The organism is Paenibacillus nasutitermitis (assembly GCF_014641075.1).
GTDB classification, from domain to species: Bacteria; Bacillota; Bacilli; order Paenibacillales; family Paenibacillaceae; genus Paenibacillus_Z; species Paenibacillus_Z nasutitermitis.
Window position 1 is genome coordinate 1,672,474 of the sequence record NZ_BMHP01000001.1, and the last position, 230,686, is coordinate 1,903,159.

Sequence of the window (230,686 nt, forward strand, 5' to 3'; positions counted from 1 at the left end):
CGAAATGCCACTGTAGATTTTGCGGGCGGTGTCCAGGCTCGCCAAATTGACAAAGGTCTCGCGGAACAGGGGGAAGGGCAGCATAATGGTATCATCCATGGAGCTTTCCCTCAGCTTCTGTAATGCCTCCCTTGCTGCAGGAGGGAACTCATCAGCGACCATCTGCCCGTCTTTGAGGACAAAAGCATCATAGAAGACCAGCCGTCTGATTGTTTCCGGAATAAGCTGGGCTACTGTCTGAATGACGGAGCCACCGAAGCTGTGTCCGACCAGAACAAGGTCATGCAGATTCTGCGAAACGATGAAATCGGCTACCGATTTAGTAATCATGGCATGGGTGACGGCATTATTGGGGTCCGCACCGTGGCCCGGATATTCAGGGGTATACACGAGATGCCCCATTCTGCGCAAATGGGCTGCGATTCCGTTCCAGAAGCTGGAGTCGGCCCAGGAACCATGTACAAGAACAAAGGTAAGCGGTCGCTGCTTGGCACGTTTCTCCAGCTCGCTGGCCGTGAGCCAGGGATCAGGGATAGGCATGGACCAAGTGGAAGGCTCAGCGGTCGGATATCGAATATCCCAGCCGGGGTATTGAGGAAGGAAAGGTACATCAGGATAGGGCAAGGAGATGGCGCGATAAGGAATCGGCGCATGCTTCAAGGGATAATATCTTCCTGGTTGTCGATAGGGGCACATCAGACATGATTCCCTTCTGTGAATAGATCCCACATCTTATGCGGCATCCGCCCAGAACGTTATTCCTCTGGCCAATCCTGCCTCGCGCAAAAATGCTGCAGAACCAGGCTTGTTTGTCCATTGTCCTGCAAACTTTCCTCTGCATGATGGCTATTCTCCGGATGTCATTTTCAGCATCCATTTAATTACGTCATTATTTGACGTAGTTAAAATGTAACATGTAATTCAGAAGGGAGCGTATGAAAATGAAAAATATTACTTTGCAGGACAGAATAGCCGTGGTTGCCGGATCGACCCGCGGGGCAGGAAGGGCGATTGCCGTTACGCTGGGCGCTGCAGGCGCTACGGTTTATTGTACAGGTAGGAGCATGAGAGGGAATCCATCCGACATCAACCGGCAGGAAACGATCGAAGAAACGGCGGAGATGGTCACGGCAGCCGGCGGCAAAGGAATTCCGGTAAGGGTGGACCATACCGTCGAGGAAGAAGTGAAGAACTTGTTTGCGCAAATTCGGGAGGAACAGCAGGGACGGCTGGATATCCTGGTCAATGATATCTGGGGCGGTGAAAAACTGTTTGAATGGAATACGCCATTCTGGGAGCATTCCTTGCCTAACGGATTATTAATGCAGGATCGCGCCGTACGCGCCCATATGATCACCAGTTATTATGCGGCGCCTTTAATGGCTGCAAGAAAATCCGGATTAATTATCGAGGTGACAGACGGCATTGGTTATGGATACCGGGTTAATTTATATTACAGTCTGGCCAAAATCTCTGCTATCCATCTTGCCGCTGCAATGGCTGAGGAGTTGCGGCCCTTTAATGTCACAGCCCTGGCGGTCACGCCGGGATTTCTCCGGTCCGAACAGATGTTGGATCATTTCGGGGTACAGGAAGAAAACTGGCGGGATGCCGTGAAACAGGAACCCCATTATGCCGAATCGGAAACCCCCTATTTACTTGGCCGGGGAATTGCCGCACTGGCAGCCGACCCCCATGTTATGGACAAGTCAGGGAAGACACTCGGCAGTTGGCATCTATCCGATGAATACGGATTTACCGATGTGGATGGAAGAAAGCCGCATTGGGGAAATTATGCCCGCATACACGGGTTTCCCAACGCCGAATAAGATGCAAGGCAGTCATGCCTTGCAGGATTTAACCCCCGTATCTTTTTGAGTCAGCCGCGGGTTCATGTTTTTAACCGGACATGGATCGGCGGCAGTTTTGTTAAGAGGAATTTGTCATTGTTTTATCGAATAGGACAATAATAGCGTGATCCTCGAAGACCGGGAGGACTGGAGTGGCACGGTAGTGGCCAAGGCCGGAATTACGGGAAGTAGTAAATGTTAAAGGAGGTCCATGAGATGTTTTATGTGAATGCCAGAGCTTACATAGAACGGTCGGTTGGGAAGGGCACGGAGATTGTCCTGCAAACCCGTACGAAACCAGGTGAACAATCCATCGAGCTGCCGGGAGGCAGGCTGGAGCTGTTTGAACCTGTTCTGGATGGGTTATGCCGCGAAGTCAGGGAAGAAACGGGATTAACCGTAACCGATGTGGAGGGTAGCGGCAAGCGGGTCGATACACGCGGCATCAATCCCGAGTTTGAGGTGGAATGTCTGGAGCCTTACTGTGTTTATCAGACAATCAAGGGACCCATTGATTCAGTCGGGATGTATTTCATTTGCCGGGCGGAAGGGCAGCTGCTGTCATCAGGGGATGATACCGCGGATATCCAATGGGTGTCCGTTGACGAGGTATACCGCAAGATGTGCGAAGATCCGCTGCAGTTTTCCAATGTGGACCGGGCAGGCCTCCGATATTATTTAAAGCATAGATTTGGGCTGCTGTAACGATTGAGTGCTGGAGGTTTCCCTATGAAAGAGGAACGGCATCCCGTCATTCGATATGGCGGAATGAAGATTGAGCTTGGGCCGCTGCAGGCGGAATATACGCATCTGTATTACAAATGGAACCGTGATTTCGTTCTTGCGAAGTATTCAGATAAGCCAGACCGTCTGACTTCTGAAGAGCAGGATGATGCCTTCCTGGCATTTTCGTCTGACCCGCAATTTGTTTTCTTTACGATCTACGATAAAGAAACAAAGTCGCCGATTGGAATCACGTATCTTGAGAGAGGTGGTGCTGAAGCGGAGTTTGCCATTATTATAGGCGAATCCCGATTTCACGGCAGAGGATATGGGAGAGAAGCCGCGGAGCTTGTATTGGATTATGCGTTTACCGTGCTGGGACTTGCGCGGGTCACATTAGCAGTAGATGAAAGAAACACCGCAGCTATTCGGGCCTACAGGAAAGCAGGATTCAAAGACTCTGGCCGAATCGCAAACGGGCACGACTCCGATAACATAGAATCCCGGCAATTAACGATGATATGCCATTCAAAGGGTTTTCAAAGCCCGATATTGAAGAACCTGTTGTTCCCTAACATATAACTGCCGGCATAGCCGGCGGCTGGAGGAATGCGATGCTTTATCATTTCAGCGAAAATCCGGATATAACGACCTTTGTCCCACAGCCGGTTAAGAACCGGCCTGATCTTCCGTCCGTTGTCTGGGCGATCGACGAAGAACACGCTGTAAATTACTATTTCCCGCGTGATTGTCCGCGTGTAATATACAGCAGATCCGAGGCCGTCAGCAGCGCCGATCTTGAGCTTTTCTTCCACGGCTCAAAGGCTTCCACAATTATCGTTGTGGAGAGCGGTTGGCTGGAGAAAATCAATACAGTTGCCCTATACCGGTATACATTTGAAGATAATGGGTTTGAATTGACCGATGGTACAGCTGGCTATTACCTTTCGCGTCAGACGGTAAACCCGATAGCGGTGGAACCTGTGCAACAGCTTCTCGCCAAAATCGTCAATGCGGGAGCTGAGCTTCGCTTTACGCCGAATCTTTACCCAATCCGTAACGCCGTACTATCCTCCACGATAGACGATTATTCCATTATCCGGTTTCAGCATGCGGTTCCGGGCGGCTAAGCATGCAGAAGAATTTGTGCCTAATAAGCAGCATCGAGTAGATTCAATATTTTGCGACCCAAAGTCCAAACTTCCAAACGCCGAGGAAAATCATCCGAAACTTCCGGACCATCTGGATCCGGTTTTTTTGCTTTTTACCCGGAAATTTTTCGATTCAAGAATAATTGCTGCAAAGCTTTAGAAAATAACCTTTTTAAGGAATACTAATTAGGTGTAAAGAGTTATGATGCACATTAACCAACAAAATTTTTGGCTAAGGGGACCTATTGTGAAACAATCGACCTTGCTGCGTGACAAGAAACAACGAAAACTGATGTTCAGTGCGGGTCTCAGCTGGCTGTTTGATGCGATGGATGTGGGACTGTTATCTTTTATCGTTGCCGCTTTGAGTGTGGATTGGGACCTGGGAGCACGGCAGATCGGGCTGTTAACGGCGATCAATTCGATTGGAATGGCCGCAGGTGCCGCTGTTGCGGGAGCTATGGCGGACCGGTTCGGCCGCAGGTCGATCCTGCTCTGGACACTGCTCATCTTCTCAGCAGCCAGCGGCTTATCCGCTTTTGCCACGAGCTTCGTCATCCTGTGTATCTTTCGCTTTATTACCGGCTTCGGACTGGGGGGAGAACTTCCGGTTGCGTCGACTCTTGTCTCGGAATCCGTACCGGCCAAGGAAAGAGGCCGTGCTATCGTGCTGTTGGAAAGCTTCTGGGCAGGAGGCTGGATTCTGGCTGCGCTTGTGGCCTACTTTGTCATTCCGGTTTACGGATGGCGAATCGCGCTGCTCATCGGTGCATTGCCGGCTCTATATGCGTTATATCTTAGAAGGGCGATTCAGGACTCGCCTCGCTTCATCAATCAGCAGCATCTCAGGCTTCCTTTCAAAGATCGGCTGCGATCGCTTTGGTCCATAAAATACCGAAAGTCCACAATCGTGCTTTGGATCCTGTGGTTCACTGTCGTGTTTTCCTACTATGGCATGTTTCTATGGCTGCCGACGGTTATGGTGATGAAGGGCTTCGGTCTGGTAAAAAGCTTCCAATATGTGCTGATCATAACGCTTGCCCAGCTGCCCGGTTATTTTACTGCCGCCTATCTCATCGAAAAGTTCGGGCGTAAATTCGTGCTTGTTACCTATCTGCTGCTGACTGCTGTCAGTGCAATATGGTTCAGCAGCGCCGTGACGGCAGGGATGCTTGTCGCAGCCGGAATCAGCTTGTCTTTCTTCAATCTCGGAGCTTGGGGCGCAATGTATGCCTATACGCCGGAGCTGTATCCGACCTCTATCCGCGCTACCGGAGTGGGTTTTGCCGCATCTTTCGGACGCATCGGGGGCGTGATCGGACCTTATCTGGTCGGTATGCTCGTGGCGTCGGGAACGGCGATTGCGAATGTGTTTATGATTTTCTTCATTGCGATCGTAATTGGCGCTCTGGCAGTTCTTTTCATGGGGAAGGAAACGAAAGGGACGGACCCTGACCGCATATAACCGATTAAGGAGGGGGCTCATTGAAAATTGGCGGATTGAATCATTTGCTTTTTTCCGTGTCCGATTTGGAAAGATCGATTTTATTTTATCAACAGGTTTTTGGCGCAAAGCTGCTTGTGAAAGGAAGGAGCCTGGCTTATTTTGACCTCGGCGGCATTTGGCTGGCTTTAAATGTGGAACAGGATATACCGCGCAATGAGATATGGCTTTCCTATACCCATATGGCCTTTTCAGTGGAGGAAGAAGATTTTGACGAAGCAGTTAAAAAACTTGCCGAGTTGGAAGTGAATATTCTCCCAAGCCGGGACAGGGACGAAAAGGATAGGAGATCTGTTTATTTCACGGATCCCGACGGTCATAAATTTGAATTCCATACCGGAACCTTGCAGGACCGATTAACCTATTACAAGGATGATAAATCGCATATCGTCTTTTATGATTAGAAGAACAGCTTCATTCCGGTAATGAATGATGAAACTGTCTTAGAAAAGGGATAGATGGGTATTACATAAAAAGAGGACGGGAAATAATCTGAAAACACGGGAGGCCGCTCTATGAATCAAGGAAATTTCGAGGAAGCCCGGGAGGCAGAAGCAAGCTATCATCATGAGTTGTATACGGATCATGAAATCCTGAAGCCGGGTTCTTGGATGGCCAAGCCGATTCCGCTTGTCATGGAACTGCTGGAACGGCTGTTAACCCATAAAGAGAACGTGAAAGTGCTTGACCTTGGGTCCGGTCCGGGGCGAAATACCATACCTATAGCTCTTAGGCTTAAAGAAACGAACAGCAAAGTGGTGGGTATTGACCTGCTGGATGAAGCCGTTGGCCAGCTCCTGGAGAATGCGGAGAAATATAAAATAGCCGATAAAATTCAAGCGAAAGTGGGCGATGCCGAACATGCTGACATCCTGGAAAATGATTATGACTATATCGTAGCTTGCGGTTGTCTGGAGCATGTTTCCTCCAAGGAAGCCTTTATTGCGGTGCTGGAGAAGATGAAGCGGGGGACACGGATCGGGGGTATTCATTGTATTGAAATGAACACCGGTATTCAGGAGCTTGATAAAGCAAGCGGCCGGGAGCTGGAGACTTTAATTGAGCTTAATTTGCCGCAGCAAGAGGCATTACGGATATTCGAAGAGGTTTATCAAGGATGGAATGTGCTGGAGAAACGCACCAAGCTGCAAACAATTGAGGAGGAGAAGTACGAGGAACCATCGGAGTTTCGGGCGAATTCCATTACATTCGCCGTCCAGAAAATGTAATGATCGGGTAACCGATAAAAAAAAGATTTACATTTCTTGCTGTGATGTGATATCTTTATTTCCATACTTGTAGAAATATCGTTTTTGCCAAGGAGGGACGACATGGTTGAGGAGAATGAGGAAGTCAAGCAGGCTGTCCGGGTATACAAAGCGCTCGGTGAACCAACCCGGCTTAAAATCGCGCTGCTGCTGACCGAGGAGAAAAATCTTTGCTGCTCTGATATCAACAGCAAGCTTGCGAGTGTCGCAGGCTCGACGCTTTCGCATCATCTGAAGCAATTGACGGATTGCGGCCTGTTGAAACTCCGCAAGGACGGAACCTATATCTATTACAGTATAAACCGCGAAATGGCCCAAAAGTTCGCGCCTTATTTGTTGGCTTGATTTTTTCTTTTTGTTTTAATTTCTATATTTGTAGAAATATAAAATCATTAAATGGGAGAGGAAGTTATCAATATGTCTAATTCTTTAAAGATTTACATGCTGGCGATCGTAAGTTTTCTGGTTGGAACATCCGAATTTATTATTGCAGGCATATTGGATAAAGTAGCGGATGACATCGGCGTGTCGGTGTCTGCAGCCGGCCAGCTCATCACCGTTTTCTCACTCGCTTATGCATTTGGAACTCCCTTCCTTATGGCGGTTACGGCACGTGTGGAGCGGCGCAAGTTGCTGCTATACTCGCTGTTCTTTTTTGTAATCGGAAATGGATTGGTCCTGGCATTCTCCGGTTTTGAATTTCTAATCGGATCTCGGATCCTGCTGGCTCTAAGTACCGGCGTATTTGTTGTTACCGCACTGACAGTAGCCTCCAAGTTAGCACCGGCAGGCAAACAAGGCAGTGCCATCGCTACACTTGTGATGGGCTTTAGCACCTCCTTGATTATTGGTGTTCCGCTTGGGAGAGTGATCGCTTCCGCTTACGACTGGAAGTTGCTATTCGGAGGGATTGGCATTCTGGGACTCTTCGCCATGCTTATTATTTATCGCACCATCCCGCATACAGAAAGTGAGCAGCCAGTGCCGATCCGGCACCAGCTTGCGCTGCTGAAGCAGCCGAAAATAGCCATTGCACTGTCTGTAACCTTCTTCTGGATCGGCGGATATTCCATCGTTTATACTTACATTTCACCGTTTCTGCTTGGAATCACCGGAATGAGCGAGAAGGGAGTCAGCATCGGCCTGTTTGCTTTTGGCATCTTCAGCTTGTTCGGCTCCAAGCTCGGGGGGTTCAGTACGGACAGATGGGGAGCACCGCGCACATTAATCAGCGGAATGCTGCTTCATGCAGGGACTCTTGTGCTTCTGTCACTTGCCGCTCATTCTCCAGCTATCGTATTCCCACTGCTCATGCTATGGTCGTTCTCCGCTTGGTCGTCAGGACCGACGCAGCAGTACCATTTAATAAGTCTTGCTCCGGAAGCCTCCGGCATTATGCTGAGTCTGAACAGCTCCGTACTGCAGCTTGCGATGGCCGCCGGCGCAGGAATTGGAGGTGTCATCGTGGAGCAGGTATCGCTCGCCTCCATCAGTTGGATCGGAGCGGCAGGCGTAACTGTCTCCGCAGCAATAGCTGCAGCGTCTTTCGGTATGTCCCGTACCAGGTCCCGATCCTTGCAGGAGAAATTGAAAGATAAAAGCTTGAGTAAGGTTGGGGTGTAAGTTCTCATTGCGTTCTGTTAAGATAGGGTATAACCTTTCAACAACAGATGAAGGAGAACGCAATGAGATTTGGTTTTGATATCGACGATACCCTGATCAATTTAAGGGAACATGCTTTTCATGTCTATAACAGGAAGCTTAATAAACAAATTGGACTGGAACAATTCCAGGACTTGAATAAGATTCCCATCCACGATTTGTTCGGCATGACGATGGAAGAGGGCAAGCTGATGTGGAACACCCACAGGGAAGAAATCTATTATTCCGCCTGCCCGCCATTTCCGAATGCCATTGAAGTACTCCACGAACTGGTCCGCAGGGGCCACGAGGTCTATTACATCACCGCACGTACATCGGAACATTGCGAAAGAACAAGTAGCTGGCTGGTCCAGGCAGGGTTTCCGGTTAAAGAAGGCCATTTCTTCTGCGGGATGAGCGATACGCAGAAGGTCCATATTATCCAGGAGCTGGAATTGGATTATTACTTTGACGACAAGCCTGCCGTGTTGGAAACCCTCACAGAATTATCGATTAACATTTATGCCAAAGATAGCTCCTACAACAGGCACATCGACATCCCGCGTATTGGCTGCTGGAATGAACTGATCCGCCTGCTGCCCGAATAAGAGAAAGCCTGCCGCATTTGTGAGAACATCGGCAGGCTTTTTTTTGCTGCTATCGTAACCCTCGTTATGATCCTGAAGAATCCTTCAAGCGATATTCCGAAGGGGTCATTCCCGTGTATTTCTGGAATACCTTCGTGAAATAACGACGCTCATGATAACCAACGTTGGAACCGATTTGAGTAATCGATTTATCGCTGCTGTATAATAAGGATTTTGCCATTTCCATACGTTGTTTAGTCAGGTATTCCACAAATGTTTTACCGAAATGATTTTTGAAAAGAAGACAGAAATAGCTGCAGCTAATGCCAAGATATTCGGAAATTTCATCGATTCCAAAGTCGCTTTCCAAATGCTGTTGAATGTAATTATGCGCGGACATCATGAGCAGTTCAGAGGACTTTTTCGTTGAAAGAGCGTCTTTCGACTGGTCGATCAATGAAACAATGAGGGACAATAGCTCTTTAAGGTTTAACGATTCTTGAAGTCTTTTCCAAATATTCTCCTCTTGTTCCCCGGATAACAATTGCATTTCACGCATTTCACGAAGCAGATGGATGAGAAGATAATGAAGCATTTTTTCAGACTGGCCCATGCTATTTTCATTCGAATGACACACAAATGATTTAAGATCGTGAGTCATTTGAGCAAGCACCTCTAAATTCCCATTTCGAAGTCCACAGGTTATCTCCTCAATCCAATGCCACTTCGACTCTGTTACACTCAGCTCCGGTTTGGATGCTGCTGTTAAATCAGTCTCGTTCGCATCTACAAACCATTCGCCCGGTGAGTTAAGGATTAGCTTTTGCTGCATTTTATCGTATACCAGAGACAACCCATCTAAGGAAAATGCGTTTTGCTCCAGGCATATTTGAAAGAACATGCTATCCTTTTCATCAACAAGAGACTGCAACAGGATATACCCCGGAAATAAATGCTCTTTCGTAATCGAGCTGTCCTGCTCAGGAGAAGGGAAGACGATACACCATTCCCCCTCACGGATCTGCAGAACCGTTTGTCCTTGCAGGATTGGATTGAAAATGTCTTTTAGCATGTTTTTAATCCGAAGATTCCATGCTTTCCGTTCGGGAACGGTCCAGGAAATAGAGCGGTGGGAGTAACCCTCCAGGTCTATTAACAAGAGGGAATAAGCTTTCTTGTCAGCAAGCCCGTCTTCTTCATCCCACAAAACGCACTCTTTTTCCGTCTCCTGTCCCAACAACGAATGAAGCATATAGTTTTCATTAGCCAGGTCAGCGACACGGTTTAACCGTTGTTCCTTCTTCAGTTTCTTGCTTTTCTCTCTAATATCGGCGGCAAGCATACGAACCTTTTCTTCCAGTTCAAAATAATTAATCGGCTTGGTAATATAATCCCTTACACCATGACGAAGCGCCGTTTGGGCATACGCAAATTCCTGATAACCCGTTAAAAGTAGAATTTCGCATGTTAATCCCTGAGTTCGGATTTCCTGCAACAGCGTCATTCCATCCATGACCGGCATGCGGATGTCGCTTAGGATTAAATCGGGATGATGCTGGATAGCTGCTTCTAACGCATCTACTCCGTTCTTAGCCAAACAAACTATTTCTATATCCATATCTTCCCATGGAAGTACCCTGGATAGATTATTTAAAATGTGGATTTCATCGTCAACAAGCAACGCTTTCAGTCTCACTCTTTATCACTCCATCCATATTTGGGAATCACACATTGGATAATGGTACCTTGCCCCGGCTGCGAGCAGATAAAAAGTCCGAATCTGTTGCCATATTGAAATCTTAACCGATCGAGCACGCTACGCAATCCCAAGCCCCGGCGTTCATGACTTGGATATGGCTGCAGCTTATGATAGTCCGGGTTATCTGCATCAGCGTAATGAATGGATGCCAATTGCTCATTCGTCATCCCAATGCCATTATCTTCAATCGTCAGTAATATTCGATCGTTTTCCATTTTTCCAGTAACCTTGATTCTGCCTGTATAGTCGATACCTTCAAAACCATGTTGTATGCTATTTTCCACAAGAGGCTGAAGCGTAAGCTTCAGAAGCAAGCAGTTCCTCATTTCATCCGGGATCTCTATATCATATTCAAACAAGTCGTCAAATCTGAATTTCTGAATTTCTAAATAATTTCGAAGATGTTCGACCTCAAGGCTTAGCCTGATCTCTTCCTTGTCCTGAATACTGATGCGTAAAATACTTGCAAGTCGAAGTACCATCTCGCTGACCTTGCGCCCTTCATTCTGGACAGCCAACACGTTAATGGACTCCAAAGTATTGAATAAGAAATGCGGCTTTATCTGGGCTTGCAGCACCCTGAGTTCGGCGTTCGTCTTCTGAAGCTGCTCCCGCTTAACCTGATGAAATAATTGATTGATTTTGTCCATCTGATTGTTAAAACCTTTTTGCAGTAACAGCAGTTCGTCATCGCCTTTTTCATCAACTCTGGCGTTCAGATCGCCGTCCTCGACCTTGCGCATAAAACGAACAATCACGCCGATCGTGCCGGTAATCCTGTTCATGAACAGGACGTTAAAAAGGATGGCGGCCAACACGCAAACAGACATAATCCATACAAACCATTTCGCAAAGTTGGTTAGCTCCTGAGACAAATAGCTCCAGGATGTCACCGATACCAAACTCCACGAGTATTCCTTTAAATTATAAATGGATATAACACTTTCTTCCCCGTTGAATTTCCCTCGATAACTTTGATAATTGCTATTTAATTGAAACCTGTTTTTCATATATGGCTGAATCGATTCCCCATCAAGTTCAGATTGATAATCATATACGATGAGTCCTTTATCATTTACGAGCATAAATTTGGTTTTCCGGTTACTATTACTCAAATCCAGATTCTGGAATATTTTCTCAAATTCCCAATCTTTGATTTGAACAACCAAAACGCCAGCTTTTTGCAAGTTGTCCAGTTTCTTAATTAAACGAATTTGCGTAAACACTTTGTCTGACCCCGTCAATTCGGGATATTCATGGGGTGCGATCCATTTGGGCAAACCCCTCAAGGACATGACTTCATTATATAAAGGATGCTCCTTGAATTTTTCGTAAGGAAGTGTCTCGAAATTTTCTTTATTGAAAATGGAGATTACATTGGAACCCGTACCACCATGAATATCATATAAAAATGCGTAGTCTATGGCAGGATGGTTGTATAGCAAGGAGCGAAAGTTTTTCTGGTTGGCATTCAGATCAAGTTGAGTAGACGCCGTCAAATTTTGCGAATCAGGATCCTTTGCAACAATCGCAGCTTGAAAAACTCCCTTGGCGATCCCATTGTCGGTCACAGTATCCATTTCTTTAAATATGCTCTTGATGCTGTAGCCAATCGCTTTAAGCGAATATTCTTCCTGCTGGCTGTGCTTCGTCTCGATCGAACGAAACGTCACAAAGAAGGTAATAATTCCAAGAATAAATAATGGAATAATAATAAGCGCAATAAAGGCCGTGAATAATTTGATTCGCAGATTCATAGGCGGCAGCTCCCAAACTGACTACTGATGCGTCATTGTAATGACAAAAGACGATTTTAAACGCGATTATCCTTTTACACTGCCCGCCGTTACCCCTTCGATAATCTTCTCTTGCAGAATCGCATAGATGATCATGACTGGTACAACGCTAAAGACAATGCCGGCTGCCATTTGGGCATAGTTCGTGTTATAAGCATCTCTGAAGCCGACCATGCCTACAGGAAGTGTCTTCAACTCATTGCTTGATATGAAGTAGTTCGCGAGCAAGAACTCATTCCAGTTCCCAAGGAAGTTAATGATGAATACGGTTACTATGGCAGGAACGGTAAGCGGTAATATAATTTTAGCGAATAATCCAGCTGAGCTCAATCCATCAATGACTGCCGCTTCCTCAATTTCTCCTGGGAGGGACCGCATAAATGCCGCAAGAATGATAACCGAAAAGGGAATCGCATTCGCCACATAAGGCAAAATGAGGGCCAAATGGGTGTCCAAAAGATTCAGGTTTCTCATAATGCCGTAGATCGGAAGCAGGAGAGAGTTGTTCGGAATCAACATACCAATCAAAATGAGTTGGAATACAATGGCACTTACCTTATTGTAACGCATCCGTGTTACGGCAAATGCCAGCATCGCAGCAAACAGGATGGATATGCATGCAGACAGTACACCGATATACAAACTGTTAAAGAAATAAGTGTTGATGCTTGCATTCACCCAGGCATTCACGTAGTTATCAAATATGATGGAAGTGGGAAGCCCGAATGGATTGGAAGCGATGGATTGGTTATCCGTCTTGACAGAGGAGAAAAGAACGAACAAAAAAGGATAAAGAATAATGAGCAGGTATCCCATCAGAAAGATATGCGGAATAGATTTTTTGAGCGCTCTCATTAGTAATCAATCCTTTCTGATCGTCTTGCAATAAAGAATTGATACAATACCGTAATAATCATGGTGAATACAAATATCAGGATAGCAATGGAATTTCCAAATCCATGTTTAAAGCTTGTTATTGCATAACGGATCATATACGTTGCCATAACACCCGTTGATCCCGCAGGTCCGCCTTTCGTCATAACGAGAATAATATCCGCCGCTTTCATTGCACCGGCCACGGACAGCATGATGACAACAGAAATGATTGGCATAATAAGCGGAAGCGTTATCTTGGTTGATCTCTGGAATCCGGTTGCTCCGTCAATCGCAGCCGCTTCGTCTAACTCCTTAGGGATGGAGAGGATCGCGGCCAATACCATGATGATATAAAATCCGGTCCATTGCCAAGCATTGGTGATAAGGATGGAAAGCATCGCCCATTTCTTATCGGACAACCAATAAATCGGCTCTACTCCAAAAATGCCCAAAAATTTGTTCAAAAGACCGAAATCCGGGTTGTAAATGAAGCCCCACAAAATCCCAATGACTGCTGTAGACATAATAGAAGGCATAAATACTGCCGTTTTGTACAGTCCTTTAAGTCTTTTCACATTCGCAATAAGCAAGGAGAAGGTCACGATTATTGGAACCTGAATGGTGCAAGAAAATAAAATGAAATACAAATTATTACGTACAGATTTCCAAAATGCTATATCTTTAAAAGCTGTTACATAGTTGTCTAATCCAATATAGGTCATATGCTTGGAAATTCCGTTCCAGCTTGTCAAGCTGTTGTTAACCGCAGTGAATATCGGATAAATGAAGAATGCGAGAAACAACACAAAAGCCGGCAATATAAACAACATGTAGATCAGAGGGTTTCTTAGCGCTTTATTCATGGCAACCTCCGTAGTTTATGTCGTACTTAATAGAAAAGGGTGCACCCACATGGATCGAGGCGGGTGGCACCCTTTCAATAATTCTAAATCATTCCGCTGTTGCATTTGCTGCATCTTGAGCAGCTTGCACATTTTCAAGCATTTTCGCAGCGTCTAGTTCGCCGCTGATGACTTGCTGGATCCCCATGCTCAGCGCTGTATTCACTTCCGCTTGCACGAGGGCATCAAACGCCGGATATGATGTTCCGATTTCACTGACTGCTTTGAAAATATCTTGCATTAATGGATCGTCAGAAGTCGACTTCATTTGCTCAAGATCGATTTTCATTGCTGGCAGAAGGCCGTCTTCTTTCAATCCGCGAAGCTGCATTTCATCTGTCCACAGGTTTTTGATGAACTCTTTAACGGCTGCTAATTTACGGGGGTCATCCGCAACTGCGCTGGAGAAACCATATCCATTGTTAGCGTCTTGCATCACAATTGCCTTGTCTCCAGCGTTCACAGGAGGCATATTGAAGAATCCAATTTTGCCAACCATGTCACCCGCTTGTGCTGGATCTCTGAATACGGAGTTTGCCCAAGATCCATCCATCATGAGAATAGCTTCTCCAGTGATGATTTGGTTTCTCATGTCAGCGTATTCAAATCCGAGTTCGCCTTTTTTGTAGAATCCTTTTTTAACCCAATCCTGGTGTTTCGCGACCGCTTTCACGACATTGGGATCCGTCCATTTCGTAGCGGCTGTTTTGAATCCGTAAGTAATGTCAGCTCCCGCATAGTACGACCACAGGTTATTTGTAGTCATCAACGGAATCCATGAATCTTTGGAGGATTGCGCAAAAGGAACTTTACCGTCCGCTTTAATGGCTTCAGCCAGTTTCTCTAATTCATCCAGTGTTGCAGGAACTTTAAGTCCCTTTTGTTCAAAGTATTCTTTGTTATAGAAATACCCTTCAATACTTCCACCAATTGGAACTCCATAAACTTTATCTTGGTAAGTAAATGGAGCCAGTGTGTTGAATTTATCTTTCATGCCCAGTTCAGTCAAAATGGAAGTCACATCAAGCATCAAACCTTCTTTAGCATAAAGCTGAGCATCTGGACTGCCGAACACATCGAATACTTCTGGTGGTTTTCCCGCAGCCATTTCGCCTCTCAGTTTTTCTTTGCGGTTCACTTCAGAATCTACAGCGTCCAGTTTAATCTTCAAACCAGGAATGGCTGCTTCTGTTTGCTTCACTACATCGTTAAGTATAGCCAAACGGAATTTCTTAGCTTCCCCGACTTGCGTATGACGAATGGTAATTTCAAACGGTTCGTCATTCACCTTTGGTTCATTTGCTGCGGTATTCGTTGGAGCCGGCTCTTTTGTCGGTGTGTTGTTTGTGTTGTTCTCTGATTTGCCACAACCTGCAAGCAATCCGGATGCTAAAAATACGAAGGACACGATAAGGACCACATTTTTCTTCATCTTGCTTAGACCCTCCTCAAGTTCGATTAGTCTTACATCTTTATTATAGAAAGCGCCTTCACTTTCGTTAAGGAGGTCATTTTTCTACTATGGGGATAATATCGTCTACGATCAACTCGTCATCCGATTCGCAATGAACGAAGTTTCCGGCGGCGGATCTAATTTTCGAAACAGTAACCATATAACTACAGAGAGGGGATACGAAGGAGCAATAAATGAGTGATGTTTCCCTGAATAATCCGTATACTGTACGTAACAAATCATATTAGAACAGGTGAATGAATTTGAGGAAAATAGTGTTTACAGGCGGAGGCTCATCCGGCCATGTGGCGGTCAATTTGGCGCTTATCCCACATTTTCTTCAAGCCGGCTGGTCTGTTGAATATATCGGTTCCGAGACTGGAATCGAGAAACAGCTGATTTCTGCCCTTGGCAAAGTCAATTATTACGCAATCAAGACCGGCAAGCTCAGGCGTTATTTTGACTGGCAAAATCTGAAGGATCCCTTTAAAGTAGTGAAAGGCGCCTATCAGGCGTATCGATATATACGTGCGAACAAGCCGGATGTTGTGTTCTCCAAAGGCGGTTTCGTGTCCGTACCCGTTGTGCTTGGGGCATGGCTGAATAAAGTTCCAGTTATTATTCATGAATCGGATATTACGCCTGGACTTGCGAACAAGCTGTGCATCCCGTTTGCCTCACGGATCTGCACGACCTTCCCTGAAACAGGCGCCCACCTGAAAACCGATAAAACCGTATATGTCGGCGCCTTAATCCGTCCGGAGCTCAAAGACGGCCGTGCCAGGAAGGGGAAAGATTTCTGCAGCTTCAAAGAGGCGGATAAACCGGTTCTGCTTGTTATGGGAGGCAGTCTCGGCTCCAAGACGATCAACCGGAACTTGCGGGAATCGTTGGCAGAGCTTGGACAAACGTATAATATTGTGCACCTTTGCGGTAAAGGGCAGCTCGACGCTTCTATAAATAATCCTGCTTACCGTCAATATGAATATATCAATGAGCAGCTGCCTGATGTGCTGGCCATGACGGATATGGTCATTTCGCGGGCCGGAGCCAATTCCATCTTTGAGTTTCTATCCCTCCGCAAACCGATGCTGCTTATTCCGCTTACACAGAATCAGAGCCGCGGCGACCAGCTGCTTAATGCCGAATCCTTCCGCAAATCCGGTTTCTGCGAAGTGCTGTTAGAGGAACAGCTGACCGCCCTGACACTAACGGCTGCTATTCATCAGTTGTTCCATGGGCGCATGAGGTATATCGACAACATGAACGACCATCAACAGGAAGATGCTGCTGGTGCTGTCGTTGGGCTTATTTTCCAAATTGCCCGATAATCTTCATCACTGACCGGGGGGACGGAGTATGATCCGGATTTCGTTAGTGAGATTTTTTTTGTTGTTCACAACCCAAATAAGGAATAGGAGCTTTACGGAATGACAAAAGAAACAAGTTTTTTTAGAAAAATACTGATCATTACTTTATTCTTGCTTTTTATATGTTCATCAGGGTTCAATATCTATCAGCACAGCAGGCTTGATTCTGAAAGAAAAAACAATAGTGGTATGGCTGAATATTATATGCGAGAGCATGAATTAACCTTTACAAATGTCTTCGCTATGGCTGGCAATACAGAAATTATGGAATACATCAAAACCCCGAATCATTTAAGTGCGATTATCGAGGGTATTCAAATTGCCGAATTCAATTATTTAGCGGCGTCAAAGTATAAAGAGAATCTTGTCGGTGGCAGTATATTGTCAAGGAATCTAATATTAAATGGATATTTATCTGAGCTTCGGGCCTATCGAAATTTTCTTGAAAGTATTAATAGCAAATCTTATGAAGATATTAACCAGCTTCAAACAGATCTTGCTGATTTACAGACGATTTCAAGCTGGCTATTGGGGAAATATAATAATAATGATTTTCAAGTTTATACAGACAAAGATTTCTACGGGGATGTTTATTTGAAACTTAAAAGCAATATAAAAAGTTATTATTTCTAAATAATTCGAAGCGAATATATAAATGAGACAGGTGGTTTTAAAAAAATGGATAATTCAATGTATGGATCGGGTCAAACGCAACCATACTGCCTGGCGTGACGATTGGGGACAACTCTGTTGTTGTGGCTGGAGCAGTCATCATTAAGGATGTTCCAGAGAATACTATTGTTGCAGGAGTACCCGCAAAAGTGTTGAAAAAAATTAGTCATCATGCGGAATACCGAATTTGTGAAATGTTGGAAGGGTGAATTCAGCGCCGGATTTTCCAGTTATAGATCCTCGTCAAAAAAGAGGTATAATCAAGATAACTATTATGCCAAACGTTTAGAGAAGGCTATTGAAGGTGAGGGCGGACAAAATCGGAAAACGCTTATATATTGCAGGATATGGACTTGCGGCTATCCTGTCGGTGGCAGGTGAATTGATCTGGTTGGGAGATCCCGTCCGCTCAGGTGACATCTACTGGATTGACCGCATTCAATCGTTGATTTATCTACTGGCGTTTGTTCCCTTGTTGTGGTTATGCGGTGCAGCAGTAGGGATTGCCGCTGAACGCCGCGGGAGCCGGAGGCTGATTCTGCTCAGGCTCCTTGTCGCAGCTGGAAGCGTGACTTCGGGGGTTGCCATATTTCAAATTCCGGATCATCTTGTCCTATCGCTGCTGCTTCTCGTTATTACCTTGCTGCTGACGTTAGTGGATGGTATCGTTTCCGAAAGGCGCATCGGCTCACGGTGGATATTGCGAAGCTCGTTCATGCTGTTGGTGCTTCTGGTTATCGCTGCCGGATTGTTCTGGCCGACACCATATGGAGTAACATCACCAGGGTTTACGCTGAATATGAACCGTTATGCTCAGGTTGAGGAAGGAATCCCCAAAGGTTCCATTGAAGGGGTCCTGGTTATCGAGCGGCCGGCTTTCCCGATAGACTGGCTGTATGCGGCCCTGCTTCCATCGGTACATATTGAAAAAAGGGATACAAGCATATCAATTGGCGATATGCAGATCGCCGCCAACAATCAACGGGCAGATGCAAATCAGGTCAGCAGCGCGGTTGCGTTCCAAAAGCTCGGAATCGGCCGCGGTGTCATTCCTACAGGTGTTCAAATTATGCTCATTATGGAAGACAGTCCGGCAGAAGGGAAATTACAGCCGGGGGATCAGATTCTGGCGGCGAATGGCCATGCTGTTATGTCGGCTGCAGAGTTGGCGGAAGAGATGAAGAATGTCCGTCCTGGAGAAGAGGTCGAGGTAAAGGTCATGCGCAGCGGCGAAGAACCGGTAATAAAGGTGAAGACCATGAGCAGCGGCGAAGAACCAGACCGCGCCGTATTCGGCTTGCAGGTGGAGAATCGGGTCAAAGCCGATCTTCCGAAGAAGGTGGGTTTCCGGTCCTATCTGGTCTATCAGGGCGGCCCGTCGCATGGCGCTATTCTGGCGCTTACGCTGATAAATCAGCTAACTCCCGGAGATATAACCTATGGGAATTCGGTGGCAGGAACGGGAACACTCGAGGCCGACGGGTCAGTAGGACCGATCGGGGGCATTGAACAAAAGGCTTATGCGGTGAATAAGACCGACGCCGATGTTTTTTTTGTACCTGCCGGCCAGGAGGAAGATGCTCGCAAGGGAGCGCCGAATTTGAATATCGTGCCAGTACGCACGCTGGATGAGATGCTGGAGTGGCTGAAAGCACATCCCCGGACGTAGGGGATTGGTATCCTGTCTGAGAATGAAAGGAGATGGTCGCAACCATCCCCTTGATTGGCGCGTCTAAATGGTTGGAGCCAAACTTCGATTGTCACAAAGTAGAGCGCAAATGGTGTACCATAGTAATCTAAAAGCAATCTGGATCTTAAAATGCTTCGGGATCCGGGTTGTTTTTTTTATGGGTATACGGAAGGTTCCAGCAGCTTCTTTGTTGAATATTGGAAGTACGTTATGAGGATCGGGAAGGGGGGATAAATTTGTCACGCTCTGCGGAAGTTCGTGTGTTCGATGATCCGATCGTACGTGAGGAGATTTTCTCTCATCTGGAAAAAGCACTGGGAATCACCGTTTTTCACTACACGCCTAATTTCTTTGGACTATATAATAGGAAATGGATGGTTGCAACCAATGTGGGTGAGCTCTTTATCAAATGTTATCATCCGCGAAGATACGATTTGACTGACGTTGAGTGCCGTACAAGAATCGAACATTCGCAGTCTGTGCAGCAGCTTATTCATGAGCAGGCCCATATCGCTACGAAAATATGGCTCCGCGATGGAAATCACATCATGCGGTCGGATAAGGGACATTATTATGTGGTAATGCAGCATTTTCAAGGAAACATGATAACCCCCGGAATGGCGGACAGTCAGGTTATGAATAGAATCGGACAAGCCATGGGACAGATGCATCGGGTGATGTCCGGGATAGCTGTGCCAAGCGAGGCCTGGAGACCTTCTCTGCAAGAGCTTAGTGATCAGTGGCGAACGAATTATGAGGAAGCTGGCGAAGCTGAACACCGCAACAATAGAGCTTTTCTGGCGATCACAAAGCAGGGCTTGCTCCTGTCAGACTTGGATTTATCTATGTTTGATTGCCTTCAGCCGGGTTGGGCGCACTGGGATTGCTGGGCGGATAACCTGTTGGTGGGTACGGATGGTTCCATATGCTTTGTCGACTTCGATAAGGTACGCTACAGTTACCCGGCCATTGATATCGCCAGAATTCTGCTCTCGGGGTCTCTTCACCATGGCCAGCTGCGTCAGGAGCCGGTTCAGGCCTTTCTTGCCGGGTACCGGGAAATCGATTCTTTTCCCGTGGGCATGCTGCCACTGGCTTTAAAGCTGTTGTGGTGCAGGGAAGCGCATTGGTGGCTGAAAAACGGGATGGACGAATCTAGTGTTCCCCCCAAGCGTTTTGCAGAGGAAATGATATGGCTCACCGAGCACTGGCATTCGTTGGAAAGCTGTTTGAAACATTGGTAACATGCTATTATAAGCACCGCTCTTGTGTACACAAATAGGATAAACAAATCCCCGCGGGCTCTGGTTCCACGGGGATTGTTATGTAAATCGTAACGATTCATTCTTGTATCGTTCAACAGGTCCTTATTATCCCTTTATTCTACACCGCTATGATTAAAGATGCCGATTCTCTGGATCCCGCACTCCGTGTAAACGACACATTGAGGACTTGGGTAAAGGCGGGTTCAAGCAGCGTAGGGATGACCCAGACTGTTTTATCCGAAAGCAAGGTCCGGGGGAAATGATAAGGTTCTTGAAGGACAGACTCTGCAGAATCACCGCTGGCATGAATGCGCACAACCAGTTGAATATGTCCGATTACCTTGAACTGATTGGAGAAATCGGAGGATTCGGCAGCCGCCCAAAGGATTGATTCCACGCGTTCCACCTTCATCCATTTTTCCATGCCCATTCTGTTTACGAGCTTTAAGCGGTCCAGACTTATTGTTTCATCATTCATATGAAATCGTGCCCTATTCAGGGCATGGGATTTGCTTCTGGCCTGAACCAGATAAGACACAGTCACCTTCAACAAGACAAGTTCAATCAAATCGTTATCCATCATCGTGTTTGCAACAAACTCCTTTGGGCTTTATATTTTGATCCGGATTTTATTTTACAGATGGATGGTCGAGAAGTTTGTTGAAACCTGAGCGATCTTTTTATGTTTTTTTGTCATGAAAAATCAAAATGGCGGGAACGTCAGGCTGCTTGTTTATGGTATGGTACAGTAGTCAGGCTGCCTTTCTTGTTCAAATATTGAGCCGATGTTAAAAGGCCTATAAAATGGGACTGGATTTGGCGTTTTGCTTCAGGATTAATGCTGGGGCTGCATGCATTTTCTGCTGTGGATGGGATCATTGCGTTACACGACCGTAGCCAGCGCGACAGCTATCTTATGTCTTGAGCCCGTTCTCGTCATGATCGGCTCCTTCTGGCCGGATATCCGCTTTTATTTACAGCTTTTTTGTTTTTGCGGAAGCGGGTGCCGTGCTGCTGTATATAATTTATGCCTTGATTTTTCGTTCACTGGCTATCCGGAAAAAGAATGGGGGTTATTTCTGCTGCTCGCGATTGTACCGACTTTATTCGGCCATTTCTTATTCAATTGGCTGTTGAAGTACATGAAAGCCGCATCGGTATCGATGACCGTACTGGGTGAGCCCATCGGAGCGGGAGTTCTAGCCTACTTTATTGGGCGAAGAGATCGGGGTTCATCAGGTTCTGGCAGGCTGTCTGCTGTTATTCGGGGTCTGGCTGTTCATCCGGGCCAAAGAAGTGCCGGAACAAACGCAAACAATAACTACTCAGCCAAGCCTCTGAAGCCGCCGATTTAACGGCGGCTTCTTCTGAACAGGAAGACACCGAACCCTGCAATCAGGAAGATACCTGCTGCGAGGGCAGCATACGCCGCAGCCGAGATGCCCATCAGGGAAGCCAAACTTCTGTCCGAGTCCGGTGCGTATTTCTGAGAACTTGCAGGCGAAGGCGAATACCCGGTGCCAAGCAGCTTCAATTCCTCACCGGCGGAAGCCAGAGGTTTGGTCAGGTCGCATATATTGGTTTCCAATTTCCCCGACCTCTCGTAAGCGGAGACGATGTACTCCGTACCCTCCCGGAAATTCTCAAAACCGCAGCTTGCCGAGCTCATTGCCGTATATACGGCTGCTTGGTTGCCCAGCTTGTCTTTCCAAGACGTTGATACCTCAAATATAATTTCCACCTGGTCCGTACTGGACATGAATTTCCGTTGCTTCGGCTGCGTGACCTTTATGGCTTTACCTGTGAAAATCACCGTTTTGTGATTGAGCTCCTCTTCCACTTGCTTCGCTGGCGAAGGGGCCATAGCGCAGCTGCATGCAGACACCGCTTCCGGCTTGACCACCAGAGCCGTTCCCCCTAAAATGCCACAGCTTAATGCAATGACCATCCATTTCTTGAACACTTCAATCACCTCGTTGTCATAGACGGGAGAGAAGGCTTATTTGTTTCCAGTATAGTTGGGATATGTTAGAACGGCATTATCGTGTTGGACGTGAAGAGGAATCGCAACGATTCTCGCTTTTTTTAACTGATACCGCTCCCAAGGCATTCATCTTGAATGTATATGGGACAGGAGGAGCAGGGTAAAGCGATCTGCTTCGGGAGTTCAGAAGAATTACCAGTGGCTCGGGCTGTCTGGTAAGCCATATTGATCCGCAAAATCTCCGGCAAACGCCGGAACACTTCCTTGCAGCGTATATTCCATCCGTAAGGACGTTTGCATGGGAAAGCAGGCATAGTAGAATAAGAAGATACGGAAAGGGGATTTCGTAATGATCCATTATTTTCATTCCATCATGAAACAACAGGAATTTTGGACCGACTATTATTGGATGACAGAGGAAGATCGGAGCTATCCGGCGCTTGCCGATAATCCTGTCGAACTGCGGTTGTCTGAAGGATCGGCCTTGCTGGTGGATATCGAAGAAGAGCTGATGGATGTTACATTGCTGCTGTCCGGCCGTCTTGATGGGGAGCCGGTTCAACTGGGGTGGGATGATCAGGTCCATTTTCATCCGTATGTATTCCGCTGGGCAGAACTGGAGGCTATAAGCAAACATCTACGCGCCGAAGATCCGGATGCCGGATTTATCCCGTTCCTGCTGCTTTACCGGTTCGCCGCTATCACGCAGCAGGATGATCTGAATCACATCAGGAGCACCGTAGAAGCCGCTTGGCGTTCGCTTGATTTATATTCAGAAGGGGAAATTCAGGCGTTTATTAAACAAACGATACGGCCTTTGGACAACGCGGTATGGACACTGCATCCTCGATTCGGGTGGGTGCTTGAAGGGGAGGCCTATACGCTCCGCCATGCGGGGAATGAGGAATTCCCCTATGATGATCTGCAGAAGCTGCTGAATCAGGCCGATGCATGAAGGCTGGATGAAAGCTGCATCATGATCAATATCGGTCTTGTTGAACTACTTCATTCCATCGAAGTTCAAGAAGATGAAATCGCATCGTGATCAATATCGGTCTTGTTGAACTACCTCTATTAGTGTGGTAGGGTTTAGTTTGGAAATCATGGCTTTGGAATGGAGTGCTTCAATGAGTAAAGGACGTGTATGGAACAAAGGCAAACATAATGGCGGAGGCCTAAGCAAAAAAGCTCCAGCCAGTCAGGCTGCAGACAGCGGCGCAGACAATTCGCCTGCAAAAGAGGCGGATATCGTCAGACCGGTACCGGAAACGCGCGGCAGCCAGGTCATGCGGATGAACCGGGAGAACTGGGTGGAACGACCGGCGCGGGTAGTTCCGAAGAAGGAAGCGGCGGACGTGAAAAAGCCTGGCAGCGAGGAATAAGCTGCCATCCATCCAAACAAAGCAAAAGCACCTCCGCCGGCCAGGCAAGGAGGTGCTTTTGGTGCGCGTCCCGTCCAGGATTCGGAAGATGACTCATGTTCTTTTCCAATTCTTCCGGAACACGGAAGGCGTACAATTCTCCGTAAGCTGGAAAGCATGTAAAAAAGCATTGTAGCTGTCAAAGCCCGCTTGATCCGCAATCTCGCCTACGGCCGCATCAGTCAGCAGCAGCAGCCGTTTGGCATGATTGATTTGCTTAAGCAGGAGATATTCTTTTGGCGTGGAGCCGTAATATTTTTTGAACTGCCGGATGAAATGATACAGGCTCAGATTGGCTTCCCGGGCAGCTTCCTTGATGCTGGCAATAGTCAGATAATGGGAGTCCATGTAATGCCTCGCACGTTCGAAGTTAGCCGGTTTTTGAAAGATAGATCGCTCGTAATCGGATAGTCTGGCGCAATGCATCAGCAAATGATAAATCAAGGCGGATTGTTCCCATTCATTCTGCGAATCGGTATCCTTCATCGTATCCAGAATGGACCGCAGTGTCTGATCGATCGGCGAGCCGGATAGTTCAGATGAAAATAAGGCAACCGGCCCATGGAACAGGCGGCTCCACAAAGAATCCAGTTCCAACCCGTCAAACACCAGATATCTCATGTGAAAGGGATCTTCCGGATCGGAGCGGTATCCATGCGGATACCGCATGTCATGAAGCAGACAATCGCCTTTGCCAAGCGGGACCCATTCTTGGGCATGCCGGAATTGACCCCTGCCTTGAGTGATCAGCAGGATCTCATAAGCCGGATAATAATCACGCTCAAAAAAAAAGTCCGGCCCGTTCGGATCGTATCCGCCAATGATTGGATAATAAAGACCGGATTTGGCAAAAGGGCTCGGGGAAGAAAACCATTCCTCTTTCATCAATCGACATCCTTTTCGCCAGCTGCGGGATTATTAATCTTTATCAGCAGGCACGTTTGCGGCTTCCTTGAAAGCTTCCGGGTCTGCTGTCCAAGGGAGCATTCCGAAGAGCATTTTCCGCAAATTCGTGTCGGCTTTGGACATTAATGCCTCGGATGGCTCATAGCCAGGCCATGTACGCAGAAACGAATGCGCATAATTATAAATAATAGACCGTCTGGTTTCGTTTGTGAAGTTGTTTAGAGCAGAATGGTACGTGTACCCATTGAAAATGACGGCTGTGCCCGCTTTGACGCTCATCCTCACATGTCCGGGCATTTCCTCCTGTTTGCTGACCTTGGGCAGTTCCTCGTTGGTCATATGAATGCTCCCTGGAAGAAAAGCAAGACAACCGCCTTCAGGCTTAACATCCGAAAGGAAATAGAATACTTTGGCCATAAAAGGCGTTTTCTTTTCATTGATATAAAGAAGATTGCCGGTATCACGATGCCAGCCGGTATGGCTCTCCTTCTGCGGAGGTTTGATCAAACCGTCGTTATCGATCATGACGAAGGAATCGCCGATCAGGTCCCTCATTATCGACATCATACGCTCATGCTCCATCAGTTCCACAAAGGCATCTTCATATTCAATAATGCCGCATACCTGCTGCACATGGTTTAATTGGCCGGTAGCGGGATTAACTCCACCGCGGATCTGCCAGTTCTCAAAAGCAAGATCAAGCCGTTCATTATAGTAAGACGTTTCCTCCGGATTCAGAAAGTCCTCAAGTACCAAAAAACCATCGCGCTCCCAAGTGGCATGCTGTTCTGACGTTAAGCCATGCAATTTCATGATTTGAATCCTCCCCTAATTTATTGCTGTTATGATTGTATTATAATCCTTGTATTTAAAACATAAAAGATTGATCATTGCTGAAAAACTCTCAAAAGTTGCTCTATTCGATAACCGGAGAAAAACAGCAAAAGGTAACAGAGTATAAAAATTAGACTATTTCCAGCATATCTTTGTCCGCGTGGCCGCTGTAAAGTATGAGGGAGAGGGCGGACATGTTCCGCCACTTCACAAAACCATTGGGAGGCAGCATCATGAAATTAGGTATTATCGCCTCAGCGGAGGCCGCCAGTTTTCAACTTGCAAAGGATAAAGGCCTTGAGTTTTTGGAATTCTGCATCAATATCGGCTCTGATCTGGATGCATTTACAAACCAAATTCCGGAGTTGAAAGCAGCAAGCGAACAGACTGGCGTAAAGGTCGGATCAGTCGGACGTTGGGGCTCTGACCGCATCAGCAAAGAGGGGATAGTGGAGGAAGAGCTTCAAATCTCCTATCGTCTGATCGACGCGGCGGCGGAGCTTGGATGCGCCAATTTTGTTTGTGGCGTGAACAAGGTGGAAGAATTGTCTTATTATGAAAACGTTTCTTTTGCAATCGATTATTTCCGCAAGCTGATCAATTACGGAGCAGCCAAAGGAGTGGTCATTTCCTCTTACAACTGCGATTGGAATAATTTTGTCAAAGATGACATGGCTTGGACGCTTATTCACGGTTATCTTCCTGAGCTAGGCATTAAATTCGACCCGTCCCATTCCCGTTATGCAGGACGCGATTATTTACTGGAGGCCCGCAAATGGGGCGGCCGGTTTCAGCATGTTCATATCAAAGGCTCTGTCATTATCGACGGCCAACGTTTTGACGATCCGCCAGCCGGCCTCGATCAGACGGACTGGGGCACGTTCATGGCGATTCTTTACGGAAACGGCTATAATGCCGGACTGAGTATCGAACCGCATTCCCATGTCTGGAACGGAGAGCTTGGCGATAAAGGCGTTCAATTTACAATCGGGTATATCAGATCGATGATGTTCTGATGCTCAGGCAACAAGCTCCAGGAAAAAGGTTCTAATCAACCGGTCGAACGGGGGATTGGGGCTTTTTTTGTTTACAGCGGACTGTGTGCAATAATCGGAACCCGAGGTTACCAGAGCAGTCGATGGTAGAATGGTCAGTACAGCTTATTGACAAATATAGTTGTTGTGTATATAGTTGGTATAACAACTAAATAGAAGGAAGATGTTTATGGCTGCAAATGAAAATGTGCTGGAACGATCGGTTGGCGCTCTAATGGGGGTCACATACCGCAAAATGACGAATGTCCTTCAGGCACGTCTGAAGGATTATGAGATTACAACGGAGCAGTGGTCAGTCTTGTTTCAAGTGGATCAGACAGACGGTTTGATTCAGAAGGAAATTGCCGAGTTGGCGGGTAAGGACAAAGCGACGACAACCCGTATTCTCGACCATCTGGAAGAGAAAGGCCTGATTAGCAGGAAGATGTCAGAAAGTGACAGGCGTTCCTTCCAAGTAAGCAGCACGGACAAAGGGGCATTGCTGCTCAAGGAGACCCTGCCGATTGAAAAGCAGGTAAACCAGGAAATCAAACAATGTATGACAGATGATGAACATGAATTGCTCATGGAGCTTCTTCTCCGGATTAATCATCATGTGAACAAATTAACATAAACCCGTAAGGAGAATATATATGCAGTCTCATGAAATCAATTCCAAGCTTTGGACCAAGCCATTTATTATATTGACGATCTGTTCCTTGTTGTTGTTTTTGAATTTGCAGATGCTTCTCGCAGCATTTCCTGCTTATGTGAAGTCCGCCTTTCAGGCAGATGATATGACAGTCAGTCTGATTATAAGCGTTTTTGCAGGAGCAACGATTATTACCCGATTGTTAACCACCCCGCTTATGCGCAAAGTGCCCCGGAACGTTATCTTGTATACGGGACTTGCAGCCGCAACACTCTTTACCGCATTATCCGTTGCGGCAGGCTCTGTTGGAATGCTGCTTGTCATGCGTATTGGCTTTGGCATCGGTTTTGGGATGGCGAGTACGATTATTCCTACACTGGTATCTCAAATCATACCTGGTAAACGGATGGGGGAAGGTATCGGATATTTCGGGCTGTCCACCAGTCTGGCTATGTCTGTTGGACCGATCATCGGATTAAGTGTGATGAAGCATGCAGGGTTCACAACTCTTGGCATGCTTGGAACAGCTACCATCGTGCTGATCTTTCCAATTTTGTTCTTTTCGCGGACAATTCCGGCCGAAATGAGCAAGAAGACAGCGGCTGGTACAGCTGCCGATTCCAAACAGATTTTCCATGTTAAATTATTAATTCCCGGTCTGCTGAATGTTATTCTTGCTGTGACCTACGGCGGACTGCTCAGCTTTATCGCTTTGTTCGGCGAGTCCGTTCATTTGGAACAGGTGGGCCTATTCTTTATGTTTAATGCGCTGGCGGTTATTATTATCAGGCCTGTTTCGGGCAAAATATTCGATCGTTTCGGACATGCTGCCGTTCTCATTCCTGCTTCGATCAGCGTTGTGTCAGCTCTTATGGTACTATCTTACACGACAACGATGCCGATGCTGATTTTGTCCGCCCTTTTGTATGGACTCGGCTTTGGCTCCATTCAGCCGACGCTGCAGGCATGGATGCTTCGTTCCGGCACATCGCAGCAGTACGGTATGGCCAATAGCATGTTCTATAATACGACTGACCTCGGTATCGCGGTCGGTGCCTTGATTTTGGGAGCCGTCTCCTCCATGTCTGATTATGCGTTCATGTACCGCGTCTCAGCCGGATTTATGGTCTTGTTTCTGATTATTTATACAGTCGTCCGATTGTTAACTGCGATCAGATATAGGCTTAAGCCAAGTGCCCGGCAAACCACGTAGCTTCCGGTGGAATGACAGCCTGGATGACACAGGCTGTCGTTTTTTACATACTCTGAAGTTTCTTTTCCAACCCCGCTATCAACAACTCAAAGCCGAAGGCAAACTCCTTTTCCCAATCAGAATTCGTTGTATAAACCGCGAGGCGGATCATATGAGGGAACCGCTCTTGCGGGAGTTGGCTATAAAACTGGTTGTACATCTCGCTTTTCTCCTTGTTGGAAGCGTTCCCCTGATCGGAACGGTTTCTCAAACGGACCTCTTCTCCCACAAATCCCAGCACGTAATTCTTCAGTATCGAAGCCACCCAAGGAACCTGCTCGTCCGGGAATCCCGCCAAGGTCAATAGCCGAAAGAGCTTTTCGATCAGATCCAGACGAGAGTAACCCACCGCAATGGTGGTGTTAAACAACTCTACGGTATCGCGGCGCGAGTGGAGAATCTTCCTGAATTCCTCTCCCCACAGGTCGATTTGCTCCATCCATGGAAGCGAAGAGTCAGGCCATTCCATCTCTTCGCTTATTCGATCGGAGAGCAGTTGCATCAACTGATCTTTATCTTTGATGTGATAATATAAGGACGCAGTCTTCACCTGCAGCTTATCCGCAATTTTGCGCATGCTAAGTTCCTTAAGTCCGATCTCGTCCAACAGTTGTAACGCCGTCTGAACAATCCGTGCCTGGTCGAGCGGTGTCGCTGACGCATAAGTTTTCCTGGCCACTTGGTTCACCCTTTCACTTGACAAGTATAGCATATTAGAATAATCTAACATCATTAGAATTAATCTAATGGTGTTAAATTAATCAGAAGGAGAAATAAACATGAAACTGAATCACCTTAATTTATGCGTGAAGGATTTAAACGATGCGACAGGTTTATTCCAGGACTTATTCGGCTTTGAGCTGCAGGATCGGAAGGGCGACGCGATTGCCGTTATGAAGGACGAGGAAGGTTTTACTCTTGTCTTAAGCTGCTCTGCGGCATTTGGAGGCGAGAATCCTATTTACCCTGAAGGGTTCCATGTCGGATTCTACGTGGATACAAAGGAAGAAGTGGATCGATTCTACGATCGGCTTGTAGGAGCGAATTTGATCCAGCCAGATCAAGGGGCTAAGAACATTCGGGGCGGTTATTCGTTGTATTTCAAAGCACTAGACGGCATTCTGTTCGAGATCACCTCGTTCGCTTAAGCTTTTTTCGCAATGAATAACTGTAAAGTTAAGATCCCCATTGGTCGTTGAACTAACAAGCACGATACTTCAATAAAGCAGAGGCAGTCCAAGGTTTTATTTTATCTGCCAAGACTGCCTCTGTTTCTATTATTGGAGAGTAGTTGGAACTAAAGGTACTTTTTTTATCCCCGTCCTCTCGCTTACAACTAGATAAACTGAATTCTTTTCCTGCTGGCGAGGAGCAGCTCCCGAATGCCTTCGGCAATGAGCATGATTCCCTTGTCAATCTGATCTTCCGCTACTTGTGAGATGCTCAGCCGGATAACGTTGTCCTTGCGGAATTCCGGTAGAAACATGCTGGACGCTTCATATAAGAGGACTTCTTTCATCTCCAGATGTCTTTTCAACTGCAGGCCAGTCAGCGGACGAGGCAGCTCCAGCAGCGAGTAGAACCCCGACCGGGGTTCGGTATAGACGGTGCCTGCCGGCAGATACCGTTTGCACGCTTCCTTCAGTTTCTCTGCTTTATTGCGGTAGATCGTCCGCATTTTGTACAAGTGGGCTTCAAACATCCCATTTTCCAGATAAATTTCCAGCGCTCCCTGCATGAGCACCGGCGTATGTACATCGGCGGCGTATTTGGCACGAAGAAAGGATTCATGCAGCTCGTCAGGGAGCACGGCGAGCCCCAGCCTCAGTCCCGGGAGCATGACTTTAGAGAAGCTTTTCGTATAAATAACTCTCCCCGAAGGATCATAAGCGAACATTGGATCCTGCTTGCTATCGATATCGAGATCCCCCAGATAATCATCCTCAATGATATAAACATCATATTTCCGGGCCAATTCCACGATTCGTTTCTTCTCTTCATTGGTATAGCTATAGCCGGTAGGATTATGAAATCTCGATACGATATAGAAAAGCTTGATCTCCCCGGTCTGAAATAAACGCTCCAGATGCTCCACATTTATCCCATCCCGCGTGACTTCAACGCCGCACGCCTGCACGCCTTGCTGCCGGATAGATTCCAGCATCGATGAATGGGTAGGCTGCTCGACAGCAAGCTTGCTTTTTCCATTGGGAAAGGGGAGGGAAATCAGCAGATGCAGCGCTTGTTGTGAACCAGTCACTACAAATATCTTCTCCGGCACCGTAAATACTTGAACATCCCTTAATTGTCGTGCCAGCTGGACCCGTAAGGACCACAGTCCTTGAATCTCCGAATAGGAGAACAGATCTTCCCGGTATCGTTCGATCGCCTGATTCATGGCATGCTGGAAATCCCGATAAGGCATAACCTCCCGATCGGGTCCGGCCGCGACAAAATCAATCCCATTATTCCCATCCGTCCCTTCTTTGCCGGAATGCTGCGGATCAACAACAAAGTAACCGCTCCGCGGCACCGGATAGATCAGATGCTCCTGCTCCAACTGCTGATAGGCCTTAATAATCGTATTGGGGCTGCAGCGGAGCTTCAAGGACAAAGCACGTATGGAAGGCAGTTGATCTCCTCTTCGCAAAGCACCTATTTCCATATCCCGTTTGATGTTTGCAGCAACTTCCGCATATTTTTTCATCTGCAAGCTCCTTTCCCTGTATGGGTACAGGACGTAAAAAAGCTCCGGCAGGTTGCAGATAAGCTGTCGTATACTGGGGATGTTCCAACAAAACCACAAGGAAGGAGGGACGGATCGGAAGATCAGCTGCCCTTGGAGAGAGCTGATTGCGGTTCTGGATTTTCTCCAAGCTATCAGGGTCTTTACCCGGAAGGAGATGCGCAACATGAAGCCATTATCGAATACATTTCTCAGAAAAATAGGGCGGATCGCATTACTGTTGTTCGCTGCCGCGATACTATTCAACGGGATGACTCCGCTGCAGGTCCAGGCTGAACCAGCCTTGACGCATGAGCTGAAGAAAGATGCCTTATTCCAGGGAACACCGGGTACAATGATTATCAAAAATCTGAAGACCGGTAAGCAATTCGTCTATAATCAAAAAAGAAGCATCCAACCGTATACGCCGGAGTCATCTTTCAAAGTGGCGAATGCCCTGTTCGGTCTGGAGGAAGAAGCGGTTGCTGATGAATATGAGGTCAAACGCTGGGACGGCGTCATCCGGCAATTCGAGGTGTGGAACCGCGACCACAGCCTGGCATCGGCGATGCGGCAATCTGCCATCTGGTTTTATCAGGCATTGGCCCGAGATATCGGCAGTGACGCCATGCAGCGTAATTTGGACCGGATTGGATACGGCAACCGCGATATCTCAGGCGGCATTGACACCTTCTGGCTGGACAGCAGTCTCAAAATATCGGCCCAGGAGCAAATTGATTTTTTAGAAGAGCTTGTAAACGAGAGCTTGCCCTTTCAAAAACAGAACATGAAAACAGTCAAACGTATGATGATTGACGATGACCAGGACGACTATACGATACATGGAAAAACGGGAACACGACTATCCGATATGGGATTAGGCTGGTACGTAGGATATGTAGAGACCAAACGGAATATATGGATTTTCGCCACTAATGTGGACAGCAGCGGAACAACAGCCCGGAACATCACGCTGGAAAGCTTGGAGAAACTGCACATCATCAATCGACCGGATACCGGGACGAGTCAGTAATCGGATGCATGAAGAAACCGCTTCGATCAGCTAACGCTGCGGAGCGGTTTCTTTCAGGTTGTGTATCTTGCTTGACGGACACCAATGACCTTATTTAGGCCGGAAATAGTTCATTTTAGGGGTAGACGGACCTCAGAGCCGCTATCTATGCAATTACTCCATGAATGAGGTCAATTCCAGTTGAATAACGTCTTCTGTGTCCGTTAACTATTCGAAATCGCTCATTCAGGCCATTTAACGCCTTTTGTGTCCGCATAACCGCTTACGACGCCTATCCAGGCATTTTAAGACATTTGCCGCCCCACCTATCTTGCCAGTGAAGTGAAGCCAGCAGCAAGGGCGACATTTGCTGTATTGCTCGGGTATACTAAGATTTAAGAGGAGATCTTCTTATGAAAATAGTGACAGAAGAACTGCCGAAGAAGATTAGGGGTTAGAGGAGAAACAGAATTGTTAAAAAGTCCAATAGTCCAAATAATCGGAGGGGACAAGGATGCACAAAAGTTATTGTATGCTATTCATAATTGTCTTGATGTTAGCCCTGACCGCGTGCCAAACCTCACCTGGCGGAAAAATAAAATCCGATTATCCTGACCTTTCCTCTCGTGAAGCTGAAAAAGCAGGTTATGTGGTAGCTGGCCCTGCCGGATATTTCAATATCGACAAAATGGAAGCCTTCTATACCGATTACAAGGCTGGGACTGCCAGTACACTGGTCATCGCCCATTATACGGATGAAGGCGATCCTGTTTATGCGGGTCTGGATTATAATGGAGAATTCGTCACTTATTCGTATGATAATTCATGGGATGCATTTGGCGGGCAGGATAAAGGGGTCAAACAAACAGAATGCGGTACGGTTACGAAGCAGGTTGGACCCTATGGGGAACAAGAAGGCACATTGTTCACATTAAGCGGATGCAAAGAGGATATTGGCTACAGCGACCCGGATAATAAATCGTACTTCCTGCTGTTTGTGCCCGGAAAATAAGACGCTTGGTTGAATGAAAAGCAAATCCGGTTATAAGGATTCAAGATGGATTTCTAAGGTATAATGCAATTAGAGGCAATGAGCGTTTACGGGAAACAAATTTAATTGAAATAGCAGGTGAGTCCTATCAAAAATTCAAGTTACGGCGAACAACTCGCGACGTTTGCAGGTGGCTGTTTCTGGTGCATGGTGAAACCCTTTGATGAGCTGCCTGGAATTGTTTCGATCCTATCAGGATATACAGGAGGACATACCGTGAATCCCATCTATGAGGAGGTATGTACCGAAACGACGGGACATGCGGAAGCCGTTCAAATCACTTTTCAACCGGATGTATTTCCATATGAGCGTCTGCTGGAGCTGTTCTGGCAGCAGATCGATCCCACCGATGCAGGCGGGCAGTTTCATGACCGCGGATATTCGTACCGGACAGCCATTTTTGTACACAATGAGGAGCAGCGAGAGAAAGCGGAAGCCTCCAAGCGGGCACTCAAAGCAAGCGGCCGGTTCAAAGGTGCCATTGTAACGGAAATTGTGCCCGCAGGCCCTTTCTATCCGGCAGAAGAATATCATCAGGAATATTACAAATACCATCATGTGGACTATAACATGTACCGCAAATACTCCGGCCGTGAGGCGTTTGTCCACAGCAGCTGGAATACGGAGAAGGACCGTAAACGTCTGCGCAATCTGCTGACAGAGCTTCAGTATGAGGTGACGAAGAACGGTGCAGCAGAACCGGCATATGCGAATGACTATTGGAATTTTACCGAAGAAGGTCTTTATGTGGATATCATAAATGGGGATCCGCTCTTCAGTTCGAGGGATAAATTCGATTCCGGCACAGGCTATCCAAGCTTCACCAGGCCGGTTGAAGAGGGACTGGTTCTTCGGGAAGCGGATCTGAGCGGCGGGCAGGTACGGATCGCGGTGCGAAGCCGATTGTCCGGGTCGCATTTGGGTTATTTGTTGAATGATGGGCCTGCTCCGACTAAGAAGCATTACCGGCTGAACTCGGCCGCTCTGCGTTTTGTGCCTCTTGAAGAGCTGGAACTGGAAGGTTATGGCCGGTATAAAAAAGGTTTTGCACCGTAACCGGATGCCGGTACTAAGGTCGGCATCCTTGGCAGCAAGGATGTTGAGCAGAAGACTGGAAAAGCACAACTAATATATTCCCATTGGGGTATATAACTTTACGGAAATATACCTATATGGTAATATTAATTCTATGAAACCCGCTAATCTGTTTGAAATTCTGTCTGAACCCAACCGCAGAACGATCCTGGATGCTTTGCGCAGCAAAGAACGATCGGTCGGGGAGCTTGTCGCATTGTCGTCGCTAAGTCAGCCCGGGATATCCAAGCATTTGAAAATACTTCGGGAAGCTGGACTTGTATCGGTCCGCAAGGATGCGCAGCGGCATTTGTATGTCTTGCGTGCTCAGCCCCTGATGGAAATTGATCATTGGCTGGAGCCGTATCGTCAGTTCTGGTCCAATAAGCTGGATGAATTGGAGCGTCAGCTGGATGAAGAGGAGGAGATGTAAATGTTAGCGGTTATACAGCAAACGGAGAATGGCTATACTGCCCGATTCGAACGCCGTCTCAAGCATTCAGTGGAGAAGGTTTGGGCGATGCTGACGGAGAATGGGAAGCTGGCCAAATGGTTTTCCGAGCTTCATGTCGAGGACCTTCGCGAAGGAGGGACAATCAGCTTCAATATGGGGGACGGCACATTCGAAACCATGACGATTCTGGAGCTGAAGCTGTATGAGGTATTGGAATATACCTGGGACAAGGACATTGTCCGCTTCGAGCTCTATCCGGATCAGGAAGGGTGCAAGCTTGTTCTGATTGAGAAAATGACCCAAATCACCGGACATAGTTCAAAGGATCTTGCCGGCTGGCATGTCTGTCTCGACGTTATTGAAGCGCTGCTGGATGGCAATAAAATCGATAACAGACGGGAATACTGGGAAACATGGCATGAGAAATATGTCTCCCTGGTTGGGGATTTAAGCCGCAGCTGACCTTATAGGGATGCAGGTGGATGAATAGAAAAAATAAGGGAAACTCTCGGAAATAGCGGGGGTTTCCCTGTTTGTTTTGCCTTTTTTTTAGCATATGCCGCCTACAATCGGCAAGAAAATATGGGAATTATTATACGATCGTATAATATCGGGAATCCGTTTTCGATGTTAATTTTATAGCAAGCGGTAATCATCACATCCATGATCGACACATGAAAGGAGGTGAAAGGAATGGAACAATTGACGAATGTAATCGATCTTCTGTCTGATGAGGAATTAGCCGAAATCGCTGGCGGAATGAGATGTCAGGACTGCAGCATGACTAAAAACTGCGGAAGTGATTTCACCGGAAATGCTGTTTGTCAAGGTTAGCAGAATGACTGAAGACAGGGGGAAACCCCTGTCTAACTCTTCAATTTGAACCATTAAAGGGAGAATTGACATGATGGTTAAAAATCGCAATATTATGAATGCCGCTTATCTTCATGAACGGGAGATCCCGGATAGGAATGATGGGAAATCAGCTGTCTCTGGGAATGCGGAGCGATGGCGCAAGCGAACAGGACTTGAATCTGACGATCTGTTTTCGGTCCGATTGAAAGTGGAGAATCTGAGTGAAGCGGATTTTGCCGCCATTCTTGATCATACAACTCATTTCAAAGTCAAACAAAAGCCTAAATGGGAAGAGACCCTTCAAGCCATCATGGAACAGAAAGATGTTCAGGGCGATGAGCCGGCAAGTTGGTCCCTCCTTCCTTTCGCATCGTTTATACAGCCATTTCTCTTATGGATGAGAAGGACGCTGCTCGACCGGTTTCAGCAATGGGAAACGCAGAAGCAACCCATGCCCGCCGATAGCAGTCTGCTGCTTGCAGATGTGGTCTCATCGCTTAGTCAAAGCCTTACAAAGGAAGCTGACAGGACACTCATTGCAGAGCTTCATCTCGCCAAACAAGCCAATGAGTTGAAGGGGAAATCGTCAGAGGAGCGTTTTCAATATTTTGTGGCGCACCGCTTGACCGCTTATCCCGATATTCTTGCGATTCTTCATAAATACCCGGTATTGGGCCGGCTGCTTGCCGAACTGACCGAAAAACATACATCGCATATTATCGAAATGTTAGAACGATTCCAGGAGGATAAAGAGGAGCTTGAACGGATCTGGCAGGAGGATTTCTCATTGATTGTCGGCTGCAAACGGACCGGAGATGCGCATCAAGGCGGAAAAAGCGTCACCGTCCTGCATTTCGCCTCCGGTTCTAATCTGCTGTATAAGCCAAGATCGATGGACATTGATGAGAAATTCCAGGAGCTTCTGCAATGGGCTAATCGGCATGGAGCGGACCCTCAGCTGCCTGTGATGAAAGTCGTTAATAAACATGCTTATGGATGGTCGGAATATATACATCACAAGCCATGCAGCCATGGCGGTCAAATCAACCGGTTCTACCAGCGTCACGGTCAATATTTGGCATTGCTGTACCTGCTGCAGGGAGCGGATTTTCATCATGAGAATGTCATCGCCTCGGGAGAATTTCCTTATCTCGTAGACCTGGAAATTTTATTTCACCGATACAGCGCTTCGCTTGAAAGCAGTGCCAATTCCGCAAATGCGGTGCAAAAGGCTTCTGATTGGATGGTGGATTCCGTACTTAGAACCGGTCTTCTTCCTTCCTACCGTTTGCGTTCCGGCTCTTTTGAGGGACTGGAGACAAGCGGGATCGGGGCTTATTCCGGCCAGTTATTCAAGACAGCGACCACGCAGTATGAGAACCCGGGAACCGATGAGATGCGGCTGGTGAAGACGGAGCATGCGAATTTTCAAACCGGGAATAACCGCCCCATTCTGGAAGGAATTGAAGCCAGGGCAGAAGCGTATACCGAGGATATTATCACTGGTTTTAACCATATGTACCGCATATTAAACGGCCAACAGGAAAGTCTATGTTCTCCCGATGGGCCTGTAGGCAATTTTGCCTGCTGCCCGGTGAGAGTCTTGATACGCAACACGGATGTCTATGGTCAGATGCTTCAGGCTTCGCTACATCCGAGTCATTTGGCCGACGGCCTGGCGAGAGTCCAATTATTTGATTTTATGTGGAGGATCGTGGAAACGGTACCGGTCTTAGCCGGGGTGGTCCATTCCGAATGTGCCGATTTGTTGGAGCATGATATTCCCTATTTTTGTTCCACCGTGAATTCGCGGGATGTGTGGGACAGCAGAGGCAATCGAATCGGCGGTTTTTTTTCCAATGACAGCCTGTCAGTATCGATGGATATCATCAAGCAGCTAGGCGAAGAGGACAGGAAGAGGCAGGTCAGTATCATTCGATCCTCCATGCTGACATTGTTAAGAAGCTGGGAGAGCCCTTCTTTCATTCGACCTGCGAATGCAGAAGAAAATGTGGTTTATAAACCCGATACATTTAAAGCTGCAGCCGTAGAAATCGCCAACCAGCTGGCAGCTTTAGCAATCTGGGGAGACGACCGTCATTCCGTGACCTGGATTGGGACGGGAAGAGATCCATCCGGTATGCTGCGTTACGCGCCGATGGATTCGGGCATCTACAACGGGACACTTGGGATGGCTCTATTTTATGCCTATATGGCAAAAGAAACCGGTATTCCCCATTACAGCAAATTGGCAAGAGGGGCGGTTGAAACGAGCCTGGCATTTCTCCAATTCCCGGGTGCGGTAGCGGGCGGCTCTGTATTCTATGGCCTGACTGCCTACGTGTATGCTTTCTCACACTTGGCATCTCTCATGGCGGATTCATCCCTGCTGGAAACGGTCATCCAACGTCTACACCGTTACGACCGCCTTATCGAGGAGGATAAGAAGCTTGATTTGATGTCGGGGAGTGCCGGCATTCTGCTTGGGTGCCTGCGATTGTATGAAATGACCGGTGAAGCGGAAGCTTTGGCTGTGGCGAGGAAATGCGCCGACCATCTATTGAAGCATCGTGTTACAACATCATCCGGAATCGGTTGGAGCACCGGCCTGACGCGCAATCGAATGCTGGCCGGATTCTCGCACGGCGCATCCGGTTATGCTGCTGCATTGGCCCAGTTGGCGGCCGCAACCGGTAATGAACGTTATAGGGATGCCGCTGCGGGAGCCATCCAGTATGAACGAAGCCTATTTGCCGCGGAAGAAGGGAATTGGAGGGATCTGCGCGCTGACATGCCTTTGGAGAAAATTCCCGTCTATTGGTGCCACGGGGCACCGGGGGTTCTCTTGGGCCGGGTTCTGGTGAATCCGTATTACCATGATGAACAGTTCAACGATGAGATCCAGATTGCCCTCCAGACCACATTGAATCGTTGGCGCGGAACAGGCAACTGCCTCTGTCACGGGGATATGGGCAATCTTGATGTTCTGCTCGTATGCGTGAAAGCCTTGAATGACCCGCGCCTCTATGATCAAGTATATCACCGGGCATCGCAGTCACTAGACCATGCGCGCAAGCATGGATGGTTATGTGATGTTCCACCTCAGGCAGTCGCGCCTGGATTCATGGTTGGACTCGCCGGAATCGGCTACGGCCTGCTGCGTCTCTCCAATCCTGAGCTGCCTTCCATTCTCGCCTTGCAGCCGCCGGCCGGAGCGCCAGTTGCGGCAGGGAGAGGCGGACGATGAGAAGCCGCAGACGTGTCCCGTTTATTGAACAGATGGAGCATTCGGAATGCGGGATTTGCTGCCTGGCCATGATTCTGGATTATTACTATAGCTATGTTCCGCTGCTGGAGCTGCGTGAAAAGGGCGGCGCGGGAAGGGATGGGGTAAATCTTCTGTCCCTGCGCAATATTGCCCGTGGTTATGGACTGGAAGCATACGGTCAACGGACAGGGATGGATGATGGATCACGGCTTGCGGAACCGTGCATTCTTCATTGGGAAAACAATCATTTCGTCGTACTGGAACGGCTGACAGGCAGCAGGGCGATCATTGTGGATCCGGCAATCGGCAGGAGAAGCGTTCCGCTGAAGGAATTCAAAGAAAAATATAGCGGGGTGCTCCTTGTACTCCGTCCGACAGAGAAGCTGGTTTACCGCAAACAAAGACCGCTATGGACCGACTACATGAAGCTTCTTAGCAAACATACTCCGATTGTGACCAAAATTATCGTCTGGTCGCTTTGGATCCAAATGCTTGCTCTTGTCGCGCCCATTTCCATCCGGTTCCTGATCGATGAGGTGATCGTCCCCCGGGAAAGCGGAATCCTGCCTGCGATCGGAATCGGCTTTGCCTGCCTGTCTGTCATTCATGTTGTTTTTCTGCTGCTGCGCAGCAGAACGCTTGTCGTTTTGCAGAATCATCTGGACTGGAATTTAATGAGCACCTTTTTTCACCGTATGCTGAGCCTGCCTTACAAGTTTTTTCAGCTTCGTTCGTCAGGAGATCTGATCGTGAGGGCAAACAGCAATATGATGATCCGGGATATCCTTTCGACCCGAACCGTGACCGCGCTGCTTGACGGCGGAATGGTCGTGCTTTTTCTGCTTTTTATGCTGGATCGATCCCCAACCTTAACGGGATGGGTTGTTCTGGCAGGTATGATCCAGATTGCCATACTGCTTCTGACGAGGGGGAAAATCAAGCAGCTTGCACAGGAACAGATCTTAAAGCAGACGCTCGCTTCCAATACATTTGTGGAAACGATACAGGGCATTACGGATGTCAAAGCGGGCGGCATGGAAAAGCTTGCTTATGCGAGGTGGGAACGTCTTTATCAGGAGCAGCTGGCGAGCGTCCGGAAGAGGGGGATTCTGGAAGCCAATGTGGAGAGTCTTGTCGGTGGACTTCGGTTCGCGGCGCCTCTCGTTCTCCTGTGGATCGGGACGAAGCAGGTTATTTCCTATCACATGACGCTCGGTGAGCTGTTTGCATTCTTCACGCTGGCCGCTGCGTTCCTTACCCCGCTGACCACGCTTGTGACGACACTGAATCAAATGATTGTCATGGGCGCCTATCTGAATCGGATTCTGGATATTCATGATTCCAAAGCGGAGCAGGAGGACAGTGAAGTTCAGCAACCGCCGGTTTTGAAAGGCAAGGTGGAACTGCGCAATGTCAGTTTCGGTTATCATGCCGGGAGCCCCGAGGTTATCCGAAAGGTGTCGATTACGATTAAACCCGGTCAAAAGATCGCCATCGTAGGGGCATCCGGCAGCGGCAAAAGCACATTGGCAGGGCTGCTGCTGGGGCTCTATCTGCCTACGGAAGGCGAGGTTTATTTCGATGACCGGAACCTTTCCCTGCTGGATAAACCGTCGCTGCGCAGCCAGATTGGCGTCGTCATGCAGAATACGTTTATTTTCAACCGCTCCATTGCCGAAAATATTGCCATTCATAATCCGCAGCTGCCGATGGAGCAGATCGTAGAGGTTGCCAAATTGGCGGGCATTCATGATGAAATTTTGCAAATGCCTTTAAACTATCAGACCCTCATTTCCGAAGGGGGAACGAATCTTTCAGGCGGGCAGAGACAGCGGATTGCACTGGCCAGAGCGCTCACCAGAAATCCCGCCATTATCCTGCTGGACGAAGCGACAAGCGCGCTGGATACGTTGACCGAAAGAATCGTTGAGCAGAATCTTTCCCGGCTGCAGTGTACACGAATTGTTATTGCGCACCGCCACAGCACCATAGTTAATGCCGATCTGATCCTGGTGCTTCAGGGCGGAAGCATCAAGGAGTCGGGCAGTCATCAGGATCTTCTGGCTGGCGAAGGGTATTACGCTTCATTGTACAAACAATTGCAGCCTACCTAGGAGGAGGTTAAACAAATGCGGAAAGTTGCGATCAGGCTGCTTTTTGTCCTTGCCGCCCTGATTCCATTAGCCGGCGTGTATGTGCTGAACAACGCTTCGCTTGTCACGGAATGGTTTACGGATACCGGCGGGATCAAACAGGGGGAGATGATTCCTTTTGTCTCCGGAGATGAAGTCGATGGCGGTCAAGTGGATATGAAGCAATACAAAGGGAAGAAATTCATTGCAATGATTGCCAAAATTGATTGTGAGTCCTGTAAAAGCTCTTATCCCACCATCAAGAAGTGGAATGAATTATATCCGGATATTCCGCTCGTAATGGTGGGGGTAGGGGGCAAAGAAGAATACAGCCGGATCAAGCAAGAACTGCAGTTTCCGTTCCCGATCCTATCGGCCGATCAATGGATGCAGGATCAATTTCTGATGAAAATCACGCCTGTCTTCTATGCCGTGGATGAAGAGGGCAGGGTGATGGAGCGGATGAACGGGTACCGGGTGAGGGATTTCAAAAAATTCATGGAAAAGGCTGAGAGGATATGACCCGGCAGCGGAATACCCTCGTCATCTGCATGGCAGCGGCGGGGATGCTGGTCTCTTTGTATTTATTCTGGTCGAAAATCACCAGCCAGTTTTATTGTCCGATTGGCGATTGCAGTGTCGTGAATAACAGCAGGTATGCCTATATCGGGCCATTCCCGGTTTCCTTGATGGGGATCTCCTATTATTGTATCCTCATCCTGCTGACGGCCGCATCCCGAAGAGGAGAGTATGCTGTAAAACCCGTTATTCTGAGACTGCATATTTGGGCAGGCTTCGGCTATTCGACCTATTTGACCGGAGTTGAATGGTTTGTGCTCCAGGCGGTCTGCATGTGGTGTGTTATTTCCTATGTTCTGATGATTGGCATTACCGTTGTTTCATGTCTGAAACGTCCTTTATTCTTTTCATTTACGGAGCATGAAGCCAACCGCTGATTGAACGAATGGTTTCACTTCTACCGAAACGAAGACCGCATGAACAGCTGTCACCTTCCATTGGAGGGTGACAGCTGTTTTTTTTAATTGACGCTTGGCCCTAAGCCGCCCCAAGCATCTGGGCCAAACAGCGGAGGACTTTAGCCACGTCAGCTAATCGTCATTGTTAACCACGAGAGAAATTCCTTGGGTGTTACATCAGAACATGCAGTTCTGGACGAGGGCTAAAATTTCGTGTATCATGTGCAAGATCAATCGTATGGAGGGCGGTAAACGATGATGACAATGGTAATGGCAACGGCGACAGCGCCGGGGTGTTTATGAGAATGAAAGCATGGTATTACGGCTTGACGTTCCGCAGCCGGGTGTGGCTTACGTTTGTCCTGCTTATCACGCTGGCCGTGAGCGCGAACGGGACGATCTCGTATATGATCGCCGCCAAGGTGGTACAGGAAAACGCCTTCCGGCTCAGCGAAGATACGATTAACAAGACGGCTCAAGTCGTCAATCAGCGCCTGAGCAATATTACTGTCTCGATGATGTCACTGATGATTAGCGATCCGTTCAAGGCGATGATGAGCGATGTGGCATCGGCGAATACGAGCCGGTACTATCAGCATTTGACCGCATTGCAGCAAGTTTTCTCACAAAGCCGTTTCTCCGACGGCTTCATTCAATCGATTCTGATCGCTACCCCGATCGGCGACTTTTACCCGACGAATTCGATTCGCCTGAAGGATCATTCATTCTATGACAGCAACTTGTACAAGCAGGCCAAAATCGAAAAACGTCCTTTTTGGGTGCCGCGCCACGAAGACGCTTTCTTTTCGGATAGAGATCCCGTCATCTCTCTCGTGCTGAACACGATCGGGGATATACCTAATCAAGATGATGACGTTTACATCGTTGTCAATGTCAAGGAAAACGATATGTATCGCTTGCTTGCGGACAGCTCGTACACGAGTGAAACCGGACTGAGCTATATTTTCATCAACGAGCAAGGGCAGGAAATTGTGCATTCTCCCCTTTATGCGGCTACCGACGCCAACTGGCGAGCTTCCTTCCTCGAACGGCTGCACAAGGAGCAAAGCGGCTACTTTTTTTATACGCTGAATGACAAAGAATCGCTTATCAACTACGCTCCCGTGGAAGTGGGACGGAACTGGATTTTATTGGGTGTCCAATCCAAAGAGCGTCTGCTCGCTCAAGTCAATGGCATTAAACGGTCGACGCTGTACGCGCTGCTTGGCTGCCTGCTGCTTTCCTTGTTCGTGTCGAACGGGCTGACGAAGCTGCTGCTCAAGCCGCTGCGCAAGCTGCATGAGCTGATGAAGCAGGTGGAGCATAACGATCTGAACGTGCGTTTCGCCAGCCCGTACCGCGATGAGGTTGCCCAGGTCGGATTTCGCTTCAATCGCATGCTGGACGAAATCAACCGATTGATCCAGGACGTCACGGACGGCGAAACGCAGAAGCGGAAGGCGGAAATCAAAGCGTTGACCGCCCAGATGGATCCGCATTTCCTGTATAACACGCTGAACACGATTTATTGCAAATCGGAGCTCGGGGCGACCGACGACGTGAACGACATGATTCTTTCACTCGCGCACATGTTCCAGCTCGGCCTTAGCAACGGCCGCGATTGGGTGACGCTGGAAGATGAACTGACCCATATGAAGATGTATTTGGCAATCCAGCAAAAATGTTACGATACGCTGTTCGATTACCGCATCGAAATCGGCAGCGGGGTTTATTTGTCGTCGATCGTTCTAAAAATAATGCTGCAGCCGCTTGTCGAGAACGCGATAGTCCATGGTTTTCGCAACATCGAAAACGGCGGGCGCATTGTCATCGCCATCCATACCGAGGCGGCGCAGCTCGTTCTTTCGGTCAAGGACAACGGCTGCGGCATGGATGTCGCGGACGTTTATCGCAACATGCGTTATGCCGCCACGAGCAAGAAAGGCTATGCCTTGAACAACATTGCGCATCGGTTGCAATTATATTATGGCGAACAAGCGCGGATGGAGCTCAGCAGCACGCCGGGCGGCGGCGCGGAAGTAGTGCTGCGGCTGCCGGTAACAGAAGGAGGAAACGGGGATGATTGAGCGGCCCATTCGACTTTGCGTGATCGACGATATTAGCAGCGTTGTGGAAATGATTACGAGCCGGATCGATTGGACGTCGCACGGGATCGAAGTAGCAGGTACGGCCGGAAGCGGTGTAGACGGCTTGCGGCTCGTCGAGGAGATGCGCCCGGATATCGTACTCACGGACATCCGAATGCCGAAAATGGACGGTTTGGAAATGACCGCTCGCATTTTGCAGCTGGATCCGTATTGCAAAGTCGTTATTTTGAGCGGCTTTACCGATTTTGCCTATACACAACAGGCGATTCGGCTCGGTGCGTTCGATTTTATGCAAAAACCGTTCTCGCGTGCGGAGATCGTCAAAGTGGTACTGAAAGCGAAGGAGGCACGGGAGGGGGAGCGGCGTAACCTGATCGAGGTTCATGAAATGGAGAAACGGCTGAAAGAGAGCATGCCGCTACTGCGCCAGGAATATTTGAACACGCTCGTTCATCATCGAACGGACGCCAGGCAGGGGGAGAGTCGTTGGCGGTATTTTCAAATTCCGCTGGAGCCGAGGCAGCTCGTGGCGATGATTGTGGAAATTGATCGTTTCGATAGCGACTACGCGATGCTGCCGATCCACGAAGTGGAGCTGATGCGGTTTGCCATGCAGAACATTCTCGAGGAAACGATTGGCATGTTTACACAAGGCGTCGTATTCCGGGAGGCGAACAATCGCCATGTCTGTATCATCCATTGCGACGATCCAGAACTGGCCAGTCGAATCGCCGATCGCTGCTGCGCGCATATCGCACAGTATACCCGCTTCACCATTTCAATCGGCATCGGCATGATGGCCGACGATATCAGCCAGCTTCCGGATTCGTATGAGCAAGCGCTGCACGCCTTTTCCTACCATTTCTACACCGGGGGCAACGGGGCGTTCAGCTTCGCGCATATCGCCGGTACTGATAAGGAGCCGCCGCGTTTTGCGCCAGCAGCTGCCCAGGAGCTGCTGTTTGCTTTGCGTTCGGGGAACCACGACAAAAGCTCGGGGCTGCTTGCGCAGCTGCTAAACGATTTGTTCGCCGGAACGCCCAAGCCCGATTATGTGATCAGTGTTTGTTACGAACTGGCGTTTATGATGCTGCGGGTGCTGCTGGAGAAGCTTCCCTATGAGCAGGTTGGGGATCTAGAGCAGCGCATTCGCGAGAACAAGGCGGCAGAGCTGACCATGCAAGAACTGCGGCATCTGCTCGACGACTTATGCCTCAAGGGCTGCGAGCGGATCGAGATGCAGCGGACAAGCGAGTCGGAATTCATCGTCCGAAAGTCGATGCAGTACATCCGCGACAACCTCAAGATGCCGCTTACCGTAGAACAGTGCGCCCGGCAAGCCAACCTTAGCGCCGGTTACTTTGCCAACGTGTTTAAAAAAATGGTCGGCATGACTGTGCAACAGTTCATCACGCAAGAGCGGATCGAACGGGCCAAGCAGATGCTGATCGATAACTATCAGGTGCAGGAAATCGCCGAAGCACTCAGCTACGAACACCGGCGCTACTTTAGTGAAGTGTTCAAGAAGGTGACCGGCATGACGCCGTCGGAGTTCAGGCAGGCGTACCTGGGCAAAATCGAGCCGTAAAGAAAACTTCGCCGTTTTGTTACCCTGGATATTGGTCATGCCGCATGTGCAGCCGGTGCCCCAGGCTTCATACTGGAGAAGTAAACGTTAAACGCTTCAGGCAGCCCGCACGATGCTGCCACAGCGCTTATAACGACCAAAAGGGGAGGATTTTCAGCATGGGGAAAAAGATCGGGTATACGGGATTCATCGTCCTGCTGATGCTGGCGCTGGCCGCTTGCAGCAGTACGGACAAGGGCGGCGGCGCAAGCCCGGACGTGCCCGCAAGTAAAAATGAGGCGAAAGATAAGGGTGATAAGGTGAAGTTGACGTTCTGGTCGGTTGATCGAACGGACGCTGATTACACGCGGGAACAAATCGCCAAGTTTGAAGCCGATAATCCGGGGATCGAAATCGATTATGTGGTGAAGACCGAGGAATACAATCAGGCGATCGATCTTGCATTTGCATCGGCGCAGTCACCGGACTTGTTTCGCGTTAAGGAAAACACGATCCAGACGTTTTATAAAAAAGGCTATCTGGAGCCGCTAGACGATTATGTTAGCAGCGAATTTAAAAGCAGGTTCACGCCGCTGAAGGATTTGAACCTGTTCGACGGCAAAATGTACAGTTTTCCCAACTACGGCTACACGATGCGGCTCGTTTATAATGTTGATTTGTTCGAGAAAGCCGGCATCAACAAGCCGCCGAGCACGCTGCAGGAAATGGTCGAGACGGCGAAGAAGCTGACGGCCGTCGGCAAAGCGGATGGCACCTACGGTTTCGCCCTCAACTTCAAGAATCCGGCCAGCGCCTTCGACCGTTCGGCGCGCGCGATCGCCGAGTTGAACGGCTATGGCGGTTACGGCTTCGATTTCAAAACAGGCCGGTTTGACGTTAGCGGATTTAAGCCCATTGTCGAAGCGTTCCACCAGATGTATAACGACGGCAGCACGTTGCCGGGCATGGAGTCGCTCGACATTGACCCGCTTCGCGCCCAGTTTGCCGAAGGCAAAATCGGCATGTACATTTCGTTCTCTTCCGAGCCGAGCGTCTACAAGAACCAGTTCCCTGCCAAAATAAACTGGGCGGCGGCGCAAGTGCCTACATTTGACGGAACCGTGCGCGGTGCTTCCGGCTTCCTTGGCGGCCAATGGCTGAGCATCAGCAAAGAATCCAAGCATAAGGAAGAAGCGGCCAAGTTTCTGAATTTCATGTACGGCGATCAAATTTTGCTCGATTATCATGAGAAAGGATTCGCTTTCTCGATGGTGTCATCGGTGCTGAGCAAGGCAAAACAAGCGGATATCCCGGGGATCGAAGGGTTTGCTCCGACTAAATACGACGGTGCATGGCCGGTTCAGCCTACGGTGGCTGTACAAGGCGAGAAATATCAGGACGCGTTCTTTAAGTACATGATACAAGGCGGCGATCTGGACAAAATCATCGCAGATTTGAACAAGCGCTACAACGAAGCGCTTGACAAAGCGATTGCCTCCGGGGAATTGGATGTAAAGCCCGATCCGAGCTTCGATCCGAAAAACTTGCAGGAAATGTATGTGAAGTAAGGGATAGATCGCGGAAGACGAAGGATCAGTAGCGACTTATCCTTCGTCGTTCCGGGGGAAAGGTTCGTGGGATTGATGAAACAGTGGAGAATAAATGCGGCAGGCGCTTTTTTCACGATGCCTAGTCTGCTCTTGACACTCGTGTTTACGGTTTATCCGATCTTTTGGGTGTTCCGGTACATGTTTTACGATTACAAAGGGTATGGAACACCCCGCTTCATCGGCTTGGACAACTTCCGCACGTTATTGTCGGATCATCTGCTATGGGATTCTGTCGTCAATACGTTTGTCTATGCCGGAGGAAAGCTGGTGGTGACACTGCCGTTGGCGCTCATTTTGGCAGTCATCCTCAACCGTGCGCTCAAAGGGAGGCAGCTGCTGCGGGCGATTTTCTTCTTGCCGACGATTATCAGCTCCGCGGTCATAGCCGTTGTGTTTTTCATCGTGTTCAACTCGTACAACGGCATCTTGAACCAGTTTTTGATTAAGCTCGGCATTGCATCCGAAGGCGTCGAATGGCTGGGGCCGAAATACGCGATGTTGACTGTCATTCTCATTGCGATATGGGGGGCGGTCGGCAACTATATGATTTTATTCATCGCTGGTCTGCAGAACATTCCGAATGACATCAACGAAAGCGCGGAATTGGATGGAGCGGGCGTGGTGCAAAAATTTTGGTACATTACGGTGCCGATGCTCGGTCCGGTGTTGCAGATGGTCATCATGCTGGCGATCATCAATTCGCTCAAAAGCTATGAAAGCATCATGGTGCTGACGGATGGCGGGCCAATCGGCAAAACCGAAGTGATGTTTCTGTATTTGTATCGGCTCCTGTTTCCGACGCCTTCGGCCAGCAGCGTTCTGGAGCAACAAATCGGCTACGGCAGCGCAGTCGGCTTCGTGACAGCGTTAATCGTCGGCGTCGTAACAGCGCTGTACTTTTATTTGTCCCGAAAGCTGAATCGAGTCATGTAACCCCGCCCTACTTACCGTTTTTTCTATGGAGGAATTCATCATGCAACAAACTAGTGCAGGAAAACCGCAGCCGAGCGCTGCGAGCTTCGTCGTTCCCGTCTTTCTGCGACCCGGAAGGGTCTTGCTATGGATCTTTTTGCTGATCATGGCGTTTCTCACGTTGTTTCCGGTGCTCGTCGCCATCCTCGGTTCGTTCAAAACAAATGCTGAATTGACCACCGGAGCCACCGTGCTGCCGGAAACCTGGCACTTCTCCAACTACGTGGAAGCATGGAAAACCGCCAATTTCTCCCGTTATACGTGGAACAGCTTGTTCATCAGTGTGACCACGACCGCGGGAACGCTGCTCGTCGCCTCGATGGCGGCCTACGGTGTGGAACGGCTGCGATTTACAGGCAGATCGTTGTTCATCTTTATCCAAGCGGCCACGATGTTCATTTCCGTCGGCCCGCTGGTGCTGCATCCTCAATTCCGCCTCATGATCGCGCTGCACCTGCAAGCTTCGCTGTGGGGTGTCGTGATATTGCTGGTCAGCGCCCACGCTGCCACATATTTCATCCTGTTCAGCTTCGTCAGAGCCATTCCGCGGGAGCTGGATGAAGCAGCCAAAATCGATGGCAGCACGATGCCAGGCACATATTGGCGGATCATCCTGCCCTTGCTTGGGCCAGGGCTTGGAGTATCGGCGCTGTTTACGTTCCGCGCGGCCTGGAATGAATACATTATGCCGCTTGTATTCACGATGAGCCAGCCGAATTTGCAGCCGCTCACGGTCGGCTTGTCCAATTTGCGCTACGGCGCTTCCGCAGCTGCACAAACGCACTACATGCTGGCCGGCGCCTGTCTGTCGATCTTGCCTATGCTCGTAGCCTACGTGTTCGCCAACAAATCGTTTATGCAGATGACGGCAGGTTCGCTCAAAGGATAATCGTTATAGAGGCCGAGCATGCGCTCACCTCATAATGGAAAGTTGCTCTATTAAAGTTGAAGCACGGTATACGTCCAAGCCACCAATCCCGATCCAGTGCCAAGAGCGGTCGGCAAAAGGTGTTTCATCGCAAGCTATTCCATTGCATGCTCGTGGAGCCGATGGCTGAACTGGAACAAGGTTTCGCCTCTAGAGACGACCATCCGTTTCAGGGATAGCGGGTCCTGCTCAGAGGATGTCAAGCCGTTATCGAAGGTGAATGCATAGGTAAAACCGGCATTACCCAGCTGTTCCAGTGTTGTTTCGCTGCGAAGACCGTAGGGATAGGCGAAAATATCCGCACGGCTATGCAATTTAAGTTCAATCGCGGCCCTGGACCCGGAGATTTCATCATATTGCTGCTCTTCGGACAGGCGCGGCAGTTCCGGATGCGAGCGGGAATGCGGCATAATATCCCAGCCCGCCTGCTGCAGCTTTTCCGCCTGCTGCCAGCTCATGAAATTCCTCCCGCCGAGCCAGTCGGTGATGACAAACGCAGTAGCCGTATAACCGTACTTCCGCAATATCGGAAAAGCAGCCGAATATGTGTTGGCATAACCATCGTCAAAGGTGATCAGCACAAGCTTCTTCGCAACTGCTTTTTTCTCTTTCATGAGTTTGGTGAACTGCTCCAGGTTGATGCTTTCATAGTGCTGCTCGTGCAGATATGCCATTTGTTCCTCAAAATCCGCCTGTGTGATGACATAAGCATTGCGGGGATGATTCGCAATGGAATGGTAAGCCAGTACGGGAATGGAAAATTCATCCGCCTGAGGCTCCGATGCGGAGACATGTCCGCCCTTAAACCAGAATCGATCCTTATCTGAAGAAAGCGTAAAGGCTAATAAAAAGCCGATAACCGCCAAAACCAATATTCCGTTTTTTTTTCTCACCGGTGTATGCCTCCGCATGATCTGATCTTTCTTAACTTTAATATAAACCGCAAACGGTTAATTATTTCGTAAATTGTATTTGAAATTTCGCTTTCGCATATGCTATTATATAAAACATCAAAGTTATGGCGTTGATGAGAAATAAAGCACAAAGGCGCTTATGTCCAGAGAGCAGAGGGATAGCTGGAACCTTTGCCATAATCCATTGTGCGATGTCCTCTCGGAGCTGTTGACCGAAAACCTTATGAATCCACCTGGATTTATGGCGAGTAGACTCGACCGGAAGTGGCACACGTTATCGTGCCGAAGGCAAGCAGAACCTTGCCTCATGAGGCTGGAGATCGCAAGATCTTTGGCAAATCAGGGTGGTACCGCGAAATGAACCCCTTTCGTCCCTTTAATCCGGCATAATGCTGCCGGGTGGGATGAAAGGGGTTTTTAGGTTTTTACCTTTCCATATAAGCAGGCGTAGATGAGAAAAAAGCACAAGGGCGCTTATGTCCAGAGAGCAGAGGGAAAGCTGGAACCTTTGCCGTAATCCTTTGTGTGATGTCCTCTCGGAGCCGTTGACCGAAAACCCGGAATCACGAGGATTCAGGCGAGTAGGCTCAACCGGAAGTGGCACACGTTATCGTGCCGCAGGCAAGGTGAACCCTTGCCTCATGAGGCCGGAGACCGCAAGATCTTTGGCAAATCAGGGTGGTACCGCGAAAATGAACCCCTTTCGTCCCTTAATCCAGGCAGAATACTGCCGGAAGGGATGAAAGGGGTATTTTTTATATCTGGAGGAGGATTTCAAATGGATAATCTGTCAACCACACCGTCTACCAGCCAGACGGGCGCAGCAATCGGGGAACGTATTACAGGATCGGAGGCTTTGCTGCGCGGCCTGCTGAATGAAGGCGTGGAATGTGTATTCGGCTACCCGGGGGGCAATGTGCTTTATATTTATGATGCCATGGTCGGCAATCCGGATTTCAAGCATCTGTTGACCCGGCATGAGCAGGGGGCGATTCACGCAGCGGACGGCTATGCTAGATCAACCGGGAAGGTTGGGGTTTGCATCGCAACGTCCGGTCCGGGTGCAACCAATCTGGTCACGGGAATCGCAACCGCCTATATGGACTCCGTGCCGCTCGTCATCATCACCGGCAATGTTCCGACAACGGTTATGGGCTCGGATGCCTTCCAGGAGGCGGATATTATCAGCATTACGATGCCGATCACCAAACATAGTTACCTGGTACGCGATGCAAAGGAGCTGCCGCGGATTATCCATGAGGCGTTCCATCTTGCAGGTACCGGGAGGCGGGGACCGGTATTGATCGATATCCCCAAGGACGTATCCAATCAACAAATCAGCTATACACCGTCCGACTTGCAGATAAATTTGCGCGGTTATCAAGGCGTTCCTGCCCCCAACCGGGATGACATCATTGAACTGCTTCAGGCTGTTGAGGGTTCCGAGCGGCCGGTCCTTATTGCCGGTGGCGGGGTTATTTACTCGGACGCTTCCGCAGAGCTGTTGGAATTCGCTGAGAAAACGCAGATTCCGGTCGCAACGACACTGCTCGGTCTGGGCGGTTTCCCCAGCTCCCATGAGCTGTGGATGGGCATGCCGGGCATGCACGGAACCTATACGGCGAATATGGCGATTCAGCAGGCCGATCTGATTATATCCATTGGCTCGCGTTTCGATGACCGGATCACGATGAAGCTGGAAGGATTTGCCCCGCAGGCCAAGAAAATAGCCCATATCGATATCGATCCTGCCGAAATCGGCAAGAACATTCCAACCGACATTTCCTGTGTTGGCGATATCAAGGCCGTGCTTGCCCTGGCCAATAAAACAGCGAGGCCAGCCCAATCTGCCGGCTGGATCTCAGATATGCACAGCAGTAAACGCACATATCCGCTTCGATATGACAATGATGACAGCGGGCTGAAACCGCAGTTTGTCATCGAGATGATCAGCGAAACGACAAACGGTGAAGCCATCATTACCACAGATGTCGGTCAGCACCAGATGTGGACCGCGCAATTCTATCAATTCAAGCATCCCCGGTCCTTGCTCACCTCGGGAGGGCTTGGCACGATGGGATTCGGTTTTCCTTCCGCCATGGGCGCGCAGATCGGCAATCCTGACAGGCTCGTCGTATCCATCAACGGCGACGGCGGGATGCAAATGTGCGCACAGGAGATGGCTGTATGCGCCATTCATCAGCTTCCGGTCAAAATCGTTGTGATCAACAACCAGGTGCTTGGCATGGTCAAGCAATGGCAGGAATTGATTCATGAGCAGCGTTTCAGCCACATTGAACTGGCCGGGAGCCCGGACTTTGTCAAGCTTGCTGAAGCCTACGGCATCAAGGGGCTTCGCGCAGCAACCAATGAAGAGGCTGTCCGCGTCTGGCAGGAGGCGCTCGACACACCTGGGCCCGTGCTTGTCGAGTTTGTAGTTCCTAAGGAAGAGAAGGTATATCCCATGGTATTCAGCGGCATGACATTAGATCAAATGGTATTGGGGGAATTTCAATGATTAAGCAGCATTCCATCTCTGTTCTGGTTCAGGATCAGCCCGGCGTTCTGCTGCGTGTATGCGGCTTGTTCAGCCGCCGCGGCTTCAACATCGACAGCATTACGGTAGGGAGCAGCGAAGAGAACGGATTATCGCGGATGATTATCCGGACCACTGGCGATCTGCGGACAATGGAGCAGGTGGAAAAACAGCTGAACAAGCTTATAGATGTCATTCGCGTCGTTCACTTGAGTGCAAGCCCGATGGTCGCCCGGGAGCTCGCCTTGATTCAGGTGAAGGCGGAACCGGACATCCGTCCTGAAATTATGGGCATCGTCTCCACATTCCGGGCATCGGTTGTGGATATCGGACATAACATTATGATGATCCAGGCAGACGGCAGTACGGAGAAAATGAATGCCATCGTTCAAATTCTAGAGCCCTATGGAATTCTTCAGGTGTCTCGAACCGGCACGATTGCGATGACACGCGGTTAACCGATTGGAATGATTGATGGAGAGGTCAGCCATCGAGAGCATGGCTGACCTCCATACTAAACTTTTCCTAGCGCGGCAAAAAGGAACTTTAGTGGTCATGTCGAATGGATTAGGTACGACTTTTCAAGTGCAGAAGGGGGAATTTTCAGGCTCGACCGGAAGCAGATCTTCCACTATTCTTTTAGGAGGCTGTGAACATGGAAACGACATCCTTTACTTTGACCAGTCAGCAAAAAAGGTTCTTTGATACGTTTGGTTATTTGGTATTCAGAGGCTTGATGGCCGACCGCATCGATGAAATCACGACTGAATTTGAATCCGTTTTCAGGAAAAACGGAGGCAATTATAACGGCAAGGAGCATGATTTCAAGAAAACCTCGACGATTGTTGCGTTTATCGGGCAGAGCGAGAAGCTGTCTTCCCTGCTGGATGATGAACGCGTAAGAACGATATGTTCTACTCTGCTAGGGGATGATTATAATTATCTGACGAGCGCCGGCAATAAATATGTTAGCACCACCGGTTGGCATTCGGATACGACCATGGATACCAAATGGCCCGGAAATCTGAAAAGCATTAATCTTTCGTTTTATCTGGATCCGGTAACCAAAGAGACCGGCGCACTGCGCGTCATCCCCGGCAGCCATTATATCGGCGATGAGTTTACCGAGCTGCTGAAGGAGGATTTCAAGAGAAGCGATCTGAGGGAGCTATGGGGTATCGACCGCGAAGAGGTGCCTTCCGTTCCGATCGATATCCGCCCCGGCGATCTGCTCGTATTCAACAATTATATGAAGCATGCCTCATTTGGCGGTGGCAACAACCGCAGAGTAATGCTTATTAACTTCTCCAGACGTTATCCGGCGGACAGACTGGATGAACTTCGTGAGTATGTGAGCACATTTGCGCCCTACTGGGTGGAGGAGCTTCACGGCGAGGAAATGCTGCGAACGGCAGGACCGGAGCGGATGAAGCATTTGCAGCAAATCCAGGAGAATCAGGATCATCTGCCAGAGCTTGCCCGCAAGGCCAAGGCGGAAGCTTTGGGCAAGAACGGCGGTTAGAGAGGGAGCAAGCCTGAACCACGACTAATGGTTCGACGAGATGAAATATTTAATTAATCCTGCCTGAGTAACCGGGGAGGATTTTTTTGGTTTTTTTGAGAGTATGAGAAATTGATTCCTGTGTCCATGCCTCTGATAGGTGATATAATATTTTAGATAGCAGCCTGAACATCAATTGGAGTTCGTTTAATCCGTATTGCGCCTACGAAAAATCTAATCAGACCCGTTAGCCTCTCTTTTACCGGCCCTGTTTTGCCGATAATTTAAGAGCAGTGTTCTTTCGCGGCGAAATAAATCTTCAACTAAGATGGTGACCGGGAATGAGTTTATTATTGGATAAGAACACAATCTTCATCTCGCTTATTGCAGGGCATCTTTTTACCCTCGTTCTGATTAGCGCGTATCGGTTCAAGCAGCCATCCGACTCCACGATCAATATGTTTTTCGCAGCAAAATGGGTGCAAGCAATCGCTTGGCTTATTCTTATTCTGTCCGGCGGTCTAACCGGGGTACTAACGATTTCTCTGTCCAATGCGCTCTTATTTGCAGGAGCTTCTATGGAAACCGCCGCTCTGCTGATGCTGCAGAAAGGCTTTAACCGGAAAGTAAAGAATCTTTATATTGCCATTACCGCCTTTAATATCATTAGCTTTCATATGGTAATACTTTTCAATAATGTTGAAAGCGTGAGGATCTCGGTTGCCTCATTCAGCTTATCCATCGTTTTTATTCTGCCGGCAGTCCGAATGGTCAGAGAGCGAAGCTTTTCTCCGCTGATTAGAATGATGGGTTGTCTCTATTTTATTGTTATTTTGTCTCTGATCGGCAGATCTGTCCTTGCCCTTTACTCCGATCAAAATATGGGCTTGTTTACGCCAAGCATCTACCAGACCCTGACCTTTCTGTCCCTGTATCTGATCATGATCCTGGACAACACCGGTTTTGTGCTGCTTTCAAAGGAACGGGCGGAGAAAGAGCTACTGCATGCGGCCAGCTATGACGACCTCACGGGCATCTTTAACCGCAGAACCTTTGTGCTGCGCGCGAAACAATGCCTGAAGAAATACGTTTCCAGGAAACAGCCCGTTTCCCTGATATTATTTGATGTCGATCAATTCAAAAGCATTAATGACACCTACGGCCATGATGCGGGCGATCAGGTGTTAAAGGATCTGACTGTACGGATTGGCAGCTTGCTAAGTCCGGACGATCTGTTTGGCCGATACGGGGGGGACGAATTCTGTATTCTGCTTCCCGGGAGAAATGATTTTGAATCGGGTGAATTTGCCGAACGGATCAGAGAGAGTGTCGAATACGCCGGATCCGATGGATCAGACAGGTCCTATACCATCAGTCTGGGCGTGATTACCGTTATTCCCGGAGTGGATACCCAATTGGAGAATTTATATACGTCATGCGACATAGCGCTCTATAATGCCAAGAAAAGCGGCAGAAATCTTGTATCCCGCAGCACTGGCTGACTCAGGCAGTGCTTATAACCAATAGCCACCGGCTGATCCGGCCTGTCCTCAAGTATGGCTGGCAGATCCCCCGAATCCTGCAGGAATGATTAAGATTAAAACAGGCAGTATCCAGAGAAGTATTTTTGTGTTACGATAAACGGGAACAAATGTTCCTGAATGTGGATTCTAATTGTTTATCGGGGAGGATGCATCAATGGCTTTTGAACGATACGCAGAAATAGACGAGGTGATTAAATACATTCATCAGAACATCTATGATCCGCTCCCATTATCCGCTTTAGCCGGACATGCGGCTTACAGCCCTTACCATTTTGCCCGGCTATTCAAAGAAAGAATGGGCTTATCGCCTTTGTATTATGTGTCAGCGCTGCGGCTTCAGAAAGCCAAAGACCTGCTGCTTCGCACGAATATGAGCATACGTGATGTTGGCTTGGAGATCGGTCAGCAGAGTCTGGGTACGTTCACCACCCGGTTTACAGAAAAGGTAGGTATGACGCCATCCGAGTTCCGTAACTCCGAGCCTCTGGCGGATCATCATTTTCATTCTTTGCAAAGGCTTGGGCAATGGAATGCCGACTTTCCCGCCAACGGGAGGCAGGACCAAATATCAGGTACGGTGCATGCGGAGGTGCCGTTTGAAGGCATCATCCTGATCGGTCTGTTTGCCAAACCCATTCCGGAGGGACTGCCTCTGTATGGGACATTGCTTTCGTCGCTAGGCGATTTCTGTTTCACAGATGTGAAGCCAGGCATCTACTATTTGATGGCGACCTCGGTCTCGTGGGGAATGAAAGCAGCGGATTTTATGCTCACGGAAACCACATTGCGCACACGTTCAAGAAATCCGCTATTTGTTGGACCCCATTCCATCGTCCCTCATCAGCAAGTCATGCTGCACGAGCCCCGTCTGGACGATCCTCCGATTCTTATCTCGCTTCCGGTGCTGATGAATAATTTTCTCAGCAAAGTGCTGCCGGGTATCAAACGACAACAAACACCCTGACTACAGCAGCTTCGCATTTGAGTTGAATCGATATTTAATTTATTTTGATGGATATTTAATAATAGGTTATAATTAGCAGGATTAATTATAACGAGTAAGAGAAGAAATCAGCTTTGCTTGCACAGGATCAAACCTTCTGAAAACAAGTCTCATTGCAGCTTCTCTCCAGAATGGCTTATTCAACCAAGGCGGACTTCTTGAATGATCTCTTACAGCATGGAGAACAGCATGAAAAACCTACATACCTTATTGGAATTGGCAGACGCCGTTATCATTACCGATGCGGATCATAGAATTATTGCGGTGAACCATGCCTATGAAACGATTACGGGTCATTCATCGAAATCCATAATCGGCAAGAAAGCCGGGATTTTGCGCACTCCATACACCCCCAAGGAAACTTACGCGGAGATGAAAGAAGCCCTGAGCCAAGGTGCCTCCTGGTCGGGCGTGTTTACGAATTATAAACGGAATCATGAATTATGGAATTCCTCTATAACGATCACTCCGTTTGTTTGTGATAACACAACCTACTATGTTGGTGTATTCCGGGAACTGGAGCAGCTTCAAAGGGGACATTATCTGGATGAAGGTCGTGTTGGCAATATTCAGTCATCCTTGCTGAAGGTACTTGCCATTTCCTGCGAAATCCGCGACCCCGGGATTGAATCTCATCTATCCAGCGTTCAGCAGATGACCGAATGGCTTGTAGTCAGGCATAACCAACGGGTGGCAACCGATCTGTCGGAAGAAGCTTTGGCACATATCGCCCATTCCAGCATCCTGCATGATATCGGTAAATCCGGCATCCCGGAAGGGATACTCTATAAACCCGGACCTCTGGCCAGCTATGAACGAACGATTATTGAGATGCATACGCAGATTGGCCTGGATATCGTGGACAAAATTTTCCGCGAGCTGGACGACGAGCTTTTCAAGAAAGAGCTGAACATCGCCAAAAATATTATTTTGCATCACCATGAAAAATGGGACGGGTCGGGGTATCCGCATCGGCTGCAAGGGGAGAACATTCCATTGGAAGCACGGATCGTCAGCGTCGTGGATGTGTTCGATGCTCTCATATCCAAACGTCCCTATAAAGAAAAATGGAGCATCGAGAAGGCCATCCATTATTTGGTCGAACAAAAAAGCATCCATTTTGACCCTGAAGTGGTCGATTCTTTCGTTACTCTATATGAAGAAGGGACCCTATCGCCTCCTGAAAGTTAAGAGCCCGCGCTCATGCCTGTTTTCCCGCGGATGCCCTGCAGCCAGAAAACGACGGAAAACACGATTACGCAAGCCAAAGCCACGATAAAATTATAGAAGAACACGCTTCGCATGCCAATCGCTTCACTGGCTATCCCTCCCGAAATACTGCCGATGATGCGGGCAATGCCCAGGCTGAGCAGGCCGTTGAACGTTTGACCGCTTGCCTTCAGCTCTATCGGTACTTCCTTGTTTATTATTGTTACCATTGTGACAGACAACACTATAAAGATTAGTCCATGCAGCGCTTGAACCGGGAGTGTCCAATAAGGATTTTCGATTACAGAGAACAAATACCAGCGAAGAGCAGCAGCTGCGCCTGCACCGAGCAGAATATATGGAATCTTGATATGCTTGAAAATTCTCTGCGACAAAAGAAGGAAAGGTACCTCGCTCAGCGAAGAAATTACCATTGACCAGCCAAGCCACGCATTATCCCCGCCCAATTCCTTGAAATACAAAGGGAAAAAAGCATAATAATACCCCAATGTTATCTGCAGAACAAAATTGGCCCCCATATAGATCATAAGTGTCTTGTTTTTTAGAAGCACCCATATTCGCATCTTCCGACCTTTGGATTGATGTCCTTCAATGATTGGAAAACGCAGAACAAGCAGGAAACAAACGGCAAGAATAGCCGCATAGATGAAAAACATCAAGTCAATGCGTTTCTGGGCTACGAGTCCGAATAAAATAGACATGATCGCAAAGCCGACCGTTCCGCCCAGCCGGATATGACTGTAGTTTCCCCGTTTTCGTTTATCCAGTTCTTCCAGCGTAATGGCATCGCTCACGGCAAAGATCGAGGCCTGGAAGAAGGTGAATACACAAATCATGATCAGAAGATAGACGAATTGATTGGACAAGGGGTAGAGCAGCATCGAAATTCCGCTTCCGGCGATGAGCAGCAGCAGGATGCTGTTCTTGGTTCTTGCGCGGTCGCTCAAGGTACCCCAAAGCGGCTGTGCCAGGATCGCGATCAGCGGTCCCAGGCTCAGGAGGGTGCCAATTTGTGATTGGGAGAACCCGACATGCTGGAAGTAAAGGGGGATAAAGGTGCCGTAGACGGCATTGCTCATATAAATAAATACGTAGAAAAAGAGAAAATAGGCAAGATTGACTGGCATGTGATCCATCCTCTGGTCTTTAGTGTGGGTATCGGTGTACAAGAGAGCTACTAACAGTAGTTCTATGCCAGGTATAAGATTCCTCTCCAATATTGCGCCAAATAGGAATGAAGGATTTTTCAATTTGCCGATCCTACTATGGAGCATGTCAGAAAGGTGATATCGGTATGGATGGCAATGGTGTTCGCAAGCAATGGGGCCAGCCTTTTATATTATCATAGAAAAATGTAAATAGGAGCTTACTAATGAAAAACAACCCGTTTCTCGCCAGGATGGCAGCGAAACGGGTTGTTTGTATGGGGAGCTACAGCACTCGGCGTGCGGTAACATATTTGCTTTTCCAATAAGAGGAGTTCATATTTGCGATGGATACGCCTTTGCTGCTGGAGCTTTGCAGGATCTTGCCGTCGCCGGCATAGATCGCCACATGGCTGATTCCCGCGCCGCCTGTACGGAAAAAAACGAGATCTCCAACACTTAGATATCCTTTGGCTACTTTTACTCCTTTAGATGCCTGTGCTGTAGAGGTGCGAGGAAGATTAACGCCGCTGCTCTTGAAGACATACTGGGTAAAGGATGAGCAATCGAAAGCGTATGTAATGCCGGCTGCTGCGCCGAAACGATAAGGAACGCCGAGATATTCGGTGCCGCTCTTTATGATGCTTTTTGCTTCAGGTGTGGCTGCATGTGCAGTTGGGGCCTGGTAGCCTGCTAGTATAGTCAGTCCGGCTGCAGCGCATAATGTCGTGACAATTTTCAGGAACGGTTTCTTCTTGAGATTCTTCATCATCATAATGTTCTGCTTTCCCTCCAACGTTTCGCTTTTGTTAACTGTTACTACTATAGCACAGCTTTTTTTTGGGCTGAGTTTCCAAAAAGAAAGCAATGCCAATAGCTCCGCTGGGGGACAGACATTTCTGAGAAATTGATTATAAAACTCTCATGATGGTTTATTAGCAATCTCCAGAGGGCATCCGGAACATTGCCTGATGCAAAACAAGGCAGCAGCCAGGATTGTGTGCTTAACGGGCGGGAAGCTGTTATTCGAACCTGCATTCAAAAAAGGGCCAACGGCGACGACTCAACCGGAGGCCATACATTACGTTCATTGTGGAGCCGTTTATTCGTTAAGTCCGGTCCAGAATCGTTTGGAATGTTGTTCTGTCGCAGCTTTGCACCAGCTTAATGAGCAGTTCCTTCGCAGCGGCATAATCATCGATATGGAGGATCGAAGCGGATGTATGAATATACCGTGCACAAACGCCAATGACGGCAGAAGGAATACCGATCCCTTCCAGATGAATCTGCCCGGCATCCGTACCGCCAGCGGAGAAGAAAGGCTGAACGGGAATACGGTGCGTGGAGGCCGTATCACGGACGAACTCCAGCATGCCGCGATGGGTAATCATCGTCGGATCGTAAATGCGCAGCAGCGCTCCCGAACCTAAGTGTCCGAATGCCTGACGGTCGCCGGTCATATCGTTTGCAGCACTGGCATCAAGTGCGAATAGCAAATCCGGCTTGATCATCCGTGCCGCAGTCCGTCCGCCCCGAATACCGACCTCTTCTTGAACGGTCGAGCCAGCGTATAGCACATTAGGCAGCTGGGTTCCCTGCAGTTCCTTCAGCAATTCAATGGCTAATCCGACGCCATAGCGGTTATCCCAGGCTTTAGCCATAATCTTCTTCGGGTTGGCAAGAGGCGTGAAGGGACATACAGGCAGAGCAGGCTGGCCCAGCCTGATTCCAAGCTTTTCTGCTTCAATTCGATTGTCCGCCCCAATGTCGATGTACATTTGTTTGATATCCAGGGGTTTGCCGCGTGCGGCTTCATCAAGCAGATGAACGGGAGTCGTGCCGATAACACCGGGTACCGGACCATTTTCTGTGATGACCTGAACTCGCTGTGCGGGCAATACCTGGCTGAACCAGCCGCCGAGCGTCTGGAATTTGAGCATCCCGGTTTCGGTAATACCATTGATAATGAAGCCAACCTCATCCATATGCCCCGCAACCATTACAACCGGTCCATTCGGGTCTCCTCTGACCACGCCGAATATGCTTCCCAGCCGGTCCTGCACAATTTCATCCGTATATTTACCCAGTTCCTTCCGCACAAACTCCCGCAGCTCACGTTCAAAGCCGGAAGCGGCTGGCATTTCAGTAAGCGTACGGAATAAAGCCAATGTTTCCTCATTCATGAATGGATTCACCTCATTTATATAGTAACGTTTTACTCTCTTGATTGTATGAAATTGGGTGCCCGCTGTCCAATTCAGCAAGTTGTAAGAAGCCATGGTAGAACTGGTGTGGCAAATGATACATAGCAGAAGGATGCAGCAGCCTTCGGATTCTTCAGCACGACAGAGATAAACAAATCCTTGAGAGCTTTTTTATTCATTTTATAAATGCCTTGGCCAAAAAAATCTGATATACTTTATAGGAAAAGGTGAGTATCGGGGATCAGATGCATTCTAGCGGGTAAAATGGCTCCTTTCGCAGTCTAATCTTAGCTTTATCAGTATAACTGATAGAACTTATAAGATCATACTAGTTGACCCGCTGTGCCTTGCTCTGCTAAGTTCAAGAGAGCGAAATTTGATTCATCATCTAAATGAATATCACTGCATGCTAACGAGGTGGAAACTTGGTGGAATTTCAAGTAAACAACAGTCCTTTTAATCAGGAACAATCAGAGCTTCTCAACCGTTTGCTGCCTTCGCTGACGGAATCTCAGCGTATCTGGCTAAGCGGATTTCTTGCGGCTTCCCAGGCAGGCGCTGCAATGGCAGCTGTTGCCGCAACTGCGGTGCAGGAAGCGCCGGCGGCAAGTCCCGCGCCGGTTATCTCCAAAGAAGTGACCGTTCTCTTCGGCTCACAGACAGGCAACTGCAACGGACTGGCAAAAAAACTGTCCAAAAAGCTGGAAGAGCAAGGTCTTCAGGTGACGCTTGCTTCAATGGCCGACTTCAAACCAAACAATCTGAAGAAGCTGCAAAACCTGCTGCTGCTCGTCAGCACGCATGGTGAAGGGGAACCGCCTGACAATGCGATATCCTTCCATGAATTCCTTCACAGCAAACGGGCACCTCAGTTGGAAGAACTGAGTTATTCCGTACTTGCGCTCGGTGACACGTCTTACGAGTTCTATTGTCAAACAGGCAAAGATTTCGACAAGCGGCTGGAAGAGCTTGGCGGCAAACGCCTCGCCCCGCGCGTCGACTGCGATGTGGATTTCGATGAGCCGGCAGCGGAGTGGATGAATCTGGTCCTCGGCTCGCTAAGCTCTGCTTCTGCAGTCCCGGCGGCCGGAATCGCTCCGGGCGAGTCCGTTACTACTGCCACCGAATCCGATTATTCGCGGACGAATCCTTTCCAAGCCGAGGTTCTTGAGAATTTGAATCTTAATGGCCGCGGATCGGACCGTGAAACCCGCCATATTGAAATATCTCTTGAAGGGTCAAATCTGCAGTACGAGCCAGGAGACAGCCTGGGCATCTATCCGGAAAATCATCCCCGTCTTGTAGACGAGCTGATCGCCGCGATGGGCTGGAATGCGGATGAGTCTATAGCCGTCAACAAGAATGGCGAGCTTCGCTCACTGCGGGAAGCGCTGCTACGTCATTATGAAATTACCGTGCTGACAAAGCCATTATTCGAGCAGGTTGCCAAACATCCTTCCGGCGCTGCTCTGAATGAGCTGCTGGCCTCAGGACGCGAGCAGGAGCTTCGGACCTATCTGTCTGAAAGCGATTTGCTGGATCTGGTAACGGATTATTCATTAGCGGTTATTCCGGCGGGAGAGTTTGTTTCGTTCCTGCGGAAGATCCCATCGCGCTTATATTCCATCGCCAGCAGTCCCAAAGCCTTTCCAGACGAGGTTCACGTTACGGTCCGTTCGGTGCGTTACGAAGCCAAAGGCCGGGACCGTTACGGGGTATGTTCCGTTCAGCTTGCCGAGCGTGTTGAATCGGGCGACAGGCTGCCGGTTTATATTCAGCACAATTCAAACTTCAAGCTTCCCGAAAGTCCGGACACGCCGATCATCATGATCGGACCGGGAACGGGAGTTGCCCCGTTCCGTGCTTTCCTTGGTGAAAAAGAGGAGACAGGGGCCGCGGGTGAAACATGGCTGTTCTATGGCGACCAACATTTCTCCACCGATTTTCTGTATCAGATCGAATGGCAGCGTTGGCTGAAAGAAGGCGTACTGACACGACTTGATGTCGCGTTTTCGCGCGATACCGACAAGAAAGTGTATGTGCAGCACCGCATGCTTGAGAAGAGCCGGGAGCTGTACAATTGGCTTCAAAAAGGAGCATGCGTATACGTGTGCGGCGACGAGAAGAAGATGGCGCACGACGTTCATTCGACACTTGAAACGATCCTTCAGCAAGAGGGCGGCATGAGCCCGGAAGAAGCTTCCGAATATTTGCTCGGTTTACAGCAGCAGAAACGTTATCAGCGGGATGTATATTAGAAACGCGCCCAAAGATCGCGAGAGGAGATAGCAAGTATGGCACAAAATCAACTTCTTCACCCGCAAAATGCGCCTCACAGCGATGTGGAGGATATTAAGCGCAGAAGCAATTACCTGCGGGGAAGTCTTGAAGAAACATTGGAAAATGTAATTACGGGATCCATTCCCGAGGACGATAACCGCCTGATGAAATTTCATGGCAGTTACATGCAGGACGACCGTGATTTGCGCAACGAGCGGCACAAGCAGAAGCTTGAGCCCGCTTATCAGTTCATGCTGCGCGTCCGTGCCGCCGGCGGTGTCGTAACCCCGGAGCAATGGCTGATGATGGACCGTATCGCCCGCGAGAATGCGAATGGGACGATTCGCCTCACCACACGTCAATCGTTCCAGCTGCATGGCGTCATCAAGTGGAATATGAAGAAAACGATCCGGGAAGTCAATGATGCGCTGCTTAGCACGCTTGCCGCTTGCGGCGACGTGAACCGCAATGTCATGTGCAATCCGAATCCATATCAATCCGAAGTCCATTCTGAGGTGTATGACTGGGCCCGTAAGGTCAGCGATCATCTCGATCCCAAGACGAGGGCGTACCACGAGATCTGGCTGGATGGCGAAAAGATTTTGGACAGCCAGGATACCGGGGAAGAGGTGGAGCCGATCTATGGCCCAGTCTACTTGCCGCGCAAGTTCAAAATCGGTATGGCTGTGCCTCCATCCAATGATGTCGATGTATTCTCCCAGGATCTGGGTTATATTGCGATTATTGAAGACGGCAAGCTGAAAGGCTTCAATGTATCGGTTGGCGGGGGAATGGGAATGACTCACGGCGATCCCAAAACCTATCCGCAGATTTCACAGGTTATCGGATTTTGTACACCGGAGCAAATGATCGAGGTGGCCGAGAAGACCGTTATGATTCAACGGGATTATGGCGACCGTGCCGTGCGCAAGCATGCACGTTTTAAATATACGATCGACGACCGCGGTATTGAGTGGTTCGTTAATGAACTGCACCAGCGGCTGGGCTGGAAGCTCCAGGATGCGCGTGCCTACCATTTCGATCATAATGGCGACCGTTACGGTTGGGTGAAGGGCAGCAATGGCAAATGGCATTTTACGCTCTTTATCCAGAATGGCCGAATTAAGGACGAAGACGGTTATCAGCTGATGACAGGCTTAAGGGAAATCGCCAAGGTGCATAACGGAGATTTCCGTCTTACGGCTAACCAAAACCTGATCATTGGCAATATAAGCACCTCCAAGAAGAAAAGAATCGAAGGACTTATCGCACAGTTCGGACTTACGGATGGGGATCATCATTCAGCCCTACGCAGAAGCTCCATGGCCTGCGTAGCGCTGCCGACCTGCGGCCTTGCGATGGCCGAATCGGAACGTTATCTCCCTTCGCTGATCGACAAGATGGAGCCGATGCTGGAAGAAGCGGGACTGCGGGACAAAGAAATTGTTATCCGCATGACCGGCTGTCCGAATGGCTGCGCGCGCCCGATGCTGGCGGAAATTGCTTTTATCGGCAAAGCGCCGGGCAAATACAACATGTATTTGGGCGGCGGACATACCGGCAACCGGCTGAACAAGCTGTATAAGGAAAATATCGGCGAAACCGAGATTCTGGATACACTGAAGCCGATGGTGAATCAGTATGCGAAAGAACGCCAGTCAGGCGAGCATTTTGGCGATTTCGTCATTCGTGCCGGATTTGTCAAGGAAGTTCACCGTGGGCAAGACTTTCATTCCTGATAGATAAGTATCCAATCCAGGCCAGACAAGACGATCCCTGAAATGTGGGCGGTCGTCTTGTTTTTTTGTATAAGCTGCCATTGAAGGAGCCACATGTCGTTCATAAACAATCTATTGATAGAGGATGTTAATCCATGTAGCTACAATATGGAGGTGCTCATTATGAAAATGGAAGACAGCATCTGGTCATTGCTGGAAGAAGTGATCGATCCCGAATTGGGTGTCAATATTGTGGATTTGGGACTTGTTTATGATGTGCTGGTGGATGCCAACAGGCAGGTCAGGATCACGATGACCTTAACCATCCCGGAGTGCCCATTAGCCGATGAGATTGTGGACCAGGTTAAGAATGCCGCTTCACAGGTTCCAGGTGTGGAAGGCGTCGATGTGAATCTTGTATGGGAACCGAAATGGACACCGGCAAAAATGAATGATGCGGCCAGAGAAGAATTTCGAGCCCGCCAAACGATGACGCCATAAATGAATCCGCATCTGTCGCAGGAATAAATCGTCCATTTCCGTTTGTGTTTGTCATATCTTATATTGCTGTTGCAGGGAAGTTCCCCTTATAATAAATCATATCTCAATGATGTAAGGGGTGGTTCATATTCCAATTGATTTTTTTATCAAGGTTACGTTTTCACTTTTTTTGGGTTTGCTGATTGGAATCGACCGTCAGTTGAAACATAAACCCCTTGGTTTGAAAACCTGTATGGTTATTTCAGTGGCGAGCTGTCTCGTTACGGTGATCTCAATTGAGTCCATTGAGAAATTCCACAATTTGGCATTGACCAATCGGGACCCGATGCGACTGGCTGCTCAAATTGTCAGCGGTGTCGGTTTCCTGGGTGCGGGTGTTATTCTGAGAAGAAATAACGATGTCATATCGGGACTGACATCAGCGGCCATGATCTGGGCGGCATCCGGAATCGGTATCGCAGTAGGAGCGGGCTTTTACTGGGAAGCTTCGTATTCCGTATTCATTATCATCCTTGCCGTAAATGTACTTCCTTTTCTGATCCGGCTCATCGGTCCAAAAAAACTAAGCCACAAAGATATTTCAGTTAAGCTGATTGTGGATCCGAGCTGCGACGTGACGCAGATCATTATGAATATTGAAAGCGATCAAGAGCTCGCCAGAAAAAAGGGACTGGATATCCGTCATATTAAGTTGAAGGATCTGGAATCCGGAAACCGGCAAATCAGTCTGATTTTATCAGCGACACACAAACATTATGTTACAGAAGTGTACAAAGTAGTCAAACAAACAGAAAACGTGCTGACTGTCGAGATCGAGGAACTCTAGACCTTCGCATAATACAGCGATGTTCTACGGATATTAATCGAAGGACCAAAGACAAGGGAGGGACTCCAATTGGCGAAACAACAAGGGCATGCTTCACAGAATACGACAACGCGTACCTCTGATAAAAAAGGAAAAAAAGGCGGAGATAAATAATAGCCTGAATTTCCAAGAATTATAAAAACCCCCTGGTTTATTTTCCTAATAAACCAGGGGGTTTTTCAGCGAACAGTATAATCTGGCAGTCAAGCAGTTCAGCGGCGGTACGGGGCTGTTCAGCTTTGAGCTCCATGGCGGCGCCGCAGCGGTGGAGCGGTTTATGGACAGCCTGCAAATTTTCAAGATCGGTGTTAACTGGGGCGGCTATGAAAGTCTGGTTTATTCGCCGGGCTTGGGGATTCATCCCGCGCAGACAACGAGGACCGAGTATGAGACGAGGCTGGAGCATACGATCAGGTTGTCCGTCGGGCTTGAGGAAACAGCAGATTTGATGGAAGATGTGTTTCAAGCGTTGGACTGTATTTAAGGTTGTACAGTCACAGACAAGAACAGTCCGCTGATTTTCAGACGGGAGAAGAGGCAGGGGCAATAGGCTCCTGTCTTTTGGCGTTTGTTATGGCTCTTTGCGGCCCTTGCATGAGCCGGATCGTAACCGTTAGTAAACAAATGTACCTGAATGTAAAAACAAGTGTATAGATGAGGTGTACGCTTACCCGTATAATTTACAAGACAGAATGATAGAGAGTCCGGGGGAGGAATTAAACTTGTCGATAAAGCCGTTCGGCGTTGAGATTATAAACGGGCCGCAGCATTGGGCGATAATACAGCAGCAGCAAGGCAAAGGGACGATTCAGCTGACGGGAATCTCCTCCGTCATGGAGGGTGATGTTCCGGTATCAGCCCAAGTATATGCCCGCTTAGTTATGGAGGACGGCACTGGAGACGTTGTATCCTGGACGCGCTGCCTAATGGGCGACCGCGGCGCATGGAAGCTACTATTAACGGATATTCCCGCCGGAGGCCTGTACCGGCTGGAGACCTGCCTTCGGCTTGAGGAACGGCAGCCAATGGAGCTGGCGACGCGCGGCGATATGATTCATCATATCGGGGTAGGCGACATCTGGGTGATCGCCGGTCAAAGCAATGCCGCAGGTTACGGCCGTGGAGCCGTTAGCGATCCGCCGATGCTGGGCGTTCATCTGCTGCGCCATAACGGAAAATGGGATCTGGCTACCCATCCTTTCAACGAATCGACGCAAACCCGGCAAAGCTTGAATGGAGAACCGGTCAATCCGGGCCATTCTCCTTATCTTGCTTTTGCCAAGCAGGTCAGGGAGGAAACCGGCATTCCGATCGGTCTTCTGCAGACGGCACTTGGCGGTTCTCCGCTGTCCAGATGGAATCCGGATGAGGAGGGAGATTTGTACCGGAATATGATGAATGTCATTGAATCGGCCGGAGGTAGCGTGAGAGGGATGTTATGGTACCAGGGATGCAGCGATTGCGATGAAGGGAATGCCGCGTCCTACCTGGATCGATTTTGTCGTATGGCGGAATACTGGCGATCGGAACTTTGCAATAAGAAGCTGCCCATACTTACCGTGCAGTTAAATCGCAACGCAGGATATGCGGAGGGGGAGGAAGGCAACCACGGATGGGGAAAGGTGCGTGATGCTCAGAGAATGGCAGCGATGAAGCTGGATCAGGTCTATGTTGTGCCTTCACTCGACAGTCCGCTGTCGGATATCATTCATAACAGCCCGGCGGGCAATTTACTTCTCGGAGGCAGACTGGCAAAGATGGCTGTGGCAGGGGTATACGGAAAAGCCGTACCGCCTCGCGCGCCAAATATTATCAAAGCGGAGGTTGGCCGAAGTCTTAGGGAGGGGAAGCTGACGGTATTGCTGGAGTTCGGGGATGTAGCTGGCGAGCTGTTTGCCGTTGGACCCGGGGAGCGGATATTCAGCATCCATGACGAAGCAGGGGTTGAAGGGGTTGCCCAGTGGCGTATCCTGGATAAGAACAAGGTGGAGCTAGCCCTTCCCCGCACCTTGCAGGGAGCAGCCTGCGTTCACGGTTATTATGAAGCGAATCCTTCGGCTTTTCCGATTTTGGATACGGGAACCTATATGCCGATGCTCGCATTTTACGGCGTAGCAATCCAACAAGAAGATAAGGGTGAATGAATATGTCGAAATTTGCATATATGCTGCGTTTCACATTGCAGCCGGGGCATCTGGTAGAGGAGCGTCTGGAAGAATTAGCGGCTTTTTGCCAAAAGGGGAGAATCGATGATGTGATGTTTTTTATCGCTCCCTTAAATCTCAATCATATCGAGATGGAGGAAGCCAGGCGCTGGATGGAGACGATCGCAAAAGCGCAGCAGCGGCTGAAATCCATTGGGGTAACGACCTCTATCAATCCCTTGAATACGCTGCTTCATGATTCCGCGGGCAATATATTGCCTGCAGACCGCAGCTTTCAACTGATGGTTGATCCCAGCGGCAATCAATCCTCCGTTGCGGTATGTCCGCTCTGCCCGGAATGGAGAAGCTATATAACCGGAATGTATGCCTTTTACGCAACCCTGCAGCCTTATTCATTGTGGGTGGAGGACGATTTTCGATACCATAATCATGGACCGCTCGAATGGGGCGGCTGCTTCTGCGAAGCACATTTGCGGGAATTTGCCCGTCAGGCAGGAGTAGCTTCAATTACGCGCGAGGAGTTTGTCCGGGGCATGCTGGCGGACGGGGAGCCGCATGAATTCCGGAGGATCTGGCTGAACACTTGCCGGAAAACGCTCGTGGAGTTGGCGCAAGCCATAAGCGAAGCGGTGCACCGCGTATCGCCGGATACCCGGATCGGCCTGATGACCAGCGTCCCGGCAGCACATGCCGCCGAAGGGCGGGACTGGCATGGTTTGATGGAAGCGTTCGACGGGAAGAATCCCGCTATCATTCGGCCCCATTTGCCAGCTTATATGGAAACGAGCGGAATTAAGTATGCCTGGGAGTTTAATGCGGTGTCGCGACTTACGGCACCCCTTATTCCTGATCGTACCGAAATTTACCCGGAACTGGAGAATGTGCCGTATACGTCCTATTCCAAATCCAGGCGATTTCAGCAATATCAGCTGGAGACGGCATTGCTGCTCGGCAGCCGCGGAATAACCCTGAATATCATTGACATGGTGGGCAATGGTTTATACCCGGAGGAGAAAACAGCGGAGTGGCTGGATGCGGAGAAGGATTTTTTGAATGCGGTAGCTTCGCTCCGTATTCAGGCAAGTCAAGGTGAGGGAGTGCAGGTGCTGGTGAACGATCAATCCTCCTGGTATTTGCACACAACCAATCAGCGTGGTATGGAAGCGCTTTATCCGCGGGAAACCTATTGGGCGAGTCTGCTGTCTGCTTATGGGATTGCAAATGAATATGCGGTTGATTGGCCGAAGAAGCCAGGTATCGTCGCATTATCCGGTCAGATTCTGCGCAGTTACAATGAGGAGAAAATTCGGGAGCTGTTTAAGAACCATTGCGTTTTGCTGGAAGGAGAAGCGGTTCATACGCTTTATTCCATGGGGCTGGGCTTCTTATGCGGAATGACCGGGGTAAAATGGCGCGAATTGCAGACGATCGAGCAAATCGTGAACGGCCGCGAATATTCGGGTACGAAAGAAGGACGTATGCGCCCTTATCTTACATTGGGTCATTGTCTGGATATACAATATGAACAAGGCTCTACAGAAGTCATCTCGCAAATTCTGGATACTGACGGGCAGGTGGTGTGCCCGGGTATGACGATTGTCAACAGCCGCATCTTCATATTGCCTTATGGGCAGGAGAGCCATCTGGGGACGCTGAATCCGATCCGTCGCGCAGTGCTGCAGGAATTCATCAGTCTGATGGGAGACAGACAGCCGTTAATGATTACGAGTTATTCCCCTCACTTGTCCGTTTATGAATTCCGCGGGTCAGCCACGCAGACGATTGCGATCGTAAATCATTCATTGGACGATAGGGAGGATATCGAGCTTGGTGGCATGGATCTGACTGACGAAAGCTGGGAATTATTCAGCCGCCTGCATCCGCACGGACGACGAATTGCACTGCAGAGCTCATCGAACAGGACGGTTGTTCCCTCTGCATTTCCTGCACTCTCGATGATTGTGCTGCACAAATCAATTGCAACCTAAGAGGGTGAAGTAAACAATTGTACATCGATGTAAAGTATAGTGTATAGAGATGTCATATAATGGACCGTATAATCAAATTATGAAAGATATTTGATATGTAATATAACATTATGAGTTATATTACATATTTCTCTTTCTTCAACATCATTTTGCAGGCGCAGTAAACGAAATGACAAGGGGGACATCAGAATGAAACGCATGAGCAGATTGGCATTATCCTGTGTTTTGGTTGCGGTGCTGGCGGTATTATCGGCCTGCAGCGGCAATTCGAAAGAGGAAACAACCACTCCCGCTGCCCAGAGCGGCAAAACGAACGAAGTAGGCGATACAAAGGGTACGGAGCCGGTTGAGATCACAATGGCCCGCGAGAGCGAAGCGGACGTCAAGTATCTCGCCGGAGAATCAATTGACAAAAACTCGGTAACCGATGCCATTGCCAAAGACCTAGGTATCACGATCAAAAATCAATGGGTCGCAGAAACGGCGCAATACGAGCAGAAGGTGCAAATGAGCATCTCTTCCGATGACATCCCCGACCTGATGGCCGTGAGCATGGCCCAGCTGCAGCAGCTGATCGAGGCGGATATGATTCTGGATCTGACCGATCTTTACGAATCCGATGCGACCGCCGAAACAAAAGCCTATTTGACCGGGGACGGAGGAAAGCAGCTGAATTCGGCCAAGCATGAAGGAAAGCTGATGGCGATACCTCAAACAAACGGCCCTTACGGCGCATCCACGCAGGTCTGGATCAGAAGAGACTGGCTCAAGAAGCTTAATCTGCAGGAACCGAAAACAATGCAGGACGTTCTCGCCATCTCGGCTGCTTTTGCCAAACAGGATCCAGGCGGAACTGGCAAATCCTACGGTCTGCCGCTTACCAAAGATTTGTTGAAGGATGTTACCTTCGATCTCAGAGGTTTCTTTAACAGCTATCATGCTTATCCGACGCAATGGATCAAGGATAGCTCCGGCCAGCTCGTCAGCGGCGATATCCAGCCGGAAATGAAACAAGCCCTGAAGCAGCTGCAGGATATGTATAAAGACGGGCAGATCGATCCGGAGTTTGCCGTTAAAGATTTGGTAAAAGAAAACGAGCTGCTGGCTTCCGACAAAATAGGTGTCGTGTACGGACCGTTCTGGCTCAGCGCTTATCCGCTGCTTGGCAATGCGGTAAAGGATGGAAAGCTGGTTCAGGATTGGTGGCCGTACCCGATTACATCCATTGACGACAAACCCGCATTGTCGCAAATCGAGCTGGGCGTTCAGAAGTATTATGTCGTCTCCAAAAAAGCGAAACATCCGGAAGCGGCAATAAAGCTCTTGAACAAATGGGTTCAGGCTTATACCGCGCCTACAGAGTCGGATAAGGTCTATTTCCTCCAGAACAATGAAGCGGCCAGCTACTACAAGCTCAGCCCGATCCGCACCTTCTCCCAGACGGAGACGATTACGCTCGGAGATGTCGTGCCGAAGGCCGTGGAGGCCAAAGATCCCTCCGGGCTTACCGGGCTCGAAGCGCCTAACCGTTACGGGAAAATCATGAAATATTTGGATGGAGATACAGGCGAGTGGGCGGAATATCCAATTTCCGGTCCGGGCGGCTCTTTCTCCATCATGTACGATTATTTGCAAAAGGATCTATACCACTTCAACGAATTTTACGGGGCTCCGGGAAGCGCGATGCTGGAGAAGAAACCTGTGCTGGATGCCAAGATGAGCGAGATTATGATCAAAATCATCATGAATCAGGTGCCGATTGATGATTTCGATAAATTTGTGGCGGAATGGAAGAAGCTTGGCGGCGACGAGATTACAGCGGAAGTTAACGAGTGGTACAAGACCGCTTCCACGTCATAAGGATTGGAGGAAGGGGATCTGCGGGTTAAGCGGCTAACCCCTTCCTATTTATTGGGAGGTCACCGAAATGATCATCAAGAGATTTGCCAAGGAATGGCCCTTGCATTTGATGCTGGTGCCCGGCATCGTAATCGCAATCATTTTCAGTTATGTCCCTATGGCGGGAATATCCATCGCCTTCGAGAAGTTCATTCCGACGAGGGGGATTTTCAAGTCCGAATGGGTAGGGTGGGATAATTTCAGATATATGATGGAATACCCCGGCATTGGGCGGATCATGTTCAATACGCTTTTCATTGCGGTTATGAAAATCATCGGTGGACTTCTTGTTCCGATCACCATTGCTGTTCTGTTGAATGAAATACGCAAAGAGGTGTTTAAACGGACGGTTCAGACTCTTGTTTATTTGCCTCATTTTTTATCGTGGGTTCTGCTCGGGGGCATCCTGATCGACATTCTGTCGCCTGCTTCAGGCATTGTTAATCAGTTTCTCGGCTGGCTTGGCGTCAAATCTATATTTTTCCTGGGGAGCAACTCCTGGTTTCCGTATACGCTGGTTGTTTCAGACATATGGAAGGAATTCGGCTTCAGTACGATCGTTTATTTGGCGGCGCTAACAGGTATTAATCCTTCCTTGTACGAGGCGGCCGAGATGGATGGTGCGGGCCGGTGGAAACAGACCTGGAATGTGACGCTGCCCGGCATGCTGCCTATTATCGTCCTTATGGCGACATTAAGCGTAGGGAACATCATGAATGCCGGCTTTGAGCAGATTTTCAATTTATATAGTCCTGCCGTGTATGAGAGCGGCGATATAATCGATACGTTCGTCTACCGGATGGGCTTCGAGCAGGTTCATTACGGGCTGGCTACATCCGTAGGCTTGCTGAAGTCGGTCGTATCTCTTGTTCTATTGTCCGTATCTTATGCAATGGCATACCGTTATGCGGGTTATCGCATTTTCTAGGAAAGGAGTGTTTTCATTGAAACTGCGGACATCCCCGGGAAGGAAAGGATTCGTCGCCTTCAACTACCTTTTTCTGACTCTGTTATCCTTGCTTTGTCTGTTCCCGTTAATTCATATGCTTGCTCTTTCATTCAGCTCCGGAGCGGCGGCTGCCGCAGGCAAGGTCAGCTTGTGGCCGGTGGAATTCAATACGGCGGCTTACCGGAATATTATGAACAAGCCGGAGTATCTGGCCGCTTTCGGCATTTCGGTACAAAGGCTTGTATTGGGCACCCTGATCAGTCTGGCTCTTACGATTATTACAGCATATCCGTTATCGAAGGAGAATCGTTCCTTCCAATTCAGGACAGTGTATGCCTGGTTTTTCGTTTTTACGATCCTGTTCAGCGGCGGTTTGGTTCCCTGGTTCATGACGATCAAGAAACTGGGACTGATGGATACGATTTGGGCGCTGGTGCTGCCTGGCGCATTATCCGTATTTAATGTGATTTTGCTGCTAAATTTTTACCGCGGCCTGCCGAAGGAAATCGATGAATCGGCAAGAATGGACGGAGCGGGCCATTTCCGGGTCTTATGGAGCATTATCGTTCCGTTGTCGAAGCCGGCTCTGGCCACTGTCGGGCTGTTTACGATGGTTATGCACTGGAACAGCTGGTTTGACGGGCTCATTCTGATGAACCGACCGGAACATTATCCGCTGCAATCTTTCCTGCAGACGATCGTCATCCAGAAGGATATGAGATTCATCAGCGCGGAGGATATTGAGCTGCTCAAATTGATATCGGACCGAACGAGCGCAGCGGCGCAAATCTTTGTCGCTTCCGTCCCTATCCTCATTGTGTACCCGTTCCTGCAGCGTTTTTTCATTAAAGGAATTGTACTCGGAAGTGTGAAGGAATAAAAATACAGCTTAACAGATTGCCTTTCTCGCTTGTATGATTAGGGATACGACGTAACATATCGACATCATTCAAGCAGGGGGAACCATATGAAAGTCCTTCGATTGCCGCAGTGGAAAAGACCGACGATATTCGTGAAATTGACGCTTACGTTTATTGCCGTATTGGCGCCGTTATACGTTCTCACGCTGATCATCAACAATAAGGGCGCGGACAATATCCGCAAGGAAATATCGCAATCCATTGCAGGGCGCAACGACTTTTATCTGGATATGCTGGAAATGGAAGTGGAACGGGTCGTTCATATGCTTCCGGAATATGTAGCCGATCAGGATCTGATGGCCTTGAGCACAACAGGCGACAGCATGAGCGATTACGAGAAAATCGACAACATCAGAGCCATCCAGCGCCGCATCTACCTGATTAAATACAACAGCATTTATATTAAGGAAGTAAGAGCCTATATCCCTCTGCTCCAGCGGACCATTCTCAGTTCGAAATTCGAAACAGCCGTAATCGAGGACGAGTTTAATGCGCTCCAGCTCAAGAACAATTACCAGGAAACTCCGCTAATTTATTGGAATGGGCGGCTGTTCGTCAGCATGCAGTATCCCGCAATTGCGAACCGGAAAGCAAGTTTTGTGGTAGGCGTGGAATTTTCGGTCGAGAAGCTGATGAATACCTTGAGCGAGGTGATCAGTATTCCGCAAGGCAATGCGGCGCTTCTCAATTTAAGCGGGAACTGGAACATCTCCAGCGAGAAGGATTCTATGATTACGGCAGCGCTCCGGGATTTCCTCTCCAAGCAGCTGAAACGGGGGATTCATGCGGGATACGATACGCTGGAATTGGAGCATGTGCCGTATCTGATTTCGTATACGTATTCCAAGCAGCTGGAGTCTTATCTGGTGAGCTATGTGCCGGAGAGTCATGTTACCGGACCGATCAGCAAATACAAATATTGGATTTTGGGCGTATCCTTATTATCCGTCTTTATTGTGCTGTTCTTCTCCATGTCAATCTTCCGGATGATTCACCGCCCCCTCAAAGGACTGATCGGGGCCTTCAAGAGGATGCGAACAGGAGATATTATGCCGATTGCCCCTACCACAAGACATGATGAATTCGGTTATTTGTACCGGGCCTACAATGAGACCGCCATCCACCTGAAAACATTAATTCAGGAAAATTACGAGCAGAAAATTCATAGCCAGCGCTCTGAATTGAAGAGACTGCAATCGCAAATCAATCCCCATTTTCTGTATAACTGCTTTTTTGTATTATGCCGGCTAATCAAATCCGAGGATATGGAGCTTGCCTACCGGTTCTGCCAATATGTCGGCGATTATTTCCAATTTATAACCCGCGACGATTCCGATCAGGTGGCGATTGCCACTGAAATGAAACATGCGCGGACCTATGTGGATATTCAGAAGGTTTGCTACGGGGACAGAATCCAGGTTCAATTTGATACATTGGAGCTGGCGATTGCGAAATATCGGGTGCCGCGCCTGATTCTTCAGCCGATTGTCGAGAACATTTACAAGCATGCGGTAGCGAAAATGGTGAACGGCGGCCGAATAAGGATCCATATGGAACAAAACGGCGACAATTTGACGGTTTATATGGAAGACAGCGGGAACAGCATGACGGATGTGGATATGGAGCATTTGAATCATAAGCTGAAAATGTCGGCGCATCATATCGAGGATACGACGGGAATCATCAATGTGCACCGCCGCATTCAGATTATGTGCGGACCCGAATACGGAATCACAATGTCGAGATCGGTGCTTGGCGGCCTTCGGGTTGCCATCAGCCTGTCTTTAATGGAAGGGGAGGAGTAATCTTGTACCGGCTGCTGATTGTAGACGATCTGCCGATTATTACCGACGGACTCGCGGAGCTGTTTCAAAAGAATCGGCATCTTCATCTCGAAGTGTACAAAGCATACTCCGGCACCGAAGCGCTGCAGCTGTTAAAGAAGCATCGCATCGATATTGTGCTTTCCGATATTCTGATGCCCGGAATGGACGGTATTGAGCTGCTGCGGGAAATCCGCGGAAATTGGCCTGCCTGCAAAGTCATTTTGCTGACAAGCTACAATGATTTCAGTTATGTGCAAAGCGCGCTTTCCCTGGGCGGATTGGAATATATTCTGAAGACGGAAAGCGATGATGTCATCCTTGAAGCGGTGGAGAAGGGGATTAAGGCCCTTGATAGGGATCAGGATGCCAGGAATCTGATCGAGAAAGCCGAAGCTCATATGAAGCTGGCCCTGCCCACGCTGCAGAAAGATTATCTGACGGCACTGCTGCAAGGCAAAAAGGTGGAACCGGCGCTGCTGGCGGAGCATTTTGCCAATATCCAGCTTCCGTTTCGGGCAGCCGAGCCTGTTCTCCTGCTGATCGGCCGGGTGGATGATTGGAATGATATTACGAAAGCTCCTGATAAATCATTAATTATTTATGCCGTGCAGAACATCGTCGAAGAAATATTGTCGGAGTCGGTCAAGCTAATGTCCGTTGTTTATGAATCTTCCAGAATAGTATGGATGATTCAGCCGCATTCCGATGATTCCGGAGAATGGGAAAAAACCTTTCATTTCGTCAATGGCTTGCTGGAAGTGATTCAGAGCAAATGCCTGGGATTGCTGAAATTATCGGTATCGTTCGTGCTTGGCAGCCGGGAAGCCCCCTGGTCCGAGCTGGCGGACCAGTTTCATTCCCTGAAATTTCTGCTTGTACGCGGGTTGGGCGGCCGTAAGGGGACATTGTTGACGGAAGCTGGCAGATCCAAGGAGGAGCCCGCTCATATAACCGGCCAGCTGGCTGCTGGCGCCGCCAAAAAAAATGTCCAGGTGCAAAATAAACTGCCTCTGCTGCTGAACAGTCTGGAGAACGGCAGCGAAGAAGAGTTTTACCGGCTGTATGAGGAGCTGGAGCCGATTTTCACCGATGATCAAATCCCGCATTTGCAGAAGGTCGAGCTTTACCATGCGTTGTCTTATGTCTTTCTGACTTTTGTGAATAAATACGAGCTGGAAAAGGAGCTTGGTGGGCAAATTGACTGGAATAAACTCGTTCAATTCGACGCGCAAGTTTCCTGGAAGGAATGGAATGCCTATTTCTCTCGTCTGGCCTCCCTTATTATAGCTTCAAACAGGGAAGAACAGGAGCAGAGCATTCATGATGTTGTCAGGAAGGTGCATGAATTTATAGAGCAGCATATATCTGCGGACATTTCGCTCATTCATCTGGCTGATTATGTGAACTTGAATCCATCCTATCTTTCAAGGCTTTACAAGCAGATTACCGGGAACGGGTTTTCGGATTATTTGACGGAATTCAGGGACCGCAAAGCAAAGGAAATGCTTAAAACAAGCAGTTTGAAGGTCCATGAGATCGCTGCCAATTTGGGTTATAATTCCTCCCATGCGTTCATCCGTTTTTTCAAAAAACAAAATCATATCACGCCCCAGGAGTTTAGAGAGCAATGGGGGATTCAAGGGATTTGAAACGCAGGCAGACAAGGAAAAAGGCATAAGGACAAGACTTGCGTACCGGGTCGTCGGCTGCGGGTATAAGCCGGTGACATTCGCTGCCATGCCTTTCTCCTGAATCTGCGCATGAACATGGGAAAGCCTTGAAGGTTATACGTTGTGAATATGAATGGAGGCGCTTACATGAAAAGGTCCGCAGCGAAAAAAGAAGGAGCTTTGATCATGCGAAAGTGTACGGCTATGGCAATGATGATCATTTTATTGCTTTCTTCCATACAACAGGCGTTTGGAGCAGTACAGAAAACAGTGCCGGCAGCTTCCCATGCAAATGACCTTGCCGGCCACTGGGCTGAACGCGAAATTAGCGAGTGGATAAACAACGGTTTGGTAAACGGGTTCCCGGACGGAAGCTTCCGGCCGGATCAGAAGATTACGAGGGGAGAACTGGCGGCACTCGTTAACCGCGCCTTCGGCTTTAACGAAACGGAACCGGTGAGTTTCACCGATCTACCCGAAACTCATTGGGCCTATCCAGATATGACCATTGCCGCTAAATCCGGTTATTTGCAGGGATACGGAGCAGGAGTGATCGGTGCCGGCCGCACCGTTTCCCGGCAGGAGGCCGCCATTGTCATAACCCGATTGCTTCACGGGGATCCGGGAACGCAGGGGGACGCCGCTGAAGGCTTTGTGGACGCGGATCAGATCGCGCCATGGAGCAAAAGCGCGGTAGAAGCAGCCGTCTCAGGGAATCTGATGGAAGGATATCCGGATGGAAGCTTTAAGCCTCAATCTGTAATCACCAGAGCGGAGATGATCATTGTGCTGGATCGTGTTATGGCTGAAGGGAACTTGTCCTACAACAAAGCGGGAACTTATGGCCCATCCGAAGGGACGAAGATCGTCAAAGGCAATGTCGTCGTCAATGCTCCTGGAGTCACCCTGCGAAACATGGTCATTAACGGTAATGTGCTGGTGGCCGAAGGGGTTGGAGAAGGCGACGCTTTTATGGATCATGTGACGGTTAAGGGTACGGCTGCTATCAATGGAGGCGGGCTTAACAGCGTTCATCTCAAAGATGCGGTGTTGAACCGGGTCCGCATCGGAAAAACCTCAGGAGGCGTGCGCATCGTTCTGGAAGGCGGCACAACGGTGAACGAGCTGGACGTTGCTGAAGGAGCCGGAGCTGGTACAACCATCGTCATCGGCAGCGATTCAAGCATCGGCACCTTGTTTCTGAATGAAGTGATCCGGGTGCTGGGACTAGGACAAATTAATAAAGCAGTCTATGGGATCAAGGGGAAAGGTACGACCTTTGAGCGTAAGCCTGACCAAGAAGAGGAAGGGAAGCTGCCCGCGGGCGGTGGATCGCCTCTGCAAAATCCGGTCTCGCCCTCAAACCCGGATCCCTCTCCGGGGACAGATCCGTCAACGGGCAATCCGGATCCGTCTCCGGGAACAGATCCGTCAACGGGCAATCCGGACCCCTCTCCGGGAACAGATCCGTCAACGGGCAATCCGGACCCCTCTCCGGGGACAGATCCGTCGACGGGCAATCCGGATCCGGGTACGGATCCATCGACGGAATCGCCGGAACAGCCTCAGCAGACCGCTCCGCTCATTAAGGACGGTTTGCCTAATGCGGATATTCTGATCAGCCCGCAGGCAAGCGATATGGAACAGCTTGCGGCGGAAGAGCTTCAAAGCGCATTAAAAATGGTTAGCGGGGCAGAGCTTCCGATCTATAAAGGACAAATAGAGGCAGACTCCGTCAGCGCGCAGCTGTGGAACAATAAGCTGGATATCAGCAAAGTCGGCACGTATCCGATCAGAATATCGATGGTTAATAACCGAATGGTTCCCGTTCACATTCATTTGACCCAAAGCGACAGCGGACCGATTGCCGTTGATATTCCATACGAAACGATTTTGGCGGCAAAAGAGAGTAAAACCATTGAAGGTACAATTACCATCACGGATTCGGCCGGGGAAGGCACGCATATCGTTTCACTGCTTGCAAGCTTGGAAGATCTTCCCGTTTCCACCTTAACTTTAACGGTCAATCTCAACCGCAACCTCATTCAGAATGGGGGATTCGAAACAGCCGCTGCGGGCGGGAATATTCCTGAGGGCTGGATAGTGCCTTCAGGGGCGCTGGACAACCAAGTAGCCCATACAGGAACCGGATCCCTGCGGATTGATCTTGGGCAGTATTCCTATATCAATGCGACTACGAATCAGAAGCTCATGCTTGAGCGGGGCCGCGAATATGTGCTTAAAGCCTGGGTAAAGGGCAGCGCGCCTACAGGCCAAAAGATCGTAACGCAGATCATGGAAATGAAAAATGACGGAAGCTATCATGATGGCTCGGGTCAGCAAGTGACGGATATTACCGACCAATGGAAGCTGGTGGAACTGAAATACACGCCAAGCGCGAAGGCCGTATTTGATTACAATTGGGTCTATTTCTATGCCATTCAGGGAACCGATCATCTGTGGATCGACGACGTAACGCTAATGGAGGCTTCCGCTCAGCCGCAGAACGAGGCGGAGCAGCAGACCTTGGACAATCCGGCTGCGGATCAAGCATTAAGCGGTGAAATCGTCACTCCTGCTCAGCGGGTTCAGATTGTTTTGGGAACGCCGGATTCCGTTAATGGCTTAGGGAGTCAGTTTGCCGATGATATGGAATATTTGCGGCAATCCGACGGTTTCGCAATCCGGAGAGACGGCAGCAGAATCTATATTATCGGAACCGAATCGAAAGGCGTGCTGAACGGCGTTTATGATTTCCTGGAGAAAAATGCAGGGGTATTATGGACCCGCTCCCGCACGACGGATATCGGCACCTTGTATGATCTACTCCCAACGATTAGCGCAGATAAAGTGAATTACCGCGAGAAATCGCCGTTCCAGATCCGCGGATTTAATTTGACGGGCTTCGGCGCCAACGGTGAATATCATGAAGACCCGGGCACGGAAGCGATGATAGCCGGCAATAAAATGAATGCGAAGCTGGCGGAGTTCGCGAATCAATCCCTGTGGGACAGACATGAGAAGGTAGGGGTAAAGGCGGTCACGCTCGGCCATAATCTGGGGTACTGGCTGCCCAATGATGAATATTTCCAGGACCATCCGGATTATTACAATACGGATGTGAGCGGTCAGAACTATATTCCGGTCGCCGACGATACCCAAATCAATTTCTATCATCCCGATGTGCCGGGAGTGATTGCCGGCCGGGTCCAACAATTTTTAAGCCAAACTCCGATTGAGTACGTGGGCATCGGCATTAACGATACTCATTATTTTCAGCAGGGAGAGCTTAGCCGTTCACCGTTTGTTACAGCGGATCATATCGTCATTCAGCCGGACGAACCGGATTACAAGTCGACTGTCTTCTATTCGTTCCTGAACAAGATCGCAGCCAAAGTGAAAGTTACGAATCCGAAGGCCAAGATTGTCACATTCGCTTATTTCTTCACGGATACCCCGCCTAGGGTCAAGCTGGAGGATAATATTATCGTTGTGCTGGCTCCACTGACGGGCGACGACCGGGTCCCCCTTAATACAAACGATACGGGCAGTTCGAATTTTGGGCACCGGCTCAAGCTTGAGGGCTGGCTGCAAAACACGAAAAACATCATGATGTACAACTATTACGGTTCTTTCCTGTCGGATACGTATGAAAGGCCGATTGCCGCAAAAGTCCAGGCCGATATGAAGTATTACCGGGATTTAGGTATTACAGGCGTTCTACCGGAGAGCATCATGGATGCGAGAACGGCCAACTGGTCCATCAACGCCCTGCAATTCTGGTTGTTTCAGAAGCTGATGTGGAATCCGGATGCCGATATCGAGCAATTAAAGTCCGATTATATCCGGAAAGCCTACGGGGCCGCAGCTGCATCGATGAGAACCTATTATGATCTTATCGAAGAGGGGTGGAACAAATACAAGGATCCGATCGGCTACAATACAAGCACCAATACGTATATCGGGAAGTATATCATCGAAGCGGGAATCAAGGATGCGGCACAGGATGCGCTGAATCAGGCATGGGCCTTAGCGGATGATAAAGCGAAGGCGAGAATCGAACCGATCAAAACCACTTTCGAGAAGATGGTGCTTGAGGTCAGCGAAATTCCTTATCTGGAAGCCCATGCTTCAAAAACATCCGCAAGTAAAGCGGAAATTGTCGGAGGGGTGACCGATTTCAGTCAAGGTCCATGGGCAAATGCCCAAGCCTTATCCCAATTTTATGTCATGAACACGAAGGATCCGGCTCCTGTACTGACGAAAGTGCGTTTGCTGTGGGACGCAGAAAATCTGTATGTCGGTTATGAGAACTTTGATGATGCCCCATCGGAGATCGTGGCCAGCGATACCGCTCCCGGCGAGTGGTGGGCCAGCGGTGCGGACGACGATAACGAGACATTCATAACGGGCCATCCCGCAGCCGCATCGTATTATGGATTTTTCAACAATTCCAAAGCCTTGAAGGTGGAGTACAGCGGACCTGTTGTGGACAGCGGATACAACGGACAATGGGAGGCTTACACTTCGGTGGGGACGGACCGCTGGAATTCGGTTCAAGTTATTCCTTTCTCCAGCATTCAGGTGGATCCTGGGCTTACCGACACACTGCAGGGATATTTTTTCCGGACCTATCACGGCTTAGCCGGATTCTACGGCTGGGGTGTGGGGGCGGTATGGAGCTCGTCCAGCTTCCATCCCATTAAGCTGGATGACCATTAATTGAACACGATAGCGCTCCATTCCTGGCAAACGATGAATGAGTTTCACGGTTCATGTCAAGGATGGGGCGCTTTTGCATGAATTACCAGCCAACAGGGCGGATAGGATGCGATACTTTAAACTTCAGGAGCACAGTTTGTTATTCAGTTGTTTTCAATAATAAATGGAGGTGTAAAAATTGAAAGTAATTTGAAATCAGTAAGGCAACGGCGATGGTAACCCTTTTCCCGGCAATTGTTTTACTGATAAGCCATCTGCCTTCTAAGAATTTTTTTCGCTTGCCTATGAAGTTAGAGGGATTATAACGAGCTATAGGCCGATTGATTATTAGCCGGGTATTTAAAATGAGTATGAATCAATAAAAATAGAGAGTAATTGTCAACTTAAGCTTTCCGATACTGGCACATTCATGTTTTGTTTTTGTATAAAAAATGAATTGTTTTTGTCCATTGAATTATGGAGTGAATCATTCTATAATTGATAATGAGAATCGATATCATTGGTTTTGAATTCAGTTAAGCGCCCTGATGCTATACTCGTAATTGCCACTCGGGTATAGCCGAGCAGGGCCGTAAAGGTTAACTGTCGTACGCCTATACTTAGAAGTCAAAGGCTGCTATCAGCCTTGCCTATAACACTATTTCGCTGGAGGTAATTTCATGACTGAGCAACTGGAATTATACGATGTAACCATTATAGGCGGAGGACCAGCCGGGATGTATGCGACTTTTTACAGCGGCATGCGGGATATGAAAACCAAGCTGATTGAAGCCAGGGACAAACTTGGCGGCAGGATGTTATTCTACCCTGAGAAAATGATATGGGATGTGGGCGGAGTAACGCCGACCCTCTGCGAGAACCTGATCCGGCAGCTGGAAGAACAGGCCAGAACCTTTGATCCGGACATTGTTTTCGGGCAGCAGATTCAGAAGATGGACAGACAGGAAGACGGAACCATGATTTTGACCTCTTCAACGGGAGAACGGCACTGGACCCGCACGGTCATTATGGCAATCGGCTACGGCATCTACAAAACGGCGAAGCTTGAGCTGGAGGGAGCGGACCGCTACGAAGTGACGAATCTGCATTACACCGTACAGGAGCTCGAACCTTTCCGGGGCAAGCATGTCCTCATCTCCGGAGGCGGGGATTCGGCTGTTGATTGGGCCAATGAGTTGGAGCCTGTCGCGAAGAGTGTAACGGTCGTTCACCGCAGGGACAAATTCGGAGGACTGGAGCGAAATGTGCTGCGGATGAAACAATCATCCGTAAGGCTTCGGACGCCTTACGCTGTCGAGAAGCTTTACAGCAGAAATGGCGAAAGTATCGAGCAAGTGACCATAACCCACCTCGAAACGGGGGACAGCGATATTCTGGATGTCGATGCGATTATTGTGAACCACGGTATGAAAAGCGATTTCGGCCAGATTTTGGAGTGGGGCCTTGATATGGGAGAATGGCATGCCAATGTGAGTGAGAAGCTGGAGACGAACCTTCCGGGAGTTTTCGCTGCTGGGGATTTTGTTACATATGGCAGCAAGCTGCATCTGATCGCTGGCACCTTCACGGACGCTGCGCTTGCCGTTAACAGCGCCAAACTGTACATGGATCCGGCAGCCGATAAAGTCGCATATGTTTCTTCCCACAACAGCAGGTTTAAAGAAAAGAACAAGGCGCTCGGCGTTGTTGAATAGTGAATAATCGAACTCTAGTTAAAGTCCGCTTGCACAGTGGGCTTTTTTTTGTTTTACAAGAAGTAATTTGTCATGTGCAGGATATTCTTGAAGAGCCCCCAAAGCCGCTTCTTCCTGGCTATCAATTTCTGCTTGACAGGATACAGATTGGATTATACTATAATTGTATTATTAAATAATACAAATAATGGAGATGATCGGTGTGAAACGTTTGACGGATGAACAGAAGCTAAGCTATAGGGAGAATGGATACTTAATCGGTTTGCCTCCCGTATTTACGGAAGAAGAAGTAGCTAATTTGAACCTGGAGCTGAAGGAGCTGGAGAAGCTGCTGATTCCGGGTGAGCAAATGCTTCATATCCGCGATTGGCATATGAAATGCAAATGGTTGTACGACATCTGCACCCATCCGCAGATTCTCAGCTATGTAGAAGATATTTTAGGTCCAGACTTCTTTATGTGGGGCACTCAATTTTTCGCCAAAGCGCCTCATTCCAAAGATACCGTCGCCTGGCATCAGGATGCTTATTACTGGCCGGAGCATCTTCATAACGCCGTCACGGTATGGCTTGCTTTTTCCGCTGTTGATGAGGATAATGGAGCCATGCGAGTCATTCCCGGCAGTCACAACAAAGGCATTATCAAACACAGGAAAATCGAAGGGGATTCCGTGCTCACCCTCGAGCTTGAACATGGAACCTTCAATGAGAATGAGGCTAAATCTCTTATTCTTGAATCCGGATCGGTCTCTCTTCATGATGATCATATTGTTCACGGTTCGCCAGCCAATGTGTCCGACAGATGGAGGATCGGCCTTACGATCCGCTATTCGGGCCCTGCCCAGGTATCCGCCACAGATTATGAGGCATTTACCATGAGGGGAAATCCTCTGGTTCGCGAAGCGCCGGTTCCATCTGAGAAGTATGCCCGGCTTCCGGTTGATTACCATAAAGGCGACGAAGTCGTGCGGCCCAAGCTCAACAGCTAACAGTCTTGAAGTTGAAAGGAAATGTCATCTGCTATGTCTCTGTTTCTCGACTTGAAAGGAAAAATCATTCAAAAAGTAATCGACGGCACCTATAAGGTCGGAGAGGTGCTGCCCACGGAGCATGAGCTTGCGGGCGAGCATCAATTAAGCCGCGTCACCGTACGCAAGGCTTTGGAGGAACTCAAATCCGAAGGGCTGCTTGCAGGTGTGCCGCGGCAGGGGACCATGGTTTTGGAGCGAATGGGCGGTTATCGCAGTTCACTTGATATCATCGCATTGGTTGCGACTGTTCAGGAGACGTTCTTCGCCACATTCATGGAGCATTTTGAACGGACCGCAGAAGATAATGGCTCGCTCATGCTGTTTAAGCAGGATTTTCAGGGGAAGGCTTTTTATTCGGAAGCGTTTTTCTTCAGGCTGGTTCAGAAAAACATCCGCAATGTGGTGCTGTGGCCGCAAACAGTCCAGATCGATTTTGAGCTGCTGCGCAGGCTTCATTCTGTCGGAATGAATTTTGTTTTCTTCGATCAGATGTTCGACACCGACGTAGCGGACACGGTGTGTTTGGACAATGACAAGGCAGTCACAGCACTGTTTGATTATCTTGTGGAGGAGAGCGGCTCCGACAGCAATCTGTTATTCATCGGGTTCGAAGGATTATCCCTCCCGAGCGCTGTTCAAAGAGAAGAAGCCTTCATACAAGCGTCCCGTCGCACAGATGCGATCAGGAACATTCCATGGGGACTTCCTATCGACCAGCAGGTTGCTCTGCTCCTGGACTGTATTGAAAAAGAGACTGTTCGGCCCGCAGGCTTTCTCTGCAATAGCGGGGGAATTGGACTTGAGATGGCCAGACAGCTAAGGCTGAGAAATCTGGAAGGCAGCCTTTTACTGGGAACCATTGATTACCTGCCCGAGATGGATGCTTATCCAATGGCCGCTTATCGGCAGCCGTTCGAGCTTATGGCCGAGAAAACCTACCAGCGATTGATCGCTCAGAACAATCAAGGCCAAAGCTGGCGTGCCGGTGCCTATCAAGTGGAAGGACAGCTGATCAAATGCGGAGCCAAGACGTGATTCCAATCAACTGCCGATCATGAATAAAGGAGACTATTATGTGCCGGAATATCAAGACACTTTTCAACTTTGAGCCTCCAGCGACCGAGGACGAAATACAAGCGGCCGCACTTCAGTTCGTCAGAAAGTTATCTGGCTTCAACACCCCATCCAAAGCCAATGAAGCGGCTTTCAACCGGGCAGTTATCGAAGTGACGGGCGTGGCCAGGAATCTCCTGGGTTCCATGGTAACCGTTGCTCAGCCGCGCGACCGGGAAGTTGAGATTGTCCGCGCCCGGGCAAGATCGGTGAAACGGTTCGGAACGAAGAAGGATTAAGATGCATCTAGAATGATCCACGAAAAACAAGCCATTTCCGTACTGCCTGGAGCATAACGGAAATGGCTTGTTTTTCGATTCCTGCCAACTGAATATAACGCTTCCATGGGGAAGTGATCTATGTTATCCTTTTGGCATTCCTTGATGTGACGGCCTGATCGCATAATGATTCCAGAAAAGTAGAGGTGCAAAAGATGAAAGAAGCCATCCGATTCATTATGGGACCGGATAACGTTGAACAATATCAAATATTCAGCCATGCGTCCGGTCCAGAGGGCAAGCTGCCTTTGACGGCAGAGATGCTGATGAATCTTCCCAGCGGCGATTTATTCGGAATGAGCCAAAATGTGGGAATGGGCTGGAAGCCGGAACAACTGCTTGGCAAACAGATTCTTATTCTGAGCACGCAGGGCGGCGTCCGCGGCGAGGATGGCACACCGATTGCCTTGGGTTATCATACCGGCCACTGGGAAGTGGGTCTTCTTGTTAAGGAGGCTGCTCTGGAAGTAAGCGCTCTCGGGGGTGTGCCCTTCGCTGCTTTCGTCAGCGACCCCTGCGACGGGCGTTCGCAGGGCACAACCGGGATGTTCGATTCCTTGCCCTACCGCAACGATGCGGCAATCGTTTACCGACGGCTGATCCGGTCGCTGCCGACAAGAAGCGGAGTCATTGGCATCGGAACCTGCGACAAAGGACTGCCGGCCATGATGATAGCGCTGGCGGCCATGCATGATTTGCCAGCAATTATCGTGCCGGGCGGCGTTACGCTCCCACCAACTGAAGGGGAAGATGCGGCTAAAATCCAAACGATCGGCACGCGGTTCGCGCATGGGCAGATTACGTTGGACGAAGCAGCTGATCTGGGCTGCCGCGCGTGTGCGACGCCGGGCGGCGGGTGCCAGTTTCTCGGGACGGCAGCTACGGCTCAAGTGGTTGCCGAGGCGCTTGGAATGTCGCTGCCGCATTCGGCGCTTGCACCATCGGGCCAGCAGATCTGGCGCGATCTCGCCAGACAATCGGCGAGAGCCGTTCAATTGATGCAAGCCAGCGGGACCTTTATGCGTGATATTGTAACGGATGCTGCTATTGAGAACGCGATGGCCGTGCATGCTGCCTTCGGCGGTTCGACCAATTTGCTGCTTCATATCCCCGCGGTTGCTCATGCCGCCAAGTGCCGTATTCCCGACGTTGCTGACTGGAACCGCGTGAACAGGGCGGATCCACGGCTTGTCAGCGTTCTGCCGAACGGGCCTGAACATCATCCGACGATAAGGGTATTTATGGCTGGCGGGGTGCCGGAGGTGATGCTTCATCTTCGCAAGCTTGGACTGCTGAACCTGAATGTGAGAACGGTTGCATTTGATTCCTTGGCGGACCAACTGGATTGGTGGGAGCATTCCGAACGGCGCCGCGAAATCCGCAAACGGCTGCTTGAAAGCGATGGCATTGATCCGGATAGAATTATTATGAGTCCGCAGTTGGCAACTGCCCGCGGACTGACTTCGACTGTCACTTTTCCAGTAGGCAATCTGGCGCCGGAAGGATCGGTAATCAAGTCTACCGCTATCGATCCTGAAGTGGTCGGCGAAGATGGGGTCTATCGGCACCTGGGGCAGGCGAAGGTATTCACAACCGAGAAAGCCGCAATCAGGGCGATTAAAAACGGTCATATCAAGGAAGGGGATATACTTGTCCTGATCGGCAGAGGTCCTTCGGGAACGGGCATGGAGGAAACGTATCAGCTGACCTCCGCATTGAAGCATCTGCCTTTCGGCAAGCATGTGACGCTTCTGACGGACGCCCGCTTCTCAGGCGTATCTACCGGCGCCTGTATTGGTCACATCGGACCGGAGGCGCTGGCCGGCGGGCCGATCGGTAAAGTGCGGGACGGGGATTGGATCAATGTCCGGATTGACCGCAACAACCTGGACGGCAGCATTCAATTTATCGGTCAAGGCGAAGAACGGTTCAGCCCTGAGACAGGAGCGGCTATTCTGGCAGCCCGTGCGCTTCACCCGGAGCTGGCCCCCGATCCGGCGCTGCCTGACGATACCCGGCTTTGGGCTGCCCTTCAGGCTGCCAGCGGAGGTACGTGGAGGGGCAGTATTTATGATGTTGACCGGATCGTCGACACGCTGCGGGCGGGCATGGAGGCGTTGAATGCCGATAAGCTGGTGCCCGTGAAAATAGAGGATACCCCTGCAGATTCCGGTGGGAATTCGTCATTAAAGGATCATCGATAATGGGATAGGCTAATCAGATGGATTAGTTGGCGAGGTGAACAATATATGGCTGTCAAGCCGATGGATTGGCTGCAGGGTCCATGGTCAGTAGAGCTTTATTCCGTTAATACCGCTTCCTATTCGAGCCTGGATTTGAAGAATTGTTTGTATCCCAACTGGATTATCAGTTATGTCAAAGAAGGCGATGTTGCAACGGGAACGGGGGAAGAAGTTTATCGCGTCCGCCCTGGAGAGGTAATGCTGCATCCGCCAAACCTGCTATTCGCTGAGCAGGCTTCAATGAAGGGAACCCACTTGTGGATGCAGGCTGCTGTATTCTGCTCCCAGCATATCGATCTTCTTCAGCTATGCCGGATTGCGCCTGTTGTCGCCGTAGCCGATCCGGACCGGTTCGAAGCGGTATTCCGCCAGCTTGAGCATATCTGGGAGAACAAGGAGCAGCCTTTCTGGAATATGAAAATGACGTCAGGAGTCATCCAGCTCACCGAATTAATTCTGACAGGGTGGGAGAAAGCTGGTTTTCCGGAGCGGACGGCTGCTTATGAATCGCCGAAAGAGCGTTTTGTTGAAATGATTGGCTATATGAGTCTCAGACTGCAGGAGAAGCTCAGCCGGGAGGATTTGGCCGCAGTCGTCAATCTCAGCCCCAATTATCTGGATAAGAGTTTTGCCCGGCGCTATGGCCATACTCCCATGCAGATGCTGCGCGATATGCGGTTGAACCGCTCGAGACAGCTGCTGGAGCGAACGGAAGAGACGCTGGATTCCATTGCGCAGCAATGCGGGTTGAGCGATGCCCCGTATTTATGCAGGCAATTCAAGCGGGTGTTCGGCATTCAACCCGGTGAGTACCGGGAATCCGTTCGCAGCCTGCAAGCGGAGAATCCCTATCAATATCAAAGGTGAACATCATAAAAAAAGAGGAAATAATACAAGAAGTGGCGGAAACACTTCATTGAGAAGGGACCATCGGGGGTGGATAATGAGGATATGAAATTATTCCACCAGAAGGCAAAGGAGCGGCGCGCAAATGGCAACGGCAAAACCGGGCAAAACCGTCAGCATCACCGATGAGCAGCTGAAGCAATATGAGGAGCTTGGATACATCATTTTCAACGATTTATTTAATGAACAGGAAATAGATGGGATACGCGACATCATCGATGAGCTTGACGAAGAGTCCGAGAAGGCTTTGCGGAAGAAAGGACAGGACTTTATCAATGTTTCCGGCAAAATCAATTTTAATGCCAATATTAATTTTCGCCGGCCGGAGCTGCAGCGTTTCACTGCGGACCAGAGGTTTGTGGACATTACTACGACCCTTCTAGGACCCGATACAAAGCTGTATTGGGATCAGTCCGTATACAAAAGGCCTGAAGCGGATAAGGATTTCCCCTGGCATCAGGACAATGGGTATGTCCCGACCGAACCGATTCATTATGTGACCTGCTGGCTGGCGCTTGAAGACTCGAATCTTGAGAACGGCTGTATCTGGATCCAGCCCGGTACGCATAAGAAAGGGTTTGTGCCGCATATTAAAACGGATCTTGGCTGGATCTGTTATTACGGCGATATTGAAGGGGAACCGGTCGAGTTAAAGAAAGGGAGCATGGTCGTATTTCATTCCCTGCTGTTTCACCGCAGCACCCCCAACCGCAGCCAAGCGACCCGTAAAGCATATGTGATCCAGTATTCTGTCGATGGTGCGAAGAATCCAACCAATGACAGTATCTTTAGAAACGGCCCGCTGATCGCAAAAGATGGAAAAGCGGTTTACAACTCTTTTGTCCCTCGGGAGCTCTGCTAGATTCCTCAACCTCCATATACAATCATGACTCCTGCGGGTCGTGATTGTTTTTTTTTCTTTCTATGAGGATCGCTCGCAGACTAGCTCCTTGCAGCAGTCTTCTAAAAATTCTCTGATATTCAGCCTCGGATTATTGTAAAATAATACGGACAGATCCTTAAAACTTGCAGGCTCACTTATTAAACAGTGAATGCAGGCGACCAGCGCTTTCCTAGGGATGTACAATCATGTTCATCAACCTCAGGTGCTGGGCCGGATAGTTGGAGAAATTCTGCATAACAACGCTATATCCGGGCAGTCCGGCCGATAATCTGCTTCATGCAACCGGTGGTTGAATGGAGTAAATGTACCCGTCTCAACCAACTGATGATTGGTTTTGCAGATGAGCTGTGATACGTTGGTTTTACGCAAATCGGCCGATTCTGCCAACCATTAAGCAGGAGGAATGTAGGATGGATGTACGAAAAATCGGAGCCTTTATATCGGAACTGCGAAAAAGCAAAAATTTGACACAGGCAGAACTCGCCCAGCTTCTTAATGTGAGCCACCAAGCCGTTTCCAAATGGGAACGCGGCGAATCCCTGCCGGATATCGGTCTGCTCCCGCTTACTGCCAAAGTATTGGAACTGACGGTTGATGAGCTGCTGAGCGGAGAACGTATTCCTGCTCCTGTTCTGAAGACTCCAATCGGAACGCCGGCAGCTGCCGCCATGTATCGCGTAGACCAGAATACTCTGCAGGTCAGCGCCGAAGACACGCTTCAAGAGGAAAATCGGCTGACTTTCGATCATGTCAGCAGTCTTGCTCCATTCCTTTCCTGGGATGCGCTGCAATCGATGGTTGAACAGGTCGAGGACGAGGTCCATTGGGACAATGTAGAAGCGCTGGCTCCCTTTCTTGGACGGGATGTGCTGGAGAAGCTGGTTGAGCAAGTCATCGATGGTGAAATCGAGATGGACCGAATAAAAAGCATCGCTCCTTTTCTTGGTCATGAGGCACTGGAACGGCTGGTTAATCATGCCGAGGAGGAAAGCCTGAGCTGGGACGCGATATCCGGACTTGTCCCTTTTTTGTCCAGAGAGACCTTGTCCATAATGGTTCAACGGGTAGTTGAGGGTAAGATGGAGCCGGAAAATATTATGGGACTGGCACCGTTCCTGGACCAGTCCGATCTCGAGATGCTGATTGTGAGCCGGGGGATAAGCGGCCTGCGTCCCGAGCATCTGGCCGGATTAGCGCCTTTTCTTTCCCAGTCTCTGCTTGAGAAGCTCGTGTTCGGGAATAAGCGTGAAGTGGTGAGCGAAATAGACAGTTGACCGCGGTACGGAGCACAGTGTGGCAAGAAAGCCTGACCGCAAGTGGAGATTATAACAGCAGACTGCTCCGGCAGCCTGCTGTTGTGCTGAAATCGGTGACCGCTATTTATTTGTTTCATTCACAACCCTGTCCAAGGTCAGAGGGGAACGGACCCCATCTTCTCATTCAGATCCATGCAGCAGTCATTAACAATCGGCAGCTTGGTTCTCTCATTTTCCTCTTCGATGTTCTCAGCAGCCAGCGGTGTTGTTTTGGCATTGGAGCTTACACCCATAAGCAGGAAAGAAGCGATGACGAACGTGGAGACGACTTCGCGGTTACGCTTATCTGACGCCCCGGCACGCCTTTGAATCAGGGAGCCAGCCCAATAAACGGCTTCCACTACCGCAATGGCGCCGGCTATGTCAAGCAGCACGTGCTGCTTGACAAATAAGGTCGAGGCGATAATCAGTATGGACATGCATGATACCCCAAGACGGATGTAGCGGTTGATAGCCTGCGATGAAATAAATGCTTTCATCATACAGTACGAGGTCAGTACATGCGTGCTCGGAAAACAATTGAAAGGCTCATCCATGCTGTACACATATTGGACAAGCCGGTCGAACAAGTCATGGACGGCAAATTCAGGACGCGGCACATGCGTCTGGTAGACGGCGTACACCAGATAACATACGGTCAGACCGATATTAAAGCGAAGCAGTGTATGTCTATACAGCTGCTTGTTCTTGAAGGCAAGATAGACAAAACAAACAAAAATAAAAACAAACCAGCCTAAATAAGGCACAATAAACAGTTTTAGAAAAGGGATTTGTTCATCCAAATCTGTTACCAGGCTGAAGGTCTCCTCGCCGCGGCTTTGGTTCAAATAAATATAGGCGACGCTGAGCAGCGGGATGGACAAAAGCAGGCTTAGCGCCGGCAAACGGTTCAATAACAGTTTCCACATCGTGTACATAGAAGTCACTCCATTTCAAATTTTCATTCTTACCCGTGTTTCATATGCTGTTCTGCTGATAGATCCAGATTAAGGCATTGTAAATTTTTTTGTAACGTCCCCGGGATGTAAATAAGCTAAGACTTTGCCGGGGGCAGCGGGTCAGACCAACTAAGACCTTGGTCTTAGCCACAACCGGTTCCAGGTACGTAGGGGATCAGGATATTTATTGTTAAAATGGGATGATTGGGTATTGCTGCAAGGGGGGCTGTGAATTGAAAAAAATAATCGGTGCGCTGCTCCTGATGGGCGGTCTTGTTCTGATGGGGCTTTCCTTTCCGCAATTGCCGCAGACGTGGAAAGGGCAGGAACAAAGGTTTGCCATCCCGGATACGGTGCAGACCATCTCGGTGTCGGCATCTCAAGCCGATATCCGCATTACATCGGTTGACGATCTGGACGAGATCAAGGTGACGCTTAGCGGCAACGGCTCATTGAATGTAAACCATTCCGAAGAGCGTATCGATCTGCAGGTGGAGGACAAATCTTGGGGACTCCTGCCGCGAGGGTGTACTTTGGACATCTACCTCCCTAGCTTTTATAAACAGGTCTTGATGGCTGAAGCTGATGAAGGTAATATCGATGTTTATGGCGGTTCGGAGGAAGGACGGATGACCCTCCGGGAATTGGCGCTCACCATCCATTTGGGTAACGTGAAGGTAATGGATACCCATGCAGAGCGGCTCCTCTTCAACGGTGCGGCAGCCAAGTTCTCAGGAGAACAGGTTGAAGCAGGCAGCTCCGAGTTTGAGCTCATTTCGGGTAAAATCGACCTGGACAAATATTCGGGCGATTATGATATCTCCATGGAAACGGGAAAATTGAACGTTTCAAATTTCTCGAACGGCGACGGAAGGGTGAAGCTGACTGCGGGCCAGATCAATCTGGATCATTACGAGGGCGGGCTGAAGGCGGAAATAACGAGCGGAGAAATAAATGCCCAGCTTGATAGGGCCGGGGGGGCGTTTGATATTCATATTATCAGCGGCAATGTCAATTTTCTGCTACCCCTGCCGGCGGATTTCCGGCTGGATGCGGCAACCGAAGACGGACGCATCAGGGCAGTTTATCCTTTCGATACAATAGACACTCAAGAGCGCCGGAAATTGGAAGCTGCCAGCGGAACGGGCAAAATTCCATTACGGGTCCGTTTGCTGTCGGGCAATTTGAATGTTGATTCCACTCCATAAGAAAGAAGGATCCGGGATGATAAAAAAGGTGTTGAGAAATCCGTTTACCGGTTTGGCCGCAGCCGGCACCACTATCTATTTAATCATTTCCGGCACAGGTTATGGGTATTATGATCCGCTGGTCTGGCTCGGTATCGGATTCCTGGTGTCCTGTTTTCGCTCCCGGCTGAGATGGATCGCCATTATCCCTTGGACGGTAATGCTGATTATGCTTTCCGAAGGGCTGCAGCTTTATCTGCCGGGCGTGCTGGCGGGCGCAGCTCTCAGCTATACGGGTTATATACTGCTCGCGGATAAACGATCCTTTCTGCAAAAAAAACCAGATACAGGAATGCGAGTACGAATAGGTCGCGTTTCCTTGCGAGAGCGTTTCGGCGATGTGATGATCCGCCCTGTGGAGATTGAGGATTTATCCGTTCCGTTTGGCCTCGGCGATGTTCATATCGATCTGTCTCAGGCGATCGCTGCAGAAGGAGAGCGGACCGTCGTTGTGGACCGAATAGCCGGGAATGTGGCTGTTTATCTCCCTTACGATCTTTCAGCCCGGGTTGAGGTGAATATGTTCTATGGTTCTTTGGATATTCCCGGGCTTACCCGAGAAAGAGTGGAATTCCGGTTCCGTACGGAAACTGCGGACTATACGCAAGCCGGAAGAAAAGTGCGCGTTGTCCTGACGAGTGTAATCGGCGATGTAACGGTGAGGTATTTATAAGATGAACATGCATAGAATGGTCAGCATCAGATGGAAGCTTACGATCGCCGGGATTGTCATTGCTCTGCTGCTTTTTGCGGGAGCCGCATGCGCAATTGTCTTTTTTTATAAGCTGGATTTCCTGATATTATGGGTGGTCCAGAAGAAAAACATCCCGTTGATTCTGATATTATCGGCCGCAGCGGCAGGCGTCGGGGCTGTATGCGGATGGACTTACGGCAGCGTACTGAAAAAAAGGCTGGACCGTCTCATGGAAACGATCACTATATTTGAGAGGGGCAATTTCGTCCACCGCGTTGTTTTGCGCAAAGGAGAAGAGGATGAGATTGGTTTGATGGCAAGCAGGCTGAATGAGATGGCCGGGCATATTCAGCGCCAGATCGCCGCTCTCCAGAAACTATCGACGGAAAAGGCCGAGATGGGAGAGCAGCTCAAGAAATCTGCCATACTGGAAGAGCGGCAAAGACTTGCGCGCGAGCTGCACGATGCGGTCAGCCAGCAGCTGTTTGCCATCTCGATGATGACGTCAACCCTTACGGAAAGTCCGGACTTGAATGCCGGGAAAGCAAGGAAACAAATTACGATGGTCGATAAACTCGCGGGGAATGCGCAGAATGAGATGCGCGCGCTGCTCAGGCAGCTGCGTCCTGCGACATTGGAGGGCAAATCATTGAAGGAAGGTCTCCAGGAGCTGGTGGAGGAAATTGCAGACAAGCAGTCGTTGGATATCCGCTCGGAGATCGAACCCGTCGAAGGGCTGCCGAAGGGCGTAGAAGACCATTTATTCCGTATTACCCAGGAAGGGTTGTCCAATGTTCTCCGACACTCGCAAGCCGACTCGCTATCCGTGAAGCTTGGCTTCTACAATAAACAAATTCATCTCAAAATAACCGATAACGGTATTGGTTTTGATGCGAACGCAGTGAAATCGTCTTCCTTCGGTTTGAAAACGGTTCAGGAGCGCGCCCATGAAATCGGAGGTGTGGCAACGATTGTTTCTTTTCCTGGGAAAGGGACACAGCTGGAAGTAAAAGTACCCATTATCGACCACGGTGAGGAGAGGCGATCATGACTATTAAAGTGCTGCTTGTGGATGATCATGAGATGGTCCGGATGGGCTTGGCCGGTTATCTGGACATTCAAGCCGACATTGAAGTTGTCGGCGAAGCGGCGAGCGGCGAAGAGGGCGTCAGGCTTGCCGGTGAGCTTAAACCGGATGTGGTTGTCATGGATCTGGTCATGGCAGGGATGGGCGGCGTGGAGGCAACCAGGCTAATATGCGAGATGCCTGATGCACCGCAGGTTATTGTATTGACAAGCTTCATGGATGATGACAAGGTATATCCGGTCATTGAAGCGGGAGCGCTCAGTTATTTGCTTAAGACATCCAGAGCCCGTGAAATTGCGTCTGCCATCCGTGCAGCGGGCAGGGGAGACTCGGTATTGGAGGCAGAGGTGACGGGCAAGGTCCTTTCCAGAATGCGCCGCGCGCCCCAGGACCTTCCCTATAAAGCTCTGACATCAAGAGAAATCGAAGTGCTGAGCCTCATTGCCAAGGGAAAAACCAATCATGAAATCGCTGCGGAGCTGGTTATTGCCGTCAAGACCGTCAAAACGCATATTACAAATATTTTCGCCAAGCTGGAAGTGGACGACCGCACTCAAGCTGCTGTTTACGTACACCGGAACGGACCCATCTGATCATTCAGAAAAATCCGGCTTGCCTCGAGGATCTGGATCAGCATGTATAATTAAGACCCCCATCAGGAATGGAATTCATCGGGCTGCGAGCAAACTCAGCCAGAGATGAATTCTTTTTTCGCTTATGACAGATGTTTGTCTTCGATTCTGGTTCGGCTGGTCTTCGGTCATCCCGACCTGTTTCGCGAATAGCAAAAGGTTGAGAAAATGATGATTTTTTTAGTATAATGAAGGTATCCTTGAAACGAGGGGTTGGTACAAATGGCAATTCGCGATTGCCGGATTGGCAAATCTCATGCAGAGCCTGTTAAAGGGCGATACTTTGCGTGAGGTGCGGTAGGACAAACTAATCGCCCATACAAATGAATATCGTTTCTAATAACGGGCTTCTGCACCTTATTGCATATTTACAAAAAATAAGGAGCTGAACCGTTATGATTAAACCGTTTATTAGAAACCATGACTATAATTTTATTAAGAAACAAGCAGCTTTTCTGAAGCAGACACTCCGAACGGCTGTTGATCCCAAAGTGCTGGAATCCGTCCGTTACAGCACGGAATCCAATATTATGGGACGGTTCCCGCTTGCAGACGCTCATCAGCAGCAATTGTTAAAGGGAATTTCCGGATTGGACACTGCCGATGAATTCGACCGGTATCTTGGCCAATTGCAGCCGTATGTGGTTGAATTCCCTACGGTTACGGCCAAGCAGATTCAGAAGCTGTTCCCCAAAAACAAGAAACTTAAGATTCCGGATCTGTCAGCAGTAAGCCATAGGCACACAACCTATCTGAGCTGGCTTGATATTTCGACCAATAAAATGTTTTTGGTTCACGAGATGAATGGACTTATTATGGGTGTAGAAGGCCGTTTCATACCATCCAACAAGAAAAGCTACTGTTTCTTGTGCAACAGACATGAAGAGCTTGTGTTTTTCTCTGCGGTAGCCACGAAAAGACCGGCCAAATCATCACCCGATTATTACAAAGCCATTGGCAATTACTTGTGTATGAACAGTATGGAATGTAACAAGAATGTGACGGATCTTTCAGCTTTAGAGAAATTTATGGAAGCTGTTACAGGGTAAGCATGTTTGTCGCCATGCTTCAAGCAAATCTCCGGGCCATTGAATCTTTTTTTATAGATTCAATGGCTTTTTAGCGGTGGCTTAACAAATAATGGAAATCAATTCCAGCTGAACGTCAGAGATTGAAAGAGCTGAAATAAATTAGAATTCTATTTGTTTAGCAGAGAGTTCTTGCCGAAGTTTACTTGGCGTATTATGCTAGGAGTAGGTTTGAACGGGCAGCATGTTGAGGCTGCTGGTAAGACTTGAGAATAATTGAGATGACTTCATATGTAAGGAATGGATGAGACGTGACAATTGGGTTTTTCGACTCGGGTATCGGCGGACTTACAGTACTGGAAGAATCCCTCAGAAGGCTTCCCACTGAAGATTATCTTTATATGGCGGATACGCTTCACGTTCCCTATGGAACCAAAAGCAAGGAAGATGTTAGAAGATATATCCTCGAGACGATCGGGAAGATGGTTGAGGAGGGCATTGATGCGCTTGTTATCGCTTGCAATACGGCGACCAGCATTGCAGTAGCTGAGTTAAGAGAAATATATTCTCTTCCTATTATCGGGATGGAGCCTGCGGTCAAGCCTGCCGTGGAAATGAACCGTGCAACCGGAAAAAGGGCACTTGTCTTTGCTACTCCGCTAACGCTCCAGCTGCCCAAATATTATGCGCTTGTTGCCCGTGTTGATGAAGAGGGCATCGTAGATTCGCTGCCGCTCCCGGAACTCGTGAACTACTGTGAGGCCTTGCAGTTCGATAAACGGATCATGGAAGATTATTTTCATACGAAGCTAGCCGGCTATGATTTGGATAACTATGGAATTGTCGTGCTTGGCTGTACGCACTATCCTTTTTATAAAGATATTCTTCGCGAGATTCTGCCTGCGCATATTCAGATTGTCGATGGCAATATCGGAACAGTGAAGCGGCTGTCGGCGATGCTGAACAGATATGGTGTCGTACAATCGAGCGGAAGCGGAAATGTCCGTTTTATGTGTACCGGCGGCGAACCCGCTTATATGGACAAGATGTACAAGGCGCTGTCCCTTCTCCGGACCCGTGAAAGCATAACAGGTCAAATGTATTAGAATGAACGGTTTGCGCGAAAATAGCTGGCTTTCGTTGAAAAGTAAAAGCTTGAGCAATCAAGCTTTTTTTCTATGTTCTCATAGACAAGAAACTTGTGTTAGCACACAAGCATATTGTAGTACAATCAATGGATAAGCTTCCCAATTAGGTAGTATTACGATCAGGAGCCATTTGGCGGACGCGGGACTATTTATTTCACACCTCTTGGAGCGGACGTTTAATTTGCAGGTTCCGAATATAACTATTCATTCCCTATCCAAATATGCCGAAAATCCTAGTAGGGGATTCTCCCCAATATCTCTGAACAGCCATAAAACAGAAAAATGTCTTGCATATAATTCGATTGAAATGATTAGAGGGGGATTGGAGTGAATCATCTTCATGGATCTCATGACGTTGTACTGGTTGCGATTTCTTACATCGTTGCAGTAGTGGCTTCCTATACGGTTCTGGGTATGGTTGAGCGAACCGGCATTACCAGCGGAAGAAACCGTTGGTACTGGCTGCTGTTTGGTACTTTTTCCATGGGCATGGGGATCTGGTCGATGCATTTTGTAGGTATGCTCGCCTTTACCTTATCGGAGCCGGTAAGCTATGATTTGACAATTGTGCTTCTCTCTGTTTTGGCCGCATTTGCCGGATCATATGTCGCGCTGCAAATGGTAGGACGACGTCAACCCGGAATACGGCATATTCTGGCCGGAGGCGTGCTGCTTGCCGTGGGCATTTCGGCCATGCATTATATTGGAATGTCGGCCATGCAGGTAGGTATCTCCTATGATCCCTTTTATTTCGTGCTCTCTATCGGCATAGCGGTTGCTGCTTCTATATCCGCTTTATGGTTAGCAATTTATTTCCGCAAGGACTCGGGGCGAATCACGGAATGGATGAAGCTGGGAAGCGCTTTGATCATGGGTGCCGCAATTGCCGGCATGCATTACACCGGAATGATGGGGGCCCGGTTTCAAATGAGGAGTATGCCCGGAGAATCCTCAGGCATGATCTTGAACCATCAGTGGCTGGCCTACTTTATTTCAACGGGGACGTTGATTACGCTTGCGCTTTCCCTTGTCGGCATTTATATATCCAGACGCTTTACCCGCAAGGACTCGGAAATTCAGCAAAAGTCCGATGAGATTTATAAGATTAATCAGGAACTGCGGCAGTTAAATGAACATCTGGAAGACCTGGTGGCGACTCGGACGCTGCAGCTTGAAAAAGCCCATGACGAAGCCATCCAGGCCAGCATGATCAAGAGCCAGTTTCTGGCGAATATGAGTCATGAGCTGCGAACGCCGCTGAATGCGATTATCGGCTATAGCGAAATGCTGCATGAGGAAGCGGACGAGCTCGGAGAGGCTTTCTTTGCGGAGGATCTGGCAAAAATCAACAAAGCCGGAAATCATCTTCTTGCCTTGATCAACGATATATTGGATATTTCCAAAATAGAAGCGGGCAAAATGGAGCTGCATCTTGAGACATGCAGCTTGCCTGACATGATCCAGGATGTCATGTCAACAATTCGTCCGCTGGTTGAAGAAAAAGGGAATCAGCTTCGAATCATCCAGGATCAGGACGGGGAAATCACAACAGATGTGACGAAACTGCGGCAGATTCTGCTTAATTTGCTGAGCAATGCCAACAAATTCACGGAAAATGGCCTGATTACCTTTGAAGCCTATAAGGAATCCAGGGGTGTTAGGTCCGGGTTCAGCTTCCGAGTCGGGGATACGGGGATCGGAATGACGGCGGAGCAGCTGGAGAAGCTGTTCCAGCCCTTTACCCAAGCGGATGAATCCACCACAAGAAAGTATGGGGGGACTGGCCTCGGGCTTTCCATCAGCCAGCAATTCAGCCGGATAATGGGCGGAGATATCAAGGTGGAAAGCGAGTATGGAAAAGGCGCAATTTTCACCTGCTGGCTGCCAGCTTCTCCTCCTGATGGCGAGAGGGCGTTGTTATCGCTTGGAATTGATGCCTCTTCAAAGGGCGCGGAAGAGAACGGCCAGATCAGCATTCTTCTCATTGATGATGAAACCTTTAATCGGGAGCTGATGGAACGTTATTTGGCCAAAACGGAATGGACAATGGCCTATGCCGACAGCGGTCTGGAAGGACTGCGGCTGGCCAGGAAACTGTCTCCCAAGGTCATCTGCCTGGATATCCTGATGCCCAGCATGGACGGCTGGAGCGTACTCGCAGCCCTTAAAAACGATCCTGTGCTGAAGGATATACCTGTTGTAATTTGGTCGATAACCAGCGACAGACAGCTGGGTTACAAGCTTGGAGCCGCAGAGTTTCTGATGAAGCCGGTACAAAGAGATCAGTTAATCGGAGTTATAGATAAGTATGTTGTGAATCCGCATCCGAATTTTCCCGCAGGGTTTGTTTGATCCGCAGCGCAACAGAGTACGAATGTTCACAAGAGAAGAGGATGGCTATGGATCTCAAAGATGAAAGTTATGCATTATCCGCGTTGGAAGCATCATCCCTCGTGTTAGTTACGGATTGCAAAGGAATCATTACATTTGTAAATGATCATTTCTGTAAAATCTCCGGGTATGCAAAAGATGAATTGACCGGGTTTAATTACAGAACGGTTTGCTCCAGCTATTATACAATGGAGCACTTTCAGGATATTTCGAAGACGGTGACCCAGGGTCATGTATGGAATGGAGGGGTGAAGAATCAGGCCAAGGATGGCAGCGAATACGGGGTGAATCTGACCGTATTTCCGAATGTGAATGATAACGGCGAAGTCTATCAATATGTGTTTATTGGAAAAGAATTTATCAAGAACAGGCCGGATGATGCGTATCTGCATCAGACGATGGAAAATTTGCGTGATATCGAAAATGCGCTGGACGCATCCTCAATCGTTGCCATTACCGATGATAGAGGAGTCATTACCTACGTCAATGAAAAGTTTTGCGAAATCTCGAAATATGATCGGGCAGAACTGATCGGCAAAACACATCGGGTCATTAATTCCGGTTTCCATCCTAAGTCTTTCTTTCGGGAAATGTGGGAGACGATAAAGCAAGGACTCGTCTGGAAAGGCGAGGTTAAGAACCGTGCCAAGGATGGCAGCGAGTATTGGATGCATACGACGATTGTTCCTTTTCTCCATGATGATGGAAAACCCCGCCAGTTTATCTCCATTCGTACGGATATTACAGACCGGGTAATAGCGGAAGCCGCTTTGGCCGATCGTACCAAACAATTGGCCAAAGCTCATGATGAAGCTATTAAAGCCAATTTGATCAAGAGCCAATTTCTGGCCAATATGAGCCATGAGCTGCGAACTCCACTGAATGCCATTATCGGCTATAGCGAGATGCTGCAGGAGGAAGCGGAGGAGCTGGGTGAGGGGGCATTTGCAGACGATTTATCAAAGATCAGCAAGGCCGGAAACCATCTGCTTGCCCTGATCAATGATATTCTGGATATTTCCAAAATCGAGGCCGGCAAGATGGAGCTATTCCCGGATACATGCAGACTGTCTGATCTTATTCAGGATGTGATGACAACGATCCGGCCGCTCGTTGAAGGCAAAGGCAACCAGCTTCAAACGTTTTGCGAGGAAGAAGGGGAAATTACCGTCGATGTCATGAAGCTCCGTCAGATATTGATTAATTTGCTGAGCAATGCCAATAAGTTTACGGAGAATGGATTCATTGCGTTTGAAGTTTATAAGGAATCCAGGAATAATCGACCCGGTTACAGCTTTCTTGTCAGGGATACGGGGATCGGGATGACGCAGGAACAGCTTGAGAAGCTGTTTCAACCTTTTACCCAAGCAGATGCATCCACAACAAGGAAATATGGGGGAACTGGACTTGGCCTGGCGATAAGTCAGCGGCTTAGTCATATTATGGGCGGAGATATAATGGTGGAGAGTGAGTTTGGCACTGGTACCGCCTTTACTTGCTGGCTGCCGACATTCTCTGATGAGCTGAAGGATTCGCTCGCCTCTGTGATTGGCGAACGTCAACTAACGACGGATGAGGAAAGCCAGGTCAATATTCTCCTGATTGACGATGAAGCCTCCAATCGGGAGCTAATGGAGCGTTATCTTATTAAAACAGGCTGGACTCTGGCGTTTGCAGAAAATGGGCAGGACGGACTACATATGGCCAAGAAGCTTCGTCCCAAGGTGATCTGTCTGGATATTTTTATGCCCGGGATGGATGGGTGGAGTGTATTGACGGCAATCAAAAGCGATCCGGAGCTGGCGGATATTCCCGTTGTCATCTGGTCCATGACCAGCGACAGGCAGCTGGGATATGCGCTTGGCGCGGCGGAATTTCTGGTGAAGCCTGTGCAGCGGGACCAGCTCATATCGGTCATGGATAAGTATGTTGTAAACCGCGAGGATCATACAGTTCTGGTCATTGAAGATGACGCATCCGTAAGCGAACTGGTGGCAAGGCTGCTGCGCAAAGAAGGTTATAAGGTGGTTGAAGCTGCGAATGGCATATTGGCTTTGGCCAGCCTGTCCCAAACGACGCCAGCGCTGATCCTGCTGGATCTCATGATGCCGGAAATGGATGGTTTTCAATTTATTGAGGAACTAAGAAAACAGGAAGCCTGGAGAGAGATACCGATTATCGTATTGACGGCCAAGACGATCACATCGGAAGATCGCGCCAAGCTAAGCGGCTCTGTCATAAAGACCATCCGGAAAGGATCATACGATCCTCAAACCCTTCTTGAGAAAATTCAATCTTACTTGACTTAGCGCACACATAAAAGTAAAAGGGGCTTAACTTTGATGCAAACGATTCTGCTGGTGGAAGATAATGAAATGAATCGGGACATGCTTAGCAGGCGCTTAATCCGTAAAGGCTATCGGGTCATAACGGCTAATGATGGTTTACAAGGTGTGGAGTTGGCTGAAACGGAACGCCCTGATCTGATTCTGATGGATATGAGCTTGCCTGTGATGGATGGTTGGGAAGCTACACGGACGCTCAAAAAATCTGCTGAACTGAGCGTTATTCCCATTATTGCCCTTACTGCTCACGCCATGGCAGGAGATGATCAAAAAGCTTTTCAAGCCGGCTGCGATGATTTCGATACGAAGCCGGTTGTTCTGGATCGGTTGCTTCATAAAATGCAAGAGTTGCTGGGGAAATGAGAGGAATCATCATTGAACGGAGGACTAACATGGCAGAATTCACTCCGAATCAAGCCAAAATTCTGATCGTGGACGATCAGGAATATAATATCAGTTTATTGGAACGAATTCTCAGCAGGGCGGGGTTTATGCATATCTTCAGCACATTGGATCCGCATCGCATCAATCAGTTGCTGCAAGAGATCGACCCGGACATTATCCTGCTTGATCTGCATATGCCGGGTATGGACGGGATTCAGGCTTTGCAGCTGATCCGTGATCAGACGGGGCCGGACAGTTATTTACCTGTGCTGATGTTGACCGCGGATAATACGTCGAAGGCCAGGCAGGAAGGATTGCACGCGGGAGTAAACGATTATTTAACTAAGCCGTACGATCGTACGGAGGTTGTGCTGCGCATCAATAATTTATTGAAAACCCGGTTTCTGCATAAGCAGCTTCAGCAGCACAATTCTATGCTCGAAGAACGTGTTCGAGAACGAACGGAGCAGTTGGACCAAGCAAAGCTTGAGACCTTGCAGGTGCTAGGCCGAGCATCCGAGTTTCGCGACGATATCACAGGTATGCATACGCAGCGTGTGGGTCAAATGTCCGGATTAATAGCAAGCCGGATAGGACTTTCCGAAAAACAAATCGAGCTGATCAGGATGGCTGCGCCTCTTCACGATATTGGCAAAATAGGCATCCCGGATCATATTTTATTAAAGCCTGGACGATTTGAGGCGGATGAATTTGAACATATGAAATTACATACGACCATCGGCGCCAATATATTGAAAGAAAGTTCGTTTGACGTACTGAGAATGGCTGAATTAATTACCAGGTCCCACCATGAGAAATGGGATGGCACGGGTTATCCGCAAGGCTTGAAAGAAGAAGAGATCCCGATCGAAGCGCGGGTTGTGGCACTGGCCGACTTTTATGATGCTTTGACACATGAACGGCCTTACAAAAAAGCTTGGCTTCCTGCTGAAGCGGTCGAAGAAGTAAAACGGCAGAAAGGCATACATTTCGATCCCCGGGTTGTCGATGCGTTTCTTAGTATAATGGATTCAAATAACCTTTAGTAAATGCATGCGGATTGCAGATCAAATCCGAATCATACGATCAGCCACAGATGTGGCTTTTTTTATTTCCAAGAAGACGTGGCACTCCAAATGTTGGGGTGCGGGGATGGTATGTTTTAAATATTGGTGGCAGCCCAATGGGACGGATACGTGAGAAATGGCGGCAGCTTTGTTCTGGCATTGCCTTTGGCAGCGTTAAGTTGCATCTGGGTAAGAAAAATACTTTCGCTGAGTTTCGCTCCGCTGATGTCGGCGTCCCTCAAATCAGCGCCAATAAGATCAGCCGTTCCCAGATCGGCGTCCCTCAGATCCGCAGCAATCAAATAAGCGCCTCTTAAATTGACGCCTCGAAGATCCGCTCCCTGAAGTTTGGCGCCCATAAGATCCGCTCCTGGCCCGATAGGCTTGCGCCGGACCCGGGAGTGCTTTGGAGAAGGAACGGCATCACCTCGCACAAGCTCACTGGTCCGCTGAAGGAGAGCATTGACAACCGCACGGTGGGCTGGAATATCCAACTTCATGATGGCATTGGAATCGAGGTTAGTGAGGCGCTGCGTCTCAGCGAGCGCGTTGCCAAGCTCAACCTGGATCGGCAGTGCAGACCGGTAAGTCAGCGCTTCGTTCAAGTACCAGAGCATCTCATGAAGCTGCCGCATGATTGGAAGAATCTCAAACATTTGTTTGGCGGACCCTGGGGATTGCTGCCAGTCGGATCCGGCGAATGTATCCTGGGAAACTTTCTGTCCGGCGCCGAAGCAGTCATAGACCGTGCATCCCCGCATACCCCGCTGCCTGAGGCTGTCGTGAACCCCGCACCGGAAGTCAGATTGCAGGCTTGGGCATCGCTGGCCGGCAGCCTTGTCCATCGCGAAGTCTGCCGAAGCCGCGAAGGGCAAGGCAACACAACACAATCCGAAACATTTCTCGCAATCAGCCTGGAGCTTCTGCCGGTTTGCGGCAGTGTTCGATGTGGTGGAAAGATGGTCGTGCTCGTGCATGTTGAAATCTCCTTCGATATCATAGAATACGATAAAAGTATGAAAAAAGAATCAAGTACATGACCAGGCCGGAGCCTTATCAATTGCATAGCCGAGGGCATAATCTTTATTATGTTATTACTCCATACCCTTTGCGTCAATTGCCGATTTATAAAAAGGATCAACCGCAGGGCACGTGTATCTTCTTAATTATGATATAATTTTGACAAAAGATCGATGACGGGAGTGTGCGGGAGATGGACAAGCATACGGATTTCAACAGGCTGGAAAACAGTGAATTAAATAATTACTATATGCGCCTGGAAGAACGATATGAAAATATCAAGAATGAGAAAATGAAACTGGATATGTCACGCGGCAAACCATGCCCAGAACAACTTGATCTTTCCATGGATATGTTGGATATCCTGGGATCGGATGATCTTCTTAAGGCCGAAGATGGTTCTGATTGCCGCAACTATGGCGGTATTGACGGCATACCGGAAGCAAAAGAGCTGTTTTCGAAAATTCTTGAGGTGGACGCCAGCGAAATAGTAATTGGGGGCAACTCAAGCCTGACCATGATGCATGATACAATAGCCCGAGCAATGCTCCATGGCGTTCCTGGAGGCAGCGGACCATGGGGGAAACGGCCCGCAGTCAAATTTTTGTGCCCGAGTCCGGGATATGACAGGCATTTTGCGATCTGTGAGCTTCTTAATATTGAAATGATTATCGTCGATATGCAGGAGAATGGTCCTGATATGGACAGGATTGAGAAGCTTGCCGGTGAAGATGAGGCAATCAAAGGAATTTGGTGCGTTCCTAAATACAGCAACCCGGATGGCATTACCTATTCAGATGGAACAGTTGGCAGATTGGCCGCGATGCAAACGAAAGCGGCCGACTTTAGAATTTTTTGGGATGATGCGTATACCGTTCACCATTTGAATGAGCCCGACAGGCTGAAAAATATTCTTGCTGCCTGCAAAAAAGCGGGAAACCCTGACCGGGTATATATGTTCAGCTCGACATCCAAGATTACGTTTCCCGGCTCGGGTGTTGCGGTAATGGCTGCTAGCGTTGATAATCTGGATGCAATGAGAAAACAGCTCTCGGTTCAAAGTATTGGCCCCGACAAAATCAACCAGCTTCGGCATGTCCGTTTTCTGAAAGACATGGATCAGTTGAATAGCCATATGAAGAGGCATGCAGCTATTATTAAACCCAAATTCGACAAGGTCTTAGAGACGCTTGAATCCGAGCTTGGAGGAAAGAAAATAGCTGATTGGAAAAAGCCGAATGGGGGGTATTTCATCAGCCTTAATACACTGGATGGTTGTGCGGAAGATGTTGTACGGATGGCAGCGGAAGCCGGAGTCACATTGACCAAAGCGGGCGCTACATTTCCTTATGGGAAAGATCCGAGAAACCGGAATATTCGTATCGCGCCTACTTTTCCAACCTTGAAGGAACTTGAGACGGCTATTGAAATCTTATGTCTTTGTATTCAACTGGTTAGTATCAAGGCTATTTTGGGGACAAATAAATAATGGTGATACCACGGTCTGGTGAAGGGGGCACGATTTATAATTCATGAATCGACGGTAAACACGTTTCGGAACATTTAGCCTGATTTCGTATAAAAAAAAGGCTATAAATGGAGCTAATATTGATATAATTTTGATGAAGTTCTAATTCTATTCAGGATGACCGCAAACAAACGTGAAAAATGCACGCTAAGCAATTCAGTAAAATAAAGCCGGACATTCCGTACGCTAAGGAATTTCCGGCTTATATTTATATCGTTCGGTCTCTTAGTCTTTTATTTTTATTATAGATCTGCACGCATTCGTTTGAACTGATTAAAAATGAATATACCGGTCAATATAATGACAACACCTGACCAGAAAAACCACACTTGAACACCATACCTATCAACGATCGGTCCTGCGAGTAGGAGTCCAATTGGGGAGGAGAGCAGCATCACACTAGTAACGAGTGAAATAACACGTCCCAGCATCGCAGGCTCAAACGCTCTCTGAATCATGGCCATATAAGGGCCATTGAAAAAAGGAGCTGCCGATCCCATGAAGAACGAAAGGATCACGAATGCGACAAAAGCCTCTTTAATAAGCACGCCGCTAACCACACATGTTAGACCAATCACAGCTAAACTCAAGCTCATATAGGTTATATTTTTCCATTTCGATGCGAATACAGACAGCATGACACCGCCAATAATCATACCTATGCCAAAAACTGCTTCTACGATGCTCGCACTATACCCCCCGCGTCCAAAATGCGATAACGTCATAAAAGGAAACAGTGTCGCAAGCGGCATAAACACGATACCAAAAATAGCTGTAGCCATTGTGATTATGACAATCGGTTTCACTTTAATGAATGCATCCCAACCCAGTTTGAATTCATTCAAGAATGAAGGTGATTGCAGGTTCTCTGGTTTAGGCTGATGAATTTTAACATACAACAGCATGATATTTGCGATCAAAGCGCCAGCCACGTCTAAAAACAACACGGACCCAAGAGAAGTGGCCGAGTAAACTGCAATTCCAAGTGCAGGACCTAACACGTTCGAGAAAGAGAAGACCATTTGCTGCCAGCCTGCCACTCGCGTTAAATGTTCTTCAGGGGCAATGAGTGGAATTGCCGCTTGGAATGCTGGTGCATGAAAAGCAGAAGCTGTAGATCGTATTATTAAAATCAGATAAACAAAAGCCAAACTCGGTTCACCCAAATAGAAATATAACCCTAAAACTAAACTGAAGAATGCAATCGCACTATCTGCTATAATCATTGTTTTTTTACGGTTCCACCGATCAAGCCAGACGCCTATAAAAGGGCCTAATATCGCTTGTGGTAAAAATCCAGCGAGTCCTGCAATCATTAATACCGAAGCAGACCCTGTTGTCTCTGTCAAATGCCAAATAATCGAGAATTGAACCATCGAAGTTGTTAATATTGAGAAGATTTGCCCACTGAATATAAACGTAAATGTTCTTTTCCATTGATGCTGCATAGCATAGCTCCCTGTATTTCCGGATTTTCATTCATGAGGCTGTAAAACGATTAGCTGCTCCTTTTTCGATAATGACTGCCGCTCGTTGCAGCGGTTTTGCCTTGCGTAGCTATCAAGTCATGCACCACGCGTATATTATGCAGAAAATGCTGACCAGAAAAATTACGGCTTCTGCAGTTTGTATGAGTACGGGATTTATTCCCGGTGATGGTAGACTTCTTCTCTTTTTTGAGCAACACAAAAACACCTCATTCATTCGTTTGGGAGAAATGAAAAGGCACGCTACAAATAAACCCAAACCATTTTTCGAAAAAATGGGTGAGTCAACATGTATTGCACCTCACATTACCTTAAACGCATGAAATGGGTGATCAAAAAAAGCACCTCCTATAAATTATATGAATTATAACAAATATTACTTGGGAAGCCAACAAAAGGTAGGTTAAGGTTTCCGATGTAGGTTTTGGCATTTCAGAAGATGAATTTTTAGAATTATTAAACCCATTTTAATCCATGTGATTGCGGTTAATGTCAGTTTCGCTGGTACTACCCCTGTTCGAAGACTTTCCTATGTGTTCAAACCTTTCTCGGGTCTCGAATCCATAAAATCCATATGTTTGAAACCCCATCCACACATATCGTTTAAGACAGAGCTTAAAGTTCTTCCATGTTCGGATAGAGAATATTCAACCTTTGGAGGAATCTCCTGATAAATTCGTCGTAAGACAAGTCCGTCCCGTTCCAATTCACGGAGCTGGTTTGTAAGCATCCCTTGCGTAACATTCGGTAACCGTTTTCTTAATTCCCCAAACCGTTTCGTACCCTCATTGAGCAAAATAAATAAGACGAGCGGCTTCCACTTGCCACCAATTGCATGTAACGTGGCTAGAATCCCATCGGTTGATGAAGATTTTTGATTTGTGGTGTGCATAATTTCAACCCCTAGCTTTACCATTAATTAACCGTACGCCTACCATACCAAATTATCCGTGGGGTTGCCATAGTCCTTTTATTCATACTTAGTATGGATAAACTGCGTACTTTGCAAATCCATAATTGTAGCCAATAATGGACGTTGTAAGGAAGACCAATCCATTAAGCTGCGAGAGGATGAAACAAAATGAACATTTCTTTGAATGGGAAAATCGCTGTAGTTACTGGTGCAAGCCGTGGTATCGGACTCGCTACCGTTAAAGCGCTGGCTGATTCTGGAGCGAAAGTCATAGCTTCTGCGCGGCAAGAAACGGAAGAGTTAAGAGAGCTTGCGGCAACCCGTGAAGTGTTTACAGTTATTGCAAATGCCGCAACGAAGGAGGGAGCGGAGCATGTCATGCTGGAAGCGGTAAACCGCTTTGGGAGACTGGACATTCTCATCAATAACATTGGAGCGACGGATAACCATGCCGGACAAGGTTTCCTTCAGTTATCCGACGCAGATTGGACGGAGACGATGGACATTAATTTGATGAGTGTCGTGAGGTCAACCCGTGCTGCTCTGCCCCATATGTCGGCACAAGGAGGGGCGATCGTCAATATCTCATCAATGAATGCGATTATGCCCAATCCATCTATTATCGCTTACAGTTCTGCCAAAGCCGCCGTTACTAATCTGTCCAAAAATTTAGCAGGTGAGTTCGCCGCGAAGGGTATTCGTGTCAATACGGTCGCGCCTGGCCCAACTCGCACAGAGATGTGGGCGGGAAGAATACCGGATAACGAAGAAGAATTCAAGGAAATGGCTCTTAACTTCGGAATCTCGCTAGGGCGGTTTGCGGAGTCTCATGAAATTGCTGACCTTGTCGTTTTCCTTGTTTCCGATCATGCGTCCATAATTACAGGAGTTGATTACATTATCGATGGCGGATTGGTCAAAACCATTCATTGACAGTCATCGGACTGGACCAATAATAATGACCGCACATAATAGGATTATTTCCCGCATCACTTATTTTTGTATAAAGCAAGGGGCTGTCCCTAAGTCAATTAATGATGACTTTTAGGACAGCCTCTTTGGTTAGATTATCGCAGAGTCTACCCTACAGCCATCCTCCACTTCAATTGGATTAACGTATATTTATGTCGTAATTAGAGGTGTTCAGAGGACTCCAGCTGAATAAAATTCAAATGTTTCATTCGGTTTATGACAGATAATACTTCATTGATTCTTGGTAATTCAAGCCATCTTTCGAATCCAGGAAAAAAGGAAGAAAATACGATATCCACTCCTTCTCTCTCCATATCTTCGAGAGCTTTTTTGATCTTTTCATGAAAAAAGATAAGGCGATCCTGATTACTTATAGCGATTTTTCGAATTAAAAAGGAAATAGCTGTAAGCTGGGCGTGTGATGTGATATTGTAAAGCCCTCTGATATCAATTTGTTCATCACCTATCACCATGTATCCCATGGTTGAGACCATCAGCTTTTCTGTACCACTGCCCTGTGGATAGCTCGAAAAGTGATCGGTGGTTATTTTTCTTTCTATTTCCCATTTTGCAAGGGGGATGTGCTCGCGAGGTTTGTCGTGTTCACATAACTTTTTTGCTTCCTGGGTTACGTTTTTTGGCACAAAATTGTTCATCAGGATGATTTGATCGGCAACGGATAAAAATTCACCGCTACCTCCAATAACAAGAACGGAAGATACGCCTACAGCCTCATAAAGCTCCCTGACACGTTCCGTAAAAGGTGTGATGGGTTCATGCTTGATTAATGAGCGCATTTTGATGTCTTGAATCATAAAATTCGTCGCACTTCTATCTTCATCAATAAGAAGAAGCTTACACCCGAAGTTGATTGCCTCCATAATATTTGCGGCTTGAGATGTGGAGCCTGAGGCGTAGTCAGTCGAAAACTGTTCAGTCGAACTATTGGGTATCCATTTTATGAAAGGTGTAATATTGATATTTTTTATGGAACGGCCTTCCTCTGCAGATATTTCCATTGCACTTTGTTCTGTAATCACAAATTCTCGTCCATCGCCTGCGATGTGATTGTAAATCCCCGAATTTAGTGCATCTAAAATTGTGCTTTTACCCGAATAACCACCGCCGGTTATTACTGTCACACCATGATTTATTCCCATTCCAAGCAAACCACAAATTTCAACTTCAACATCTTCCGGGGAAGTAAAAGGCAAGGCAGCCTCCAGTGGCCCACTGTTGTCTGTGTTTCTTGGCAAAATGCTGCCATTTGCAATAAACGCACAATAATTACTGGATTTCAGCCATTCGCGAATCATATTTTGTTTTTTCACCAATTCAAAGGCAGCATTTAATTGGATGAGATCAAACTTGGCAATAAATTTCTCCACTTCTTTTGGAAGCATTTTGCAGAGCATGCGCATAGCTTTATCATTATTCTTGAATGGAAGTTGAACTGTAATCATTAAGCATAGATACCATTTTTCCGAGATGACTTCGACAAAGGATGCATTACGTTTCAACACCACATTGGTTGGACGAAAACAATAAAAAGCACCATTTTCTTTATCAGAACGTGACCGGTTATAAATCAATTCGTTTAATGCCTCAATATGATCAACCCATTCTCTTAATGCAAAATCTGAGAGAACAACTTGATCCATATTTTCATCTAAGTCGAGACGGTCAAAAGGTATTTTTAGGGTGATACATGGTTTATCCAGTGTGAGTTTATGTGTCCGTTCAATGGAATAGGCAACATCATTATTCCAATAGGTTGGGTCAGGTTCATAAATTAAACTGTAAGATGACTGTTCGGATTGTAATGAGCGAAAATATTGAGCGAGTCTTTTTATAAAGCATCATCCTTTCATATTTGCAAATCGGTGAATAACGGTAAAACATGCCGAAGTGAAACGATATCAAGAAGGGGGCCCTTTATCCTTTGGAACAAGGTAACGACGAAACGGATCGACCCCTAATCTCCAGATATGAGTCTGCTCAAACATATATCGGCACTGTTTGAAATTTTCCGCGAAAAATGAATTCCATCCTAAGTAATTCAAAATCAATACATATTCCCCCAATTGTTGCCTTGACCAACCTTTTTTTCAAAAAAAATAACAGCCACTCCGTGAGTGGCTGTCATAGATCGGCAAGAACGCATAAACGTTCCTTCTGCCTAAATATAAAAGCTCTGAGAGTGAATAATCCTACCCTCAGAGCCTGATGAATTCGTAAAAGAATAACTAAAAAGCAATATGAGGATAAGAAGTATTTTTTTGTGTTTTCATAGTCCTCACCTCGAGATGGTTTATTTTTACAGCAACATAATCATAACATAAAGATCATCCACAGTATAGAGAAAGATTAGTAACTCAACCCTGAAATAGGCAAAACGATATTGATAAACCTTAAAGGTTCTGAATGTTGACCTATAATGTAATGATTTCGTGGCAGACGCTTGGTTTGTACATTGGAATGGCTGTCCGCTGAAGTAACGGGAGATTAGTTGCAGGCTGTCTCGTCAAGTGAGCAGATGCTTTTGGGACAGCTCCTTAACCTTTACAGAAACCTCTTCGACCGATGGCCAGCAGTGATCTTAATAAACATAATGCAGTTCGCCTATTCTCGCGAAAATAACAGATCTCACATCAGGTGCAAATTGTGAAAGGTACACATAATCCGGTCGGGTAACTTGATCCATGAGATAAGCGGACCGGCTGCTGCCGGAAATCCGATTACGGTTCAAGCCGTCAATGATCGTTTGTGCGGGAACGATGCCGAATGGATGTCCGTAATAGAGTCCATCCTCAATCACAATGACATTCTCTCCACGCCATTCCGGCGTTTCCGGGGAGAAATCGGGATTCTTGAAATAAAGGATATCGCCGGGATATATATCGTTAATTCCCGCTTGCGTATTCAGTTGCAAATGATCGTCAGGATGCCAATCATACAAGAGCAGACCCGCGAATAGAAGGTTGAAATCGCTCTCCCGAAGAGAATCGAGCACACCCTTGTATATGACGGCCATGGTGGCTGTTGAACATTCAGTGGCGTATTTGCCGCCATCATTGAACATATCGCGGATTCCCGCAGCCGGTGTCGTATCGTCCCTGATCCGGAAACCGCCTTGCTCCGTTAAATGCCAGAAACGCTCATTGCATTGGGCTTTTTTGAAGCTTGCAAACCGCAAGCCGCTTGTGCTTAAAGCTTCAGCTGCAGCAACAATGGATGCCCGCAGTTCCATTTCGAACCTTAATTGCCCAACGGATTCATAATTGTAAATGATCGTTGTATTCCTCTTCAGCTGATAGATCTTATTGGCTACAGGTGACCAAGAGGTCGTATCCACTGGCGTCTGAACACCCGAAATTGTAATCATTGCTGCCCGCCTCCTTACCATATAAAGAGCGTATGCGGAGATGACGACTGTCATGAATTCCGCTTCCTGTGTTCAGATGTGATATTATTAGTTGGCATCCTAATCTTATAGAAAAGAGAACCTGATAAATATGATCAAAATAGACAGGAAACAAGTGGAGAATCAGCTGATGACCTTCGTAGGAGGGGACGTCTTCATTCACAGCGAAGCGACTTCGTTTGTTTTTGTACGCAATTTCAAAGTCCGGGTGACCCATGCTTTTATAGCGGGAGACGGCCCATTTCGCGCTGCGCTGCGGTTCGACGGCCATGGCTGGCTCAGGATCGAAGCTCTGACTCATTATGAGGTAGATGATCGCGGCCGGCTTCTGCTCGCCGGATATGACGATAGAGGCCGGATGCATGCCGCCCTGCATCTGGGAAAGGAGCTATTCCCGGAATGAAAAACATCGAACAAGCGCCATTGCGTAAGCTTCTTGCGGTATTTGCGCATCCGGATGATGAGTCATTTATTTGCGGGGGCACTCTCGCCAAGTACGCCAGCGAGGGAGTAGAGATAACGCTGGTCAGCGCTACGAGGGGGGATATGGGACGACGGATGGGCAACCCGCCATACCTGAACCGCGAATCTATGGCAGCGGCACGTGAATTGGAGCTCAAGCAAGCTTGCGAATGCCTGGGCATCCGGCAGCTTCATTTCCTGGATATCCGCGACAAAACGGTTGAATTTATCGATCCTGACCATTTGGCATCGAGGGTTGAGGAGTTGATCATTGAGGTCGGTCCCGATGTCATTCTTACGTTTCACGAAACGTTGGGCGGACACCCGGACCATTGCGCAATCGGAAAAGCAACCACGGCCGCATTTCAGAGAGCCGGCCGGGGCGCATTGTATTTCATAACGTTTGGCGATGTGATGGAACGGCCAAAACGGTTCGGATATACCCGGGAGGATGTCGTTAAAATCGATGTTTCCTCCCATCTGAGGGAGAAGCTCGCGGCGTTCCGGGCCCATCGCTGCCAGACTGAGATCGATGAATGGGTATGGCTGCCTGACCAAGAAGCACTGACCCGATTTGGGGACTATGAATATTTCCTGAAAGGGGATCGTAAAGCTCTGCAGCGTGATTCCCATGATCTATTTTGAGCAACCCAAACGCTATGAGCCTAATTCTCTATCAAACAAGCCGCTTCACACTTTCCGCGGCTGCTCCTGGATGGCGGCATTGGCTAAGGTGTGGAGCACTGTGTTATCCATTGGTGGGTTATGCAAGCCGGCACGAACGTCGCGATAGTAACGCTCCAGAGGCAGCTTGCGGGACAAGCTTGCGCCGCCAACGATCCGCATCGCCAAATCCACAACTTTGACCGCGTTGTTTGTAACTGCATACTTGGCCAGGCCAAGCTCCGGCCTGAGAGAAGGCCGCTCGTCCTTCTCCCGATCCCAGCGGTCTGCGGCTGCATACAGGAACGAACGTGCGGTTCGCAGTTCAATTTCCATTTCCCCGATTGTATGCTGAACAGAGGGAAGGGATGCAATCGGCTCACCAAGATTATTGGGGCGGTAGGAGCGGGCAAATTCCAGGGCAAAATCACGTGCCGCCATAGCAATGCCCATATAACAAGCCGGAATATGCAAAAGCCATCCTCCTCCGTCATCCGTGCCTTTTCCGGAGAGGCGCATGCCGGTTCCAGTGAGAACCCCATCCAGTACAACATCATGGCTTCCCGTTGCCCGCATCCCAAGCGTATCCCAGGTCTCGACCACACTCACCCGTTCATTGCGGCGGATGAGGAAATCGCTGGTGCACTCTTCCTCAGGGATATAAGCCGAAACAACAAAACGGTCAAGGATCGGTGATAATGTACTGTAGGTTTTACGTCCCGTAATCCGCCATCCCCCCTCCTCAGAGACTGCTATCGTTTCAGGTTGACCGCCCCGGCTGGGACTTCCGGATGCAGCTTCGCTGGCAAAGGTATTGATCATGGTCCCGTCTTGCACGATAGAGCGGCATACATCGGCAAAAACCTCCTGCGGCCATTTGCCCGTCGTTCTCAGATGAAGGACCTGGCCGATATGCCAGCCGACGGCCAGGGCGGTCGAGCCATCCCCGTATGCGAGCCGTTCCTGCAGCAGGACAAGCTCATATAGCGAAATCTCCTCGCCGCCGTATTCTTGAGGAACGGTCAGCTTTAAATAACCGGACTCACGCAGATCGGCGAAATTTTCAAATGGGAAGGAGCCTTCCCGGTCATGCTGCGCGGCCCTCTTTGCGAAACGGGCAGCCAGCTGTTCTACCATGGAGGCCCGTGCCTGTTCTTCCTCGCTGCGAATATATTGATCGACGTATCGATTCATCCATGATCAACTCCTTTCCCACGTATTATATCAACTGGCGTGTCGACATGTACAAGCAAAAAAAAGACACCGCAATACGATAATTGCCTACGGCGGAGAGTTGATGGATACGATCATGAAGAGGATGGTTCAGGTCTGGTGGGACTGAACGAACGGAATACAGACAAACCTCCGACCAGCTTGCGATAGAACTAGCCGTTTGCTGAGCCAATAAAGATACGCCTACAATTAGTCATCTGCCCACTCCTTACGATAGGCATCTGCATAAGATGATTTCGAAGCTAAAGCTAAGGAGTGGATAACTTGTTTCAAAGAAACTATATGAATCCCGGGAAGAGCGGCCCGGCGCAAGTAAGCCCGGCACAGGTAAGTCCAGCGCAGGTGACTCCTGCCCATGTTCATTTCATTTCTTCCGTGGACCCCTTTGTCGTTGAGGCATTGTGCCGCCTGGTTGGCTGCTGCGTCGTACTGGAGACGACACGAGGCTGCATAGAGGGCACCATTCTGGATGTAAAACCTGATCATGTCCTGCTCCAACTGAACCATCGCCAGGTATGCGTACGAATAGCCGAGATCGTTTGGATTATGCCTGTATAAATTCAAATCAGGCGCTGCTTCAAAATCAACGACTTAAAGGCTGTCGACAGGTGTCGGCAGCCTTTTGTCTGCATATATAGAAAACACAATCGCCAGTCAAAGGAGTGCTTATTCCGTTTTCCCTTTGTATTTGCCTGTGCTTCTGAGGTGGACGTTTATCTTGATCTCCCTGATAGAATCCTCATGGAGAAAGAAAGGCTGTTTTTCCTTGAGCTTGCGGAACGTGGCCGGTTTCTCGCGATACAACGTCTGCTGCAGTTTGAAAGGATCACACTTTGCCTTAAGCGCTTTTCGGTATGTCGTTTCGATTTCATCACGAATGACTTCTCTCGTTTGGTCTTCCAATGCCGTAATCGATGTCGTCTTGATTAGTTCAATGACAAAGCCTTTCACATTGACCTTCATATTGAATTGGCTGCTGTCCCCTGATCCGACTGGTTCAACCGAGAGCTTCGGATGGGCCATCATAACGACTGCGACAGGAGGACCCTGCTTGGGAATACGTACGGGTGTCTGGTCTAATTTGTACTCCATCCAGCGCGCACCTTTTAAGTCCTCTGCCGACATCCAGTTATTCATGATGTGATTCTTGAAGAAATAGGCACCGTTGATATCGAACATCGTCTTCGTTTTCTTATCCTCTGTCCAATTATTACGATCGATTGTGATAGAAGGCAGCATGCAGGGTTCTCCAGGTTCGTTCAATTCAGCGATGATGCGATTACTTGAAATCGGAATAATGTATGTCTTCTGCGAATTCATCTGGGCTGCGGTAAACACGATCGAATCCAGAGGAGGGAGGTTGAGTATCGATTTCTGAATTAGAACATCATCCAGTTTTTCTTTTGTGCCATACATAAGAATATTGTATCTTACTTCACGATAACGGTTCAGTGCCTGATAGGTCTCCAGCACGCCTTTACGAAGCAGGTTCTCGGTTAAAATGACGGCTTTGACATGACCCCAGTACAAGCGCAGCTGCGACGTTGCATTTATGGCAGATAGGGAGCCGGAAACTGTGTCCCCGTCTCCTTTGCCCACCCATACCGGAACTTTCGTTCCCTGGGGGAGATTTTCAGTCCGCGCGACATTCACGAAATTAAGCACTTGAACATAAGACACATACCTGCCATTGACATAATCGATCCCGATTGCGGTCACATACGCCATGTTCTGAATGTCTTGCGAGTTGGCGCAGCCTTGGGTCGATATGAGAAGGAAACACGAAACTGCGAGTCCCCAGATGCGGGCTGCATTCATTGGCCTTCTTCTCCTTCCCGGTCACGATCAATCGTATTCAGGCTTTTAGGTCTCTTCTTTAATAAAGTCCACGGTACTCGCAGAAAAGAACTGGCCACTTCATGCAATCTGAGTGGGGACAACGGCGCCAGATAATTTACGCCGAACGAACGCAGACTGGACATATAGGCAATCATAATGATCACGCCAAGTATCAAACCGTACATCCCTAAAAAAGATGCCAGGAAGAAAAAAATCAACCGCAAAATACTGACCATGGTGCTTAGCGTTTGGTTGACCAATGTTACAGAGGACACAGCAGTAACTGCGCCTACGACCACGACGGAGGGCGATACCAGACCGGCTCGTATCGCAGCGTCGCCGATGATCAAAGCGCCGATGGAGGTCAGGGTTTGTCCGATCGAGCTGGGCAGCCGAACACCCGCTTCGCGGAAAATTTCCAGCAGCATCAACAGAATAAACATTTCCATTTGTGAGGAGAGAGGCAGACCCAGCCGTGAAATAGCGATGGTGGCCATCATCCGGAATGGTATCTGGTCGGGATGAAAGGCCACAAGGGATACCCAAATACCTGGCAAAAAGATGGAAATGAACAAACTGAAAATCCTGATGATCCGCGAAAAAGAAATATAAACATAGTTAAAATGTACATCTTCCGGCGATTTCATAATGTAGGTTAGTCCCGCAGGGCCGCTCAGAACCATCGGGATTCCGTCCACAATCAGAACAAACCGGCCCGCAAGCAAAGAGCTTACGATGTAATCAGGTCTCCCGGTAAAGTCCAGGAGAGGGAGGATCTTGAATTTGGAGCCAACCAGCATCTCTTCCAGTTGGTTAATGCTGTAGATGCCGTCCAAATGGATACTGTCCAGACGCTTGCGTAATTCATTTAACAACTTGGGTGAAATAATATCATACATATACAGGAGCCCGACTTTGGTCCTGGTTCTGACGCCGAGTGTATGGTATTCGACATGTAAAGAACGGCTTCGGATCCGTTTGCGGACCAAGGCGATATTCACCACAATATCCTCGACGAAGCAATCTCTGGGACCTTTTATTGATATTTCCGTATTTGAATCGTTAGGCTGCCGTTGGGGACGGTTCGATAATCCCAACGAATAGAGGGCTTCTTCCTTGACAAATAAAAAGATTAAACTACCCTCGAACAGAATTTCATCCACTTTATCTGGCGATGATCCGTTCTCAAAAGATTGGATCGGGAGAATCGTGGTTAATGGTGTCAATGGCTGCAGGAAATTGCCCTGTTTATCATAATGCTCTGCCAGCTTCGGAATAACAATCTTGTCAATTTCAATGTCGTCGCATAGTCCATCAGCATAGGCTAGGATGACCCGTGTGTCTGCTTTTTCCCCAAAATCGAAGCTTCTGATACGTACGTCTTCCGATTCGGCGTATTGTGTTCTAAGCCGTTCCTCTGTCCAGACCTCATGACTCTTCTGAGATTGCATATTCATACACTCCCCTCCTTGACAGGCTTGGAAAATAAGGCGATCAACATCCACAGGAAGGACAAGGCGAGCAGCACGGTTAACGAAATTGGCATGTAATAGCGGCTCAACCAGAGGAAAAAGATATACTCATTAATGGGAAACAGAGACCAGGTAAGATAACTCAGCATAATCCCGACAATGACCCAGAGGCGGGTACGAATTCTCTTGATTGGAAGAAGCTCGATAATCAAATAGACGGAGAGGCTGATCCGGATACAGGCGCCAGACAGCCATTGGAAAATGGAGAAGAAGTCTACGTGCTCGACATATTGTCCAATCTTAACGAGCCTCCATTGTTCATAAGGGGAGATCATCTGATTCGCGGCTTCAATAGGCCCGAACTCCGTTATGGCCCCCACAAGAGGGCCGACCGTGATGAGTGTAACAAAAACAGCGTAGATCACTACCGGCCAGGCGCGTATCTTGGTCTTGATCCGATGCTGCAGCGCTATAAGCACGATCAGTTCCACGAAGCCTCCCCCTGTATAGACCATACCTTTCAGTACGGGAGACCACCCTTGTTCCAGCATAGGCTGAAGCAAATGATAATCCTTCATGGAGGAATTGGAAACAGCCACGAAGATACCGAGCACGACTACAATGGGGAGCAGGATGCCGGATAAAATAGCAATGACCCTCAGACCCCAAAGAGCCAGAATCGTGCAAATGACTACCAGCGCAACGACGAGCAGAAGCTCAGGACTTTGCGGCAAATAGTTCGTTATATTCCATCGTGCCGTTTGAACGACTGTCGTTCCTCCTATCATGTACAAGATGATAATAAGAGGTGCAATCAGCAACCATGAAAGGGAAGGGTGCGTTTTGTCAGCCAACCAGGCATGCCACTTCTGCTGCCCGGATCTTTGGATAAGCCATACGAGCAGCAAACTCCAAACAATGAAAAGCGCTCCGGAAACAAGGGCCGTAATCCATGCATCCCTGCCAGAGGCACCAAGGACCATGGGGTTGACAATTACATGTGTACAGAGGCCGTTCATTAATGAAAAAACCATAAAAACCTGCAGCATGCTGATTTTTGTTTTTCCCGTAGTCATTTAGGCGTATACCTGGTGTATGGTCGCATCTTCATCACATTAGACCCTTTCATCCAACTTGAAAATTTCTTGCCCTTGGTGCAAGAGTAATCGTGGATATAGATGAAGATAGTATGGTTTTCCTGAGCTTCATTTATGCAGGAGAGGAGGGAGGAAATGGATTAATGGATCGTGGGTGGAAAAAGATGAAACCGGAGCGATCATAAATGAGCCCAATTTGGTGAGTGATTAGTTTCTTCCCGGAATCGCGCTATAAATACACAAAAAAACCCGGATAACGTTGCCGCCATATGGCGTGACGTATCCGGGATCTTTGTAAGCCAATTTTATTAGTACATCTCGTTGTTCGCCATGATCCAAACAGAACCTGCGATAATGGTGACAACAATGACCAGGCCGAAAATCAATGTCATCAGATTATAGCGCGGACCTTTCTCCTCACGCAGATGCATGAAGAAGAGAAGTTGAACCGCAAACTGCAGGATTGCCGCCCCAATCAACACGATCCTTGCTGATGTCCCTTCGAGCCATCCGTTCAGCACGACCATGAGCGGGATAATGGTCAGGACAATGGAGAGGAGAAAACCGATCGTATAAGACTTCAACGAGCCATGTCCGCCTTCATGCCCGTGGCTGCAATGCGCTTCGTGTGTTCCGCCGCTGTGCTGGGCCATATCACAACACCCCCATCAAATAGACGATCGTGAAGACGAAAATCCAGACAACGTCAAGAAAATGCCAGTAAAGACTTGTAATGTTAACTTTGCGGCGCGTCACGGGCGTAATGCCGTGACGCGCAATTTGGATCATGATTCCGGCTATCCAGACAATACCGACCGTTACATGGATACCATGAGTGCCCACCAGCGTGAAGAAGCTGGAGAAGAAAGCACTGGTGCCGATCGTATAACCTTCGTTAACGAGTTTCATGAATTCTGCAACTTCAAGGCCGACAAAGGTCGCACCCAGAAGTATAGTGACGGCCAGCCAGCCGATCAAGCCCTTGCGGCTGCCTTTATTCATGGAGAGTACTGCTAGACCGCTCGTGAAGCTGCTGGTTAGCAAAATGAACGTTTCGACGATAATACCGGGCATCTCGAATATTTCTTTCGGTCCCGGTCCTCCTGCGTGATTGCCGTGAAGGACTACATAGGTAGCGAACAATGTGGCAAATAGCACGCAGTCGGTGATCAGGAAGATCCAGAAGCCAAACTGACGGAGCTCCTCCTGATTGACATGCCCGTCTTGGCCATCTTTATGAGCGTGTACTTGGGATTGTGTATGATTGCCAGCCTGTGCCATCAGGAAAACCTCCTAGCCGCAGCTTCCGTGCGTTTGATTTCGTCTACCGGAATATTATATTCGGTATTGTAATTGAATGAGTGCGCCAGCATCGTCGCCGCGACGCCGATAAAGCCGGGAATAGCAATCCACAGCCAATGAAATACAAGACCGAAGCCGACGAGGAACCAGCACACCGATTGGATGAATGGAATCGCCGAGTTTTTTGGATAATGAATCGGTTCGATCGGTGCTTGCGGAGTAGGCGCAAGGCCTGCAGCCAGCCGTTCTTTCTCTTCCCACAATGGCTCGCGGTCTGTAACGACCGGAATCACCGCGAAATTATACAGCGGAGCAGGGGAAGGGATCGACCATTCGAGCGTACGCCCGTTCCAAGGATCTCCCGTAGTATCCTTCTCCATAAACTTGATACTGTGGGCAATTTGCCAAACCTGGAACAAGAAGCCAAGCCCCATCAGGAAGCCGCCGATCGTCGAGGTGAAGTTGAGTCCCCACCAGCCGGTATCCCAGCCGTAGGTGCTGACACGCCGTGTCATTCCGTCAAGGCCGACAAAATACTGCGGCATGAAGCAGACGTAGAAGCCGATATTCCAGATCCAGAATGCCCATTTGCCAAGCTTCTCATTGAGCTTGAAACCGAACATTTTCGGCCACCAGTAATAAAGGCCGGCGAAGTACCCGAAGGCGACGCCCCCGATAAGCACCTGATGGAAGTGGGCGATCAGGAAGTAGCTGTTATGGAACTGGAAGTCGGCCGGAGCGACAGACAACAGCACACCGGTCATGCCTCCAATGACAAAGCAGGGAATAAAAGCAATTGTCCAGAGCATTGGCGTCGAGAAGTTTATCCTTCCTCGATACATGGTGAACAGCCAGTTGAAGATTTTAACCCCGGTAGGGATTGCTATTATCATTGTTGTGACAGCAAAGAAGGTATTGACATTCGCGCCGGAGCCCATCGTAAAGAAGTGATGGAGCCATGTGAAGAATGACAGCAGACTGATAATCATCATGGCGAATACCATGGATTTATAGCCGAACAGCCGCTTCTTGGCGAATGTCGAGACGATCTCCGAGAAGATACCGAAGGCAGGCAGAACCACGATATAAACCTCGGGATGTCCCCACATCCAGATCAGGTTGATATACATCATCGCATTGCCTCCACCGTCCATGGTGAAGAAGTGGGCCCCGAGGAACCGGTCGAGGAACAGCAATGCAAGCGTAACGGTCAGAATGGGGAATGCGAAAATAATCGTAATGCAGCTCGTAAGTACGGACCACGTAAACATCGGTACTTTTGACCAGGTCATTCCTGGTGCGCGCATTTTAATAATGGTAACGATAAAGTTGATACCTGTCATCAGGGAGCCGATCCCCGAAATCTGAATCCCCCAAATATAGAAGTCCTGCCCAACGCCCGGACTACCCGTCAATTCAGAAAGTGGGGGATACGACAGCCATCCTGCGTCTGGGGAGCCCCCAATAATGAACGACATATTGAACAGCATCGCACCAATGAAGAACAGCCAGAAACTTAGCGAGTTCAGGAATGGAAACGCGACATCGCGCGCGCCAATCTGAAGCGGCACTGCAATGTTGAACAGTCCAAACATCAGCGGCATCGCCATGAACAAAATCATAATAACGCCATGTGTCGTGAATACTTGATTATAATGCTCCGGAGTCAGGAATTCCATATCCGGAAAGGCGAGCTGCGTCCGCATCATCAGCGCATCGACGCCGCCGCGGAAGAGCATCAGCAAGGAGGCGATAATGTACATGATGCCTACCTTCTTGTGATCGACGGTAGTCAGCCATTCACGCCAAAGCCAGCCCCACTTCTTAAAGGCCGTTAGGACAAATATGATAGCGATTGTCGTCATGGCGATCGCCACATCCGCTCCGTATATAAGCGGATCGCCTGTCACGAAGAACCAGGACAGAAAGTCTTTGATCTTCTCAAACATAAGGTTAGGTGCCTCCTTTTCTAGTGATTATGCCCCGTATCCGCGGCACCGGTATCTTCGTGATTCATATCCATATCCATTTCTTCCATGCCAGAACCTGAGTCTACATTGTCCTTCAGGTTGAGATCAGGCACAGGCTGACTTCCCCCGTTCTCGCGCTCCTTATGCAAATCGCTGAGCGTCGTCGCTTTGCGCCCGAGGCCGCCTTCAGCACCGCGATTCATTGAATAATCATGAACGATCCGGTGGAATAAGCCGTCGGAGATAGAACCATATGTTACTATTGGCGAAGTCCCAGGCTTCACCAGCTGCTGATAAGCTTCATCTGTCAGCGCGCCGCCTTTTGACTTGACTTCATTTATCCAGCCATCGAATTCATCTTGAGTGACGGCTTTCGTCGTAAAGGCCATCTTGGCAAATTCGCGTCCCGTGAAATTCGCACCGGTACCGAAATAATCGCCAACCTCATCGGCCTGCAGATGCAGTGTCGTCGCCATGCCCGACATCGTATAAATCATGCCACCCAGCTGTGGAACCCAGAAGGAGTTCATCGGTCCATCCGAGGTCAGGTCAAACTTGACAGGCGTGTTCTCGGGAATAACGAGTGTATTGATTGTCGCAATGCCTTGATCGGGATATTGAAACAGCCATTTCCAATCCAGCGAAGTCACTTGCACCGTTATTGGAGCATTGTCCGATTTGAGCGGCTTGGCCGGATCCAGCCTGTGCGTATAAATTCCGGTTACGATTGCCAGAATTACAATGGCGACAATAGGAATACCCCACCAGATCGTCTCAAGCTTGGTGCTGTGCTCCCATTTAGGCTGGTAGGCCGCTTTGTTCCCCGGCTTATCCCGGTATCGCCATATGATCCAGGCGGTAATGGCGAACACCGGAACCGCGATGACGAGACACAGCAGCATAGTAAAAACAATCAGATCGCGCTGCTGCTCGCCGACCGGCCCTTTTGGGTCGAATACGACCATGGATGTACAACCGGAAGCCAGGACCGGTACTGCGGTCAGCACGCCGGCAACGGCAAGACGCCGCAAACCTTTCGCTACGTTCATCTCTCTCATCTCCCAACATTCCAATCTTATCGGCAAGAACGGGCCCCCGATATGAGAAATCTCACACTTTCACTAAACCCTTGTGAAAATAATAACATGTTCCTTTTGTTTCGTATCGGGTGTTAACAAAGGCGTCATCAGACAGTCGAAATTTCGTAATATTTCGTTCAAAATTTCGACGTAATTAGACCTTAAAATCATTACCCATTTACCATTCAAACGAAAAGGGAAGTGCAAGCCGTCTACGGGTATAGGAAGATATCCGGTAGTCAGTCAAACATAGAAAAAGGCTGCTTCCGCTTGGAAGCAACCTTTAAGGGACGCTTGTTTTAGTAATCATTTTCCGTTTCGGACTTCCGTTTGTGAACAAGGTTCATAGCGGTACCGATTGTGTACGTGAACACGCTGCCTACCAGAAATCCGATGCCCAACATCAGGAGCATGTTGCTGTCGCTAAAGTGACTGATATTGACCAGACACAAGACAACGCCTGCGCAAAGAGCGACCCAAGAGGCGATGTGCATGGCGAGAAACAACGATTTACCTTCCTGTGCTGTCTGCCGCTCCACGACTGCTGTTTTTGTTGACATGTTATATTCACTTCCTCAATGAAATTGTTAAGACTGACAAAATACTTATTCCTTATTATAACACAAAAAAAGCGTTTGCGTTCAAAAAACGTTCAAATTTTGATCATAAAACAGACACTTTCTTATAGAGGCATCTGAATGTTTTTAACCCTTTGAGGGAACGGTGAATCCCATTCCAAAGCGGTTCAACGGCATCCGCAAGGATTGATTATGGACTTCCAGAAGAAACAGGAGCAATTGAAACCACGGATGGAAATGATTTAAGAATAAGACTGGCAGCGGGAAGGGAAACCAATTTCGGATGCAAGGCGTGGGGAAAAGGTGAAACGCTCATATGGGCCGTAGATTGTGGACAGGAAAGAGAACTTGAGATTGATATTCTGTCTGTTTCTTCCAATAATTAGGACTACCATCCAACACGTTTTTTTCATGCAGAAAATGGCAGCCGGCAATGTGCAAACACATCGCAGGCTGCCATTCTCATTAGCAAGTGATTAGAAAACTTGGCAAGCGGCGGACAACGGGCTACTTTCCGATACTTGCCGCCATTCCTACGGGAAGTTTCACTGCGGACAATATCCCTCCGGAACGGATATAAATCATATTTCCTGATTTCAGCGTCGGGTTGAAATCGCGGAAACCTGTTTTCACGCTGAAAACGGGTTTTGAGGCTGTGAAGTCATAAGCGTCCAGTGTGCCGTCAGCTCGCGCAACGAACAGCCCATTACCGTACAAATCTGTCTGCACCGGCTGTATGCCTGCAGGGAATTGGATGGTTTGGCCGTTTATCGTCTTCAATGCAAGGATAGAACGGTCATGCAGATTCTGATAGAGCAATCTTCCTTCATGAACGTTATAGAGCGGCTGGTAATCCCGAGGATTCGGGGCGTTCCACCGTTGGATGGCTTTTCCATCCTTGCTATAAGCGGAGAAATTATATTTCGCGACCGCTTGATCCTGATAAATATAAAGATCTTCGCCATCCAGGAATGCCGACCCGTGAGCGCCCCCGAACTGATATTGACCGATAACTTCTGGCTGGGCTGTCCATTTGTAGACCCGCTCACCCTTCTTTACGCCGGTTTTCAGGTTTATAACGGCGATATGCAGGCTTTTCTTGACAGAGTCTTCTTCGCCGATCATGAATAAATCCATGACCGAATAAACTAGACCTTCCTTCACGACAAGCGGGGACTGCTGGCGGAATGAGGTCCACAGCTGCTTGCCAGTCTTGACGTCGTAAGCGTTGATCTGATTGGATGACAATGCGCCTTGGACATTATAGCTGCGAAGCACGACGCCATCGCTTACCAATATATCGGTCAACCCGCTGGAATAGGACCCGTCAGTCTCCGTTTTTTTCCAGCGGAGCTTGCCGGTTTCGCGTTCCAGAGCGAATAACGTCAGATTTTGCGTGACATAAATAGTATCGCCGATCGGCTGGATGCTGTCCGCTTTATCTGCGTGAATATCCGCCGCCCACTTTTTGTTTCCGTTATCCTTGATGGCCAGGATGGCCCCATCCTTCGATAGTCCATAAACTACCTTTTGGTCATATGCCAGTACCGGTTTCAATCCTGCACCATATTTCCACAGGTTTTTTCCACTTGTACCGTCATAAGCAGCGAGCTTACCGCCAGCCACGAGTGCAAAAACCCGGCCATCTTCAGCAAGCGCCGAAGTGACGCTCATCCCGTACTGATCAAATTTAGCCAGCGGTACGCTCCACAACGGTTTAACCGCAGGTGCGGACACAGCTCCGTATATCGGAGTCGAGCTATTAATAACCGGCTTCTCGGCGTGGACCGCTGAAGTCCCCGTTAATCCGGAAGCCAGAAGGGCAGCTGTAACACTAAGCATCGCGATTTTTTTGAATGACGTTGAGCTGTTGGTAAGCATCTTGCAACATCCATCCTTTCGTTTTTCCAAAGATAGGTTTATTGTGAGGCAGCACTGTTTAACCTAAACGATGGAAGACTGGCAAAAGTTGCATGGGGAGAAAGATTCAGAGCAAGCGGACCCGTAAAAAACACGGGAATTGGTCCTTTCAAGCCCTGGAAATGTTGTCTATAATAGTAGAAAAATAATTGATAAATGAGGGAAAACTATGGCCATCGCATATAAAATCAATACTCCGCTTCATTCCAAAGAGGTTTCGGACATGTTTATCCGTTCAGGAATCAAGCGTCCTGCTAATGACCTGGATCGGATTCAAAGAATGATCGATCATGCTGATGTTCATATTTCTGCCTGGGATGGAGAGAAGCTGATCGGACTTGCAAGAGCGATTACTGATTTTTCTTATTGCTGTTATTTATCGGATCTAGCGGTTTGCAAGACGTATCAGAAGAGGGGCATCGGAACCGAACTTGTTAAGGTTCTGCGGGAACATTTAGGCGATGAGGTCTCTCTTTTATTGCTCTCTGCACCGACCGCAATGGATTATTATCCGCGTATTGGGTTTGAGAAAATAGAGAATGCTTTTTTGATACCGCGAATAAAGTAGAACCGAATAAAGGTAACGAAAATGGGGACCAGACAGAGCAAGAACGCACAGGACCAAGGGGTCTTGTGCGTTTTTGCTTTATGGAACGATTCGCTGTTTTTTCTTCATCTCCATTGAGCATGATCTCCTCCGAGATTAGACAGCATTCCTTTTTTGGTTTATGTTTGAATATATCAAGACTTATCGCAGCTGGGAGGATTTGCGTTGGCCAGAAATGTGGAAAGAGATGCACTGGCACGGGAAAGACAGCGAAATAATATTATGGAGAATGCCAGGGAATTGTTCGCATTAAGAGGACTGCGAGGGGTTCGGATCGAAGATATTGCGAAAGCTGTCGGGATAACTTCAGCTAATGTGTACCATTATTTTAGCTCGAAGGAAAATCTGCTGATGGAAGTTATCGTACATTCACAGTTGGTATTCGGCGAAGCTCTTCAGAAGCTTTCCGAAGGCAGCGGCTCGCCATGGGAGAAGCTGGTATCCTTGGGAACTCCGAATAAAAACAGGAAATCATATGTTGTATTGCTGCATTTGAATATAGCATTGTCGGACGCTTTGCCGAAGGAGCTTAGGCAGCAATATAAGTCCAATGCCATTAACAATTTGAAGGTGCTATCCAGTATTGTGGCCGAGGGGCAGCGGCAGGGACAGATTATCGCGGGAGATCCCCTGCAGCTGGCAGCGCGCTATATAGTCGACTTAACCGGATTTAATGTATACTCCTCCACTAATCTGTATGAAGGGTTACACTTTCGATTCGAGGATATCATCGCTCATCTGAGGCCTTAATTTATCAGCGGTTTGGGCGTTAATTCCATCCCTTTACCCAACTCCTCTCTTTTAATCCCTTGTATGCGAATTGGAATTATGTAATTAATAATGGACAGCTAATTGGGTTCAACTCACGAAACGGAAACAATCGTACGCTGAGCAACGCGTTATATGAAAAAACCGGATCCTTAAAGGGAATCCGGTTCTCGTCACAGCAAGTTAAGTCCAAGTAACCTTCCTCGGTAGCGTAATCTACAGCAGGCGGTCAAAGAAAGCGCGAAGTGGGTTCGTCTCGCCAGATGGTGATTGGAAACGTTCCTGGATCGCGCGAAAGTCAGTGTTGTCACTGATTTGGTCGATGCCACCGAAATTAAAAGCAGCAAGCTTGCGAAGCGATGAATCCTCTATCTTAGAGACCAATGCATCTGCAAAACGATTACCGCCGATTACCGAAAACGGTCGATCGAAGAAGTGATTTACCCTCACTTCAATTGGTTCGGTCAATTGCAGTTCGTTATGCATCTGTGCGACGATTTGATAGGTTGTCGATAGTGCTTGCTCTCGCCCTCGCCACTCTTTTGCGTTTTGTGCAGCTTCCAGATAAGGCATTAACTCATCCGCACAAGCAAGCTGCCGGAAGGCGGTGCCGAACCATTTAGGATAAGGGGCATAGCTCCGTTCGATCAGGAAACAAAGACTCATTACGTCTCTAATGAGTCGAGAAGCAATAAGAGCCGCCCCCAATTCATCTCCCACAAAGCCTGCTCTGGGCATAAGATGTTCTTCCTGTCCGATACGGTTCCAAACCGATGCCATCAGAAAAAGCCATACATCCTGCGGATAAAAACTTAGATGCTCGCGAACGACTGTCAGCTCGCCGAAATCATCCCGGTAGACGATACCACCTGTAAGCTCTGCCAATCTCTGAGCAGGGATAGTCAGCCAGTCGAGTAGATCCAATCCCTCTAACAATCGGGAGGGTGAGAGTCCCAATCGTCTGCCGAAATAGGCGGGAACTGTGGCAACAATCGTTTGATCGACATTAAGCGGGAAACCATTAAACGTTGCAGGGGCTGCCTTATGGAGGGCCGCAAAAATGGCTTCACGCTGAGAAATGTCTGCTTCATGGACGAATATCAGCACACGCGGCCCCCAGTCGTGGTCGCGCGACATCGGTGTATCAAAACCTAGAACTTCGCTACCCGGGCCGACTAGCGCTGCTGCATACGATAATGTGGGCATGATAGACGAAAGACGAGGCACGATATAATATTCATAAAACCATTGGCTTAACTGAACGCCTGAGATATTGTCGCTCACGATTAGTAACTCCTTTCAGCAAACGATGGGTGATTCGGTCACAGATGACGTATATGGCCCCCGATACATCGAAATTACAACCGGGAAAGGTGATGGACAAAGCAATAATGTCTGAAAAAATTCTATAACCCTTTGCAGAATGTGTCAATTCTATTGGCTCATTTTTAATCCCTTGTATACAAATTGGAATTATTTAATTAATAATTGACAGCTATTTCTATTCCTGATACACTGATCACAAATTAAATAATGATTAAATTAGTGAAATGAGCATAGCTGACCAGACCACTGGAAGCCCGCACAGTATGAGTTGAGGTTCTCACCATCCTGCGCGAAGGTTGTCCAGTGGTTTTTGTTGTGCGAATTAGCGAAAAACACCTGGAACCATGATCATGGCAGGAAAGGGAGAGGATCTTGTGTCTTCAGTAGCTTTAACAATCCGTCAGTTAACCAAATCTTTCCGATCGAATGAGTCAATAACGCATGTGCTGGATAATATTGACCTATCCGTACAAGAAGGTGAGTTTATTTCCATTATCGGGCCAAGCGGCTGCGGCAAGAGTACATTGCTCAAGATCGTGGCCGGTCTGGATCTGGAGCATACAGGTTCAGTGCGGCTTGGCGGGAGGGAAGTTGAGCGTCCTTCCAAGGAGAAAGGATTTATCTTTCAAGAGCATCGCTTGTTCCCATGGCTGACTGTGGAGCGCAATATAGCAGGAGAGCTGTCGCTGAAGGACAGCCAGGTTCGCCGGAAGGTTGACGAGATGATTGCGCTTGTCAAGCTTCAAGGCTTCGAGCGGGCTTATCCGAAGCAGCTTTCCGGTGGCATGTCGCAGCGGGTTGCTATCGCCCGGGCGCTGCTGCGCAATCCGGAGGTACTCCTTCTTGATGAGCCATTCGGCGCGCTGGATGCATTCACGCGCAGTCATATGCAGGAAGTATTGCTGGATATCTGGCGGCATAACAAGACGACGATGCTTTTTGTGACGCATGATATCGATGAAGCTGTATTTCTGGCGGATCGGGTCGTCGTACTCGATGCGCGTCCGGGGAGAATCAAGGCGATCATTCCCATTGATCTTCCCCATCCCCGCAAACGAACCGGGCCGTCTTTCCAAGAATTGCGCACTGTCGTGCTGGGAGCATTGGAGAAGCCGGAAGAATCCAGGAACGATTACGAGATTTAAGGTTCTAATTACGGGAGGAATAATTATTCATGTCAACTCGCGATAATACGCTTGCCCATGTGCCGGTTCAACAATCGACTAAAACGCCGAAGCCGGTTTCCGGCGCTTCCCGGAGGGCAGGGAAAAGGGCGAATAAAAGCTCCAAAACGCGTCGTTTGTTATGGGGCAGTCTCGTTCCGGGTGCCATGCTGCTGCTGTGGCAATTGGCAAGCTGGCAAGGCTGGGTGTCTGATTTGTTGTTTCCTTCTCCGATTGCCATTACGCAAGAATTCTATGCTCTTGTCCTGTCCGGAGATTTGTATTGGCATTTGAAAATCAGTCTGCAGCGGGCGCTGATCGGGTTCGTCCTGGGCGGTTCTACAGGTCTGGTACTCGGTCTTCTTGTCGGAATGTTCAGGCGTGTTGAGGATTTGCTCGATCCGACCATCCAGATGTTTCGTACAGTTCCGCTCTTGGCGATAACGCCGTTGTTCATTTTGTGGTTCGGTTTTGGAGAGCTGTCGAAGGATTTACTCATTGCGATGGGGGCTTTTTTTCCGCTGTATGTGAATACTTTCCTCGGGGTCCGCAATGTGGATGCGAAACTGTTCGAAGTTGCCAAGGTGCTGGAATTTAGCCGATATCAGCAAGTAACGAAGCTGGTGCTTCCAGCGGCCTTGCCGAACGTGCTGCTTGGTCTGCGCCTGTCCCTCAGCGTTGCTTGGCTCTGCTTGGTGGTAGCGGAGCTGATGGGGTCGGACCAAGGGGTCGGCTATATGATACAGGATGCCAGATCGTTCATGCGGACCAGTGTCGTTTTCGTAGGCATTGCCATATTCGCAAGTGTAGGCAAACTGTCGGATTCACTCGTGCGCATATTGGAGAAGCGGCTGTTAAAATGGCAGGATAGCTATAAAGGATAGGCTGGAAGAGCGTAAAAACCGGCCAGCGCGATCTTATCCTCCGAATGGCCGCAGCCTTTCATTGTGCTGCAAGAATGAATGTTTGAATACGGCTTTTTGATAAAAAAATTTATCTAATATTCATACTATTCGCATATGAATAATATTATTGGAGGAGTATACATGGCAGAGGAAAGATTATCGAGGTATGTCATTAATGAACATGGAACAGTCGGCAATACGCTGGAGGAGACAGTGCCCCGCTGGCCGGAAAGGGTGAAGGCGCCAGAAGGGGCACCTAACATTGTGTATATCGTGCTGGATGATCTTGGGTACGCGCAGTTGGGCAGTTATGGCTCAACGATTGAAACGCCGAATATAGACTCTTTGGCCGCTGGTGGACTTAGGTATACGAACTCCCATGTCACTGCGATCTGCTCGCCGACCCGGGCCAGCCTGCTTACCGGCCGCAATCCCCATTCCATCGGAATGTCTTGCGTCTCGGATTTGAATACAGGATTTGCGCATACAAGGGGCAAGGTGCATAAAGAAGCGGGTTTGATCAGTGAAATATTGAAGGACAACGGCTATAGCACCTTTATCTCGGGCAAATGGCATCTTGCGCCTTATGAGGATCAAAGCGCCGCAGGCCCATTCGACAATTGGCCCTTGGGAAGAGGTTTCGAACACTTCTATGGCTTCCTGGGCGGAGGGACGAATCAATTCAGCCCGGTCTTGCATCAGGACAATCATGAGGTGATGGCGCCGAAGTCAGCCGCGGACGGGTATCATCTAACAGAAGATCTTACAGATAAGGCGATCGAATATGTCCGGGATCAGAAGGCTGCGGCGCCGGATAAACCGTTCTTTCTCTATTTGGCGTATGGCGCAACGCATGATCCCCATCATGCTCCGAAGGAATATATCGACAAGTACAAAGGGAAATTCGATGAAGGCTGGGATATCATCCGGGAGCAATGGTTCGAGCGGCAGAAGCAGCTGGGTCTTATACCGGCAAATACGAAGCTGCCCCCGCCGAATCCGGGAGTTCAGGCTTGGGCTTCGCTGTCCGAAGACCAGCGGCGGCTCTATGCGAAATCGCAGGAGGCGTTCGCCGGATTCCTGGACCATACCGACTATCATATTGGCCGGGTCCTTCAATTCCTGCAAGAGATTGGTCAATTCGAGAATACGGTTATTGTGCTCATATCCGACAACGGAGCCAGCGGCGAAGGCGGGGAGCATGGCACCTGGAATATGCTCAAAAGCTACAACGGCATCAAGGAAACGCTGGAGGTGAATCTGCCTCATCTCGAGGATTGGGGAGGTCCGGCGACGAACAATCATTATCCGACGGGCTGGGCGCAGGCAGGCAATTCGCCGTTGAAATTTTACAAGACATGGCTGCATGCCGGCGGGGTCAAGACTCCTCTTATCCTTCATTATCCGAAGGGGATTAAAGACGGCGGAGGCATCCGACAGCAATATCACCATGCCATCGATGTCATGCCAACCATTCTTGAGCTTATCGGGATTGAACCGCCGGCGTTCATCAATGGCGTGGAACAACTGCCGCTGCAAGGAGTCAGCCTCGTCTATTCCTTCGATGACGCCAAGGCTGAGACCCATAGAAGCACGCAGTATTACGAGATGATTGGCCACCGTGCCATTTACAATGAAGGCTGGAAAGCGGTGACGAACCATCGTGCCGGCTCCCGGTACGAGGACGACATCTGGGAGTTGTACCATCTGGATGAAGATTTCTCTGAGACGACGGATCTGGCAGGCGAGCATCCCGATAAGCTGAACGAGCTTATCGAGAAGTGGTGGATCGAGGCGGAGAAGTATGGGGTGCTGCCATTGGATGGCCGATCCTTGTGGGGACGTCTGAAGGATTCTTTCGGAGATGAGGGCAACGTTCCCGTTGCGGCCAAGCGAACCTTCTTCAATGGCACCCGATTTTTAAGAGGCCCGGATCTGCGCAATCGTTCGTTTACATTCGATGCCGTAGTGGAACGGGTATCGGCCGATGACGAAGGTGTGCTTGTCTCCGAAGGCAGCCGGTTCGGCGGATATTCCCTCTATGTGAAGAACAATCGCTTAGTGTTCGTCTACAATTATGTCGGCGAGACGTACACGGTCATTTCTTCGGATACTGAGGTGCCGCTCGGCAAGTCTGTTCTGACGTTTGAGTATGCAAAGCAGGGCGAGCATACCGGCATCGGCAAGCTTTATATTAACGGCGATCAGGTTGGAGAAGAAGTCATTCCAAAGACAGGGGCAATTATGTTCGGCGGAGGGGGCGGCTTTACGGTAGGGAAGAATCTGATCTCACCCATTACACCCGAATACGAGGCGCCATTTGAATTCAAGGGCCGATTGAGTAAGCTGGAGCTGTATGCCGACAATGGAGCACGTGATATTGCGGCGGATCTGGCTGCGGAAATCGCAAGCGAGTAGCTTTAAATTCATAACCAACCGGTCTTAATAAGCATAAAGAGGAGAATTTCAATCATGACAAAATTAACGCTGCCCTGCACTGCCCTTATTCTCGTATTCGCACTTCTGCTAAGCGCTTGCGGCAATAACAACAATCAGACGCCGAATTCACCAGCTTCCGTCAACGCCTCTACGTCTCCCGTTACCGCAACTGCGGAATTGAAGCCATTTACCATCAGCATCGGGAACAATGGCGGCAGTAATCAGCTTAAGCTCGCCCAGAGCAAAGGCTGGTTCGAGGAGGAATTCGCCAAGATCAACGGGAAAGTAGAATTTTCCGATTTTCAAAGCGGTCCGCAAGCCATCGAATCCTTGGCGGCTAAGCGTTTGGACGTTACAACGCTGGTCGATGGCGGGGTCATTACGGCTATTTCCGGTAAAGTAGATTTGAAGCTAACCTCTTATCTATCCAGCGGACTCAAGGGCATAAACTATGTTATCGTTCCTAAAGGGAGCGAGGTTAAGGAACTGGCGGATTTGAAAGGCAAACGCGTAGGGCTGCCGAAGGGGACCACAAACCATGTCTTCTTCGTGAAAGCCTTGAAGAAATCCGGCATCCAGGAATCGGAAGTCAATATTGTGAACCTGCTGATCCCGGAAGCACAGCCTGCATTTGAAACCGGTCAACTGGACGCTTGGGTAACCGCCGATCCGTTCGCTTATCAAGAGGTCAGCAAGAATGGGGCAACCATCATCGCAAGCGGGGAATCCCTGAATATTCCAGCTCCGGTGTTCACAGCATTCAGGGCAGACTTCGCGAAGGAGCATCCGGAAGCGGTTGAAGCCTATCTCAGAGTCGTCAAGAAAGCGGTAGACTATGAGAAAGCCAACTATGAGGAAGCGCTGCAAACCTATGCCGAGCTGAAAAAACAGGACGCTGAGTTAATTAAAGTACTGGCAGACAATTATCAAGCCCAGAATGAACCGATTCCGGACCAAATTGTTGCTGAATTTCAGGCTTCTGCGGATCTCTTGCTGGAGCTCGGCTTCCTGAAGGAGAAGGTTGAAGTATCGAAGCTGGTTGACAACACTTTTATTGAGAAGAATAATTAACTTGTTCCAACGATCGAATAGGCACTCAAACTGACTCTGATTTGAATGCTTTTTTTTTGAATCATAAGGTGATTTCAAATGTTTACAGATATGGATTGTAATGCGAGAAAGATTGAAATATATTAATGGAAAGCATGCATCAGGATGCTTCAGATTCTCGTTTGAACAAACCCTCAAAAATTTTAAAGAGCCCGATTCTAAGGAGGTAGTGCGTGCAGGAGGAACTGGCAAGAGTCAACAAGGTTGCTTGGGAAACGAAAGCTTATCAGGCTTGGGTTCATCAATACGGTACACCGGTTGAACTTGCGGAAGAACTAAAGCTGAATCACAGACATCTTCTGCATTATTGGCTTAAGTATATCGGTAATCCGGTGGGAAAGCGGGTGCTTAATCTTTTGGGTTCGCATGGCCGCAAGGCAATATCTCTGGCATTAATGGGGGCAGAGGTTACGGTGGTGGACCTATCTGAAGAAAATCAGTTATATGCGCAACAGACCGCCAAGGCGGCCGGTGTGGAGCTGCACTACATCTGTTCGGATGTTTTGAACATTCCTAATGAAGAAACACTTGGTCAGTTTGATATCGTGTTGATGGAATTTGGTATATTGCATTATTTTACAGACCTGAATGGCATCTTTAGCGTGGTGCATCGCAGGCTGAAGGGGAATGGCCGGTTTATATTAACTGACTTTCACCCTTTCGCGCGTGCATGGATGAACACAAACAATCTCAAGCAGCCAACTGGCAATTACTTTGATAATACGATTACGGAAGGCGAAGTGGCTTTTGCAAAGCTGCTGCCCGAGGAAGAACGCTCTGAATTGGGTAAGGTTCTTGTACGAAGCTGGACACTGGGCGAGATAATAACGGCAATTGGTTCACTGGGGTTATGTATACGGACTTTGGAAGAAATTCCAGGCCCCACAGATTCGAGATTTCCCGAGTTCTACACGCTGATAGCAGATAAAATGGATGGAATATAAGGGGATATGAGGGCCGTGATTGGGTAGCTGCCACTGGAACCTTTATTTTTGAACCGCCCGGGGATATACATAGACTGGTAACCAGCGATTGAAGAAGTAGCGGCTGTCTGGCGGCTGCTTCTTTTATTATGCATGATGTTTTTGTTCATACCAGAACAGAACATGGCCGCTGTGCGTATCCAAAGTTGAGCAGGATGTCGATCCCGTTTGTGCTATTATTATAGGATAATCTGAACAAACCTCGTATTCCCGCATGAATGAAAGGAGCGGTCACAATTTGAAGTCATATCTAAATCAGGCAGACGGGGTATTCCCTTCCGTTTGTCCGTTGGATTGCCCGGATCAATGCGGTCTGCTGGTCCATAAGGAATCCGGAGCAATCGTGAAAATAGAAGGCGATCCGTCTCATCCCGTCACCCAAGGGGCAATCTGTAACAAAGTGCGCAATATGACGGAGCGGATCTATGATCCGAAACGACTACAATACCCGCTTCTGAGGACAGGCCCCAAAGGCTCCGGTGAGTTTCGGCGGATCGGCTGGGAAGAGGCGCTGGAGAGAATCGCGGGCCGGTGGATGCAGCTTGCAGCTTCCGAAGAAGGAGCGGAGGCGATTTTGCCATACAGCTTCTACGGGAATATGGGCCGAATCGGCACCGAAGGAATGGGACGGAGATTTTTCAACCGTCTGGGAGCAAGCAAGCTCATTTATTCGATCTGCGAAGCTGCGGGTTCGGAAGGCTACCGTTACACAATGGGCGGCAGCTATGGCACCGATCCTGAAGAAACGATTCATGCGAAGCTGCATATCTTGTGGGGCATCAACGCGGTAAGCACGAATATGCATCAGGTTGCGATTGCCGAGAAGGCGCGCAAGCAGGGCGCACAAATCATCGTAATTGATGTGCACCAGAACCGGACTGCGCGATGGGCAGACTGGTTTATTCCGGTTATGCCCGGAACGGATGCGGCGCTGGCACTTGGATTGATGCATATTTTGTTTGCGGAGGGACTGACGGACGAGGAGTTTCTTCGCCAATATACGATTGGGCATGAGGAACTGCGCGAGCATGTGAAACAGTATCCGCCTGATGTGGTGGCTGCCATTACCGGCGTTCCTGTGGGAGATATCTATAAGCTTGCACGGCTGTATGGTGCGACAAAACCATCTTTTATTCGCATCGGCAACGGTCCACAGCATCATGACAACGGGGGCATGACCACCCGTGCCATTGCTTGTCTGCCGGCGTTGACAGGACAATGGCTGGTTAAGGGCGGAGGGGCGATTAAGGGAAACGGAGGTTTCTTAAGCCTCAATAAATCCGCTCTGGAGCGCCCCGAGCTGAGCCGCAGGAGCACTCGCCGGATAAACATGAACTTACTGGGCAGCGCGCTGCTGGAGCTGGATCCGCCGATTCGTTCGCTATATGTATACAATTCCAACCCTGCTCTCGTAGCTCCCGAAGCGAATAAAGTCCGGGAGGGGCTAGGCCGCGAAGATTTATTTACAGTCGTTCACGATCTGTTTCTTACCGAAACGGCGAAGTTCGCCGATATCGTGCTTCCCGCCACTTCTTCGTTCGAGAATACCGATCTTTACACCTCCTATTGGCATCATTATGTACAGCTTCAGCAGCCAGTCATCGAACCGTGTGGGGAAAGCAAATCCAATGTCGAGGTATTCCGGCTGCTCTCGCAGGCGATGGGCTTCAATGAAGCGCTGCTGTGCGAGTCAGAGGAGGAAATGATCGACCAGGCGCTGAACAATCCGAACAATTCCAGGCTGCGGGGCATTACTCATGAGACTCTGTCGGCCACCCGGTTTGCCAAAGCGGATGTCAAGCCATTCCTGATGGAGAAGCTGCATACGCCGAGCGGCCGTATTGAGTTGTATTCCAAAGCGATGGAACGAAGCGGTTATCCGCCTCTGCCAACCTATGTGCCGCTTGTGGACGATGGACCCTATCCGCTGCTGTTTATACCGACCGCGAATCACAATTTTCTCAATTCTACATTCGCCCAGAACGATAAGCACATCAAGATGGAAAAAACTCCGCGGATATACATGAACGCGTTTGACGCCGCGGCGCGCGGAATCCGGGGAGGCGAGATGGTTCACGTATGGAACGCAAGAGGGAGCTGTGAGCTTGAGGCTGCCGTCGGCAATGATGTTCTGCCAGGAGTTGCCGTCAGTCAGGGACTTTGGTCCGATGATGCAGGCGGCAAGGCGCTCGTCAATGCGCTGACGCCGGACCGTGTAGCCGACATGGGCAATGGGGCTGTATTTTTCTCTGGAAAGGTAGAGGTTGCCCTGCGATAAAATAACGCGCTATACCCTGGGTCCGTGTTCATTTGATTGGTGCCCGTAACCTTTCCGCGCTCCGGCGGCACTTCTATATGATACAGAGGAAGGGAGCGGGATTGCATGCTTCAGTATATAGAAGACGCAAAACAAGGGGACCGGAATGCTTTTGAAACGATTGTGCGTCACTATACAGCAATGGGGAATGCGGTAGCTTACGAAAAGCTGCATGATTTTCAATTGGCGGAAGATGCTGTTCAGGAAGCATTTACAGAAGCCTTCCTGCATTTACGAAAACTGCGAACGGCTGAAGCATTCCCGGGCTGGTTTAAAGCGATTGTCATACGGCAATGTTATCGGATTATGCGTAGAAAACATCATCACACCGTCCATTATGAAGAAGCTGCGCAATCGCTGGAGATGCTGCATGGTATTTCGGATCAGATGGCGAAAAGAGAATTGCAGCAGGTAGTTCACGATTCATTAGCGGTGTTAACATCGAATATGAGAATCGTGGTTCAGTTGTTTTATTTTCAAGGCTACTCGCTTCAAGAAATTTCAAGTTTTCTGGGGACTTCGATTCCGGCATTGAAGAAACGGCTGTTCGATGCCCGCCGAAAATTGAAGAGCGCGCTGCCTGCTGCCGATTTGATCTCGGTCTATCATGATTTGTATGAGGGAGGAAAAGGCGTGCTTCATATTGTTAACGGTGATTCGGTCGCGGAGAAGCTTCGGCAAGGCATTGTGCAGGGTGATATATTGGTATGGAGGGAAGTTTATCCGCATGGTCCCATATTTGTTGATCCTTCTGAATGGAGCAATCGCTCCATACGGGCTCAATACCTGGAACAGTCGCTCGGAATACCTCGATCGGTGTTTATACAGGGAAGTGAAATGCAGGATAAGGCCCTGGCTGAGTTTCATAAATATGATGAAATTGTATTATGGTTTGAGCATGATTTATTCGATCAGACGATATTATGTTATTTGCTCCATTGGTTTTCAGGACAGTCTTTGGGAAAAACCAAGCTGAACCTATTGTCTATCGGTGATTACCCGGGGATCGAGCTGTTTCGAGGTTTAGGACAACTTTCTTTGGAACAAATGGGAACATTGCCAGGGACATGGAAATCGATTGGGACGGCAGAACTGGAACTCGGCAGCGCGTTATGGCTTGCTTATTCATCTCAGAACCCCCAGCAGCTGCAGCAGTTATTAACCGAAGATACATCCGTACTGCCGTATGCGCAAGATGCTTTCCAATGTCATCTATCTTGCTTTCCTTCCACATCCAATGGGCTTGGTATTGTGGAGCAGTCTACGATGGAGTTGATTTGTTCCGGCGTATATTCGCCCCTTCAATTATTTGAACGGGTTGGGAATAAGCTCCATACGCTAGGGATGGGCGATCTCCAATTCTGGTACATTCTTGGGAAGATGGCACATGATCCGTATCCTTTGCTGCGAATCAGCGGGTCCGATGTATTTCCTGGGTTTAATGATTCAGTAGATAATTTTCGCAATAGTGAAATGAATATAACCGATTTCGGCAGAAGCGTTTTGGATGGGAAAGAGGATCGAATCGTTACGAATGGCATTGACGAATGGTATGGCGGGGTACGCCTGGAAGGAAATGCGGTACGATGGCGGTGGGATTCGGCCTCGGAAAGCATTCAGGATCTAAAAGCTGAAGATTGAATATAGCTTTGAATAATCGCAGGGGTTTTCGAAGTCGGGTATATGAAGCGATACGGTTAAGCAAATGAAGAACAGCGTCCCGTCACAGGACACTGTTCTTTTTTTCATTTCAACTCATTCCATCAAACCTAACTTAAAGTAAACCTTGGACGAAACCACACCATCTGGCCTGATGCCATGGTCTTTTTGAAATTTTTTGACAGCCGCTGTCGTATCAGCACGAAATTTACCGTTACATATTCCACTGAAATAACCAGCGCTCTTTAGACGGGACTGTATCAACTGGACATCGGCGCCCACATCTTTCTCCGCCAAATCCCGGGGTTCATGACTTGGATCACCTAGCACATGACCGTAAATCGTGACTTTTGTTCCAATCGGAATCAAATCAAATAACTCAATGACATCGCGGTTATGCATACGGATGCAGCCATGGCTTTGATGCTGGCCTATAGAATGAGGTTTATTCGTGCCGTGTATGCCGTAATATCCCCAAGGGACGTTTAATCCCAGCCAACGCGGCCCGAACGAGGGTCCCCAGTTCTTCCCTTTATATTCGACCAGGTATTCGCCTACGGGTGTGGGAGTCGACGGGTTACCAACGGCTACGGAATAGGTCTTGAATCTCTGCCCCTGTACGTTGACAACAAGCCGGTGCTGAAGTGGATAGACTTCAATAGCATATATGCCATGATCAGCTGCAATCGGAAGTGCCGGATCGGAATCTTCCGAATAAATCGTGTTAGTTGATAACAGGTTAAAAATTAACAAGACGGTTAGTGCAACTCGCAGACAAAATAACACAATTGTTCGAATTATCGGAATCACCGCACCTGTATGTAATATGTTGGATATAATATGTCCGTCTTCGGGATTTCCATTCATAAATCCGGAATGAAAACAGGATCTAAAGCAGAGTAGATCCTTATCCAACTACTCTATCGCGCCCCGCAAACTAAAAAAAGATTGACAGAAATCCCCATCGCTTTTATGATTGAACTGACTAGTCAGTTCAATCATCTTAAAGGAGTGATTTCTTGTTACCCTTCAATAATAACAATCTGCTTCCATTGTCCTGGTTCAAGCAGCAGCGCAGTGCGGGTACGGCGGTATTTAACGAAGAACACCAATACTGGTCCGTGTTTGGACATGAGGGGGTGAAGAATATCCATACGGATTTCGAGCATTTCTCCTCCCAAATTCAGCCGCCATCCGATGATTCCCCGATTGACAGCAGCATCCTGCGAACAGATCCGCCCCGGCACAAGCTGATGAGAGCGACCGTTGCGCGTGCTTTCACATCCCGGGTAATCGAACAAATGGAATCTTCGATTGAACGTTTGGCCGGCGAATTGCTGGATCAAGCAGGCAGCGCAGGGAGACTGGACATTGTCTCAGGCATTGCAAATCCACTGCCTGTAACTGTAATTGCTGAAATGATGGGGATTCCTCAAGGAGACCGCGAGCTGTTCAAGAAATGGTCGGATGACCTGGTCGGCAATGATCCTGCCCGCCAAATGCAATGCCAGGAAGAGATGGCCTTATACTTCAAGGACATCCTAAAATCCAGGCGCGCGCAGCCGGGCAATGATTTAATCACCGCTCTTATCGAAGCCAATGTTGGTGGCGGTACTCTAAGCGAGATTGAATTAATCGGATTCTGTATTCTGCTGCTCGTTGCCGGCAACGAGACGACATCCAACCTGATATCGTCCTCTATCCTATGTTTGGAGAGTGCACCTGAGGCATGGGAGCAACTGTTGAAGGATAATAGCTTAATCCCATCAGCAATCGAGGAAACACTTCGTTATTGCTCGCCGGTGCAAATCCTGGAACGTAGAGTCAAAGCTGACATGCAATGGGCGGGAAATCCGTTTAAGGAAGGACAGCTGGTTTTGACTTATATTGGCTCGGCTAATCATGACGAGCGTGTTTTTGATGAACCGGAGCGTTTCAATATCCACCGTCGCCCCAATCCCCATCTGGCGTTCGGACACGGAATACATTTTTGCCTTGGAGCAGTTCTGGCCCGTTTGGAGGCACGTATCGCATTGAAGGCCTTGCTCAATCGTCTTCCACGGCTCAGACGAACGGATAACCAGCCGCTGGAGCGGCTGGACAGCAGTATGATGTTTGGTTTAAAACGGTTTATTATCGAAAATGCTGTCCGGTAGTTGAACATCTTCTGAGACCAAGAGGGCTATCGGAGGTAAGTAGGAAGGAGAGGATTTTCATGAGCAGGGACAAAATATTGGATGCGGCCGCCGGAGTCTTCTCGACAAAAGGTTACCATCGTTCAAGCATGGATGATATTGCCCAAATGGCCGGGGTAGCCAAAGGCACATTATATTACCACTTCCCGGGAAAAGCACAATTGTTTCAGGCGCTTATTACGGAGGGGCTCCGTATGATAACGGGCAGGATCCGGGAGGAAGTGGACCGGGACTTGCCTTTGCTTGAGCAAATTCAAACAGTGATCCGGCTTAATATCCAATTGTATATGGACTATAGCGAGCTTGCTCATATTTTTTTCAATGAGCTGTCCAGCGGTATAGATGAAGAGGTGCTGCTGGCATTAAAAGAAGAACGCAGTGCCTATATCCGGTTCATCGCAGAGATTTTGGAAGAAGCGGGATTGAAAAAGATGAACTGCGAGTTGGCCGCATCCGGGCTTCTCTCCATGATGAACGGTTTCTGCGGGTATCATTTGAGCCATCCGGGCGAAGTGGAGCAAGAGCAGATTGTCCAGCTCTTGTATGCAGCCGTTACCACCGGATTGCTGAATCCGAGAGTAGAGATGCCTGAAAGCAATTAACAGGGGAGTCGGTTGTGCTATACGTAGTACCTCTTCTGCATCGTGTATCGTATGTAATGGATAAAGTTATATAGGAAACTCATGGCTGCAGATGGGCGGTATGTCCATTTGCGGCATTATTGTTCTCATAAGCTCAGTCATTCGATCGAAGCAAAATAACCGGGATCCCCTAAAAAAGGCGCTCCCGGTTATTCTCATTCAAATCGACTTAAATGGTTAATTGCATATTGTATAAACTCGCATAAGTACCGTTTAATGCAATCAGCTCATCATGTGTTCCTTGTTCTTCAATCCCGTTATCCGTCAGGACAACAATTCGCTCTGCATTTCTGACTGTAGACAGACGATGGGCGATGACAAGTGTCGTGCGGTTGTCCGCGAGCTTCTCAAGTGAGTCTTTTACCGCTTTTTCACTTTCATTGTCCAAAGCGCTGGTCGCTTCGTCAAAAATAATGACAGGGGGATTCTTCAAGAACACCCTGGCAATGCTGAGCCTCTGTTTCTGACCTCCGGATAATTTGACGCCGCGCTGACCGACATCCGTCTCATAACCATCCGGCAGTGCCATGATAAAATCATGAGCATTCGCCTTTATCGCTGCCTCGATGATTTCCTCCTTGCTGGCGTCCATCTTGCCATAGCGGATATTGTCCGAGACAGTTCCGGCAAATAAGTAGACATCCTGCTGGACGAAGCCAATATTACCCCGTAGGCTTTTCAGGCTAATATTCTGGATATTGATGCCGTCGAGAAGAAGCTCTCCCGCGCTTATGTCATAAAAGCGGGGAATTAAAGAGCATAATGTGGTTTTTCCGACGCCGGAAGAACCCACAAACGCAACGTAGTCTCCGGCTTTGATATGAAGCGATACCTTCTTTATGACTTCGTTCTGGTCTTCTTTATACTTGAAGGAAACCTCTCTAAATTCGACATTTCCCTGAACATGGGCGAGTTCAATTGCGTTATCCGAGTCTTGAATATCGGGCGAAAGCTCCATAATATCCATAAACCGGTCAAATGCCGTGATCCCTTCCTGATAGAGCCTGGCGAAATTAACCAATCGCTGGATAGGCTCAATGAGGATGCCAACACATAATAAATAAGTCAGCAAATCCGCTAAATCCAAGGAAGCATGGACAATCCCGACTCCGCCAAAGATAATCACGGCGATGGAGATGAGCTGTGTGAAAGCAACCATACCTTCATGAAACCAGGTTTCGCTTCGATAACCGTCTCTTCTGCTATGAACGAAACGGCTGTTCTCGTAAGCGAACTTTTTTATTTCCACGGGTTCGTTCGTGAAGGACTTGACCACTCTGACGCCGGAGAGCGTATCTTCAACTTGTGCGTTGATATCTCCGATCCGGTCTTTGCTTCGCCTTAAGGCAATATTCATTTTCCGGTTGAAATAAAACGCATAAACAGCCATCACAGGCAAAAAGAGAAAGATGATTAAGGTGAGCTGAACGTTAATATACATCAAGATGATGAAGGTACCGGCAAATTTCATGATGGAAATGGCAATATCTTCGGGCCCATGATGATATAATTCCGAAAGTGACAGGGAATCATTGGTGATCCGCGTCATTAACTGGCCCGTTTTCTGCTCGTCATAGAAGCCGAAGGATAGCTTCTGATAGTGCTCAAATAATTCACTGCGCATATCGCTTTCCATCATGGCCCCCATCATATGGCCTTTATAAGAAATAAACATGTCGCAAAGCGTATGAACGGCTACCAGGCCAACCATAACAGCGCCCATCAAATAAATTTGGCCTAGCGCATCAGGCATATTTCCATCCAGCACGTTTTTTGTAATATATCGGGTACATAGAGGGAGCAGCAGCGTAATGGCCGACACAACAACCGCACAGGCCAAGTCCGCATATAAGAGTCCCATGTAAGGCTTGTAATAGGAAAAAAATTTCTTGGTTCGCGTATTCAAATCGTTTCTCCTCCATAAGTATGGAGGGCTAAATGATCGTCACCCTCCGAATTTTTTTGTTTTCGAATGGGATAGTTTTTCTCATTGTTAACATCCTTTCTTTGGGCTACTATTCAATCCAGGTTCAATAAATGCGGCAGAAGCAGCAGGCTCGGATTAAACACCCTTATTCTACCACAGGAGATAAAAAGCGAATATATGTAATTCATGCTGGTCCGTATGAAATTTCCTGCCCGGATTCTAACCTTTTATTAAGGTTCATCATTTAAAATAAGGCTTACGGGAAAATAACGACTGGAATGAAGGGGCAGGACAATTGCGGATTCTAGTGGTGGAAGACGACCGTCCGCTGCTTGAAGCAGTGACGACGGTATTGAAAGAAGAGTCCTATCAAGTGGATGAGGCACAGAATGGTATGGACGGATTATATTTGGCACAGCAGCGGATCCACGACTTGATTATTCTGGACATTATGCTTCCAGGAATGGACGGATTGTCCATTCTTGCTAATCTGAGATCGCAAGGCTTCACGATGCCGATTCTGCTGCTTACGGCTAGAGATGGTGTGGAGGATCGTGTAAAAGGGCTCGACTCCGGAGCAGATGATTACATCGTCAAACCTTTTGCGATGCCGGAGCTGTTGGCGCGGATTCGCGTATTGCTCCGCCGTAACTCCGGCGGTGCTCCCGACGGTGAGCTGAAATATGGGCCTCTCAGCGTCAAATGCCACGTGATGGAAGGATATGCCAATGGGGAGCCGTTGAAGCTAACGGTAAAGGAGTTTGAGCTGCTGGAATATTTGCTTCTGAACCGGGAGCAAATTGTCACAAAGGATCAGCTGCTTGACCGGGTTTGGGGAATCGACACTGGCGCAGGATTGGGAGTCGTCGATGTTTATGTGCATTATTTGCGCAAGAAGCTGGCCCCGGCCGGCTGCGAAGGTTATATTCACACCGTACGCGGAGTAGGGTATCTGTTGAAGGAGAAAGCGCATGTTTAATCGTATACGTATTCAGCTCACCATCCGCAATGCCGCTGTGTTGTCCGTCATCCTGGTTGGATTGAATGTATCGGTATTTATTGTCATGAAACAAATGCTGTTCGCGCAGGTGGATCGTTCGCTTATGTCAATGGAACAATCCCAGCTTGTGCCGGATGAACAAGGGCAGGTTGCAACTGGCGGACAAATGCGAAGTTCGCTGGCTTTGCCCACACAGCGTGCGGTCTTATTCCAGATGGACGTTATGGACCGTCCGATTATCCAGTTGTATTGGACGGAAGACGATCAGCTGATTCCGCTGCCGGGAAGAGAACAATTCAACGAGACCCAGCTTAAGCAGCTGCTCCCAAGCAAGCTGGGAGAATCGCTGCAATCCATCAAGGTCGGCAATCAGCATTATCGCGTATTGAAAATCGGGAATCCGAATCATTTGACGATTTACAGCAGCAACGGGAGTCAATATAAGGTTGCAAGCCAACAGCTGCTCAGCAATATCTCGGCCGAAATCGGAATGCTGCAGCGACTGGAATACATCCTGCTGTTCGGTGGCATCGCCGGGCTTGTGATTGCGGTTGCAGCGGGGTATTATTTGGCCAACCGGGCGCTGATTCCCATACGGCTGTCACTGGACAAGCAGCAGCAGTTTGTTTCCGATGCTTCTCATGAACTGCGAACCCCGTTATCCGTCATTCAGGCTCATACGGAGCTTCTGCTGCGGCATCCCGAGCACACCATCGAGCAGGACAGCAAACATATTTCCACGGTTCTGCAGGAGGCCAGACGAATGAGTAAGCTGGTCAGCGGGTTGCTGACTTTAGCCCGTTCAGACTCGAACCAGCTGGAGCTTGAGATTAAATCCGTCCAGTTGGACCAGATCGTTCAGGAAAGTGTACGGAAGATGCAGATGCTGGCGGAGCTCAAGGACATTATTGTGCAAACGGAAATTGACTCGTCAATTCCAATGAATGCGGATGAGGAACGGCTCCATCAGCTGCTCGTGACATTGCTGGACAATGCCATAAAATATACACCTGAGGGCGGACTTGTCCGTGTTGTATGCCGGAAGCTCGCCCATTCCGTTCTATTGGAGGTGGAAGACACGGGAATCGGCATAGCGCCTGATAACCTCCAGCATATCTTTGACCGTTTCTACCGCGGCGATAAAGCACGTACCCGGCAGGAGGGCGGTTCAGGCCTGGGACTGGCCATAGCCAAATGGATCGTTGAGCAGCATCAAGGCAAAATCAGAGTGGAGAGCAAGCTGTCCATAGGGACGCGTATTTTTATCACACTGCCGATTTAAAGTGGTTTGAGGGCCGGGGACTTGTGTCTCCGGTTTTTTTATGTCCTTTTCAGCGTTGTTTAAGCTTCCTTTCAGCATCTCTAACGGATTTCTAAGAATCTGCTGGCATACTGGGCAATGAATCTACTAATGTCTGAAGGGATGATGAAATTGTCTGCAAAATGGGGCAGGAAATCGGGTTTACTGATCGGGACGCTGCTTGTAACGGTTGCGATGTCAGCTTGTTCGCCGATAGGAGGCAAGAAAGACAAAGCGGGGTTGAACACATTGGAACGGGAGGATTCGGGAACGCTGAAGGTTGCTTATTTCAATGAACAAAGCTTTTTAATGCAATACGGAAACGCCTTTCAAGCGATGTTTCCCAACATTGCGTTGGAGGTCGTTTCAACCGAGTCTGTGTTCATCGCTGAGGATCCGGCAGCGGAGATGGAGAAGCTTGTGGATGAGCAGCAGCCGGATGTCATGTACTTGACCGAAGAGCAATATTCCGTATTGGCGGGGAAAGGCAAGCTGTATGACCTGGATGCTGTCGTGAAGAAGGATGAATTCGACCTTGCGGGTTACCATGCTGCAGTAATCGATTTGCTGAAAGCACGCGGAGGCGGCAAGCTTTACGGCTTAAGTCCAAATTTCGGCAGTCAGGCACTCTATTATAATAAAGATTTGTTTGATAAGAATGGGATTCCTTTTCCGACGGATGGGATGAGCTGGGAGGAAGTTATTCAACTGGCATCCAGGTTTCCCGTTAAGAAAGACGGCGACGATGTCATGAACGGCCTCTTCCAGTCTTCCCAGACCGCTGACTCGTTCGAGCTGATTCGTTCGATCGGAGAAGCCAAAGGGCTTCAGTATGCAGATACGGATGCGAAGACGTTATCGATCCAGACACCGGAATGGAAATCCATCTTCCAGATGGTTATCGAGGGATACAAAACGGGCAGTATTTCGATGCCGGCCGAAGGCGACAGCAAGAGCGGAGGTTTGATGATGCGAGAGATGGGCGGTGCTTCCACAGTCAGCATCGGCCCGGATTCGATGAGGTTTATGTCCGGCCAGGCTGCGATGACGATCGATGGACCCATGATTATGAGCTTCTTGGGCATGAAAGGCAGCGGCGGTATGATGACGAAAGCAGCCACAGCCTCCAAAGACGGGAAGGTGATGGAAAGTCCGTTTAAAGATATTAACTGGGATGTTGTCAGCGTACCGGTTGATCCCACTCAGCCTGACGTATCCGGAGGCATGAGTCTGGAGAGTGTATTCTCTATCAATGCCTCTTCCAAAAGCCTGCCCGCTGCATGGGAGTTAATCAAGTATGTGAACGGTGAGCAGTTGGCCAAAACCAATGCCATGTCTTCCCCGTCTTTATCAGCCCGTACCGCATTCAAGAAACAATTGGACGACAAAAATATCGATGCTTTCTATGCACTTGGGGCGAATCAACAGAGCTTGCTGCAGGTGCTGCCGGAAGGTTTCGAAAATTCGTTCGCAAAATTGGCATCCGGGGAAATTAAAAAGGTCGTCGAAGGAGGACAATCGATTGACGACGCATTGGGTAAGCTCCAATCGCAGGGGCAGCAGCTGCTGACGCAATCGATCATGAATGCGGAGCAGGACTAATGACAATTCTTCATTCTGTTAAACCGCCGATACAAGACATGGCAGCGCCCGAAGCCGGGGCTGTTCTGAAAAGCGAAGGAGCTTCGTTTCTCCAGGTGAATGACGTTCGCAAAAGCTTTATGTCCGGCAGCCGGAAAATCGAAGTGTTGAAAGGGATTGGGCTGTCGATTGCACCCTCTAAGCTCACCATGTTAAGGGGACGGTCCGGCTCGGGAAAAACAACACTGCTCAATTTGCTCGGAGGACTCGACCGGCCCACGGAAGGCGAAATCTATTTCCGCGGGCGGCCGCTCCATGCCTGGAGTGACAAGCAGCTGACCACAGTCAGACGACAAGAGATCGGGTTCATATTCCAATCCTTCGCGCTGCTGCCCTTGCTTACCGCATGGGAGAATGTTGAACTTTCCTTGCGTCTGGCCGGCATTCCGCGAGCGGAATGGAAAGAGCGGGTCGGCCGCTGCCTGGAGCTTGTCGGCCTGACAAAACGGGCGTTTCACCACCCATCCGAGCTGTCCGGAGGCGAGCAGCAGAGGGTGGCGATCGCCAAGGGCATTGCCCACAAGCCAAAGCTTCTGCTTGCAGATGAGCCAACCGCTGAGCTGGATACGCAGATGGCGGCACGGATTATCGCGGTTTTCCGGGATATTATCGAGGCCGAACAAACGGCAATTTGTATGACGACACATGATTCTACATTATGGGGGGCGGCAGACGTTGTATACCAGATGGCCGATGGTACGCTTGTACCAGAATAAATGTAGGGCCTCCGGAGTCAGGCTGCTGCTGGCCGCAGTATGCCTTTCGCTATTGGCCGGGTGCTCCTTGCTTCCCCAGGAGGAAGAGCCGGAAAAGATGCCTGATATCCGGATACCGAAAATCTCCCAAAAGGCGGAATACCCGGTTAAACGAAGCACGTTGGAGCTGAAGGTGAGCGGAGCCGGAAAGCTGATGTCGAAGCGGGAGGAGAATCTATTGTTTACGGTAGGCAATCTCCGGATTGCAGAAGTATATGTGAAAGCAGGCGACACGGTAAAAAAAGGGCAGCTGCTGGCCTCTCTGGATACGGGCGATATTGAAAGCCAAATCCGCCGTAAAGAGGTGGAATCGGAGAAATTCCAGCTTGATATGAAGGACTCCTTGCGCATATCGGATGAAGGAAATGCGGTAATGTCCCGGAAGCAGCAGCTGGACATTGCCTTATTGAAGGAGGAGCTTGCCGATTTGCGCAGCAAGCTCAATGGTACGAAGCTGGTAGCGCCATTCGCCGGGACCATCGTCAGTTTTACGGCGGAGAAAGGCGATAATACGATAGGTTACGAAAAAATCGGGCAGATCGCAGACATAAACTCGTTAATCGTCGCCGTGCAATTCAGTTCCAGCGATCTTGAAAAAATCGCCCCGGGGATGGAATCCATGGTCGGCATCAATGCCGCCGGTGATTATGCAGGTTCGCTAAAACGGCTTCCGCTGACTACGGAAGAGCCGAAGGATGGCGAGAAATCGCTGGATCTCTATACGCTGATCGACCTGCCCAAGCTGCCTGCCGGTGCCGCCAATGGGACGCCGCTCACCGCTTCGGTTATTGTGGAGCGCCGCAAAGATGTATTGACTATCCCGCTTGCAGCATTGCGGAAGCAGAACAGTCGCAACTATGTGCTTGTATCCAATGCGGATGGCAGCAAAGGCGAGGTGGATGTGGAAATCGGTGTACAGACCTCGACGGAGGTGGAAATTATTAAAGGGCTGGAGGAAGGCCAGAAGGTCGTGGGGAAATAATGCGGATTATGATCTATCTGGTTCTGAAAAGCTGGCAGAACCGCTGGTATACAATAGGTACGCTGCTTGGTCTGACTGTTGCGGTAGCGTTTGCCATGAGTATCCCGATGTACGCGGATGGCACGCTCAAGAGACTCGTCGCGCAGTCGCTCGCGGAAGAAACAAAAGGACTGCCTCCCGCTTCGCTTTATATGAAATATCAGTCCGCAGGAAGTGCAGAGACCGATATGGAAGGGCTCGAGGAAGTAAACCAGTGGATCAATGGCGAGCTTCCCGGAAGAATCGGATTCCCCAAGCTGGCATCCTCAAGCAAGATAAGCCTGCCGGTATCTGCCGTTCGGCCCGCTCTTGCCGGCAAGGACGGTTCCAGCCGACTGGTGCGTATGGAGCTTGCCTTCCAGAGCGGAATTACCGAGGGGGCGGATCTGGTTGAGGGAAAGCTGCCGCGGGATGGGATCCAGGGCGGCGTTATTGAAGCTATGGTTCTGAGCGAGACGTTGACCCGCTACGGCTGGAAGACGGGAGACAGCTTCTATTACAGCGCCAAAGACAGCGACGGCAAAACAAAGAAGCTGATTGTTCAGATTGTGGGTACATACAAGCTGAAGGATGACACCGATTTGAGCTGGGCCATTGACGGAAAGGATAGTCTGGCCGACCTGTTTGTTGTCAACCGCAAGACCATGACGGATACGCTGCTCAAGGACAACAAGCTTGCTCTGGATTCTGCCGGCTGGTTTGCGGCATTCGATTTACAGAATATACGCATCAGCGATTTGTCATCGCTCATCGGAGAACTGCAGCGGCTGGAGATCAACCTCCATCAAATGCTGGAGAATACAAAAGTGAATCTGACATTTATCGATATGCTGGGTGATTTCCAGCAGCAGAGCTTGCTGCTTCAGGCGATGCTGTTCGCGCTTGCCGCACCGGTCCTGGCGATGGTGCTGTATTATATTACGCTTAACGCACAGCAATCGCTTGCCAGGCAGCGAAGCGATATCGCTGTGCTCCACAGCCGCGGCTCCAGTCCGCGGCAAATTATTTGGCTGTATTCCATTGAAGCGCTTCTGCTCGGCGGCGCGGCACTGCTCCTCGGACTTGGCCTCGCCTGGTGGATGGCCAAGACGATCGGCTCCTCGAGCGGGTTTCTTTCGTTTGTTGGCCGCAAATCGATCCCTGTCGGGTGGAACAAAACCTCTTGGTTGTTCGGGATCTCCGCCGCGGCGCTTGCGGTCATCGCAACGATAGCACCGGTCCGGGCTTATGCCGGAACGTCAATCGTAGAGCATACGCAGCTGCGGGAAAAAGCCGGCAGACCGCCGTTCTGGCAGCGGCTGTATCTGGATGTCGCGCTGCTGGCATTGTCTGCGGCAGGCTGGTACATGCTCAATGCCGGGATTATCGCCACTGTCAGCACTAGCGGCGTCGCAGCGGAGATGCAGCCGGCGATTTTTATTGTTCCGGCCTTGTTCATTTTCGCTGGTGGACTGTTGTGCTTGCGTCTGTTCCCGCTGCTGCTCCGTTTCTGGAATAGGCTCACGAAGAATCGCATGCCGGTTCCGGTCTATTTAACCTTCACCCAGTTGTCCCGTTCGGCCGTATCGTTCTTTCCCCTGATGATTCTGCTCATTCTCACCATTGGGCTGGGTGTTTATAATGCATCAGCCGCGAGGACAATGGATGTGAATGCCTCTGACCGCACGAATTACCGGTATGGCAGCGATGTCGTACTGAAATCGGCATGGGAAGGCGTTCAGGACGAGAATGACGAGAACAAGATCTATTATACCGAACCTTCCTGGCAAGCCTTTGACAAGCTGGATGGAGTGAAAGGCGCGGCAAGGGTCATGAAGACGACAGGCAAAGTTGAAATTAGCGGTAAAAATGCCGGCAGCGGGCAGCTCATCGGGATCGATAATGCCGCTTTTGCCAAAACGGCATGGTTACGCGAGGATTTGAATCCGTATCATTTCTACGAATATCTTGACGCGCTGGGAACTGCGGAGCAGGCGGTACTGGTATCGGAGAAATTCGCTAAGCAAAATGGACTAAAAGAAGGCGACCCGCTGCGCATACTGATCGGTTACGATCATGTCGCCGTAGATTTCGTCGTGGTAGGCATCGTCAGCTACTGGCCGAGCTTATATCCGGATACGTCGCCGTTCTTCGTGGCCAATCTGGATTATATCTATCAGCAAATCGAGAAGATTCCGTACGAGGTATGGCTGAATCTGGAAGAAAACGCAAAGCTCGCCCCGGTGCTTGCGAAGCTGGCAGAGCGCGGCGTCGCGGTGACCAGCGTGGACGATGCGCGCAGCGAGCTCATCGAACGGCGGAATCATCCCGCTCAGGGCGGCGTGTTCGGGATTCTCAGCCTCGGATTCATCATCTCACTGCTGGTTTCGCTGCTCGGCTATCTGATTTTCTGGTTCTTCACCTTGTCGCGCAGAAGTGTCCAGCTCGGTATTCTGAGGGCAATGGGACTAACGGGCGGACAAGTAACCGGCATGCTGCTGCTTGAGCAGCTGTTCACGACCGGGTTGTCGGTTGTCTCCGGAATTGGTCTGGGCACATTCGCCAGCCGCCTGTTTCTGCCGTTTCTGCAGGGCGGAAGCGCTCTTGGGTCGCAGCAGGTACCGCCGTTCCGGATTGTGTTCGATGCTGCGGATACGATGAAGCTGTATATCGCAACGGGCATTATGCTGGCGGCCGGTGCCAGCTTGCTTATCCTCAAGCTGAGGCGCTTGCGCATTACACAGGCTGTCAAGCTTGGAGAAGAACGGTAGAGAGTATGAGGAGGGCCCCGCAATGATCCATTGTGAAGGACTGATGAAAATTTATAAGACCGATGATATCGAGGTCGTTGCCCTGCAGGGCTTGAACCTGACAGTCAAACAGGGAGAAATGATGGCGATCATCGGCAACAGCGGCAGCGGGAAATCGACTCTGCTCAATATTCTCGGCGGTCTTGACAGACCTTCGGCAGGTACGGCGCTTGTGGGCAAATGGGATCTGCTGAAGATGACGAAGGAGCAGCTAATTGAATACAAGCGCGGAACCGTCGGCTTTATTTGGCAAAACAATGGCCGGAATCTTGTTCCCTACCTGACGTCTCTTCAGAACGTCGAACTGCCGATGCTTATTCAGGGCAAAGCGGACAGGTCCTATGCCAAGCAGCTGCTGGCTGCAGTCGGACTTGAGCATCGCTTGGGCAGCCGCTTAACGCAGCTTAGCGGAGGCGAGCAGCAGAGGGTCGCAATCGCCATTTCCCTGGCAAACCGCCCTCAGCTTGTGCTTGCCGATGAACCGACTGGGTCAGTTGACAGCGCCACGGGAGAGCAGATTCTTGATATATTCCGCCGCCTTAATCAGGATATGGGTGTGACGATTGTCATTGTCACGCATGACCTCTCCGTCGCGGACAAGGTAGACCGGGTTATTGCCATTCGGGACGGCATGACCAGCACAGAGTGGGTCAAGCGCAGCGCAGGCGAAGCTTCCGGGGATGGACATGTTGAAGAGTCCTCCCAAGATTCCGGGAATGCTCTATTCGGTTCGCATCATGAGGAATTCGTTGTTATCGATCGCGCGGGCCGTCTGCAAATTCCCAAAGCGTATCTGGAAGCGATGAACGTCAGCGGCAAAGCGGTGCTTGAATTTGACGGCAAGCGGGTCACAATCGGCCCGCCCGAAGAAGATGCGGTTCGGTCCGAACCAACCGAAACGTGAGCGGACAAATGGAACAGGCAGCGGTGAATCTGGATGAACTATATGCGGCACACTCCGCTTATTTGAACAAATATATGTATAAATTGACACGCGATCGGGAGGATGCAGCCGATCTAGTGCAGGATATTTTCCTGAAATTATGCCTGCAGGGAAGTCTGCCGGATCATCCGAAAGCATGGCTTTCCCAGACCGGCTACCGGCTGTTCATCGATCAGTGGCGCCGCAAGCAGCGTTTGAGCCAGCTCCAGCTGGAGAAAGCTTACTGCAATATTGCCGCCCCGGAACAAGCCGCTCTTGATAGGGAATTCGAGAGATATGTAGATCGGCTGCTTTTGCGCCTCAATCCACGGATGCGTACTGCTTTATATCTGCGAATATACAGGCATTCCAGCTATGAAGAAATTGCCCGGATGCTAGATTGTTCGCAGAATACGGTCAAAACCTTCATCCGGCGAGGCAAAGCGCAATTGTCCAAGTGGCTGTGAGGATGAACGACTGCAAGCTCCGTTACCGTCAGTTTACGTCCCAGAGTGGATGGGCGTATCAGAGATTCATTTTACCAGTTTGCAGGAGAAATGGAGTTCATAGGAGAATCTACAGACAATCAGTCATTAGACAAAAGGAAACAGAAGTATATAGAGGAAGGAGTCTCCAAGTGAACCGACATATAAGAGGCGTTATTTTAGAGGGGTATTCAAACGCTGGAAAAACGTCAGTTTTGAAAGCATTAAAGCTGCTGCTTGCAGAGGATGAGTCAGCAGAGCGCAGTATTATTGTTCTGAGCGAACATTACTCCCAAGTGTTAAACAATGTTCACGGTAATTTCCAACAGTTAGATCGCGATGAGCATCTTGTCTTATTACAGGAGCGTGTCGGGATGCTGCGTAAATTAAATGAATGGGCCAATTATTTGGGGCCGGATGCGTCGAGGGGATCAAGAGGAATATTTTTTATATTGGAAAGATTTCATTTAAATCATAGAGTTGCATTTCCCACTGCATCTTCAAATGATATAAAATCACTCGAAAATGAATTGGTCAAACTGGGAGCTCAGTGTGTATTATTAACGGTGTCGCCGGAAATTGTTGAGCAGCGAATGCAAAGCCGATCATCTCAGGAATGGACTAACATAACGCGAGAAGAAATTACGAAAGCAGCAGATGAGTTTATACATACGCAATCAGAATTGTATAAACAGTCTCTTCAATCTGACGTCCCTACTATAGAAATAAATACGGATGCTAAAGACTGGGTTTCCTACGCAAACAAAATAATGGCGGTATTAAACGAAACAGAGAAATTCTCAAACTTATGAAAGTGAAATTCATAACCAGAACGTGGGGATCATTGGCCCGCGTTCTTTGCTTTTGGCAGCAGAGTCAGTAAGCAGCGAAGAAGAATGAATTTCCAAAAAAGTGATCGATTTTACGTGGAATAGATTGTATATTCTAATAAGATCAACAAATGATCAGCGACAGGAGTGTTAGCCATATATGTCCCCAGCGCTTACCAAATGAAGGATAGAGACACCATTTTGGACTTTATCGAAGAGAATAGCTTTGGCACACTTGTATCGAAAACAAACAGATTAACCGCAACACATCTTCCTTTTCTGCTGCAGCGTGAGGGGGGTGAGATCTATCTCTACAGCCATATGGCAAAAGCAAACCCGCAATGGAACGAGTTGAACGGGGAGGTGCTCGTGATCTTCTCCGGGCCTCAAAGCTATATCTCTCCTTCCTGGTATGCGGAAAAAGAAGTGCCGACGTGGAATTATACCGCAGTCCATCTCTATGGCGAATTTCATCTGATAAACGAGAGAGAAGGGCTTCTTGACATCCTCACCCGGACTGTCGACCGTTATGAAAGCAGCTTTGCTGTTCCCTGGAGTTTAAATGAGGTAAGTGAAGAATATGTCAATCAGCTTGCCAGACATATTGTTGGCTTCCGGATTGATATCACGCATTACGAGGCTGCATGGAAGCTTCACCAGGATTATTCGGTCCACACTCAAAAGGGCGTCATTAAGGCACTCGAGAACCGCCATGATGAAAACTCCCGTAAAATAGCGGGCTTGATGAAACGACACAATAACATATCGGACAATTAATGCCGCGCATACTGAGGAGGAAGAAGGGAATTCCGCAGTTTTTTTCTACGACGGCACAATTATCTAACAGGAATTTCCTTTCGTCTGTCAAATACATAAGGGAGAAGACTTGAACAGGAGTGCTCCCCCTATGCTTTCTAAAAATCGCCTCGGCGCTGGACCAAAAGTTTATTTCAGACCCGAAATCAAAAACTGTCCGCATTGCGAGAAAAAATTAGTGCGTTCGCACAACGCATGGAACAAAAAAATCTCTACCTTGACCGGCGTCATTCACGCATGGAGCATGGCTTATACATGTCCCAACGAAAGCTGCTCATACGCCAGCATTACCTATAAATCAGCAGAAGCAGAAGCGCTAAGCATGAAGCATTCTTCGTACGGCTATGACGTCCTCTGTCTCGTTGGCGAGTTGCGCTTCAAGCAACATCGCACCTGCAAAGAAATTGCAGACGCGTTGAATGAACGTGGCATCGTAACCAGCGAACGATACGCGCAAACGCTGTACGAACGTTATCAAGCGCTGTTGGCCGCCAGCCTCGACGATCATGTCAGACAAAGTTTGGCAGAGACCACGGCGCAAAACGGCGGAATCATCCTTTCCATGGACGGCGTCCAACCCGAGAAGGGGAACGAGATATTCTATGTCATTCGTGAGGTATTCAGCGGCACGATTCTGGCGGCTCGGAACATGAAGAGCGGAGCGGCAGCCGAACTGCGTACGCTGATCGATCCCATTATCGATATGGGGTATCCCATCGTAGGCATTGTAAGCGACGGACAGGTTTCCATCCGGCAGGCATTCGAATCACTCTTGCCTGACGTGCCGTATCAGTACTGCCAGTACCATTACTTGAAAGATATTGCCAAGCCTGTCGTGGATGCGGATCGAAAGCTCAAAATGGAACTGAAAAAGAGCATGCGCGGCCTGCGGGATGTGGAACGAAAAATCGAGCAGGCTGAGAAAAAGGCAACGGAAGCTTCACAAGCAAACGCAGATGCGAATCCTGACTCTTCAAGCGCCGCAGCGGAAACAACCGTGCTCGCAGAAACGCAGGTGGCGAAGGGATATGTGGCCGCTGTCCGCGCGTTGCTTCTGGAAGATGGTGAACCACCGCTTGATCTACCGGGCATGATGGTCTACGAACGTGCCCAAGCCATACAGGCGTCGCTTGCGCGATGCTTGACTAAAAAAAGAGCCTCATCTGCTCCAGAGTCTGGTCAGAATTTTCAGTAAACTTGGCGATCAGGCCTCGCGCTATGAAGCCGTAGCCCGCTGGACGAAGCCTGTTGCCCATATTGCGGCAGCCTTGGAACCAGACGAAGACAAGACCAGCGAAACCGTTGAATGGGAAATGACCCACGTATTGTACTGGCTCAAACAGACCTATACGGAAGAGAACGATTCCGTTATGGTCAACAATGTGACCAACTATTCCCGCGGGTTCTGGAAAGGGCTGTTTACCTGTTACGATCATTATTTCATCCCGCGAACGAATAACGATCTGGAACAATTTTTTCGCCGAACTGTCATCGCCGAATCACGGGCCTTCGTAACTGGAACAGCTACATCGTTCGAAACGGAGAAATGGTTGTACTTGTGGACGATGCGCTTCGACAAAAACACGTCATCGCCCGTTTGCGAACTGTGAGCTATGAAACGTGTACGCAGCGTAAGTCTCACTGTTCTTAGCCAAACTAACAAGCAGACGAGCTACTTTACTGCATAATTTCATGATGGACTTCATCTTCTTTAGCTTCTTTACCTCAACATTGTAACGGTGCAAAGCCCGGATTTCTGGATTCCTCATGACCATACACATCATCATGAGATAGAGAAAATGACGCAGACGCGGCCAACCTCGTTTGCTTAGCACCATCTTTCCTCGCCACTTCTCCGAACTGGCCTCAGCTAGGTTCAAACCGGCATGTCGCAGCAACGCATTTCCGTGCGAATAGCCACTTAGATCACCGGCATCACCGAGTACACCAGCTAGGCTTGTCGCACTGACGCCTCGTATTTCAAGCAGCTTCTGCGCGTAGGGAATGCGTTCCAGAATGAGATGGAGCTCGCGTTCAATCTGTTCCAATTGGCGCTGGGCTAGGTCGTATTCTTCAAGCAATTGCCCAAGATGAAGCTTGTAAGCATGAAGTGCTTTGGTGGTTCCAACACTCGATTTTGCAAGGAGGTGCTGAGTAGATCCTGAATCCAATTTTCGAATAGTGTGAACCCTTCACGATGGTTACCAAACTCGAGCGGAGTGCCAAGCGCAATGCCACGAAAGCTGACGGCGCGAGCCACATGGACTTCCTGCGCGATGTCAACACCAACGACCAGGTGATGAACGGTAATGTTTTCAATCCGTTGATTTTGCTTGTCCTGTGCTTTAAAATTCATAGTAGAGCGACCTCCTGATAGCCGGGAGCGGTCTCTTTTTTAATTATTTGCGGGTTACAGGCTATACGATATAAACCGTATAAGAATGAAGAAGCTGCCGGCAAGATCGGCGGCTTCATTACGTTGCGTGCCCAGAGGCACGCATTCACTAACCGGTGAGGGAGGGGCCAAGCCTCCGCGTAGCTAGGATACTTACGTATAGAGCCTATCATTACTTTTACCTATCTTCACCATAAAGGATCCGTATTGGCCTTTTCTACTAATTCTCATTACTATGAAGGAACACCGGTGATTTATTTTTGATAGGAGATTTTTTATGAAATGGCTTCAAAGATCTGGATCAGGGGTATTATTCGTTGTTGTACTCGCCCTATTTTCTACCTGGCTCGGTTCCTTAATGCCTGTAATAGGCGGTCCAGTATTTGGTATACTCCTGGACGTTATGATCAACAATACGGTAGGCAAACCGAAGTGTTTTCAAGCGGGCATCCAGTTTAGTTCAAAAAATGTGCTGCATTGGTCCATTATTGCGCTTGGCTGCGGGCTAAGCTTGACGCAGGTATGGCAGACGGGCTCGGAATCTTTTTCACTGAAGATGGTCAGTTTAGCTGCTTCTTTCCTCGCGGCTTACGGGTTCGGTCGGCTGCTGAACATCCCGGATAGACTAAAAACATTGATCGGAGCTGGAACAGGCATCTGCGGCGGTTCCGCTATTGCTGCCGTATCGCCGATTATCGAGGCCGAAGAAATCGAGATTGCCTACGCGATTTCGACTATATTTTTGTTCAACATTGCGGCGGTTCTTCTGTTCCCCTCGCTCGGCCATTGGTTTAACATGTCCGACGAAGCCTTTGGTTTATTAGCCGGAACTGCGATCAACGATACCTCGTCAGTAGTGGCCGCTGGTTACATTTATAGCAATGACGCCGGAAATTACGCTACCATTGTCAAAGATAGCCAATACAGATGAAATTGCTCAAGCCGTCCATGCCAACGAGCTCGGAATCGGACTGGTGGAAGGAAATGTCGAATGTCGGGATATTCTGGTCACTCCCCCGTTTATGGAGGATGAAATGGTTTTGGTCGCACCTCGCAATCATCCGTTAAGCTTGCAAAGGATAATTGAACCGGGAGAGCTGCAAGACCAGGTTTGGGTATTCAGAGAAAATGGCTTCGTTACACGGGCATTTAGCGATCAATTTATCGGGGAGCTGGGCCTTTGCATCAAACGCTCCTTTGGCTCTACGTTTCATCGAGGTATCGTGAAATTGTTTATCTTGCATGAGAAACACATCCAAAGCCCGCCACCCGCTGGTTATCATACCAGTGAGTGGCGGTTTTTTCATTTGCGTGAATGATAACTAACTGTAGACACGGGCCAAATCAATTTTATATTATTCGTATATCCGTATATAATGGACGAAAACTCGTAGGAGGCCAATTATGGATGCAATGTCAGTGAAAGAGGCATCAGAAAAATGGGGTATCTCAGAGCGTCGCGTTCAAAAGCTCTGTGAAGAAGACCGTATCCCCGGCGTGGTACGCTTTGGGCACTCTTGGGCAATGCCCAAAGATGCGGAAAAGCCACCTGATGGACGATTGAAATTTGAACGAAAAAAATCTTAAATCTACAGTCAAACTACAGATTACTATGCTATCTTTTTTCAGGAGGGATATTTATGGGCGTACGAATTCTGCTTGTCGAGGATGACGAGCATATATGTAATACCGTCAAAACCTTTTTAAGAGAAGCCGGATATAAAGTAGACGCCTGCCTAGATGGTAGCGAAGCGCATAAAAACTTTTATGATAATGTTTACCAACTTGTCATTCTCGACATCATGCTGCCTGGTATAAGCGGTCACGAGCTTTTACGGGAGTTCCGCAAGATTAACAATACCCCTATTCTGATGATGACCGCGCTTTCCGATGATGAGAATCAAATCAAGGCGTTTGACGCGGAAGCGGATGATTATGTGACAAAGCCGTTCAAGATTCAGCTTCTGTTGAAACGTGTGGAAGCCCTGCTCCGGCGAAGCGGCGCGTTGGCAAAGGAAGTCTGCTGCGGCAAGCTGACGCTTTTGCCGGAAGATTTCAAGGTGGTTTATGAAAACAGGGAGTTGCCCTTGACAATCAAAGAATTTGAAATCCTTATGCTATTGGTTCAGAACAGGGGTAGGATGGTATCTCATGAAATTATCTTATCCCGCATATGGGGCTATGACTTTGATGGTGATGGCAGCACAGTGCATACCCACATCAAAAACCTGCGAGCGAAATTACCGGATAATATTATCAAGACTGTTCGTGGCATAGGTTACCGAGTGGAGGAAGAAATGACATGAAAAATAGAGGAATCTTTTTCAAGGTATTCATTTATACAATAATTTTCTCGATACTGTTGGTTGGCGTGACGGCAGCCCTGCTATCTACACAGATTATCTCCTATTTCTCACGTGTTCGATTGCAGGAAATCACCAGCACCTATCAGAGTATCGTTATCCAGTCGAAAGGTGAAAATGACATCACAGAAGTGGCGAGGCAGTTCTACGAAAAGAACCAGTCCTTGCAATTCTACATCAAGGACATGGAAGGACACATTGTTTACGCAACACCCGAAGCTGAAACATCCGGCATCGAAAGCGGCGCACCACCTTACAGTAGCACAATAATGTTGCGTATGGATAATGATTATTTACTTTATGTGCTAAAAAGTGACCTTATCGCGATGGACTACGATAAGTGGATTGTGCAAGCCCTCGTAGTGTTGTCCGCCATGCTTGCTGTCTGCGTCATAAGCACGTTTGTCTTTGCAAGGCAGATAACAAGACCAATCAAAACTCTGGCGGATGCTACGAATAAGATGGCTAATCTCGAAGCAGTCCCACCACTGCCGGAGCGCAGTGATGAACTTGGTGCATTAGCCCGAGATGTTCATTCTATGTACAGCAAGTTGAAAGAAACCATATCCAAATTAGAGGACGAAATTCTGCGGGAGCGTGAATTGGAGGAAACACAGCGATATTTCTTCTCGGCGGCTTCCCATGAACTCAAAACGCCTATCGCAGCCACAAGCGTCTTGTTGGAGGGAATGCTTGAAAATGTAGGCGATTACAAAGACCACCCCAAATACCTGCGCGAATGCGTGAAGATGATGGACGCGCAGAGCAAAATTATTTCTGAAATACTGGAAATTGTTAATCTGAACAAAGGGAAAATCGTACCCGTTCCTGAAAGGCTGGACATAAGACATATAGTTGCTGACATACTTCCTGACTTTCAGATATTGGCTGAGGCAAACGGTCAGCGTATTGTTACGGACATTCCTGACGGAGAGGCCTGCCTTGCCGACCATAAAATGCTCCAAAAGGCGCTTTCCAACATCATTTTGAATGCGGTGCAGAACACGCCCAATGGCGGTGAGATTCGGATATGGAGTGAACCTGTGGCAAATCAATACCGCCTTTGCATACTAAACACAGGGGCAAGGATTGACGATGCCGTGTTGCCGAAGCTGTTTGACCCATTCTACCGTGTAGATAAGGTGCGGAGCCGGAAAGACAGGCGAAGCGGCTTGGGACTGACTATTGTGAGGAAAATGCTGGAGTCAATAAATGTTGATTTCGCTTTCGAAAACGCCCCTGACGGCGTTCTGTTTTGGATGAACTTGCCGAAGGCGTAAAAGCGACTATACGAGGAGATAAATAATGAAACCAGAAAAGCGAAACACACTTACAATCGCGTTGTTCGTAGTATATATACTGCTGCAAGTAGGAATTATCCTCTTTAAACTGCCGTTTTATTCCGAAAAATTATCAGACGGAATACGAGTAATTAACCTGATTCCATTTCAGGAGTCTTTCGATGAAAACGGAGTTTTAATCTTGCGTGAAATTATTGATAATATACTTCTTTTTATACCGCTCGGCATCTATATCTGTATGCTAAAAAACGAATGGCCTTTCATGAAAAAAGTCCTTCCAATTTTCAGCTTAACTTTAGTGTTTGAAGTCATACAATTCATTTTTGCGATTGGAAGAAGTGATATTACTGATGTACTCGGCAACACGCTTGGAGGGGTAATCGGCATTGGCATTTATGCTTTATTGTTCAGAATTTTCAAAAACAGGACTTTTAGGATTATAAATATACTTGCCTTGGTAGTAACAATTTGCGTAGTAGCGCGTTTCGCCCATCTGTTTTACCTCAGCCATTTTGTCATGAAGCGTCTGCATCCCTGATGTTAGCGACCATACCTTTTCACTTTGACCGACAGGGTTATTCCTGCCGGTCTTTTTTATTTCTCTCCGCTACAGACAAACTACAGGTTGGCTACAGGGAAAATACAGATTGCTTTGCAATAATATCAGCATGACAACACGCAAATACCTGTTTTATGCCATATGAAGGAGGACTACTATAGTGAAAATGAAAAAGCTAATCGCACTCGTTTTAGCGCTTTTTCTCGTGCTTTTCCTCGCTGCTTGCAACAGCAGCACGACCACGCCGCCCTCGTCGGCAGCAGCCATTTCGCCGACGAACACAGAACTGCCTGCTAATTCGCTACAAGGAGATGCAGGTTCCACCCACACAGAGGACATTGAAAACATTTCGGTAGATATTATGGCAACAAACGCCTATGTACTAAATGTTGATACCAATTCTGTTCTCTATCAGAAAAACAGCGATAAGCATATAGCTCCGGCAAGCACAGCCAAAATGCTTACAGCTTTAACAGCCTTAGATTATTGCTCCCTTGATGATACGATTACAGTTGGCTCGGAGATAGACCTGATTGCCTCTGATTCTTCCAGAGCATGGCTTAGTAATGGGGATACGATGACGGTCAGACAACTTTTAGTCGCTTTGTTGCTTCCCTCCGGCAATGACGCTGCGTACACACTTGCTGTTAATGCGGGGAAAAGGATAGCCGGTGAAGATGGCCTTGGAGCGCAGCAGGCTGTTAAAGTGTTTGTCGATGCGATGAATCAAAAAGCAAAAAAAGTTGGAGCAACTTCTTCCAATTTTATAGCCCCTGACGGCTACGATGCGGACGGGCAGTACACAACCGCTTTTGACCTTGCGCAGATAGCAAAAGTGTGTTTAGGCAATAATGCTCTGTCTGAAATTATGGGCAGTTACAAGATATATGATACATGGATGAATGGGCGGGAAGTTACTTATCGCAATACTAACGAGTTGATAAACCCTGATAGCCAATACTATTATTCCAATGCTATCGGACTTAAAACCGGCACTACCGGGGATGCTGGTTCCTGCCTTGTTTCAGCGGCTGACATAAATGGACAAACATATATTTGTGTTGTCATGGGTTCCTCTGCGGGTATCAGATTTTCGGACTGCCTAACTGTTTTTAGTGCAATAGACCCGACAATATCCCTGCCCCAAGAAAACAATGCTACCCCTTCTGCTGCTCCCAGCGGACTGAGGAGGCGTTGAATGGTGACTTTTAATGAAATGGAAAGACTGGTGTAACTATGAGAAGAAAAAGACTAACGCAATTATTTCCATTCCTGCTACCGGTCAGGGTAATGCAACGGAAGATGTGTTTTTATACCGGTATGCGGCTTGATGGCCTTCGCTATGCGGGAACCATTGACGAGTCGCAGCTTCCTTACAAGATCTTTGAAGCGGGCTGCGCATTATACAATAGCAATACCGGCTTCGATATGATGTATCAGGAAAATAAAGTGTTTAACCTGAAGCTGGCGGCAAAGACACTGAGCGGTCTTTTGATAAGACCGGGTGAAACCTTTTCCTTTTGGCGGCTAGTTCGCCATGCGGATAAGCATATTCCCTATAAAGACGGTCTTACAGTGGTAAATGGAAAACTCACCACCATGTCTGGTGGCGGTATGTGTCAAATGAGCAATCTGCTGTTTTGGATGTTCCTGCACACGCCGCTGATGGTCACCGAGCGGAGCGGCCACAATGTCAAGGAGTTTCCCGAACCAAACAGTGACGAGATCAAAGGGGTGGACGCAACAATCTCCGAGGGATGGATTGACTTAAAGGCGCGAAACGATACCGATTGCACCTATCAAATTTCAGTGGCGTTCGATAATGAAAACATCATAGGAACTGTGTTCGTAGACAAACGACCCCAAGTGCTGTACAAAGTCACAAACGGCAGCACCGAGTATTTCCGCGAAAGCGGCGAGATTTATGAATACGTCAAGGTTGAGAGAGCGGAAATTAACGCGGACACCAGTGAAATAACAGGGCAAAAGCTGCTCTACACCAACAAATGTAAAATCTGCTACCCTCTGCTGGATAACGCAGAAATCAAGGAGGCGAAAAATTGATGAACAACATTGGAATTACCGTTTATGGTTGCGAGCAAGATGAGGCGGATGTGTTCCGCAGACTGTCACCTCGCTTTGGCGTCATGCCTACTATTATTAGCGACGCCGTATCAGAAACCAATGCTATATCAGCCCCCTGCAATCAATGTATCAGTGTGAGCCACAAATCTGTGGTTTCCGCCTCTATTCTTCTTGCGCTGAAGAGAGCCGGCGTGAAATATATCTCTACCCGAAGCATCGGCTGCAATCATATCGATACAACTGCTGCTAAGAGAATGGTTATCGCTATCGGCAATGTGACGTATTCGCCGAATAGCGTTGCTGATTTTACCCTAATGCTGATGCTTATGGCGATACGCAACGCGAAGTCCATTGTACGCTCTGTGGAAAAACATGATTTCAGGCTGGATAGCGTCCGCGGCAAGGTACTGCGCGACATGACAGTCGGCGTGCTGGGAACTGGTCAAATAGGCCAAGCGGTTATTGAGCGGCTGCGGGCATTTGGATGTCGTGTGCTGGCTTATGATCGCGGCCAGAAAATAACGGCAGACTATGTTCCGCTTGACGAGTTGCTGCGAAACAGCGATATTGTTACGCTTCATGTGCCGCTGGGTGCGGATACGCATCATATCATCGGTCACGAACAAATAAGGGGAATGAAGCAAGGCGCGTTTATTATCAATACAGGACGTGGAGCGCTTATAGATACCGATGCGCTTATTAAAGCATTGGAAAACGGAAAACTGGGCGGGGCCGCATTGGATGTATTGGAGGGAGAGGAAGGGCTATTCTACTTTGATTGCACACAAAAATCAATTGATAATCCATTTTTACTGAAACTTCAAAGGATGCCGAACGTGATCATCACGCCGCATACGGCTTATTATACCGAACAGGCGTTGAGTGATACCGTTGAAAATACAATTAAAAACTGTTTGGACTTTGAAAGGAGCCTAGCGCATGGATAAAGTAAAAGTTGCAATCCTGTTTGGCGGTTGTTCGGAGGAGCATGATGTGTCGGTCAAATCCGCAATGGAGATCGCCGCTAACCTGGACACCGAAAAATACGAGCCGTTATACATCGGCATTACGAAATTCGGTGTTTGGAAAATGTGCGAAAAACCTGGCCCGGAATGGGAAAACGGCAATGGCTGTTCAGCCGTGCTCTCTCCGGATAAAAAAACGCACGGATTGCTTGTTCTAAAAAACAATTCATATGAAATCCACCATGTTGATGTCGCATTTCCGGTTTTGCACGGCAAGTCGGGTGAAGATGGAGCGATACAAGGTCTGTTTGAATTGTCCGGTATCCCCTATGTGGGCTGCGATATTCAAAGCTCCGCGATTTGTATGGACAAGTCGCTGGCCTACATCATGGCGAAAAACGCCGGCATCGCGACTCCCGAATTTTGGGTTATCCATGAAGACGACAGGGCAGCAACAGATGCGTTTACCTATCCTGTTTTTGTTAAGCCGGCGCGTTCAGGTTCATCCTTTGGCGTGACAAAAGTGGGTGGTGCGGACGAATTGGAGGCCGCGATTGAAGCGGCCAGTCAATATGATAGCAAAATCTTAATCGAGCAGGCTGTTGTCGGCTGTGAGGTCGGTTGTGCCGTGATGGGCAACCGTTCCGAGTTGATTGCCGGCGAGGTGGACCAAATTAGGCTAACGCACGGTCTCTTTCGCATTCATCAGGAGGCCGAGCCGGAAAAAGGCTCCGAAAACGCGGTTATAACCGTTCCCGCACACCTTTCGGCAGAGGAGCGAGGACGGATACGGGAGTTTGCAAAACAAATCTATAAGGCGCTCGGCTGTAGAGGTCTTTCCCGCATTGATATTTTTTTACAAGATAACGGCCGCATCGTGCTTAACGAAGTCAATACGTTGCCCGGGTTCACGTCATACAGCCGTTATCCCCGGATGATGGCAGCTGCAGGCATAACGCTTCCCGAACTGATTGACCGCCTGATCGTACTCGCGTTAAAGGGGTGATAAGCATGGAAAAGGGATTTGTATTTGTAGATGAAATATTGCACGGTGTTCGCTGGGACGCCAAATATGCGACATGGGACAATTTCACGGGAAAACCAGTAGACGGATATGAGGTCAATCGCATAGTGGGAACACTTGCCTTAGCCCTTGCGCTGTTGGAGGCGCAGAAGCAAGCGGAGGCTCTTGGGTACGGTTTGCTGTTATTGGACGGGTATCGGCCCAAACGTGCGGTAGATTGCTTCCTGCATTGGTCCGAACAACCGGAAGACAACCTCACAAAAGAAAGATACTATCCGAATATCGAGCGAACCGAGATGTTTGCAAAGGGATATATAGCGTCACAATCAAGTCATAGTCGCGGAAGTGCTATTGATCTTACGCTTTACCACTTAGATACGGGTGAGCTTGTTTCCATGGGAGGAAGCTTCGATTTTATGGATGAGCGTTCACACCATGGGGCAAAAGGGATTGCAAGCATGGAAGCGCAAAATCGCAGACTTTTGCGTTCCATCATGGAAAACAGTGGGTTCGAACCATATAGCTTCGAATGGTGGCACTATGTATTAAGAGACGAACCATACCCCAATAGCTATTTTGATTTCCCTGTTTTATAGCGAATACTCCTGATTTTCTAAATATGCTTGTTCATGTTCAGCACAATGCCGCCCGCCAAATTCGTACCAATGGCTGTCAGAGAGTAGAATTATCGATATTAGCTGCGGGACGGAGAGATAGGCCATGAACTTGCAAAAGAAAAATTACGAAATCATTACGGACGAGCTCCGGCGCATCATCGAAGCGGGACTGATCAAGCCGAACGAGAAGCTCGCTACGATTGATCAATTGGCGGCGCAGTACCGCGTCGGACGGTCGACGGTGCGCGAGGCGCTCAGCCATCTGAAGGCGCTCGGTCTCGTCGAATCGCGGCAAGGCGGCGGCACCTACGTCAAGAAGCCAGGGCTCGAGCCGCAGGCGGTGCTGGAATCGCTGCAGACGTCGAACGCCGAACTGTCGCAGCTGCTTCAGGTGCGCAAGATCCTTGAGGTCGGCGCGGCGGAGCTTGCAGCCAAACACCGCATCGCCGAAGACGTCGAAGAGCTCGGCAAAATCATCGGACAAATGCGGGACGCCGTCGGCAACGAGGAGATCAGCCAGATCTACGATACGAACTTTCACCTCGCTATCGCTAGGGCATCCGGCAACGCGATTCTGGAAACGATCATGACGCACATTTCTGCGGCGATGTTCCGCACCGTTAAGGATAGCCGCAGACTGTGGCTCTATAGCGGGAAGGATGCGGCCGGCAAGCTGTTCGAGGAGCACAAGAAGCTGTTCGAAGCGATCCGCGACGGAGATTCGAAGACGGCGGTCTCGACGATGGCGAAGCATATCGCTCAAGTCGAGAACGCTCTGCAGTCGGTTAAATGAATGGATAAACGCCTACTTGCTGCAGACGCGTCTGCTCTTAGCAAAAATCTCGATGAGAAACAAAAAAATCAAGTTTTAAGACAAATTATTATGGAAGGTCGCCATTACGGCGTACTAATTCCGAATTGCAATTTCAGTTGAAGGCAACTAAAAATGGAAAACGGCAAAACTGTCGAAAGGCAGTGACGCAATGCCTCGGATCTTCTCACTGTTCAAGTGATGACCGCCGGGTTATCCGAGGCAGAATGTTCCATTCCCGACAGCACTATTTCCACGATCCGCTCCGGTAGCGATTTATCAAGCGATTCTCCCCAAAAAACGGCACGCATATAAAGAACCCCGATGAGAGATTCCAATATCAACCGATGGTACGTGGAAAAAACCTGAAAATGATCCTTGCTCTCATTGTCTCGTTTGTTAGTCCTTATTTACTTGAGTGTTGCAAAAATCTTGTTGTCGACAAAATCGAGGTAATGCCAGGATTTTAGAAGCTTCGTCGAATGACTTAATAGAAAGAGGACATCCGACTTTAATGGAGAAAATGTCGAGCCATTTTTTTGAGAATCAAAAGTGGCATATCCTTCAAATAACAAATTGTGGTATCGGAACAGGCGGATAACCTTTATAATCTATTTAAGCCGAATGGCATGATTCGAATATAAGTTAGGAGAGTGAATGGAAATGGTTGAAAACAAAAAGCTTCGTGGAGCTGTAATCGGTTACGGTGGCGCTTTCAATATGGGCAAACATCACGGGATTCAAATGATGAATGCGGGAATTGATTTTGTCGCGGCGTGCGATATGGATGCCGATAGAATGGAACAAGCCAAAGCGGATTTTCCGGGTATCCGGACTTATCTCAGCGTTGATGATTTGCTTCGTGAGCCCGATATCGACCTTGTTACAGTCATTACTCCTCATAATACACATGCTCCGCTCGCCGAGCAGATCATTAACAGCGGCAAACACTGCATCTTGGAGAAACCGATGTGCATAAAGGCGCAGGATGCTGATCGTCTTGTCCATCTGGCGCAGCAAAAGGGCGTGATGCTCTCCGTATTCCACAACCGCCGGTGGGATGGCTGGTATCTGACGGTTAAGGACTTGATCGACAAAGATATCCTCGGTGATATTTTTCAAGTGGAAATGTATATGGGCGGATACGACAAACCCGGACCATGGTGGCGTTCGATCAAAGAAGTATCCGGCGGCGTCTTCTACGACTGGGGCGCGCATTATATCGATTACCTGCTTGGCATCGTTCCTGGCAAAATCAAGTCGGTCCGCGGATATGTTCATAACCGGGTCTGGCATGAGATAACCAATGAAGACCATATCGACAGCCATATCGAGTTTGAAAGCGGCGCGGTCGCCCATATCGAAATCTCAACCATTGCCTATGCGGGAAAAGCAGCCATGCGCATCCTCGGAACAAAAGGCGCAGTCGTAGACACGAGCTTGTGGGATGGCAAAATAACTTTATTCACTGACATCAATGGCGTTAAAGTGGAGTCGGACATCAATTGCATGAAAGACAGCCATGATGCCTATTATCAAAATATCGCAGCTCATTTGTACAGAGGCGAGGAACTGATTGTCAAGCCGGAGGAAGCGCGGCGGATTATCGCAATTCTAGAAACAACGGAGCATTCCGCAGCTGCAGGCAGGGAATTGGAGCTTCCTTATGAGAACATAGATGTCCTGAAGGCCAATTAATGTATTGTACGGGACAATCTTGCAAGCTGAAGCATAAATTCGGGTGAATTTCCGTGATTGATTGCTCTGGTCAGCTGAAATCATTGCTTTTCATAATTCATGTTAAAGGAAGTGCATATCTACAATGGTACAAGTAGAATTGGTTCTGGATGCAAAAGCAACGCTCGGCGAGGGTCCCAGTTGGGATGCGGACAAAGGTATGCTCTACTGGGTGGATATTCTGGAGTCCCGTGTTCATTCTTTTCACCCGGGGGAAGGTACAAACCATACGTATGATATCGGTCAATATGCAGGGGCAGTCGTTCCTGACCGCAAGAACGGCTTTGTCCTTGCGGCGATAAATGGTTTTTTTCGGTACAATCCCGAAGGCAACCAGCTTGAACCGATCTCAGACCCGGAAGCGGGAATGCCAGATAACCGGTTTAACGATGGCAAATGCGATGCCAAAGGGAGATTCTGGGCAGGCACAATGGGGATGATGGATCAAAATGCGGCAGGCGCTCTCTATCGCCTGGACCCGGATCTCAAAGTGGAGCAGAAAATGACAGGTATCACATGCTCAAACGGCATCACTTGGAGTCCGGATCATACGAAGATGTATTATATCGATTCACCGACCAGGAAAGTCATGGAGTATGAATTTGACCTGATTACCGGGGAGCTGGGAGCAAGCCGCATTGCCGTTGAGATTCCCGAAGGTGAAGGAGTGCCGGATGGGATGACGAGCGATGTGGAAGGCATGATTTGGGTCGCTCAGTGGGACGGTTACTGTGTGTCGCGTTATAATCCGCATACCGGAGAACGCCTGCTGAAGGTGGATATTCCCGCGTCCCGAGTGACGTCCTGCGTTTTTGGCGGCGAAAATATGGACGAATTGTACATAACTAGCGCAAGAACAGGCTTATCTGAAGAAGAGCTGCAGCGGTATCCTTTGTCAGGCGGAATTTTCAAGCTGCGGCCGGGCGTCCAGGGACTCCCCAGCTACCCGTTTGGAGGGTAATTTTTTTTATATACCCGAGACTGCACCATAGCGGTGCAGTTTTTTTTATGCTCAATCAAATAACAATCCAAACGGAGTTGATAGTGCGTCAAGCGAAGAAGTCATGGATACGTGCCGATATTAAGTCGCCAGCGGGGATGCAGGGCATTTTGTTATAGAAGATAATGAGCCCGGCATATTTATGAATCCCTGGAATTTGAAAGTATGAATGAGATGATCATACAGATTTAACGGTTTGGTTAAACTATGAAGGAGGAGACGATGAAAAAAAAATGAACTCCATCGGCTACTTTTTCCGTATACCTATTGTCGGGTTATAATACTTACTTATTTTGGTTGCAAAGGGGAGAGGGCAAGTTGGAGTCATTGTGGTTGGAATATGCATGGGCACTGCTAATTCTTATCGGTTTGGAAGGATTGTTATCAGCTGACAATGCGCTCGTATTGGCAGTCATTGCGAAGCATTTACCGGAGGATCAAAAGAAGAGGGCCATTAATTACGGGATCATTATGGCTTTTGTTTTCCGCTTCGCCGCTCTCTTTGCGATATCATTTATTGCGAACGTCTGGCAAATACAGGCGATCGGAGCAGCTTACCTTTTATATCTCGGGTTAAAGCACATTATCAAAGCGCGTTTCGGCAAGGAAAACGAAAACATCCGCAAGGACTTAAAGAAAGAGGCTGCAGGAAAAGGCTTCTGGCCAACCGTGGGAAAGCTCGCTCTTGCAGATCTTGCTTTTGCGATTGATTCCATTCTTGCTGCAGTCGCTCTGGCATTGGGTCTTCCGGATTCACCGCTTGCTGATTTCGGCGGTATGGACGGCGGGAAATTCTTGATTGTCCTGCTTGGCGGAATCGCCGGGCTCGTCCTGATCAAATTTGCGGCCACATGGTTTGTAAAGCTTCTTGCTCAGCGGCCAGCTCTCGAGACAACGGCCTATGCGATCGTGGCATGGGTTGGCGTGAAACTCGCTATTATTACGTTGTCCCATGAAGATATTGGCGTGTTAGCTCATGATTTCCCGCATGGCGCTGTTTGGACCACGATCTTCTATGCTGTGCTGGTTGCAATAGCCCTGCTCGGTTGGTTTGCACCTTCGAATAAAAAACATACTCAGACGGATACCATTTAGATTCGACACTCAAAAGCTGATAGGCGGCCATCCCTTAGGGATGGCCATATTTTTGTTGAGTGAGTCACTTCGGATATAATTTTGTAAGCGCCTCACGCTGCGGCTCGCGAATATGGATGACCGGACGGATTGCCTTGGCTTTCTGCTCAGCTTCTTCGATGGTTCGAGCCAGTCCCAGCTCAATTAAGGTTCCGACAGCAACAGCACCTGTTCTGCCTTTCCCCCCGCCACAATGAAAACCCACTCTTTTGCCGCTATGATAAGCATCGACGACATGGCTGATCGCTTGATGAAACAGGACATCCTGAGGCGTATCGGTGTTATCGCCCAGAGGAACCACAATCTTTGTCGCTTTTTCATCCGAATGATCTATTTCCGAAGCTTCTCCACGTAAATCTACGATAATCTCACATTTAGCATCTTCAATCATGTGCGGCACATCGTCTGCGCCTCCGAAATAAATACGATCCTGGATAAGGGCTTGATAATTGGACATGTTTTTAATCTCCCATCGATTGGTTTAATGACTAGTAGCAGCTGTTTACAGCGTGGTTGGGTAACGGCATCCGCCAATTCGGATACTGCCCGATCCGGGGAATATCCGCATTTTTTAATCATACCGGAATAACCTCCCGGATAAACGGTTTTTCTAAACTTTATGCAGGGAAATGGACAGGTTGTGGGAAACTGGCGATCAGAATAGTGACAGAAACGACGGGGTTTGATATTCTGTCCCAAAATGGTTCATTATCGGACTTGGGAGTGATTATTGTGGACAAGAATCAGATATCAACCCGGTCAAAGCAAATAATTGCTGCTGTTAACCATCTGCTAACAGGACGTACGACTCCATTGGTTATGTCCCTGGATGGAGGGAGCGGCGCAGGCAAATCCACGCTTGCTGCTGAATTGGCTTCGGTATTGGAAGCAGCAGTCATTTCATGTGATGATTTCTTCGACGCATCGATCTCTGACGAAGAATGGGACACCTGCACAGCGGAGCAAAAATGTCTTCGTTGTATCGACTGGGAGCGGCTGCGGAAGGAAGCCTTAACCCCGTTAATTGCTGGACGGGAAGCACGGTATCATCCATTTTCTTTCACTTCGGGAAACGGGGTAGCAGCTAGCCTGGTTACCAAAAATCCGGCACCCGTCATTATTCTGGACGGCATCTACAGCTCGCTTCCCGTGCTATCGGATGTGGTTCATTTTACCGTTCTTGTGGATGTGACTCCCGAAATCCGGCGAGAGAGGCATAATCTCAGAGAAGGCAGCAGCGATGCGGCTTGGCATCTCCGGTGGGATTCAGCAGAGGATTATTATTTCTCAACCATACGTCCGCCAGCTTTATTTGATTTAGTCGTTACTAACCAGTAAACGATATCAGGCTTGTAAAAAAAAGTCTTTATTTTGCCGTCTATCTAGATTATAATAATTATAAATAAGATGAAATCCAGCAACAAAATAGAATGATGTTTAACATGCTGCTCCTTAACGGGGGCAGCTTGTGCCATTTTAAGGGAGTTAATAATGGGACTCATTCTCAATAGGAAGGAGAGATCATCATGAGTTCTTTATTTCAATCAACTAAAGGCTGCGCGAAGCAGCAGAATATTCACCCCACCCCAACAATGGAACAGGATAATGAAAATTGGCTCAAACGCAACGGTGAAGGCGCTGCAGCCCTGGGAAGCGGGGTCTTAATCGCTGCGGCATGGGGTCTTGGAGATGAATTTCATCTTTGGTCGATCCTTATTTATTGTCTTGCGTTTGCAGTTGGGGGGTATGTGAAGGCTAAAGAAGGCTTGCATACTCTATTCGTGGATCGCGATCTGGATGTCAATCTGCTGATGATTGTCGCAGCCATCGGCGCAGCCAGTATCGGGTACTGGACCGAAGGGGCGGTGCTGATCTTTATTTTCTCCCTGAGCGGAGCGCTCGAGACCTATACAATGGATCGAAGCAGCCGCGACATCTCATCCTTGATGGGGTTGAAGCCGGAATCCGCCGTTCTGATCACAGACGGTGTGGAGACTTTGGTAGCCATTGAAGAGTTGACGGTAGGCGACATCGTATTGGTTAAGCCGGGAGAGCGGATTCCATCAGACGGACGGGTGCTGGAAGGATCATCCGCCGTTAATCAGTCCTCCATTACGGGTGAATCGATTCCGGTTGACAAAGAACCGAACGATGAGGTTTATGCGGGGACTTTGAACGGTCAAGGTGCATTGTTCGTTGAAGTCAGCCAGCCGAGTGAATCCACGCTTTTTGCCAAAATCATCCGTCTAGTCCAGGAAGCGCAGAGCGAGAAGCCTGCGTCCCAATTGTTTATGGAACGATTTGAACGTCTATATGCGAGAATAATCATTTCCCTGACCGTTTTTCTGATTATTGTCCCGCCATTTGTTTTCCACTGGTCATGGAATGACGCCTTCTACAAAGCAATGGTATTTCTGGTCGTCGCTTCGCCTTGCGCGCTGGTCGCATCCATTATGCCCGCCATGCTGTCGGCCATATCCAGCAGTGCGAGAAAGGGTCTTCTGTTCAAAGGAGGCGCGCATCTAGAGAATCTGGGAGGAATCAAGGCGATTGCTTTTGACAAAACAGGAACACTGACAGCCGGGAATCCGGTGGTAACGGATGTCTATTCCTATCAGGGGTACGATGAAGCCGTCATACTGAAAATCGCTGCTTCGATGGAAAGTCTATCCGAGCATCCGCTGGCCCAAGCGATCGTTCTTGAAGCGCAAAGTAGAGAACTTAAGCTTGAACGCCCAACTGACTTTCAGGCGCATACAGGCTGGGGAATCGAAGCAAAATGGAACGGGGAATTGTGGAAAATCGGTAAACCTGCTTTTCTGGATGACTGTTTCCGGACGCCGGAATTGTCGACTTTGCTTGACAGATTGGAACGCGAGGGAAAAACAGTAACGATTATGCATAATTCGCAGGGAATTGCCGGCGTGATCGCGCTGCGCGACAAAATCCGCAGTGAAGCCAAGCATGCCGTTGCTTTGCTTAAAGAGTTGGGCGTTCACGTCGTCATGTTGACAGGAGACCGGATGCAAACGGCGCAGGCCATCGCCAAAGAGCTGGATATTGACACCGTTTATGCCGATTTGCTGCCCGAGGATAAAGTGAGCCGGATCAGAGAGCTGAAACAGACCTACGGAAATATTGCGATGGTCGGGGACGGAATCAATGACGCTCCCGCTCTGGCGATTGCGAACGTGGGGATCGCAATGGGAGCGGCAGGGAGCGACGCGGCGCTCGAGACTGCTGACCTGGTATTGATGAATGACGATACAGGATTGATTGCAGAAGCGATTGTACTGGGGAAGCGCGCGAAAACCATTATTAAACAAAACCTTATTTTTGCGATGAGTGTGATAATCCTCTTGATCATAACCAATTTTGTGAAGGGCGTCTCGCTTCCTCTTGGCGTGGTTGGGCATGAAGGGAGTACGATTCTGGTCATCCTTAACGGACTGCGTTTATTGCGTCAACGAAAAATAATTCCGGCCCAAAGGAGCCATTAAAACGATTCTAACAGGACAGCCGGACAAGGCTGTCCTGTTTGTCATTCATTCCGCTATCTTGCCTGATCGATAAAATTAAAAATCCCGCGGGCGCGGATCATTTATTTGACAATACTGATTGATAATTTAAGAAAAAGCGATATAATAGTGAGTGATAATGATTATCGTTATTGCAAACTACAGGCAAGGGGTTTTGAAAATGACTGTTCTGCTGCCGATTATGACCATGATCCTCGTTCTTCTTGGAGCATGTTGTCTTTTTATCTCGATGGATAATCATAAGAGGAAGAGCCTTCTGCAACGAAACAGGAATCGGAACCCGAAGGAATTTCCGGTATTATCCACGAACCAATTAGAAGCACCCGGAAGCATTTTCCGCGAATAGATTGGATGGAACAACGAAATAAGAATTAATAAGGAGCGGATTACAATTTAATCGCTTCTTTTTTTTACCCTTGCAAATTTCGTCGGCAAGATCACGTACAAACACAGAGTGAAATCTGCTGAAGAACGAAAACCAATTTGACGATAATAGGGGATACATAATGAACCCAATACCTTCTCTATTAGAATTGAAAAAATTGACGGAGAGACTGCAGCTGGGCGAGATAATTGGCGTACCGGAATCGATTTCCGGCGGTTTTCTGCATCGCATGTATGCGGTTGAAACCACACTTGGGAAATATGCGATTAAAGCATTAAACCCTCAAATCATGCAAAGGCCCGAAGCGATGCAGAACTTTCTCAACTCCGAGCATATTGCAACAATTGCAGCCAATCATACACCTGCTCTTCCAGCCAAAATCATTGATGGAACGCCTATCCATGAAATGGACAATCAATTCTATCTCGTGTTCAATTGGGCCGACGGTGAAAGTTTAAAACCTGATCAAATCAACAACGATCACTGTGAGCAAATAGGAACGATTCTTGCTGTAATACATAAGACGGATTTTTCGGAAATAGCCCTGAGGAATTACGGCTCTGGTCATTCTTCACTAACAGATTGGAATGTCCATTTAAGAAAAGGGCAAGAAAACAATACAGATTGGGTTAATCCGCTGCAGGAAATCATCGATAAGCTGTATGAATGGAATGCTCAAGCTAACAAATCAGCAGAAATACTGACTTCGGAGACCGTAATAAGCCACCGGGATCTGGATCCGAAAAATGTCTTGTGGTGCCGGGATAATCCCATCCTTATAGATTGGGAGGCGGCTGGTTTAATAAATCCTATGCAAGATTTATTGGAAACGGCGATTTACTGGTCCGAAAATGAAACAGGAAGCATGGACAAAAAAAGATTTTTGGCTTTTATAGATGGATATAAAAAGCTTTATGGTACTCTTCAAGCCAATTGGAGATTAGTTTTGGAAAGTGGATTTTCAGGGAAATTGGGTTGGCTGGACTATAATTTAAAACGTTCTTTAGGGATGGAATGTTCTGATGAAGACGAGCAGCAAATGGGAACTAATCAAGTAAACGAAACCATTCATGCGATCAAACGTTATGCGGATATGATTCCTGAATTAGAGAGTTGGATGCATCTTATTCAATTAAATGAGTATTAGCAGGTATGAAGTGGACGAAATAGAATAGTTAACATGGCAATTTATTTAAGCATGGCACTATACGACCCGGATTTCACCAGGAAGGATGTATGAACGTGGAAAATGATCGTAACTGGGCAGGCAATTACAGGTACAGCGCTTCGGAATTCCATGCCCCCGAAAATGTGGAACAAATTCAGGAACAGGTTTCCCGCAGCAATCGGATCAAAGTGCTTGGCACGCGCCATTCCTTTAATGGAATCGCTGACTCGGTAGGGATCCTGCTGTCACTCGAGAAGCTAAATCGGGTGATTGCATTGGATCGTACGCATAACAAGGTCACCATCGAAGGCGGAATCCACTACGGGGACCTATGCCATTATCTTCACCATAACGGCTATGCGCTGCATAACTTGGCTTCCCTGCCGCATATTTCCGTTGCTGGTGCTTGCGCGACAGCTTCTCACGGTTCCGGTGACCGCAGTGGCAATCTGGCCACGGCGGTTCATGCTCTGGAAGTCGTTAAAGGCGACGGGGAGGTTATCCAGTTCTCCCGCGACCAGCAAGACGGAATTTTCGATGGAGCCGTTGTTGGACTCGGAGGGCTGGGGGTAATCACGAGTCTGACCTTGGATGTGATCCCGGACTTTCAGATGGCGCAATATGTCTATGACAGCTTGCCGCTCGCTCTTCTTAAAGAGCACTTTAACGATATTTTCTCAGACAGCTACAGCGTCAGTCTCTTCACGGATTGGAAGAATGCGATGTTCACTCAGGCCTGGATCAAGCGGATCATAACCGATGAAACCTCCGCTGAGGCTGAAGCCGAGTTTTTCGGAGCAAAGCCAGCTGCTGGGCATCGGCATCCTGTGATTAGCCATACATCGGAAAATTGCAGTGAACAGATGGGCATTCCGGGACCCTGGCATGAGCGGCTGCCTCATTTTCGCATGGCATTCACGCCAAGCTCCGGTGATGAGCTGCAAAGCGAGTATTATGTTCCGCGCCAGCATGCTTATGAGGCACTTTGTGCAATTGATCAGATCCGGGAGTACATATGGCCGCACCTCCATGTTTCCGAGGTTCGTACAATCGCCCAAGACAATTTATGGATGAGCCCTTGCTATAAGCAGGATTCCGCTGCCTTCCACTTTACGTGGAAAGCCGATTGGGAAGCCGTCCGTAAAGTGCTCCCAATCCTGGAAGAACAGCTTGCTCCTTATGAAGCCCGGCCGCACTGGGCCAAGCTCTTTGCGATGCCGCCAGAGCGGCTGCAGTCCCTATATGAGAAGCTGCCGGACTTTCAACAACTGCTCCTGCGTTGTGATCCTGAAGGAAAGTTCCGCAATGAATTTTTGGATACTTATATCAGGAAGAAGTAATCGCATCTGATTTCGGGTCTTTGCCACCTTGATTCTACCGGCTGAGATGCGGGAAGCTTGACCATTCGCCGGAAAGAAAGGATGAGCAGGATTGGCACCCCCTTTAGGTATCGTGGATTGGGTAGAAATCAATGAAAATCTGGATGCGTTGTTCAGTGGGGGAGATCGATTAACCGTTCATCCCATGAAACAAGGGTATGAGGCTGAGGTTATGAAGATTTGTTCCGATCAGGAGAGCTATGTGTTGAAAGTATGGAATAAGAATTCCAGGCCAGACGTCGGTTTTCAATTCCGCCTGCTAAGTGTCCTCCATGAACGAGGAGTATCGGTCCCCAAGCCGCTGGGCTGGGGAATAAATACAAACGGAGATAAGGTGCTGCTGACAACCTTTGATGGTGTGCCCATTCATAAAACGGATAAAAAGAAAATGACCCTTATTGCAAACCTGCTAACAACGCTGCATCGAACCCGAGGTGATGATCTGGAATCTATACCGCTACCAAGGTATTCGTTCACTGACTATTTCTTTCCTGGAGTCAGAGAACATCCTGATCTATGGAATCCATTCGTTTCAGTAGTTAAAAGAGTTCAAATTAAGCAGGAGCAGCTTATTCATGGTGATTTTCATATAAATAATATTGTGGAGGAAAATGGGCGTTTAACCATCATAGACTGGACGAACGGGCAATTAGGGGATTCGAGATTCGATTTTGCATGGTCGCTCACGCTCCAAAAAATATACCTCACCGATCTATCCGCCGATGTTTTTCGTTCTGCATATGTATCGGATAATAAATTCGCGCAGCAGGAGCTTGACGTTTTTGAAGCGCTGGCATGGATCAGGTGGATGCTGCTTCACCGAAGTGGTGGCGCGCCTGGAGGGCACAAGACCATTGAGAAGGTTAGACGAATTCAAACAACCAATCCGTTGTTGAGAGATTATGAGGTAAAGAAAGCAAAATGAGACGTTAGAGATGATAGGGTTGAAGAATGGACTGAGTCTCTTGACTTCTCCTCGGCTGCAATCTTTCAGCGACGCATTTTTGCAGAAGTTCGATTAGAGAGGACGGAAGTGGGGAATATCTCCATTTTCGTCCTTTTCCGTGTACGGCAAGCTGACTGGCTTGTTCATTAAAGTCAGTGAGGTTAATACCTTCGACTTCTGCACTTCCAAATTTGCTTCGATCCGATTAAACTCAATTCCTCTTCATGTAACTCATCTATGTTCATTCAATCCCTGCTCTCGTTTTTTGACAGAGGACCCATACCGAAGTCGTTCGTGTTGCGAGGGACTGACTTTAAACCAAAATACCCCCGGCTCTAAAACATCCTCAATTTCTGAAATGAGTCCAAGTAGGACATTACGATTATAAGGCATAGTTCCTCGACTCCAATAAAAGCATGTTTAATAATTTTTTATGGTTGGGGGAGAGCAAGGTGGACCGTCTGCGGATGACGGTTCCCTTGAATGTGCAAGCCACCAATTATTCCTTCAATAGATCTGTGGACAACTGAAGACAATTTAGATATTGTACATAATCATATACATGTAAAATTGTTACTGCACCACAATCTTGTGTAGCGTAGGGGGGAAATAAAGATGTTAAACGTTTTAATTGCAGACGACGAGAAGCTAATTCGTAAAGGGCTTATAGCTTTGCTGCCATGGAGCAAATTCGACATGAAGGTAATTGGCGAGGCGAACAATGGGGAGTCTGCCTTGGAGTTCTTGAAAGATCAGCACGTGGATTTCCTATTTGCAGATCTTTCGATGCCGATCATGGATGGTTTTGAATTGATGAAGGCTGTCCGTTTACAATATCCCCATATATGGATTATTGTATTGACCTGTCACCAGGACTTCGAATATGTACAAGAGGCTCTGCGCCTTGGGGCTATCGATTACATCGTGAAAACGCAATTCGAGCAGGATAAAATAGAGGATATCTTTATGAGAATCGTAGAAAGGGTTTCCTACGAGAAATTGCATCGCTCATTACCTTCTATGAATTCGGAGAGCTTGAGTGGCTATGTCTTTGCAGATCTCAAGGGCGAGCAGCATAAAGAGATGATTATCAATCAGGCATTGTGCGAGGAAGACAGTCTAGTTGCAATCTCCGAACATGCATGGCTTGTTCCTGCAGGTAAGGAGCGGGAGCTCGATATGAAGCCAATCCAATCATGGTTTCAACAAGAAGACTGGGCAGTAATTCGAATTATGGACAGATCAGGAAATAATTTGGCAGCTCTCAAGGATCGTTTAGGCCAACTTATTCCTACCTTTCTGTTCTATGAACGAAAGGCTGGGCAAACTTATTATGAGCTATCTCTGCCATCTGTCAGTTCAGGGAGCCTGGAAGATAAGAGCTCTCCAGTGATGAAGGCATGGGAAACGCAGGAATGGATGACGAATGCAGCTGCTTATGAAGAGGCCCTTCAAGTCACCATTCATAATAAAATGGACCCTGCTGAATTGCTGCGATTGTTAAACACTTGTTTGCAGCCTTGGCAGTCGATTGCGGGAAGTGGATGGGAAATGGGAATATGTAGTGATTCTTTTGCAGCATGGTATCAGTGGAAGGAAAAGCTGGATTCCCTGCGAGGGCAGTGCGAAGAGCAAATGAAAAAAATTCCTTACTCATCTTCTGTCATCACCACGATAGCGAGAGCTCTGACATATATTCAAGAAGGCAAGGACTTCAGCTTCAACAGGGACGAGCTAGCGATGAAGTTGTTGATGAGCAGCAGTTATTTCAGTCAATGCTTCAAGGACATTCTTGGTGAGGCCTATAGCGATTATGTAAAGGTAAGAAGGATAGCCAGGACTGCACTATTGCTAGAGCAAAGTAATGAGCCCGTGTATCAAATTGCTTTAAAGAGTGGTTTCAAAGACGAGAAATATTTCAGCAAATTGTTCCGTAATCAATTCGGCCAGAATCCGACGGAGTATCGAAAGAAAATGCAGCAAGGAGCGAAAGACGAGTGATTAGGCTAATCCGAACAGATACGAATATTTCTTTACGCCGCCGACTTTTCTCTGTATTAATGTTGATTGTTTTTATCCCACTTGTGCTGCTTGGCGGAATTAGCTATGTAGCCATACAGGAAATCTATAGCAACAAAATCGAAAGCGGTATTACAAATACACTGGTTAATGTCAAATCTGGACTTGAGAGCACACTTGAAAATATGGAATATGCCTCACTCCAGCTCTCCATGGAGGGAAGCGTCGGGCAGAACTTCTATGATCTCTTAGCTAACCCTAGTAATTTCCAGAAGTATGCATTGCAGAAAGAAATACAGAAGAATCTCAATCTCGTCAATTTTACGAATCCTTATTTGGGTGTCATTCTGTACTACGATGATAAAGGAAAGGTCATGTTCAATAATCTCGAGGTTCGAGAGGGGTTTATGAAGGAAAATGGCATCTCAACGTTGTTATCCAAAGTAAATGGTGTTACCTTCTACGGACCAAGAAAGACAGCATATCGGTATGGGGACTACGACGTATTTTCTTTGGTACGACCTGTGGAATCCCCGGGCGCATTGAATGAGAGCAGCACGAATTACGTGTACATGGAAACGAATGTGAAGCAATTTGAGAAGCTGTTAAGTAAACAACAATATGGTATGAAGGTATCACATGTACTATTAGACCAAGCTGGGCAAATTGTCTTTACTGACTTAAATAAAGAATTTCCCAAAGGAAAAAAGCTTCAGCAGCAGCAGCAGCTGCTGAAGATGGGCGTTTCACTAAAAACGGATGACTATTATTTGTACAAGGTTACTAGTGAGCAAGGCTGGAGCTTGATTGTCACGATTCATAAAGGCGAATTCAACAAAGAATTTAACAATTGGTTATATAAGTTTTTTGCTGTTTTGCTTGGAGGAATTGCAATAAGCATTACATTTGCAACCGTTATTTGGAAGTCTGTTTACGGCCCTTTGAAGAAGATCGGTCATGATATTGGACAGGTAGATCCGCTTCAATCCAATAAACCGATGTCATTGACCCGAATTATCGAATTTGATGTTCTCGTGAAGAAAATGAATCAATTAAGAGAGCGCATTCAATTCTTATTCATTGAGGTAGAGAATCGCGAACGAGCCAAGAGACAACTAGAGGTGGAGGCGCTGCTCTATCAGATCAATCCTCACTTTATCCATAATACGCTTAATTCCATTCAATTCATGGCAAGAATGAATGGTCAAGAGGACATAGATCGCATGGTTTCTATTTTCACAAGGGTACTTCATTATAATTTGGATAAAAGAGGAGAGACTGTTGAACTCAAGGAGGAATTAGCGGCTCTGAAGGACTATATTGAGCTCCAACAAATCCGATATGATTATGAATTTGGCGTCAAGTTCCAGATGGATGAGGATATTGCTGCCTCGACCATTAGGATCCCTAAGTTCATCTTACAGCCTTTGGTTGAGAATGCTCTCTATCATGGTATTGACACCAATCAGGGAGTTATAGAGGTGAAGATAGCGAAGGATAATAATACGATGATTATCCATATTACGGACAATGGAAGAGGAATGACAGCAGAAGAAATTGAACGTTTACTTGCGGATGAGAACCAGAAGAATAGAAAGACTGGTCTTGGCATTGGGCTCAATTATGTTCGAAGGATGCTCGAAGCCCATTATGAGAACCGTTATACATTTGAAATCACCAGCACAGTCGGCCATGGGACACTCGTTACACTCCGAATTCCGCTTTCGCTAGAATTCTAATAAGTATGAAATTGGACGCTGGAGGTATGAATTTCGTCGAAAATGCTACCGCTTACTATGGAAGCAACAATTTTCCCTATGAATTCGACTGTATTCTCATTCGCGAAACGAGCCGGATGAATTACGATATCGTTGTGAGACAAATAGATGACTGGGGGAACAGAATATGCAGAAGAGAATCACTTTACTTTTATTAGCATCGCTTTTACTTTTGTTGACGGCATGTGGCAATACGAATAATGCAGTCGATAAACCTTCTTCAACGGATAAAAAAAATAACACATCGAATAATGAGTCAGCAGCCAAAGATCCTCACGGAAAGTATGACGAGCCAATTACGCTCAAGATTGCCAAGAATTATGGTACAAAGGACTTGAAGCTTCCAAACGGCGACACATTGGAAAACAATGAGTATTACCGGTACTTGGAGAAGAAATTGAATGTTAAGATATCTTTCGCCTGGCAAACTGAGACGGCGGACGCTTATCAGCAAAAGATCGGTGTAGCCATCGCCAGTCAGGATTTACCGGATGCGTTTATTGTCAATGAACAACAATTGAAACAGCTTGTCAAAGCAGATTTGGTTGCTGATCTGACAGATGTCTATAAGAATTATGTGGGTGAACTCATTAAAGGCTACTACGATTCCTATGGCGATCGGGTGCTAAGCAGAGCTACCTTTGATGGTAAATTGTATGCTTTCCCTAATACAGAGATTGGTGGACAGCATAGTTTTACTTGGATTAGACAAGATTGGCTCGATAAGGTTGGCATGCAGATGCCGACGACAGTGGATGAGCTCGAGGCTGTAGCCAAAGCCTTCATCGAGAAGGATCCAGATGGTAACGGCAAGGCGGATACCATAGGCTTCACAGGACTTCCTCAGCTTTCAGCCTGGAACTCTTCGAATACCTTGGATCCTATATTTGGTGCTTACAAAGCTTTTAAAGGGCTATTTATCAACGATGCATCTGGAGAGGTCGCGTATAGCTCAACGCTTCCGGAGATGAAGACAGCATTAGCTAAGCTTCAAGAATTGTACAAAAAAGATATCCTTGATAAAGAATTTGCCGTGCGAAAGGATCCGAATGAATTAATTGCAGGGAACAAGGTTGGTATTATGTTCGGGCCATGGTGGATGCCGTACTCGCCGCTTCCAGACTCCGTTAAGAATGATATGAAAGCAGAGTGGAAGCCATTAACTGGACCGCTCGATAGTGAAGGGAAATTCAATATCTCCGATCAAGATCCGACAACAAGTTTCCTGGTCGTTAATAAGAAATACGAGCATCCAGAAGCTGTTCTCAAGGTCTTGAACACTCAAACAGAAGGTATTCGTTTCCTGGACCCAGGTTCAGCTGACATCTACAAAGGGCTGGGCATTGATTGGGGCATATGGCCATTTGCTCTACAGTTGTCCAATGAATCAGCAGCTTATGATGTCTATGTTGAGCTAAAGAAGGCTATAGATGACAAGGATCCATCTAAATTGAATGATGAGGTTAAAGGCTTTTATAACGATTATATGAAAAACAAAGAAAATCCGAAGAAGGACTTGGTGGCATGGTCCAGCGCAGTAGCTAGAGTTGATGGTACTGCTGAAATTGGTTCTGACAAACTTAATATCGTGCGGAACGTATTTTTCGGTAAAACAGCGACGATGCAGCGAAAATGGGCGATACTGACCAAGCTGGAGAATGAAACCTTCCTTAAAATTATTCTCGGTGATGAGCCAATTGAGAAATTTGATGATTTTGTAAAGGAATGGAATAAACTGGGCGGGGATGAAGTGCTTAAGGAAATTAAAGCAGAAATAGAAAAATAACAGGAGTCAAGCACGGGGGCGCTGTTCATCCATACGGACAGCGGCCCTTGCTTACCCAACGACAGGTGGCAGGGACATATGAGGAACAAAAGCTTTATTGTTAATTATCATCTAATGCTGCTGCCGGGCATTATCCTCCTAATCTTATTCTCGGTTGTTCCCATGTTCGGTATCGTGATAGCCTTTCAAGACTTTATCCCTGGTATCCGTATTTGGGATCAAGATTGGATCGGACTTGAGAACTTCAAATTCATGATGGATATCCCAGACAGCAAGCAAGTTTTTATCAATACAGTTGTAATCGCCTCCTCAAAAATTGTGGTGGGCACGTTCGTTCCCATCATATTTGCGCTTCTTCTTCATGAAGTGCGTGTGAGCTGGTTTAAGCGGTTCGTTCAAACAATTGTTTATTTGCCTCATTTTATGTCATGGGTTATCTTAGCGGGTATTATGGTTTCGATGCTTTCACTGGATGGCGTCATTAACCTCGTCTTCAAAGCTATTGGATTAGAGCCCGTTATGTTCTTGGCAAGCAACACTTGGTTTCGGCCCATCGTGGTAGGGAGTGACATTTGGAAGGAATTTGGTTTTTCTGCGATTGTCTATTTGGCCGCATTAACGGGCATTAATCCTTCTCTGTATGAGGCTGCTGAGATCGATGGAGCGAATCGCTTCCGTAAGCTAATCAACATTACACTGCCTGGCATCACCCCTACGATTGTCCTGCTCGTCACATTAAGCTTAGGGAATGTTTTGAATGCTGGCTTTGATCAGATCTTTAACCTTTACAATCCACTCGTCTATTCGTCAGGCGATATTATAGATACGTATGTGTATCGCATGGGATTAATTGAAAATCAGTACGGACTCGCTACCGCAGTAGGACTCTTAAAGTCCGTCGTCGCTATTATTCTAATTATGATTTCTTATAAACTGGCCTCGAAATTTGCCAATTATCGCATATTCTAACTAAAGTGGTGAGAAATGATATGGTCAAATCAAAAACGTTATTCAGCAAGAGTACGGACGTTACCATTGTACTTCTTCTTACCATCATTTCATTCATTTCGATCTTCCCGCTCGTGCATACCCTTGCACTCTCCCTTAGTGAGAAGTCAGCTGCGAATGCTGGAGAGGTATTGCTTCTGCCAAAGGGGTTCAACTTCTCTTCCTACAGTATCATCCTCAAGGATCATAAGTTTTTTACAGCCTTTAAGGTGTCTGTGGAACGAGTGCTGCTCGGTACCTTTATTAATATGGCGCTTACCGTTATTATGGCATACCCCTTATCCAAAGCCAGTCGAATGTTCCCGGGCCGCAATATTTATATGTGGTTTCTGGTAGGCTGTATGCTATTCTCCGGTGGTTTGATTCCCTTGTACATGACGGTTACAGCACTTCACCTTCAGAATACATTATGGTCACTGGTTTTGCCAGGTGCAGTCCCGATATTTAACGTCATTCTCATCATGAATTTCTTCCGGAACTTGCCTAAGGAACTGGAGGAAGCGGCAGTGGTAGACGGCACTGGTCCATGGCAAACATTGTTCAAGGTGTACCTGCCGGTATCACTGCCGTCGCTTGCAACGGTCACCTTGTTCAGCGTTGTTGGCCATTGGAACTCATTCTTTGATGGACTTATTTTCATGAGCAAGCCCGAGAACTATCCGCTCCAAACGTATATTCAGCAGCTTGTCGTACGAATCGATCCGGAGTTAATGAAAGGCATGACCACGGAAGACCTTATTAAACTTAGCAAGGCTTCCGATCGAACACTTAATGGCGCTAAATTAATTGTTGCTATGATACCTCTGCTGGTTATCTATCCGTTCTTACAAAAATATTTTGTCCATGGGATCGTGTTAGGTTCCGTTAAAGAGTAAGCCTAGGAGAGAGGGAAATGGTTATGAACGAGATTAAGACGGTACATGTGGTGTTCAAAACCCACCTGGATATTGGATTTACGGACTTGGCTCGTAATGTGCTACGTAAATACAAGGAAGATTTTATTCCCAAGGCATTGTCATTGTCAGAAGAACTTAATAAGTCAGAGGAAGCAGCAGGCTTTATCTGGACGACGGGGTCATGGTTGATTCAAGAGTATCTAGCAGATGCTTTGCCAGATGAGAAAGAGCGGATGGAGAGGGCCATTCAGAATGGGCATATCGCTTGGCATGGACTTCCCTTCACTACCCACACGGAGTTGCTTGACTCTTCGTTGTTTCAATATGGACTATCTATTGCAGATCGGCTGGATAAGCGGTACGGCAAGAAGACGATATCAGCTAAGATGACAGATGTTCCCGGACATACTCGCTCAATGATCCCGCACATGTCTGCGCAGGGGATTCAATACTTGCATTTGGGTGTCAATCCAGCTTCTAAAGTGCCAAGTGTCCCTTCTTTGTTCGTTTGGAAAGCTGCCGATGGTTCTGACCTTGTTGTGAACTATGCAGACAATTATGGGAACACCGTGCAAGTTCCTGGACTGCAGGATGTGTTGTATTTTGCCCATACGGGAGATAACAATGGGCCTCCGTCTATCGAAGCTGTGCGCGAAGAGTTCGACCGGCTGCGTGAGAGGTTTCCTGGGGCCCTTGTTCAGGCATCGACGATGGACGCTTTCGCGGAAAAACTGCTTGTTTTCAAACATACTCTCCCTGTCTTGACGGAGGAGATTGGTGATTCGTGGATACATGGAGCCGCATCTGATCCGACTAAAATAGCAAGATTTCGCGAAATGCAGCGCATCAGAACACGCTGGCTGAACGAAGGGCGATTAATCGAAGGAACGCAGGAGTGTGATACCTTCTCTAATTATATTCTTTTAGTGGCAGAGCATACTTGGGGGATGGATGAGAAGACATTCCTTGGTGATTACATATCCTACACACCGACAAGCTTTGCAAGAGCGAGAGAGAAAGATAGAGTTACACATGAGGCAATCCCTGCCAAATATCAGTATATCGGCGCATTTGCAATGAATGCCGACGATAAGATGTCCGCGGCGCAATTTGAAGGACATGTCAGTGGGGGACAAAGGTCGTACTCACTATTGGAAAATTCGTGGCAAGAGCAGCGTAATTATCTGGAGCAGGCTATACATGCTCTAGCTGAAGATAAGCAACAAGAAATGCGTGAAGCCCTGCAGCATTTGAAGCCTCAAACAGAGTTGTTGGAAGATGGGGTGGAGATGAATCCGCTCATAAACTATAAGCTTGGTCTGTTCCAAGTTACATTCGGACAAGATGGCTCGATAAATCATTTGATTGATCATAAGGACAAGATCTGGGCTGATGAAAATCACGTCTTGGGCAGTTTCTTCTATGAATCGTTCGGGATGGAAAACTATCATTCGTGGTTTGAACAATACGTAGAGAATACCTCCGTTACGCATAGCTGGTCGGATGCTGACTTTGGCAAGCCGGGAATGGAGAATGCGCTGCCGACGCCCCGTCATCAATTATTTTCGCCCAAAGTGATTGCTATCCGTGGATTATATGGGACATTGTCAGATATAGTGAAGCTGGAGCTGGAACTGCCGATTGAAGCAGTAGAACAGCTTGGAGCTCCTCGGAACCTAAAAATAGAATATACATTTAGCAAACTGGAAGCAACGATTGCTGTCACTTTGAATTGGTATTCCAAGCAAGCTAACCGTCTGCCAGAATCGATCTGGTTCTCATTTGCCCCCTTGATGGCTAATAGTAACCTGTGGAAGATGAGTAAGATGGGTCAGCTGGTTTCTCCTCTAGAGGTTGTCAAGAATGGCAATCGGAATCTTCATGCTGTAGAAACTGGCGTCCATTATCAAGGATCAGACGGAATGGCTTCCATTGAGACTTTCGATGCTCCTGTTCTGGCAATGGGAGAGAGAAGAATCCTGCAATTCGACAATACCTTTCCTTCCTTAGAGGGGGGCATTCATGTACTGTTGTATAACAACGTATGGGGGACAAATTTCCCTATGTGGTTCGGAGAGGATAGCAAGTTTCGATTCCAACTCATGTTAAACAGCTTCTAAAGAGAAGGGTGGGAGCAGCCTCTGGACGGAGCCGGTGCAGCTTTTGCGCAAGCGATCGTTTTTGGAATGTTCGGTATGCGTGTAGAAGGGGAGCAGGTGACCTTTCATCCGAATATTCCATTAGAAGTAGGTGAAGCTCAACTACGGAATGTTAAAGTGTTTGATAAGATCTATCAAATGGAATAAGTTTTTGAAAGTGATGGTAGAGTGAGTCCTAATATTAAAGGCGACAATTCGTTTGCTGTTAAACGAATTGTCGCCTTTCTTTACATGATATAATGAATAAAAAATTCGAGACAAGAGACGTGAGTTTCCGAAAAAAGATTATCGTGCTGAGTGCTCTCGGTTGACGAGGCTCAAAGTGGATAGGAGGAAGAATTATTTGATTCATCGTGAGAATAAGAAAAAAATCACGGCTGACTTCATGCTCATTCTTGTAGCGATTATTTGGGGTTCTGGCTTTATTGCTAGCCAAATGGCAATCGATGCTGGTATGAGTTCAGCGCTTATCATGGCTCTTAGGTTTACAATAGCAGCGCTTGTTATGCTGCCCTTCTGCCTGCGAGAACTAAAACATATTCGCACCTCAGATCTTCGTCATGGTGTAATAGCTGGCATATTTCTATTTCTAGCATTTTACACCCAAATATGGGGTCAAAGCCTTACGACAGTTTCTCATAGCGCATTTCTTACAGCTACGAATGTGGTTTTGGTTCCATTAATCGTTTGGGTAACATCAAGAAGGCAACCTGGACTTAAGACGTTTCTAATGGCAGTTGTTACTTTGGTAGGAATCGGAGTGCTAACAATCAAACCGGGAAGCGTTGAAGCTAATTTTAATGCAGGGGATTGGTTAACCTTGCTATGTGCATTCTTTTTTGCACTGCATATTACCTATTTAGGTATCGCTATGCGAGAGAGTGGCGCAATGATAATTAACTTGCTACAGATCTCCATGGCCGCAATTATTTCTATTTTTGTATTGATTGTAATCGATCCAAATGCGTTCAAAGCAGTAGATCTAGGTGCTGGGCTTCCTGCAGCAATCTATCTGGGCATATTCAGCACTTGTCTCTGCTACCTTCTGCAGACGGCAGCGCAAAAATACACGACAGCTTCAAAAGCTGGAGTCCTGCTTTCGACAGAAGGGTTATTTGGAAGTCTCTTCTCCGTCCTGCTTGGGATGGAAGCACTTACGATCAACCTGGTATTGGGCGGGTTTATCATTTTGTGTGCTGTAATTTCGCTGGAGGTATTTCCACGTAAAATGAATCATAGCAAGGCGAATTGAAGATTTGATTAAAAAGAAAATGTCGTGATAAAAGTGAAATAAAGCCTTAAATCGGATGCGGACTAGACGTTGCAAAGCGTCTGGTGTTATGATTAATAACGGGTGAAGCTAACGATGACTAACGAGAAAACAAATGAAGAGGTAGATCAGAATCAGGATGTTGATTGGGCTGAACTGGTCAAGGCTGTTCATCATAACGGCCTCGTTTCGTTGAAAATGTATTTTGACGATGTAAATGGCCAAGTGTCGAACCATGAGGTTTATGGTCCATTGTTTATTTATCATGTGACGGATGAATCGGGTAACGGCTATGCATGTGGCTATTTTCTGCGCGAGCTGGTCGATCAATTTCAGAATGGCAGTAATCCGGCAGAATGGATGGCTTCCTTCTTCTTCGAGCTGATGAAGACTGAAGGGGGTAAATTGCTTCCTGCTGCGCCTTCGAATGAAGAAGAAGCAAAAGCGTTTATCGATAAGATGCTGGTTCCACTATGTATTAAATCGGTTAAGGAAGAATTCTCCCAGGAGCAGGTTCATGCGGGTCTGGATTGGAATGAACAGCATGGTCCTGTTTTTGAAGCCGGATTTCCGGCAATAAAGGACGGCAATAACGTATGCGCTTATCCTCTTCATCTTTTGTTTACGCATCTGCTGTTGAATCGGGATCCTGCGGAATTGCTTATCAATGGGCTGTACAAAATCAAAGAAGAGCATGGAGTGGAATAACCGTTTTGCAACCGCACCGTTTTAGAACCTGTAACACATTAAAAAAACGGCAGAAATGCCGTTTTTTTTTGAATTTAATGCCTTCTCCATCTGGAAAAGGTCTACACATCCATTATAATAAGAATTGAGAACGGTTTCACGATTTATAATCATCCCAATATCTTGATCAGAAATATCAAGGAGGAGATTAGAGTGACGATAAAATTTGCCGTTGTAGGAACAGGCTGGGTGGCAGGAGAGTACATGAAAGCGATTCTGGCAGATCCAGAAGCGGAGTTGTCGGGGCTGGTAAGTTCCAATCCGGATCGCGCAAAACAAATTCTGGTTGATCATAACAGCGATGCCCGCTGCTTCGGCACGTTCGCCGAAATGGTCAAGGATCCGCAAATAGATGCGATCGTTCTGTGTTCAACGCCGGATGTGCGAGCAGAACAAGCGATTCTCGCCGCGCAGAACGGCAAGCATCTGGTAATCGAGAAGCCAATGGCTATGAATAAAGCCGATTTATGGCGGATGGCCGAAGCGATAACCAGGAATCCCATCCGGACCGTTGTCAGCTTTGTGTTACGCTGGAACCCGAGCTTCGATACGACCAAATCGCTCATTGATAACGATGCGATTGGCCGGATATTCATGGCGCAGATTGATTATTGGCATAATATTGGTCCTCAATACGGGCAGTTCCGCTGGAGCAGCACGAAGAATCAAGGTGGAAGCAGTATCCTGTCTGCAGGCTGTCATGCCGTGGATGCCTTGCGTTACTTTGCCGGAGAGATCGATGAAGTGACAGCCTACAGCTGCACCACCTGGAGCAACTCGGAATACGAATTCGACCCCAATGCCCTGGCTATCTTTAAGCTGAAAAATGGCGGCCTCGGCAAGATATCCTCCTCTATCGAATGCAAAACAACGTATAAATTCAACGTTCATTTGCTGGGTGAGAAAGGATCCATTATGGACAATAAGTTGTTCAGCCACACGCTTCCAGGTCAAACCGATTATGCTGCAATTCCTACAATATTACCGGACAGCGGTGATGTCTCTCACCATCCTTTTGCCGATGAAATCAAAGAATTTACCCAATCGATCATAAAGGGAACCGTTCCCCGCTCCGATTTTTTCGATGCCTACAAAACGATGGAGGTTTCCTTCGCCATTGACGAGTCTATTCGATCCGGCAGTAAAGTCATTCTTTCATCATAAAAAATGTGGTCCTAAATCGTTTGCTGGAAAGGGAAGGGAAAATAGATGAGCCTGAGAATAGGATTTATCGGCGCCGGAGATATGGCGCGGCATCATATGAAGACGCTGCTCGAAATGAAAGAGGTCGAAATTGCGAGTGTGTTTGATATAAACAAGGAACAATGCCATAAAGCCGCGGAGGAGACAGGTGCAGCCGTCTATGACAGTGCAGATGCCGTGCTGGATCCTGCGCGCATCGATGCTGTCTTTATTTGTACGCCCCAGTTTGCCAGAGGTGAGCTGGAAGAAACCGCCGCACGTAAAGGCATACACATTTTTGTGGAGAAACCATTAGGTTTGGACCTGGATGTTGTCCGCAAAAAAGAACAGATCGTCCGGGAAGCGGGGATTATCAATTCCACCGGTTATTGTCTGCGTTATCTGGATACGGTGCGCAAAGCGAAGGATTACCTGAAGGGCCGGGAGGTCCATTTGATTCAGGCAAATCGGTATAACGGGAGTCATCCAGCTAAATGGTGGAGGACGCTTGCGCTTTCAGGTGGACATTTTGTTGACGCTGTTACCCATCAGGTCGATATGATCCGGTTTGTATCCGGCGAGTTTCACGATGTGAATGCCAGATTCAGCCAATCGGCCATTAAACGGCTTGATCCTGAAGCGACAATATACGATGCGGGGGCTATAACCTTTTCAATGAAATCAGGTTTGATTGGAAGCATTACCGAAACCTGTATGTCCAACTATCACGCCGGACATGACATTAAACTGTTCGGACATGATTTCTTTGTACATATTAGCCAGAATGGCATTACGGTCGAAATCGTCGATAATGAACAAAATATAACGCAGACCTCCAAGCTGGATTGCTACCGGGAGCAGAATAAAGCATTCGTCCAGGCGGTGTTATCCGGCAGACAAGATATTATTTTGTCCAGCTATGCTGATGGCATGAAGACGCTGGCGTTTTCATTGGCCGCTAACCAGTCCGCCCTCGAGAACAGAACCATTGAACTATAAAGATGTTGGTACGAGCCTTATTGAAATGAGGTTGAGGAACGATGAGTACCGATGTACTGCCTTTTCTGGCGAAATATGCGATTAATCTGCGGGCTGCTCAATTTCCCGTATTAACAGCCCGGCGGAGAGGGCATGAAACGACGGATTTGGAAATCATAATGTTGGGTGACAGCCACGGCTGGGGGCAAGGCTCGCTAGGCTACGATGTAGTCCTGCCCACACCCTTCACGCATATGGCTGTTCCATACAGCAATGGATTCTTTGCCAGAGTCAGGAAACATGTGGTGAACAAATACGATTGGTACCAGGACGCTGTCATACCTGGTCCGGGAAACCATGAAGACCCGATCATGAAAGTCAAAGGGATATCCGATATGCTTGATGTGGAGGTCACTTCTCCCGTGTCAGCGGTCGGCTTTTATTCCCCAAGCCGCCTTGACCAGGCGAGAACAAATCTCGGTTATCTTGCCGGGCTCAATAAATTCGGCAGCAAACTGCTTACTATGGCTCCGGATCCAGCGAATGGCAACGAAGCCAAGTTCTATGTCGATATGAAGGCTTATGCCAGCAAACTATATATCGGCGTCCTGTCAGGAACGGACGGAGGTATGCTGGAAATATCTTTACGGGATGAAGATGAAGACCGCCATCAGAGTGATTACCCGCTCTCCCGAATGGAGGGATTCCCAAAGGTTACCAGAATCGATCATGGTGTTCATCGGTCTGTTAGCTGCGAAAATGGCAGAATTACGCTTCAAAAAAGTGTTGTCCTTGATACTTTCAGCCCTGACGGGGATGAAGAAGTTGTTTATTGCATCGACTACGGGCAAAAGGTGAAAGGAAGGATTTATTTTTCTTTTGCGGGAGCGGGCCTGCTGGCTGATTCCTTGATACGGGTGGGGGAGTCTCCTATATCCCCGATTGTAAGTCTCAGAGGCATAATGTTTGACGGTAATAATATCCGCAACTTCTCGATGGGTGGACATACGGTGGGGCAATGGCTGGGCGACGGAACGGAGAGCTTCAATGATCCTTCCTATCCCCATATGGACGAGCTGCTGCGTTTTGTACCTTTCACTCCGTCGCTTGCCATCATACAGGCTCCGATTGTGAATGAATATCTCAGACAAACCCCTATTGTGACCTTTACGGCCAATTTGACGGAATTGCTAAGCAAAATGAATCTTCATCATAATCATAAGGGAAACAGGAAAATGGATGTGCTGTTGTTTACGAGCCTGGGGGACAAAGCGATTATATTTGAAGGAGCGCCGTCGGCACCTGTAAGCTATGAAGATTATTATGAAGCGCTCAGACAATTTGCTTCCCTTAACGATTATGGATTTGTGGACTTTGAGAAGTATTTCCGGGATTGCGTAAATGCCGGGTTACTGGATTATGAGCTGTTATTTGATGACAATATCCATCCGGGTCCTTATCCAAACGAATTCATCGGCAAGTTTCTCGCAGAAATTATAGATTTAATTATGTAACTGACACGCGGTCAGGAAATTAGGGACATAACGAACGCCTATCCGTCAAATAAGACCCGGCCCTGGTCAACCGGGTCTTATTTGGCTTTCACAGCTAACTTTGATTCGGCATTTCGGAGTAAGTTTTCTGGCAGCCCATATTGGAAATGCGCGGCACGTAAACCATCTCTCCAGCCTTCAACTGGTTCGGATTGGCAATATGCGGGTTAGCTTCCTCCAGAATTGCGTGAGGCATGTTGTACTTGTGGCCGACTGCGGCTAACGTTTCGCCTGCTTGGGCTTGGTGCTGAGCGAACAATGTATCCTCCGATTTTCCGTCTCTAAAGAAAGGAAAGAAAAACGGGGACAAGAAGAAAAACGGAAACAACGAACGGCCAGGGAAAAAGGGGTGGGGAAAAGGCCGGAAGAAAGGACGCCCAAAACCGCCACCAGGAAAAAATCCACGATTCATTAGATTAACCTCCAATTAAATAGTCATATGTCTATAGGTTATTGCCCAGATTAGAATTGGTGATGAATGATTTAACATTTGGGCTTGTTCGCAATCAGCGAATTTGGACCAGAACGGATGGCAAGCCCGTTGCCCCCTTCGGAAGTAGATGTTAGATAAAACAAGGAGTCTCGGTTCAAAGGTCAAATATATACTAGGGAGACAGCAATTATGGCAGGCGGAGAATATTGATCTGTCCGGTGATTACTGGTATATTTCAAAATCAATCCAATTGAATCCATCGATGGAGGAATGTTAATGATGACGGCCGATACCGATTTGTCTCCTAGAATGACTGTTCCCTTATTTGTCGGACAAGGAACCATTGCATTCGGATCAAAAGAAATTCCGGTTACCGGTGATGGCGAGCTTCTGATTCAGGTCAAAGCCAATGCGCTTTGCGGTTCTGACCGAGGGCAATTCTATGACGGGACGCCAGTAACGCCAGGGCATGAGGCGGCGGGTCTTGTAATCGCAGGAGGAACAGGAACGACTACTTCCCCAGGTACGCCTGGCGTTGTTTTTCTAATGGCTTTTTGCGGGGAATGCAGCAATTGCAAAAATGACTTTACCAATCTGTGTCTTAACAAACAGGCCGATTACGGATTTTCGGATGATGGCGGATATGCGCCCTATATGGTTGTGAAGGAACATGTGTTTTTTCCCATTGATCCGCAAATTCCTTTTGCAGAAGCAACCTTGCTGCTCGACATCATGGGGACCGGCGGTCATGCGATCAAGCGCGCTCAAAGGATACGCCCAGATATTAATTCCATTTTGATCGCAGGAGCCGGGCCTATTGGTCTTGGTGTTCTGGCCATGGCTAAATTGCTCTTGGGGCAAGATAAGCCCGTATATGTGATGGATTACGTACCGTATCGTCTGGAGCTTGCTGAGAAATTAGGAGCTATTCCGATTCATCTGGGGAATATGTCCGTATCTGACGTCGTTAGGAATAGAGGACATGCAGGGATAGATGTTGCCGTTGATACGAGCGGAAAAACAGCAGCGCGACAGATGGCCTTGGAGGCATTGAATAAACGGGGAGTTCTGGTCTGTGTCGGACACGGGCAAGAGCTGCATCTGCAAGTATCGAATGATCTGATCGCAACGGAGAGGGCAGTACTCGGAAGCGAATATTTTCAGTTCCATGAATTGGCCGAAAATCATGAGCTGCTTTTAAAGCATCTCCCTTACCTCAGCCAGATTATTACTCACCGCTGCAGGGTGGACCATATTCAGCAAGCGTATGAAATGTTTTTTGAAGGCCAGACCGGTAAGGTGGTTATCGAACAATGAGTGAGCCGTTGAAAGTCAAGGTGGCATTAATAGGTGCCGGCGGGTGGGGAAAGCAGCATGCACGAATATTTTCGGAGCGAACGGATATTGATTTCTGCGCTATCGTTGGCCGGAGTTTGGAGAAAACGCAGCAACGGGCCGCAGAGTTCCGTACCCGTGCCTATACCTCAGTCACTGAGATGCTGAAGCAGGAAAATCCGGATCTGGTCAGTCTGTGCCTGCCCAATCAGGGTCATTTTGAGGCGACGCTGGAAGTGATCCAGGCGGGATTTCCGCTTCTGGTCGAAAAGCCGCTTGTGTTCGGCCTCAAAGAAGCCGAAATTCTTCTCAATGAAGCAGAAAAGCGCGGCTTGTTTTTCGCTATTAATTTTAATCATCGTTATGCGAAGCCGGTCCAATTGGCGCACGAAGCTGTCCGCAGAGGAGAACTTGGCGAGCTGACATTTGGAACGTTTCGTTTTGGAGGGGAAGGCAGCAGTACGCATCCTCATGCTAATCTGATCGAGACGCAGTGCCATGGCTTCGATCTGCTTGAGCATTTATGCGGCCCGGTTGAATCAGTTATGGCGGAGATGACCGACAAGACCGGCGGCGGCTTCAGGACGATGGCCTTATCGCTGAAATTTGTAAGTGGGGCAGTAGGAAGCCTGATCGGGACCTATGATTCTTCCTATGCTTATCCCGAAACGCAGCGGCTGGAGCTGGACGGAACGAAGGGAAGAGCCGTTATAACCGACACGGTAAAAAGGTATACGTTCCATCCATCAGGCAGTGAACTGGGACAGACTTGGGAAGCCGGTTATTTCAATGACAAGGACAGGGAATTCCATCGTACTTTCGATTACCATGTCGAGGCTTTGCTTCAAGCCCTTAAGAAGGGGGAGCAACCACCCATCCATGCGAAAGCTGGAATGAGAGCTTTACAAATTGCCGATGCGGCAATCCGTTCTTTCGAAAGCGGAAAGCGTATCAGAGTTTAACCAAATCTGCCATGTATTTACTAAAAGGTCTTTGTACAGCAACTGAGGGAGGTTTAACGATGGAGGCTATCATACAGACCGCGAATCGTTTTGTGAGGACCCGGTTTGGCGACCGTGCGTATAATCTTAAGCCGCTTGCTTCAGGCGATTGGTCACAAGCTTATTCTTTCCTGCTCGACGGTCATGACAGGGTTATCCGCTTTGGCGCCTATGTGGAGGACTTTGAAAAGGATCGTGTTATGGGAACTTATTCCTCTGATTTTCTACCGATTCCTCATGTTCTTGAGATTGGGCAGACGCAGAGCGGTTTCTACGCTGTGTCCGAACGGGTCAGGGGTGAACATCTCGATGAGCTGGACGGACCCGGGATATGTCATGTCCTTCCACAATTGTTGGACGCGCTAAGCGAACTTCAGACCCATGATCTCACAAAAACTCAGGAGGTTGGCATTTGGCGTCCTAATGGGGAGGGGCCAGGCTGGGGAACCGAGCTTCTATCTGTAGCTGAACCCAGGGATCGGCTAGCGGGCTGGCGCGAAAGTCTCGACGCCTGGCCTCTGGAGGCACAAGTCTTCGATACGGGGGTAGAAAAGCTGAGGCAGCTTATAACGCAGCTTCCGGAGTACCGGGGAATCATCCACAATGATCTCTTAAACCGGAATGTTCTGGTCGATGGAGGGAAGCTGTCCGGTGTCATTGATTGGGGAAATGCGCGCTATGGCGATCCACTCTACGATATTGCCTGGTTTCTGTACTGGTGGTCTTGGTATCCCGAATGGCAGGAGATTGACTTGCAGGAAATTGTAGATGACCATTGGGTCAAACACGAAGGCAAACCTCCATTGGCGGATGAGCGGCTTCATTGCTGCCTGATCCACATCGGCCTGGACCATATCGCCTACAGTGCGTTCAAGCAGCGTCCAGAGGAAATGAAACGCAATGCCAAGCAATTGATGACTTATCTCTAAGATGAGTAAGGGAACTCTCTTTAACATATCTATTATTATCTTCACTAATCAGTGAGCTTTGCAGCATTAAATTCCTGGAAGGTGATTTCGTGGGAAATATCAAAAACTTTGGACTTGTCGTCGTAAACCTGATTGGTGATTTGTGACTCGGTATGGTTAGAAAGCCTGAATTTTATGATAACCATGCGAGGACGAAAACAAAATTGGGAAATGGGGTGTTTGTTGCCTTAGCCGGTGGTTTAGCAATAGGAACTGTTAGTTGGTTATGCTTGAGTATCTATTAATTGACGAAACTATAAAAAGATGGCCTCGCGGAGAACGATTAGCGGGGCCATCTTTTTCTTGCTGAAATGATTAAATTGTGTCGCGAAAAGCGGCAATGCTGCGATGTTCCGCGAGCCCACTTTCTACCCGGTTTACTCAATTGCATCATTTAACATCCTCCTGTCGTTAGAGATATTTTCATTGTTTCACGACTCGAATCCAATAAGAGGGCATTTTTTTGACGCGGTGTATGATTTTTTTGAAAAACGAAAACAGGCACTCAGCCGTCGTGAACGGCAGACTGCCTGTTTGTTGTTGGGTTAATTCAATCCTTGCCGATAGTGACTTCTGAATTCTTTGGGTGTCGTTCCTTTGAGATCTTTGAACACGCGCGAAAATGTCCGGAAGTTATCGAATCCAACCTCAAGCGCGATTTCCGATACGCTAAGTTGCGTTGAAACAAGATAACTTACCGCTCTCCCGACTCGGAGCTCATGCAAATACTCGATGAACGATTTTCCTACATGTCTTTTGAAAATGTGGCTCAAATAGGAGGCGTTCCAGCCAAGATGCTCGGACAGCATGGTCAGCGTCAACGGTTCGCAACAATGAATATGTATGAATTGAAGCATGTCGAACACGCCCCGTTTTCGTTCGTCGTTCAAAGGGATTTTTGTATCCCGAAGGTCCTGGTAGGTGCGGATGAGAAAAACAAGAGCCTCCAGCAGCTTGTGACGAATCACCGTATTTTTCCCGAATCCTTTGGAATGATATTCCAGGAACAAATCATCCATTATTTTCGATAGTTGCTGCGTCTGCACCTCGGATAAATCGTAGTAGGACGGCAGTTCACTCCCCGTCTTGAGCAAGTACGTTCCGATGTGATCTTCGTCGGGGGACAGAATATTCAAGTCGAACATGCAGCAATATTTCGTTATGGCCGTTCCGGGTTCGACCCGAATTTCATGCATGTGGTGGGGCAGAAGCAGGGAAACCGTCCCTCGGCGCAGCGCGTGAGGGCGGCCGTTCAATATTTCTTCCGCAGAGCCTTCGATCACCAGCGACAATTCAGCAAAATTGTGATAGTGAAGAGGGTATTTTCTCCACAACCGGCTCATCAATATGTAGAAAGGCAGGTCGTCTTTGCCGAACATATTGTATGTCAATGCGTCCTGATAAATAGGGAAAACGGACATCGGATATCACCCGCTTTAGTGGAATACAAACCCGTTTCAAATCGTGCTTACTAAAAAAATGATACAAGAAACCAATAATAAGGAACGAAACGCGGCTTGCGTCTGGTTAAGATAGGGTAGAGCCTGTTATCCGACAATTAACAGGTAAATACAAATTAAGATTATTATAGTTTAAAGGGGGAAATGTTTGCAATATGAAAAGAAAACGCTTTATCGTATCGATCGGTATCGTAGCTGTTACTCTCGGTGTCATTTTATCCGCATGCGGCGATAATGACGCGGCGAACGAGTCCGGGGTGCAAAACCCGGGTCAAGGCCCGGTGTCGCTGCATATTTTGAACTCGCACGCCGGTGCCAAATATGCACAGCAGCTGAAGGCGGATGACCCTTACGTGAAGGAATTGAATCGTTTGTCCGGGTATGACATCAAGTGGGAGTTTTTGGGGCATGCGCAAGATTTTACGCAGCAGCTAACAGTCCGGTTCGCATCGAAGGATTTGGCCGATATGATCCGCACGACGAATATCAACGCCAGCATGCATGCGGGCGCCGTAGAGAACGGTATTTTCACAGAACTCGGACCGCTTATCGATAAGTATGGTCCTAATCTGAAAAAGATGATTCCGCAGGAAACTTGGAACAGTCCGAAAGTTTCAAAGAACGGCAAAATATACGGCATCCCATCCATCGTCCCCATCCCCGCCTCCAATGTTATTTACATCCGGCAGGACTGGCTCGACAAGCTCGGAATGAAGCAGCCGAAAACGATGGATGAATGGAAAGCATATTTTGAAGGTGTACGCAAGGAAGATTTGGACGGAAATGGCAATCCGGATGACGAATATGGACTTTACGTGAGGGAAGATATGGTCGGAGGCGATCTGTTTTTCCACGAATTCGGCTATCACCCGTCGGAATGGACGCTCCAGGATGGGCAGCTTCAACCCGGAATAATCCAGCCGGAAATGAAAGAAGCTCTCAAATGGTGGAAAATGATGTACGAAAACAAATACGTGAATCCGGACCTGTTCACGTTGAAGGCGAGTGATTGGCTTGCCGGTATCAGCAATGGAAAAGGTGGCAGCTGGAAATATTCGTTCGACGTTGCGAATATAAGCTTCTCGCCGGATAAATTCGCCGACAAAAACGCGAAAATCGATCTGATCGGCGGTCCAGTCGGCCCGACCGGCAAACACGGTTTAACGCCACGGGGCGATCAAGTGTATTTCGTCTGGGTTATTCCCACATCTTCCAAAAAAGCTGTCGAAGCGGTCAAATTTTTGGATTGGGCATGGTCATCGCCAGAAGCGCAGACGTTTTTCAACTACGGTGTCAAAGATTTGAGCTACAAGGTTGAGAACGGACAAATCAAATGGGACAAAAATGATGAAGTGAACAAAGCGGATGGCAATTCCGTGTGGGTATTCTACCAATTGTCCATCAACCCTACGAACGTAGGGACTCAATCTCCGAAGCTTTTCGAGCTGCAGCCGAACAAGGAATTGATGATGAAAGGAATGAAGGTGGCCGAGGAGGAAATCTACGAGACCGATGGAATGTCCATGCCCGCGCTGGAAGCGTTCAGCACGAAACCCGAATTGAGCCCGGGTCTTGGCAATGGAACGATGTTTTTTGATATGTTCGCTAAAGTCGTGACCGGCAAGGAGGACCTGGACGCTGCGTTCGACAAATTCGTTCAGGAATGGAAACGCCGGGGCGGTGACGAGGCAATCAAAGAAGCGACGGATTGGTATAATGCGTTCCACAAGCAGTAATGGTTGTGCAGGAGGCTTTCTCCAGCCGAATTTGACTGCGTATATCAAAACATCGAAAGGGGAATGGCATGCTCCGGAACAAACTATTTGACGAAAAAACAGCCCTTTTCCTTTTGGTGCTGCCCGGAATTCTGCATCTTATTGTGTTCCGCTACGTCCCACTTTTTGGAAATGTGATCGTGTTTCAGGAATACAATTTGTTCCAGGGCATTGCGGGTAGTCCCTGGGTGGGCTTCAAACATTTTACGGCAATGTTTAGCTATGAAGAGTTTTACCATATATTGCGTAACACACTGATATTAAGCTTGTATTCACTGCTGTTCGGTTTCCCCGCACCGCTGCTGCTGGCATTGCTGCTGAACGAGGTGCGCCTGATGTGGTTCAAGCGCTCGATCCAGACGCTGCTTTATTTGCCGCACTTTTTGTCCTGGGTTATAGTAGGCGGGATTTTTATTAATTTGCTGTCGATAGAAGGCGTTGCCAATACGTTCTTGGGCTGGATTGGGCTTGAGAAACGGGATTTTATAACGATGCCGGAATATTTTCGGCCGATACTCGTTTTCGTTTCCATCTGGAAAGAAATCGGCTGGGGCACAATTATTTATTTGGCAGCGCTTGCCGGCGTTAATCCCAATTTGTACGAAGCTGCTATGGTCGACGGAGCCGGGCGGTGGCGCCAAATGTGGAATATTACGCTGCCTTCCCTCTTGCCAACTATCATTATTTTGTTTTTGCTGCGAATTGGAAGCGTATTGGATGCGAATGTGGAGCAGGTGCTCATCTTCCAGAATCCATTGAACCGTGATGTCGCCGAAGTGATTGATACCTATGTGTTCCGGGTCGGGTTGTTGGGTTCGCAGTTCAGTTATACGACGGCGATTGGCATATTCCAATCTTTCGTGGGAATCGTTCTGATCTTCAGCCTTAATGCGCTAAGCCGTAAGCTGACCAAAGAAAGCATCTTCTGACATGACGAGCGATAGGGGGAGAGCCAATGTCCAAGTCCGATAAAATGTTTCCGGCTATAAACGGGCTTCTGCTTATACTGGCCGCTTTAACTATGGTCGCGCCGCTCGTTCATTTACTAGCCGTATCCTTAAGCGATCCCGTATACGCGAATGCGATGCTTGTCACCTTGTGGCCGAAAGGGCTGCAGCTGGACACCTATCGGGAAATATTCGCACTGGATCAGTTGTGGAGATCGTTCGCCGTTACGGTTTACCTTTGTATCATGGGAACGTTCGTTTTTCTTCTGTTTACAACATCCATGGCTTATGGGCTTTCCAGACCGATGACTCCGAAGCGGACGTGGATATTGAAGGGGCTGCTCATTACGCTCGTATTCTCATCTCCGCTCATTCCGAACTACATGCTCGTCCGTTCGCTCGGCATGGAAAATACATTGTGGGCTCTAATAATTCCGGGTGCTATGGGCACGTTTGGCGTAATTATTATGAAGACATTCTTCCAAGGTATTTCAAGCGAGCTGTTCGATGTGGCAAAAATAGACGGGTGCAGCGAATACGGCATCTATGCAAGAATGGCGCTTCCGCTCTCCATGCCGGTAATTGCGACGTTAAGCCTCTTTCATATTGTCGGTTTGTGGAATTCTTACTTCTCTGCCATCATCTTTATCCGGGACAAGGATCTGTTTCCGCTTCAGGTCGTATTGCGTAATCTACTCATTACTGGCAATGTGCAAAGCGAAGTCGGAATCGCCGGAGGTACGATCGACATCGGCACACCTGTCACTCCGGAGCAGCTCAAGGCGGGCATCATCATGGTGGCGACGCTGCCTATCTTATGCGTCTACCCGTTTCTGCAAAAATATTTCGTGAAAGGCTCGATGCTCGGTTCGTTGAAGGAATGAGAGAAGCAACTCATGTCCAAATTAGCCCTGAGAATGTTTCTTTCCTCAGGGCTTTGTTATGGTATATGATGCATATATAAAATGTGAAAAACGGAATTATGAAAAATGCTCAATCAAGAAAGAGGAGTGATTCCTATTGAAATATCAGACATTGATTACAGAATACGAAGATGATTTGCAACATTATTCCCCGGAGCAGCTTAAGCACGTAACGGAGCAAGGGGTCTGGTCTCTTGGCCAACTGTACGGTCACTTGATCGACGTGGCCCAGGAATATCTGGACAAGGTGGAAGCTTGCAAGACATCAGGTGCGGATCAGCCGCTTGGCAAGACAGAGGCGGGGGAGCAGTTGTTCAGGAACGGCGGATTTCCACCTGTGAGGATCAAACTGCCTGACTTTCTTGATCGACCCAGCAATGTACAAACCAAAGAAGACACCACCACAGCACTCCATCAATTACAGCTGAAGATGATGGAATGTGAGGGGCAGTTGGACGCACTGAACCCGGATTATAAAGTCGAACATGGCGGCTTCGGCTGGCTGAACGGGCGGGAATGGTTCGATCTGATTGAGATGCATTTCCGCCATCATTTGCGTCAGAAAAGTGAACTGGAACAGAAGCTTGGATTATAGACTCCTGTCAGAGAATGATTCCATGATGGAATCCCTCTGGCAGGAGTTTTATTTCGTGATATCTACCTCCAAAAGCTGTCCAGACCTGGTCTGAGCCCTTAATATACGGGGAAAAAGTTAAAAAACCAATATACCAAGCAAATTGAGAACTATACAGGATAGAGGGATTAGACTTACATTTAGAGCACACAAAACGAGGCAGTCATGCCACTTAACACAAATCTGACAGAAGGAGAAACCGAGTATGTTCGTTTTTTTTCAAGAGCTGAAGAAGAATCGTTATCTGTATTTGTTAGGCTTGCCCGGCATGTTGTTTTTATTTATTTTTGCTTATTTGCCTCTGCTGGGGCACATCCTGGCATTTAAGGACTTCAAGCTCAAAGATGGAATCTGGGGGAGCAAATGGGTCGGATTTCATAATTTCAAATTTTTCTTTAATGGGCCGGACTGGCTGCAGGTCACACTGAATACGATGTTTCTGAATTTTTTGTTTATCTTCTTCGGGCTGGGCGTATCTTTGCTCCTTGCGCTATTGTTGAATGAAATTCGTGTTGTTCTGTTCAAGAAAATCTCGCAATCTTTTGTATTTCTACCTTACTTTATTTCCTGGCTCGTCGTAAGCTTTATGTCCTTCTCCTTGTTCAGTTCAGATGGAATCTTGAATAAAATACTTCCGCTGATCGATATGCAAGCCATCAATTGGTATCAAACGCCATCGGTATGGCCGTTTCTATTAACATTGATTTATATCTGGAAGTTTTCCGGTTATTTTGCGATTATCTTTCTGGCAGCGATAACAGGACTATCATCCGAGGTATATGAAAGCGCTACTATCGATGGGGCGACACGGTTTCAACAAGTGATCTTCATTACAATCCCGCAATTGCGGTCCGTCATTATTGTATTGACGCTGCTGGGAGTAGGCCGGATATTCTACGGTGATTTCGGAATGATCTATGGGATCATCGGCGATAATGGGATCCTTTATCCGACTACCGATGTCATCGATACGTATTCTTACCGTGCATTAAGACAGTTGGGCGATTTCAGCATGTCGTCGGCTATCGTGCTGTATCAATCGTTTCTGGGCATTTGTGCCATCGTAACCTTCAATTGGATAGCCAAAAAAGTAGATCCGGAGGCGACGCTTTATTAATACCCAGGCAGGTGACCGTATCTTTCAAGTCTTTGTTTATTTATTCATCGCTGTGTTTGTACTGGCTTGTTTCATACCCTTTTGGCTTGTATTTATTAATTCCTTTGCCCCCGAGTCGGTACTGCAAAAAAGCGGCTACAGACTTTGGATTCCATCGCTTGATTTGAATGCCTACAAGTATTTACTGGCAGGCGAGCAAGTTTTCCGCAGTTATGGAGTCACGCTGTTCGTGACCATAATCGGTACCATGGCTGCCATTTTAATTACGTCTACTTACGCTTATGTTTTGGCACACCGCAAAGTGAAATACCGGAATCTGTTATCCTTTTTGACTTATTTCACGATGATATTCGGTACAGGCCTTGTCGGGTTTTATATTCTGATTGTGAATTGGCTGCATTTAAAGGATTCCATCTGGGTGATGATTCTGCCCTATTTGCTTAACCCATTCTATGCATTCATTCTGGTGGCATTCTACCGGAATCTTCCATATGAAATTTATGAATCCGCAACGGTTGACGGCGCCAACGATATTTCGATTTTCTTTCGGATCATTTGGCATGTATCCACTCCGGTGCTTGCAACAGTCAGCTTGTTCTATGCGCTTCAATACTGGAATGACTGGTGGTTATCTTTGTTGTTCATTGACAACCATGATTTGCATTCTCTGCAAATGATGATCCGAAACCTGATGGGCAGCTTGAATGTTTCCAGTTATGTCGGGGGTTCCACTGAATATAAGGTTCAACCACCTACAGAAGGCGTTAAGCTGGCAACTGTTTGCTTGACGATAGGACCGATTGTGTTCTTGTACCCTTATATTCAAAAGTATTTCGTAAAAGGATTAACGATCGGTTCCGTAAAAGGATAGCTGGACGGTTTCAGCGAAAGCTTGTTCCAACACAGGCACTCGTTAAACATATACAAAAAGGGAGGCAACAACATGCAATTTAAGAAATGGGCTTCAATGGGATTCATCTTTGCTTTATGCTTCATGATCATCTCGGGGTGCTCCACCAACAATAATATAAAGGAGGAACCTGCGCCGGGCAAAGAAGCCGGCAAGACGGATACAGCCACTAAGCCGGAATCGGACTCCAAACAACTGGATCCCGTTACCTTGAAGATTATGCTGCCCGGGGATCAGCCGAAGGACTACGAAGCCGTCAAGGCAGAGATCGAGAAAAGGCTGGCGGATACGCTAAACGTAAAAATCGATATAACGTACGTTCCCTGGTCGGATCTGGCCACGAAGACACAGGTCACCCTGGCTGCTGGCGAGCCTTACGATTTGATTTACGACGCGCCTTGGCTGCATATGAACCAGATGATTGCCGCCGGTTACTATGAGCCGTTGGATGAGTTAATCGAGAAATACGGCGAAACCATTGTGAAAACAAGGCCGCAAAAGATGTGGGATGCCAATAAATTTAATGGGAAAATCATGGGTGTTCCGCTCGGCATCTTCATGGTACAAGGACATTCTTATCTCATCCGCAAGGATTTGCGCGAACAATTGTCGTTGCCTCCGATAAAAACCTACGAGGATCTGATCAAATATGCGTATGCGGTCAAGGAGAAGTTCCCGGAAATTTCACCGATCACTCCAGCAGGAAGCGATGCGGAGAAAGGCTATTCATGGGCAGCTTTCCGTCAAAATGACGCGACCGACCAGATCCGTCCTACTCATGCCGATGCCAATAGCATGGTGTTGTATTACAAGAATAACGATGGAAAGGTCTACAATATGTTCGATCAGAAGGACCCTCTCATCTGGAGTTGGATAACAGAAGCAAGAAAGCTCTATCAAGACAAGATTATTAATCAGGATGTCATGTCGATCAAGGATTGGAATGGGGAATTCATCGCAGGAAAAAGCGCGGTTATCGCGAGCAGAAGCTTCATCTATGAATACTGGCAGCATGCGCTGCTCCAGAAGAATGTAGCGGAAGGGACAATGGAAAACGTCAAGCTTCTGGATATTACGCCAAAGAAAAATATCATTAATTTTCAAATGGATAATTTTATCAGTGTTCCGGCCGTCAGCAAGAACAAGGAAAGGGCCATCCAATTCCTCAACTGGGCGAATGAGAAGGAGAATTATGATCTGATCGAGCATGGAATTCCCGGGGAAGAATGGGAAGCGGTCGGCGACGATAAATATAAGGATCTGACAACGGATTCCCACGGAATCGCCTCGTTCAGCTTAATCTGGAATCCTGTCCACGAAAGATTTCCTGAGACGGACGATGAAGAAACGATTGCCTACAAAAAGTTTGTCGGAGACGGCGATAATTTCACCGCAGACATTCTGACCGGTTTTTCATTCAATGGAGAGCCTGTAAAAAACGAGCTGGCTCAATATAGCGCCATTCAATCCAAATATTATGCCAGCTTGCTTAATGGTGTGGTTGATCCCGATACGTATTGGACCAAGTTTCAAGGCGAAGCCGCAGGGGCTCTGAAGAAAATTCAAGTGGAGCTGCAAAAACAAATTGATTCGTTCCTGGCAACCCAATAGTTATTTAGCAGCATGATAGAGAGAAGTCTGGGCCGTTAGTTCAGACTTCTCTATATAAATTTCCTTTTGATACGCTATAATGACAAAAACAGCAAGCAAAGGGGAATATCCACCCGTGCGAAAATTAAAGCTCATCAAGCTCATATTTGTTCTGCTGATTATGATTACGACTGTAATGATCCCCTTCACCTGGCTGTTATCCCGTCAATTTACCAAGTATGCCTCCGATGAAATGAATGACTTCAATCAGGATAAGGTGATACAGACCGCCGATAATTTAGATTTCTTTTTAAATAATTTAAAGGCGTTCGGTATTAATATTTACGAGGATGAGCGCATTCAGAATTGGCTGATGGAAGAGAAAGAGGATATTATCACCCAGCAGATCGCAGACAATACGATGATGCTTTATTTAACGACGCAGCCCTTTATATACAAAAGCTACTTGATCAATTTGAGGACGGAGTCCGTGCTAGATTCCAAAATCGGAAAAAAAAGATTTTCCCAATTTGCCGATCAGGATATTTTGACGACGATCAAAGAACACCGGCAAACCTTTCTGCGTTATTTTGATCACCAGATCGAAGGAGACTCCTATCTGGCCCTGATTTATCCCTTAACGCCTTCCCGCAAGGATTATTACGGTTATCTGGTCCTCCTGCTGAATAAGGACATGCTCAATAAGCATTTATTGTCCAATCAAATGCCGGATACCGCAAATTACGTCCTGGATCAAGCTCAGCATGTGCTTCTGGGGGATCCCCCTATTAAAGGGGAGACAGGCTGGATCACCTATGGGGCACCTGTAGTCTCTCAGGAATGGACCATCTATTCCACCTATCGGTTAGACAGTATCGGGGAACGGATGAGATCGTTTCAAACTATCATTTTGTGGAATTTCCTGGGTCTCCTTGGTGTGCTGATCGTTATTTCGGCATGGAATACGATTCGCAGCTACAAGCCTATCGTTACCCTACATAAGCTTATACAAGCGAGAATGGACAAGAACCATTCCCATCATCCGGCGGGCGGCATGCTGCGCCATCACGATTTGACCGATATTCAGAACAGCGTAGAGTTCCTTCTGGACAGTGTAGACAAGATGAATCAAACGATGAACGAGCAGCGGGTTATGCTCCGGGAAGAACATATGCGCCAGTGGATCCTGCAGGGTAAGATGAATCCTGCTATTCAAGCGGTTATCGAAACCGAGAGCAAGCTTTTGCAGGTTGCCAAGCTTTATCTTGTTATCATTCGGATGGAGTCGTATCAGGCGCTTTCCGAGAAATATAACTTCTACTCCAGAAAGCTATTGAAATTTGCGATGGGAAATATCGCAGCCGAGCTTATCCATAATGAAGGTTGGGAGGTCGAATGCGTTGATTTGGGAAGCGATCACCTGATTCTGCTGATCGGCCGAAATGATGATCATGAGCCGGAGTACCTGGCCGTCATCAAACAAATAGGGGAACAGATCAACAAGTGGCTAAAAATTCCCAATGCCGTGGCAAGCAGCCGCGATTTCAGCCCGGATATGGATTTAAGAAGCATCTATGATCTCGTATTTGAACTGACCATGTTAAAGTTTGTTAGCGGAGAAGATAAAGTTTACAGGCTGGATGACTTTGAGAATTTTGCAGACATACATCAATCGTTAGCTTATGAAGGGATCCTTGAGGATATTGTAAATGCGGTTCGAATCGGCAAAACCGATCCAATCAAACAAAGTCTGGAATTGCTGCAAAAGCAAATGAAACATCTTCCCTATGAAACCTGCAAACAGCATCTGATGTTTATTACGTATACGCTTTTCAAGTCCTTCAGCAAGCTGACCATCGTGCAGAACATTGACAATATCTCGCATTTCCTCGAAAAATTCGATACGCTGCAGCAATATTTCAGTTGGCTGGAAAATATGCTCCACGAGATCAGAGTACGAATCAATGTGCCGATCGGAAATAATCGTAAAACAGAGCTGACCTCCGAAATTATCCAGTACGTCAGAGACCATTTGCAGGATCCGATGCTGACGCAGGAGCAAATTGCGAGCCATTTGTCATTATCCTACAGTTATGTGCGGTCGGTTTTTAAGGAAGTGTCCAATCTGACCCTGGCCGATTTCATACTTGAAGAACGGATTCAGTTGGTTAAAGAGCTATTGATCCATTCTGATTCTTCCATTACCGACATAGCCGAAAGAGCAGGATTTCAATCGAAGAGCTACTTTTTTACTGTTTTCAAGAAAATGACAGGGCTTACGCCTAACGAATTCAGAAAGCTGCAAAAGATGGAGTAAGGCAGTCTCCGCTAATTATTCGCGCTGCTGCGGCTGCTGGCTCATACGAAACGGAGGGATATGATATGTTGAAACGAAGAATCATTTTCGTGGCTTCATTACTGCTGTTCCTGTTAATAGCATCTCAGTCCATCGTCAGCGCAAGCAATTTGAGTATGACCGTTACTCAGATTACAGCCTCTTCCTATCAGGGGGGCTATGAGCCCCCCAAAGCATCGGATCAGATCTACAACAGCTCGTCCAACGGCTGGCGCGCGAATGCAGCTCCTTCTTCAAGCAATCCGCAGTGGATCAAATATGATCTGGGCAGCGTGAAGTATGCAGGGGCGATTGAAATATATCCTGAGCCGGGCTACGGACCCAAGACTTTTACGATCCAAACCTCGCTGGATGATGTTACGTATACCACTCAAAAAACCATTTCCCTTACAGCAGATAAACGCACCTATAATGACTGGCCTTCATCGAAAGCAAGATATATTAAAATCAATGTGACTTCCGGATTCAATAGCGCCAGTCAGATCAGGGAAGCCTACATTTTCTCGGAGATATTACCCCATCGCGTTTCAACTTTATCCGGCGGGGACCTGTTCGACTTCTCCCGGCTTACGGAAGCGGGATTCAATGCGCTTCACCGAGCAAATATCCAACTGGTCAATCCGATTATTTGCGGGTACGCGCCGGATTTCAAGGTTCAGGTGCTGCCGAATGGCGGAGACCCCGATGTGGATGCCAATTATGACTGGAGTTATGCCGATGAAATGGTCAACCGGTTTACAAGCCATGGGATCGATATGTTTATTGGACAATGTTTAGGCAAGCTCGACTCGTATTGGCCGCAGTTAATTGCGCCGATGGTAGACGAGAACGGCAATCAGTTTCAGGATGCGGTTAAAGTGAATCCCTTTGTAAGTGATTCCCTGACTTTAACGAAGACCTTCAACAAGAAGGTAGCCGAGCATTTTAGCGATAATCCATTCGTGAGACTTCAAGCGATAACAGGTCCCGGCTATTTTGGAGGCATCGAGATCTTCGGAGGCGATATTGTCAATCCGACACTGTTTGCCTATGACGATCAAGCCAAAGCGAGATTCCGCGAGTGGCTGCAAACCAAATATGCCAATGTGGCCGCATTGAATACAGCCTGGGGCACTTCCTATTCTGCCTGGAATGAGGTACAGCCGCCCAAGCCGCAAAGAACCGGGATGACTGGAGCTTTGGACGTTCGGCAGAGCTGGTCGGACATGATGTTCTGGCTAAGGGATTTCGTATCCCAATATACGGTGGATACTACTGCGGCCGTGAGGAGTGTCAGCGATAAACCTCTGTACGCAGTCGTGGATGGGGGACAATGGTTCAGTCCGATGGAAGGTCAAGCCAGCATCGGATTAACAGCGAGGATTCTCCGCAATTATAAACCCTTCGTACTGGCGAGCAGCGGCGGGGATGAAGTATTTGGCCCGGCCGCAATTGCAGCAGCGGCAAGATTCTATGGATATGATACCGCGAACGACAATGCGAATTATGAATCGCGAAAGCTTAGCGACGATACGATGTTCAGTCTGTTGGCGAAGGGGATCGGCACCTTTAACAACAGCAATATGGCCGAGGATTTTATTGGGGACGGCTGGACGGGAACTCCGCATACCACCGGCTGGGATCCTTCCGCCACCTACGCCGGAACCGAAGAATTTAACCAGTATGCCCAGCGTTCGGGAAGGCTGCTGGCTGTGGACCCTTTACCCGAGCAGGGGGATGTCGCGATCTATAATTCCTTCTACTCCAGCAATTATCGCAAGGGGTACCGATACGACGATTATATGAATATTTATGACCGGGATCATGGACTCGGCTTTAATGTCAGACCCTTTGCAAGCTGGTCACATTACCTTGATACCCCCGATATTGTCGATGATTTTCTTATTGAAGACGGCGCCTTGGCCAATTATAAGGTGCTCGTCAGTGCGAATTCCAGTTTGACGCTGACGTCAGATACCGCACAGACTAATGTATTGAACTGGGTCAGCGGCGGCAAAGCGATTGTGGGTTTTGGAAAAGACAGCTTCAATTATAAGCTTAATCTGGCTTCGCGCTCCATATCCGGCAGCACAAATGTATCCAACTGGATGATGGGAATTTCAGGTGGAAGCGCTGCAGCAACAACCACCAGTCGGACTGCGAGCGTTGCTGCCAATAAACCGTCCTGGCTGACTTCGCTCAAAGCCGGGGAAACGGCGACCTTTGCCGTTGCCGACAACAGTCAGGCACAGGTCTTTACATCGCTGCTTAGCGGAGCAGTGCCCGTACTTGTCGACGGCAACGGAAATACCATAATGGCGGAGTATAGCTATGGCAGCGGAAAGGTGCTTTTCTCTACTATTCCTGTGAGTGACAGCGAAATGTTCCATGATGGATTTATGGGTAAAATTTTGAGTGATTTTGCCGATCATGCCGGTGTAGTCCGAAAAGTGAAAGTTGACGGCGACCGGTATCATGCCGCTTATATGGGGACCAATAAACAAAACGGCAATAAAGTTATCGTTGTTGCCGATCCGCAATATATGGCAAACGGACAGTTCTTGCCAAGTGGTACCGGATATGATCCCCAGTATGTTTCAAATGGGCAAACGCTGGCGATCGAAACGGATTCAAGCTTGAATGGCTTGCCCGTGGAAGTGGATGTAACTGCGCCATGGAGGAATATTAGCGGAGGGACCATACAGGAGAGCTCGGTGGATTTGCCGCAGAAGCGGATCACGTATACGGCTTCTTCTTCCCAACCTTTGCTTCTCCAGGCACTGCCCTATGGTTCGCTGCCCATTGTGAAGGTAACGGCAGGGATGTCCGAAAAGCCTTTTCTTCCAAAGAATGTTGCGGACAGCAGCAAAGATGATGCGGGAATGTGGAAGGGAGGCCGGGCGACGCCGGGCAATCCGCAAACCGTTACGGTTGATTTTGGGGCGGTTTACCCAGTCAGCGGCATGGAGTTGTACCCGTTTGCCGATGATGACCAGAATGAACTGTTCTCCTTTGAAACCGGCACTTACGCGGGATGGACGGCAAGCGGAACCGCCTTCGGCGCAGCTCCAAATCCGGGAACGCATAATGGCGCCGTGACGGGCATGAAAGGAAGATTCTGGGCTGATTCTCAGTGGGGTGGAGAAGCGGCTACCGGAAGCCTGAAGAGCATGAAATTTATGATCGATAAAGAGGTGCTCAGCATCCGAATCGCTGGATACGACGGTGTGAACGGGACGAATAATCAGAACCTGTTGCATGTTAAACGCTTTTCCGACAATGCCATTATCTATACGGTAAAACCGCCGCAAAGCAATGCTTTTGCGACCAAGCGACTGGAGATGGCTTCCTATATCGGCACAGAGGTCTATCTTCAAGTCGAAGATAATTGTACGGCATCCGCCTATTGCTGGCTGGGTATCGACTATCTATCACTCAGCAGCTACAAAGAGCAGAAGGAAATCGCTGATTTTTCTTTTGAGCAGGGTACATTCAGCGGATGGACCGCTTCCGGAACGGCGTTTAGCGCTGCTCCAACAGCATCGGATCATGGGGGACAAGTGAAAGGCTGGCTTGGATCCTATTGGGCAGATTCGAGGGCGGGCGGCGAGACAGCCACCGGTACATTGACTTCAGCCCCTTTTCTGCCGCAATCGGAGCTGTTAAGTTTCCGAATAGCCGGTTATGACGGATCGGCCGGGACTTCCAATCTGAATGCGGTTTATCTCAAAAAAGCTTCCGACAATTCCGTTTTGTTTACCGTTAAACCACCGCAAAGCGACAACTTTAAGGATGTTACCTGGGATGTCACGCCGTATAGGGGAACCAGCGTTTATTTGCAAGTCGTGGATGGGCACAGCGGAAGTTCCTCTGCATGGCTTGGGATCGATGACGTCAGCTTCAGCAGCAATTACGGATTTGAACGGGGCACTTTTTCTGGCTGGACGGTCAATGGCACAGGCTTTGGCACCGCGCCTTCTTACCAGAAAACGGATCATCCCAATCTTCCCTGGGCGCATCAGGTTCTGTCTGTTCCGGGCTACGACGGCAAGTATTATGCCACAACCCATATTGCAGGCAACCATGCAACAGGATCGCTGACAAGCAAGAACTTCGTTATTCAGAAGCCTGTTCTTTCCTTCCGCGGAGCAGGATACGACGGTCCAAACGGAACAAGCAACCAGAATTATTATTGGCTGATGAGGGCATCGGACAACACGCCTTTGATTGTCGGCAAGCCGCCGCAAGCCAAACATTTTGTACAAACCTACTGGGATGTTTCTGCTTATATAGGGACGGAGGTCTATATAAAAGTAGAAGATTATAGTACGGACCCCAATTCAGGCTGGATCGCGTTCGACGATTTAGTGCAGCTGAATAATTTCGACTTTGAAGTGGGCACCTGGACAGGTTGGACACGGACGGGCACGGCTTTCGGCACGACCCCTTCCACTGTAGGGCATGGCAATCTGGCCGGATGGAGAGGCAAATATTTGGCCGATTCATTTGCGGGAGGAGAGAGTGCAACAGGTACGATCCGCAGCAAGGATTTTATATTGGAGAGCAAAACCTTCTCTTTCCGCAAGGCAGGGTGGGATGGGGCGGCAGGGACCAGCAATCTGAATTTCTATACCCTTAAGAGAGCATCAGACGGCGCTGTTCTGTTTAATGCCAAACCGCCGCAAAGCGACGGATTTGTAACGGAAACCTGGGATGTATCGGCTTATGTGGGAACCAAAGTTTATTTTGAAGTGGTGGACACCCATACAGCCAGCAATTTTGCATGGCTGGCCGTTGACGACATCAACTGGCGCGGATCGGGACCGAGGAGTTTTACCGTGCAGGCGTCTGCGGACAATGTCAATTGGGGCTCTCCGCTCCTGACCGTAACGAATCAAGGGAATAAATATGACAGCTATAACTGGACGCCTGCAAATGCGAGATACGTCAAGCTAACGATCACTGATGGCTATGGAAGTAACGTATCGATCAAAGAAATGACGTTCAAAAAAGATCTGGTGCCATTATCCGTTTCAGCAGTCACTGCCTCGTCGCAGGCAGCGGGGTACGAAGCCTCTAAAGCGATAGACGGTATTACGGAATCCGACACCAATATATGGGCTAATATTGGCGCTCCGCCCTCCTGGATTCAATTTGACTTGGGGAGCGTACAATCCATCCGGGCTGTAGAGGTGTTTGCACGAAACAATACGCTCGCGCAGAAGCTGGGTCCCAAGGACTTCAACATCCTGGTTTCGGCGGACGGCACGACATGGACGAACGTTTATACAGCCAGAAGCAATGGCGAAAACGAGGCTCTATATACGTTTCCAGCCGTAAATGCCCGGTATGTGAAGTTGGATATTGCAACAGGCTGGAATAATACGTCTCAGATTAGAGAGGTGAAAATTTTCCAGTAAAGACGAGGGAGCCAACAGAAGCAGACACCGATAATCGGTGTCTGCTTCTGTCTGCTTCATGCTGTGCAAGAACAGCCGATAAACATCGCTAAACCTGAATGATGACGGGCAGAATCATCGGCCTTCTCCGGGTCTGGGCAAATAAAAACTTGCCAACGGCATCCTTGAGAGCCTGCTTGTAGGACCCCCATTGATTGGAAGGGGATTCTTGCAGCTGCGAAATCGTTGTAACTGTAATCCGGTGCACTTCTTCCAGTAAACCCTCGGATTCCCTAACGTAGACGAATCCGCGGGATATAATATCGGGCCCCGATACTATCTTGCCGTCGGCCTTGGCAATCGACAAGACAAGAATGAGCAGACCATCCTCAGACAACACCTTGCGGTCCCTCAATACAATGTTCCCCACATCGCCGATTCCCAGGCCATCGACCAGGGTATTGCCGCTTGGCACCTTTCGTTCCTGATAAGCCTTAGAATCCGTGACATCAACAACATCGCCGTTATTCAAGATGAAGATATTGTCTGCCTCAACACCGACTGCTTCCGCCAGCAACCGATGCTGATGGAGCATGCGGAACTCACCGTGAATGGGAATGAAATACTTGGGCTTCATAAGAGTAAGCATCAATTTCAGTTCTTCCTGACTGGCATGGCCGGATACATGCATACCCGTTACCGTACCGGATCCATAAATGACGTTGGCCTTTCGTTGGAACAAATTATCCACAATGCGCGCTACATACCGTTCATTCCCGGGGATTGGCGAGGATGCCAATATAACCGTATCGCCAGGCGATACCTCGACATGCCGTTGATTGCCTGCAGCGAGCCGGGCTAAAGCTGCCATCGGCTCGCCTTGGCTCCCGGTGCATAGAACGACCATTCGATGAGGTGCGTATTGGATAATGTCCTGCAGATCAACCAGCATATCGTCAGGCAATCTTAAATAACCCAGTGTGGAAGCGATATCCACCACATTAATCATGCTTCTGCCAAGCAAGGCGATTTTGCGGTTCGTGTTCTCTGCAGCGTCAATAACCTGCTGCAGCCGGTGAACGTTGGAGGCAAAGGTAGACAGAAAGATTTTGCCTTCGGCTTTGGCAAATGCCTCCATGATATGCTCGCCCACAATGCGCTCAGAGGGTGTAAATCCCTGGCGCTCGGAATTCGTACTCTCGGATAGGAGGACCAGAACCCCGTTCCTCCCGATATCCGCCATTTTATGTATATCCGCATACTGCTCATTCACGGGAGTCAAATCAAACTTGAAGTCCCCCGTATGAACGACCGTCCCCTGCGGGGTATCAACGGCAATACCCAGGCAGTCGGGAATGCTGTGGTTGGTGCTGAAGAAGGTCATCGACATCTCGCCGAATATTAATCGGGTGTCCGAGTTGATTTCGTGCAGCTTTGTACTTACATGCAGTTTATGCTCTTTGAGTTTTCTTTCAATCAGGCCAAGCGTTAACCGGGTAGCGTAGATCGGCATATTCAACTGCTTGATGATGTATGGGATTCCCCCGATATGGTCCTCGTGGCCGTGCGTTACGATCATACCTCTTATTTTCTCTTTATTCTCAAGCAAATAAGTGATATCGGGAATGATTACATCAATACCTAATAAACTCTCATCAGGAAATTTGGAGCCGCAGTCGATGACAATAAGATCATCGTCATATTGCAGAACATACATATTTTTTCCAATTTCGTTCACTCCACCAAGAGCGAATATGGAAAGCCGGTCTTCGGTTAGACTCATGCGTATATCTCTCCTCATCATTTCTAAAGCCTGTTGAATATCTCTGTATGTGGATTAATATTCCGCTTTTATATGCAGATTATCCGCCTGTTAGGAAAAGATTCCAAAAAAAGCCGCCTTTCAAACAGGCGGCAATCAGGTCATTGGTAATAATACAAATCGGTGTCCGACTCTAGATGTTTAATGTAATTAACTAAATAGTTTAATGTGATTAATTAATGGAAATAAGAGTGGATAGAACAGTTTCTTAACCCGTTTTTTCGCGTCATGAACGTTCCAATATGACTGCATACAATAGAAAATTTGTGGAAACGTTATCTAGTGAGTCAGAAGCTGAAGGGAGGATGGGGGAGCTTATGGATTCCACGAACGACTTCGTGAATAAGGTTAAGGATACGCAGGCCAAACAGCAGAAGAACAAGGAGCATCACGGCAAAGGCAAGGAGTCGAAAAATCTTCCCAATGTGCAGCATACGAATAATCCGTGAATAATGAAGGCCCGCATAACTGCCAGGATGGCAGTTATGCGGGCCTTAGAACATCAAAGGGAAATGCAAACTATTCCTGTTCAGCTCTTGTATCTGCTTCTTGTGCTCGCTGTTGGGCTTCTTTGTCGTTCTCATCGGCCAGCGTCTCGGAGAACTCGACATCCTCGTTCTCGCCAATCGGCAAAGTTGCAAAGTTTTGCTTGCTTAAATCTTTGTCGTTCGAGTTAAATTCGTTCATGTCAGTTCCTCCTTCTTGGATTGTATATCTGTTCCATGAGTAGGATAACCGATTGGACACCTAAATATTCCAGTTTTCAATTTTGCTTCAGATTCGTTGACAGCGTGGATCATTCTCTGCACACTCCTACAACGCTCCATATATAACGGACCGTAACCTCGGATGAATATAAGGCTCCAGGCTTGGGAGCATCTGCTGCATGTAAACGACAGATAATTCTTCTTGCGGATCAATCAATGTGTAGGATCCCGCCAGACCTGCCCAGCCGAATTCGCCGATCGTGCCGTTGTTTCCTCCAGCTGCGGGGTCCATAAGCACGCGAACACCCAGGCCATAACCGTAGCCGCTCATTTGCGGCCAATTGAAGTCTTCAAGCTGCTGTCCGCTCAGATGATTGGTCCTCATTAAATCAATGGTCTTCCTGCTTAGAAGCTTCGCTCCTTCAAGCTCGCCTCCGCGGGCAAGAGCCTGCGCAAACCGGCTGTAATCGCCGGTTGTCGACAGTAGACCGCCCCCGCCGCTTTCGTATTGGCATCCGGGCTGATAAGGGCCGTCCATTCTATCATTGACAGTCAAGCTGCCGTCTTCTGAACGGTCATACATCACGCATAACCGGTCTCGCTTGTCGCCTGGAATCCTGAACGAGGTATCGATCATCCCCAAGGGCTCGAATATTTGCTTCTTCAGAAACGCTTCAACAGTCTGGCCGGACAGAACCTCGATTAAAGCAGCCAGTACATCGTGGCTCGTGCCATACTTCCAATGGGTACCGGGATCGAAGGCAAGAGGGATGGCCGCAAGCTGACGGGATAGCTCCCGCATATTCATTGTGGCCGCGGCATGCTCCATGATGGCCCGGGTTTTCCGTTCGGTCTCCGTCCCGATGCCCCCATAGGTAAGCCCGGATGTCATCGTGAACAAATCCTTGACCCGGATCGAGCTGGCAGCGGGGGAGACCGTCATGTCGCCGACTTCGTTGTAGCGATGCACCAGTGGATTTTTGAATTCAGGCAGATATTCCTCAAGCGGGTCGTTTAACTGATAGAGACCTTTCTCATACAGCATTAGCGCAGCGGTGCAAGTAATGACTTTGGTCATTGAATAAATCCTGTAAATCGTATCAGGACTGATTTCCTTCTTCTTCGCCAAGTCCGCGTAGCCCAGATTCTCCTGATACAGAACCTCTCCGCGTTGAACAACTGTACATGCACAGCCAGCCGGTCCCTTCTCCATGAAGCTATTGAGAAGCGCAGTTAAACGCTGCATTCGATTCATTGACATCCATCTCCTTTTTAGGGAAAGCGCTTCCTTCATACTAGCACATGGTGGTAAATCGCGAACAGCTTTAAAATATCTTTACTCTTCTTCAGTTATCTAGTATACTGTTTCAAATATTTAATAAATGCGATGATGAGAAAAGTAAATGAAGCGTTCTTCCACAGAGAGCTCCGTCAGCTGAAAAGGAGTGAAGATAACTTTACTGAAGAAAGCCTCTGAGCAGTACATTGGATCCTTCAGGAGGAGATGGTGTAACAGGAGCTCCTGTTATAGAGCTAGAGTATCTGCATTTTCGTTTATTAATGCACGTACTTGAAGAGGCTGGTATGGCGACATATCAGTAAATCCGGGTGGTACCACGAGCATATTTATCTCGTCCCTGAGACTATTATAGTCTTGGGGGTGGGATTTTTTTGTTTTGTTAATTGTTGAAAGCTACTAATTCATACTATAAGAGGAGTGAGCCTATGTCACGTTTAAAAGCAGCAATCGTCGGAGCAACAGGCATGGCCGGCCAACAGTTCGTACAGGCCTTGACGCAGCATCCGAATTTTGAAGTCGTTGTTATGGTCACATCCAGAACCTTGAGTTCGTATAAAGAAGCTTTGCTTGAAGCAGACGGATCTTCGAGATGGATACAAAATACGCCGATACCCGAAGATATGCTGGATGTTCCGGTCGTATCCTCAAAGGAATTCTCGCCGACCTCGGTTGATGTTATTTTCACAGCTATCGAATCCGATCTGGCCAAAGAATTGGAGCCCTGGTTTGCCCAAACGACTCCGACCTTCTCGACGGCATCCGCATTTCGATATTTCGAGGATACGCCGCTTCTCATCACGGGCGTCAATGACGATCATGCGGATCTAATTCGCAAACAGCAGCAGGAACGCGGCTGGAAGGGATTCGTTCTGCCAGTACCCAATTGTACGGTGACGGGTCTTGCGATCACGTTAAAGCCATTACAGGAACACTTTGGCGTGCAGAATGTTCTTATGGTTTCCATGCAATCCATTAGCGGAGCCGGAAGAAGTCCAGGGGTTCGTTCGATGGATATTCTGGACAATATCATCCCCTACATTCCTAATGAAGAAGGAAAGGTCCGAAGAGAGCTGCTGAAAATACTCGGCGGCTATTCCGGAGAGGGCATTACGCCTGCCGAGATTAATGTCAATTGTATCTGTACAAGAGCGAATGTGATTGACGGACATACCGAGTCTGTATTTGTCGGTCTGAAGGAACAAGCCAGCTTAGCTGAAATTAAAGAAGCTATCCGCGGCTATAATCCCTTCGCCGGCCCACGCTTGCATTCCGCGCCCGAGCAAATGATTCATATTTTCGATGACCCATTCCGGCCGCAGCCCAGACTGGATCGGGAGCTTGGAGGCGGGATGACGACAAGCATGGGAAGGCTGGAAGAGGAAGCCGTGCTTGGCGGCGTTAAATATGTACTGGTTTCCCACAACACGAAGATGGGTGCAGGCAAAGGCGCAGTTCTGCTCGCTGAATCGATGCTGGCACGCGGGATCTTGCACGATAACGCCAAGCTCTAAGCTGAAGAACAACAAGGCCATGTATAATGTGGTCTTGTTGTTTTTTTATTGAAGCAAACCCTTGTCCTCCAATGATATCCTATAAGCTTCTGAATGGGATTGTATGGGGTTATAGAACAGGAGGGCAGCCGCGCCTCTTTACAGAAAAGTTCGGCGGGTTTACACTTGTTTGAATAATCGAAGCGATAGGAGAATTGGCGATGAACATCCGGTTAGGCATCCTCTCCCAGAAAATATCCATACGAAACCAGATTATTTTCCTGGTTCTGATCATTTTGATCCTTCCCTTATTGTTTACCTTCTATTATTTGGATAAGCCCTTGGAGAAAGCGATTAAAGCGAAGATTGGATACTCTGCTCAGGAAGCGCTGAAATTGGCAGGCCGCAATATCGAATACGCCACGGAAGAAATGTTCGCAGCCGCCAACGAGATCGCGCAGAGCCCTCGCGTCATCCAATTGTTGCAGGATCCGGAAGCGCTTACTCCTTATGAGAAATATGAGCTGCAGATTAGTGAGCTGAACAAAGTGTCCAGATCCAATCACACTTCTTTTGTTGCGGTGATGGATAATATCGGTCATATGACTACGTCAAGATACACAGAGCCTCAAGTCTATAACGAGATCATGCGAAGCGACTGGCTCGCCCATTTAAATACAACTCCGAATCAGTTGCTTTGGGTGTTCCGACAAACAAATTACACATTCGCAGACAAACGGCCTACGGTCTCCCTGGTGCGATTGATCCAGGAACCACAGACGCACCGCAAGCTTGGCGTGCTGCTTTACAGCAAGTCGGAGGAGGATTTATACAGCTATATCACGGGGCTGGAAGGGAAGATATATTTAGCTGATTCGTCCGGGACGATCATCTCAAGCGGAGACAAGAGCAAGCTTGGCGCTGCGCTGCCAACCCAATACGCGGTTATGGATCTTAAGGAGACCTCCCGGGGTCAAGCAACCGTTGGTAAGGGTGCAGAGAAGAAACTCGTGAATTATTACGGCATCAGCCAGACGGGCTGGACAATCGTCCAGATCATTCCGTACGACACGGTGTTCAAAGAGATTTTCGATATTCGGAAGGCGAACCTCACGGTCTCGGGCATGATCCTCGCGTTGTTTGTCCTGCTCACTATTGCGATCGCGAACAATATCTCAAGACCGCTGGTCGTGATGGTCAAGAAGATGACGGGGATGGAAAACAATCAATTCAACAGCCCCATTACAGTGAATGGGCCCAAAGAGATATCCGTGCTGCAGAAGACATATAACCAAATGCTAGGGCAATTGAAAGATCTGCTGCACCGCGTCAAAGACGAATACAAACAGAAGGAAGAGATGCGCTTTCGCGCGCTGCAAGCCCAGATCAATCCGCATTTTATTCTCAATACGCTGAATAATATCAAGTGGACCGCCTATGTGAGAGGCGAGCGGGAAGTCGGTCAAATGCTCTCCAGTCTGGCGGGCTTGCTGGAAGGAAGCATCGTGCGGGGAAGCAGCATGAATACGCTGGGAGAAGAAGTTGACTACCTTCGGAACTATATCGTTTTGATGAAGCTGAAGTTCAATGAGAAGCTGGACATCGTCTTCAACGTGCCGGAGGACCTTCTTCAAGCAGAGACGATAAAGTTCATGCTGCAGCCGGTCGTCGAGAATAGCATAGAGCATGGCTTGGAACGATTGCCCGGAAAAGGAGTCATCGAAGTGAAAGCGCATCAGGAAGGGGGGATCCTGCTCCTGACAATAAGCGATAACGGCATAGGGATCGGCATGGAGCGGTTAAAGGAACTTCAAACATGGCTTGATGCAGATGAGCTGGTAGAAGAGAACGATGAGGCAAAACGGATCGGGCTGCGCAACGTTCATGAACGGCTCAGGCTTCAATACGGAGAAGGGTTCGGCCTTGCGATCGACAGCAGGCCGGGCGAAGGCGCAACGGTAACGTTCCGGTTACCGTTCCTGCGAAAAAAGGAGGGACAAAAGCATGCCGATTAAAGTCATGCTGGTTGATGACGAGATTATTGTGCGAATCGGCATGAAATCCGCCATCGATTGGGAAGGAAACGGATTCCGGTACGCGGGGGAAGCTGGAGACGGAGTGGAAGCGCTCGCTTTGCTCGATCGAATTAACCCAGATATTCTGTTAACGGATATTAAGATGCCAAATATGAACGGGATCGAATTGATCAAAGAGGTTAAGCGAAAGCGACCGGAAATCCGGATCATCGTGCTCAGCAGCCATGATGAATTTGATTACGTCCGAAGCGCGATGAAACTGGGCGCTGACGATTATATTCTGAAAGCTTCGGTCGATCCGGACAAATTGATTCATTTACTGCGCGAAACGGCTAGTCGGATCGAACCGGCCAGCGAGTCGGCTTCGGCCAATCCAAAAGAGGACGGGCACACCTCGTCCCCGCGTGAAACACTGGAAGATCTCCTGTGCCGCTGCATGGAGGGTGAAATCCGATTGGAGGACATGAACCGTCAGGCGCTGTTGGAAAGCTTCTCCCGGCACCGGGCTTATATTGCGCTTGCGAGAGTGACCGAAGATGAGACGACGCAAACAGCTTTCGTTCCACCGGCAGCGGCCGCGACGTTGGGTCATGTACTCGAGTTGAATGCGCAGAAGTGGGTCCGAACGACGCTAGCGAGATCCTCGGAGCGTGAAGTTGTTCTCGTTTTGTGGCTGAAGGACGAGATTTCGGCAGAACGGTTAAGGGAAATCGGGAAAGACTTGGCGAGCGCGGCCGGACGCTTCACCGGAATAGCGGTCGATATCGGGTTCAGCGGCGGGTGCGAATCACCAGGCAAGCTGGCGGAAGGGTACAATGAAGCTGCACAGGCTCTCGAGACTAGTTTTTTTGGGACGGGGGAACACGTGTATATCCATGCTGAACAAGGATTAAACAACTCATCGCTTGGCGTATCACTGATTTCCCGGCAGGATGAGAAGGAGCTGGTGCTGGCCGTCGAGCAACTGGACGAAGAAGCCATCCGGCATAAGATCGATGGAATATTAGCGAATGTTAAAATCGCAAGGCCGCCAATCGCCCAAGCGATTCAAGCCTGCCTAGATCTGTTCTATACCTTGCAGACCGCTTTCCGGAAGCTTGGAATTCCTGAAGAACGGCAAGCCGAAGGCGAGCAGCCGGCTTACAGCGAGATCATCGGCTTCACAAGAATCCGCCTCGCAGAGCAATGGTTCGAGCATTACGTTGCGCAGAATGTGCATCGGGTCCGTTCAGCGTCGCGGGAGCGGGGACGGGAAGAAATCCTGGCGCTGGTCACCTACATGAAAGACCACTATTCCGAAAGGATGACGCTGAAGCAAGCCGCCGCGAGAACGATGATGAGTGAAGGGTATTTAAGCTTTCTGTTCAAAAAAGAGACCGGTACGGGTCTCATTGAATTCCTGAATGGTTTACGGATTGATAAAGCCGCGGAACTGCTGCGGAATACGCATTTGCCCAGCTACGCGATCGCAGAGAAAGTCGGATACGATAACTTTAATTACTTCGGCCGTATCTTTAAGAAGGTCAAAGGTATGAGCCCGAAACGTTACAGGGCGAATTTTATAATCGGATCGACAACCTCCATTCCTTCGGAATAGGAGGTTTCTTCTTGTCCATCTTAAAAACGTGAACAATCCTATATAAAATGTGAATCCATTCATCATGGAAGCGCGGAATTGTGAACATTATTCTTGATCTCGTTCCTATTTTCCTCTCTTGCAGATTTCTATACTGATCATGTAAGCGTTACAATAATACGAGTTTTTAATGAAGAGAGCGAGGCAGACATCAGTGCGGAAAATGAAAGTAGCGGTCATTGGGTTAGGCGTAATGGGGCAGACCCATGCGCGGATTTACACGGAGCACGCCGGAGTGGAACTGGCGGCGGTATACGACATTTACCAACCGCATGCCCGGCAGATGGCGGAGAAGTACCGCACGAAAGCGGCCGGCAGTCTTGAAGAGCTGTTTGGCATGGAGGAGCTGGACGCAGTCAGCATCTGTACGTCGGATGATCAGCACTACGAGCTTGCTATGCTTGCTTGCAAGCACGGCAAGCATGTACTCATGGAGAAGCCGCTCGCGACGGACTTGAAGGAAGCGAAAGCGATCGTCGAACAAGCGAAGGCTTCCGGAATCAAAATGATGGTCGGGCATACGCTGCGCTGGGATCCGAGATACTATCATGCGCGGCAAACCGTCGCTTCCGGGCAGCTCGGCAGCCCGCTTCATCTGTACGCGAGACGAAACAATTCGTACCAGAACGGGCTTAGGCTGAAAGGCAGGACATCCGTTCTCATGTTCCTCGGCGTTCACGATATCGACGCGATCGAATGGGTGACCGGGGATCGCATTGTCGAAGTGTACACGGTAGAGGTGCGCAACCGCTTGAATGAATTCAACGTTGGCGATGCGGCGGTGACGACATTCAAGCTCGCTTCCGGCGCGGTTGGGAGCTACGAGACGAGCTGGGTCATGCCGGACCAATACTATGAGCTGGACGCGAAGCTGGATATTGTCGGGACGGAAGGGGCCGTCAACATCAATATCGTCAATCAGAACATCCAGCGTCACACAGAAGGCCGGTTCACTTATCCCGATACGATGTATGGCATGGAAATGTATGGCCGCTTAACGGGAATCATGAAAGAAGAGCTGACCTCTTTTATACTTGCGGTAACCGAAGATGCACCGCTTCCGATCATGGTCGAAGAAGCATACCGCGCCGTACAGATCGCCACATGCATGGAGCAATCTCTGCAGACCGGCTTGCCGGTCATCGTACCATCATCCATCGATTAATCGAAAAGAGGGGGAGCAACAAATGAACAAACAGTTAAAATGGGGTACGCTTGCGCTGCTGGCCACTTCTGTATTGATCTCAGGTTGCGGTAATAAAACGGATAATGCGGATGGGAGCAACACCGGGACCAACGGTTCGCCATCTGATGTGGCCATGCCTTATAAAGGGAAGGAAATCAGCGTACTGCTCGAAGGACACTCGACCAGCAATGCGATCCAGAAGATGCTTCCCGAGTTCGAAAAGAAGACGGGCATTAAGGTCAATCTGGAGATCGTTCCTTACAGCGACTTGACGTCCAAGGCGCTGATCAACTTCTCGAGCAGTTCCGGGCGCTACGACATTGTCATGGATGATATCGTTCACGGCTACGGATATCAAAACGCCGGATATGTCGAACCTCTCGACTCGTTCGCCTCTAATGCGGCGATTAGCTCGGACTATGACCAAGCTGACTTTGTGCCCGAATATTTAAACGCCATGAAGATTGACGACAAGATGTACGGTTTGCCGGTATATGGAGAGAGCACATTCCTTATGTACCGTAAAGATTTGTTCGAGGAGTATGGCATTGAGGTTCCCAAGACGTTCGACGAGCTGATGGCAGCCGCCAAGACCGTTAAAGAGAAGTCAAACGGCGAGATCGCGGGCATTACGCTGCGCGGCGAACAAGGGATCCAGAACGTGTATGTGTGGGCGGCTTTCCTGTGGGGCTTCGGCGGCCAATGGTTGAACGAACAAGGGCAGACGGACCTCGAAACTCCGGAAGCGGCCAAAGCGCTGGACTTCTATCAGGAAATTCTGAACAAATACGGTCCGACCGGCGTGGCGAACTTCGGCTGGCAGGAAAACCGCCTGTTGTTCCAGCAAGGCAAAGCGGCCATGACGATCGACGCAACCGTAAACGGCGCATACAACGAAGATCCCAAAGAGTCGTCAATCGTCGGCAAGGTCGGATACGCTCCCGTACCTACGCAGTCAAGCAATCCGAAAGGCGGCGCTTCATCGCTGGCGGTTCATGGTATGTACTTGTCCAAGGTTAGCGACAACAAGGAAGCAGCCTGGTTGTTCATGAGTTGGGCGACCTCGAAAGAGCAGCAAATCAAATCGATGTCCATCGATCCGAATTCCGGCGTATCTTCCCTGGCCGCGATGAAGGATGACGCTTTCGTGACGAAATTCGGCGCCTTCAAGGATACGATGCTGGAAGCGATCGCAAACGGAAACACGCAATATTTGCCGCAAATTCCGCAATCCAACGAAGTGATCAACAATACAGGTGTAGCCATCTCCAAGGCGTTGCTCAGCAACAAGACGGCTGCAGATGTGCTGAAGGAAGCCAACAAATTAAACAACAAGCTGCTGTCCGCGAAATAATCGGCCTGCGGCTGGGAAACAGGCCAAGCATCTCCGTCATGCTCAGCAGAATCAAACATGACGGTCGCTTGGCTCCTTAAAGGAGGGGAACGGATGATTCGGCAGTTTAAAACCCGGCCCCGTGCCTGGATCATGCCCACGATGCTCATTCTGGGCATCATGTCAGTAGTGGTTATGGGGTATTCGATTTATTTGGCTTTGCATGACATTAATTTGGTGAAATCGGCGAAGTCGTTCGTCGGCGCGGATAACTTTGTCGCCCTGCTGCAAGATTCGCGGGCCTGGAGCTCTCTGTGGCGGACTATCGTCTTCTCCATATCGGCAACAGGTATCGAGCTGCTGCTGGGCCTTGGTTTGGCGCTTTATTTGAACCGTCCGTTCATTGGGCGCAAGCTCGTGCGGACGCTGCTGTTGATCCCGATGATCATGACGCCGGTTGTATCCGGCTTAATCTGGCGCGTGTTCTATGACCCGAATTCCGGGGTCATCAATTATTATTTGGGTCAACTGGGGCTGAGCAGCAAGATTAACTGGCTCGGCAGCACGGAATTGGCGATGGTGTCCGTCATCGTTGCGGACGTCTGGCAGTGGACGCCGTTCGTGTTCCTGATCCTTGCGGCAGGTCTCGACGCGATGCCGAGCGAGCCGCTGGAGGCAGCCGAAGTCGACGGCGCTTCGACGTTCCAGCGCTTTAGCCATGTTGTGCTTCCTCTGCTTGCGCCTTCCTTGATCATCGCGTTCCTGCTGCGGATCATCGACAGTGTCAAGACGTTTGACATCATCTATGTCATGACGCGCGGAGGCCCGTCGCTCGCGACGGAAACGACAAATATGTATGCATACATCCAGGGCTTCAACAATTTCAACATCAGTTATGCCACGGTGATTAACTTGACGATTACCGTCATCATTACATTTATTTTCACGACGGTATATACCCGGCTGACGAAAGCTAAAAGGTGAGGGGGAGAACGATGCGCATCACGAAATCTACGTTGTTTTACGCGGGCGTCGGCTGCATATTGATATTCTTCATGGTCCCGCTCGTTTGGCTGATCTCCACCTCGTTCAAGAATAGCCGGGACGCTTTCGCGATTCCCCCGAAATGGTTTTTCGAACCTACATTGGATAATTACGGTAACGTGTTCGACAGATCGGACTTTTTCCTGGCGTTTGGCAACAGTGTATTCATCTCGCTTGTCTCGACCGTGCTGTGCCTTTGTATCGCTACAGTCACTTCTTATGCACTCGCTTATTTTCGTTTTCCAAACAAATCCAAAATCATGACATTCATATTGAGCTCCAGAGTCGCCCCGCCGATTCTTATGCTGCTTCCGGTCTACTTCATCTCCGTGCAAATCGGCATCTCCGATTCATATATGCTGCTCATTTTCATGTATATGCTGATGAACCTGCCATTCGCTGTCCTGATGCTGGTGACGTACTTCGAGGATATTCCCGGTGAAATTCGCGAAGCGGCCTTCGTTGACGGCTGTTCGGAGACCCGGACATTTTTCCGTATCATCCTTCCTTTGGCCAGAGGCGGTTTGGCGGCAACATTTATTCTCTCCATGGTACTGGCCTGGAACGAGTTTCTGATCGGGCTTGTCATGACGGGGAAAGGGACGCAGACGCTCC

General features: G+C 48.3%; 192 protein-coding genes, 3 pseudogenes, 1 riboswitch and 1 other annotated feature (2 of these 197 running past the window's edge). Of the genes and pseudogenes, 153 read left to right on the forward strand and 42 right to left on the reverse strand.

Annotation, left to right across the window (positions count from 1 at the left end; all coding sequences use genetic code 11):
* Positions 1-660, reverse strand: partial view of an alpha/beta fold hydrolase gene (locus IEY46_RS07115; RefSeq protein ID WP_229750122.1) — the 5' portion only. 252 nt of this gene lie to the left of the window's left edge; only the first 660 of its 912 coding nucleotides appear in the window; the start codon lies at positions 658-660; the stop codon falls past the left edge of the window.
* 281 nt (positions 661-941) lie between these two features.
* On the opposite strand from IEY46_RS07115, the gene IEY46_RS07120 reads away from it, so the two are divergent.
* From IEY46_RS07120 to IEY46_RS07165, 10 genes are all read left to right on the forward strand, one after another.
* Positions 942-1,829, forward strand: coding sequence for an SDR family oxidoreductase (locus IEY46_RS07120; protein ID WP_188990480.1), 888 nt, complete (start codon positions 942-944; stop codon positions 1,827-1,829).
* Positions 1,830-2,066: 237 nt separating this feature from the next.
* Entirely contained in the window at positions 2,067-2,555 is a 489-nt protein-coding gene (locus tag IEY46_RS07125) for an NUDIX hydrolase (protein WP_188990482.1), read from the forward strand.
* 24 nt (positions 2,556-2,579) lie between these two features.
* Entirely contained in the window at positions 2,580-3,155 is a 576-nt protein-coding gene (locus tag IEY46_RS07130; RefSeq protein ID WP_188990484.1) for a GNAT family N-acetyltransferase, read from the forward strand.
* A gap of 32 nt (positions 3,156-3,187) precedes the next feature.
* On the forward strand, positions 3,188-3,703 hold the full coding sequence (locus tag IEY46_RS07135; protein WP_188990487.1) for a DUF6886 family protein: 516 nt from the start codon (positions 3,188-3,190) through the stop codon (positions 3,701-3,703).
* Between the two features lie 313 nt (positions 3,704-4,016).
* A complete protein-coding gene (locus tag IEY46_RS07140) occupies positions 4,017-5,189 on the forward strand; it encodes an MFS transporter (RefSeq protein WP_229750202.1) in 1,173 nt (390 codons plus the stop codon).
* A 20-nt stretch (positions 5,190-5,209) separates the two neighbouring features.
* A complete protein-coding gene (gene fosB, locus IEY46_RS07145; protein ID WP_188990489.1) occupies positions 5,210-5,632 on the forward strand; it encodes a metallothiol transferase FosB in 423 nt (140 codons plus the stop codon).
* A gap of 111 nt (positions 5,633-5,743) precedes the next feature.
* Entirely contained in the window at positions 5,744-6,457 is a 714-nt protein-coding gene (locus IEY46_RS07150; protein WP_188990491.1) for a class I SAM-dependent methyltransferase, read from the forward strand.
* Between the two features lie 102 nt (positions 6,458-6,559).
* Positions 6,560-6,841: an ArsR/SmtB family transcription factor gene (locus tag IEY46_RS07155; RefSeq protein ID WP_188990493.1), complete on the forward strand. Its 282-nt coding sequence runs from the start codon at positions 6,560-6,562 to the stop codon at positions 6,839-6,841.
* 72 nt (positions 6,842-6,913) lie between these two features.
* Positions 6,914-8,119, forward strand: coding sequence for an MFS transporter (locus IEY46_RS07160; protein WP_188990496.1), 1,206 nt, complete (start codon positions 6,914-6,916; stop codon positions 8,117-8,119).
* A 62-nt stretch (positions 8,120-8,181) separates the two neighbouring features.
* Positions 8,182-8,745, forward strand: coding sequence for a 5' nucleotidase, NT5C type (locus IEY46_RS07165; protein ID WP_188990498.1), 564 nt, complete (start codon positions 8,182-8,184; stop codon positions 8,743-8,745).
* Positions 8,746-8,809: 64 nt separating this feature from the next.
* Here IEY46_RS07165 and IEY46_RS07170 read toward each other — a convergent pair whose 3' ends face one another.
* The 5 genes from IEY46_RS07170 to IEY46_RS07190 form a co-directional block, all read right to left on the reverse strand.
* Complete coding sequence (locus tag IEY46_RS07170; RefSeq protein ID WP_188990500.1) at positions 8,810-10,420, reverse strand: response regulator; 1,611 nt, start codon at positions 10,418-10,420, stop codon at positions 8,810-8,812.
* Entirely contained in the window at positions 10,417-12,240 is a 1,824-nt protein-coding gene (locus IEY46_RS07175) for a cache domain-containing sensor histidine kinase (RefSeq protein WP_188990502.1), read from the reverse strand. Before IEY46_RS07175 ends, IEY46_RS07170 begins: the two co-directional genes overlap by 4 nt.
* 66 nt (positions 12,241-12,306) lie before the next feature.
* Complete coding sequence (locus tag IEY46_RS07180; protein WP_188990504.1) at positions 12,307-13,134, reverse strand: carbohydrate ABC transporter permease; 828 nt, start codon at positions 13,132-13,134, stop codon at positions 12,307-12,309.
* Positions 13,134-14,018 carry a carbohydrate ABC transporter permease gene (locus tag IEY46_RS07185; protein ID WP_188990506.1) on the reverse strand — a complete coding sequence of 295 codons (885 nt, stop codon included), beginning with the start codon at positions 14,016-14,018 and terminating at the stop codon, positions 13,134-13,136. The genes IEY46_RS07180 and IEY46_RS07185 overlap by 1 nt, the downstream gene beginning before the upstream one ends.
* 88 nt (positions 14,019-14,106) lie before the next feature.
* On the reverse strand, positions 14,107-15,489 hold the full coding sequence (locus IEY46_RS07190; RefSeq protein ID WP_188990508.1) for an ABC transporter substrate-binding protein: 1,383 nt from the start codon (positions 15,487-15,489) through the stop codon (positions 14,107-14,109).
* A 278-nt stretch (positions 15,490-15,767) separates the two neighbouring features.
* Here IEY46_RS07190 and murG point away from each other — a divergent pair, with 278 nt between their 5' ends.
* From murG to IEY46_RS07215, 5 genes and pseudogenes are all read left to right on the forward strand, one after another.
* On the forward strand, positions 15,768-16,841 hold the full coding sequence (gene murG / locus IEY46_RS07195) for an undecaprenyldiphospho-muramoylpentapeptide beta-N-acetylglucosaminyltransferase (RefSeq protein ID WP_188990510.1): 1,074 nt from the start codon (positions 15,768-15,770) through the stop codon (positions 16,839-16,841).
* A gap of 99 nt (positions 16,842-16,940) precedes the next feature.
* A complete protein-coding gene (locus tag IEY46_RS07200; RefSeq protein WP_188990512.1) occupies positions 16,941-17,513 on the forward strand; it encodes a hypothetical protein in 573 nt (190 codons plus the stop codon).
* Positions 17,514-17,569: 56 nt separating this feature from the next.
* Positions 17,570-17,761, forward strand: a pseudogene (locus IEY46_RS07205) (DapH/DapD/GlmU-related protein); the annotation flags it as partial.
* Between the two features lie 95 nt (positions 17,762-17,856).
* A complete protein-coding gene (locus IEY46_RS07210; protein WP_188990514.1) occupies positions 17,857-19,221 on the forward strand; it encodes a PDZ domain-containing protein in 1,365 nt (454 codons plus the stop codon).
* Positions 19,222-19,478: 257 nt separating this feature from the next.
* Positions 19,479-20,486 (forward strand): phosphotransferase enzyme family protein, encoded by a 1,008-nt coding sequence (locus tag IEY46_RS07215; protein WP_188990516.1) that lies wholly within the window; start codon positions 19,479-19,481, stop codon positions 20,484-20,486.
* 139 nt (positions 20,487-20,625) lie between these two features.
* Here IEY46_RS07215 and IEY46_RS07220 read toward each other — a convergent pair whose 3' ends face one another.
* On the reverse strand, positions 20,626-21,090 hold the full coding sequence (locus IEY46_RS07220; RefSeq protein WP_188990518.1) for a hypothetical protein: 465 nt from the start codon (positions 21,088-21,090) through the stop codon (positions 20,626-20,628).
* A gap of 295 nt (positions 21,091-21,385) precedes the next feature.
* Here IEY46_RS07220 and IEY46_RS07225 point away from each other — a divergent pair, with 295 nt between their 5' ends.
* Positions 21,386-21,862, forward strand: coding sequence for an EamA family transporter (locus tag IEY46_RS07225; RefSeq protein ID WP_229750123.1), 477 nt, complete (start codon positions 21,386-21,388; stop codon positions 21,860-21,862).
* On the opposite strand, the gene IEY46_RS07230 is transcribed toward IEY46_RS07225, so the two are convergent.
* Complete coding sequence (locus IEY46_RS07230) at positions 21,859-22,470, reverse strand: hypothetical protein (RefSeq protein ID WP_188990520.1); 612 nt, start codon at positions 22,468-22,470, stop codon at positions 21,859-21,861. The genes IEY46_RS07225 and IEY46_RS07230 overlap by 4 nt on opposite strands.
* Before the next feature lie 370 nt (positions 22,471-22,840).
* Here IEY46_RS07230 and IEY46_RS07235 point away from each other — a divergent pair, with 370 nt between their 5' ends.
* Complete coding sequence (locus tag IEY46_RS07235) at positions 22,841-23,446, forward strand: SH3 domain-containing protein (RefSeq protein ID WP_188990522.1); 606 nt, start codon at positions 22,841-22,843, stop codon at positions 23,444-23,446.
* 172 nt (positions 23,447-23,618) lie between these two features.
* Positions 23,619-23,873 carry a hypothetical protein gene (locus IEY46_RS07240; RefSeq protein ID WP_188990524.1) on the forward strand — a complete coding sequence of 85 codons (255 nt, stop codon included), beginning with the start codon at positions 23,619-23,621 and terminating at the stop codon, positions 23,871-23,873.
* A 93-nt stretch (positions 23,874-23,966) separates the two neighbouring features.
* Here IEY46_RS07240 and IEY46_RS07245 read toward each other — a convergent pair whose 3' ends face one another.
* Together IEY46_RS07245 and IEY46_RS07250 are read right to left on the reverse strand one after the other, a co-directional pair.
* Positions 23,967-24,797, reverse strand: a complete 831-nt coding sequence (locus tag IEY46_RS07245; RefSeq protein ID WP_188990525.1) for a helix-turn-helix domain-containing protein — start codon at positions 24,795-24,797, stop codon at positions 23,967-23,969.
* Positions 24,798-24,830: 33 nt separating this feature from the next.
* Positions 24,831-25,631 (reverse strand): phytanoyl-CoA dioxygenase family protein, encoded by an 801-nt coding sequence (locus IEY46_RS07250; protein WP_188990526.1) that lies wholly within the window; start codon positions 25,629-25,631, stop codon positions 24,831-24,833.
* A gap of 254 nt (positions 25,632-25,885) precedes the next feature.
* Between IEY46_RS07250 and IEY46_RS07255 the strand changes: the two genes are divergently transcribed.
* From IEY46_RS07255 to IEY46_RS07265, 3 genes are all read left to right on the forward strand, one after another.
* Positions 25,886-26,668: a sugar phosphate isomerase/epimerase family protein gene (locus tag IEY46_RS07255; protein ID WP_188990527.1), complete on the forward strand. Its 783-nt coding sequence runs from the start codon at positions 25,886-25,888 to the stop codon at positions 26,666-26,668.
* A 208-nt stretch (positions 26,669-26,876) separates the two neighbouring features.
* Complete coding sequence (locus tag IEY46_RS07260) at positions 26,877-27,320, forward strand: MarR family winged helix-turn-helix transcriptional regulator (protein WP_188990528.1); 444 nt, start codon at positions 26,877-26,879, stop codon at positions 27,318-27,320.
* 19 nt (positions 27,321-27,339) lie between these two features.
* Positions 27,340-28,551, forward strand: coding sequence for an MFS transporter (locus tag IEY46_RS07265; RefSeq protein WP_188990529.1), 1,212 nt, complete (start codon positions 27,340-27,342; stop codon positions 28,549-28,551).
* 43 nt (positions 28,552-28,594) lie between these two features.
* Here IEY46_RS07265 and IEY46_RS07270 read toward each other — a convergent pair whose 3' ends face one another.
* Positions 28,595-29,269: a TetR/AcrR family transcriptional regulator C-terminal domain-containing protein gene (locus tag IEY46_RS07270; RefSeq protein WP_188990530.1), complete on the reverse strand. Its 675-nt coding sequence runs from the start codon at positions 29,267-29,269 to the stop codon at positions 28,595-28,597.
* Positions 29,270-29,369: 100 nt separating this feature from the next.
* On the opposite strand from IEY46_RS07270, the gene IEY46_RS07275 reads away from it, so the two are divergent.
* Positions 29,370-29,738, forward strand: a complete 369-nt coding sequence (locus IEY46_RS07275; protein WP_188990531.1) for a VOC family protein — start codon at positions 29,370-29,372, stop codon at positions 29,736-29,738.
* Positions 29,739-29,926: 188 nt separating this feature from the next.
* On the opposite strand, the gene IEY46_RS07280 is transcribed toward IEY46_RS07275, so the two are convergent.
* Complete coding sequence (locus IEY46_RS07280) at positions 29,927-31,297, reverse strand: aminotransferase-like domain-containing protein (RefSeq protein WP_188990532.1); 1,371 nt, start codon at positions 31,295-31,297, stop codon at positions 29,927-29,929.
* 289 nt (positions 31,298-31,586) lie between these two features.
* Here IEY46_RS07280 and blaOXA point away from each other — a divergent pair, with 289 nt between their 5' ends.
* The 15 genes from blaOXA to IEY46_RS07355 all read left to right on the forward strand — a co-directional run bounded on the left by blaOXA (position 31,587) and on the right by IEY46_RS07355 (position 49,284).
* The gene (gene blaOXA / locus IEY46_RS07285) at positions 31,587-32,348 is read left to right on the forward strand and encodes a class D beta-lactamase (RefSeq protein WP_188991776.1); all 762 of its coding nucleotides are present in this window, start codon (positions 31,587-31,589) and stop codon (positions 32,346-32,348) included.
* 493 nt (positions 32,349-32,841) lie between these two features.
* The gene (locus IEY46_RS07290) at positions 32,842-33,339 is read left to right on the forward strand and encodes a DUF4362 domain-containing protein (RefSeq protein WP_188990533.1); all 498 of its coding nucleotides are present in this window, start codon (positions 32,842-32,844) and stop codon (positions 33,337-33,339) included.
* A 126-nt stretch (positions 33,340-33,465) separates the two neighbouring features.
* Positions 33,466-34,434 carry a peptide-methionine (S)-S-oxide reductase MsrA gene (msrA, locus tag IEY46_RS07295; protein WP_188991778.1) on the forward strand — a complete coding sequence of 323 codons (969 nt, stop codon included), beginning with the start codon at positions 33,466-33,468 and terminating at the stop codon, positions 34,432-34,434.
* 133 nt (positions 34,435-34,567) lie between these two features.
* Positions 34,568-34,885 carry an ArsR/SmtB family transcription factor gene (locus IEY46_RS07300; protein WP_188990534.1) on the forward strand — a complete coding sequence of 106 codons (318 nt, stop codon included), beginning with the start codon at positions 34,568-34,570 and terminating at the stop codon, positions 34,883-34,885.
* The gene (locus IEY46_RS07305; RefSeq protein ID WP_188990535.1) at positions 34,886-35,368 is read left to right on the forward strand and encodes an SRPBCC family protein; all 483 of its coding nucleotides are present in this window, start codon (positions 34,886-34,888) and stop codon (positions 35,366-35,368) included.
* A 231-nt stretch (positions 35,369-35,599) separates the two neighbouring features.
* A complete protein-coding gene (locus tag IEY46_RS07310; protein WP_188990536.1) occupies positions 35,600-35,740 on the forward strand; it encodes a hypothetical protein in 141 nt (46 codons plus the stop codon).
* A 70-nt stretch (positions 35,741-35,810) separates the two neighbouring features.
* Positions 35,811-39,008, forward strand: a complete 3,198-nt coding sequence (locus IEY46_RS07315; RefSeq protein ID WP_188990537.1) for a type 2 lanthipeptide synthetase LanM family protein — start codon at positions 35,811-35,813, stop codon at positions 39,006-39,008.
* On the forward strand, positions 39,005-41,143 hold the full coding sequence (locus IEY46_RS07320) for a peptidase domain-containing ABC transporter (RefSeq protein ID WP_188990538.1): 2,139 nt from the start codon (positions 39,005-39,007) through the stop codon (positions 41,141-41,143). Before IEY46_RS07315 ends, IEY46_RS07320 begins: the two co-directional genes overlap by 4 nt.
* 15 nt (positions 41,144-41,158) lie before the next feature.
* The gene (locus IEY46_RS07325; RefSeq protein ID WP_188990539.1) at positions 41,159-41,683 is read left to right on the forward strand and encodes a TlpA family protein disulfide reductase; all 525 of its coding nucleotides are present in this window, start codon (positions 41,159-41,161) and stop codon (positions 41,681-41,683) included.
* Positions 41,680-42,117: a vitamin K epoxide reductase family protein gene (locus tag IEY46_RS07330; RefSeq protein WP_188990540.1), complete on the forward strand. Its 438-nt coding sequence runs from the start codon at positions 41,680-41,682 to the stop codon at positions 42,115-42,117. Before IEY46_RS07325 ends, IEY46_RS07330 begins: the two co-directional genes overlap by 4 nt.
* A 326-nt stretch (positions 42,118-42,443) precedes the next feature.
* The gene (locus IEY46_RS07335; RefSeq protein WP_229750126.1) at positions 42,444-44,225 is read left to right on the forward strand and encodes a sensor histidine kinase; all 1,782 of its coding nucleotides are present in this window, start codon (positions 42,444-42,446) and stop codon (positions 44,223-44,225) included.
* Positions 44,218-45,834, forward strand: coding sequence for a response regulator (locus IEY46_RS07340; protein ID WP_188990543.1), 1,617 nt, complete (start codon positions 44,218-44,220; stop codon positions 45,832-45,834). Before IEY46_RS07335 ends, IEY46_RS07340 begins: the two co-directional genes overlap by 8 nt.
* Before the next feature lie 158 nt (positions 45,835-45,992).
* Positions 45,993-47,381: an ABC transporter substrate-binding protein gene (locus IEY46_RS07345; RefSeq protein WP_188990545.1), complete on the forward strand. Its 1,389-nt coding sequence runs from the start codon at positions 45,993-45,995 to the stop codon at positions 47,379-47,381.
* A 75-nt stretch (positions 47,382-47,456) separates the two neighbouring features.
* Complete coding sequence (locus tag IEY46_RS07350) at positions 47,457-48,356, forward strand: carbohydrate ABC transporter permease (RefSeq protein ID WP_188991780.1); 900 nt, start codon at positions 47,457-47,459, stop codon at positions 48,354-48,356.
* Between the two features lie 145 nt (positions 48,357-48,501).
* Complete coding sequence (locus IEY46_RS07355) at positions 48,502-49,284, forward strand: carbohydrate ABC transporter permease (protein ID WP_229750203.1); 783 nt, start codon at positions 48,502-48,504, stop codon at positions 49,282-49,284.
* A gap of 134 nt (positions 49,285-49,418) precedes the next feature.
* Here IEY46_RS07355 and IEY46_RS07360 read toward each other — a convergent pair whose 3' ends face one another.
* A complete protein-coding gene (locus tag IEY46_RS07360) occupies positions 49,419-50,216 on the reverse strand; it encodes a polysaccharide deacetylase family protein (protein WP_188990549.1) in 798 nt (265 codons plus the stop codon).
* 799 nt (positions 50,217-51,015) lie between these two features.
* Between IEY46_RS07360 and ilvB the strand changes: the two genes are divergently transcribed.
* The 6 genes from ilvB to IEY46_RS07390 all read left to right on the forward strand — a co-directional run bounded on the left by ilvB (position 51,016) and on the right by IEY46_RS07390 (position 58,012).
* Positions 51,016-52,755, forward strand: a complete 1,740-nt coding sequence (gene ilvB / locus IEY46_RS07365; RefSeq protein ID WP_188990551.1) for a biosynthetic-type acetolactate synthase large subunit — start codon at positions 51,016-51,018, stop codon at positions 52,753-52,755.
* Positions 52,752-53,231, forward strand: a complete 480-nt coding sequence (gene ilvN, locus IEY46_RS07370) for an acetolactate synthase small subunit (protein ID WP_188990553.1) — start codon at positions 52,752-52,754, stop codon at positions 53,229-53,231. Before ilvB ends, ilvN begins: the two co-directional genes overlap by 4 nt.
* Before the next feature lie 197 nt (positions 53,232-53,428).
* Positions 53,429-54,295, forward strand: a complete 867-nt coding sequence (locus IEY46_RS07375; RefSeq protein ID WP_188990555.1) for a phytanoyl-CoA dioxygenase family protein — start codon at positions 53,429-53,431, stop codon at positions 54,293-54,295.
* A gap of 320 nt (positions 54,296-54,615) precedes the next feature.
* Positions 54,616-55,776, forward strand: a complete 1,161-nt coding sequence (locus IEY46_RS07380; RefSeq protein WP_229750127.1) for a GGDEF domain-containing protein — start codon at positions 54,616-54,618, stop codon at positions 55,774-55,776.
* A 196-nt stretch (positions 55,777-55,972) separates the two neighbouring features.
* Positions 55,973-56,782: a helix-turn-helix transcriptional regulator gene (locus IEY46_RS07385; protein ID WP_188990559.1), complete on the forward strand. Its 810-nt coding sequence runs from the start codon at positions 55,973-55,975 to the stop codon at positions 56,780-56,782.
* A gap of 228 nt (positions 56,783-57,010) precedes the next feature.
* Entirely contained in the window at positions 57,011-58,012 is a 1,002-nt protein-coding gene (locus IEY46_RS07390; RefSeq protein ID WP_229750128.1) for an HD domain-containing phosphohydrolase, read from the forward strand.
* Here the strand turns inward: IEY46_RS07390 and IEY46_RS07395 are convergent.
* From IEY46_RS07395 to IEY46_RS07405, 3 genes are all read right to left on the reverse strand, one after another.
* Complete coding sequence (locus tag IEY46_RS07395; RefSeq protein WP_188990561.1) at positions 58,009-59,178, reverse strand: MFS transporter; 1,170 nt, start codon at positions 59,176-59,178, stop codon at positions 58,009-58,011. The two genes, IEY46_RS07390 and IEY46_RS07395, sit on opposite strands and share 4 nt — an antisense overlap.
* 304 nt (positions 59,179-59,482) lie before the next feature.
* On the reverse strand, positions 59,483-59,971 hold the full coding sequence (locus IEY46_RS07400; RefSeq protein ID WP_229750129.1) for a C40 family peptidase: 489 nt from the start codon (positions 59,969-59,971) through the stop codon (positions 59,483-59,485).
* A gap of 334 nt (positions 59,972-60,305) precedes the next feature.
* A complete protein-coding gene (locus IEY46_RS07405; protein ID WP_188990563.1) occupies positions 60,306-61,379 on the reverse strand; it encodes a M42 family metallopeptidase in 1,074 nt (357 codons plus the stop codon).
* A 449-nt stretch (positions 61,380-61,828) separates the two neighbouring features.
* On the opposite strand from IEY46_RS07405, the gene IEY46_RS07410 reads away from it, so the two are divergent.
* The 21 genes from IEY46_RS07410 to IEY46_RS07510 all read left to right on the forward strand — a co-directional run bounded on the left by IEY46_RS07410 (position 61,829) and on the right by IEY46_RS07510 (position 92,345).
* Positions 61,829-63,658, forward strand: a complete 1,830-nt coding sequence (locus tag IEY46_RS07410) for an assimilatory sulfite reductase (NADPH) flavoprotein subunit (protein ID WP_188990565.1) — start codon at positions 61,829-61,831, stop codon at positions 63,656-63,658.
* 36 nt (positions 63,659-63,694) lie between these two features.
* Entirely contained in the window at positions 63,695-65,419 is a 1,725-nt protein-coding gene (gene cysI, locus IEY46_RS07415; RefSeq protein ID WP_188990567.1) for an assimilatory sulfite reductase (NADPH) hemoprotein subunit, read from the forward strand.
* Positions 65,420-65,581: 162 nt separating this feature from the next.
* Positions 65,582-65,899, forward strand: coding sequence for a metal-sulfur cluster assembly factor (locus IEY46_RS07420; RefSeq protein WP_188990569.1), 318 nt, complete (start codon positions 65,582-65,584; stop codon positions 65,897-65,899).
* A 127-nt stretch (positions 65,900-66,026) separates the two neighbouring features.
* Positions 66,027-66,725, forward strand: coding sequence for an MgtC/SapB family protein (locus tag IEY46_RS07425; protein WP_188991786.1), 699 nt, complete (start codon positions 66,027-66,029; stop codon positions 66,723-66,725).
* A 235-nt stretch (positions 66,726-66,960) separates the two neighbouring features.
* Positions 66,961-67,248, forward strand: a complete 288-nt coding sequence (locus tag IEY46_RS07430) for a PLP-dependent transferase (RefSeq protein ID WP_188991788.1) — start codon at positions 66,961-66,963, stop codon at positions 67,246-67,248.
* A 238-nt stretch (positions 67,249-67,486) separates the two neighbouring features.
* Positions 67,487-68,908 (forward strand): sialate O-acetylesterase, encoded by a 1,422-nt coding sequence (locus IEY46_RS07435; RefSeq protein ID WP_188990571.1) that lies wholly within the window; start codon positions 67,487-67,489, stop codon positions 68,906-68,908.
* A gap of 2 nt (positions 68,909-68,910) precedes the next feature.
* Positions 68,911-70,917 (forward strand): hypothetical protein, encoded by a 2,007-nt coding sequence (locus IEY46_RS07440; RefSeq protein WP_188990573.1) that lies wholly within the window; start codon positions 68,911-68,913, stop codon positions 70,915-70,917.
* A gap of 189 nt (positions 70,918-71,106) precedes the next feature.
* Positions 71,107-72,777, forward strand: a complete 1,671-nt coding sequence (locus tag IEY46_RS07445) for an extracellular solute-binding protein (RefSeq protein ID WP_188990575.1) — start codon at positions 71,107-71,109, stop codon at positions 72,775-72,777.
* 67 nt (positions 72,778-72,844) lie between these two features.
* Positions 72,845-73,744, forward strand: a complete 900-nt coding sequence (locus IEY46_RS07450; RefSeq protein WP_188990578.1) for an ABC transporter permease — start codon at positions 72,845-72,847, stop codon at positions 73,742-73,744.
* Entirely contained in the window at positions 73,722-74,645 is a 924-nt protein-coding gene (locus tag IEY46_RS07455) for a carbohydrate ABC transporter permease (protein WP_373288773.1), read from the forward strand. Before IEY46_RS07450 ends, IEY46_RS07455 begins: the two co-directional genes overlap by 23 nt.
* A gap of 87 nt (positions 74,646-74,732) precedes the next feature.
* Positions 74,733-76,490: a sensor histidine kinase gene (locus IEY46_RS07460; RefSeq protein WP_188990582.1), complete on the forward strand. Its 1,758-nt coding sequence runs from the start codon at positions 74,733-74,735 to the stop codon at positions 76,488-76,490.
* Between the two features lie 2 nt (positions 76,491-76,492).
* Entirely contained in the window at positions 76,493-78,160 is a 1,668-nt protein-coding gene (locus tag IEY46_RS07465; protein ID WP_188990584.1) for a response regulator transcription factor, read from the forward strand.
* Positions 78,161-78,328: 168 nt separating this feature from the next.
* Positions 78,329-82,903, forward strand: coding sequence for a DUF4838 domain-containing protein (locus IEY46_RS07470; protein ID WP_188990586.1), 4,575 nt, complete (start codon positions 78,329-78,331; stop codon positions 82,901-82,903).
* Positions 82,904-83,562: 659 nt separating this feature from the next.
* Positions 83,563-84,597: an NAD(P)/FAD-dependent oxidoreductase gene (locus IEY46_RS07475; RefSeq protein ID WP_188990588.1), complete on the forward strand. Its 1,035-nt coding sequence runs from the start codon at positions 83,563-83,565 to the stop codon at positions 84,595-84,597.
* A gap of 202 nt (positions 84,598-84,799) precedes the next feature.
* Complete coding sequence (locus tag IEY46_RS07480) at positions 84,800-85,585, forward strand: phytanoyl-CoA dioxygenase family protein (RefSeq protein ID WP_188990590.1); 786 nt, start codon at positions 84,800-84,802, stop codon at positions 85,583-85,585.
* A 33-nt stretch (positions 85,586-85,618) separates the two neighbouring features.
* Positions 85,619-86,662, forward strand: coding sequence for a GntR family transcriptional regulator (locus IEY46_RS07485; RefSeq protein ID WP_229750130.1), 1,044 nt, complete (start codon positions 85,619-85,621; stop codon positions 86,660-86,662).
* 38 nt (positions 86,663-86,700) lie between these two features.
* Complete coding sequence (locus IEY46_RS07490) at positions 86,701-86,979, forward strand: DUF2277 domain-containing protein (protein ID WP_188990595.1); 279 nt, start codon at positions 86,701-86,703, stop codon at positions 86,977-86,979.
* Positions 86,980-87,173: 194 nt separating this feature from the next.
* Positions 87,174-89,222 (forward strand): YjhG/YagF family D-xylonate dehydratase, encoded by a 2,049-nt coding sequence (locus IEY46_RS07495; RefSeq protein ID WP_188990596.1) that lies wholly within the window; start codon positions 87,174-87,176, stop codon positions 89,220-89,222.
* A 45-nt stretch (positions 89,223-89,267) separates the two neighbouring features.
* Positions 89,268-90,128: a helix-turn-helix domain-containing protein gene (locus tag IEY46_RS07500; RefSeq protein WP_188990597.1), complete on the forward strand. Its 861-nt coding sequence runs from the start codon at positions 89,268-89,270 to the stop codon at positions 90,126-90,128.
* Between the two features lie 124 nt (positions 90,129-90,252).
* The gene (locus IEY46_RS07505; protein ID WP_188990598.1) at positions 90,253-91,029 is read left to right on the forward strand and encodes a phytanoyl-CoA dioxygenase family protein; all 777 of its coding nucleotides are present in this window, start codon (positions 90,253-90,255) and stop codon (positions 91,027-91,029) included.
* A gap of 452 nt (positions 91,030-91,481) precedes the next feature.
* Positions 91,482-92,345 (forward strand): helix-turn-helix domain-containing protein, encoded by an 864-nt coding sequence (locus tag IEY46_RS07510; RefSeq protein WP_188990599.1) that lies wholly within the window; start codon positions 91,482-91,484, stop codon positions 92,343-92,345.
* 137 nt (positions 92,346-92,482) lie between these two features.
* Here the strand turns inward: IEY46_RS07510 and IEY46_RS07515 are convergent, their stop codons facing one another.
* Complete coding sequence (locus IEY46_RS07515; protein ID WP_188990600.1) at positions 92,483-93,304, reverse strand: phosphatase PAP2 family protein; 822 nt, start codon at positions 93,302-93,304, stop codon at positions 92,483-92,485.
* Positions 93,305-93,558: 254 nt separating this feature from the next.
* Between IEY46_RS07515 and IEY46_RS07520 the strand changes: the two genes are divergently transcribed.
* The 10 genes from IEY46_RS07520 to IEY46_RS07565 all read left to right on the forward strand — a co-directional run bounded on the left by IEY46_RS07520 (position 93,559) and on the right by IEY46_RS07565 (position 105,327).
* Positions 93,559-94,533 (forward strand): DUF4097 family beta strand repeat-containing protein, encoded by a 975-nt coding sequence (locus IEY46_RS07520; RefSeq protein WP_188990601.1) that lies wholly within the window; start codon positions 93,559-93,561, stop codon positions 94,531-94,533.
* A gap of 16 nt (positions 94,534-94,549) precedes the next feature.
* Positions 94,550-95,245 (forward strand): cell wall-active antibiotics response protein LiaF, encoded by a 696-nt coding sequence (gene liaF, locus IEY46_RS07525; RefSeq protein WP_188990602.1) that lies wholly within the window; start codon positions 94,550-94,552, stop codon positions 95,243-95,245.
* 1 nt (position 95,246) lies between these two features.
* On the forward strand, positions 95,247-96,317 hold the full coding sequence (locus IEY46_RS07530; protein ID WP_188990604.1) for a HAMP domain-containing sensor histidine kinase: 1,071 nt from the start codon (positions 95,247-95,249) through the stop codon (positions 96,315-96,317).
* Positions 96,314-96,946: a response regulator gene (locus IEY46_RS07535; RefSeq protein ID WP_188990606.1), complete on the forward strand. Its 633-nt coding sequence runs from the start codon at positions 96,314-96,316 to the stop codon at positions 96,944-96,946. The genes IEY46_RS07530 and IEY46_RS07535 overlap by 4 nt, the downstream gene beginning before the upstream one ends.
* A 434-nt stretch (positions 96,947-97,380) precedes the next feature.
* Positions 97,381-98,034 carry a FusB/FusC family EF-G-binding protein gene (locus tag IEY46_RS07540; RefSeq protein WP_188990608.1) on the forward strand — a complete coding sequence of 218 codons (654 nt, stop codon included), beginning with the start codon at positions 97,381-97,383 and terminating at the stop codon, positions 98,032-98,034.
* Between the two features lie 290 nt (positions 98,035-98,324).
* Positions 98,325-99,119 carry a glutamate racemase gene (gene murI / locus IEY46_RS07545; protein ID WP_188990610.1) on the forward strand — a complete coding sequence of 265 codons (795 nt, stop codon included), beginning with the start codon at positions 98,325-98,327 and terminating at the stop codon, positions 99,117-99,119.
* A 369-nt stretch (positions 99,120-99,488) separates the two neighbouring features.
* Positions 99,489-101,513, forward strand: a complete 2,025-nt coding sequence (locus IEY46_RS07550; RefSeq protein WP_188990612.1) for a hybrid sensor histidine kinase/response regulator — start codon at positions 99,489-99,491, stop codon at positions 101,511-101,513.
* 47 nt (positions 101,514-101,560) lie between these two features.
* Complete coding sequence (locus IEY46_RS07555) at positions 101,561-103,861, forward strand: PAS domain-containing hybrid sensor histidine kinase/response regulator (RefSeq protein WP_188990614.1); 2,301 nt, start codon at positions 101,561-101,563, stop codon at positions 103,859-103,861.
* Positions 103,862-103,894: 33 nt separating this feature from the next.
* Positions 103,895-104,260 carry a response regulator gene (locus IEY46_RS07560; RefSeq protein WP_188990616.1) on the forward strand — a complete coding sequence of 122 codons (366 nt, stop codon included), beginning with the start codon at positions 103,895-103,897 and terminating at the stop codon, positions 104,258-104,260.
* 29 nt (positions 104,261-104,289) lie between these two features.
* Positions 104,290-105,327, forward strand: coding sequence for an HD-GYP domain-containing protein (locus IEY46_RS07565; RefSeq protein WP_188990617.1), 1,038 nt, complete (start codon positions 104,290-104,292; stop codon positions 105,325-105,327).
* A 116-nt stretch (positions 105,328-105,443) separates the two neighbouring features.
* On the opposite strand, the gene IEY46_RS07570 is transcribed toward IEY46_RS07565, so the two are convergent.
* Positions 105,444-106,325 (reverse strand): pentapeptide repeat-containing protein, encoded by an 882-nt coding sequence (locus IEY46_RS07570; RefSeq protein WP_188990620.1) that lies wholly within the window; start codon positions 106,323-106,325, stop codon positions 105,444-105,446.
* A gap of 236 nt (positions 106,326-106,561) precedes the next feature.
* Between IEY46_RS07570 and IEY46_RS07575 the strand changes: the two genes are divergently transcribed.
* Positions 106,562-107,857, forward strand: coding sequence for an aspartate aminotransferase type Ic (locus IEY46_RS07575; RefSeq protein WP_188990622.1), 1,296 nt, complete (start codon positions 106,562-106,564; stop codon positions 107,855-107,857).
* A gap of 281 nt (positions 107,858-108,138) precedes the next feature.
* Here IEY46_RS07575 and IEY46_RS07580 read toward each other — a convergent pair whose 3' ends face one another.
* Together IEY46_RS07580 and IEY46_RS07590 are read right to left on the reverse strand one after the other, a co-directional pair.
* A complete protein-coding gene (locus tag IEY46_RS07580; RefSeq protein WP_188990624.1) occupies positions 108,139-109,344 on the reverse strand; it encodes an MFS transporter in 1,206 nt (401 codons plus the stop codon).
* A 568-nt stretch (positions 109,345-109,912) separates the two neighbouring features.
* Positions 109,913-110,275, reverse strand: coding sequence for a winged helix-turn-helix transcriptional regulator (locus tag IEY46_RS07590; RefSeq protein ID WP_188990628.1), 363 nt, complete (start codon positions 110,273-110,275; stop codon positions 109,913-109,915).
* A gap of 189 nt (positions 110,276-110,464) precedes the next feature.
* On the opposite strand from IEY46_RS07590, the gene IEY46_RS07595 reads away from it, so the two are divergent.
* A complete protein-coding gene (locus tag IEY46_RS07595) occupies positions 110,465-111,229 on the forward strand; it encodes an SDR family NAD(P)-dependent oxidoreductase (RefSeq protein WP_188990630.1) in 765 nt (254 codons plus the stop codon).
* 200 nt (positions 111,230-111,429) lie between these two features.
* On the opposite strand, the gene IEY46_RS07600 is transcribed toward IEY46_RS07595, so the two are convergent.
* Together IEY46_RS07600 and tgl are read right to left on the reverse strand one after the other, a co-directional pair.
* Positions 111,430-112,929, reverse strand: a complete 1,500-nt coding sequence (locus IEY46_RS07600) for a P-loop domain-containing protein (RefSeq protein ID WP_188990632.1) — start codon at positions 112,927-112,929, stop codon at positions 111,430-111,432.
* A gap of 938 nt (positions 112,930-113,867) precedes the next feature.
* Positions 113,868-114,653 (reverse strand): spore coat transglutaminase TGL, encoded by a 786-nt coding sequence (tgl, locus tag IEY46_RS07605; RefSeq protein WP_188990634.1) that lies wholly within the window; start codon positions 114,651-114,653, stop codon positions 113,868-113,870.
* Positions 114,654-114,783: 130 nt separating this feature from the next.
* On the opposite strand from tgl, the gene IEY46_RS07610 reads away from it, so the two are divergent.
* Positions 114,784-115,095 carry a DUF1806 family protein gene (locus IEY46_RS07610; RefSeq protein WP_188990636.1) on the forward strand — a complete coding sequence of 104 codons (312 nt, stop codon included), beginning with the start codon at positions 114,784-114,786 and terminating at the stop codon, positions 115,093-115,095.
* Complete coding sequence (locus tag IEY46_RS07615) at positions 115,092-115,799, forward strand: PIG-L family deacetylase (RefSeq protein WP_188990637.1); 708 nt, start codon at positions 115,092-115,094, stop codon at positions 115,797-115,799. The genes IEY46_RS07610 and IEY46_RS07615 overlap by 4 nt, the downstream gene beginning before the upstream one ends.
* A gap of 45 nt (positions 115,800-115,844) precedes the next feature.
* On the opposite strand, the gene IEY46_RS07620 is transcribed toward IEY46_RS07615, so the two are convergent.
* Positions 115,845-117,011 carry an acyl-CoA dehydrogenase family protein gene (locus IEY46_RS07620; protein WP_188990639.1) on the reverse strand — a complete coding sequence of 389 codons (1,167 nt, stop codon included), beginning with the start codon at positions 117,009-117,011 and terminating at the stop codon, positions 115,845-115,847.
* A gap of 303 nt (positions 117,012-117,314) precedes the next feature.
* Here IEY46_RS07620 and IEY46_RS07625 point away from each other — a divergent pair, with 303 nt between their 5' ends.
* Positions 117,315-117,608 carry a DUF2642 domain-containing protein gene (locus IEY46_RS07625; protein ID WP_229750131.1) on the forward strand — a complete coding sequence of 98 codons (294 nt, stop codon included), beginning with the start codon at positions 117,315-117,317 and terminating at the stop codon, positions 117,606-117,608.
* A 108-nt stretch (positions 117,609-117,716) separates the two neighbouring features.
* Here IEY46_RS07625 and IEY46_RS07630 read toward each other — a convergent pair whose 3' ends face one another.
* The 9 genes from IEY46_RS07630 to IEY46_RS07670 all read right to left on the reverse strand — a co-directional run bounded on the left by IEY46_RS07630 (position 117,717) and on the right by IEY46_RS07670 (position 128,268).
* Positions 117,717-118,868, reverse strand: a complete 1,152-nt coding sequence (locus IEY46_RS07630) for a Ger(x)C family spore germination protein (protein ID WP_188990641.1) — start codon at positions 118,866-118,868, stop codon at positions 117,717-117,719.
* On the reverse strand, positions 118,865-120,346 hold the full coding sequence (locus IEY46_RS07635) for a spore germination protein (protein ID WP_229750132.1): 1,482 nt from the start codon (positions 120,344-120,346) through the stop codon (positions 118,865-118,867). Before IEY46_RS07635 ends, IEY46_RS07630 begins: the two co-directional genes overlap by 4 nt.
* Positions 120,343-121,437 (reverse strand): endospore germination permease, encoded by a 1,095-nt coding sequence (locus IEY46_RS07640; RefSeq protein ID WP_188990643.1) that lies wholly within the window; start codon positions 121,435-121,437, stop codon positions 120,343-120,345. The genes IEY46_RS07635 and IEY46_RS07640 overlap by 4 nt, the downstream gene beginning before the upstream one ends.
* Positions 121,438-121,766: 329 nt before the next feature.
* A complete protein-coding gene (cyoD, locus tag IEY46_RS07645) occupies positions 121,767-122,111 on the reverse strand; it encodes a cytochrome o ubiquinol oxidase subunit IV (protein ID WP_188990645.1) in 345 nt (114 codons plus the stop codon).
* A 1-nt stretch (position 122,112) separates the two neighbouring features.
* Positions 122,113-122,739: a cytochrome o ubiquinol oxidase subunit III gene (cyoC, locus tag IEY46_RS07650; RefSeq protein WP_188990647.1), complete on the reverse strand. Its 627-nt coding sequence runs from the start codon at positions 122,737-122,739 to the stop codon at positions 122,113-122,115.
* The gene (locus IEY46_RS07655) at positions 122,739-124,709 is read right to left on the reverse strand and encodes a cbb3-type cytochrome c oxidase subunit I (RefSeq protein WP_188990649.1); all 1,971 of its coding nucleotides are present in this window, start codon (positions 124,707-124,709) and stop codon (positions 122,739-122,741) included. The genes cyoC and IEY46_RS07655 overlap by 1 nt, the downstream gene beginning before the upstream one ends.
* A gap of 20 nt (positions 124,710-124,729) precedes the next feature.
* Positions 124,730-125,779: a ubiquinol oxidase subunit II gene (gene cyoA, locus IEY46_RS07660; protein ID WP_188990651.1), complete on the reverse strand. Its 1,050-nt coding sequence runs from the start codon at positions 125,777-125,779 to the stop codon at positions 124,730-124,732.
* Positions 125,780-126,108: 329 nt separating this feature from the next.
* Positions 126,109-126,369, reverse strand: a complete 261-nt coding sequence (locus IEY46_RS07665) for a hypothetical protein (RefSeq protein ID WP_188990653.1) — start codon at positions 126,367-126,369, stop codon at positions 126,109-126,111.
* 525 nt (positions 126,370-126,894) lie between these two features.
* A complete protein-coding gene (locus tag IEY46_RS07670) occupies positions 126,895-128,268 on the reverse strand; it encodes an outer membrane protein assembly factor BamB family protein (protein WP_188990655.1) in 1,374 nt (457 codons plus the stop codon).
* A gap of 208 nt (positions 128,269-128,476) precedes the next feature.
* Here IEY46_RS07670 and IEY46_RS07675 point away from each other — a divergent pair, with 208 nt between their 5' ends.
* Positions 128,477-128,875, forward strand: coding sequence for a GNAT family N-acetyltransferase (locus IEY46_RS07675; RefSeq protein ID WP_188990656.1), 399 nt, complete (start codon positions 128,477-128,479; stop codon positions 128,873-128,875).
* A 204-nt stretch (positions 128,876-129,079) separates the two neighbouring features.
* Entirely contained in the window at positions 129,080-129,664 is a 585-nt protein-coding gene (locus IEY46_RS07680; protein ID WP_188990658.1) for a TetR/AcrR family transcriptional regulator, read from the forward strand.
* A 234-nt stretch (positions 129,665-129,898) separates the two neighbouring features.
* Here the strand turns inward: IEY46_RS07680 and IEY46_RS07685 are convergent, their stop codons facing one another.
* Positions 129,899-130,966: a DUF4037 domain-containing protein gene (locus IEY46_RS07685; RefSeq protein ID WP_188990659.1), complete on the reverse strand. Its 1,068-nt coding sequence runs from the start codon at positions 130,964-130,966 to the stop codon at positions 129,899-129,901.
* Between the two features lie 416 nt (positions 130,967-131,382).
* Here IEY46_RS07685 and IEY46_RS07690 point away from each other — a divergent pair, with 416 nt between their 5' ends.
* The 7 genes from IEY46_RS07690 (at position 131,383) to IEY46_RS07720 (ending at position 141,566) form a co-directional block, all read left to right on the forward strand.
* The gene (locus IEY46_RS07690; protein ID WP_229750133.1) at positions 131,383-132,153 is read left to right on the forward strand and encodes an ABC transporter ATP-binding protein; all 771 of its coding nucleotides are present in this window, start codon (positions 131,383-131,385) and stop codon (positions 132,151-132,153) included.
* A 29-nt stretch (positions 132,154-132,182) separates the two neighbouring features.
* Positions 132,183-133,055: an ABC transporter permease gene (locus tag IEY46_RS07695; RefSeq protein ID WP_188990663.1), complete on the forward strand. Its 873-nt coding sequence runs from the start codon at positions 132,183-132,185 to the stop codon at positions 133,053-133,055.
* A gap of 162 nt (positions 133,056-133,217) precedes the next feature.
* On the forward strand, positions 133,218-135,494 hold the full coding sequence (locus tag IEY46_RS07700; protein WP_188990665.1) for an arylsulfatase: 2,277 nt from the start codon (positions 133,218-133,220) through the stop codon (positions 135,492-135,494).
* Between the two features lie 54 nt (positions 135,495-135,548).
* Positions 135,549-136,586: an ABC transporter substrate-binding protein gene (locus tag IEY46_RS07705; protein ID WP_188990667.1), complete on the forward strand. Its 1,038-nt coding sequence runs from the start codon at positions 135,549-135,551 to the stop codon at positions 136,584-136,586.
* 212 nt (positions 136,587-136,798) lie between these two features.
* Positions 136,799-137,569: a class I SAM-dependent methyltransferase gene (locus IEY46_RS07710; protein ID WP_188990669.1), complete on the forward strand. Its 771-nt coding sequence runs from the start codon at positions 136,799-136,801 to the stop codon at positions 137,567-137,569.
* 277 nt (positions 137,570-137,846) lie between these two features.
* The gene (locus IEY46_RS07715) at positions 137,847-139,886 is read left to right on the forward strand and encodes a molybdopterin oxidoreductase family protein (RefSeq protein WP_188990671.1); all 2,040 of its coding nucleotides are present in this window, start codon (positions 137,847-137,849) and stop codon (positions 139,884-139,886) included.
* A gap of 105 nt (positions 139,887-139,991) precedes the next feature.
* Positions 139,992-141,566, forward strand: a complete 1,575-nt coding sequence (locus IEY46_RS07720) for a sigma-70 family RNA polymerase sigma factor (RefSeq protein WP_188990674.1) — start codon at positions 139,992-139,994, stop codon at positions 141,564-141,566.
* A 114-nt stretch (positions 141,567-141,680) separates the two neighbouring features.
* On the opposite strand, the gene IEY46_RS07725 is transcribed toward IEY46_RS07720, so the two are convergent.
* Positions 141,681-142,499 carry a L,D-transpeptidase family protein gene (locus tag IEY46_RS07725; protein WP_229750134.1) on the reverse strand — a complete coding sequence of 273 codons (819 nt, stop codon included), beginning with the start codon at positions 142,497-142,499 and terminating at the stop codon, positions 141,681-141,683.
* A 104-nt stretch (positions 142,500-142,603) separates the two neighbouring features.
* Here IEY46_RS07725 and IEY46_RS07730 point away from each other — a divergent pair, with 104 nt between their 5' ends.
* Both IEY46_RS07730 and IEY46_RS07735 read left to right on the forward strand, forming a co-directional pair.
* Positions 142,604-143,740 carry a cytochrome P450 gene (locus tag IEY46_RS07730; RefSeq protein WP_188990678.1) on the forward strand — a complete coding sequence of 379 codons (1,137 nt, stop codon included), beginning with the start codon at positions 142,604-142,606 and terminating at the stop codon, positions 143,738-143,740.
* Between the two features lie 59 nt (positions 143,741-143,799).
* Positions 143,800-144,381, forward strand: coding sequence for a TetR/AcrR family transcriptional regulator (locus IEY46_RS07735; RefSeq protein ID WP_188990680.1), 582 nt, complete (start codon positions 143,800-143,802; stop codon positions 144,379-144,381).
* Positions 144,382-144,589: 208 nt separating this feature from the next.
* Here the strand turns inward: IEY46_RS07735 and IEY46_RS07740 are convergent, their stop codons facing one another.
* Complete coding sequence (locus IEY46_RS07740; RefSeq protein ID WP_188990681.1) at positions 144,590-146,326, reverse strand: ABC transporter ATP-binding protein; 1,737 nt, start codon at positions 146,324-146,326, stop codon at positions 144,590-144,592.
* A gap of 316 nt (positions 146,327-146,642) precedes the next feature.
* Here IEY46_RS07740 and IEY46_RS07745 point away from each other — a divergent pair, with 316 nt between their 5' ends.
* The 12 genes from IEY46_RS07745 to IEY46_RS07800 all read left to right on the forward strand — a co-directional run bounded on the left by IEY46_RS07745 (position 146,643) and on the right by IEY46_RS07800 (position 159,516).
* Positions 146,643-147,326 (forward strand): response regulator transcription factor, encoded by a 684-nt coding sequence (locus tag IEY46_RS07745; RefSeq protein ID WP_188990684.1) that lies wholly within the window; start codon positions 146,643-146,645, stop codon positions 147,324-147,326.
* Complete coding sequence (locus IEY46_RS07750) at positions 147,319-148,629, forward strand: sensor histidine kinase (protein WP_188990686.1); 1,311 nt, start codon at positions 147,319-147,321, stop codon at positions 148,627-148,629. The genes IEY46_RS07745 and IEY46_RS07750 overlap by 8 nt, the downstream gene beginning before the upstream one ends.
* A 150-nt stretch (positions 148,630-148,779) precedes the next feature.
* A complete protein-coding gene (locus IEY46_RS07755; protein ID WP_229750135.1) occupies positions 148,780-150,249 on the forward strand; it encodes an ABC transporter substrate-binding protein in 1,470 nt (489 codons plus the stop codon).
* Positions 150,249-151,004 carry an ABC transporter ATP-binding protein gene (locus tag IEY46_RS07760; protein WP_188990689.1) on the forward strand — a complete coding sequence of 252 codons (756 nt, stop codon included), beginning with the start codon at positions 150,249-150,251 and terminating at the stop codon, positions 151,002-151,004. The genes IEY46_RS07755 and IEY46_RS07760 overlap by 1 nt, the downstream gene beginning before the upstream one ends.
* Complete coding sequence (locus IEY46_RS07765; RefSeq protein ID WP_229750136.1) at positions 150,964-152,025, forward strand: efflux RND transporter periplasmic adaptor subunit; 1,062 nt, start codon at positions 150,964-150,966, stop codon at positions 152,023-152,025. Before IEY46_RS07760 ends, IEY46_RS07765 begins: the two co-directional genes overlap by 41 nt.
* Positions 152,025-154,814 (forward strand): ABC transporter permease, encoded by a 2,790-nt coding sequence (locus tag IEY46_RS07770; RefSeq protein WP_188990694.1) that lies wholly within the window; start codon positions 152,025-152,027, stop codon positions 154,812-154,814. The genes IEY46_RS07765 and IEY46_RS07770 overlap by 1 nt, the downstream gene beginning before the upstream one ends.
* A gap of 22 nt (positions 154,815-154,836) precedes the next feature.
* Positions 154,837-155,757 carry an ABC transporter ATP-binding protein gene (locus tag IEY46_RS07775; protein WP_188990696.1) on the forward strand — a complete coding sequence of 307 codons (921 nt, stop codon included), beginning with the start codon at positions 154,837-154,839 and terminating at the stop codon, positions 155,755-155,757.
* Between the two features lie 8 nt (positions 155,758-155,765).
* Complete coding sequence (locus tag IEY46_RS07780) at positions 155,766-156,242, forward strand: RNA polymerase sigma factor (protein ID WP_229750137.1); 477 nt, start codon at positions 155,766-155,768, stop codon at positions 156,240-156,242.
* A 170-nt stretch (positions 156,243-156,412) separates the two neighbouring features.
* A complete protein-coding gene (locus tag IEY46_RS07785; RefSeq protein ID WP_188990700.1) occupies positions 156,413-157,072 on the forward strand; it encodes a hypothetical protein in 660 nt (219 codons plus the stop codon).
* A gap of 165 nt (positions 157,073-157,237) precedes the next feature.
* On the forward strand, positions 157,238-157,867 hold the full coding sequence (locus IEY46_RS07790) for an FMN-binding negative transcriptional regulator (protein WP_268239488.1): 630 nt from the start codon (positions 157,238-157,240) through the stop codon (positions 157,865-157,867).
* A 130-nt stretch (positions 157,868-157,997) separates the two neighbouring features.
* Positions 157,998-159,101, forward strand: coding sequence for a transposase (locus IEY46_RS07795; RefSeq protein ID WP_188990704.1), 1,104 nt, complete (start codon positions 157,998-158,000; stop codon positions 159,099-159,101).
* A gap of 73 nt (positions 159,102-159,174) precedes the next feature.
* The gene (locus tag IEY46_RS07800; protein WP_188990706.1) at positions 159,175-159,516 is read left to right on the forward strand and encodes a hypothetical protein; all 342 of its coding nucleotides are present in this window, start codon (positions 159,175-159,177) and stop codon (positions 159,514-159,516) included.
* Here the strand turns inward: IEY46_RS07800 and IEY46_RS07805 are convergent.
* Positions 159,493-160,262, reverse strand: a pseudogene (locus IEY46_RS07805) (transposase). The gene IEY46_RS07800 and the pseudogene IEY46_RS07805 sit on opposite strands and share 24 nt — an antisense overlap.
* A gap of 316 nt (positions 160,263-160,578) precedes the next feature.
* Here IEY46_RS07805 and IEY46_RS07810 point away from each other — a divergent pair.
* The 15 genes and pseudogenes from IEY46_RS07810 to IEY46_RS07880 all read left to right on the forward strand — a co-directional run bounded on the left by IEY46_RS07810 (position 160,579) and on the right by IEY46_RS07880 (position 173,858).
* Positions 160,579-161,232, forward strand: a complete 654-nt coding sequence (locus tag IEY46_RS07810) for a YeiH family protein (RefSeq protein ID WP_188990708.1) — start codon at positions 160,579-160,581, stop codon at positions 161,230-161,232.
* Positions 161,183-161,620 (forward strand): LysR substrate-binding domain-containing protein, encoded by a 438-nt coding sequence (locus IEY46_RS07815; RefSeq protein ID WP_188990710.1) that lies wholly within the window; start codon positions 161,183-161,185, stop codon positions 161,618-161,620. The genes IEY46_RS07810 and IEY46_RS07815 overlap by 50 nt, the downstream gene beginning before the upstream one ends.
* A gap of 85 nt (positions 161,621-161,705) precedes the next feature.
* On the forward strand, positions 161,706-161,888 hold the full coding sequence (locus IEY46_RS07820) for a helix-turn-helix domain-containing protein (protein ID WP_188990712.1): 183 nt from the start codon (positions 161,706-161,708) through the stop codon (positions 161,886-161,888).
* Positions 161,889-161,941: 53 nt separating this feature from the next.
* The gene (locus tag IEY46_RS07825; protein WP_188990714.1) at positions 161,942-162,607 is read left to right on the forward strand and encodes a response regulator transcription factor; all 666 of its coding nucleotides are present in this window, start codon (positions 161,942-161,944) and stop codon (positions 162,605-162,607) included.
* On the forward strand, positions 162,604-163,944 hold the full coding sequence (locus IEY46_RS07830) for a HAMP domain-containing sensor histidine kinase (RefSeq protein ID WP_188990716.1): 1,341 nt from the start codon (positions 162,604-162,606) through the stop codon (positions 163,942-163,944). Before IEY46_RS07825 ends, IEY46_RS07830 begins: the two co-directional genes overlap by 4 nt.
* A 25-nt stretch (positions 163,945-163,969) precedes the next feature.
* Entirely contained in the window at positions 163,970-164,503 is a 534-nt protein-coding gene (locus tag IEY46_RS07835) for a VanZ family protein (protein WP_188990718.1), read from the forward strand.
* A 349-nt stretch (positions 164,504-164,852) separates the two neighbouring features.
* A pseudogene (locus tag IEY46_RS07840) lies at positions 164,853-165,647 on the forward strand (D-alanyl-D-alanine carboxypeptidase family protein); the annotation flags it as partial.
* Positions 165,648-165,760: 113 nt separating this feature from the next.
* The gene (vanW, locus tag IEY46_RS07845; RefSeq protein ID WP_188990719.1) at positions 165,761-166,588 is read left to right on the forward strand and encodes a glycopeptide resistance accessory protein VanW; all 828 of its coding nucleotides are present in this window, start codon (positions 165,761-165,763) and stop codon (positions 166,586-166,588) included.
* Complete coding sequence (gene vanH, locus IEY46_RS07850; RefSeq protein WP_188990720.1) at positions 166,588-167,556, forward strand: D-lactate dehydrogenase VanH; 969 nt, start codon at positions 166,588-166,590, stop codon at positions 167,554-167,556. The genes vanW and vanH overlap by 1 nt, the downstream gene beginning before the upstream one ends.
* Positions 167,549-168,580 carry a D-alanine--(R)-lactate ligase gene (vanA, locus tag IEY46_RS07855; protein ID WP_188990721.1) on the forward strand — a complete coding sequence of 344 codons (1,032 nt, stop codon included), beginning with the start codon at positions 167,549-167,551 and terminating at the stop codon, positions 168,578-168,580. The genes vanH and vanA overlap by 8 nt, the downstream gene beginning before the upstream one ends.
* A 5-nt stretch (positions 168,581-168,585) precedes the next feature.
* Positions 168,586-169,194 carry a D-Ala-D-Ala dipeptidase VanX gene (vanX, locus tag IEY46_RS07860; protein WP_188990722.1) on the forward strand — a complete coding sequence of 203 codons (609 nt, stop codon included), beginning with the start codon at positions 168,586-168,588 and terminating at the stop codon, positions 169,192-169,194.
* A 124-nt stretch (positions 169,195-169,318) separates the two neighbouring features.
* The gene (locus tag IEY46_RS07865) at positions 169,319-170,008 is read left to right on the forward strand and encodes a FadR/GntR family transcriptional regulator (RefSeq protein ID WP_188990723.1); all 690 of its coding nucleotides are present in this window, start codon (positions 169,319-169,321) and stop codon (positions 170,006-170,008) included.
* Between the two features lie 152 nt (positions 170,009-170,160).
* Positions 170,161-170,247: riboswitch (cyclic di-GMP riboswitch) on the forward strand.
* Positions 170,248-170,689: 442 nt separating this feature from the next.
* Positions 170,690-171,724, forward strand: coding sequence for a Gfo/Idh/MocA family protein (locus IEY46_RS07870; protein ID WP_188990724.1), 1,035 nt, complete (start codon positions 170,690-170,692; stop codon positions 171,722-171,724).
* Positions 171,725-171,848: 124 nt separating this feature from the next.
* Complete coding sequence (locus IEY46_RS07875; protein ID WP_188990725.1) at positions 171,849-172,724, forward strand: SMP-30/gluconolactonase/LRE family protein; 876 nt, start codon at positions 171,849-171,851, stop codon at positions 172,722-172,724.
* Positions 172,725-173,081: 357 nt separating this feature from the next.
* Complete coding sequence (locus IEY46_RS07880) at positions 173,082-173,858, forward strand: TerC family protein (RefSeq protein ID WP_188990727.1); 777 nt, start codon at positions 173,082-173,084, stop codon at positions 173,856-173,858.
* Between the two features lie 64 nt (positions 173,859-173,922).
* Here IEY46_RS07880 and IEY46_RS07885 read toward each other — a convergent pair whose 3' ends face one another.
* The gene (locus IEY46_RS07885; protein ID WP_188990729.1) at positions 173,923-174,354 is read right to left on the reverse strand and encodes a protein-tyrosine phosphatase family protein; all 432 of its coding nucleotides are present in this window, start codon (positions 174,352-174,354) and stop codon (positions 173,923-173,925) included.
* 206 nt (positions 174,355-174,560) lie between these two features.
* Between IEY46_RS07885 and IEY46_RS07890 the strand changes: the two genes are divergently transcribed.
* From IEY46_RS07890 to IEY46_RS07965, 16 genes are all read left to right on the forward strand, one after another.
* Positions 174,561-175,235 carry a uridine kinase family protein gene (locus IEY46_RS07890; protein WP_188990731.1) on the forward strand — a complete coding sequence of 225 codons (675 nt, stop codon included), beginning with the start codon at positions 174,561-174,563 and terminating at the stop codon, positions 175,233-175,235.
* A gap of 188 nt (positions 175,236-175,423) precedes the next feature.
* The gene (locus IEY46_RS07895) at positions 175,424-177,397 is read left to right on the forward strand and encodes a heavy metal translocating P-type ATPase (protein WP_188990733.1); all 1,974 of its coding nucleotides are present in this window, start codon (positions 175,424-175,426) and stop codon (positions 177,395-177,397) included.
* 545 nt (positions 177,398-177,942) lie between these two features.
* Complete coding sequence (locus tag IEY46_RS07900; protein WP_188990735.1) at positions 177,943-178,968, forward strand: phosphotransferase; 1,026 nt, start codon at positions 177,943-177,945, stop codon at positions 178,966-178,968.
* An 89-nt stretch (positions 178,969-179,057) separates the two neighbouring features.
* On the forward strand, positions 179,058-180,329 hold the full coding sequence (locus tag IEY46_RS07905) for an FAD-binding protein (protein WP_308422781.1): 1,272 nt from the start codon (positions 179,058-179,060) through the stop codon (positions 180,327-180,329).
* Between the two features lie 91 nt (positions 180,330-180,420).
* Complete coding sequence (locus IEY46_RS07910; RefSeq protein ID WP_188990739.1) at positions 180,421-181,293, forward strand: phosphotransferase family protein; 873 nt, start codon at positions 180,421-180,423, stop codon at positions 181,291-181,293.
* 636 nt (positions 181,294-181,929) lie between these two features.
* Complete coding sequence (locus IEY46_RS07915; RefSeq protein ID WP_188990741.1) at positions 181,930-183,315, forward strand: response regulator transcription factor; 1,386 nt, start codon at positions 181,930-181,932, stop codon at positions 183,313-183,315.
* A complete protein-coding gene (locus tag IEY46_RS07920; protein WP_188990743.1) occupies positions 183,312-185,072 on the forward strand; it encodes a sensor histidine kinase in 1,761 nt (586 codons plus the stop codon). The genes IEY46_RS07915 and IEY46_RS07920 overlap by 4 nt, the downstream gene beginning before the upstream one ends.
* Positions 185,073-185,238: 166 nt before the next feature.
* The gene (locus IEY46_RS07925) at positions 185,239-186,897 is read left to right on the forward strand and encodes an extracellular solute-binding protein (RefSeq protein WP_188990745.1); all 1,659 of its coding nucleotides are present in this window, start codon (positions 185,239-185,241) and stop codon (positions 186,895-186,897) included.
* 78 nt (positions 186,898-186,975) lie between these two features.
* Positions 186,976-187,866, forward strand: coding sequence for an ABC transporter permease (locus IEY46_RS07930; RefSeq protein WP_188990747.1), 891 nt, complete (start codon positions 186,976-186,978; stop codon positions 187,864-187,866).
* 20 nt (positions 187,867-187,886) lie between these two features.
* A complete protein-coding gene (locus IEY46_RS07935) occupies positions 187,887-188,780 on the forward strand; it encodes a carbohydrate ABC transporter permease (protein WP_188990749.1) in 894 nt (297 codons plus the stop codon).
* A gap of 17 nt (positions 188,781-188,797) precedes the next feature.
* Complete coding sequence (locus IEY46_RS07940) at positions 188,798-190,921, forward strand: DUF5054 domain-containing protein (protein ID WP_229750139.1); 2,124 nt, start codon at positions 188,798-188,800, stop codon at positions 190,919-190,921.
* Between the two features lie 382 nt (positions 190,922-191,303).
* Positions 191,304-192,212: a DMT family transporter gene (locus tag IEY46_RS07945; protein ID WP_188990751.1), complete on the forward strand. Its 909-nt coding sequence runs from the start codon at positions 191,304-191,306 to the stop codon at positions 192,210-192,212.
* A 114-nt stretch (positions 192,213-192,326) separates the two neighbouring features.
* Positions 192,327-192,938, forward strand: a complete 612-nt coding sequence (locus tag IEY46_RS07950) for a hypothetical protein (protein WP_188990753.1) — start codon at positions 192,327-192,329, stop codon at positions 192,936-192,938.
* A gap of 192 nt (positions 192,939-193,130) precedes the next feature.
* On the forward strand, positions 193,131-194,141 hold the full coding sequence (locus IEY46_RS07955) for a Gfo/Idh/MocA family protein (protein WP_188990755.1): 1,011 nt from the start codon (positions 193,131-193,133) through the stop codon (positions 194,139-194,141).
* A gap of 45 nt (positions 194,142-194,186) precedes the next feature.
* Complete coding sequence (locus IEY46_RS07960; RefSeq protein ID WP_188990757.1) at positions 194,187-195,158, forward strand: Gfo/Idh/MocA family protein; 972 nt, start codon at positions 194,187-194,189, stop codon at positions 195,156-195,158.
* 41 nt (positions 195,159-195,199) lie between these two features.
* On the forward strand, positions 195,200-196,651 hold the full coding sequence (locus tag IEY46_RS07965) for an SGNH/GDSL hydrolase family protein (protein ID WP_188990758.1): 1,452 nt from the start codon (positions 195,200-195,202) through the stop codon (positions 196,649-196,651).
* Between the two features lie 94 nt (positions 196,652-196,745).
* On the opposite strand, the gene IEY46_RS07970 is transcribed toward IEY46_RS07965, so the two are convergent.
* Entirely contained in the window at positions 196,746-197,102 is a 357-nt protein-coding gene (locus tag IEY46_RS07970; protein ID WP_188990760.1) for a LysM peptidoglycan-binding domain-containing protein, read from the reverse strand.
* 297 nt (positions 197,103-197,399) lie between these two features.
* Between IEY46_RS07970 and IEY46_RS07975 the strand changes: the two genes are divergently transcribed.
* The 3 genes from IEY46_RS07975 to IEY46_RS07985 are packed head-to-tail and all read left to right on the forward strand — an operon-like array spanning position 197,400 to position 200,388.
* Positions 197,400-198,440 carry an alcohol dehydrogenase catalytic domain-containing protein gene (locus tag IEY46_RS07975; protein WP_229750140.1) on the forward strand — a complete coding sequence of 347 codons (1,041 nt, stop codon included), beginning with the start codon at positions 197,400-197,402 and terminating at the stop codon, positions 198,438-198,440.
* Positions 198,437-199,420 (forward strand): Gfo/Idh/MocA family protein, encoded by a 984-nt coding sequence (locus tag IEY46_RS07980; protein ID WP_188990762.1) that lies wholly within the window; start codon positions 198,437-198,439, stop codon positions 199,418-199,420. Before IEY46_RS07975 ends, IEY46_RS07980 begins: the two co-directional genes overlap by 4 nt.
* A 59-nt stretch (positions 199,421-199,479) precedes the next feature.
* A complete protein-coding gene (locus IEY46_RS07985) occupies positions 199,480-200,388 on the forward strand; it encodes a phosphotransferase family protein (protein WP_188990764.1) in 909 nt (302 codons plus the stop codon).
* Positions 200,389-200,972: 584 nt separating this feature from the next.
* Here the strand turns inward: IEY46_RS07985 and IEY46_RS07990 are convergent.
* Positions 200,973-201,848, reverse strand: a complete 876-nt coding sequence (locus IEY46_RS07990) for a helix-turn-helix transcriptional regulator (protein ID WP_188990766.1) — start codon at positions 201,846-201,848, stop codon at positions 200,973-200,975.
* A 194-nt stretch (positions 201,849-202,042) separates the two neighbouring features.
* Here IEY46_RS07990 and IEY46_RS07995 point away from each other — a divergent pair, with 194 nt between their 5' ends.
* The 9 genes from IEY46_RS07995 (at position 202,043) to IEY46_RS08035 (ending at position 217,538) form a co-directional block, all read left to right on the forward strand.
* The gene (locus IEY46_RS07995; RefSeq protein ID WP_188990768.1) at positions 202,043-203,623 is read left to right on the forward strand and encodes a type 2 periplasmic-binding domain-containing protein; all 1,581 of its coding nucleotides are present in this window, start codon (positions 202,043-202,045) and stop codon (positions 203,621-203,623) included.
* A gap of 68 nt (positions 203,624-203,691) precedes the next feature.
* Positions 203,692-204,591: an ABC transporter permease gene (locus IEY46_RS08000; RefSeq protein WP_188990770.1), complete on the forward strand. Its 900-nt coding sequence runs from the start codon at positions 203,692-203,694 to the stop codon at positions 204,589-204,591.
* Positions 204,592-204,617: 26 nt separating this feature from the next.
* Positions 204,618-205,493, forward strand: coding sequence for a carbohydrate ABC transporter permease (locus IEY46_RS08005; RefSeq protein ID WP_188990772.1), 876 nt, complete (start codon positions 204,618-204,620; stop codon positions 205,491-205,493).
* A 136-nt stretch (positions 205,494-205,629) separates the two neighbouring features.
* Complete coding sequence (locus IEY46_RS08010) at positions 205,630-206,127, forward strand: DinB family protein (RefSeq protein ID WP_188990774.1); 498 nt, start codon at positions 205,630-205,632, stop codon at positions 206,125-206,127.
* 244 nt (positions 206,128-206,371) lie between these two features.
* Entirely contained in the window at positions 206,372-207,283 is a 912-nt protein-coding gene (locus tag IEY46_RS08015; protein WP_188990776.1) for an ABC transporter permease subunit, read from the forward strand.
* Between the two features lie 163 nt (positions 207,284-207,446).
* Positions 207,447-208,154, forward strand: coding sequence for a carbohydrate ABC transporter permease (locus IEY46_RS08020; protein ID WP_229750141.1), 708 nt, complete (start codon positions 207,447-207,449; stop codon positions 208,152-208,154).
* A gap of 72 nt (positions 208,155-208,226) precedes the next feature.
* Positions 208,227-209,804 (forward strand): ABC transporter substrate-binding protein, encoded by a 1,578-nt coding sequence (locus IEY46_RS08025; RefSeq protein ID WP_188990778.1) that lies wholly within the window; start codon positions 208,227-208,229, stop codon positions 209,802-209,804.
* Between the two features lie 115 nt (positions 209,805-209,919).
* Positions 209,920-212,100, forward strand: a complete 2,181-nt coding sequence (locus IEY46_RS08030) for a helix-turn-helix transcriptional regulator (protein WP_188990780.1) — start codon at positions 209,920-209,922, stop codon at positions 212,098-212,100.
* 65 nt (positions 212,101-212,165) lie between these two features.
* On the forward strand, positions 212,166-217,538 hold the full coding sequence (locus IEY46_RS08035; protein WP_188990782.1) for a discoidin domain-containing protein: 5,373 nt from the start codon (positions 212,166-212,168) through the stop codon (positions 217,536-217,538).
* Between the two features lie 88 nt (positions 217,539-217,626).
* On the opposite strand, the gene IEY46_RS08040 is transcribed toward IEY46_RS08035, so the two are convergent.
* Positions 217,627-219,300 (reverse strand): ribonuclease J, encoded by a 1,674-nt coding sequence (locus IEY46_RS08040; RefSeq protein WP_188990784.1) that lies wholly within the window; start codon positions 219,298-219,300, stop codon positions 217,627-217,629.
* Between the two features lie 356 nt (positions 219,301-219,656).
* Between IEY46_RS08040 and IEY46_RS08045 the strand changes: the two genes are divergently transcribed.
* On the forward strand, positions 219,657-219,788 hold the full coding sequence (locus tag IEY46_RS08045; RefSeq protein WP_188990786.1) for a DUF4023 domain-containing protein: 132 nt from the start codon (positions 219,657-219,659) through the stop codon (positions 219,786-219,788).
* A gap of 70 nt (positions 219,789-219,858) precedes the next feature.
* Here the strand turns inward: IEY46_RS08045 and IEY46_RS08050 are convergent, their stop codons facing one another.
* Positions 219,859-220,026, reverse strand: coding sequence for a YfhD family protein (locus IEY46_RS08050; RefSeq protein ID WP_188990788.1), 168 nt, complete (start codon positions 220,024-220,026; stop codon positions 219,859-219,861).
* A gap of 126 nt (positions 220,027-220,152) precedes the next feature.
* Entirely contained in the window at positions 220,153-221,301 is a 1,149-nt protein-coding gene (locus tag IEY46_RS08055; protein ID WP_188990790.1) for a serine hydrolase domain-containing protein, read from the reverse strand.
* Positions 221,302-221,424: 123 nt separating this feature from the next.
* Positions 221,425-221,688: a binding site (T-box leader), on the forward strand.
* An 83-nt stretch (positions 221,689-221,771) separates the two neighbouring features.
* Here IEY46_RS08055 and asd point away from each other — a divergent pair.
* The 7 genes from asd to IEY46_RS08090 form a co-directional block, all read left to right on the forward strand.
* Positions 221,772-222,857: an aspartate-semialdehyde dehydrogenase gene (gene asd / locus IEY46_RS08060; protein WP_188990792.1), complete on the forward strand. Its 1,086-nt coding sequence runs from the start codon at positions 221,772-221,774 to the stop codon at positions 222,855-222,857.
* 200 nt (positions 222,858-223,057) lie between these two features.
* The gene (locus tag IEY46_RS08065) at positions 223,058-224,851 is read left to right on the forward strand and encodes a sensor histidine kinase (protein WP_188990794.1); all 1,794 of its coding nucleotides are present in this window, start codon (positions 223,058-223,060) and stop codon (positions 224,849-224,851) included.
* On the forward strand, positions 224,841-226,469 hold the full coding sequence (locus IEY46_RS08070) for a response regulator (RefSeq protein ID WP_188990796.1): 1,629 nt from the start codon (positions 224,841-224,843) through the stop codon (positions 226,467-226,469). Before IEY46_RS08065 ends, IEY46_RS08070 begins: the two co-directional genes overlap by 11 nt.
* A gap of 202 nt (positions 226,470-226,671) precedes the next feature.
* The gene (locus IEY46_RS08075; RefSeq protein ID WP_229750206.1) at positions 226,672-227,673 is read left to right on the forward strand and encodes a Gfo/Idh/MocA family protein; all 1,002 of its coding nucleotides are present in this window, start codon (positions 226,672-226,674) and stop codon (positions 227,671-227,673) included.
* 22 nt (positions 227,674-227,695) lie between these two features.
* Positions 227,696-229,048 (forward strand): ABC transporter substrate-binding protein, encoded by a 1,353-nt coding sequence (locus IEY46_RS08080; protein WP_229750142.1) that lies wholly within the window; start codon positions 227,696-227,698, stop codon positions 229,046-229,048.
* 93 nt (positions 229,049-229,141) lie between these two features.
* A complete protein-coding gene (locus tag IEY46_RS08085; RefSeq protein ID WP_188990799.1) occupies positions 229,142-230,011 on the forward strand; it encodes a carbohydrate ABC transporter permease in 870 nt (289 codons plus the stop codon).
* 11 nt (positions 230,012-230,022) lie between these two features.
* Positions 230,023-230,686: the 5' portion of a carbohydrate ABC transporter permease gene (locus IEY46_RS08090; RefSeq protein ID WP_188990801.1), read on the forward strand. 152 nt of this gene lie beyond the right edge of the window; only the first 664 of its 816 coding nucleotides appear in the window; it begins with the start codon at positions 230,023-230,025; its stop codon lies off the right edge, out of view.

Bases quoted from the DNA above. Each gene is read 5' to 3' on its own strand.
- IEY46_RS07120 (WP_188990480.1), top strand. From the start codon at position 942: ATGAAAAATATTACTTTGCAGGACAGAATAGCCGTGGTTGCCGGATCG.
- IEY46_RS07125 (WP_188990482.1), top strand. From the start codon at position 2,067: ATGTTTTATGTGAATGCCAGAGCTTACATAGAACGGTCGGTTGGGAAG.
- IEY46_RS07130 (WP_188990484.1), top strand. From the start codon at position 2,580: ATGAAAGAGGAACGGCATCCCGTCATTCGATATGGCGGAATGAAGATT.
- IEY46_RS07135 (WP_188990487.1), top strand. From the start codon at position 3,188: ATGCTTTATCATTTCAGCGAAAATCCGGATATAACGACCTTTGTCCCA.
- IEY46_RS07140 (WP_229750202.1), top strand. From the start codon at position 4,017: ATGTTCAGTGCGGGTCTCAGCTGGCTGTTTGATGCGATGGATGTGGGA.
- IEY46_RS07150 (WP_188990491.1), top strand. From the start codon at position 5,744: ATGAATCAAGGAAATTTCGAGGAAGCCCGGGAGGCAGAAGCAAGCTAT.
- IEY46_RS07155 (WP_188990493.1), top strand. From the start codon at position 6,560: ATGGTTGAGGAGAATGAGGAAGTCAAGCAGGCTGTCCGGGTATACAAA.
- IEY46_RS07160 (WP_188990496.1), top strand. From the start codon at position 6,914: ATGTCTAATTCTTTAAAGATTTACATGCTGGCGATCGTAAGTTTTCTG.
- IEY46_RS07165 (WP_188990498.1), top strand. From the start codon at position 8,182: ATGAGATTTGGTTTTGATATCGACGATACCCTGATCAATTTAAGGGAA.
- IEY46_RS07175 (WP_188990502.1), bottom strand. From the start codon at position 12,240: ATGAATCTGCGAATCAAATTATTCACGGCCTTTATTGCGCTTATTATT.
- IEY46_RS07180 (WP_188990504.1), bottom strand. From the start codon at position 13,134: ATGAGAGCGCTCAAAAAATCTATTCCGCATATCTTTCTGATGGGATAC.
- IEY46_RS07185 (WP_188990506.1), bottom strand. From the start codon at position 14,018: ATGAATAAAGCGCTAAGAAACCCTCTGATCTACATGTTGTTTATATTG.
- IEY46_RS07190 (WP_188990508.1), bottom strand. From the start codon at position 15,489: ATGAAGAAAAATGTGGTCCTTATCGTGTCCTTCGTATTTTTAGCATCC.
- murG (WP_188990510.1), top strand. From the start codon at position 15,768: ATGAATTTGAGGAAAATAGTGTTTACAGGCGGAGGCTCATCCGGCCAT.
- IEY46_RS07200 (WP_188990512.1), top strand. From the start codon at position 16,941: ATGACAAAAGAAACAAGTTTTTTTAGAAAAATACTGATCATTACTTTA.
- IEY46_RS07220 (WP_188990518.1), bottom strand. From the start codon at position 21,090: ATGATGGATAACGATTTGATTGAACTTGTCTTGTTGAAGGTGACTGTG.
- IEY46_RS07235 (WP_188990522.1), top strand. From the start codon at position 22,841: ATGATCCATTATTTTCATTCCATCATGAAACAACAGGAATTTTGGACC.
- IEY46_RS07240 (WP_188990524.1), top strand. From the start codon at position 23,619: ATGAGTAAAGGACGTGTATGGAACAAAGGCAAACATAATGGCGGAGGC.
- IEY46_RS07245 (WP_188990525.1), bottom strand. From the start codon at position 24,797: ATGAAAGAGGAATGGTTTTCTTCCCCGAGCCCTTTTGCCAAATCCGGT.
- IEY46_RS07250 (WP_188990526.1), bottom strand. From the start codon at position 25,631: ATGAAATTGCATGGCTTAACGTCAGAACAGCATGCCACTTGGGAGCGC.
- IEY46_RS07255 (WP_188990527.1), top strand. From the start codon at position 25,886: ATGAAATTAGGTATTATCGCCTCAGCGGAGGCCGCCAGTTTTCAACTT.
- IEY46_RS07260 (WP_188990528.1), top strand. From the start codon at position 26,877: ATGGCTGCAAATGAAAATGTGCTGGAACGATCGGTTGGCGCTCTAATG.
- IEY46_RS07265 (WP_188990529.1), top strand. From the start codon at position 27,340: ATGCAGTCTCATGAAATCAATTCCAAGCTTTGGACCAAGCCATTTATT.
- IEY46_RS07275 (WP_188990531.1), top strand. From the start codon at position 29,370: ATGAAACTGAATCACCTTAATTTATGCGTGAAGGATTTAAACGATGCG.
- IEY46_RS07280 (WP_188990532.1), bottom strand. From the start codon at position 31,297: ATGAAAAAATATGCGGAAGTTGCTGCAAACATCAAACGGGATATGGAA.
- blaOXA (WP_188991776.1), top strand. From the start codon at position 31,587: ATGACTCCGCTGCAGGTCCAGGCTGAACCAGCCTTGACGCATGAGCTG.
- IEY46_RS07290 (WP_188990533.1), top strand. From the start codon at position 32,842: ATGCACAAAAGTTATTGTATGCTATTCATAATTGTCTTGATGTTAGCC.
- IEY46_RS07300 (WP_188990534.1), top strand. From the start codon at position 34,568: ATGAAACCCGCTAATCTGTTTGAAATTCTGTCTGAACCCAACCGCAGA.
- IEY46_RS07305 (WP_188990535.1), top strand. From the start codon at position 34,886: ATGTTAGCGGTTATACAGCAAACGGAGAATGGCTATACTGCCCGATTC.
- IEY46_RS07310 (WP_188990536.1), top strand. From the start codon at position 35,600: ATGGAACAATTGACGAATGTAATCGATCTTCTGTCTGATGAGGAATTA.
- IEY46_RS07315 (WP_188990537.1), top strand. From the start codon at position 35,811: ATGATGGTTAAAAATCGCAATATTATGAATGCCGCTTATCTTCATGAA.
- IEY46_RS07320 (WP_188990538.1), top strand. From the start codon at position 39,005: ATGAGAAGCCGCAGACGTGTCCCGTTTATTGAACAGATGGAGCATTCG.
- IEY46_RS07325 (WP_188990539.1), top strand. From the start codon at position 41,159: ATGCGGAAAGTTGCGATCAGGCTGCTTTTTGTCCTTGCCGCCCTGATT.
- IEY46_RS07330 (WP_188990540.1), top strand. From the start codon at position 41,680: ATGACCCGGCAGCGGAATACCCTCGTCATCTGCATGGCAGCGGCGGGG.
- IEY46_RS07335 (WP_229750126.1), top strand. From the start codon at position 42,444: ATGAAAGCATGGTATTACGGCTTGACGTTCCGCAGCCGGGTGTGGCTT.
- IEY46_RS07340 (WP_188990543.1), top strand. From the start codon at position 44,218: ATGATTGAGCGGCCCATTCGACTTTGCGTGATCGACGATATTAGCAGC.
- IEY46_RS07345 (WP_188990545.1), top strand. From the start codon at position 45,993: ATGGGGAAAAAGATCGGGTATACGGGATTCATCGTCCTGCTGATGCTG.
- IEY46_RS07350 (WP_188991780.1), top strand. From the start codon at position 47,457: ATGAAACAGTGGAGAATAAATGCGGCAGGCGCTTTTTTCACGATGCCT.
- IEY46_RS07355 (WP_229750203.1), top strand. From the start codon at position 48,502: ATGGCGTTTCTCACGTTGTTTCCGGTGCTCGTCGCCATCCTCGGTTCG.
- ilvB (WP_188990551.1), top strand. From the start codon at position 51,016: ATGGATAATCTGTCAACCACACCGTCTACCAGCCAGACGGGCGCAGCA.
- ilvN (WP_188990553.1), top strand. From the start codon at position 52,752: ATGATTAAGCAGCATTCCATCTCTGTTCTGGTTCAGGATCAGCCCGGC.
- IEY46_RS07375 (WP_188990555.1), top strand. From the start codon at position 53,429: ATGGAAACGACATCCTTTACTTTGACCAGTCAGCAAAAAAGGTTCTTT.
- IEY46_RS07380 (WP_229750127.1), top strand. From the start codon at position 54,616: ATGAGTTTATTATTGGATAAGAACACAATCTTCATCTCGCTTATTGCA.
- IEY46_RS07385 (WP_188990559.1), top strand. From the start codon at position 55,973: ATGGCTTTTGAACGATACGCAGAAATAGACGAGGTGATTAAATACATT.
- IEY46_RS07390 (WP_229750128.1), top strand. From the start codon at position 57,011: ATGAAAAACCTACATACCTTATTGGAATTGGCAGACGCCGTTATCATT.
- IEY46_RS07395 (WP_188990561.1), bottom strand. From the start codon at position 59,178: ATGCCAGTCAATCTTGCCTATTTTCTCTTTTTCTACGTATTTATTTAT.
- IEY46_RS07400 (WP_229750129.1), bottom strand. From the start codon at position 59,971: ATGATGATGAAGAATCTCAAGAAGAAACCGTTCCTGAAAATTGTCACG.
- IEY46_RS07405 (WP_188990563.1), bottom strand. From the start codon at position 61,379: ATGAATGAGGAAACATTGGCTTTATTCCGTACGCTTACTGAAATGCCA.
- cysI (WP_188990567.1), top strand. From the start codon at position 63,695: ATGGCACAAAATCAACTTCTTCACCCGCAAAATGCGCCTCACAGCGAT.
- IEY46_RS07420 (WP_188990569.1), top strand. From the start codon at position 65,582: ATGAAAATGGAAGACAGCATCTGGTCATTGCTGGAAGAAGTGATCGAT.
- IEY46_RS07440 (WP_188990573.1), top strand. From the start codon at position 68,911: ATGTCGAAATTTGCATATATGCTGCGTTTCACATTGCAGCCGGGGCAT.
- IEY46_RS07445 (WP_188990575.1), top strand. From the start codon at position 71,107: ATGAAACGCATGAGCAGATTGGCATTATCCTGTGTTTTGGTTGCGGTG.
- IEY46_RS07450 (WP_188990578.1), top strand. From the start codon at position 72,845: ATGATCATCAAGAGATTTGCCAAGGAATGGCCCTTGCATTTGATGCTG.
- IEY46_RS07455 (WP_373288773.1), top strand. From the start codon at position 73,722: ATGCGGGTTATCGCATTTTCTAGGAAAGGAGTGTTTTCATTGAAACTG.
- IEY46_RS07460 (WP_188990582.1), top strand. From the start codon at position 74,733: ATGAAAGTCCTTCGATTGCCGCAGTGGAAAAGACCGACGATATTCGTG.
- IEY46_RS07470 (WP_188990586.1), top strand. From the start codon at position 78,329: ATGAAAAGGTCCGCAGCGAAAAAAGAAGGAGCTTTGATCATGCGAAAG.
- IEY46_RS07475 (WP_188990588.1), top strand. From the start codon at position 83,563: ATGACTGAGCAACTGGAATTATACGATGTAACCATTATAGGCGGAGGA.
- IEY46_RS07485 (WP_229750130.1), top strand. From the start codon at position 85,619: ATGTCTCTGTTTCTCGACTTGAAAGGAAAAATCATTCAAAAAGTAATC.
- IEY46_RS07490 (WP_188990595.1), top strand. From the start codon at position 86,701: ATGTGCCGGAATATCAAGACACTTTTCAACTTTGAGCCTCCAGCGACC.
- IEY46_RS07495 (WP_188990596.1), top strand. From the start codon at position 87,174: ATGAAAGAAGCCATCCGATTCATTATGGGACCGGATAACGTTGAACAA.
- IEY46_RS07500 (WP_188990597.1), top strand. From the start codon at position 89,268: ATGGCTGTCAAGCCGATGGATTGGCTGCAGGGTCCATGGTCAGTAGAG.
- IEY46_RS07505 (WP_188990598.1), top strand. From the start codon at position 90,253: ATGGCAACGGCAAAACCGGGCAAAACCGTCAGCATCACCGATGAGCAG.
- IEY46_RS07510 (WP_188990599.1), top strand. From the start codon at position 91,482: ATGGATGTACGAAAAATCGGAGCCTTTATATCGGAACTGCGAAAAAGC.
- IEY46_RS07515 (WP_188990600.1), bottom strand. From the start codon at position 93,304: ATGTACACGATGTGGAAACTGTTATTGAACCGTTTGCCGGCGCTAAGC.
- liaF (WP_188990602.1), top strand. From the start codon at position 94,550: ATGATAAAAAAGGTGTTGAGAAATCCGTTTACCGGTTTGGCCGCAGCC.
- IEY46_RS07530 (WP_188990604.1), top strand. From the start codon at position 95,247: ATGAACATGCATAGAATGGTCAGCATCAGATGGAAGCTTACGATCGCC.
- IEY46_RS07535 (WP_188990606.1), top strand. From the start codon at position 96,314: ATGACTATTAAAGTGCTGCTTGTGGATGATCATGAGATGGTCCGGATG.
- IEY46_RS07540 (WP_188990608.1), top strand. From the start codon at position 97,381: ATGATTAAACCGTTTATTAGAAACCATGACTATAATTTTATTAAGAAA.
- IEY46_RS07555 (WP_188990614.1), top strand. From the start codon at position 101,561: ATGGATCTCAAAGATGAAAGTTATGCATTATCCGCGTTGGAAGCATCA.
- IEY46_RS07560 (WP_188990616.1), top strand. From the start codon at position 103,895: ATGCAAACGATTCTGCTGGTGGAAGATAATGAAATGAATCGGGACATG.
- IEY46_RS07565 (WP_188990617.1), top strand. From the start codon at position 104,290: ATGGCAGAATTCACTCCGAATCAAGCCAAAATTCTGATCGTGGACGAT.
- IEY46_RS07570 (WP_188990620.1), bottom strand. From the start codon at position 106,325: ATGCACGAGCACGACCATCTTTCCACCACATCGAACACTGCCGCAAAC.
- IEY46_RS07575 (WP_188990622.1), top strand. From the start codon at position 106,562: ATGGACAAGCATACGGATTTCAACAGGCTGGAAAACAGTGAATTAAAT.
- IEY46_RS07580 (WP_188990624.1), bottom strand. From the start codon at position 109,344: ATGCAGCATCAATGGAAAAGAACATTTACGTTTATATTCAGTGGGCAA.
- IEY46_RS07590 (WP_188990628.1), bottom strand. From the start codon at position 110,275: ATGCACACCACAAATCAAAAATCTTCATCAACCGATGGGATTCTAGCC.
- IEY46_RS07595 (WP_188990630.1), top strand. From the start codon at position 110,465: ATGAACATTTCTTTGAATGGGAAAATCGCTGTAGTTACTGGTGCAAGC.
- IEY46_RS07600 (WP_188990632.1), bottom strand. From the start codon at position 112,929: ATGGATCAAGTTGTTCTCTCAGATTTTGCATTAAGAGAATGGGTTGAT.
- tgl (WP_188990634.1), bottom strand. From the start codon at position 114,653: ATGATTACAATTTCGGGTGTTCAGACGCCAGTGGATACGACCTCTTGG.
- IEY46_RS07610 (WP_188990636.1), top strand. From the start codon at position 114,784: ATGATCAAAATAGACAGGAAACAAGTGGAGAATCAGCTGATGACCTTC.
- IEY46_RS07615 (WP_188990637.1), top strand. From the start codon at position 115,092: ATGAAAAACATCGAACAAGCGCCATTGCGTAAGCTTCTTGCGGTATTT.
- IEY46_RS07620 (WP_188990639.1), bottom strand. From the start codon at position 117,011: ATGAATCGATACGTCGATCAATATATTCGCAGCGAGGAAGAACAGGCA.
- IEY46_RS07630 (WP_188990641.1), bottom strand. From the start codon at position 118,868: ATGAATGCAGCCCGCATCTGGGGACTCGCAGTTTCGTGTTTCCTTCTC.
- IEY46_RS07635 (WP_229750132.1), bottom strand. From the start codon at position 120,346: ATGAATATGCAATCTCAGAAGAGTCATGAGGTCTGGACAGAGGAACGG.
- IEY46_RS07640 (WP_188990643.1), bottom strand. From the start codon at position 121,437: ATGACTACGGGAAAAACAAAAATCAGCATGCTGCAGGTTTTTATGGTT.
- cyoD (WP_188990645.1), bottom strand. From the start codon at position 122,111: ATGGCCCAGCACAGCGGCGGAACACACGAAGCGCATTGCAGCCACGGG.
- cyoC (WP_188990647.1), bottom strand. From the start codon at position 122,739: ATGGCACAGGCTGGCAATCATACACAATCCCAAGTACACGCTCATAAA.
- IEY46_RS07655 (WP_188990649.1), bottom strand. From the start codon at position 124,709: ATGTTTGAGAAGATCAAAGACTTTCTGTCCTGGTTCTTCGTGACAGGC.
- cyoA (WP_188990651.1), bottom strand. From the start codon at position 125,779: ATGAACGTAGCGAAAGGTTTGCGGCGTCTTGCCGTTGCCGGCGTGCTG.
- IEY46_RS07665 (WP_188990653.1), bottom strand. From the start codon at position 126,369: ATGTCAACAAAAACAGCAGTCGTGGAGCGGCAGACAGCACAGGAAGGT.
- IEY46_RS07670 (WP_188990655.1), bottom strand. From the start codon at position 128,268: ATGCTTACCAACAGCTCAACGTCATTCAAAAAAATCGCGATGCTTAGT.
- IEY46_RS07675 (WP_188990656.1), top strand. From the start codon at position 128,477: ATGGCCATCGCATATAAAATCAATACTCCGCTTCATTCCAAAGAGGTT.
- IEY46_RS07695 (WP_188990663.1), top strand. From the start codon at position 132,183: ATGTCAACTCGCGATAATACGCTTGCCCATGTGCCGGTTCAACAATCG.
- IEY46_RS07700 (WP_188990665.1), top strand. From the start codon at position 133,218: ATGGCAGAGGAAAGATTATCGAGGTATGTCATTAATGAACATGGAACA.
- IEY46_RS07705 (WP_188990667.1), top strand. From the start codon at position 135,549: ATGACAAAATTAACGCTGCCCTGCACTGCCCTTATTCTCGTATTCGCA.
- IEY46_RS07720 (WP_188990674.1), top strand. From the start codon at position 139,992: ATGCTTCAGTATATAGAAGACGCAAAACAAGGGGACCGGAATGCTTTT.
- IEY46_RS07735 (WP_188990680.1), top strand. From the start codon at position 143,800: ATGAGCAGGGACAAAATATTGGATGCGGCCGCCGGAGTCTTCTCGACA.
- IEY46_RS07750 (WP_188990686.1), top strand. From the start codon at position 147,319: ATGTTTAATCGTATACGTATTCAGCTCACCATCCGCAATGCCGCTGTG.
- IEY46_RS07760 (WP_188990689.1), top strand. From the start codon at position 150,249: ATGACAATTCTTCATTCTGTTAAACCGCCGATACAAGACATGGCAGCG.
- IEY46_RS07770 (WP_188990694.1), top strand. From the start codon at position 152,025: ATGCGGATTATGATCTATCTGGTTCTGAAAAGCTGGCAGAACCGCTGG.
- IEY46_RS07775 (WP_188990696.1), top strand. From the start codon at position 154,837: ATGATCCATTGTGAAGGACTGATGAAAATTTATAAGACCGATGATATC.
- IEY46_RS07780 (WP_229750137.1), top strand. From the start codon at position 155,766: ATGGAACAGGCAGCGGTGAATCTGGATGAACTATATGCGGCACACTCC.
- IEY46_RS07795 (WP_188990704.1), top strand. From the start codon at position 157,998: ATGCTTTCTAAAAATCGCCTCGGCGCTGGACCAAAAGTTTATTTCAGA.
- IEY46_RS07810 (WP_188990708.1), top strand. From the start codon at position 160,579: ATGAAATGGCTTCAAAGATCTGGATCAGGGGTATTATTCGTTGTTGTA.
- IEY46_RS07815 (WP_188990710.1), top strand. From the start codon at position 161,183: ATGACGCCGGAAATTACGCTACCATTGTCAAAGATAGCCAATACAGAT.
- IEY46_RS07820 (WP_188990712.1), top strand. From the start codon at position 161,706: ATGGATGCAATGTCAGTGAAAGAGGCATCAGAAAAATGGGGTATCTCA.
- IEY46_RS07825 (WP_188990714.1), top strand. From the start codon at position 161,942: ATGGGCGTACGAATTCTGCTTGTCGAGGATGACGAGCATATATGTAAT.
- IEY46_RS07830 (WP_188990716.1), top strand. From the start codon at position 162,604: ATGAAAAATAGAGGAATCTTTTTCAAGGTATTCATTTATACAATAATT.
- IEY46_RS07835 (WP_188990718.1), top strand. From the start codon at position 163,970: ATGAAACCAGAAAAGCGAAACACACTTACAATCGCGTTGTTCGTAGTA.
- vanW (WP_188990719.1), top strand. From the start codon at position 165,761: ATGAGAAGAAAAAGACTAACGCAATTATTTCCATTCCTGCTACCGGTC.
- vanH (WP_188990720.1), top strand. From the start codon at position 166,588: ATGAACAACATTGGAATTACCGTTTATGGTTGCGAGCAAGATGAGGCG.
- vanA (WP_188990721.1), top strand. From the start codon at position 167,549: ATGGATAAAGTAAAAGTTGCAATCCTGTTTGGCGGTTGTTCGGAGGAG.
- vanX (WP_188990722.1), top strand. From the start codon at position 168,586: ATGGAAAAGGGATTTGTATTTGTAGATGAAATATTGCACGGTGTTCGC.
- IEY46_RS07865 (WP_188990723.1), top strand. From the start codon at position 169,319: ATGAACTTGCAAAAGAAAAATTACGAAATCATTACGGACGAGCTCCGG.
- IEY46_RS07870 (WP_188990724.1), top strand. From the start codon at position 170,690: ATGGTTGAAAACAAAAAGCTTCGTGGAGCTGTAATCGGTTACGGTGGC.
- IEY46_RS07875 (WP_188990725.1), top strand. From the start codon at position 171,849: ATGGTACAAGTAGAATTGGTTCTGGATGCAAAAGCAACGCTCGGCGAG.
- IEY46_RS07885 (WP_188990729.1), bottom strand. From the start codon at position 174,354: ATGTCCAATTATCAAGCCCTTATCCAGGATCGTATTTATTTCGGAGGC.
- IEY46_RS07895 (WP_188990733.1), top strand. From the start codon at position 175,424: ATGAGTTCTTTATTTCAATCAACTAAAGGCTGCGCGAAGCAGCAGAAT.
- IEY46_RS07900 (WP_188990735.1), top strand. From the start codon at position 177,943: ATGAACCCAATACCTTCTCTATTAGAATTGAAAAAATTGACGGAGAGA.
- IEY46_RS07905 (WP_308422781.1), top strand. From the start codon at position 179,058: ATGAACGTGGAAAATGATCGTAACTGGGCAGGCAATTACAGGTACAGC.
- IEY46_RS07915 (WP_188990741.1), top strand. From the start codon at position 181,930: ATGTTAAACGTTTTAATTGCAGACGACGAGAAGCTAATTCGTAAAGGG.
- IEY46_RS07925 (WP_188990745.1), top strand. From the start codon at position 185,239: ATGCAGAAGAGAATCACTTTACTTTTATTAGCATCGCTTTTACTTTTG.
- IEY46_RS07930 (WP_188990747.1), top strand. From the start codon at position 186,976: ATGAGGAACAAAAGCTTTATTGTTAATTATCATCTAATGCTGCTGCCG.
- IEY46_RS07935 (WP_188990749.1), top strand. From the start codon at position 187,887: ATGGTCAAATCAAAAACGTTATTCAGCAAGAGTACGGACGTTACCATT.
- IEY46_RS07940 (WP_229750139.1), top strand. From the start codon at position 188,798: ATGGTTATGAACGAGATTAAGACGGTACATGTGGTGTTCAAAACCCAC.
- IEY46_RS07950 (WP_188990753.1), top strand. From the start codon at position 192,327: ATGACTAACGAGAAAACAAATGAAGAGGTAGATCAGAATCAGGATGTT.
- IEY46_RS07960 (WP_188990757.1), top strand. From the start codon at position 194,187: ATGAGCCTGAGAATAGGATTTATCGGCGCCGGAGATATGGCGCGGCAT.
- IEY46_RS07965 (WP_188990758.1), top strand. From the start codon at position 195,200: ATGAGTACCGATGTACTGCCTTTTCTGGCGAAATATGCGATTAATCTG.
- IEY46_RS07970 (WP_188990760.1), bottom strand. From the start codon at position 197,102: ATGAATCGTGGATTTTTTCCTGGTGGCGGTTTTGGGCGTCCTTTCTTC.
- IEY46_RS07975 (WP_229750140.1), top strand. From the start codon at position 197,400: ATGATGACGGCCGATACCGATTTGTCTCCTAGAATGACTGTTCCCTTA.
- IEY46_RS07980 (WP_188990762.1), top strand. From the start codon at position 198,437: ATGAGTGAGCCGTTGAAAGTCAAGGTGGCATTAATAGGTGCCGGCGGG.
- IEY46_RS07985 (WP_188990764.1), top strand. From the start codon at position 199,480: ATGGAGGCTATCATACAGACCGCGAATCGTTTTGTGAGGACCCGGTTT.
- IEY46_RS07990 (WP_188990766.1), bottom strand. From the start codon at position 201,848: ATGTCCGTTTTCCCTATTTATCAGGACGCATTGACATACAATATGTTC.
- IEY46_RS07995 (WP_188990768.1), top strand. From the start codon at position 202,043: ATGAAAAGAAAACGCTTTATCGTATCGATCGGTATCGTAGCTGTTACT.
- IEY46_RS08000 (WP_188990770.1), top strand. From the start codon at position 203,692: ATGCTCCGGAACAAACTATTTGACGAAAAAACAGCCCTTTTCCTTTTG.
- IEY46_RS08005 (WP_188990772.1), top strand. From the start codon at position 204,618: ATGTCCAAGTCCGATAAAATGTTTCCGGCTATAAACGGGCTTCTGCTT.
- IEY46_RS08015 (WP_188990776.1), top strand. From the start codon at position 206,372: ATGTTCGTTTTTTTTCAAGAGCTGAAGAAGAATCGTTATCTGTATTTG.
- IEY46_RS08025 (WP_188990778.1), top strand. From the start codon at position 208,227: ATGCAATTTAAGAAATGGGCTTCAATGGGATTCATCTTTGCTTTATGC.
- IEY46_RS08035 (WP_188990782.1), top strand. From the start codon at position 212,166: ATGTTGAAACGAAGAATCATTTTCGTGGCTTCATTACTGCTGTTCCTG.
- IEY46_RS08040 (WP_188990784.1), bottom strand. From the start codon at position 219,300: ATGAGTCTAACCGAAGACCGGCTTTCCATATTCGCTCTTGGTGGAGTG.
- IEY46_RS08045 (WP_188990786.1), top strand. From the start codon at position 219,657: ATGGATTCCACGAACGACTTCGTGAATAAGGTTAAGGATACGCAGGCC.
- IEY46_RS08050 (WP_188990788.1), bottom strand. From the start codon at position 220,026: ATGAACGAATTTAACTCGAACGACAAAGATTTAAGCAAGCAAAACTTT.
- IEY46_RS08055 (WP_188990790.1), bottom strand. From the start codon at position 221,301: ATGAATCGAATGCAGCGTTTAACTGCGCTTCTCAATAGCTTCATGGAG.
- asd (WP_188990792.1), top strand. From the start codon at position 221,772: ATGTCACGTTTAAAAGCAGCAATCGTCGGAGCAACAGGCATGGCCGGC.
- IEY46_RS08065 (WP_188990794.1), top strand. From the start codon at position 223,058: ATGAACATCCGGTTAGGCATCCTCTCCCAGAAAATATCCATACGAAAC.
- IEY46_RS08070 (WP_188990796.1), top strand. From the start codon at position 224,841: ATGCCGATTAAAGTCATGCTGGTTGATGACGAGATTATTGTGCGAATC.
- IEY46_RS08075 (WP_229750206.1), top strand. From the start codon at position 226,672: ATGAAAGTAGCGGTCATTGGGTTAGGCGTAATGGGGCAGACCCATGCG.
- IEY46_RS08080 (WP_229750142.1), top strand. From the start codon at position 227,696: ATGAACAAACAGTTAAAATGGGGTACGCTTGCGCTGCTGGCCACTTCT.
- IEY46_RS08085 (WP_188990799.1), top strand. From the start codon at position 229,142: ATGATTCGGCAGTTTAAAACCCGGCCCCGTGCCTGGATCATGCCCACG.